Here is a 230,686-nt window from a genome sequence, read left to right on the forward strand (position 1 = left end):
ATTGATCCTGCAAAAGCAGATTTAACCATCTTCGATTCTTCCGGTATTGAAGCTTTTGTCACCGAAAATAATCCGAAGTACGCTAACAGAATCATTCGGCAGGTTAAGGCCTATGCGAATGCTCATGTGTCATAAAGTAACACACAAGAATTGATAGACAGCAGCCCATTATTCCCGTGTAACAAAGAGAAAACAATGTACTATTCACTTTTGAATGGTATAATAAAAATTGATTAGTGGCTGTCCTCTCTTTTTCGGGCAGATAATGAGAGGACAATACCATGCTACTCTGCTAAACTTAAAGTATCAGGAAAGGGATTGAAAATGGAATGGATTGAAAGATTTAACAATGTAATCAACTATATCGAAGAAAATATTACGCAGCAGATTGATTATGAAGAAATTGCAAAAATTGCTTGCTGTTCTTCCTATCATTTTCAGAGAATGTTTACTTATATGGCGGGTATTCCACTGTCTGAATATATCCGCAAGAGAAAAATGTCATTAGCTGCTGTTGATTTACAAAGTGGTGATGAGAGAGTTATTGATGTAGCAGGAAAATATGGTTATAATTCCCCAACTGCCTTTAACAGAGCATTTCAGTCCATTCATGGGATTTCTCCTTCTGCTGTTAAGAACGGAAATGTATATGTAAAATCATTTCCGCGTCTTTCGTTCAAACTTGTAGTGAAAGGAGTAGAAGAATTGAATTATCGAATCGAAACAAAAGAAGCGTTCCGCATTATAGGAGTGTCTGCGCCTCTAAGCAAAGAGTTAGAAAAAAATTTTTCTGTTGTTCCGCAAATGTGGCAGGACTGTATTGAAAATGGAACGCTTGAAAAGCTATCGCAAATGGTTTCCGCTTCGCCAGCAGGTCTTTTGGGCATTAGCGTTTGTAACGACGAGGAACAATGGAAATACTTTATTGCTATTGCAACATCACAGGAGAATCCCGAATTTGAAGAATACACGGTTCCTGCGACAACATGGGCGATTTTTCCCGGAACTGGCACGAATCAATCTGTCCAAGAATTAGAACGCCGTATTTATACCGAATGGCTTCCTGCTTCTGGTTATGAATACGGAAATGCACCTGATATTGAGGTATATATAAATCCAGACCCTAAAAATACGGTATTTGAAGTGTGGGTACCCGTAAAGAAAAAATCATAGATTGAGAAAACTTTTTACAAAACATAGCAAAGTCAGTCGAGCCAGTCAACGGTCAAGATGAACGGCGCATACGCGCCGCCGTTGACAGCCCCGCCCGCCTTTGCTGGTAGGCAATCAAGGGGCGACAGCAAGGAGTGCTGCCGCCCCGCACTATTATTCAGAGAGGGGGAATTTCCATGACCGAAGATGAAGCCTACAAAGTGCATATCCAGTACACCTTTAACGCCTTTTGCAAGGTTGTCATTCGTCACGCCGCCATAGATATAATTTTGAAGCTGCGCCGGAGGTGGAAACGGGAAGTTTCTCTTGACTATCTGATGAATGAGAAGTTTGTCCAGTTTGCCGAGCCGGAGCAGATTGAAGAATATCTTCTTAACGCCTGCGGCCAGACCGCCGTTCTGTATCATGCGGAGCTTGCCGCCGCCCTTGCACTCTTGCCGGAGCAGGCACAGGAAGAAATTTTCCGTTACTATTTCCTGCGCCAGCCGCAGCGAGTGATCGGCGTACATATCGGACGGACACGCAGCACAGCGGGACGGCATATCCAGCTTGCCTTGCAGCGGTTACGGCGGCTCATGGAGGGAAAAGACCATGAGTAAACTTCTCCCCTATGAAACAATCGTCAAAGCCCATGAGGGCGATCCGGACGCAATCGACACCGTTCTTTCCCACTACGCCGGATATATCCGCTACTGTTGCAAAGTACACGGGCAGGTCAACGCCGAGGTTGAGGACTACGTGAAGCAGAAGCTAATTGCCGCACTGTTCAAGTTTCGATTTGAGCGATAAGCAAAGAACAAACATCGGCTTTCATTAGCGATTTTCCCAAACAAGTTTACAATCCATCTATTCCTATAAGTAAGCGGCCATAGTATAATAGAGTCAGCGACAAACCGGAAGTTGTAGATTGGAGTTAGTTATGAAAAATGTAATATATATATTAATTCAATGCACTTGGGGATTGCCACAAACATTGTTAGGATTTATAGTACTTTTAATTAATATAAAAAATAAACATTATTTTTATCACGGTGCAATTATTACTGAAAGAAATGTTCCTTCAAGTGTATCTTTGGGAATGTTCGTCTTTACAACAACTAATCCGATGAAAGATAAAAGAACAAAAAATAAAATACCAGATGAAGAATTAAGTAAAAGGCTTTTAGTTCACGAATATGGTCATACAATTCAATCCCTTATTTTTGGACCATTATATTTAATAGTAATAGGGATTCCATCAACACTATGGGGATTTTTGCCATATTTTCAAAATAAAAGAAACAACGGAGTATCTTACTTTAGCTTTTTTACAGAAAAGCTTGCTAATTATTTAGGTGAAAAAGTTACAAAAGAAAAATCAATGGAAAATGCTATTATATAAATAGTAATTTGTAGAGATGATAGGAGTATTTATGAATAAAAAGTTAGTGAAAGAATTTTTAATAATAACATTTGTTATAATGCTAATATTTTGGGGTGGTTGTGCTTTAATTAGTCAAATATTTAACTTGACAATAAATAATATATTTTTAAGGATTATGCACATTATCGGGGGATTCTCTCCAACTATTGCCTCTTATATATCACTAAAGAGAAATAACAAAGTTAAGAATTTAAAAGAATGGTTAAAAAAGATATTTGATATAAAACATAATATTTGGACTTATATTTTAGTAACTCAAACTTCGCACTTGAATAAGTGCCTATGCACCTTGAAAATTCAATAAGTTCTGGCAATAAAATAGCATGAAACCATCTGGTTTGATATAATTGAATTGACCAAAAAACAATTAAAACCGGAGGCTCATGCTATGAATATCAGTATAACACAAGCGAACCAAAATGATAAGCAGATTTCAAAATCTATTAAGAGATTTTTTGCGCGGTTTCACATCTCTTCGGCATTAAAGGCAGCCAATGCCTATAAGAAAAAGGGAATTCCGGTTGTTGAGGTTTTCCAATACCTTTTCCTGCTGATTTTCTCTAACAGGAGCATGTATATGAGCCTGATTACCGGACGCAACACCCCCGGTTTCGCGAAAGATACCGTTTACCGTTTTATGAAGATGCTACAAATCAACTGGATCCGTTTTACAACCTTGTTGGCCTCCCGGATTATCAGGGACGCCATTGTACCTTTGGATTCCGAGGAACGTAAAAATGTTCTGATCATCGATGATTCCCTGTTTGAGCGGAACCGTTCCAAAAAGGTGGAACTGCTGGCAAAAACTTATGACCATGCAAATCACAGATACCGTTTTGGCTTCCGTATGCTCACGCTGGGATGGTCAGATGGCAGTACCTTCCTGCCGGTCAACAGCGTCCTGCTCTCATCGGAGAATAAAAAGAACCGGGTCAATGAGGCTGCCGCTGTCGATAAACGGACCGCAGGGTACCGGCGCAGGATACTTTCCGTGCAAAAAGGAACCCACGCAATGCTGGAACTGCTGAAAGCCGCTAAAAAAGCGGAGATCCCTGCCAACTATGTCCTTTTTGACAGCTGGTTTGCTTCCCCGAGTACGCTCCATGCGGTAAAATCAATCGGTTATGATGTGATCGGCATGGTGAAAAAGACGCCAAAAATGTTCTTCCGTTATAATGGGGAAGATATGTCCTTGCTCACAATCTATGATAAGAACAAAAAGAGACGTGGACGTTCCCGCTACCTGCTGTCGGTGCTGGTGGATGTGGTGAAGGACGGGGAAAGCATCCCGGCAAAAGTTGTTTATGTCCGCAACCGGAATAAGAGGAAGGAATACTTATGTCTCATCTCAACGGATACAACCCTGGATGAAAACGAGATCATCCGTATTTATGGGAAGCGCTGGGATATCGAAGTCTTTTTCAAGGTATGCAAAAGCTACCTGAACCTCAGCAGGGAGTGCAACTCCTTATCCTATGACGCGATGACAGCCCACACAGCGGTTGTTTTCACGCGGTATATGATGCTGTCCCTGGAGAGCCGGGAATCGAACGACAACCGCTCGCTGGGTGAACTCTTCCTGTATTTTTCAGACGAAATGGCCGATATCACATGGATACAGGCATTTCAAATGCTGCTCCAAATGTTCCGGTCTATCCTCAAGGACAACACCGAACTGACCGAAGAAAAGATCAACGAATTGGTGGATGCATTTATGAACACATTGCCTGTTTTGTTGAAGACACAGCTTCAGGCGGCATAGGGCAAAGGGTGAACTTTGATAATCGAATACCTGCCAGATATTGAATTTTCAAGGTGCATAGGCAAAATCTATGTGCGAAGTTTGAGTTAGTAATTTTATTTGTATTGATTTATTATGTTTTGGGGTGTGCAATAAATGGATTTAAATTTGGTGCTCCTATATTTATGCTTATAGTAATTTTACCAATGATGTTATTTGGTGGTGGAAATGAAGAAGTTGGATGGAGAATGATTTTACAACCTGAATTGGAAAAGAAATTTGGATTTCATATAGCAACAATCTTTACTTCTATTATTTGGTGGTTATGGCATTTACCAATATTTTTTATAATAGGAACAGCAAATGCAAATATGAACTATTTTCTTTTTGGAATAATGTGTTTAACCTTATGCTATGCTTTGGCAACAATAAGAAAGGTATCGAAAGGTGTATTTCCTTGTATATTAACTCATTGTTTAATAAATGGGTTATCTGCAATATTTGTATTTAATTATAGTTTGTTAAGTTGTTGTATAACTTTAATTGTAACAATAATAGTATCAATACTAATTTTAAATATAAATAAAAGATATATAAGATAATAGCAAATCCTAAGTTATCGAGCCAACCTGAACCGAACTTTCAAAACTGAATACCAGCCGCCCACCGGCGCGGCCAGTGAAAGCAGTAAGTCTGAAAAAGATTTGCTGCTTTTTTTGTTGTCTATTTGGCAAAATCGAAAATCACCCGTAGTAGGTAGATGAAGCCGAAAAAAGCTGCCTGCCCCGTTTGGCAAATTTCAAAACGCGGTGGTGTGGGGAGTGAAAGGGAAAATTCTCTGCCCCGCCGGTTGCCAAAACCGCCGTTCCCGGATTACTAAGGCAAAAGAAATTTTGAAAAATCTTCTTTCAGCGGGTAGCTGGCGGCCTTTGAAATGTATCTTTAGCGAAAAGGGAAAAAGACCGTCCACAGCGGGCCGGAAGCCCCGCCCTGTCCGTTCTATGTACGCAAAAACCAGACAGGGGCAGTCTGCGGCAGTCTTAGAGCAAGTTTCTACCACGGTGCCAAAATCCGCAATTCTGCGGTTTTGCCCCTCGCGGGAAACTTGTTGGGGAGTGCCTTCCCCAAACCCTGCTATGGCGGCTTGCGCCGCAAAAATATTTCCGTCCGGCAGGCCATTTTTTGCGAGAACTGCCCCGGAAATACCTAACAGACCAGCCTATTTTTTGTGATAAGTGAAAGGAGGTTTACAGCCCATGCCGAAGCGATACAACACACCCCACCGCAGCCGCGTTGTGAAAACCCGGCTGTCCGAAGAAGAATACGCCGACTTCACAGCGCGGCTTGCGCCCTATGGTATCAGCCAGTCCGAATTTCTCCGGCAGGCGATACGGCGGGCGACTATACGCCCCGTAATCCATGTGTCGGCGGTCAATGATGAACTGCTCTCCGCTGTTGGAAAGCTGGCCGCCGAGTATGGCAAGATTGGCGGCAACCTCAACCAGATTGCCCGGTATCTGAACGAGTACGGCGTACCCTATAACGCGCTGTCCGGCGAGGTACGCGCCGCCATAGCCGACCTTGCCGCCCTCAAGTATGAAGTCCTCAAGAAAGTAGGTGACGCAGTTGGCAACACTCAAGCATATCAACTCTAAAAACGCCGACTACGGAGCCGCCGAACAATACCTGCTGTTTGAGCATGACGAGTTTACCATGAAGCCTGTCCTTGATGAAACCGGCAGGCTTATCCCCCGCGAGGACTACCGGCTGTCCACGCTGAACTGCGGCGGGAAGATGTGAAAAGCCACCACTATATCATCAGCTTTGACCCACGGGACGGCCCGGACAACGGCTTGACCGTAGACCGGGCGCAGGAGTTGGGCGAGAAGTTTTGCGCCGAGCATTTCCCCGGCCACCAAGCCCTTGTATGCACCCACCCGGACGGGCATAACCACAGCGGAAATATCCATGTGCATATCGTCATTAACAGCCTGCGGATTGAGGAAGTGCCGTTCCTGCCCTACATGGACAGGCCAGCCGACACGAAAGCCGGTTGCAAGCACCGCTGTACCGACGCGGCCTTGCGCTACTTCAAGTCCGAAGTCATGGAGATGTGCCACCGGGAGGGGCTTTACCAAATCGACCTCTTGAACGGCAGCAAGAACCGCGTCACAGACCGGGAGTATTGGGCGCAGAAAAAGGGACAGGCCGCACTGGACAGGCAGAACGCCCCCATGATTGCAGGCGGTATCACGCCCCGGAAGACCAAGTTTGAAACGAACAAGGAGAAGCTGCGGCAGACCATACGCGCCGCGCTGTCTACAACGGCCTCATTCGAGGACTTTTCCTCTCTGCTGCTGCGGGAGGGCGTGGCCGTCAAGGAGAGCCGGGGGCGGCTTTCCTACCTTACGCCGGACAGGACAAAGCCCATTACCGCCCGGAAGCTGGGTGACGACTTTGACCGCGCCGCTGTCCTTGCCGTTTTGGAGCAGAACGCCGCCAGAGCCACAGAAAAGGCCGCGGCCATACTCGAATACCCCCGGCGTGGGAAAACCGGCATACAGCCCACAAAAGCCCCTCAAACCGCCCCGAAACAGGACGGTGTGCAGCGGCTTGTGGACATTGAGCAGAAGAAAGCCGAGGGCAAAGGCCGGGGCTATGAACGCTGGGCGACCATGCACAACCTCAAACAAATGGCCGCGACGCTGAATGTGTATCAGGAATACGGCTTCACTTCCCCGGAGCAGTTGGAAGCCGCCGTTGATACCGCCTATCAGGAAATGCGCCAGACCAGCGGCAAGCTGAAAGCACTGGAAACGAAGCTGCAAGGGAAAAAGGAGTTGCAGCGGCAGGTACTTGCCTACGCCAAGACCAAGCCCGCCCGCGACGGGCTGAAAGCGCAGAAATCCGAGAAAGCCCGCGCCGCATACCGGCAGGCGCATGAGAGCGATTTTATCATAGCCGACGCAGCCGCCCGGTATTTCAAGGCACATGGCATTACCAGGCTGCCCGCCCGGAAAGCGTTGCAGGACGAGATCGAGCAGCTTGTTTCCAAGAAATCCGGCCTGTATAACACCTATCACGAACAGAAACAGCGGTTTAAGGAGTTGCAGACCGTCAAGCGGAACATCGACCGGATTTTGCGCCGGGAGGAACCCCGCCGCAGAAAGGAGCAGAGCCATGAGCGATAAGCTGCCGAGAATGGACTACCGCCAACACCGGCGGGCGCGGCGGCTGGTGCATGAGTGCTGTAACTACAACGAGGGGAACTGCCTGCTGTTAGACGATGGGGAGCCTTGCGTGTGCGTCCAGAGCATTTCCCTTTCCCTCCCTGTGGACAAGCTGATCCGCTTCCAGTTCCTTCAGTGTGGAGCTGAGTGTCTTATAGGAGATTCCTCCAATATATTTTTTCATTTCATTAAACCGAACCACACCAAACTCCATCAAAGTATAAAGAATTGTCATCTTATATTTTCCGTTAATCAAAGATAACGTATAGCTGAAACCGGTCGTGCTGAGACATTCGTTTGATATGCATCGCTTTCCCATTTTACGCTCTCCTTTTGGTAAGTATTATACTGTAATGTAAGTATCGCACTTTCATGTGCGTACTTGTTTTCTATGGCAAACCGGAACTTGGGCAGGCTTACGAGCTTGGGAAATCTATTCGCTAGAGGCTTATATAAATTCGTGGTGATATTCCCATTTTGCATATCATGATATAAGTATTGGATATTTTACAGACTCCTCCGCTTTCTGTATAATAAATGCAGAAAACAATTCAGAAAGCGGGGGATCGATTTTGAATGATATGACCTTAAATAATAACGTTCGGATGCCCATGATCGGCTTTGGCACCTGGGATATCCGCGGGGAAGCGGGAAAACAGAGCATCCTGACTGCGCTGGATCTTGGTTACCGGCTGATCGATACAGCCCAGATGTATGAAAATGAGTATATTGTCGGATGTGCAGTCAAAGAAAGTGGAATTCCCAGAGAAGAACTCTTTCTCACAACCAAAATTTACCGTCCCAGAACGACCTATCAAAAAGCAAAATCGGGGATTGAACAGTCTCTGAACGAGCTGCAGACCGATTATATCGATCTTCTCTTGATCCACGAGCCCTATAAAAGCGCTCCGGAAATGTATGAAGCCTTCAAAGAAGCTTTGCGGGACGGAAAAGTCCGTGCCATCGGGATTTCTAACTTTGATGCTGAAAAATACAAAGAGTTTGTCCGGTCCTGTGAAATCATTCCCGCGGTAAATCAGGTGGAATCTCATGTGTACTTTCCACAGCTGGAATTAAAAAATCTTCTGAACAGCTATGGGACACAAATGCAGTCATGGGCCTCGTTTACAGAAGGCCGGAAAAACATTTTTGCGGAACCTGTTCTGAAGGAAATCGGCGCAAGGCACGGCAAGACATCCGGACAGATTGCCCTTCGTTATCTGATCCAGAATGGCATTGCCGTGATTCCGAAGTCCGTTCACCGGGAGCGAATGGCAGAAAATCTGGCTGTACTGGATTTTGCACTGACTCCGTCCGAGCTCTCTGCTATCAGCAGGCTGAACGGGAACTCTTCACTATTTGGATGGTACTGATTGACCGTCTGAAGGCCGGACACATCCTGCCCGGCCTTTTCATTTGATGCCCACAGCTCCGGCAGCAGTTTATGAAAGCCGGATACTGATCTCCCCAGAGGACAGCCGTTCTGTCTGTCCATTTTCATACTGCACAATCAAATGGCAGTCCTGGTCCACATCCAGCGCCGTTGCGTTTCTGTCGCCGGACGGGGACAGTATCGTGATCTCTTTCCCCACTACGAGACTTTTTGCACGGTACTTTTCCACATAATCAGTACGATCTATCCTCTCATATTCTTTAAAAAAATAATTCAGAACTCCGGCGGCCAGCCGGTTCTTTCCATCATTTTGCTTCCCGTCAAAAACGGATCCTGCAGTTTCTCTGATATCTTCCGGGAATCCACTCTCCGGCTGGTAAACATTGATTCCGATTCCCAGAATCACCGATTCTACACTTCCATTTTCCATACTGACTGAAGCCTCTGTAAGAATTCCGCTGATCTTCCGTCCTTCCTGATAAATATCATTGACCCACTTGATCCAGGTCTCTTTTCCGGAAATCTCCTCTACCGCTTCGCATACAGCGACAGCAGCCATTGTCGTGATCTTCACCGCCTGATCCGGTGTCATTCCATCCGGCCTTAACAGGATACTCAGATAGAGACCGGTGTCTGCCGGAGAATAGAAACTCCGGCCCCTCCTCCCCCGTCCTTTTGTCTGGGTGTTGGCAAGGATTACAGTCCCTTCCGGCGCTCCTGCATTTGCCTTTTCCCTGAGAAGCGTATTGGTAGATTCTGCCTCCGGCAGAACGCATAAGTTCAATGTCCGGCAGACAGGCTCCTGATATTTTTCAATTCCCTGTGTAGATAAAATATCCGTATCGGCCGCAAGACGGTAGCCCTTGTTTGAGACTGCGTCAATTTCGTAACCTTCTTTTCGAAGGCCGTTCACCGCCTTCCATACTGCCGCCCGTGAAACCGCAAGCCTGGCTGCAATCTCTTCGCCTGAAAAATAAACTCCCCTCTGCTCTTCAAACAGAGCAAGAATACTTTCTTTTGTCGTCAATTTTATCCACCTCCGCCAAAGAAACCGGGCCTCCTGGACCCGGTTTCCCTCCGTTTACTTTGCACTGATTTCATTATGCTTTTCGCAGCGAAAAAAGTCAAGCTGTTTTACTCCTGCCAGATCCGGAAATCCACCTGGAAATATACATCCTTCCCATACACCGGCACAAGTACATCACTGCTTCCATACTGTGCCTGCCGAAGTTCATACCCGCTATAATCGAACGATGCCTTCACTGTGACCCCTGCCTCGGAAATCGTAAAATCACTGCATTGATCCCCATATTCTTTCACCTGCCTGTAAAGACGTGAAGGCGGGGAAGGCAGCAGGTTGTACTCTTCCTGCGCACAAATATAGGAAAGCGATGCTAGCGCCATCAGATCTCCATACACCGGAATTTCCACGTTCTCATCTTTATATTCGGAAGAAAATGAAATTTCTGTCAAAGCACCGTCCTTTTCCGTAAATTGAAGTTCGGGAAGCTCCGGATAATCCACTCCTGTGCCAACGATATACGGTTTTCCGGACATCTTTTCCCAATCACCGTCCTGATTCAGCAGCTTCCTGGAATCGCCAAGCGGGGGTAAAAACTCCGGAAGATTCAGCTGATGGTCAATCTGATAAAATTTCTGCATATCGTTAAAATTCTCGGCATACTGTGCTGCCGTGATATTTCCTCTGTTCTGCGGCAGTGCACCTGCCTGCCACACAAAATAATTCAGGACATCAAGTACACTCAGTACCAGAACTGCCGCTATCACTTTCCACCTCATATGCCGTTCATCCAACGTGAGAATATTGTCTTCTTCCCACTCAAGAATCTCTCCTTTTTTACAATCCTTGTAAGAAAGGTACTCTCGAATGAGCCCATAAACCGGAATATAGAATCCCAGTCCTCTTTTTAATACGATCCCGGTTCTGTCATAAGCCTCTCTCCATGTAAGCCGTGCACCGCTTTCTGCCGACACTCGAAAACCAAACAGAAATTTCCCGGGTGTCGTACCAAATCTTGAAAGCATGACAGGCTCTGCCATAAGAAGCAAAACAGACTGCATTATGATCCCTATGACTGCAAATGCCCATCCTGTTTGTCTGATATTCATATGAAAACCAAGCGCCAGAATCAGATTCCAGAAAATCAGATAGATTGCTTCATCAATCAGTCTGGCAAAATACCGTTTCCAGGGCGCTGTTACCTTTGGAAGTGAGTCTGCTTCTAACTCCGCCGGAATTTCTGAAGGCGCCTTGTTCAGAAAATTAAAATAATGCTCCGCATCAAAACTTTCATAAGCTGCCCGATCTTTGCACATCTGCTCGCAGATCGCTTTTGACTGTTCCAGATCCTTCTGTTCTTTTTTCAATGTCCTTAAATGTATAAGAAGAACATCTGTCAGTTCACTTTCTTTCTCACTTAAGGACCGGATCTCTTCCAGGCCGAGATGAACCGTCCGAAGCAGCCGGATCCGTTTCAATATATCCACATCCTGTTCCGTATAATTACGGTAACCATTTGAATCCCTCTGCGGCGTGATGAGTCCTTCTTTTTCATAAAACCGGATATTCGCCCGCGTCATATTGGACAGTTCTTCCACTTCTTTGATCGTCATCGGCATAATCCTCCCCTGATATGATATTTAATTATAAGGGGTAAAGGGACTTTACAGTCAAGCGATAGTTATGATTTATAGAAAAAATACAGATTTCTCTGATTATTCCTTTCCATATACTACCATGTAAAGCGACCGGTCACAATGCGCACTTTTCATTGGACCGGCGGAAAACATTTGCCCGCTTTGATTGTACAAGGTATAATAGATGTAAAACGGATACTGATGACGAAAGCCATTGCTGAGTTTCCGGAAAACGATACTTATCTATGAGTAAAGGACTACAATATGCCAATCATACTTGACCATCAATTACAAGAACAGATACCACATGGCAGTTCAACTTTCCCCATTACATTTTATTGCGATGAACTTGCCGATTTGCCAAACCGTGCGGGACCTGTGCACTGGCATCCCTACTTTGAGATTGCCACATCACAAAGCAGTGTTCTCGACTTTCAGGTGGGGCAAACCCATACGATTCTGGAACCGGGGGACAGTATTTTCATCAACCAGAATATGCTCCACGGAATTCGACAATTGTCAGGTGTGAAGCCGGATCGCTTTCCAAACATCGTTTTTTCCGGCACAGTGGTTGCCCCTGAGACCAGCACCATTTACCGGAAATACATCCGGCCGATTCTGGCTTGTAACTCTCTTCCCTTTGTTGTGTTCCGGCACGACAACGACCTGTGGGATGAGGTCCGCCAGTGGATTCGCACCACGTATTTCGCCATGCAGGAACAGCCCGATTGTTACGAAATGACGGTCCAGCGCAGCATCTGTTGTATATTGGAAACCATCTTTCGCAATTTTGATTCCCTGCCAAAATCCAACGCATCACGGGTACAACTGAACACCCAGATACGCCTCCAGAAAATGCTGTCTTATATTTATGAAAATTACGCCCAAAGGATTACCCTGGCAGATATCGCCGGTGCCGCCCATATCAGCCGAAGCGAAGCCGGCCGGTGTTTCCAGTCCTACCTGGGGTGTTCTCCGGTGGAAGCGCTTATTAAGTACCGCCTGCAAACAGCTAAGCGTTTACTGCACGAAACCACACTGACGTTGCAGGAGATCAGTTTTGCCTGCGGGTTTCATTCTGTAAATTACTTCAGCCGTCAATTTCGCAAAAGGTACGGATATTCACCGACAAACGCACGGAGCGGGTAAATAATGCTTTTCCCTGACACTATAGTGCCTTTATCTTTGAATAATTTGATTATATAATACGTTTATTCGAGTCTAGAAAGGAGAGCTATCATGAAATTTCAATGTTTAAACAAAAACCTGATCAAACAGACGGAGGCAGATAAGTGATATGTCCGGGAATCGTAAATATCAAAAGACACTGGTGGCCTGCTATATGGGATTTGTCACTCAGGCTATCGCCGCCAACTTTGCACCGCTTCTGTTTTTGACCTTTCAACATACCTACGGGATCTCATTGGAAAAAATCGCTCTGATCCCGGTTGTGTTTTATCTGACCCAGTTGTTGGTTGACCTTGGAGCAACCAAGTTCGCCGACATAATCGGTTACCGTATCTGTGTGGTGATCTCTCAGGTCGTTTCCGCCGTAGGGCTTGTGTTGATGGCGTTTCTCCCGGAAGTTCTCCCTGTACCATTTCTGGGAATCCTCCTCGCGGTAGTATTTTATGCCATCGGCAGCGGCCTTGTAGAAGTGCTGGTGAGCCCGATTGTGGAAGCCTGCCCTTTTGAAAATAAGGATGGCGTGATGAGTTTGCTTCACTCTTTTTACTGCTGGGGTGCGGTGGGCGTAATCTTAGGTTCCACGCTCTTTTTTGCGGTATTTGGCATTGAAAATTGGAAAATACTTACCTTACTCTGGGCACTGGTACCGTTGGTAAATGTCTTTCAGTTTCTCACTTGTCCGATAGAGCGTCTGGTGGAAGATGGCGAAAGTCTGCCTATTCGCAGACTGCTCCGTCTGCCATTGATATGGATGATGATTCTGCTGATGATTTGTTCCGGCGCATCCGAAGCATCGATGGCACAATGGGCGTCTGCATTTACAGAATCTGCTCTTGGTGTATCCAAAACCATTGGTGATTTGGCCGGCCCTTGCCTGTTCGCCGTTTTCATGGGAATTTCCCGTATGCTGTACGGCAAAATGAGCGAGAAACTGAACCTGACAAAAACCATGCTGCTGAGCGGATTATTGTGCGTGGCATGCTATTTGCTGGCCTCTCTTTCACCTGTCCCGATTCTTGGGCTGGCCGGATGTGCCATTTGTGGATTCAGTGTTGGTATTATGTGGCCTGGTACAATCAGCCTTTCTTCCCAAAAGTGTCCGCAAGGCGGCACCGCTATGTTCGCATTTTTAGCATTAGCAGGGGATTTTGGCGGTACAGTAAGCCCGGCGATAGTAGGGAAGTTCTCGGAACTGGCCGGCGGCAATCTTAAAGCAGGACTGCTGACCGCCACATTCTTTCCGATCCTTCTGGTAGCCTGTTTACTTGTTTTGAGCCGAAGGATGAAAAGTGCCATCCGGAAATAACCGGATGGCAAAATTTCAAAAAGAGATTTATTTTATATGCTCAATTTGGGGCTGCCAAATGCCTGCCGTCAATTTTTTCTTGAACATGAAAACACAATGTGCTATATTGTAAGTAGAAAAAGGAACAACCGCCCACAAAGTGGTTGACCTAATAACAAGGATTAACATAGAATTGCCACCTCATCACTTAGCCAAAGTTCCGGGGTGGTTTTTTCTATGCTTAAAACATTATCTGATAAACGTAAAAACGAATGTCAGCAATGCCAGAATGAACATTCCAAAAGCCATAAGGTCTTTGAAATCAAAATGATTTTTATTGTCCATCAGCACCACCCCCATTCTATGTAGAATAGAGGTCAGCCACCCTGCAACACGTTTGTTCCTTTCCATATACTACCATAAGGAAATGACTGAACACACTCTGCATTTTTAATCAGGAAACTATTTTCCGGACACCTTGATTTTCCGGCATAATTTCACGACAGTTTCTACGTGCACCGTCATCGGAAACATATCCGCCGGCCGTACTTTTTTCAATTCATACCCGTTCTCACACAGATACTTCAGATCCCTCGCCAGTGTTGCGGAGTCACAGCTCACATAGACAATCCGGTCCGGCTCCATGTTTACCATCGTCTCAAGCAATGTTTCATCGCATCCTTTTCTCGGCGGATCCACCACAATCACATCCGCGTGAGCTCGACGGCCCGGATGAGACTCTTCGTATTTTCTATAATAGTCCGGCAGCACTTCTTCTGCTTTTCCAACATAAAATTCGGCATTTGTGATGCCATTGATCTCTGCATTTTTTCTGGCATCTTCAATCGCCTGTGGAATAATCTCAACTCCGTAAACCTGTTTTGCTTTTTGGGCAAGGAAAAGCGAAATCGTTCCAATTCCACAGTAAAGATCCCATACGGTCTCCTGCCCGGTCAGTCCTGCGTATTCACAGGCCAGCCCGTAAAGAACTTCTGTCTGCACCGGATTCACCTGGTAGAAAGAAAGTGGTGAAATCTGATATTTGATTTCTCCGATATAATCTGTAATATACTCCTGTCCCCAGAGAAGCCGGATCTCTTTTCCCATAATGACATTGGTATTTTCACAATTAATGTTCATCGTAATGCTGGTCATTCCCGGAAGCTTTGTCAGTCGTTCTGTCAGTATCTCCACATGAGGGATCCGGATTCCGTTTACAATCAGACAGACCATGATTTCGCCTGTCTTAAATCCACTCCGGATCAGAACATGGCGGAACAGACCTGTCCCCGTTCCTTCATCATAGGCGGTAATATGAAATTCTTTCATAAATTCAAGGACAATGTTAAGAACTTCGGTGTTGATCTCCTTGCCAAGTGCACAAACCGTGTTTGGAATAATCTGATGGGTCCGTCCTGCATAAAAGCCGGCTACCGGATTCCCGTCCCTGTCAGTTCCGATCGGATACTGTGCTTTATTCCTATAATGAAATGGTTCCTCCATTCCACAGATCGGCTCCATAACAGCATCAAGCAGTGTGCTTTCAAATCCACCGATCCGTTCCAGATTATTCCGGACTTTCCGCTCCTTGAATTTCAGCTGTTCCTCGTAAGCCATCTCCTGAACCTGGCATCCCCCGCACTGTCTTGCCACCGGGCATTTTGCCTCTTTCCTTTTTTCAGACGGCTTGAGGATTTTCATCAGCCTGGCATAACCGTAATTCTTTTTCAGCTTTGTGATTCTTGCCTCGATCACATCGCCGACAACCGCATCCTTCACAAAGAAAGTCATCCCTTCGGCTTTCCCGATTCCTTCTCCTCCTACGCCAATATCCTCTATTGTCAGTGTCACAAAATCATTTTTCTTCATCGTTTCTTCCCCTTTTGTGCCATAATACACAGTTCTGTTACCGCAGATCATTCATTGATCTGCTTTCTACCGCCCATTATACCTGACTTTCCATATGCATACAAGAAAAAGCAGAACCGGTGTCCTTCTAATCCGGGGCTCCGGTTCTGCTTTATACTTTCAATCTTCTGATATATGCTTCCTGTTTTGCCGTTTTATTTTTAATCCTGTTCCTCTGTTCCGAGATATGCACTCAGCAGACGAAATGTATTCATCATTCCATTTATATGACTTCTTTCATATCCATGCGATGCATAGACACCCGGTCCGATCAGTGCGTGCCGGATATCATAACCACTTTTAAGAGTTGCTTCTACGTCGGATGTATAAAACGGATACACATCTACAGCGTAGGAAATCTCATGTTCTCTTGCTGTTTTAATCAATTCCGTTGTAAGATCATAGTGATATGGTCCTCCGCTGTCTTTGGCGCATATTGATACCTCTTTCTCTGTGCACGAAATCCCTTCGCCCACACAGCCCATATCAACAGAAATCACATCCGTTACATCTTCCGGGACAGATGCGCTTGCACCATGTCCGATTTCCTCAAATACTGTAAAATATTGATATACTTTTCGTTTCGGTGTCCGTTTTGTATCTTTCAGAAATTTCGCATATCCCATCAAAACCGCCGCACTTAACTTGTCATCCAAAAATCTGCTCTTGATATACCCGCTTTTTGTGATTTTCGTGACGGGATCGAAGCAGACATAGTCTCCATTATCGATTCCGAGTTTCCGGACATCTTCACCTGAGCGGACATTCTCATCCAGTACAATTTCTATATTCTGATAAGTGCGTACAGTCTGGCTGAATTCTCCATTTACATGAGAAGATGCATTGACAAGCTGACAGGTGCCTTCATAAACCTCTCCAAATCTGGTATAGATCCGGCAGTTTTCTGTCTCCAGTGTACTGGCACAAAGTGCTCCCACCGGCGAGAGTTTCAGTCGGCCGTTCTCTTTAATTTCTGCTGTCACTGCTCCTAATGTATCTACATGAGAGGCTGTCAGAACTGCTTCTTTCTCAGTTCCGCCAAGATCTATCAATATGCCTCCTTTGTAAGTTCTGACTGGTTCATATCCCATTTTCTGATATTCTTCCACCAGATAGTCTGTCACACGCCCTGTAAAACCGGTCGGGCTGTCGATCGCTGTCAATTCCTGTAGTTTTTCCAAAATCCATGTCTGATACTGCTCCATCTCATGATCCTCCTGTTATTTTCCTGATACTGTCAGTTTTCCCGTCCAAAGATCCGGTGCCAGTACACTCATAGCTCCCGGTTCTGTTGTATAGAGTTCATCGCCTGTCTTTTTGATGCTGCCCAGGCACTCAAAGAAATCGCCCGAAATCGTTACTTCACGAAATGTTTCTGCTTCTCTTCCATTTCGGACCACCCTTCCACCTGCAATCAGAGAAAACTTTCCCGTTGTACTGTCTGCTCCCGCAAATACTCCATCTACCCTTGTTACAAGAATGCCCTCTTTCATTTCCATTTCCAGACCGCTGCGTGAAGAAGTCTGCTCCTCTTTCATTCCCAGAACAACATTGGTAATTCCCGTCTCCACATCACTCTGAACAGACGGGCGGAATCCATTTCCTGTACTTGGCACTCCGTCTTTTTGTGCTGTCTTCCGATTGTACAGTTTCTGTACGAAAATTCCATTTTGGATCAGTGTTTTTTCTGTTACCGGTATGCCTTCATCATCTACGGTTCTGTGAATTCTTCCCTTATCAAATTCAGGGATTTCTTTCATCCAGATACCAGATGAAGCAATCTGTTTTTTCCATTTTCCTTTCAGAGGGCTGTCATCTCTTTGCAGATTTTCCGCATAAAATGCAGGCAGAAACGCTTCCAGAAGTTCTGCAGCCACATTTCCTCCAAGAATGACAGAATATCTTCCTGAAACAAGTTTCTCGCCTCCAAGCGAATTCTGTGCTTCACATATCACACGGTCTACACAGTGTTCTATCTCCATCATCTGCAGATTTTTTCCGTAAATACAGTCTGATGCACTGGATCTTGTCCCGTCTTTTCCGGCTGCAATGCGGATGTTAAAACAGTGATATCCATCTGTATCACATACACGGTGCATCTGTTCATCGATCATCCAGATTTCTCGAAAATTCTGTTCATAACAACATTTTTGAACAAGCAAAATCAGTGATGCGTCTTTTGTTTTTTCCCACGCCTTCCTGACAGTACGGATAATCTCTTCCGGTTCATTCCAGAAAAAAGAAATGTCTTCCGTTGTACACTCATCATAAATCAGGCCGGCGTTTTCTGCCTGTCCATATACCTCTGCCGATTCTTTCAGGACTTGTATAACCCGTTTCGTCTCCTCCGGATGATTGGTGTACATTCTGCTTTTCTTCCCCTTATAGGACGCTTCAATACTGTACATAGTATCATTCATCTCTTCCTGTCTGATTGAAGCCCCGGGAAATACAGAGATCTGAAGCCTTTGCGTCCGGATCATATAATAGCAGATATCCTGAAACCCTTCTCTTTTCAATGTTTCCGTCAAGCTTCTGATCTGCTCCAGCCTTTTTTCTGCCTCTGTCATACTTCATCTCCTCCGACTGTCATTTCCGCAATTTTAACGGTTGGCTGGCCTGCACCGATATAGACTGCCCCGCTCCCCGCATAGCAAAATCCCTGACCCATAGCAGGATCTGTCCCGACCATCTCCACTTTTCTTAAAATTTCTCTCCCGGTTCCAATCAACGTGGCATTGTGAACCGGGCAGACAATCCGGCCGTTTTCAATCAGGAACGTTTCATTCGTGTAAAAATTAAATTCCCCGGTTACCGGATTTACTGATCCTGCGTGAATGTTTTTTACATAAAGCCCCCGCGTTACAGAATGGATCATTTCATCCGCAGCATCCTCTCCCGGAAGCAGAAAAGTATTCGTCATTCTTGCCACAGGTGCATACCGGTAATTTTCTCTCCGTGCTGATCCGGTCGGCGGCATTCCCAGTCTCCTTCCATCCAGACGGTCCACAAGACATCCTTTTAAAATTCCCTTCTCAATCAGTACATTACGCCTTGTCGGAATCCCTTCATCATCGATGTGAAGGGATCCCCATCCACCCGGGACTGTGCCGTCATCTACCAATGTTACTTTTTCTGAAGCAATCTGTGTCCCGATTTTCCCTGAAAACTCAGATCCCTTGTCTGCCATACTGGAAGCCTCTAACGAATGTCCACAAGCTTCATGAAAGAGAAGTCCGCCAAATCCATTTGCAATAATCACGGGCATCCGGCCTGTCGGACACGGTTTCGCATGAAGTAGTGCCTGTGCAGATCTTGCTGTCTTTTCTGCCGTTTTCCGAAAATCAATCTGCCCGAAAAGTTCCATGCCTCCCATAATGCCGGGGCCTGTATAACTCTCTGCACTTTCTTTTCCATCCCGGGCAGTTGCTTTGATATAGAGGCGCATCTTCCGCCGCTCATCCTGCGTATTACATCCTTCCGTGTTGATCAGCCTGACTGTCTGACAGTCCTCTACACAGGAAGTCTGCATTCTGACAATATGTGATGCTGCATGTTTTCCGGATTGAACACACTCTCTTAAAAGCCGGATTTTTTCTGCTGTTACAGTGTTTTTCGCCCCTTGAGTCTGAAAGATCTCCGGCTGTTTTAAAACACTTCTTTCCATATGTTCTTTTCCATCCGCCCAGTCTTTCAGAGCCGTTTTCATCATCTTAAAAATCTCTGCTTCGTCTGTATGAGATACCGCAATATACCTGCTTTGAGTTCCTCTGAGAATCCGTATTCCTGTTCCTTCTTCCTGTCCCGTCAAAATCGTGGGGGATTCCTGATTTGTCAGAGTAATTTTTGAGTATGTTTTTTCTTCTTCAAAAATTTCTGCATAATCTCCACCGTGTGTCACTGCATAGTCCAGTATTTTTTCTGCCAGTTCATATGATATCATAATCCTGCCTGCTCCTTGTTATTCGCATAGATGGCACGCCACAAAATGATCCGGTTCCACTTCCCGAAGTACCGGTGCCTCTGCAGCGCACCGCTCTGTCGCATACCGGCATCTTGTTCTGAATTTACATCCGGACGGCGGATTCAGAGGACTTGGCACCTCCCCTTCCAGCTTGATCCGGTCTTTCTCGGTATCGGCCTCCGGATCCGCAACCGGAATCGCTGAAATCAGCGCCTGTGTGTACGGATGTTTCGATGCAGAATAAATTGTTTTTTCAGGTGCCAGTTCCACGATTGATCCCAGATACATCACTCCTACACGATCGGAAATATGCTGAATCATTGACAGATCGTGAGAGATAAACAAATATGTAAGCCCCATCTCCCGCTGAAGTTTCATCAGAAGATTAACTACCTGTGCCTGAATCGAAACGTCCAGGGCCGAAATCGGTTCATCGCAGACTATAAATTTTGGTTCCACTGCAAGCGCACGTGCAATTCCAATTCTCTGTCTCTGCCCGCCGGACAGTTCATGTGCAAATCGGTTTGCGTATTCAGTATTCAGTCCGACTTTCCGCAACAGATCATTGACACGTTTTTCTTTCTCTTCTTCCGAAAGCTTCATATGAACATCCATTCCCTCGGAAATAATCTCGCCAATCGTCATACGTGGATCCAGCGAAGCATAGGGATCCTGAAAAATAATCTGTACATTTTTCTTAAAATGCAGGAGTTCTTTCCCCTTCAGTTTTGAAATATCCTGACCTTCAAAAAGAATCTTTCCCGAAGTCGGTTCATATAGACGGATCATTGTTCTTCCTGTTGTTGTTTTTCCGCATCCGGATTCTCCTACAAGCCCCAGCGTCTCTCCGTGTCTCATGCGGATGTTCACATGGTCAACCGCCTTAACATACTGCTTTCTTCCGGCCTTAAAATATTTACACAGGTCAACTGCTTCAAGAATATATTCTGAGTTTGGTGCTTTTCCCATCTTTTCCTCCATTATCGTCCCTCCCTGTCGTAAAAGGATTTTACCTTCGGTGCCTTTGGATGCATCAGCCAGCACGAAACCTTATGAGTATCAGTGATTGACGTTTCCATTGGATTTTGCTCCTTACAGATTCCCATGCAGTATTCACATCTCGAAGCAAAAGGACATTCATTCAATGGCAGAATCAGATCCGGCGGTGTCCCCTTCAGAGCATACAGTTCCTCTTTGGATTCATTTCCTTTTTTAGGTACAGAACTTAACAGCGCCCATGTATACGGATGTCTGCTCTCGTAAAAAATTTCTTTTGCGGTTCCCCGCTCCAGAATCTGTCCTGCATACATAACCTGAATCCGGTCGGCAAAATTCGCAACTACTCCAAGATCATGCGTTACGAGTATAATTGCCGTATTCATTTTTTCCTTCAGTTCACGCATCAGATCCATAATCTGCGCTTGAATCGTAACATCCAGTGCTGTTGTTGGCTCATCTGCAATCAGAATCTTAGGATTACATGCAAGAGCCATGGCAATCATAACTCTCTGTCTCATTCCTCCTGACATTTCATGCGGATAATTATCCACTCTTTTTTCCGCGCCTGGAATGTTTACCATCTTAAGCATCCGAACAGCCTCTTCCCGTGCTTCTTTCTTATTCATATTTCTGTGAAGCATCAGGCTTTCCATAATCTGTTTTCCGACTTTCATTGTCGGATTCAAGGATGTCATTGGATCCTGAAAAATCATGCTGATTTCATCTCCCCGGAAAGCATACAGTTCCTTTCCGGTCATTTTCATTACATCCCTGCCGTTACAGATAATTCTGGATTCCGGCTTAATCTCCGCAACCGGAGGTTTTAAAAGTCTCATAATGGATTTTGCCGTAACCGATTTCCCGCATCCGGATTCTCCTACAAATGCAAGTGTTTCTCCACGTTTCAGTTCAAAATCAACTCCGCGCACCGCTTTGACTTCTCCGGCATAGGTATGAAATGATACATGAAGGTTCTCCACCTCCAGGATTTTTTCATTAGTTTCCATTGTCTTTCCTCCCCGTTTATTTTCTCTGTTTTGGGTCCAGTGCATCACGTAGTCCATCTCCCAGAAGCGTGAAGGACAACATGGTAAGTGCAATCATGATACCCGGAAACAAAAGCTGATATGGATAGAACATGAAGTTCTGCTGTGCTGCCGCGCAAAGCGCACCCCAGCTTGTCTGCGGAGCCTGAATTCCCAGCCCTACATAACTCAGGAAGGCCTCCGAAAAAATATACCCCGGAATATCAAAGGTGATTGCGACAATAATCAGACTCATTGTATTCGGAATCATATGTTTTAAAATAATCCGGATCGGCGATACTCCAAGGGCATTGGCCGCCAGCACAAATTCCTGGGATTTCAGCTGCAGCATCTGCCCTCGCACAATCCTTGCAATCCCGCACCACCCGGTCAGTGTCAGCGCCACAAGCATCGTTCCAAGGCTCTTACTGTCCGTAATAACGGAAATCAGAATAACAATCAGCAGATACGGTACACTCAGGAGAATTTCTACAATACGCATCATAATATCATCAACTACACCGCCAAAATATGCGGCAATTCCCCCGTAGATCGATCCTACAATACTTGCCACAAATGCACCGACCAGACCTATGATAAGAGAAACCCGCCCTGCCTGCCATACACGGGCAAACAGATCTCTTCCAAGATTATCCGTTCCAAACCAGTGCTTCGCACTCGGTCCCTGATTGATCGCAGTATTGTCAATTTCTTCAAATTCATATCCGCTGATCATCGGTCCAAAAATAATAAAAAATATCATCACAATCAGAATCACTGCCGCCACAAGGGCAATTTTATTTTCCCGGAATCTGCGCCATGCATCCTGCCAGTAACTGATTCGTTTTCTGGCCAGCACTTCTCCGGCATTTTCATCGATCCCGATAATCGTAAACTTTTCATCCGGTATATCCGGCATCATTGCTTCATTTCTTTTGTTTTCTGCTGTCATGGCTCTACCTCCTACTGTACACGGATTCTCGGATCGAGAAGACTGTATGCAATATCAATAATAAGCTGTGCCAGAATAAACAGGCCGGCCGCAAAAATTGTCGTTCCGATAATCATGGTATAGTCACGGTCATTAATAGAGCTGATATAATAAAATCCAAGTCCCGGAATTCCGAAAATCTTTTCCACAACGAAGGAGCCCGTGAAAATACCGGAAATCTGCCCTCCAAGAAGCGTGATACACGGAAGGAATGCATTTCTCAGAACATGCTTTTTAATTACATTAAACCGGCTTACTCCTTTTGCCTCTGCCGTCAGGATATAATCCTGCCCCATCACATCAAGCATGTTGGACTTTACATATCTGGCATAGGTGGCAATCGTTCCGAAACTCATGACAACGGCCGGAAGGATGATATTTTCCGGCTGTCCCCATCCCTGGGTAGGAAGAATCTGAAGTCTTACTGCAAATACATACTGGAACAATGACGCCAGAATGAAAACCGGAACCGTAATGCCAACAATCGCAATAAACATGACAACATAATCCGGCCATTTGTTCTTCTTCAGAGCAGCAATAATTCCAAGAATGATACCGATAATCAGACCAAATATCAGTGCCAGTCCTCCCGGTACTACAGAAACCTGGGAATTCTGAAGAATTGTATCTGTGATGGAACGGCCCGGATATCGAAGTGATTCTCCCAGACTGCCTTCTGTCAACAGATTTTTCATAAAAATGATAAACTGTTCAAATACCGGCTTATCAAGTCCATAAGTTGCATAGTAGTTTTCCCTCGTTTGTTCAGGAAGATTCCTTGCCATATAGGACAGCGGATCTCCCGGAATGCTGTGCATCAGGAAAAAGGTTGCCGCTGTAATAATCAGCATAGTGATAAGCATATAAATAATTCGTTTGATAATATATTTTTTCATGTGGTATCTCCTTACTATGTTAAAAGGCCCTTATACACGGCCCGCAGAACCTTTCAGGTAAAAAAGTGCCGCCGCCAGTTGGCGGCGGCTGGCTTTTCATTTGCTATCTTCCGCTTGTATAGACCTTCTTCATGCCCATTGTATTGAACGGTGTTGTAGCAACGTTTTTAACATAAGAATATACGAATCCATGATATACTTCGTTCGTAACCGGGCAGACCGGACATTCCTCAAGAAGGATCTGCTCTGCCTGCTTATAGAGTTCTGTACGCGCCGACTCATCCATTTCCCGGGATGCCTGCTCAATCAGGCTGTCGTATTCATCGTTCTGCCAGAATGTCGGAATCGAACCTGCATCAGATTTCATAATCTCCAGCATGGAAATCGGGTCGTTGTAGTCGATTGTCCAGGACATATAGCCCATCTGATAGTCACCGGAGTTTGTCTTGGACTGGAATGTTCCCCACTCGTTCTGTTCCAACTCGATATTGACACCCAGAACATCTTTAAATTTCTGCTGGAAATATTCACCGTATGTCCGGAGCCACTGTGTGGTTCCGCCAACACTTAATGTCACCGTGATCGTTGACGGGTCATCTCCAAGTCCCAGTTCCTCCATGCCCTTTAAGAGCAGTTCTTTTGGATCCTGTTCTCCCATAATATCCTGAAGCGGATTTTCACCTACCTGTTCACGATAGAATCCATTCTCGCCTGTTGTAACCGGTCCCATTACCCAACTGTAGGACGGCTTGTGAATATCAAAATAAATCGTGCTGTTTACATCGTCCCGGTCGATTGCATAGGTAAATGCCTTCCGGATATTTTCGTTCTGGAAAAGTTCATCCTGTGTATTATAGAAATGGTAGCGGACAGTTGTGTTTTCATACTCATAACTTTCCACTCCGTCCTTTTCGCTGAAACGATCGATCCACTCCGGTGTTCCCGAAGAACAGGTGTCGAGTGATCCGCTGTCAAAAGAGTTAAATACGGTTGTCTCCTCCTGAATAATCTGCCAGGTTACTTTATCCAGATATACATTGTCCGCATCCCAGTACTCATCATTCTTTGTGACTACAATTTCTGAGTTATGTGTCCACGATTCAATTTTAAACGGCCCGTTGCACACTATATTGGAAGCTTCTGCACCGTATGTATCACCGTACTGTTCTACAATATCCTGCCTTTGCGGAAGCATCGCTCTTGTATCTGTCAAAGACAAAAAGTACGGCGTCGGCTGTTCCAGTGTAATCTCCAATGTCTTGTCATCTACTGCTCTTACTCCCAGCTGATCTACGGACATCTCTCCATTATTAACAGCTTCTCCATTCTTGATACAGGTAATCAGATAGGAATTGACTGACCCGGAATCCGGATTTAGTGTCCGCTGAATACCGTATACATAATCGCCTGCAGTAACAGGCTCGCCATCAGACCATTTGTTGTCATTAAGATGGAATGTCCAGACCGTTCCGTCATCGTTGGACTCCCAGCTTTCTGCACCTGCCGCCACTCTGACATTTTCCCCGTCCTGCTCGTCCAGTCTGGTTAACGGCTCCATAATGTTCAGAAGGATACTCCAGCTGTAAGTATCATTTCCCTTGACGCTGTCCAGCGTCGTCGGATCAGACGACAAGTACGTATTGTAGTACTGCTCCGCATCCAGCTGATTTCCATCTACTGTTACATCACTGGTACCGCTCTCTTCATTGTTTCCTCCACATGCCGCAAGTGAAAGCGTCATAATACCTACAAGCATGACTGATAAAATTTTCTTTTTCATGTGTACCTCCTTACTATAATGTAAATACTTAATTTTTGTTTGTCTATAAGTATAGCACTCGCTATATAGTTTGTCTATATATAGTCAATAATAGAAGGTAAATACTATATTTCTTACAGTTTATTTCTGATTATTTTATGCATATTTGACAAATTCCTATTACTTTTATTTAACACATCACCTCGCAGAAGTATAGGGTTTACTGTACAAAAAAAGAATCCTGTCATCAGGATTCTTTTCCATCTAAAGCAGTTCCGAAAATTCCTTCTCTTTTTCGGAATCCTTTTTATCATTTTTCAAAATTTTGACTGCAGAGGTCAACAGATTTACAAGAAACATCGGTGCAGAAAGTGTATTGAGAAATGCCCGTGTCATAGACGGTACCGTCAGTGTAAAGTCTGCGAACTCTGTCACCTCCGCATTTGGGGCATCCGTAATCGCAAGGATCGTCACACGATTTTTCTTTGCGAACTCCGCAAGTTTCAGCGTCATAAAATAATAGTCCGGGAAAGATACCGCCACCATAATGGCATCTTCATTCAATTCAGAAAGCACTCCATATACTTCCTCGTTCAGTTCTGTATTGACCGCACTGGCAAAACAATTACACCCATAAAGATAATCAACCATACATTTTGCAAGTAAAAAAGAAATTCCTCTCCCGCAAATATATATTTTCTTCTTTCCAAGAATCATCCCCGCCGCTTTAAAAATCGCCTCAATATCTGTTTCTTCCCAGAACCGTACAATCATCTGGGCCTCATTATCTCCGACAGATTTTAAAAACTTTCTTTCATCTTCTGATTCGTATGCCGGAATCGTTTCCGTATAGGAGTTTTTTTCATCCAAAACATCCGTTTTTCTTTTTTCAATCGCTGTTTTTCTGAACTCGTATTTGATATCATTGAAGCCGCCATACCCTAACGACTGACATGTTTTAAGAACTGTAATCTCTGTCACCTGAAGATCGTTACTCAGTTCTTTCAGGGTAATGTATGACATCAACTGTGGATTCTGTTCCATATATTCTGCGACAATCCGCTGCTTTCTTGGCAGCGCCGCTTTTTTTTCCGCAATTACATCCAGTACATTTTTCATCTACTTCTCTTACTTCCCTCTATGACAAACTTGATTTTCTTAAGTTTGACTCAAACAGTCTGTTATATCCGATCCACTCTGTCGTATTTTTATCCTTAAACAGCTCTTTCATCGTCTGCATCTTGGCATCTGTCATATCAGCAAGATTGAGTGCCATGGCCTCTGCAAGTGCAGGCTTTTTCGGAGAACCATATTCCAGTTCTCCGTGATGCGCAAGAATGCAGTGTTTCAACTCACTTGCAAGCTTTGGCGGAAATCCCGGTATTGTACGGATTGCGTCATCCAGCATTTCCACACCAATAATAATATGTCCAAGAAGCTGCCCGTCATCTGTGTAATCATTTTCCGGAAATGCAGACAGTTCCTTTGTCTTTCCGATGTCATGATACATAGCCGCTGCATACAGGAGATCTCCGCTCAGGAAATCATAGGCCGCAAGGTAATAACGGCAAAGATTTAAAATGCTTAATGTATGTTCCAGCAGGCCCCCGCAGAATCCGTGATGAACACTCTTGGCCGCGGAATGATTTTTAAACTTCCGGATAAACTCCTCATCTTTTACGAAATAGTATTCAACCGCCTGCTTCAGATATGGATTTTTGATCATCCCCGCAAACTCCAGGAGCTCTTTGTACATCTCTTCCGCATCCCGGTCACTGGTCGGCATATAGTCCGACAGCACATATTCGTCTTCCTGCGCTTTTCTGAGCTGTTTGATATTGAGCTGCAGATTGTTGTTATAAGTCGTAACCTCTCCGACAATCTCCACGAAGTCCTTTTCATCATAGTCAGCGATCCCGTTGGAATTCGGATCCCAGATTTTTCCGTCCAGTGTGCCGGTTTTATCCTGCAGAATCAGGTTGTCATATGGTTTCCCGTTTCTTGTCTCTGCGCTTCTTTTTGATTTGCATAAATAAATGGCACGAATGGTTTCTCCTTCATGCAGTTCCTTGATATATCTCATTTTTTTCCTCTTTCTAAATTCATTATTCTGCCCCGGCCAGCGTAACATCAAACTGTACGTCCACATATTCCTCCGATCCTCTACGCTGTCCTTTGATCGTAATCTGACGTCCCGGCCGGTAATCCATAAGCTCCTCTTTGAGCCCTTTTAAAGTATAGATCTTGGTATCCCCGATCGCTGTAATAATGTCTCCACTCTGAATTCCTGCCTGCATGGCCGGTGAATCCGGCATGACAGAACTTACATAGACCCCTTTGGGCATATCCTGACTGTCCGCAACTGCATCTGACACTTCGGTTCCATTGATTCCAAGGTATGCTGCAGAAATACCGTTTGAAAGGAGTTCGATCTCTTCTTTTAATTCGGAAATCGCGAAAGCGGTAATGACTCCTGACGTACCGTCTTCGTCCTCATCGATCAGCCCGATAATCTCTCCGCTTAAATCTACCAGAACTCCGCTTGCGCCGTCCACACGCACCATATCCGTCTCAATCATCTGATACTGGCCGTCACAGAGATACTGCTGTCTTTCTGTTCCGCTGACAGTCCCGAAACTTACCCCGCCCTCTGAACCAAACGGAGCCCCCAATGCGATCACCGGATCGCCGGCGGACACAAGATTGGAATTTCCAAGCGCCGCTACTGCTGCCTGCAACACGGTGTTCTGAGAAAGGCGCGACTTCTCAACCGCATAGACTGCAATTCCCAGATTCCTGTCCTGCTGTTTTAAAGAAGCCGGCACCTCGTTGCCATCGTAGAATGTAGCTGTCACTGTCTTGCCGCTCTCAAAGATACTGTCTCCTGTCAGGATCAAAAGCTCCACTCCATTGTCTGCCACAATGATTCCGGAACGGCTCTGGCTTACGCCGGCTGTCTGGCCGTCCCCGGAAGCCGGTACAGTCCCTTTGATCACAACAACACTTTTCTCCACAGTATCTGCAATCCGATTCATCTCATCTATCATCTGCTGATAATTTTCAATCGTCAGTGATGGAACAGCGGCCTGCCCGTCTCCTGATTCAGTCTCATCTTCCTCCTCCGTCTGCTCATCCTGCGGAATCGTCACATTTGTCCTCGTATTTCCGATATGCTCATCTACCCATGGTTTGGCCACAACAAACCCAACACACGCCATAAGTCCGAAAATCAGTCCCAGGCCCGCGACCCTCAGAATCTTTAATGCCACCACCCGCTTATCCACCGGGGGTTTTTTGATCGTTTCCTTCAAAAAAGAATAGGAGTCTTTTTCTTCCTTCTTCTCATCATCATCTTGAAATTGGGCAGACATCGTATTTCTCCTTTTTAATCCCTTTTTATAGTATACCGTAACACCTCCCAATGTTCAATATTTAACCTTTTTTTCTCCTTTATTTTAGAAGGCAAATAGGGTAAAATGATATTTGACAAAGTATGTATAGACAGGGGATTTTCATGAATACGAAAACATTACGTAAATTAGAATATGATAAAATTATACAGCTCCTCGCAGATCATGCCGCATCGGAAAGCGGAAAAGAGCGCTGCCTCAGTCTTCTTCCCCAGACGGACTTGTCTGTGATTGAGCAAATGCAGGAAGAGACCGCCGCAGCGTTTACCCGGATCGTCAAGAAGGGAATGCCCTCCTTCGGAGGATGTGTCCCGGTGGAAGCGTCGTTAAAGCGTCTGGATCTGGGGGCTTCACTCAGTGCCGCCGAGCTTCTTGCCATCGGGCGTCTGCTGGAATGTGCAGGCCAGGCGAAAGCATACGGCCGGCATGATACGGTCGATGAGGTGCCGGACTGTCTGGATTCTTATTTCCAGCGTCTGGAGCCGGTATCCAGAGCCGCTTCCGAGATACGGCGCTGTATTCTGGAAGAAGATGTAATTGCTGATGACGCCAGCAGTAATCTTTTAAAGATCCGCCGCAACATTCAGGCATCAGGCGGCAGGATTCACTCCACCTTGAACAGTATGGTAAACGGTTCCATGCGTAATTATCTGCAGGACGCCATTGTAACCATGCGTGGAGACCGGTACTGTCTCCCGGTCAAGGCCGAATACCGCAGTCAGGTCAAAGGGATGATCCACGACCAGTCCTCCACCGGCTCTACTTTATTCATCGAGCCGATGGCTATTGTTAAACTGAATAATGATCTGATGGAGCTTCATGCAAAAGAGCAGGAGGAAATTCAGGTAATTCTGGCAAACTTAAGCACTATGGCTGCGGAACACAGTGATGAGATCCGCGTTGATTACGAAATGCTGACAAATCTGGATTTCATTTTTGCAAGAGGAAGCTTTGCCGTTGATTTAAACGGTTCCCGCCCGGTATTCAATCAGGAAGGGCGGATTCATATCCGCGAAGGACGGCATCCGCTCCTTGACAAGGCCAGAGTGGTACCGACCACGATCCGCCTCGGTGACGAGTTTGATCTTCTGATTGTCACGGGGCCGAATACCGGCGGAAAGACCGTCTCTTTGAAGACAACCGGACTGTTTACTCTTATGGGTCAGGCGGGACTTCACATTCCGGCGCTTGACCGGTCGGAGCTTTCAGTCTTCACAGAGGTGTATGCAGATATCGGAGATGAACAGAGTATTGAGCAGAGTCTTAGTACCTTCTCTTCCCATATGACGAATATCGTTTCTTTTCTGGAACAGGTCGATGAGCGTTCTCTCGTCCTGTTCGATGAGCTTGGCGCCGGGACAGACCCGACAGAGGGAGCAGCCCTTGCCATTGCTATTCTCTCAAGCCTCCACAGACGTGGAATCCGCACGATGGCTACCACACACTACAGTGAGCTGAAAGTTTTTGCGCTCACCACCGAAGGTGTAGAAAATGCCTGCTGTGAGTTTGATGTGGAGACCCTCCGCCCGACATATCATCTGCTCATTGGAATTCCGGGGAAAAGTAATGCATTTGCCATCTCAAAGAAGCTCGGTCTTTCAGATGAGATTATTGAAGAGGCCCGGACGCACCTGAGTGATCAGGAAGAGTCCTTTGAAGAGCTGTTAAGCGATCTGGAACACAGCCGCCGTACAATTGAAAAGGAGCAGGCGGAGATTCAGGCTTACAAAGAGGAACTGGAAATGCTCCGCAAACGTACAAAAGAAAAACAGGAAAAGCTGGATGCCCAGAGAGACCGGATCATTCGGGAAGCCAATGAAAAGGCCGGTCGTATCCTTCAGAGTGCAAAAGATTATGCGGATGAAACTATGCGTAATTTCCGTAAATTCGGAAAGGAAAATATTTCTGCATCCGAGATGGAAAAAGAGCGTGAAAAACTGCGCCAGAAGATGGCAAAGACCTCTTCTTCCGTTTCTCTGGAAAAGGCAAAACCAAAGAAGGCTTATAAGCCGTCCGACTTTAAACTTGGCACCGCCGTCAAGGTGCTCAGCATGAATCTGACCGGAACCGTTCATACTCTTCCGGATTCAAGAGGAAATGTAGAAGTACAGATGGGAATTCTCCGGTCCAAGGTTCCGATCACTGATCTGGATATCATTGACGAACCGGTTTCCTATGTTTCCAAACAGACACGCCGCACTTCATCCGGAAAGATGAAGATGGGCAAATCACTGAGCGTGAGCCCGGAGATCAATCTGATCGGCCGGACGACAGACGAAGCGGTAGCTCTTCTGGACAAATATCTGGATGATGCTTATCTGGCACATATCAGTCCGGTCCGTGTCGTACACGGAAAAGGAACGGGCGCGCTCCGCAATGCTGTCCACCAGTATTTAAAGAGACAGAAACATGTCAAGTCCTACCGTCTCGGCGCTTTTGGCGAAGGAGACGCAGGAGTTACTATCGTTGAATTCAAATAGGGAGGAAGTTATGACTACAAAACAGAAAATTTTAATTGTAGACGATGATGAAAATATTGCCGAATTGATCAGTCTTTATCTGACCAAGGAATGTTTTGATACCCGTATGGTCTATGACGGAGAGGCGGCACTGAAGGCTTTCGATTCTTATCAGCCGAATCTGATCCTTCTTGACCTGATGCTGCCGGGCATTGACGGTTATCAGGTCTGCCGGGAAATCCGTTCCAGATCCAACGTACCGATCATCATGCTTTCAGCCAAAGGAGAAGTCTTTGATAAGGTGCTCGGACTGGAACTTGGTGCGGATGATTATATCATCAAGCCGTTTGATTCCAAGGAGCTTGTGGCCCGTGTCAAGGCTGTGCTCCGCCGTTACCAGCCGGCAAAGCCGGAAAGTCCGGACCCGTCAAAGGGAAAATGTGTCGAATATCCGGGAATTTCCATCAATCTTACCAACTACTCCGTAGTTGTCGATGGACAGCGCGTGGATATGCCGCCAAAGGAGCTTGAACTTTTATATTTTCTTGCCGCTTCCCCGAATCAGGTCTTTACAAGAGAGCAGCTTCTTGATCAGATCTGGGGATATGAATACATCGGGGATACCCGTACCGTGGACGTCCATATCAAGCGTCTCCGTGAGAAAATCAAAGATCACAGCGGGTGGGGCCTCAGCACTGTCTGGGGAATCGGATACAAATTTGAGGTAAAATAAACAATGCACAGCAATCTCTACCTGAAATTTATCATATTGTATATTATTTTCGGTTTTTTAAGCCTTTTCACAGCTGCCACACTTGGAGCACAGCTTATTCTCGATACCATCCGTGACGAGGATGCATCCAGGCTGTACCGGGAAGCAACCATTCTGGCAACCGACTACCTTACTGATTATTATTCGAAAGAGACTACCGCTTCTTCGACGAGGGCAATGCTGAACGGAGTAAATGTCTATCTGGAAGCGGATCTCTGGCTTACGGATACAGAGGGAAATGTATTATTGTCCGTTTCCTCCTCCGGCTCCGCCATAGTTCCGGAGCAGATCCGTGACTTTGATCCGGCGGAATCCGGAGGTGAACAGTATCTGACCGGCGATTATCATGGATATTATTCAGAAGAAGTTCTTACCATGATTGTCCCGGTAACAGAAGGATTTTCCACAAAAGGATATCTTATCGTACATAAGCCGGTCTCCTATTTCGAGGATCAGCAGCACAGCATCATGCATTCCGTTTATATCACTCTGGCTGTCATTTATCTGCTTTCGTTTACAATCTTCCTCGGTATTCATCTGATTATTTATCTGCCTCTGCGCAAGATTACGGAAGCTGCCAAACAGTACGCCTCAGGGAATCTGGACTATGAGATCCCGGTAAATTCACAGGACGAAATCGGATATCTTTCCGCTTCGCTGAACTATATGTCCGCTCATCTCAAAGATATGGAGGATTATCAGAAAAAATTTGTTGCCAATGTGTCGCATGATTTTCGATCCCCTCTGACTTCCATCAAGGGATATGTGGAGGCAATTGCCGATGGTACAATCCCGGTGGAGCTTCAGAGTAAATATCTGGGTATTATTCTCTTTGAAACGGAACGTCTGACAGACCTGACACGGGATCTTCTGACGCTTAATGAATTTGATACAAAGGAGCTTCTTCTGAACAAGGAATCCTTTGATCTCCATGAAATGATCAAGCAGGTAGCCGCCTCCTTTGAAGGAGCCTGCACATCCAGGAAAATATCCATCGAACTCCTGCTTGCTTCCAGGGTCCTCTACGTCCATGCTGATCACAGCAAGATCCAGCAGGTACTTTACAATCTGCTGGATAACGCCATCAAATTCAGCAATCCACAGTCTACAGTCACAGTGGAGACAACGGAGCGGGGAGAGAAAGTTTTTGTTTCTGTTAAAGATTATGGAATCGGTATTCCGAAAGAAGATCTCAGTAAGATCTGGGAACGTTTCTACAAAAGCGATCTTTCCCGCGGAAAAGACAAAAAAGGAACCGGCCTTGGTCTTTCCATAGTCCGCGAGATTATTCAGGCACATAATGAAAATATCAATGTTATCAGTACGGAAGGAGTCGGAACGGAATTTATCTTTTCCCTCCCGAAGTCAGATAGCGGAAAATAAGTTTTCGTCACAAATTTATACCAAAAAAACGGGCGGATCCCTTCTCCTTCAAAGGAATCTGCCCGTTTTATTGTTCGGTTTCCGCTTTATATTTTAAGAATTAGTACAGCATGTTTTTGATTGCTGTCTCTTCCATATTGTCCTGTGTTACCCATGCATAGCCGGTATCGACGTTTGCCTCATTTGCCATATCAAGCGCCGATCTTGCTGCAGCTACTACTGTAGCATAGCCCATACCGTATGGATTCTGTACGATCAATCCATCGACCTTGCCGTCCTCGAGCGCCTCTGTCAGTGTCTCTCCTCCATCGAATCCAATCAGCCGGATGTCATCACTCTCTGATGCTTCACATGCGTCAATCAGCATCTTGGTCGTCTCTTCATTGGCTCCAATGCATCCTTTTGCATTAGGGTGCTCCGCCAGAATCTGCTGAATCACCTCTTCGTCTGTCACATCCTCTGCTGCTTTGCCAAGTTTCTCAGCGGTTCCCTCTTTCATGCTGTCCAGCTCGTCCATGTAATAGATACCGGACACCGTAATGTTCGGGTACTGTGACTGGAACTGGCTGATCATTCCTGCCTCTCTTTGCTTGGCAGAACCGGAAATATTATCCTGAATGAAAAGAAGTACTTCTCCCTGCTCATTTAACAGCCCCGCCATCTTATCTGCCGCTGTAGCACCTGCCTCCTGATTGTTCGTGGAAACAAGCATAAGCCCCGGATAATCACTTGGAGAATCCATCCCGACAACCGGAATATTATTTTCCGTAGCCAGGTCAAACTGTACCTCACATGCAGTCTTATCTATCACTGCAATGCCGACAGCAACCGGATAACGGTCCAGCTCCTCATCCAGAATATTAATCTGCTCGTCCACATCTCCTTCATGTCCCGGAGCATTATATGTTACCTTGATTTCATCTCTTCCACTGTATCCCAGGGCTTCGTTCAGTTGGTCCACAGCATCTTCAGCCCCGCGTTTTACTTCATCCCAATATTCGGAATCTTCAGATTTCCCGATGATGGAGATATAACTTCCTTTCTCCAGATTCAGACCTTCTACCGTGCTGTAAGCCTGCGGCTGAATCATGTTAAGTTTTGTCTGATCTGCTGACTCTTCTTCTTCCTGACCGAGTACCACGCTATCTTTATCGGACGTACCCTTCCCTGCACAGGCTGCCGTTGAAACTGCCGCGCAGAGCATGACTGCCATGACTGCGATCTTTTTTTTCATCGTTCTTTCTCCTGTTAATTGAAATTTACTACCCTACACTATACACCAATTTCAGGGAAAAAGCATAAAGTTTTTCTTAATTTTTCTCGCTGCTCCCGCTGAATATTTCTTTTGTACTAAATTAAAACCACGAATTTGCTTGTATAATGAATTTTTTTGTATTAAAATAAAATCACCATATAACATGGAATGTTTAGAATAAAGGAGGATACATACTATGGCACATGTAATTAGTGATGAATGTGTAAGCTGTGGAGCTTGCGAAGCAGAATGCCCGGTTGGCGCTATTTCTCAGGGAGCAGATCATTATGAAATCGATCCGTCTGCTTGCGTAGATTGTGGTGCTTGTGCAGCACAGTGCCCGACAGGTGCTATCTCCGCTGAATAATTTCAGTTTGTTTAATACTTTTGAATGCATGAATGAAAATGCCGTCATCCATTTGGTTTTGGGTGGCGGTATTTTTTCCCTGTTTCTTTTTCCACCGCCTCCTTTCGCCGGAATCCGCCATGCCTTCCGGGTTTCCTGTCCGAATCCGTCGAGAAGTTTTTCGGAATTCTTCCCCACAATATGTTATGATAGAAGTGCAGCAAAAGTGTATAAACAAATTAACAGGGGGTTGTTGTATGGGCGAGGTTCAGTATATGATTTCAGAAGCTGCCAAGCGCACGGGCGTGGACGAGCACCTGCTCCTCTACTGGGAAAAGAATTTATCTCTTCCGTGCGGCCGGACTGAAAACGGGCATCGTTACTATACAGACGAAGACATACGGCTGTTTGGCTGTATCAAAGAACTACTAGAACAAGGTATCCGGATCGGAGATTTAAAGGAAGTCATCCCGGATATTTTACATACGAAAGAGGCTTTGCAGAAAAGAGTAAAGGAAGAGACACCGGAATCCCTTCTGGCGTCCGTCCTGCGCTCTGTACTGGCGGAAAACAATCCGATCCTCGAAAAACAGATCAGTGAGACGATCACAAAACAGGTATCCCAGAATATGAGTTTCCTGCTCCAGGCGAAAGAACGCCAGGAAGAAGAACGCTACAGAAACCTGGATCAGCTGATCCGCCAGCAGCAGCTCTACCGGAAAGAGAGTGTCAGGACCGCTCCGTCCCGCTTCTTCCACAGACTGCTCGGTGAAGCCTGAATCTATAAATGCTGCCACACGGTAAGAACTCTGTTTGCTCTTACATGTGGCAGCATTTTTATCGTTCATCCTTCCGAAGGAAGTTTGCAAATTTGGTATAATTCGGAAGCCATGTCAGCTCCACGGTTCCAATCGGGCCGTTTCTCTGTTTTGCGATGATGATTTCCGCAATGTTCGGCCGGTCTGTATCTTTATGATAGTAGTCGTCACGGTAGATAAACATAACCACGTCGGCATCCTGCTCGATCGCTCCGGATTCCCGGAGATCGGAGAGCATCGGCCTGTGGTCCGGTCTCTGTTCCACCGCACGGCTCAGCTGTGACAGTGCAATCACCGGAACATTCAGCTCACGGGCGAGTGCTTTCAGTGAACGTGAGATATCGGAAATCTCCTGCTGTCTTGACTCGCTTCGGCCTCCCACACTTCCGCTCATCAACTGAAGATAGTCGATGATAATCAGTTCCAGATTGTGTTCCAGCTTATACTTTCTGCATTTGGAACGCATCTCGGAAATGGAGATACCAGGCGTATCGTCGATGATCAGATTGGAGCGCCCGATGATGCCGGCTCCTTCAATCAGCTTTTCCCAGTCCGTATCTTTGAGATTTCCGGTACGTAGCGACTGGGAATCAACCTGGGATTCCAGAGCGAACAGACGGTTTACCAGCTGTTCCTTTGACATCTCCAGACTGAAGATCGCCACTGTCTTCTCCACTTTAAACGCAACATGCTGCGCAATATTCAGTACGAATGCCGTCTTTCCCATGGACGGTCTCGCCGCCACAAGAATCAGATCCGACGGCTGCAGTCCCGACATCTTATAGTCAAGATCAATAAATCCTGTCGGAATACCGGTTACGGTTCCTTTACTCTTGGATGCTTTTTCGATCTTGTCGAGGGCATTTAAAACTACCTGGCGGATCGGAACATAATCTCCGGTATTTCTCTTCTGAATCAGCTCAAAGACATCTTTCTCCGTCTTCTCCAGAATTCCTTCCAACGGTTCTTTTGCCAGATAGCATGTATTGGCAATGCCTTCTGTCAGCCGGATCAGCTTTCTGAGCATTGACTTTTCCGCCACGATATCCGCATAGTATTTGACATTGGCGGAGGTGGAAACCGATGTCAGAAGCTCACGCACGAATTCCAGGCTCTGGATTTCTTCGGGCACGTCTTTCTCCCGAAGTCTGTCCTGAAGCGTAATCAGATCTACCGGCTTCCCTTCATTGTAAAGCTCTACAATGGAATTGAATACCACACCGTAGGTGGTCTGGTAAAAATCTTCTCCGCTGATGATCTCGGACGCCGTCATGATCGCTTCTTTGTCCATCAGCATCGCTCCCACAACAGACTGCTCCGCCTCGATGCTGTGCGGCAGGACTCTCTTAATCAAAGCCTCTTCCATCTTGAATTCCTCCCGTCATCTTGCTCTCCAGGCGATCGGCCTATTCTTCCTGAACAGATACTTTCAGTTCAGCGGTCACTTTTGTATGAAGTCTGACCGGAATCCGGTGCATGCCAAGTGACTTCACCGGCTCTTTCATCTGAATCTTTTTCTTATCAATGTCATATCCCAGCTGCTCCTTGACTGCTGCCGCGATTTCCTTGGAAGATACGGAGCCAAATGTCTTTCCGCCTTCTCCCGTTTTCATCTTCAGTACTACTTTTTTATCTTCTGCCTCGATTTCCTTTTTCAGGGCTTCCGCTGCTTCCAGCTGCTCCTGTGCAATCTTGGCATCATTCGCTTTTTTCAATTTCAGGTCGTTTAAGTTCTTGCTTGTTGCTTCCACTCCCTGTTTTTTCTTCAGGATGACATTCCGTGCGTAGCCGTCGCTGACTTCCACGATCTCACCCTTTTTCCCAAGTGACTTGATATCTTCCAGTAAAATTACTTTCATACTGTGATGTCTCCTCCTTCAATCATATCATCGATGACCTGTTTGAGCGTTTCGATGTCGCCCTCCAGATCCGTATTTTCAAACTGAGCGCCGGCAGTATTAATATGTCCTCCACCGCCGATCCGCTCCATGATGATCTGTACATTGATCTCATCAATCGAACGCGCGCTCACATAAACTTTTCCGTGATATTCTGTCAGAACAAAGGCTGCCTTTACCTGACTGATATTCAGAAGCTCGTTGGCCGCCTGCGCTCCTACAATCGTCGGACTCTCAATATCTTCTCCTGCTCCTTTTGCGATAATAAAGCATTCTCTGTAGATCTCAGCCTGACCGATAATCGCTGCCTTTGCCCGGTATGCTGCCAGATCATCCCTGAAAATCTTATGTACATGTGTAATATCCGCGCCGCTTCTTCTCAGGAATGCCGCCGCCTCAAAGGTACGGACGCCGGTCCGGTTCGTAAAGTTGTTCGTATCAATCATGATCCCTGCGTAAATGCAGTTTGCCTCGATCGGGTCGAGCTTGATATCGTCCGAAATATACTGCAGAACTTCCGCTACCATCTCGCATGTGGATGACGCATACGGCTCAATATAGGAAAGCACCGCGTTCTCAATTACCTTGCTGCCCTGCCTGTGATGATCAAGCACCGCAACCGTCTTCACCATTCCAAGAAGCTCTTCACACTCCGTAATCGGAGGCTTATTTACGTCCACGACAACAACCATTGTATTATCATCCACAAGCCTCAGCGCTTCCTGGGAACTGACAAACATATCCTCCGGATAGTGGTCATTTTCCATGAACTCATTATAAAGCGGTCTCAAAGATACCGTAATCTCATTGATTACAATATGCGCCTTCTTTTCCAGACTTTCCGCAACCTTGTAAATTCCGATTGCCGCGCCAAAAGAGTCTGAATCTCCAAGCTTATGTCCCATGATCAGCACCTGATCCTTGGCAATCATGAACTCTCTGAGCGCCTCTGCCTTTACTCTTGCCTTTACTCTTGTGTTTTTCGACATCTGCTCACGCTTGCCGCCGTAGTACTTGATGCCGTCCTGGTCTTTAATGACCGCCTGATCCCCGCCTCTTGCAAGCGCAAGATCGATCGCCACACGGGCATAGTTATAGCTCTGTCCATAGGTGTCTTCGCTGAAGCCAAGACCGATACTGAGTGTCGCCGGAATCTTGTTCCCGACACTGATTTCTTTTACATCATCGAGAATGGAAAAATGGTCTTCCTCCATTTTGTGGAAATAAAAGTTTTTTACAATAATGAAATAGCGGTCTTTTTCAAGCTTCTTGACAATTCCATCCATCCTTGCCACATATTGGTTGATCTTACGGTCAATCAGCGCAATCAGCAGGGACTGCCTTACTTCCTCGACACTTTCGATAACCTCGTCATAGTTATCAATATAGATCAGTCCTGCCACCAGCTTCTGGTCTTCAATCTCAGCGACAGCCTGATTCAGGTCTGTAATATCATTCATATAGAGGGTAACAAAATACTCTTTCCCCTCCGGCAGTTCAAGAATCGGTTCTTTCTGGCTGAATCCGGATACCGGAACCTTCCGCAGATCCACTGAGTAATCCCGTCCCATATAGGTGACTTCAAGCCGTACCGTCTCCTTTTCCTCTTTTGGGAATACGCTCCTGTTAAGTTCCGGAATATACTTGCTCAAGTAGGTATCCGGTCTTAGTCCAGGTCCGATCACTTCGGCAAACTGGCTGTTCCCCCACAGTATCTTTCCATCATCCATCAGGATGGCATATGGAATCGACAACTCTCTGAGCAGAATGTCCTGTACCCCGCCGTACTGAGTGGCAAACTCCACAAGCTCTGCCATAAGCAGGGACCTGTTATAAAAATACAGGATAAACGCAATAATCGCATAGACGATGACGAATGCACTCATCAGAAAACCTGCACTTTGATCAACCATGTAAATCCAGATATTCATGGCAATCAGGAGAATCGTCATAATCGCCGGCCATTGCATATACAACTTCAACTGGCCTTTAAAATGAATAGTTCCTTTTTTGTTCATCTCTACGTCCTCAAATCCAAAAGTTGCAAGGTTTATTATACCACTTTTCAGCGCTTTTTTAAAGCGGTTTATCCGTTTTGGATCTCCTGAACGGATCAGGAGACATTTTCAAGAAGCATTTCAACGAATGCTGCCGCATTCTCTTTATGTTTTGCATTTTCCATGACACAGACATAAGCCGGTTCGTAGGAAACCCCCATTTTTTCTGTCATGTAGTCATTCTTCTCAAGGACTAACGCATCCCCCTGTACTTTTCCGCCCGCAAGTGCTTCCTCCGAAAGCAGTTCTTCCAGATTCACGAAGCCATTCTGATCATTATACTGTTCATAAACTTCCTCCGTGCAGATCAGAACATCGACCGATTCCGCACCAATGAGTGTGGACAGGGCAACATTGCTGTTGTAATCATCTGCCGATCCGCTTAAGTTGGAATTGATCTCCACCGTCTCTTTGCTGCTCCCTGTACCAAGGAGATCTTTGACATCCTCTTCAAGATCTGTCAATTCCGTGCCTGTTCCGCCCGTGATTGTCAGATTCAGCAGCACTTCACGGGTAATTCCCTGATACATGGTGACTCCCAGATAAATAACAACTCCGATAATCACCGGTATCAGAAAAATAATTTTATAGTACATCCACAAATATTCAATTTTCTCTTTCAGCGTCATCTGCTGCATTTTTTCCGCTTCAAATTTCCGTTTTTCTTTTCCGCTCATCTGACGCTCGTACTTTCTGTCCAGCATGATGTTTCCTCCTGTTGTTGTATTCTATTATTATGATGAATATTCGTCAATATGGCAAGTGAATTTTTTGTGTATCTGGTCTATTTTGTTGATTTTTACCTGTTTTTTCGCTATACTGTGTTTTAACGGTCCGCCCATGGCGGGATCAATAAGGAGGTTATTATGAGTCGTTTGTTTAGTCTGGAAAATCCTTTTATGCAGTTTCTTTCCAAAGTCTGCGACATGTTGATTCTGAACGTTGTCTTTATCTTCAGCTGTGTTCCTCTGTTTACAATCGGAGCATCCTTAAGTGCCTTGAATACAATCGCGCTGAAACTGGTCCGCCGGGAAGAGCCTTACATTGTCAAAGGATTTTTCAAAGCTTTTGCAGCAAATTTTAAACAGAGCACCATTGTGTGGCTCCTCAGCGTTGCTGTATTTCTGTTTTTCCGTTATGATTATATAATTGCAGCCTCAGTAGGTGGCACCATGTTCCGGGTGATTCAGCTGCTGCTTTTGATGATTATCCTTGTATTTGCAGCAGCGTTTTTGTATGTATTCCCGATTATCTCGCATTACATCTGTACGACAAAGCAGGCTGTCCGAAATGCGTTTTTGATGAGTATCGGCCATCTTCCATATACTCTCATCATGTTCGCTTACTTTGCACTGATCGGATTTTTACTTACTGCTTCTACGACCACTTTTGGCCTTGTTATCGCCATCAGCATGATCTGCGGTTTTTCCGTGACTGCCTACATGTGCTGCATTTTATTCAACCGCATCTTTAAAAAATACGATCCGGAAGAGGAAAAAGAGGCAGCAGAATAAACTTGTCCATTGTAAAAAGCCAGAGCAGGATTTCCCTCTCTGGCTTTCGCTTTCTTCTTCACATTTTTAAAGAATCGTACCTCCGCCCGATGACTGTATCTGCACGCCAAATCCCAGAATTCTCTGCACAATCTCCCACATTCCTCCCAGAATCGTACTGTTCGCATTCATAAGCGGACGGCTTAAAACGCCGCTCACAAGGAGAAGCAAGAGAATCAGGGAACGGTAGGGCCTGATTCTCTGATAAAAATACCCGACTCTTGGCAAGATCTGTTCCAGCACATTGGATCCGTCAAGCGGTGGGAACGGAATCAGATTGAAGACTCCAAGTCCGGTATTCATCACCGCAGAATAATAGCAGAGAAGATATAACACCTGCATCAGTTCCGAATTTGCGTCTCCGAAACGAATAATCAGGCCGCTTAACAGAACCGACAAAAACGCCAGAATAAAATTCATCACCGGTCCGGCAAGGGATACCAAAATAATCCCCTGTCGCCTGTTTTTGTAATATCTTGTGTTAATCCTTACAGGCTTTGCCCAGCCCATATGGAAGAAGATCAGACACAGTGTTCCGACCGGATCCAGATGCCTGAGCGGATTCAGGCTCATACGCCCGTCGGCTCTCGGTGTCGGATCTCCCAGGCGTTCCGACATCCAGCCATGTGCAAACTCATGGGCAGTAATCGCAATCAGCAGTACCGGTGCCATATATAAAATATATCTTATTTGCTGCAGGTAATAATTGAGATACATTGATCACATTCCTTTCCATTCTTACATATATTCTTTGATTCTAGCATATATGACACAATTATCAACCGGCACAATGTAAAATTTTTCTAAATTGTGCTAAAATAATTACTGTTCACACAGTGCCGGGATGCTGGAAAATGCAGCGTCATGTTTGCATGTAAGATGCAGCTTCCGGCGGCTCGGGGTGAGCAGTAACTCATAACGGAATAAGAGGAGAAATCTTATGCAGTACACCAGCCATTACCAGTCTCCGCTCGGCAGGATTCTTCTTGCAGCAGACAATACCGGCCTGACCGGTCTATGGTTTGAAGGGCAGAAATATTTTGCTCTTTCTCTGAATACCACGTGTTTAGACCGTGAAACTCCGCTTTTATCTAATGCAAAGCGCTGGCTCGATCTTTATTTCACAGGAAAAAATCCGGATTTTCCTGTCTCTCTGCACCTTATGGGAACAGAATTCCAAAAAGAGGTCTGGAAAATTCTCTGCACAATCCCTTACGGGAAAACGACTACTTATGGAGACATCGCACGTCAGATTGCCCGAAAAAGAGGTCTGGAGCATATGTCCGCCCAGGCTGTTGGCGGTGCCGTGGGACACAATCCGGTTTCTATCATTGTACCATGCCACCGTGTCCTCGGAACGAACGGCAGCCTGACCGGTTATGCCGGAGGCATTGATAAAAAAATCAGTCTGCTCACGCTGGAGGGTGCCGAACTTCCGGCCAGCCGGCATCGTGCGAAGGAGAAATAACCGATGGCAGTCAGAAAAGCCGTCGCAAGCCGGAGACGGCTTCTTCCGAATCCAATTAAACAGCGCGTGCCGCACAGGGAGAATCTCACTCCCCGGCGGCACGCATGTTTACCACATCGTAAACAGTTTTTGTATCATCGGCCATGTCTTTGGAAATTCCTGCATAATCATGCTGCGTACCGCTTCCGGATCCATATCTGTAAAGTTCGCGTCCTTCAGCAGAATTTCTTTCATTCCACTGACTGTATTACCTATGGCAATATGCCCATGGGCATAATTACCAAGAGCGATCTTATTCGCAACAGCACAGTTTCCGATGGCGTACATCCCCACCGCAAGGTTGCCGAACGCAACGATTCCCACACTGAGATTGCCTCCCGCAATGATTCCTGCGGCAAATGCTCCAAGAGCCAGAATACCAAGACTCGCCGCTCCTATGGAAATCATCCCCATCGCCGCTGCTCCGATCGCGACCAGGCCTCTTGCGAATACTCCGATGCTGACAACTCCTGTAGCCCGCACCCCGACTGCCAGAATTCCTTTTGCCGGAGCCATCTTCATCCGAAAGCGCCCTCCGCTCTCTCTCATTCCCTGAAAACAGATATGATAGATAGGAAGTCCAAACAGTGTGTGTCTGCTCTTCTTTTCGAAATGCCACGGCCTGACCTCTCTGTAATACACCACTTTCTCCGTCTGTTCTTCTTGCTTGTCCTTCAGAAGATAATCTGTAGTCACCTGAAACAGACTGCTCATCATAACGATCTTATCCACGTCCGGCTTGGATACTCCCGTTTCCCTTAGTTAAAGATATTGTTGGGTATCTCAAGATGTGTCATTCGATTTTGCCGATAAAGCGGTAGAAGATTTCTACCTCCTGTTCCCGGCTTCCGTCCTCACCTTTGACCGCTTCATGGACAAGGATTTTTTCAATCAGCGTATTCAGAAGTTCAGCCGTCAATTCTGTGGGATTGACATACTGTTTCATCAGACCTATCCACTTTTCAGCGTCAACCGCTGTCTGGGCGGCGGCCTCCATCGCTTCGTGAAGCCGTTCAATTTTTGCGTCCAATTCTCGCTGTTCGCCCTGATACTTTTCGGACAGCATATTGAAATTGTATTCTGTAATGCGTCCGGCAGACCAGTCCTCATACATTTTTGCAAACAGAGTGTCTACTTCTGCTTTGCGCTTTTCCGCCTTTTTCAATTCGGCTGTCTGCCGCTTCCTTGCGGTATTGCGTTCCTTGTCGCTGGCGTTAAGTAGCCGTTTCAGAAGTTTGTCCCCATCCTGCTGTGCCAGCACAGACCAGTATTGCAGACGGGAAAGGACATAGGCGTAAAGCACATCATAGCGGATATAGTGCATGGAACACTGGTGCAATCCTTGCCCGTACTTGCTACAATGGTAGTGTGCATAGGGATTTTTGTTCTGGCTGTTCACACCGTAGGCCAGCGACCAGCCGCAGTCCGCACATTTTACCAGCCCGGAAAATATCTGCGTTGTGCCATTCTTCTGCCGTCTGCGCCTGTTGCAAATCTGCTCCTGTACTTGACGGAACACATCTTCGGAAATAATCGCTTCGTGGGTGTTCTCCACACGATACCATTCCTCTTTTGGCTTGCGTACTTTCTTCTTGTTTTTGAATGAAATGTTGGTCTGCTTATTGTGGACGCTGTGTCCGATATAGGTTTCCTCTTTCAGAATACTTTTTACCTGCGCTATCGTCCACGCATAGGCTTTTTCCTCCGGTGCTCCGGCATAGATATTTGCGAAAGTGCCGTATCTCTGGAAATTCAGCCAGCCGGGAGTAGGTACTTTTTCTTCGACCAAAATCCGTGTAATGCTGGCGGCTCCCCGGCCATGAACGGCAAGGTCAAAAATCTTTTCGATAATCCACCTTGTTTCCGGGTCAATCAAAAGATGGCCTTTCTTATCCGGGTCTTTGACATAGCCCAGCGGGGCATAGGCTCCATAGTGTGCGCCATTTGCAAACCGTGTCCGCATGGCCGCTTTTACCTTTTTGCTGGTCTGGCGGGCGTGCATTTCATTCAGAATGTTGAGGAATGGGGCAAGCTCATTCTCTCCGTTGATGGTGTCCACATTGTCATTGACAGCGATATAGCGGACGCCTTTGCTGGGAAAGTAGATTTCCGTGTATTGGCCGGTCAGAATGTAGTTTCTGCCTAAGCGGGATAAATCCTTCGTAACAACGCAGTTGATTTTCCCGTCCTCAATGTCATCAATCATTCTCTGAAAATCCGGCCTGTCAAATAATGAGGTGTGATAGCGATAGCGGCAAAAAGCTAATAAAATCAATGGTTTTGCGGACAGCGGATAGACAGGGAATGTGTTAAAAACTGAATACGCACACAAACGGCGTTACCTTAACCCCTTTGGGGGAGAAAGTAACGCCGTTTTTTATGCCCGCAGGAAAGGAGGTGCAGCCGGAATGTATTTCACAAAGGGCAAGCAGCGGGCGTTTGAATTGCTCATGCAGCAGAAGCCGGGATTTGACCGCTATCAATCCGGTTGTGCCGGAGATGATGAAGATTGCGGCACTTGCCGTTTCTACCGCCCCGGGTGGAAATATGAGTTTTGCGTTTTCAAAGAGTGTCCCTATTGCCCCGGCAAAAGGACGCGGAAAACGCACGCCAGCATGGACAAATAGACGGGCAAAAGCCCTTGTGCCATGCGGCTTTGCAGACGCGAAAACGGCAAAGGGCATATTGCAATACCAAAACAGCCGAAAACGGCTTTCTAATTGTCCACGCATACCAAGAGAGGAAGTGAGGAAATATGGCAGTTTTCAGAGTGGAGCGAAATACGGGATATACCGTTATGAGCAACCACCACTTGCGAAACAAGGAATTGTCCTTAAAGGCAAAGGGCTTGTTGTCGCAAATGCTTTCGCTGCCCGAAGATTGGGATTATACCCTTGCGGGCTTATCCCATATCAACCGGGAGAAGATCGACGCAATCCGCGAAGCGGTAAAGGAACTCGAAAAAGCCGGATATATCGTGCGCAGCCGGGAGCGCGACGAAAAGGGACGCTTGCGGGGCGCAGATTACGTCATATACGAGCAGCCGCAGCCGCGAGAGCCGGAAGCAGCTACCAGCGGCGGACAGCCGCCTATATTGGATTTACCTACATTGGAAAATCCAACATTGGATAATCCAACGTTGGAAAAACCTACGCAGGAAAAACCTACGTTGGAAAATCCAACGCAATTAAATAAAGATATATTAAGTAAAGAACAATCAATTACTGATTTATCAAGTACCGATTCCATTCCTTTCCATTCCCTAAACCCCTTGCCCTTTGCGCATGGCGAAGCGGCTACGCCGCCGGAAAGGAAAAGAACGGAAGCGAAAAGCAATAGCGCAGTAGAGATTTACAGGGAGATTATCAAGGACAATATCGAATACGACCATCTCATTCAAAACTGCAAAATTGACAAAGACCGTTTGGACGAGATTGTTGACCTTATGCTGGAAACCGTCTGCACAGCCCGAAAGACAATCCGTATTGCCGGGGACGACTACCCCGCCGAATTGGTGAAATCCAAGTTTTTGAAGCTGAACAGCAGCCATATTGAGTTTGTTTTGGATTGCATGAGGGAGAACACAACCAAAGTGCGCAACATCAAGCAGTATCTAAAAGCGGTACTGTTCAACGCGCCGAGTACCATTGACAGCTACTATACCGCCCTTGTCAATCACGACTTATACGGCGGCGAATGAGCATAGCCGCACTTTACCGGGAAAGGAGTTGATACCTTGCAGGAGGAAGTAACCCAAAAAACGATTGCCCTATACGTCAAAGTGGGAAAAGGCGCGGCGCGGCTTACCGAACAGGCGTTACAGAAAGCAATCCAAAAGTTTTTGGAGCAGAAAAGCAAACCCGCGCATGGGAAACAGACCATGCGGCAGCTTATGAAGCAGAACGCGGGTGTTTCCAACATCGAGATCACCGACAGCAATATTAAAGCCTTTGAGAGTACGGCGAAGAAATACAACATAGATTTTTCGCTAAAAAAGGTTAAGGGCGAGCAGACCCGTTACCTTGTGTTTTTCAAAGGCCGGGACGCGGACGTTATGACCGCAGCGTTTCAAGAGTTTTCCGCAAAGAAGCTGAACCGGGAGAAAAAGCCCTCTATCCGCAAAGCCCTTGCCGCTGCAAAGGACAAGGCGAAGCAGCTTAACGCCGCCCGCGACAAGGTAAAGAAAATGGACAGGGGGCGCGAGATATGAAGCAGATCAACTACAAAAAGCTGATACTTCCGAATATCCCCTATGTGTTCTTTGTCTATCTCTTTGATAAAGTCGGACAGGCGGTGCGGCTTGCCCCCGGCGCGGATATTTCTGCAAAGATACTGAATATCACACAAGGATTTTCCGCAGCCTTTGAAAACGCCTTGCCGAGCGTTTACCCGTTGGATTTGCTTGTCGGCATTGTCGGTGCGGTGATTATCCGCTTGATAGTCTATGTCAAAGGGAAAAACGCGAAGAAATACCGCAAGGGCGCGGAGTACGGCTCTGCCCGATGGAGTGCATAATCTTAAGTGTAAAGGAACTCTACATGGACGCACAGGAGGATATGCACATGAATGATTACAACAAAATCACAGCCCTTTACTCCCGTCTTTCCGTAGGGGACGAGGACAGGGACGGCGGCGAGAGCAACAGCATACAGAACCAGAAAATCTTTTTGGAGAACTACGCCAGAGGGCAGCGGCTGACGAATATCCGGCACTACATCGACGACGATGAAAGCGGCAGATTTTTTGACCGTTCTGCCTACTCCCGCATGATGGAGGACGTTGAAAACGGGAAAATCGGCGTTTGCATTATGAAAGACCTTACCCGCTGGGGGCGCGACTATCTCCAAGTCGGCAACGCTATGGAGATATTCAGACGGAACAACGTGCGTTTTATCGCGGTCAACAACGGCATTGACAGCGAGAAGCCCGACACATTGGAGTTTGCGCCCTTTATCAACATCATGTCGGAGTGGTACGCAAAGGACATCAGCAAGAAAGTGAAAACGGGCATTAAGACCAAAGGCATGAGCGGAAAGCCGATTGCCACCGAAGCCCCCTACGGCTATGTCAAAGACCCGGACAACAAGGATTTTTGGATAATCGACGAGGAAGCCGCCGAGGTTGTGCGCCTTATTTTCCGTTTGTTTATCGGCGGGAAGAACCGCAACCAAATCGCCGTATATCTGAAAAACGAGCAAATCCCTACCCCCACTTTCTACATGAAAGACCGGGGACGGGGAACGTGTAAAAACAAGGCGCTCAATGAGGATAACCGCTACAAGTGGAACAAAGCCACCTTGACCCATATCCTTACGCGGCAGGAGTATTGCGGCGATGTAGTCAACTTCAAGACTACAAAGCATTTCCGGGACAAGCGGAACCACTATGTAGACCGGAGCCAATGGCAGATAACCGAAAATGTGCATGAGCCGATTATTGACCGCGCCGACTTTGAAACCGCACAGCGGATTTTGGAAAACGCGCCCGTCAGACGCCCCAACGGGGACGGGGAAATCCACCCTTTGTCGGGCTTGCTTTTCTGTAAGGATTGCGGCGCAAAAATGCACATCCGCATAGATTACAGAAACGGCGGCAAGCGGCACGTTGCCTATTGCAGCGAGTACCACAAGGGGAAAGCCAAAAACCCCAAGTGCCATTCCCCACACATCATTGACGCGGATTTGCTCATGCAGACCGTCGCGGAAGTGCTGAAGAAAATCGAGGACTACTCTATCAGCAACCGGGCGGAGTTTGAAGCCTTAGTGAAAAAGAACCTTGCCATGCAGCAGACCGACAAGACCAAGAAACAGCAGAAGCGTATCCCGCAAATCACGACGCGCCTTGAACAGATTGACAAGGTGCTGAACAAGCTCTATGAGGACAACGCCCTCGGCACGATCCCGCAAGACCGCTATGAGCAAATGTCGCAGAAGTATTCAGAAGAATACTATGCGCTGAAAGCGGAGCTTGCCGAGCTGCAAGAGCAGCTATCCGCTTTTGAGAACGCGGGCGGACGGGCGCAGAAGTTTTTGAAGCTGACGGAACGCTACGCTGCCTTTACCGACCTGACCCCCGCCATTCTCAACGAGTTTATCAGCCGGATTGAAGTGCATGAGCGCGACAAGAAAAGGGCAAAACAAGCCATTCAGCACATCGGGATATATTTCAACTATATCGGCAAATTTGAGAACGAAGTGACACAGCTTACAGAGCCAACGGAGCAGGAAATCCGGCAAATGCGGGAGAAAATCGAGGAAGCCCAAAAGGAAAAGAGCCGCGCCTACCACCGGCAGTATTCAAGGGAGTACCGGGCGCGTAACCTTGAAAAGCGACGGGAGTATGACCGCATGAAATGATATTGTCAAGATTAGTTGACACATTTATTTCAAGGATATCACTGACTATGCTACCAGTTCCAAATCCTCATAATACTGTCTGCGTTTTATCAGGGGAGGAAGCCCGCCATTGGCAGAGCAGATCCTCCGGTTATTCCAGTAGCTGAGGAAGTATCTCCAAATGAGCGCCTTTAATTCCTCTACCGTCATCTGCCTTGTGTCATAGCGGTCATAAAGGAGCTCTGTCTTCATTCTGGCCCACATACTCTCACAGCGTGCATTATCATGGCAGCGTCCTCCTGCACTGTTCATGCTTTGGTGGATGTGGTGCTCCCGGATGGTCTGGCGGTAGGACTCACTGGTATACTGTGTCCCACGGTCACTGTGGATGATCGCTCCTTCCAATGCGGGATATGCAGTCAGAGCATTTTCCAGTGTTTGGATACACAGATCTGCTTTCATGTTTGTTCCCATTGACAGACCGAGGACACTAAGATCAAAGCAGTCGAATATCGCAGATACATACAGTTTCCCATTGCGCGCCGGGATCTCCGTGATATCTGTAATACATTTTTCTAATGGGGCATCTGAATGGAAATCCCGCTTCAACAGATCATCCGATTTCATGGCTTCCCGGTCTGCCTTTGTAAGCCCATTCGGCTTTCTCTTTGGCCGATGGCTCAGGCCAATCTGATCCATAACCCGGTATACGGTCCGTTCACTGGGTATATGTACGCCCTCCGGCTGCTTCAGCAACAGCGCCTGATACATCCGGATCCGTCCATAAGTATCGTTACATTCATCCTCGCTGATGATTTCTTTCATGGCATCCGCCAGATCCTGGTACTTCCATGGACGGTCTTTGTTCGCGAGATACTTATAGAAGCCCTGCCGGCTGATACCAAGCATCCGGCAATAAAATGAAATTTTCCCGGTAATCCTGCCGTCCTCTGTTTTCAAAGCCAGAAATATCATTCTCTGGTTTTTACTGACTTCCGACGGCTGGCGGCGAAAAAAGCGCTGGCTTCCTCTAGAAATTCGTTTTCTTCCTTCAGGCGACGGATTTCTTTATCCTGTTCCTTAACCCGCTTACGCAGCATGGTAATCTCTTCTGACAGGCTCATTGCGCTGGCAGGGGTATGGGAACCTTCCCCGATATCTAACTTACCGGCTCTTACGGCTTTCAGCCATGTGTGGATGGTTCCTTCAGGGATTCCTAATTCTTTAGCAGCCTTAGCGCCGCCGATTTCTTTGGCAAGTTTTACTGCCTGTACTTTGTATTCATGGTCATATTTACGTGCCACTTTGAATACCTCCTTATTCTCTTGGTTTTATTATGAAATCCTTGAGAATAAGCTGTCAACTTTTTTTATACCACACCACAGGACGAAATCGCAGTTATGGACGGAGGAAAATGTATTTTGCAGTTGCGCGGCGTGCGCCCCTTTTTCAGCGATAAGTACGATATAACGCAGCACCCGAACTACAAATACCTTTCCGACTTCGACAAGAAAAACGCTTTTGACGTTGAACGGTATATGTCCACCCGTCCGGCAATCGTAAAGCCCGACGAACCCTTTGACATATACGAAATAGATTTGTCCGACGAGGACGCAGCCGCCGAATAAAAACGGCGGCATTTTTATTTCCAACAACATTTTTTGAGCCGTTTTAGCGGCAGAAAGCGAGGTTTATATGGATTTTTTCAACAGCGCAGTTGACGTATTGCAGACTTTGGTAATCGCGCTTGGCGCAGGACTTGGCATTTGGGGCGGCATTAACCTCATGGAGGGGTACGGCAACGATAACCCCGGCGCGAATGCTCATGTACGGTAAGGAAGCAAGCAACCGAAAACAATAGATAGACCGCCAGCACTACACTATTCCGAACCAAAGACCAAAAGATAAGCATTTTGAGAAAATCTAAACTTTTGGATTTTCCTACAATGCCGACTACGGCGGAATCCCTCCCACTCCTTATATATTTCTTTCTGTATACATTGAATTTGTATTTAGTAAAATGCAGACAACACCACGGATCGGCTTTTGGCTGGACAATTCCAACCAAACACCGCAGCAGACAGTAGAAACCATTCTGAACGTTAGGAAGCCGGTATGATTGTTACATATAAGGGGAAGAAAAATTTCTTTTAGATACTTGTTTTCCTAAAACTGATGTGATATAATAGCTTCATTCCAGAAAAGGAGTAAAAAATATGCGGCAAGGTATTCTTAAATAAAACTATAATCAAATAGTGGGAACAAAGGATTATGATAGTTCCTTTTATGGGGGCTTGGTTTTTTGTACCCAATTTAAGAATACTTTTGCCTTATCAATTTTGACATATCCAAAAAACAGCACTCACAAACAGGTGTATGCTGTATATGTGTATGTCCGCAAATTATCATCCCCAGTGGTAAAAGTATTTTACTGCTGGGGATTTTTATGCCCTTCGGGGCAGTAAAGGGAGGACAATCACATGAAAATAATCAATATTGGAATTCTTGCCCATGTAGACGCTGGAAAGACGACCTTGACGGAGAGCCTGCTATATGCCAGCGGAGCCATTTCAGAACCGGGGAGCGTCGAAAAAGGGACAACGAGGACGGACACCATGTTTTTGGAGCGGCAGCGTGGGATTACCATTCAAGCGGCAGTCACTTCCTTCCAGTGGCACAGATGTAAAGTCAACATTGTGGATACGCCCGGCCACATGGATTTTTTGGCGGAGGTGTACCGCTCTTTGGCTGTTTTAGATGGGGCCATCTTGGTGATCTCCGCTAAAGATGGCGTGCAGGCCCAGACCCGTATTCTGTTCCATGCCCTGCGGAAAATGAACATTCCCACCGTTATCTTTATCAACAAGATCGACCAGGCTGGCGTTGATTTGCAGAGCGTGGTTCAGTCTGTTCGGGATAAGCTCTCCGCCGATATTATCATCAAGCAGACGGTGTCGCTGTCCCCGGAAATAGTCCTGGAGGAAAATACCGACATAGAAGCATGGGATGCGGTCATCGAAAATAACGATAAATTATTGGAAAAGTATATCGCAGGAGAACCAATCAGCCGGGAAAAACTTGTGCGGGAGGAACAGCGGCGGGTTCAAGACGCCTCCCTGTTCCCGGTCTATTATGGCAGCGCCAAAAAGGGCCTTGGCATTCAACCGTTGATGGATGCGGTGACAGGGCTGTTCCAACCGATTGGGGAACAGGGGAGCGCCGCCCTATGCGGCAGCGTTTTCAAGGTGGAGTATACAGATTGCGGCCAGCGGCGTGTCTATCTACGGCTATACAGCGGAACGCTGCGCCTGCGGGATACGGTGGCCCTGGCCGGGAGAGAAAAGCTGAAAATCACAGAGATGCGTATTCCATCCAAAGGGGAAATTGTTCGGACAGACACCGCTTATCCGGGTGAAATTGTTATCCTTCCCAGCGACAGCGTGAGGTTAAACGATGTATTAGGGGACCCAACCCGGCTCCCTCGTAAAAGGTGGCGTGAGGACCCCCTCCCCATGCTGCGGACGTCGATTGCGCCGAAAACGGCAGCGCAAAGAGAACGGCTGCTGGACGCTCTTACGCAACTTGCGGATACTGACCCGCTTTTGCGCTGCGAGGTGGATTCCATCACCCATGAGATCATTCTTTCTTTTTTGGGCCGGGTGCAGTTGGAGGTTGTTTCCGCTTTGCTGTCGGAAAAATACAAGCTTGAAACAGTGGTAAAGGAACCCACCGTCATTTATATGGAGCGGCCGCTCAAAGCAGCCAGCCACACCATCCATATCGAGGTGCCGCCCAACCCGTTTTGGGCATCCATCGGACTGTCTGTTACACCACTCCCGCTTGGCTCCGGTGTACAATACGAGAGCCGGGTTTCGCTGGGATACTTGAACCAGAGTTTTCAAAACGCTGTCAGGGATGGTATCCGTTACGGGCTGGAGCAGGGCTTGTTCGGCTGGAACGTAACGGACTGTAAGATTTGCTTTGAATACGGGCTTTATTACAGTCCGGTCAGCACGCCGGCGGACTTCCGCTCATTGGCCCCGATTGTATTGGAACAGGCATTGAAGGAATCGGGGACGCAGCTGCTGGAACCTTATCTCTCCTTCATCCTCTATGCGCCCCAGGAATACCTTTCCAGGGCTTATCATGATGCACCGAAATACTGTGCCACCATCGAAACGGCCCAGGTAAAAAAGGATGAAGTTGTCTTTACTGGCGAGATTCCCGCCCGCTGTATACAGGCATACCGTACTGATCTGGCCTTTTACACCAACGGGCGGAGCGTATGCCTTACAGAGCTGAAAGGATATCAGGCCGCTGTCGGTCAGCCGGTCATCCAGCCCCGCCGTCCAAACAGCCGCCTGGACAAGGTGCGCCATATGTTTCAGAAGGTAATGTAAAGATACATAATCGTCAAGACGGCAACAATCAGAAGTTATGGAGGGTAACAATGGAATATAGTAAGGAAGATTTAATGGAAGCAAAAAAGCAAATTTGGGGAGTGGGAGAGAACATGGGAACAGAGGAAAGTAAAAAAATCTGGGAGGAGAACGCACAATTTTGGGATAATGCAATGGGTGACGAATCTAATGAATTTCACAGAGAGGTAGTGCGTCCCAAAGTAACGGAACTTCTATCTCCTAATCCTGCGGATTACATTTTGGATATTGCGTGTGGCAATGGAAATTATTCTTCGTATCTTGCACAAAGAGGCGCTTCGGTTGTCGCTTTTGATTACAGCAAAAAAATGATAGAATTGGCTAAAAGACGGCAATCACAATATGCAAAACAAATTGAATTTTGTGTGGCGGATGCGACCGATAGAAAAAGTATATTAGAATTAAAAAGAAATCGAGCCTTTACGAAAGCAGTTTCTAATATGGCAATTATGGATATTACGGATATTGAACCACTTCTTATGGCTGTTTATGAACTGTTGCAGGAAAGCGGAATTTTTGTCTTTGCAACGCAACACCCTTGTTTTGTCACGTTGACTGAAAAATATATGACACCGCACAGTTACTATGATATAGCGATTGAAGGGCAACCGAAAGAGCAGATTTATTATCATCGTTCCATACAAGATATTTTTAACCTTTGTTTTAGAGCTGGATTTGTCATTGATGGATTTTATGAAGAATGTTTTAAAACCAACAAAGAAATTCCTATGGTAATGATAGTAAGGCTTAAGAAGGTAAAACGTGATAGCTTAAAATAAATTCAAGTTTGTCGGGTAAATAGCAAACCCAGCCGAGCCAGTCAACGGTCAAGATGAACGGCGCATATGCGCAGCCGTTGACAGCCCCGCCCGCCTTTGCTGGTAGGCAATCAAGGGGCGACAGCAAGAAGTGCCACCGCCCCGCACTATTATTCAGAAAGGGGAATTTCCATGACCGACCAGATAGCCTATCAAGAATATATCCAGCGCAGGTACAACGCCTTTTGCAAGACTGTTATCCGCTGTGCCGCCTTGGACAAGATTTTGAAGCTTAAACGGCAATGGGAACGGCAAGTTTCCCTTGACTATCTGATGAACGAGAAGTTTGTCCAGTTTGCCGCGTCGGAGCCGGACGAGGAATACCCATTTACCGTCTGCGGTCAGACCGTCCTGCTCTGCAACGCCGCCCTTGCCGACGCGATCTCTGTTTTGCCGGAGCAGACGCAGGAAGAAATTTTTCGTTACTATTTCCTGCGCCAGCCGCAGCGAGTGATCGGCGTACATATTGGCCGGACACGCAGCACAGCGGGGCGGCATATCCGGCTTGCCTTGCAGCGGTTAAGGCGGCTCATGGAGGGAAATGACTATGAGTAAACTTCTCCCCTATGAAACAATCGTCAAAGCCCATGAGGGCGACCCGGACGCAATCGACACCATTCTTTCCCACTATGCCGGATATATCCGCTACTGTTCCAAAGTACACGGGAAAGTCAACGCCGAAGTTGAGGAACATATAAAGCAACAGCTCATTGCCGCCCTGTTCAAATTTCGCTTTGACCGATAAACAAAGAACAAACACTGGCTGTCATTAGCGGTTTCACTCCAGCCAGTTTACAATTCATCTATTCCTAAAGGAAGCAGGTCATAGTATAATAGAACCAACGACAAATATACTTTTAGGGGAGATATAGCAATATGAAAAGTAATAAATACTTAACTATTGGCTTATTAACAGGATTTATTGTCGGTGGTTGCATAGGTGTGTTGGCATGGGCGTTTTTGCAAAATCTTTTTGCTATTTCTATTTGTGCAGGTATCGGAATGTTGATTGGAATTGTTATAGGTACATTGATTGATTATGAAAAAAATAATCATCAAGAGAAATAGAAAAAATGCACAATGCCTTAAAGGGAAAACAGGAATTTATTGTGCTATCCATCATCGGGCCAACCTGACCTGAACTTTCAAAACTGAATATCCACCGCCCATCGGCGGCCAGCGAAAGCAGTAAGTCTGAAAAAGATTTGCTGCTTTTTTCTTTATCCGTTTGGCAAAATCGCAAAGTCATCCGTAGTAGGTAGGTGAAGCCGGAAACAAAAAATTTTCTGCGGCGGTAGCCAAATCTGCATTTTCTGTATTTCTAAGGCAAAGGAAAATTTGAGAAAATTCCCGGCAAGCGGGTAGCTGGCGGCCTTTGAAATGTATCTTTAGCGGAAAGAAAGAACTGCGGGTAAAAATCGCCCCACGCCGTAAGATTTTTGCAGAAATCCGGCCAAAACAGGCGGCAGCTATACGAGTAGTAAGTGCAAGGGGAAATCTACGGCTTACTTAGAGCAAGTTTCTACCACGGTGCCAAAATCCGCAATTCTGCGGTTTTGCCCCTCGCGGGAAACTTGTTGGGGAGTGCCTTCCCCAAACCCTGCTATGCGGCTTACGCCGCAAAAATATTTCTGTCCGGCAGACAGGAAATGCCCCGAAAATAGCTAACAGACCAGCCCATTTTTTGTGATAAGTGAAAGGAGGTTTACAGCCCATGCCGAAGCGATACAACACCCCCCACCGCAGCCATGTTGTGAAAACCCGGCTGACCGATGAAGAATACGCCGACTTCACAGAACGGCTTGCGCCCTATGGTATCAGTCAGTCCGAATTTCTCCGGCAGGCCATCCGGCGCACTACCATACGCCCCGTACTCCATGTGTCGTCAGTCAATGACGAGCTGCTCTCCGCTGTCGGGAAGCTCACAGCCGAGTACGGCAGGATTGGCGGCAATCTCAACCAGATTGCCCGCACCCTCAACGAGTGGCATAGCCCCTACCCGGCTATGGCAAGGCAATATGTTTCTCCGGGTCGTCGGAATAGCCGCGAATGGAAAAATCCTGCGGGTTGTCGGCGGTAATGCCGACGTTCCGCATAGCTTCGTGCAACTGCTCCTTTGTGGCGGGCATATCCAACCAATAGCCGCCGGGGTCGCCCGCGTCAAAGCGGCTGCGGTTGCCTATCATAATAGAAAACTGTTCGCTCATGTGTTCACGCTCCTTTTCCTGCCCGGTATTTTCGGGGATAGCTGCCGCCTGTTGCTGCTGCGGGGGTTCTTCGCCCTCTATGGTGTAGTCCGGCATGAGCATACCGTTTACTTTGAAATAGTCGGCGTACTCCTGCGGGATAGGCGGGGAGATTTCCGTAAACAAGCGGTCATACGCTTTGATACGCCCATTCAGATACTTTTCCATAGCTGCCTTGTCGGTGAAAACCTTTCTATCTTGTCCGGCAATCTTCGCTTGGGTTCTGCTTGGGCTGTTGGTGCGCACGCTCCATGTAAGCGTCCATGAATACGGGATAGATTTCTGCGCTTCTTTGTCGTAGCGGGTATTCTCGTAAATGTAGTAATTCATCTGATATACCCGGTTGCTGCGAATATGGCGGTTATGCTCGGTGGTCTGCCACTCGTTAGCGGTGTGCTGGACGTGCGGCGTTCTCACATATTCAAGTGTTTTATCCAGCAAAAGCGTTCTTCCCGCCTGTTCTTCCCATGCGGCGGCGCGTTCTTTAAGGTCGTCAAAAATCGCCTGTTCTGCCGCCGCGCTTTCGCTGCGCATGGAAAGTAGCTGCGCAATCGGCAAGGAAGCATAAGGGGCAATCTCCCTGTCCTTTGCTTCAAAATATATCCGGCGTTCTATCCGCATGGTTTCGGCGGCTTCTAATTTGTCATGGTCGTATGAGGAATACGGCATATTCTTTCATCACGTCCTTTCTCGGTCATATAAGGGTTTGGGACTATCCCAACAAGCAAAATGCCCGCGCTCTCTATGGGAAGCGCGGGCATTTCTCGCAAACGGGTACTCGTTTGCTGTGCTTGCTATGTAGTTGTTTTTATCCGTAAACGCCTGTTTCTCTCGCTTTGGGCTTTCTGTCTGCGGCGTATCTTTGCCGCGCAATCGGGGCAGTATTTCGCCCGGTTGCTGCCCGCCGCAAACGTGCTGCCGCATACCGCGCAACGCTTCAAATCGGTTTCCCCGCTGCGGGTGATCTGTTCGCAAAGCTGCCTGTCGGCGGGTAATACCGCTTCGCGGAAATAGCGGCATAGCAGCGAATAGCTGATACTCTGCACACAAACGCAAGTTTCCCCGTCGTCCAGCAGCAGACAATTCCCGCAATCGTTGTTTGCACAAGCGGCGCGGGTCATTTTCTTTACGGCGCGGTATTGCTTTTCATCAAGCCTTATCATTTTCGGTTCTGCTCGACGCGGAAGTTTACATACTTGCCGCCTGTGTCGGCAAGCAGCACAACTCCGTCAAAGGTCTTTCCCGTCTTGGTCGAGTACATACCTTTGATTTTTACCTTTCCGTCTTTCAAAAGGGCGGCGGCAATCGCCTTTGTGAAAGCCTTTTTGCGCTGCTCAAAAAAGCGGTCATTCTTCCACATCACAAAGCTGCAAGCCCTGTCGGAGCAGTAAAAGTTTTTCTTGCCCTCGTAAACCGCCGCGCCGCAACGGGGGCAAGTGCCGATTGCTTCCCGCTGCGGGGTAAACAGCTTCGCTTTATCCTCGGAAATCGCGGAATAGGTCTTGACAAGCCCCGCTGTCATTTCCTCAATCCCGCGCATGAAGTCGGCGGGGCTGTCGCTGCCCTTTGCAATCCCGGTAAGGCGCGTTTCCCATTCTGCCGTAAGCTGCGGGGACGTAAGGCTGTCGGGCAGAATAGCGACAAGGTTATACCCGTCCTTTGTGGGGATTAGCTTTTTGCCCTTGCGCTCGGCAAAGCCCGCGCTAATGAGTTTTTCAATGATACCCGCCCGCGTCGCGGTGGTGCCTAACCCTTTGCGCTCCGCGTCCTCCGGCGTGTCCTCCTTTCCCGCACTCTCCATAGCCGAAAGTAACGTATCTTCGGTAAATGCCTTTGGGGGCTGCGTGTAACGTTCGGAGATCTCCGCTGCCGGATTGTCAAAGGTCTGCCCCTCGGCAAGCGGGGGTAAAACCGCTTCCGGCTCTGCGTCCTCGTCCTGTTCCCCGGACGCGGCGCGGGATAGTCTTTCAATCTCGCGCCAACCCTCGCAAAGCGTCGTCCTGCCCTTTGCGGTAAAGGTATAGCCGCCGCAAGTGAAAACCGCCGTAACCGCTTCATACTCATAGGGCGCGGCAACGGCGCAAAGCAGTTTTGCGCACACAAGGGTCATTAGCTTTTTCTCACTTTCGGCAAGGGAAGAAAAGCCCGTTTTCACAAACTCCGCTGTCGGCAAAATGGCGTGATGGTCGGTTACTTTGCTGTTGTCGCAAATCCTCGCAAGGTCGGCTTGCAGCTTCACGCCCTGCATAAAGGGGAGAGCAGCGCAAAGGCCGGTGATAAGTTCCTTTGTGCTGCCCTCCATATCGGAAGTGATATATTTGCTGTCGGTGCGGGGATAGGTCAAAAGCCGTTTTTCATAAAGGGCTTGCGCATAGTCAAGGGTCTGTTTCGCCGTAAACCCATACAAACGGTTTGCTTCCCGCTGCAAGGCGGTGAGGTCAAACAGTTTCGGCGGGGCTGCGGTCTTTTTCTCTTTTTTAAGGGAAGTACAAACGGCCTGCGATTTCTCGCAAGCCGCTTTCATCTGCCGCGCCGCCGCTTCGTCGTCCTGCCTTTCGGAAAGGGCGGCAACGCCGCCAACGTCCAGCCGGACGACATGATATTTAAAGCGCGGGGACGAAACAAGGGACTTGCGCTTTGAGCCTTATGACCGTCTGCAAGCGGCTGGACTTACCATTGACCGGGTAAATTATGAACTCGTCTATACTGCACCGCTTACAAAGGATATGACGCTGGGCGACATTTGGGAAAGGTTTAATATCGACCACCCCGCCGACTTTAAGGGGCATAGCCTTTCCGTTTCCGACATTGTTGTGCTTCATCAGAACGACGAGGACACCGCCCACTATGTAGACAGTATCGGTTTTCAGCAAGTGCCGGAGTTTTTGCAGGAGCAGCAGACCCCCGTATTTGACAAGCTGCCGCCCGAACAGCAGCAAGCCTTGTCCGACACCGTACAAGACACTTTGCAAATGCTGGTTGACGCAGACAAGCGGATTTATGGCGACGTTACGGGCAAGACCCTTGAAGCAATCGCGGCGCAAGGATATTCCTACAAGGACGGGCAGCTTGAAAAGCAGCAGCCGGAAGCGACCCCCGACAGCCTTTTGACGGGTGAAACCGTTAGAACGCCGAGGGGCAATTTTCATATTACCGATATGAGCCGTGAACAGATCGAAGCGGCGGGATTTGGTTTTCACCATGCGTCGGAGGACGGGAAGTATCTCATTATGGGGAATGGCACACAGGCTTATGCCATAGCCGCCGAGCAGCCGCAGCGGGATAATCCCTTAAAGCACGTCGAGGACACCATAGAGCAGAACGACAACAATTTTGACGGGCTTATCAACAATACGCCGCAAACGCCCACCGTTGCAGATTTTGAGCAGCGGGCAAAGGCGGGGGAAGCGATTTCCGTTACCGACCTTGCAAAAGCGGTAAAAGCCGAGAAACGGGAACAGCCGCAGAAAAAACCGTCCATTTTGAAGAAGCTGGACGAATACAAGAAACAGGCGGCGCAGCAGCCGAAAGATAAACAGAAAGAGCATAAAAAGGATTTGGAGGTTTGATAGCATGAATACCCGCTTTACCATTGAGGAAGAAAACATTGTTGCGATCTACGCCGAGGACAGCCGGGAAACAACGCTTGAAAATATCCTTGCCGCCATGCCCTACATGGACGAGGATATGCGCCAGCTTGCCGCCGCAGCGGTGAACAAGCTGCAAGCCATGACGGACAGCGAGTTTTCCGAAAGGGAGTTTATCTTGACCGACGAGGAATAGCCCATAGAGAACAGGGGCGCGGTTGCCGATTTCCGGCACCGCGCCCCTGTTCTTTTTTTGTCCTTGCGTGGACAATTAGAAAGCCGTTTTTGCGGGTTTGAATATACTTTATCGTCTATGTCGTTTTCATGCGCTGGAAGCCGCAGAAACACAGGCGTTTTCAGCCCTTAACATTCCACTTGCCACCCCATGTTTTGCGCCTTATCGCTCCTGCTCCCGCGCCCTGCTTTGGGACGGGTAAAGAATACTATCGACGTTCTTTTTGACAACGCCGTATTCCTGCATTTGCTTCTTGGCTTGCCGATAATCTTCATACAATTTGGTTTTCCTGTCGTTTAAGCTTCTATACTCCTTGCGCAGCGCGGCGAGATCGGGCAGCTTCTTTATCTGCATTTCCTTTAATGCCCTTGCCGCAGCTTCAAACAGGATAATTTCGCTTTCATGCCCCCGCAGATACTTTTCCTTGTCCGGCGATTTTCGGTATTCATCGTAAATCGGTTTTAACTGTCGGTATGTGGTGGTGTGCTTGATAAGCAGCGACAAATCAGACATACGCTGTTCCACTTCCTTAACCGCCTTTGCCGCCGCGTCATGAGCGGTCATAATATCGGCTATCTTGCTTTCAAGTTCGCTATAATACTCAATCTTGTTTTCGGTTAGGAAGTTCATGCTTTTAGCAGCCTGTTTCAGATTATGGATTTTTGCCCACCGTTCATAGCCCGCCGACTGTTGGGCTTTGATACTGTTTTCAAGATCGACGACAAGCCGGATTTTCTTATCTTCCCGCAGCGTTTTTGTTTTGGCAACATACACGCCCTTGATACGCTCCTTTATCGCTTCTTCCGTATAGGCCGCGCCGAGCGTCTTTGTGCGGGTAAACCGTTCCTGTCCGGCAGCGCGAAAGGAAATGTATTTGCCCTGTTTGATTTCATACCCCATTTCCTGCAAGCGGCGCAGCAGTTCGTCAAAATCTTTCACTTGGGGAATGAGAGTATCTATCGCCGTTTTCAGCTTTGCTTTGTAGCTTGTCCCTTGCTTTTCGGCGGTGTATTCTGCATAGCTTTTTCCCTTGTCCTGTCCCGGTACGACGACGGATAGCCCATGCTCTTTACATATCCTGTCGCTGGTGCGCCGGATAAAGTGATAGCTTTGCTTGTTGGAATGGTACTTTTTGTAGTCAACGAAGCTAACCGCGTTGAAAATCAAGTGATTATGCAGATGGTCTTTATCGACGTGAGTTGTCAAAACAAACTCATACTTGCCGCCTAATACCGCCCCGGCAAGTTCCATGCCGATTTTGTGCGCTTCTTCCGGTGTGGTTTCTCCCACCGCAAAGGATTGTATCAAGTGCCGCCCTAAATGTGTGCCGCGATCTCCGGCAGCTTCCCGCGTCCATGCAAACTCAATATCGGCGGTTTCCAGCCCGCAGCCGAAAGAGGACGCAAGCAGCTTCCCGTCTGTCTTTTCGGGATTTAAGATATAGTCTATCGCAGCCTTTAAGGTTGATTTAATAGGGTGCGTCTTTGTAACCGCCATATCTCGTCCACCGCCTTTTTAATGTCCTCTATATCCTGCCTGTAAACCGTCCCCGTCGCATTGGCGCGTTTTGCAATCTGGTTGATGTTCCGGCTCACCGCTTGCAGTTCCCGGATATATGCTTTTGTGTCGCTTCGGTCAACGACAAGAATATACCCGTCTATCGCCATTTTACGGAAGTATGCCCCATACTGCTTTATGGGAAGCTGCTTCATCTTCTCGTCGATCAGCCGCTTTTCTTCTTCCGTAACGTAAAACTTCATCTGTATATTTCTCTTTCGGTTTTCCATTTCCGCACCGCCTTTCGGTATAAGGGTTTGGGATTATCCCAACAAGCACTTTTCGCAAACGGGTACTCGTTTGCTGTGCTTGCTATCTACTCCTTATCCCGTTTCAAAGGCAGCGTTTGTTGCACTCTCTTTCTAATTTGGCGCAAAAAAAGATTGCAGCCCCTATGCGCTGCAATCTCCTGCTTCCCATATTGTGAGGTTAGTCCTCTGCTTGTTCGACTTCTGTTATCTCCCTTGCCGTTGCGGTTACAATCCGTATGCCTTTATCGCTCATACCGTCCAGCAGCGCGTCAAGCTGCCGCCGCCCGGTGGATTTCTCCGCATTGCTGTTCGGGAAGAAAAATTGATCTACCGAAATATGATACCGGGTTACAAGGTCATAGAATACCTGTAAACTCGGCTGTTGTCCCTTGTTCTCGATATTCGCAAGGTAGCGCGGGGAAATATATAACTCGTCGCTTACCTTTTTGCGGCTCTCGCCGTATTCATTTCTCGCGGCTTTTATAGCTGCCCCGAAAGCCTTAAAGTCGTACAATGGTACGGGTCTTTTTGCCATTTTCATTCACCCTGTTACATTTTACAGTTCACCTTTCTTTTTGGATATGTCCACACAATTCATATCATTAGGTTAAATACTTCCTGTTGTGTATTGACAGTAGACTGATTTTCTGATAAAATAAAATTTATGTAAAAGGAGGCGGCGTTTATGTTGCATAGCATGCGTATTAGATAAGCATTGAAAAAAAGGATTTTCCCATTTTCAACATGGGCTTTTTTGTCATGCTTATTTTGCGGATGCTATACAAAAAACTAACGACGTATAGATATAGTATAGACATAGTGCAAGCTATGCCTTAGTTTTGTTGTACTGCTCTGTGCATTATAAATGCAGGTCAATGCTCATGTTGAGGATTGACCTGCATTTTTTTGTGTAAAAAGGACGAGTGAAATATAATGCTTAAAAAATATTGGATAAAATGTCCGATTTGTAACGGAAAGACGAGAGTTCAAGTATTTCATAATACTGTATTAAAAGATTTTCCTCTTTTCTGCCCTAAATGCAAATTGACGCATATCATTGATGTAGAAAAATTAGAGATTGTAATCAAAAATACAGAAAAACAAACTTTTATTATTTAGAAGAAAGGATATAAAAATGAAACGTTTACCTAAATATACGCCTGCGGAAGTACGGAATGATCCATACGGATTTACTTACAAAGAAATGTCGGAAGTTATTGGCGAGAATGAAGCAAAAGCCTTATATGAAGAATTATATAAGCAATTACCACGCAAAAAAAATCTATCAATGTTGGTAAAAAATATTTGCAAAAGCAGTGATACTGAAAAGTATGTTTACGAACTGAAAGACAACAAATACATTGAAACGGTTTTTATCAAGCGGCGAGATGGTGGAACTGTTTGCGTGAGCACACAAGTCGGTTGTCCTGTTGGTTGTATTTTTTGTGAGTCCGGGCGAAATGGCTTTGTTCGTAATCTAACATCGTCAGAAATCGTACAACAGATTATATTGTTGCGTCGAAAAGTAAACCGTATCGTTTTTATGGGTATGGGAGAGCCTTTATTCAATTATGACAACTTGATAAAAGCAATCCATATTCTCCGAGATAGATATGGGCTCAACTTTCCAACCGACGGCATTACCATATCAACAGTTGGTCCGGTTGATCAATTAAAAAAATTGCGCGAGGAACATCTTAAAATTCAGTTGACAATATCTTTACACGCAGCAACACAATCTGCAAGAAATCGTATTATTCCTCACATGCGCATATATGCTATTGAAGATGTTGTTAAGCAAGCCTTATCCTATTCTGAAAGGCATAATCGCAAAATTGTCTTTGCGTATTTGCTTTTACCGGGTATAAATGACCGGCCCTCAGATGTAAGACAACTTGCAAAATGGTTTCGGGGCAAAAAAGTTATGATTAACGTGTTACAATACAACCCAACAAGCAATTCAAGAATTAAAGCACCACAGAAACGGGAAATAGTTGCATTCAAACATCAATTAGAGCAAGCAGGACTTGAAGTTACTATGAGAGTTTCTCATGGCAGAGAGATTAACGCGGCTTGTGGACAGTTAGCTAACACATATAATAAATTCAAAAAAAAATGATTAAAAGTGCCAGACGCATAGACGCAGAGCCGATAACGCATTAGGTCAAAAAACCTATGTGTTATCGGCTTTTTTATTTAATATTGCGCAAAAGCCGCTGTTCCCTATTATAGAATGGATTGCGGGTAGTGTATTAAAGTCGCCCTTTTTTAAGGATACGGCGGTATCGGGGAGGTATCGCCGTGTCCATTTTTATTTACTGTAACCCGCCTAATGCTTTGCGGTCAAAAAAAGCTATGCTCCGCAAGCGGGATATTCCGGCTATGAATGTGAACTGTCAATACATTTAGCTACTGCTTACATTTCCTTTGCGCCCGTCCGCGTCTTGCGGACGGGCGCATTTTGCTTTTTTCAACTTTTTTCTGAAAAGCGCACTCAAGAGCCATCTCCCGAACGGGTACGGAGCGAAAGGGGCAGAGAGGACAAGCCCTTAACTCCCGTCCTCTACTCCACGCGGGAAGGAGGTGAACTCTATGGAGCTATCTTCTTCCGACAAGGAAAGAATACAACATCAGTACGACGCATTAGCAAAGAAAACTTTGGTCGGCGAAGCGAAAAGCCACCGCCGCACTCTTGCGAAACGCGCAGCACGCGAAGTTACTTTTTCGGATTTGAGCGAAAGCGAACTCGCGCAGCTTTTCACAACGGACGAATACGAAAGCGATTATTTCCGTTTTCAAGTGTCCGGCTTTGATGTACTCGTCAAAAATGAACTGCTTGCCGAAGCCCTTAACGCTTTGCCCGAAAGGAAACGCGACATTATCCTTTTGTCCTACTTCTTGGATATGAGCGACGCGGAAATTGGCGAACTGCTGAATGTTGTACGCACGACGGTTTTCCGGCACAGGAAATCCGCGCTTGCGAAAATCAAACAGTATTTGGAGGGAAAAGCAGATGATGAATACCGTTAGGAAGTCTGAAAATCTGTTGCCGTTCCCTGTCATTTCCGCAGCGGCAAACGGCGACACAACCGCCATGTGCGCGATCTTGAAGCACTACGAGGGTTACATAGCGAAACTTTGTACCCGCACGCTGAAAGACGACGCGGGCAATACCTATTCCTATGTGGACGAGGAAATGCGTAACAGGCTGCAAGTGCGCCTTATTACCCGCACCCTTGCTTTTCATGTAGGATAATCTTTTAGCCCATGCGGGGAGCGTGTCCCCTTTCCACGCTTCCCGTTATGGGCTATTTGTCGTTCCGCAAAAGCATATCCGCTGTTGATGTGCTTTTGCAGGCCGACAAAGCCTATTGTTCTTTGACAAAGAAAGCGGCCTTTGGTGCGCAGCATAACAGGCAAACGGGTACATTCCGTCTGTACCGAGCCAGTCGGCGGGTACGCCATGACAGCTTTTCCCCATAGGGGAAAAGCCGAGCGAGAACTACCGCGCCGTAAAACAGGTTTAGCAGCTTGTGGGCGACGACATACAAGGCGGCACAATGATACTCCCGCGTTGAACACCCTCAAAGTATTGCGCGGCGCACCCATAAGCATGGGCCGGGGTGAAACTCCCGTGAGGTTGCAGCTAACAACCGCCCGTTTTTGCCTTTTGACGAATATAGTTTATCCATACAGGAAAAGGAGGTTTTTCTAATGGATAAAAAACAGACAATTACAACCGAACGCAAAATAGGGAAAATCACCTATCTTGTTCAAGCGTTGCCGAGTGAAAAGGCAACCGATACAATCCATAAAAAGATTGAGAAACTCATTGTAAAGGATTTGCAGAAAAAGCCCGGAAATCCGGGATTTTTAGCGTCCGAGTAGTGCATTAGGCGGCGGGATATGGTATAATGATAGCAACACATTATACCTGTTTATTCGGCTGTCGGAAAGGAGGACTAATGTTACAGTCGAATAAAATCACCGCCCTTTACTGCCGTTTAAGTCAAGAGGATATGCAAGCCGGAGAAAGCGGAAGCATACAGCACCAAAAAATGATACTTCAACGCTATGCGGACGAACACCATTTTTTGAACACAAAGTTTTTTGTGGACGACGGATTTTCCGGCGTGAGTTTTGAGCGCGAGGGGCTGCAAGCGATGTTGCAGGAAGTGGAAGCCGGACGAGTGGCGACGGTCATTACCAAAGACCTTTCCCGTCTTGGCAGAAACTATCTGAAAACGGGCGAACTCATAGAGATTGTATTTCCCGAAAACGGAGTACGCTATATCGCGATCAACGACGGAGTTGACACAGCGCGGGAGGATAACGAGTTTACCCCCTTGCGGAACTGGTTTAACGAGTTTTACGCCCGCGACACAAGCAAGAAAATCCGCGCAGTTAAACAGGCACAGGCGCAAAAAGGCGAGCGCGTCAACGGGGAATATCCATACGGCTATATCCCAGACCCGAACAACCGCCACCACCTTATACCCGACCCGGAAACCGCGCCGATTGTCAAACAGGTTTTCGCTATGTTTGTTAGCGGCGTGCGTATGTGCGAAATCCAAAAATGGCTTGCGGAAAACAAAGTCTTGACGATTGGAGCGTTGCGCTATCAGCGTACAGGACAGGCGCGGTATCAGCGGGCAATGATCGCCCCCTATACTTGGCCGGACAAAACGCTCTATGACATATTAGCAAGGCAGGAATATTTAGGGCATACCATAACCGCGAAAACTCACAAGGTATCCTACAAGTCGAAAAAGACCCGGAAGAACGAAGAAGAACAACGCTATTTCTTCCCAAACACCCATGAGCCGCTTGTTGACGAGGAAACCTTTGAACTTGCGCAAAAGCGGATTGCTACCCGCCACCGCCCGACAAAAGCAGCGGAGATTGATATTTTTTCCGGCTTGCTGTTTTGCGCTGGTTGCAGACATAAGATGTATTACCAACAGGGCGTAAATATCGAGCCGCGCAGGTTTTCCTATTCTTGCGGCGCATGGCGCAACAGGGCAAGGACAGGCAGCGAGTGTACCTCTCATTATATCCGCAAAAACGTACTTCTTGATTTAGTGCTGGAAGATATGCGGCGGGTTTTGCGGTATGTTAAGGAACACGAACAGGACTTTATCTGTAAAGCTACCGAGTACGGCGACATGGAAGCGAGAAAGGCATTAGCGCAGCAGCAAAAGGAACTTTTCAAAGCACAGGCGCGTATGACCGAACTTGACACGCTTTTCCGCAAGCTGTATGAGGACAACGCATTAGGCAGACTGACAGATGAACGGTTTGTGTTTCTAACTTCCGGCTATGAGGACGAAAAGAAATCCCTTGCCGCAAGGATAGACGAGTTACAACAGCAGATCGCAACCGTTACCGAGCGAAAAAGGGATATATCAAGGTTTATTCAGATTGTCGGGAAATACAGCGACATACAGGAATTGACCTATGAAAACGTCCATGAGTTTATCGACCGTATTTTGATACATGAATTAGACCGGGAAACCAACACCCGGAAAATCGAAATCCATTATAGCTTTGTCGGACAGGTTGATACCGAGCAGGAGCCGACGCAAGTTGTCAACCATGACCGCCGCAACATGGTAGATGTAAAAAGTATCGCTATCTAACCCCAGCAAAGTTCGTTCCAGACCATCCATCGTCGATATATTCATCTATGACATTCAGGCCATGCTCGGCGGCATATTGCCGAAGCATCATGCGTTGTGTCTGAATACTCCCGCTTTCTCCTTGCAGTTCATCGTCCCGGCTCAATCTCATATAAAGCGCCGTGTTGTAAATCGTAGTATTGTAAGGTTGTTTCACCGTTAAAAATCCTCCTTCTAAAGAAACAACCCACGCTTACAATACTTTTGCTCTATGGCAATTATATCATAAGCGTGGACGTGTTATCAATGATGGGCTATCAGGTTGAAGCGGCTTTTTCTGCGGTGTGCCGCACCACATCTACAATCAGATCACCGAGGGGCTTCCCGCCTGCGGCGAAGTGTTCGGAGATTTTTATACGGTTGTTCCCACATACAAAATACTGCGTGCCGTTCTCTGTTTGTATGACCTGCCCTGTCCGGGGTGTAAAAATATCGCTTTCGCTTTTTGCCATCCAGTGTCCTCCATATTCAGTTTTCAAGGTACAATGCCGCACAGAAGCGGCGAAAATTTTTGCTTATATCTATCACCTTTCCTTTACCGTGTGCCGCTGCTGACGTTTCAGTTCCGCCAGTATATCCGGCGGGATACGGTCAACCAGCCGCTGTAAATTGTCCAGTTCGCTTTTCAGCTTTGCCCGTTCCATCGTATCTTTCATCTTTCCTTTTTCGCTGGCCTTTGCCCTTGCTTCCAACTTCTCATTCTCCGCCAACAGGTCATTGATTGTGACCTTGTACTTTTTCAACTGCCCGGAGAAGTTCTCTATCTGCGGGAACCACTTTTTTAGCATGGAGAGGGCTTCCTCTTTTTTCTTTCCGGCGTTCAGCGGGTTAATGCCGTCAAGGGCGGCTTCAATGGCTCTGGCCTGTTTGGAGAGGGAAACCGCCTGTTTGAAAAGCCGGGTGGGGATATGCTTCCGGCCTGTCTTGCTGGCACTCTCCCCACGCTCCAAGTCGGGATATTTCTCCACCATATAGGCGTGAAAATCATCCTGCCACTTCGTCAGGTTTGCCCGGTTGCCGATAATCTCCTTTGCACACAGGCGGTTGTCCTTTGTCAGCGGAACAAAGGTCAAATGCAGGTGGGGCGTTTTCTCGTCCATGTGTACCACCGCCGACACGATATTTTCCCGTCCTGCCCGGCCAATGAGGAAGTCTGCCGCCCTTTGGAAGAACGCCTGTATCTCCTTTGGGGATTTCCCCTTGAAAAACTCCGGGCTGGCGGTTATCAGCGTATCGACAAACCGTGTGCTGTCTTTCCTTGTCCGGCATCCGGCCTGCTCGATACGGCTCTGAATGAAGTGGTAATAGCGTCCCTCCGGCTTGACGATATGGAAATTGTATTTACTCCGGCTTGTGTCAATGTCGGGATTGCTGGCGTATTGTTCTTTCTGTCTTTCGTGATGGGCTTCCAGCGGCCTTGCCGGGTTGCCCTTGTGCTTCTCAAACCGCAAAATTGCGTGTTGTGCCATTCTGCTCCTTTCCCCATTCCTTTCCTATCCGGGGGTTTCCACAGGGAAAATCCCGCCAGAATTATCTCTGATACGATAGGAATGGAATGGATATAAATAAATCATTTTAATCTTTGTATTTCTATATACCGTCCGGTTTTCGTACTTCAAGGGGGCGGTTTCCGTACTTCATGGGTACGGTTTTCAGTCCTCCGGCGTACCAGAACGGGATTTCTTGAAGTCGGTGTTTGGAACCGCTTCATAGGATTTTGGAAAAATGCGGTTGGGTTTTCCACAGCCCTGCTTCTGGATTTCCACCAGTCCGGCGTATTGCAGTTCCCGCAGGGTGTTCACCGCTTTCTGCCGCCCACAGTGGAGCAGGTCAACCACCTCACAGATAGGGTAATACAGGAAAATCCGTCCGCAGTCATCCGCCCACCCATTCTTGCGGGATAACTCTGTCCGGCGCAGGATAAAGGCGTACAGAACCTTTGCCTCGTTAGACAGGGGCTTGAATGTGGGGGCTTCAAAGAGAAAATTCGGGAGCCGGGTGAAGCTGAACGCCTTTTCCAGCTGATGGATATAGATGGTATTTGTCATAGTGCGTTTTGTGGACGGTTAGAAGCCCGTTTTCCGGGGCGGGCGATACTTTATACCACCCGCCCCGGTTTGGGGCTTGTAAAGCCTGATAAATCAAGGCTTTTTTCGCTCCTAACTGTCCACAGCAGACCTCCTTTTCCGTTCACTTTCTGTTTTCTGCCGCCTGTGAACTCTGGCGGCACAGCCGGGGCAGTATTTTGCCCGGTTGGATTTGGGGACGAACACACCGCCGCAGACCTCGCAGCGTTTCAAGTCCTTATCCCGAAAAATCTCCGCTTCCAGCGTCCCGTCCAGCGGCAAGACCGCCCAGCGGAACCACTTACAGCAGACCGAGAAAGAAACCGTCTGCGGGCAGGTGCAGGTGTCCCCATCGTCAAGGACAATGCAGTTGCCGTCCTCACAGCAACAGCACTCCCGGCGTATCAGGCTGGCCGCCTGTTTCCTCTGCGCCGGTGTCATGCGGTAAAGGGAACCGTCCGGCCTGCGTTCCAGCGGCGGCAAGTCTTTATAGGGGTTATCTCTCATGCGTTCCCTCCATTTTGCTTTCCGTTGCCGTTCTCCCCGAAAAGGTTTCCTGCCCCATTCCTGCGGCGTGTTCCCAACAGGGGCCCCCGCAAAGTCGTCAGACTTTGTGGGGAGAGGAGCCGCAGCGGAGCGAGTGAGCTTTCGCCCTCTGGCGGAAGCGAATGATACGCAGCTTGCGGCGACGAGGCACGCTCCCCGCAGCTTCGGGACATTTTGTCCCGAAGTCCGGCTCCTTGCGGTGCTTCCCCAACCGGGGTATCCCTTTTCGGACGGTCATTCTGTTTTCAAGGTGCTGTCCATCGATGAACTACCCTAAGTCTACACGAAAAAAATGCAATCCCCGGAATTTTGCGAGAATTGCATTTTGATGAAGTTTACACTTTGGAAATTGCATTTTTGCAATCATTCTGTATAATGGAAGTATGCGGAGGAGGTGCGTGTTTATGGCTTTACCCGGAACACCCGGACAGCGGATTTCCGATTTATGCAATGGGAACCACATCACACAAAAGGAACTTGCGGAGAAGATAGGCGTTTCCGCTTCCCAGTTGAGCCGCATTGTCAGCGGCGAAACAAGAACGGTAAGCAGTGATATTCTCATAGGTGTGGCAAAGGAATTTAAGGTATCGACAGACTACATACTGGGCTTGTCTACCGTGAGCGTCCGTAAAAGCTACGATATTTCTGAATTAGGCTTGTCCGAGGGAGCCGTGAGGGGGCTTGTGACGGGTGCTGTTGATGTGCAAATCCTCAACCGCCTGTTGGAACACAGGAATTTTCCCAAGCTGATAGATTTGATACGGATTTATTTTCAGGACACGGCGGCAAAGGGGATAACAGCAAGAAACCAGCTTATCGAGATAGCAACGGCTTCCCTGTCCGACCTGATGAAAGAACACCCGGAACACCGGGCGGAAGCAAAGCAGGATTTACAGCTTTTGAACGCCCAGAAGATGGGGGAACATGAGGCGGAGATTGAGAAAATCAAAAATGTGTTCCTTGCTATCCTGCGGGATATTAAGAAAGACATTGACAACGGGGAACAGCCGGGAGAAGCTGTGACCGCCGCGATGTTCCAAGCCATGCGGGACGCATTGGCGGAACAGAAGCAAAACCCGCTTTCCATTGACGATGTAGCGGCGATGGTTGCCGGACAGATCGGACAGCTTACGCCGATGGATGAAGAAACTGCCGACCTGTTCAAGCAGTTGGCAAAAAAGATGATGAAAGGAATAGAATAATAGCCTGTTATTCGAGATAATAATATGCCATTAGTAAAGCATGACTACCCTGTTTTAGAGTACGATACCGCATCAAAAGCTGTTTTTCAGCCGGGAAATGGGAAAAAATGTTTTCCTGCAAAAGCAGTGTTTGCTTTTTTAGGAGACGAGGTTGAAAATTATGCACATACCCATGATGGAATACAGATAGATGAATTTGAAAGTGCAACAAGACGATATCCTATTTATGAATGTCTTTATAATCAGGAGAAAATATGTCTATGTCCGGCTCCTGTGGGAAGTGCTGCTGCCGTCCAAGTTTTAGAATATTTAATTGCAGGGGGTGTAACAAAGATTATTTCCGTCGGCTCCTGCGGCGTATTGGAAGACATCCCGGAAAATAGATTTTTGATACCTGTTTCTGCATTGAGAGATGAGGGAACATCTTACCATTATCTTCCTCCCTCCCGAGAAGTAGAGATTTCAAAGGCTGGTATAAATGCGATTGAATCTGCTTTAAGCCAAAAGAATATACCATATTGGGAAGTTAAAACATGGACAACAGACGGTTTTTATCGAGAAACAGTAGAAATAGTTCAGTATCGGAAAGAAGAGGGATGTCAAGTAGTAGAAATGGAATGTTCCGCATTGGCGGCGTGTGCAAAATTTAGAAAAGTTACATGGGCTATGCTGCTTTTTTCAGCCGATACTCTTGCAGACCCTCATAAATACCAAGAAAGAGAATGGGGAAAAACAAGTATATCCATAGCCTTAGAATTAGCCTTAGACGCTGTTTTATCAGTTGTTGAGGAGTAAAAATAAATACATATAGGAGTTACAATGAATATAAATGAATTTCCACAACAAGTAAATCAAGTTATTTCAATAGCAGAAACCATATTACAAGGTCAAATATTGGGGATATATTTATATGGTTCAGCAACAATGAATGGGCTGCGTCCAGATAGTGATATAGATATACTGATAATTACTAAACAAGAATTGAGTAATTCAATCAGAGCAGATCTAACAAAGCAATTATTGAAAATTTCTGGCTCCGTAGGCTGTATTGAAAAAAGACCTTTAGAGGTAACTATTATCAATCAATCTGATATTGTTCCGTTGCAATTTCCGCCAAAATGTCAGTATATGTATGGTGAATGGCTAAGGGGAGAGATGGAAGCAGGAGAATATCCGCAAGCCTGCAATGACCCAGATATAATGATTTTATTATGGCAAGCAAGAAAAAATAGCATAACTTTGAAGGGGGCGGAAAGCAAAGAGCTTATTCCCGCTATCCCATTTCACGAAATTAAAAAAGCAATTCGGTTTTCTTTACCTGGTTTGATTTCCAGCTTTAAGGGTGATGAAAGAAATGTGTTATTAACCTTATCACGAATGTGGTTTACTTTAGTAACAGAAGAAATCACGACAAAAGATGTTGCCGCAAAATGGGTAATTTTAAAATTGCCGGAGAGATTTCCCCCCCTGCTAACAACGGCAAAGGAAGCTTATTTGGGAAATTTGTCTGATGAATGGGAGACAGTAGAAAAGGAAGCGATGGCACTTGTAGAATATATGAAAAAACAAATTGAGGAATTACTTAGAACAGAGTAGCAAAGTTAGCGGGGCCAATCAACGGTCAAGATGAACGGCGCATAAATGCGCCGCCGTTGACAGTCCCGCCCGTCTTTGCTGATGGGCAATCAAGGCGGGAAAGCCCTAAAATGGCTTCCCGCCCATTTCAATCTTGAGAGAAGAAACGCTCCAAAATCAGAAAGAGAGCGGTAAATCTGAATTGCGAGGGAGAATGTAGATGAATCAAGGAAGAATTATTGTGATTACAGGTTCGCCGGGAACAGGAAAGACAACAACTGCGTCGATTGTCGCAAAAGAATCGAACATGGATAAATCTGTGCATATGCACACAGACGACTTTTTTCATTATTTAAGCAAAGGAGCAATACCGCCGCATTTACCAGAGTCCAACGAACAAAATTTAGTTGTCATTGAAGCCTTTTTAGAAGCTGCAAAGCGCTATGCCCGCGGCGGATATGATGTAATTGTAGATGGAATTGTCGGGCCGTGGTTTTTAGAACCATGGAGAGTCCTTGTTCGAGAAGATTATGAAGTACACTATATTGTTTTAAGAGCCAGTAAAGAAGAAACTATGAAACGAGCTGTGGAACGCTCAAAATTAGACAGAAAAACAAATGTTGAATTAGTAGAAACAATGTGGGAGCAATTTTGTAATTTGGGGATATATGAATCGAATGTTATAGAAACGACAACCTATTCTATCCAAGAGGCTGTTTTGGCAGTAAAAGAAAAAATTTCAAGTGGAGCCGCATTGTTATCTTAAACGCTTTCTAAAAATCGAAATTTCATTTATCAGAGAAATAGCAAAGCCAGCCGAGCCAGTCAACGGTCAAGATGAACGGCGCATAAATGCGCCGCCGTTGACAGTCCCGCCCGTCTTTGCTGATGGGTAATCAAGGCGGGAAAGCCCTAAAATGGCTTCACACCTATTTCAATAATTGGAGGAGATAAAAATGAGATCAGAAAAGGAAGTTTATGATATTGTTTTGAATTTTGCAAAAACAGACAAACGCATTCGCATGGTTACTTTGGAAGGATCTAGAACAAATACAAATATTCCGCCTGATGATTTTCAGGATTTTGATATTACTTTTTTTGTTACGGATATGGACAGCTTCACAAGTGATGATAAATGGCTAGATATATTTGGTGAAAGGTTGATTCTGCAAAAGCCGGAAGATATGGAATTATTTCCAGCTGTAGAAAAGGGATTTTCATATTTAATGCTGTTTACTGATGATGTTAAGATAGATTTAACTTTGCTGCCGCTGGAACTGATAGACGAGTATTTTACATGGGATAAACTGGTAAAGTTACTGTTGGATAAAGACAACCGTATCGTAAAGCCGCCAATACCAACGGATATAGACTACCACTTGCAGAAGCCTACTCAAAGAATGTTTGACGATTGCTGTAATGAATTTTGGAATACTACAACATATGTAGTAAAGGGCTTATGCCGCAAAGAAATTCTTTTTGCTATTGACCATATGAATGATATAGTACGAAAAGAATTGCTTCGCATGATTTCCTGGCTGATTGGTATCAAACAGGGATTTCATTTCAGTTTGGGAAAAAACTATAAATTTATGAAGCAATATGTCCCAGAGGAATTGTGGGAACGACTTATGTCCACTTATAATATGGATTCCTATCCCCATATGTGGGAATCCTTTGAACAATGTATGGCATTGTTCCGGGAGGTTTCGTCAGAAGTGGCATGCCAGTTGGATTACCAGTATCCACTATATGATGAAAAAATCAGTAATTATGTGATTCGGCAAAAGAAAAAATATGGCATTGAAGATGATAACAAATAAAATTTTTTCAATCGAAAAAATTTATTTTGATTATTCAATTTTGAAAAACTGAATACCTCAAAATCAGAAAGAGAGCGGCCAAGCACTTTGAGGGATTGGCCGCCTTGTCCACCCATTCAGTGGGACGGCGGGTGACGGGCCGGGTGTAACCCCGTTCATTTCAGCCTTGACGGTTGCCCGCTGTCCTGCTACTTTTCCGGGAGTGTGGCCACAACTTCGGGACACTTTGTCCACAAGTCGGAGCGTAGGACGAGGGACGGGGGCTTTCATATACGCCCAGTCTGCTGTTGAAACCAGACCTGTGCTTACGGCTCTACGCCACACAAGCACAGCCCTGTTTTCCTGCCGCTTCAAATGCCCTTGCCCTCCCCGGCGGCAACCTCATTTTCACGGCAACGCCGACAGAGCGTATAACACACTACACTTTGCTTCGCAAAGTCGTGTGCCAAATGGGGGCGTTGCCCCCTTTGGAAACCCCCACAAGAAAAGGCGGTATGCGCCCCGTGGAGGGGTAGCGTACCGCCTTTTCTTGTTATCCAGCCCTCCGGCTGTATCGGTTGAGCAAAAGTCAGCGTGGGATTGATGTGGTATCTTTATTTAAGTGAACCCCCAAGCTCCCATTTTGAGACTGCCTGGCGGCTGACCCCCATCTTCTCCGCAAATGCTTCCTGCGAAAGCCCCTCCTTCTTCCGTAGCATCTGAATTTTTTCTGATAATTCCATACCTGTATATCCTGCCTTTCTGATTTTGTCTGCCTACAGGTTAACCGAAACCCGGCATTTTTTCCAGCAACCGAAGACGGAACATTGTCAACCTGAGGTTGCAGTACAGGATTTCACATGGTTATCCTGCCTTGAAATTTTTTTCAAACTGTCTTTTCTATATTCAGTAGGGGTTACCTTGTAGTGCTGCTTAAACTTTCTGCAAAAATAATCCTCGTGATTAAATCCTGTCTCTTTCGAGATTGTTTTAATATTTTTCTCCGTGGACGTAAGCAGCCTTGCCGCTTCTTTCAGTCTGCAGCTGTTCAGGTAGTCCACCGGTGTTGTATGCAGATACCGGCGAAAAAGATTGAGCGCGGTGCTTTTACTAACCAGTGCCTGATCGGCAATATCTCTCAGGGAAATACCTGACGCCAGATTCTGGTGAATATACTGCATCATCAACTGTACCCTTGCCTGAGAAGAAACAGATGTATCCATTCTCCTTCCCGCAAGATCCGTCTCCAGATTTTCATACATCAGATACCAGATCTTCTGAAGCAGCGACGACGTCAGCAGTTCTTTTCCGGAATCCGACTCCTGAATCCGGACAGTTTCCCTCATAAGTGTCAGCACTTCGGACTGCCAGGATATGTTTTCCTCAAAAGTCTGACAATCCAGAGCAGAAGAGAGGACAGGCAGCACATACCTGTCAAAGATCAAACTGTCCTGTGGCGCTATAAATACCGGATGGCATACAAAATTCGGCACTACCGCTTCTCCTTCCGAATAAAAGCGGTGCAACACTCTGGAATTGACAAACAGTCCGTCTCCTTCCCGCAAAGAGAACTGCTTTTCCCCGATCTCGCACCTCACTGTGCCTTTTTCAACCAGAACAAATTCCACTTCGACATGCCAGTGCCACTCGATACAGTTAAAGTCAAACTCAGCCAGATTTTCATAGTAATAATGGAACGGATAACTGCTGCTTCCATGCCGGACTGTCTCCATCAGAGTGTCATCGGTCATGATTTTGTTACTTTGTCTGCCGTACTTCATAGCTTCTCACTCCTTAAAGGCACTGTCGTTTACGATATTATACAACAAATATGTGATATATTTCAATGACAGGCGTAATGTGGTACGATATAATTCAGTTGGTTTTCGTTTTGGGAAACAACAGTCCCGGAGCGGAAACCCCTAGATAAATCATAATAATCACAGGGGGAAGAAATCATGAAAAATCCATATAAAAAAACTCTCACCGCGTGTTACCTTGGATTTGTAACACAGGCAATCTGTGCAAACTTTGCTCCTCTGCTGTTTCTGACTTTCCACAACACCTACAACATACCTCTTGGAAAGATTGCATTCATTTCCACAGCATTTTTCTTTACACAGCTGCTTGTGGATCTGTTCTGTGCCAGATTCGTAGACGGCATCGGTTACCGGAAGAGCGTGGTGGCTTCCGAGATTCTTTCGGCTTCCGGCCTTATCGGGCTGACTGTGCTGCCGGAGCTTCTTGGTGATCCGTACATCGGAATTCTTCTCAGTGCCATCATCTATGCAATCGGAAGTGGATTGATCGAAGTACTTGTCAGTCCGATTGTGGAAGCCTGTCCTTTCGACAGGAAAGACAGCGTGATGAGCCTGCTTCATTCCTTTTACTGCTGGGGAGCAGTCGGCGTTATTCTGTTCTCAACCGCATTTTTTGCCATTTTCGGCATAGAAAACTGGCGGATTCTTGCATGTATCTGGGCTCTGATCCCATTATACAATGTGTACAACTTTTCTACTTGTCCAATCCGGCATCCTGCAGAAGAAGGGGAAGCCAGAGGAATCCGGAAGCTTTTCATGATTCCGGTCTTCTGGGTTTCCATTGTCCTGATGGTTTGTGCTGGAGCAAGTGGAATCTCCATGGCTCAGTGGGCATCCGCCTATGTGGAATCAGCTCTTGGAATTTCCAAAAGCATCGGAGACATTGCCGGCCCTTCTCTGTTTGCCGTTACTATGGGACTCAGCCGTCTCCTCTACGGAAAATACGGCGAAAAAATAGATCTGCTCAAATTCATGATCGGTTCCGGCGCACTTTGTCTTGTCTGCTATCTGATGTCGGCACTGGGGCAGCATCCCGCTTTGGGGCTTGCCGGCTGCATTCTGTGCGGCTTCTCTGTCGGAATCATGTGGCCGGGTACATTCAGTATATCGTCCTCCCGTATTCCTCTTGGCGGAACAGCAATGTTCGCACTGCTTGCAATGGCTGGTGATCTTGGAGGATCTATCGGCCCCGGCATCGTCGGATTCGTAACGGAAAGTTCCGGCGACAGCCTGAGAGCAGGCCTTTTGGCCGCCTGTATATTTCCGGTGGTCCTGATTCTTTCTACCTGCCTGCTGAAAATGGCAGGTTCCCAAAAACAGATGTCCTGTGCTGCAGAACAATAACTGTCAAAGGGCGTACCGTGTGCGAAAGCATAAGCTTCGTACGATACGCCCTTTTCTTATTTTCTGTTATCCTGTTTTACGATATCCCGGATGATGGATTCGATATCCTGTCCGTTGATGGACACATCAAGGATTCTTGTTTTCTCCGCTATCAGGTTGATAATACGGATGCTGTCATTTTCTTCACTGTCAAATTCCAGCACAAGTTCGGATTCCTGTGAGTGCAGAATTTCCACTCCCGGAATCTCGAATACGGTTTTCTGATTCCATGGATTGTGTTCCAGTTCCAGACGGATCTGTTTTCTCCGGTCAAAATTTTTCCGGACATTTTCAATTTTATCATCTACAACCAGTTTCCCATGGTTGATGAGGATAATTCTGCGGCACAGCGACTCAATGTCCTGAAAATCATGAGATGTCACGATAAAGGTCGTCTTCCTCTCCTCATTCATCCGCCGGATAAATTTCCGGATTTTATATTTGGACTCACTGTCAAGTCCGATGGTCGGCTCATCCAGATAAACGATCTCCGGATCGTGAAGAAATGCCGCCGCAATATTACATTTCATCTTCTGGCCAAGGGACAGCTGTCGCTCCGGTGTACCAAGAAGTTCTTCCATTTCCATCAGTTCCGTGAACTCCTCCAGATTCTGACGAAATCGGTTTTCCGGAATCTCGTAGAGCTGCTGCAGCACTCGGTAAGATTCGATGACCGGCACGTCCCACCAGAGCACGGAACGGTTTCCAAATACAACGCCGACATGTTTATTAACCTTCATCCGATTTTTTGACGGCTCCAGTCCATTGACAAGCACCTTTCCGGCTGTCGGCGTCAGCACTCCGGAAAGCATTTTAATCGTTGTAGACTTCCCGCTCCCGTTTGGTCCGACATAACCCACTGCCTCACCTTTCCGGATCTGAAAATTGATATCATCTACCGCCCGGAACACATCGTACTGCGGATGAAACATGGATGCCAGAGCCTTCCCCACGGAGCCCGGATCTTTTTTCCTTTTATATTCTTTTACTAAATGATTCACTTCGATCTGCATAGAAACTTCTTCCCCCTTACGTTCCTGTACTGTTATATCCCTTCAGGCCCAGCCGCCAGATCACAGCCGCAATTCCGGCTACCAGTGCCGCCACACACGGCAGAAGGATCATGACCGGCATATCGGTTCTTCCAAGAAGACCAAGCACCGGATAGTAGGCCACAAACCCCAGCGGCAGAACGTAGGTGAAAAATCCCTGTATCGCCGCAGGGAATACCTGAAGCGGATATTTGACAAATTCCCGGCAGGTCTGCACGAGAACCGCAATGTCATCGCCCTGAACAATCCAGAAATTCAGACAGTTAAAAATCGTGTAGATTCCTGAATTAATGACCGTCCCGAAAATCACATATTCGACAAGCAGCACAATCTCCCGGACTCCCATAGAAAGGCCGATTCCATGAATAGACCACGCCAGAATTCCTACATAGACTACCATACTTAACACTGCCTGAAAATGCATGATTTGTCCAAGCATCTGCACAAACGGTGACGCCGGACGGATCAGGAATACATCCATCTCACCTCTTCGTATCATCTTATCGATAGACCAGACATTGTCAAAAAATGCCTGTCCGATTGCTTCAATTACCGCACACATGGAGAACAACAGGCAGATCTCGTAAAATCCCCATGTGCCAAGGCCTCCCGTCACACTGGCTACTGCCAGAATTCCGATGAACCCGCAGGCCTCCCGAACGATCATGGAAATCAGCCAGATCAATGTGTCCGCCGGGTACTGGGTCATGCAGAGAAGCCCGATTCTCATATAGCAAAGCCAGAGCTTTGCATAGTATTTCCATCTCATACCATCAACCTCCCTGTACCACAACTTTTTTGATTGCGAACCGGTAAAATGCCATCACTCCGATTCCAAGCAGCGCAACCCAGACAATCTGAAGACCGATAAAGGAAAAGGCCTCTGCTGCTGTATATTTTCCAAGATAAATGCGAACCGGCACCGAGACCATCCCGGCAAAAGGCATATAGTCCAACACCTTTGCCACACCTTCCGGGAAAAGAAAGAGCGGTACAATCCCGCCGGAAAGAATCGACATCAGCGCCGTCTTCGTATAACCAATCCCGTATGAATTCAGTGTAAAGAACGAAATCAGCCCCACCATCACTTCAATCCAGAACATCAGACCGATGGAAATAAAGACACTGATAAGAAACAATGCAAAGTTTGCTGCGCCATCCGGACCGGTTCCGCCTAAAATAAAGGTTGCGAGTATACTGACTGGAATTCCTTTGAAAAGGATAAAGAAAAGGAATTCTCCCACTCTTTTTCCAAAGAGCGTAAATACAAGCGGTACCGGTCTCAGAAGCTCAACCACAATATTGCCTTTCTGGACCCACTCGGAAAACTCCCGGTTGATTCCGCCGGAAAACTGCGAGGACAGAAGTCTGGAAATAATCACGTAAGTCGTGATCTCCACCGCCGTAAATCCATTCAGCTCATCCCTGGACTGAAATACATATTTCCAGAGAAAATAGTAAATCAGAATCGAGACCGCCGTTCCGAAAATATTGAACCAGAAGGCTTTGATATATGCAAATTTTGTTTGAAACGTCATTCTGCTTAGATAATATAACTTTTTCATAACTTTTTTCTCACTCCATTTCCATTGGTATGATTCTATCATTAATGCCTTTTTGCATCCATAGCTGTTTTGTCTATAAACATTGCCATTTCTCAGATTTTTCTTCTTTTTTGCAATTTTTCTTTCTTTTAGCATTGCGAAATTGTATAATCAAGTCACTATATAGAAAAGGGGGATATCATGTTACAGAATTCGGATTTATTTTTAAATGCTGTAGAAAAAGATTCTCTGGATCTTGCTTTTCAATCCAGCGGCATCGATCAGTGTGTCTGCGGAAATATTTTCGGTCCGCGCATCCGGCGTTATTATCTGATCCATTTTGTTTTAGACGGTTTCGGTGTTCTGCAGATCGAAGAAAAAAAATATCCGGTCAAGCCAGGGCAGGCATTTCTGATTCCCGCAGGCGTAAATGCCGCCTACCAGGCAGATTTCCGCCACCCATGGAAATACTGCTGGATCGGTTATCAGGGAACTCAGGCCGGCTATTATACGAGCCTTCTTTTTGGAGATGGATTCGTTACCGACATACAGGATGTCACTCTTTACGAAAAAATGATCATGAAGTTCCTCGCTTTCACCGACCGGCGTATTCCTGATGGAGCCAGATTTACACCCGAAGACTTTCCTCTCACCTTTTTTTCGGAAGCAAAAACCGCATCCGGACATCTCAAACTGAATGGTCTACTGAAGGAAATGTTTTCGAGCCTTGTTGCGGAACATCACAAAGATCAGGAGGACATTTCCTCAGCTCCGTATCCGAAGCAGATCAAAGCCTATATTGACCGGCATTATAATGAACATATGCAAATTCAGGACATTGCTGACTATTTGCATCTGAATCCTCATTATGTAACCGCGGTCTTTAAGCAGAAATACTTCAAAACACCGAAACAATATCTGACAGAACTGCGGATTGAGAAAGCAAAAATCTATCTTGTAGATACAGATTATTCCCTGCAGGTCATTGCAAATGCGGTAGGACTAGAAAATCCATTTTCCTTCTCCCGACTTTTCAAGTCGGTAACGGGATATTCGCCGTCTGAATATAAGAAACGGTTTCCAAACTGGTTTTCTTAATTAATAATTTTATATATCGGTAGAAAAAATTATGAGAATTTTATTGATTGACAGCCCGGCTGTTGATTTCTATCTCCTCTATTGCTATACTAGGGGCATATTCTTTCCCGCCTTTTCCTACAAGGCGGGAGCCATTTCTTATTATCTATTGATTCCATTCTATTTTCAAATCAAAGGAGGCTTCTGCCTATGAAGAAAAAACAAAGAAAAATCACATCTAAAACAAAAAAACGGAACCGGTCCTTGGGAAAACCTGTCAACCGAAAGTACAAAGACACTCTTTTCCGTATGATTTTCCGGGACAGACACAATCTTTTATCCCTCTATAACGCATTAAACCACTCTTCCTATACGAACGAAGAAGATCTTGAAATCACCACTCTGGAAGACGTCATCTATGTAGGAATGAAAAATGACGTATCTTTTCTCTTTTCCAGTACCCTGAATCTGTACGAACATCAAAGCACCCTGAATCCAAATATGCCGATCCGCGGCCTGTTTTATATGGCACGCATTTACCAGAACTATATCAAGAAACACGGGCTGAATCTTTACAGCACACGACGGATTCCTTTACCCGTACCGGTATATGTGGTATTCTATAATGGACAAAGCGAAGAATCGGAATACCGGGAATTGAACCTTTCAGATTCCTTTATGAAATCTGCTTTTACGGAACAGGCGGCACTGGAATGCCGGGCACTGATGCTCAACATCAATCTTGGGCATAATCAGGCACTTCTCGAAAGCTGTAAAGTCCTATGGGAATACTCCTACTTTATAAACGAAGTAAGGGAAAACCAGCGTCAGGGGCTTGCCATAGAAACAGCAGTCCAGGAAGCGCAGAAAAGCTGTATTGAAAAGGATATTCTGAAAGAATTCCTGGAACAAAACAGTGCGGAGGTGAGCGATGTGATCCTGGAAGAATTTGATCAGGAAAAATATGAGGAAGATCTTCGGCGGGAAAGCTGGGAGGATGGCAAAATCGCTGGTATGGAAGAGGGTAAAAGCATCGGAAGGGAAGAGGGCAAAGCGTTGGAAAAGAAAGAACTGCTTGTCAATCTCTACCGTAAACATTTGCTGACTTTGGAGCAGGCCGCAGAGGAGTATGGTACAACGACAGAGGAATTCCGAAAATTTTTATTGTAATGCAGAAACAATTTGGCATATGTTGATTTATATCACTTCTATTACTATACTGTGAACATATTCTTTCCCGCCTTTTCCTACAAGGCGGGAGACATTTCTTGTTGTCTATTCATTCAATTCTATTTTCAAATCAAAGGAGGCTTCTGCCTATGAAGAAAAAACAAAGAAAATACCGGGAATTAAACCTTTCAGATTCCTTTATGAAATCTGCGTTTACAGGACAGGCAGCACTGGAATGCCGGGCACTGATGCTCAACATCAATCTTGGGCACAATCAGGAACTTCTCGAAAGCTGTAAAGTCCTATGGGAATACTCCTACTTTATAAATGAAGTAAGAGAGAACCAGAAACAGGGGCTTGCCATAGAAACAGCAGTCCAGGAAGCGCAGAAAAGCTGTATTAAAAAGGATATTCTGAAAGAATTCCTGGAACAAAACAGTGCGGAGGTGAGCGATGTGATCCTGGAAGAATTTGATCAGGAAAAATATGAAGAAGATCTTCGGCGGGAAAGCTGGGAAGATGGCAAAATCGCTGGTATGGAATTTGAAAAGAAAGAACTTCTGCTCAATCTGTATCGTAAACATTTGCTGACTTTGGAGCAGGCCGCAGAGGAGTATGGTACAACGCCAGAGGAGTTCCAAAAATTTTTATTGTAATGTAGAGACGATTTGGCATATTTCAAAAACCGGAAGAAATTCACAAGATGAGCGTGCATTTCTCCCGGTTTTTCATTCTCTTCTTTATGCTTTCAGTCTTGCCGAAAAATCTGCCATTGCCTCGGAAATTTTGATCTGCTGCGGGCAGACTGCTTCACAGCTTCTGCATCCGATGCAGGCGCCCGGCCGTTTATCTTCCGGAAGGGTTCCCATAACCATCGGTGCAATGAAGCCGCCGCCCGTAAAGCTGTGTTCATTGTACAGACTTAAGAGTTTCGGGATATCAAGGCCCTGTGGACAGTGGCTGACACAATAATGGCATGCGGTACACGGAAGTGTGCCGTCCAGCATTCCGTTTGCCACAGACAACAGCTTATCCATCTCTTCGTTGGAGAGCGGTTTTTCTGTCTCAAAGGTGCTGATATTATCCTGAAGCTGTTCCATGTTGGACATACCGGACAGGGTTACTGTCACTTCCGGAATAGACTGGAGGAACCTGAATGCCCACGCCGGAATTCCTTCGTCCGGACGCATGGATTTTAATATTTCTTCTTCCCTGTCTTTCAGTTTGGCAAGTTTTCCACCCCTGAGCGGCTCCATAACCCAAACCGGAAGATTGTATTCTTTCAGCAATTCTACTTTGGCCTTTGCGTCCTGGAAAGACCAGTCAAGATAGTTGATCTGGATCTGGCAGAACTCCATTCCCTCTCCATATGCTTCCAGAAATCTCTTCATGACATCATAGCTTCCATGTGCAGAGAATCCCAAATGACGGATCCGTCCGTTTTCTTTCTGTTTCATCAGATATTCGTAGATTCCATTAGAACGATCCAGATAGGCATCGATATTCATCTCGCACACATTGTGGAACAAATAAAAATCAAAATACTCTACCTGACATTTTTCCAGCTGCTTTTCAAAAATCTCTTCTACTTTGTCCATGTTGGAAAGATCGTAACCCGGGAACTTCGTAGCAAGATAAAAGCTTTCCCTTGGATATTTGCTTAACATCTTTCCTGTGACCAGTTCAGAGTTTCCATTATGATATCCCCATGCAGTATCAAAATAGTTGACACCATGCTCCATCGCATAAGCCACCATTTCCTCTGTTGCCTTCTCATCGATTCTGGCATCGTCTCCATCAATTACCGGAAGACGCATTGTACCAAGTCCAAGGGCAGACAGTTTCAGGCCCTGAAAATCTTTGTAAATCATTTTGTTACCTTCTTTCTTCCTATTATAAACAATCCATCGGCTGCCAGGTCCGTGGTTAGTCGGACTCTTTAATTCTATTATAAAATCTTTAAAATAAAACCGCAAATTGATTTCAGTTATAGAATTGTATAACAAAAAGGAATCCTGCTTTTGCAGGATTCCCCTTTATCTACGCAAATCTGATTAAGCTAATTTAGCCGGATTTACTTTTACGCCAGGTCCCATTGTAGATGTGATTGTTACACTCTTCAGGTACTGACCTTTTACAGCTGCCGGTCTTGCTTTGTTGATTGCATCAATAAGCGTCTGGAAGTTGTCCGCTAACTGTTCTTCTGTGAAGGAAGCTTTTCCAACCGGTACATGGATAATGTTTGTCTTGTCCAATCTGTATTCAATCTTACCAGCTTTAATGTCCTGGATGGCTTTTGTAACGTCCATTGTTACTGTACCAGCTTTCGGGTTCGGCATTAATCCTTTTGGTCCGAGTACACGTCCCAGACGTCCGACTACACCCATCATATCCGGTGTAGCTACAACTACGTCGTAGTCAAACCAGTTTTCGTTCTGGATTCTCGGGATCAGATCTTCTGCTCCAACGTAATCTGCTCCGGCAGCTTTTGCTTCTTCAGCTTTAGCGTCCTTTGCAAATACAAGGATACGAACCTTTTTACCTGTTCCGTGCGGAAGTACTACCGCACCACGGATCTGCTGATCTGCGTGACGTCCGTCACAGCCTGTTCTGATATGAACTTCGATTGTCTCGTCAAATTTAGCTGTTGCAGCTTTTTTAACTAATGCGATTGCTTCATCTCTGTCGTAAAGATTTCCTCTTTCAATCAGTTTAGAAGCTTCGATATATTTCTTTCCTCTTTTCATCTTATAACCTCCTAGTGGTAATATCGGGAGCGAGCCCTCCCACATTTCTAACGTTTACAATTAGTCAACTACTGTAACACCCATGCTTCTGCATGTACCAGCGATCATGCTCATAGCAGCTTCTACGCTTGCAGCGTTTAAGTCTGGCATTTTGAGTTCAGCGATTTCCTGAACCTGAGCTTTTGTGATCGTAGCTACTTTTGTTTTGTTCGGAACACCAGATCCTGATTTGATGTTGCAGGCCTTTTTGATCAGGACTGCTGCCGGCGGTGTCTTTGTGATGAAGCTGAAGCTTCTGTCATTGTAAACTGTGATAACTACAGGGATGATCAGATCTCCCTGATCAGCTGTTCTTGCGTTGAACTGCTTTGTAAATTCTACGATGTTAACTCCGTGCTGACCAAGAGCAGGACCAACCGGAGGAGCCGGTGTTGCCTTTCCAGCAGGAATCTGTAATTTGATATAACCTTCTACTTTTTTAGCCATTATATTGTACCTCCTTGTGGTATTTGCGGGGATTTCCCTCCCACTTCATTTACGTTACATTTTCTTGACATCTGAAAAACCGATCTCAACCGGTGTTTCACGGCCAAATAACTCAACATTGATTGTAACACTCTGCTTTGGCGTATTGATCGCCTGAATGACTCCAACAGTGTCAGCCCATGCGCCTGATACGACGCTGACTGTATCGCCTACCTCAAAGTCCACAACAATATCTTCTTTCTTGATTCCAAGCGGCGCCATTTCCTCATCTGTGAGCGGTACCGGCTTGGATCCCGGTCCTACGAACCCGGTTACGCCCCGTGTATTACGTACAACATACCAGGTGTCGTCATTCATAATCATATGAATCAGTACATAGCCCGGAAACAGCTTTCTCTGGGCAGCTTTCTGAACTCCGTTTTTGAGCTCCACTACGTCCTGCATCGGAACCCTGACTTCCAGAATCTGGTCTTCCAGGTGTCTGTTTTCGATTGTCTTATCAATGTTGGCTTTTACCTTATTTTCATACCCTGAATAAGTATGAACTACATACCATTTTGCCGTTGACATATTAATCACCTTTCTTACTGTCAGGTCATCAGTTTCTTAGCGAACTAAGAAATCGATTCCGAATGTTAGAAGCGCATCGACTACCGAGATAATCGCTCCCAAGATTACAGTAACAGAGACAACTGCCACCGTTTGTTTTGCAAGAGTCTTCTTGTCTGGCCAGATAATTTTCTTAAACTCTGCTTTCAAGCCTTTGATTTTGGAAGGCTTCTTTGCTTTCGTTTTAGAATCGCCCATAACATCCGCTCCTTCTCAAACGACTATTTCGTTTCTTTGTGTACTGTGTGAGTTCTGCAGAATCTGCAGTATTTCTTTGTTTCCATGCGCTCCGGATGAGTTTTCTTATCCTTTGTCATGTTGTAATTACGCTGCTTACATTCTGTACATTCTAATGTAATTCTTGTACGCACAACTTCCACCTCGCTTTTTTTTACTTCTTTTTTACTGGTTACGCGGCAGTTTGCGAAGCTGCCTGATTTTAGGCATAAAAAAAAGACCTATACTTCCATTCGCCATATCAGAATATCACATGGCCAAGCATGAAGTCAAGTCTTTTCCTTATTTATTTACAGTTTCCTCACAATTTCTGTCTGTTTTCCTAACTTACATGTTTTTTACTTTTTTCATTTCCATAACCATCAGAAGTCTCTCGCATTCTGCACCGTCTTTATCGTCAATTCCAATCATATCATTCAGCTGGACAATTCTCGGCATCAGCGTATTTCGATGAATTCTGAGTTTTGCTGCCGTCTGGGCGGCATTTCTTTTCATCTTCAGGTACCAGTACAGTGTTTCATACAGATCTTTCCCTTTTTCTTTGTCCTCCTTTTCCACACACTCCAGCTCATCTACGTACAGATTTTCTTTTTCGATTCTTTTTCCAATGTAAGTAACTGCCAGATCGTGATAATAGTCCTCCACGAGACAGACTTTCCTGCGTTCTTTTTTACTTTTTATAATAGAAAATACGTACCTTTGTAGTTCCCTGTTCTTTTCTTTGCTCTCAAAGGTCTGAAATCCGTTTCCTATTAGGATTTTACCATCCCTTTCTTTCATCAGTTCTTTTACTTTCGCAGTCATCCTGTCCCTATCTTCTTTTCCGTCAGTTCCGGAAATAAACAGTTCCTTTTTGCCTTCCCTCTGCACTTTCAAAAAAAGGTCCTGTTCTTCATTCAGCATCCTGAAAATCTGATCCGCATTTTCCTCCATATCCGTGAGAATCCAGATAAAGTCAGGGCGTTCTTCTTCGTTTCTGTCTCTTTCACAGTCCACACGATAGCTTTGTATGATAACATCCAGCAGTTCTTCTACTTTTTCTTTATCCGTTTCCGAAGTCAGATATCCTGTTATTTTTCCTCCTTCCGGCAGCTCTCTTATGCAGCTTTTCAAATCTGCCGGTTTTTCACCTATACAAAATACTTCCTGATTACCAGGATCCGACACACATAGCGCAACCCCGGTATATCTCCATATTTCTTCCAGAATTTCCCTGCGAGACTTTCTTTTTACAATTCCTTCCAGTATGATTTTATAGCAGTAATTAATATCAAAATTTGCTTTCATTTCGGTGGTCTCTCTGCGCTCCGGCTGAATCATTTCAAGGAAAGCCGCCATTCTGGTAGAGATCTGCGCTGTATCCGCCTGAGAGTAATCGGTCTCCACAGCCAGATACGGTAGATGTTTCTCCTCGTTTACAAATTTTCGAATATAAAATGATTCTACTCCTGTCGAATGGCATCCGGTCAGAATCATTTCAACTACTCCGTCTACATGATACTCATCAATAATTTTTCCAATCAAATCGATACGATGATCATTTGGTGTCATGATGGAGCACCCGGTGGAAAGATATTTCCGGGCAATTGCTTCATAAATATCCTCCGCATTCTCATCGACCATGGTCCCCAGTGTCCTGACTCCGCTGCAGTTTTCTATCGCAACTACTACACCGCCATTTTCCTCTATTTCGCGGATAACTTTCATACTGTCTCCCCCGATCGGACAGCCGGTCACAAGAATCCTCGGTCGTTTTTCCAGATGCTTACCCTGTTTATATTCCTCCAAAATCTTATCGTGCACTCCATTTACCACCTCGGGAGTAGAAGAAAAATCAAATCGGTATTTACTGCCCTGTACCATTTTCTGAATATCCTCTCCTGTAACCGGAGCAGGATCCAGTTTCATCACATCACAAAGATTTTTGAGAGCAGTACGGATGCGATTATTCAGATGAACAGCATCCCTGAGCATTTGCTCCGTTATCACGACATGAAAGAACTCTTCAAAATACTCTTTTGTCCGGACGACCTCTTCTCTCCAGAATTTCACTCCCCGCTCAGACTGGCTGTTTGGCAGCTCCATTACATAGACAGGTTTGAATTCAGACATCATTTCAAACATTTTTTTCTTTCCATCACACGTTGTCTCGCCGATTACAAGATCCGCGAAATGAAAAAAGGGACATTTATCTTCCACCGCAAATCCATAACTGGATTTGACGAGAGGACAGATACTTTTAGGCAGATCTCTCTCTGCTGCCGCTACTGTCTCGTTAGCATAGGAGCACAGTCCTACCGGAATCGCTCCTACTGCCATCGCAAGTTCTGTCGGAAAATATGCGCAATACATTCCTACTACTGGGATATTTTTATCTTTATATTCTTTGATTTCCAGAAACGCCTTTCGTCTCTGTTCTCCAAATTCTTCAAATATTTCCGGTAAATTCTGAATTACTTTCATCGTTCTTTTCTTTCTCCTGTTTTACGCCTTACCATATCATGCATCATGATGAACGCTAATAAATCCCATGAATTTTCGGTGTCATTCAAATCCACTTCCAGACATTTTTCAATCTGTTTCAATCTGTATACAAGTGTGTTTCTGTGAATATGAAGTTTTTTGGCTGCCAGTGTAATATTATTTTCACATATCAGATATACTTTTAGCGTATGATAAAGTCCCGTATGTTTTTCTTCATCTTCTTCCAGCAGCCGCTGAATGGAGTAGTCCATCAGTCCGGCCTCCTCAATTAAAGGAGTCGCATAACTGTATATTCCCGGAATAAACCATTCCTTTTCCTGTCTGATTCCCTGTTCTCCCGGTACAGACTTGCCGGACCGTATGATACGTGCCAGAAGATGCTGTTTTGCTCTGCAGAGATGCCAGTCCGAAAAAAGCTCGCTCACACAGCCGGTAAGCTGACATTCATCCATTCTTTTCCGGATTCTCCCTGCACTCCTGTCCGTCAGTTTACAGAACAATACCCGGACTTCCCATTCATTCTCATATACATATGCGGAACTTCCATTGTCTCTTAAAAATCCGGAAAGACCGGCAGCAGTATTCCCGCTTTTTAAAAACAGGACCGCCATATACTTTCCGCCTTGCAATTCTTTTACCTGCCCGGTATCGATATCGTCTTCCATCATTGCCCATGCAATAATATGTCTTCGAAGAGACTGATTATACAGATACCTTTTCTGTTCCTGCGCAAAAAAACGTTCTACGATTTTTGCCAGAAACTGTCCCAGTTTCTCAAAAAACTTCCCGTCTTTCATATCCTCGCATATGAGCAGCACATATCCTGATACTTTCTTTTTATCATAAATCGGTTCTGTATAAAGAGTGCTTTTTCCGACCTTCTTTTTTACAAAAAACAGTTCGTATCCGTTCCATGACAAATGTTCTTTCCGAAAAAAGGAAAATGAGTTCTTATCCCCTCCAAATCCGGCACTTGCCATCAACCGTCCGCTCCCTGAAATAAATACGACTCCTTGTTTCGTATATCTGTAAATCCGTTCTGCTATATTATTCAGGGACAGATTTTCAGCCATTGCTTCAAAAATAATCTTATAACAGTCATTAATGTCATACATGTTTCTCACTCCATTTGCGGAATATTATGTAATGTACTGCCCCGGAATGTCAAATTGAATTTTTCCACGAAATCCATAGAGCGCTTCTATCAGCCTTTAAATCCATGTATTTTTCATGCATCAGATAAGATTTAAAACCAGTGCATCCACACCTTTTTCTACATTTTCCATGGAAGTCGCAAGATTCATCCGGATATATGTTCCGAACCGTTCTCCGCCAAACCAGTCTCCATAATCTACAGCTATGCGACATTTCCCTTGAATCAGCTCTTTCATATTCTCTCTGCTGACATAAGCCCCAAGATCAATCCAGCACAAATAGGTTCCTTCCAGCTGTGTCACAACCGCATCCGGAAGTTTCCGGGCAAGCTCATTTTTTACATACTGATAGTTATCCCATATTTTTTTGAGAACATCTTCGAGCCATGTTTCCCCGCCTTCATACGCTGCCTGTGCCGCAATATAGCCGAAGGCATTCCCGGAAATGACACGGTTTGCCGTCGTGTACTGATCCCACAGATTTCGAAGCTTTTCATCTGGAATAATTACAAGCGAATTCTGTCCGGCTGCCAGATTGAATGTTTTTGATGGGGCAGCCAGCATAATCATATGATCCTGATACCCTTCAACAGACAGAGACGGAATATGTCTGCTGCCATCAAAAATCAAGTCCTGATGAATTTCATCTGAGATAATATAGACCCCGTACTTTTTGCATATCTTAAACAGCCTTGCCAGTTCTTCTTTCTTCCACACACGCCCGGCAGGATTGTGCGGCGAACAAAGGATAAATAGCTTTACCTTGTTATCTACAATTTTATTCTCAAAATCCTCGTAATTAATCGTGTATTTCCCTTGATTAGTGATCAGATCCGAGCAGATCAGTGTCCTGTTGTTATTTTTCACTGCATTTAAAAACGGGTAATATACCGGCGTATGAACAATCACGGCTTCCCCCGGCTGAGTTAGTATCTGGACAAGCCAATGGAAACCGGCAACCACACCCGGAGAAAACCTGATCCATTCTTTGTCTACTCTGAAATGGTGCCGTTTTTCTTCCCAGTCTATGAAAGCCTGATAATAGGAATCCGGAATTTTATAGTATCCGTATACCCCCTGATCTACATACTTCCGCAGCGCATTTATCACACACTGAGGGACCTGAAAATCCATATCCGCCACCCACATGGCGTGAAGTCCTTCCTCTCCGAACATATTGCTTTGTCCATCCCATTTATTACAATTCGTATTTCTTCTGTCTACATATTTTATTTCTTCCACTCTTCTGTACCTGTACCCTTCTCTTGTTTTTGTAGAATGCCCATGCACCCATAGTAGCCAAGTGCCGCAAATACTCCCGCTGCTCCTTTTAAAACGTGATCATCAAACCGATACTCCGCGCTGTGAAGTCCCGGAATCTGTTCTTTTTCTTTGGGCCGAATTCCGATAAAAAGGTAGACAGCCGGAACGCGGCTGCTGAATTCAGAAAAATTTTCTCCTCCCAGATGGTCATGCTCAATAAAATACACTTTATCTTCTCCAAGAATTCCTTTTGCTGTTTTCTCAGTTCCTTCCAACAGATCTACCGCATTGTGCACAGCTCCTCCATGTATCCGGATATCCGCCTTATATTCTGCACCTGCCACATGGCAGACTGCCCTGACTTCTTTTTCCAGTTCTTTCCCCATTCTCTTTAATACATCCATATTCGCCGCACGCATTGTGCCACCAAATTCACATGTCTCCGGAATCACATTGTGGATTTTCACATCTCCAGCCTGCATATAGGTTACAGAAAAGACTTTTGCTTCTGTTCCGGATATTTTTTTTGTCAGAACAGACGGCATATGCTGGTAAATCTCAATGGCAGCGGCAATCGGATCTACTGTCTCTTCCGGCCAGGAAGCATGCCCCTTTTTCCCCATGATTTTTATAGAAAATCCTCCCACACATCCGAATGCGTATCTTCTCGCGATTCCTATTTTCCCGCTTTCCACAGACGGCCATCCATGCGCCGCAAATGCCATGTCTACTTTTGGGTTTTCCAGCACCTGATCTTTTTCAATCAATGCTGTTGCTCCCTTTCCGACCTCTTCCCCGGGCTGAAACACAAACTTAACACATCCGCCCCAGTTGTCCCGGATGTCTGAGAGAATTCTGGCAGCTCCAATGAGCCAGGCCGCATGGCCGTCATGACCGCATGCGTGCATACATCCCGGATGTTCTGAACGATATGGAAGTCCTTCCGGCTCCTCTACCGGCAGTGCATCGATATCAGCTCTCAAAAGTACGGTTTTCCCATCGGGAAGTTTACCACGCATAATTCCAATCAGTCCGTATCCTTCCGCCGCATGTTCGATTACTTCCACCCCTGGAATCTTCTGAAGTTCTCTTCGGATAATTTCATACGTCTTCGGAAGATACACTCCTGTTTCCGGCACCTTATGCAGCTCTCTCCGGATCCGTATGAGTGTCTGTTCCTCCTTCTCCGCCAGATATTTGATCCTTTCTTCCATGTCAGGACTTTTTTCAAATAATTTTTCTTCCACTGTCCGTCCTCCTCTTTTAGAAAAAGACCTGCACCAGATCCGTGCAGGCCATCTCTCTATCTACTTTCGATTTACAAAATTCAGGAACTGCCGAATCCTCGGATTTTCCGGGTGATCAATAATTTCCTCCGGTGTTCCATCCGCAGCAATCTGCCCTCCATCCATAAAGAGGACGCGGGTAGCTACTTCTCTGGCAAACCCTACCTCATGTGTCACCAGAATCATAGTCGTGCCTTCTTCCGCAAGTTTTTTAATCGTATTTAGTACCTCACCTACCAGTTCCGGATCCAGTGCAGAAGTCGGCTCATCAAACAGAAGAACATTCGGATTAACCGCCAGTGCTCTTGCAATTCCTACCCTCTGCTGCTGACCGCCGGAGAGTTTTGAAGGATAGAAATCCTTCCTTTCCAGCATTCCTACTTTTCCTAATAATTCCAGGGCAATTTTTTCCGCTTCGGCCTTTGGTTTCTTCTGAACCTGTGTCAATGCTTCCATTACATTTTCCAGAGCTGTCTTATTTTTGAAAAGATTGTAGCTCTGAAATACCATAGAAGAATGTTTGCGAAGTTCCAAAATCTCCTTCTTCGTGTGATGCGCGGCATCTACTGTAACATCACTGATGGAAATGACTCCTGATGTCGGTTCAGTCAAATAATTCAGGCACCGAAGCAGTGTGGATTTTCCGGTTCCGGACGGTCCAAGGATTGCAATCACTTCATTTTTATTGATTGTCAGGTTGATATCCTTCAGTACTTTTGTATCACTGTCAAATTCTTTATAAAGGTGTTCAATTTTTACAAGTTGTTTTTCTTTCTCCATCATATTACTCTTCCTGAATCAACTGTGTCATGTCTGCATACATCCATTTTTCTGTGATCTCCGCAATGGTTCCGTCATCCAGCATTTCCTGAATCAGACCGTTTAATTCATCACAGAGTTCCTTTCCTTCATCTGTTTTCGGAAGGAAATAGGCAACATTATTCGCCAAAAGCTTTTCATCAAAGAAACGGAAATCAGCCTCTTCGTTATTATGCATAAACTGGTTTACGTTTGTAGTCGTATTCGCATAAGCATCGATTCTGTCAAGCATCAGATCGTTCATTCCTACTGCGCTGTCTTCATAAAGAGTGACTGTAAATCCATACTGCTCTGCGAGGCCCTGGATAATGTTCTGTGCCGCCTGTCCATTAGTACATCCTACAGTCAGACCTTTCAAGTCCTCAACTGTCTGAAGATCTTCGTTCTCATTATTTACGATAATACACTGTGCATCACCATAATATGGGATTGTCGCATTATATTTCTCCATTCTTTCGTCTGTCACAGCTGTACAGTTTGCAACAACGTCTGCACGTTCTGTATCCAGTTCTCCCCACATTGCGTCGAATGCAGCCTGTTTTACTTCTACATTCCACCCTGTCCGTTCCTCAATTTCGGCCCACATATCGGAATCAATCCCTGTCCATGATCCATCATCTGCCAAAAGGGAATACGGTTCTCCAGTTCCGGCCGTTACAACAGTTACTGTTTTTTTATCATTCGTTTTCTGATCAGAGGATTTATTGGAATCTGAATCAGAACCCGATCCGTCCCCACAGCCGCCTGCCGTAAGAACCACCATCATCGCTGCCATTATTGCTGCTAATACACGTTTTTTCATAATCATTACTCCTCTTCTTTCTAAGTATCATGTTTATCTCAACGGCACTCCGTTTAAGATCCCATAAAACAGCTGAATATTAATACATACTTGCGCATTTTTTCTCCAGGAACTTGTGAACAATTCCAAGTATAAAAACAATAATCCAGTAAATCAGCATAACCGCCGCATAAATTTCAAAATAACGGAATGTTTTGGCTCCTTCAATCTTGGCGGCTCCCATAATATCCGGCACGCCGATCATAAATGCCAGTGATGTCATTTTAATAAGATTGATGACATCGTTAAAAAGCGGAGGCAGCGCAATCCGCACAGCCTGTGGAATAATAATACGGACCACCAGCTGAAGATTGGTCATTCCCAGAGAATATGCAGCTTCTTTTTGTCCTTCATCTACAGAAAGAAGTGCACCACGGATGCTTTCTGACATAAAAGCCCCCATATTCAAACTCATAACTACCGCTACCGCCACCAAAGGTGTCATATTTTTTACAAAGTTGCTGTACAGCGCAATTCCATAATAGAAAAAATACAGCTGTGCCACAACCGGTGTTCCTCTCATAACCGAAACATACACTCTGGTAAGCTGGCTTAAAACAGGTACTTTATAATAGCCTATGACCGCAATCACCACACCTACCAGAAGTGCAAAAATCGTTGCCGCAATCGTAAGCTCAAAAGTAACGTTTACCTTGCTCGCTATAACAGGAAGCACTTCCATAAAATAACTTACTTTGAACATCGCACTTACTCCACTCTTTCATAATTAATATTTTACATACCTCTTCATTTTAACTTTTATCGCAAAATTTTCATCATGATTATTCTACAAACTCAATTTTTATTTTTGTATGTTTCGCACATTTTCTATAACTTCCTTTTTTCTTATTTGTTTTTTCTATAATTATGATCCAATTAGAAATATTGCCTGTTTCCATAACAAAGAGTTGCGCTTGTGGAACTCTTGCGCCGAGCGTGGTCGCTTTAGCGGCAAGCTTCTGCTTTGCGCGAGTGCACATCCCGCGAAGCGTTTTTATTTAACAGGGAACAAAGTTTCCTGTCAAACAAAAAAACAGCCTGCTCCCAGTGCCTGAGAACAAACTGTTCTTTTATTTTTACTGTTTTTATCTATGAATGTTAATCACAAAGTTTCTTTTTTCCCTGCCATACCGGATTACTGTAAAACAGCAGGCCTTTCTCCGGATGGAATGCCTCAACTCTCGCCCAGTTCCACTCTCCTTTGCGGAACCGGATTTTCTCTTCTGCTTTCCACCCGCTCTCTGTCTGTATCACATCCATACGGATTCTCTCTCCGTTATGTATGATATAAACTTCCGGCTTCCTGGCTGATTCAATGTAAATGCGAATATCAATCTTCCTGTTCTGTTCCGGAAGTTCATCTCCCGGAAGATACTCTTCTCCTTCTGACCGTATCTTCAGTTCTGAATTCCTGTTTTCCGCCAGAACCATATGACCTTTTTTAATATTTTCCAGAAAGATTTCCGGTGTAAGCGCCTCGCAATGTATCAGAGTTTCCTTTTCTTTTGTCGCCCAGATCCGGTATCCTTCTCCCCATAGCCTGTCCAGAAGTATCGATGTTTTCGCGAATTCTTCCATACTTTTTCCGATTTCCATACAGGTCAGTGACGAAACCGGAATGGCATCCTCTTTCCATTCGCTTCCTTTCTGAAACGGATGTTCCAGATTCAGAATCCATCCTCTCTTTACCGCTTCCCGAACTGTCTCATAAAGATACTGTCCGCTCTCTTTTGTCCCTCTGCTCTCTATCAGTTCTTCCAGACGTTCCGGCATCTTATCAATTCCGATCAATCCTATGTCTCCGAAACAGGATGTAAGTTCCACGCCCGGGACTGTCATGACGGAGCTGTCCTTCCAACCTGTCGCCACCACATTTCTCTCTGTCGTGACATAGACATCGACGCCATCTGCTTTCGCTCTCTTTACAGCCTCCCGGATCGTATTTTCCCCGCCGGACATCCGGGTACGTGTATGAAGAGCTCCGAGATACCACCCTGTCCTGTTGCTGTAAAACTCCTTGCTGTTAAAATATCCAAGCCATAACTGCTCGCGATAATGCCGGTCAACCCAGACTTTTGATCCCATTGTTTCCTGCAATTCTCCCTTTTCTCCGCTGATGCAGATCCGCAGCGGTATCGTCTCACCTTCGGGAATCGTCTCGAAAAATTCCGGAAAAAGATACAGGCAGATTTTCCATCTGCCTGCTCCAACAGGTCCCGGGACGCCGCCCGGAGACGTGTGGGAAGCATGTCGTGCAATCGTAAAGTCTTCCTCTCCGTATCCGCACATACGTAAAAGCCGGATCCTGTTCTTTTCATCTCTGATCACAATATATCCGGCCCAGTCTGTTTTTGAAGTGATTGTCATTCGTTTCATTGCCTTGGATATTGTGATCGTTTCTTCCAGTTTTGCCGGTGTTGACCGGTTTACAAAAAATGTAATTGTTTTTTCCATGATTCGTGCTCTCTTTTCATACAATTTCTTATCAGTATAAGAGAACACGGTTAAATTCACCCCGCCTGTTTCGTTAAATGCGTGTAAAACGCGGGACTATTCTTCACCTAATTTTTCCGAAATAAAATCTTTCACCTTACCGCTCTCGATCTCCAGAGCCGCAGCCAGCTCATCATAAAGCACATGTTCCGCTGTCCGGAAATACCGGCTGTCCGCCGCTGTCAGATGTTTCCCCTGTGCTTCCCGTTCCTGCTTTCTGCGATAGATGGTCTTAATCAGACTGACCAGCTTTTTGCAGTCGCATGTCTTAAGTGCGTTTTTATAAGTCTCTTCACGCTTCCGCTCTTCCGTAATCCCAAGTACCGCAATTTCCTTCATTTCCTCAATCAGCAACAGAGCCTCCTCTTTACTGATAATCTTTCTCATCGGTATCTTCTGGCTGTCTACGGGAGCAAATACTGTACTTCCCGTCTCCCCAAAGGGAATCAGGGTATAATACAGCCTGTCCTTATCTTTTGCCACTGTCTCCAGCGGCCCGATCTTTGTGATCCGACAGACGCCATTATGACCATATACAACATACTCTCCAACTTTAAACATGCGCTCACGCCTTTCTTTGCTCAATCAATCCCTTTCGTTACCTATTTATATATAGTATAACATTTTTTTCCATTATAAATAAGGCATGAATTGCAAATTTCTCTCAGCATTCCAGCAGATGAAGTAAACTACCATTAATCCGGTCGTCCTGTTCCATTTCCTTCCTGCCTGCTTCTTCCAGAATAGAACCGGTACATTCTCCACAGATATCTACACCTATCACCTGCTCATGAAGCAGAATCTGATAAATTACCTTTTTCAAATCCGCAAGTTTCATTTTCCCCTGATTCCAGTTTGTCTTCACCTGCGAAGGATCCAGAATATCCTTGTCGATCGTAAGATACACCGGCACTTCAATATGTTTCTTCCGGAATTCCTCCCAGATGCGGTCATGCACCACAGCCTCTTCATTGTAGGCGGCAATTCTGTCTTTGTATTTTTCCGGAAGACTTTTTACAAGTTCCTCTTCCGCTCCAAGCAGAACGATCTTTCTTACATGCGGATTTTCGTCCAGCACCCGCGCAGCCCAGCATCCGCAGGAAAGCAGATTTTCAAACAGAGATGGCTGGGCATCCGGATGATGATCGATTAAAATAAGGACAAACGGCTCCCTGATCTTATCGGTCCAAAGTTTTGTCATATAGTGATAATTTCCGGAGTCAATAAAGTGAATCCCTTCCGGCGGAAGTTTCCTTATCCGCTCTTCCAGAATCTGCTCCGCCTGTTCATCACAGTAGCAGTTTGTCCCGTGGATATCTCTGCAGTCGATCCAGCAGATTTTTTCGCTCCGGTAAAATGTCTCTTTCTCATAAATGCCAGTAAAATTCATCACCACCGGCCTGCCGTCCTGCCTCATGCGATCACTCCTCCGCCTGTTCCATCTTGTTCAGAATACACCTTGCTGTATAAAGGCCGTTAGCCGATGCCTGCTGAAGGCCTCTTGTAATGGCTGCTCCGTCTCCCATTGCACGGAGGCCTTTTATATTTGTCTCAAATTCTTTGTCCGTTACAACCTTATTGGAGTAAAATTTGACTTCCACTCCATAGAGCAGTGTCTCATCACTTGCAATTCCCGGAGTCACCTTATCAAGGGCTTTGATCATTTCATCAATATCAACCATGATTCTGTGTGGGAATACCAGTGAAAGGTCTCCCGGCACTGCATCTTTCAAAGTCGGAATCAGGTTGTTTCTTACGAGACGCTCTGATGTTGTTCTTCTGCCGCGCCGGAAATCCCCGTATCTCTGAACAAGAATTTTTCCATCACAGAGCATATTCCCAAGCTGCGCAATGTGTTTTCCGTACTCAATCGGAGTTTTAAACGGTTCGGTAAAGTTCTTTGACACCAGAAGAGCGAAATTGGTATTCTTTGTCTTCATATCTTTTGATTTATAGGCGTGCCCGTTCACAACCGCAAGTCCGCCTTCATAGTATTCTGTCGCTACTTCTCCGGATGGATTTGTACAGAATACACGCACTTTATCGTCAAATGTCGGTGTATAGTAGACAAGCTTCGCTTCATAGAGCTTTTCATTTAGCTCTTTCATAATCTCATCCCGGACCTCTACACGGACTCCCACATCAACCGTTCCATTCTGCGTTTCAATCCCATGTTCCTGACAGATATGCGAAAACCATTCAGAGCCTTCCCTGCCGACGCCTGCAACGATCTCCGGCGCATAGAAGGTTTCTCCTTTCTCTGTGACCACTCCGACTGCTTTTCCATCCTCTATAAGAATATCCTGAACCATCGTCATAAACCGGATTTCTACATTAGTTTCCTCCAGATGCTTCTGAAGTCTTGTATAAATCTTGTATCCTTCTTCTGTACCAAGATGCCGGATCGGGCACTCAATCAATTTCAGATTTGCACGGATGGATTTTGCACGGATGTCCTCGATCGCCTGCATATCATCCAGACCGTAAACCTTTTCATCTGCTCCGAATTTCAGATAAATGCTGTCCGCCTCCCGGATCAGCTCTTCCGCTTTTTCATAACCTAAAATGTCCGGAAGAGTCCCTCCGACTTCCGGAGAGAGAGAGAGTTTCCCGTCGGAAAATGCTCCTGCTCCTGCAAATCCTGTCGTGATGGAACAAGGCTTACACCCCATGCAGACTTTCGTCTTTCTCTTTGGGCATGTCCGTTTTTCAATCGAACGTCCTTTTTCCAGCATCAGAACCTTCAAATCCGGCCTTTTCTGCATCAGCTCGTACGCGCAGAAAATACCTGACGGTCCTGCCCCGATAATAATCACGTCATACATATTTCTTGTCTTCGCCATATTCAAGTACCTCCGATTCTTTTGCAGTTTTCCTCCTCTTTTATCATAATACCCTTTTTCGGAAAACTCAATTCGCTTTTAAATTGAAATAGAATTCCTCTGTATCATTAATTGAATCTCTGCCGAATCGACAGTTTTGATATGTAACATAGATCTGAGACTGTCGATATGCAGCTATGAATTCACTGTGATACCGACAGTCAAAAATGAATCTCTTTTGCGGCTCAGAATGACCGCTGATTATCTGCTCTGAATTGCCTCTTCAAATGCCTCAACAGATCCCGCTCGAAGCGCTGTCTGAAACCAGCTTTTCAAAACTTCCAGATCTGTTTCTTTTTCAATTTTTTCCTGAAGTTCGGAAGGAATTTCTCCATAGGCATTTATAGTTTCCAGTAAAGTGTACTTTACTCCTTCTGTTTTTCCGGCGTTCCTTTCGTCTCTCAGCATCTCTTCCAGAATCATAAACCTCGCCTCCATTTCCCGGCTTTTCTTCACATCCACGATAAATTCCTGTAGCTTCTGTACATATGAATCTGCAAAGTTATTCTGGCTTTCTTTTAAATCTGCTTTTACAAACGCAAGAAATTTCACCAGCTTTTCCGGAACTTCCGCCGGATTCTTTCCGCAGGTGCTCAAATAGATGATTTGTCTGCCGTCCGGTAACTGGATGTCTGGCACTTCTTTACATATATTCTGGAAACTGTATCGATATTTTGCCTCTCCAAATGGGTCAAAATCGCATACAAAGATCACATAAGTATTAGGAATCTCTGCATATTCTCCAGAAATTCTTTGCAGTTCTCTTCATTCACCATGACTGCTCCGAAAAGAAAATTGTCCTTGATTATCAATTCCTGTAATGTTTTCTTTTTCGCCATATTCTTCCTCCATATACAGAGGAATTCTATGCCTTTATTATAAGCCCGCAGCGGGAAAAAATCTATCCCTTGTCTTTTTATCATAGAAAAAGGAGCAGCTTTCACTGCTCCCGTCGGGGTTTTGCAGCCCCATCTGTCCGTCCTTAGTCGAACAGATGGCATGCTGCGAAGTGTTCTTTTTCGATCTCTTTTAATACCGGTGTTTTGTTTTTGCACCTTTCTGTAGCATATTTGCATCTGCTTGCGAATAGGCATCCCGGACCGCAGTTGATCGGGCTTCCCACTTCTCCTTCGAGCGGGAGCACAACCTTGTTTTTCTCCTTCTCCGGATTCGGGAGCGGAATCGCGCTCAGAAGTGCTTTTGTGTATGGGTGCTGCGGGTTTGCGTACAACTCTTTACTTGACGCAAGTTCAACGATATGTCCCATATACATAACGCCGACACGGTCGGAAATATGTTTCACCATAGACAGATCGTGTGCAATAAACAGGTAAGTCAGGCCAAGTTCTCTCTGAAGCTTGACAAGAAGGTTGAGACGATTATCACCTCCGGCATGTCCGCTCATGTCGCCTTATGCGACCTCAAAGCTTACCGGTGTCCTTCCAAATTGTGTCAGTATTACTTTATTTTTTCCCAGATTTCCTTTGATGTCTCCTTTTGTTCCGCAGATATGGATGGTCCGCCCACCCTCTCCCGTAAAGGCTGTCATCTGGAAATCTACCGTAATTCCATCTTCAAATTCCATGTTGACGACCTGATGATCGACTACATCGTTATCGCATGCATAAACGCATCTGCCGTAAGGTCCGGTTTTAAGTGCCTTCCGTACTGCCGCCTCTGAAAGGTCATTCGGTGTCAGCACACAACACGGCCAGGCTGCATCTCCGGTCTTTCCTTCCCGGACTACAGTCCGGATTCCTGTGCGTTCATTTGTAATATAAATCTTCTCTGCATCATACGGGCAGTCAGCTTTCGCCGGGCATCCGTCCAGACAGCGTTTTGCAGCCCCTTCCGGTGCCTTTTCCGGGCGGAACAGATAAAGTCCTCCATATGAAGAAACCTTTTTGCACCGTTTCCCAAGGAGCCAGACAAAAATATCCAGATCATGGCAGCTCTTTGCGAGAATCATCGGGCTGGTCTCGTCTGTTCTTCTCCAGTTCCCTCTCACATAGCTGTGAGCCTGATGCCAGTATGTCACCTGCTCCATCGCCTGAATGGAAACAACTTCCCCAATAGCTCCGCCTGCAATCAGTTCCTTAATCTTTGAATAAAATGGCGTATAACGGAGTACATGCCCAACTGCGACAATTCTCTGATATTCATGCGCTGCCTTCTGAAGACGCCTGCATTCCTCCGGATCCGGTGAGATTGGTTTTTCGCAGAGTACGTGATATCCCTTTTTAATCGCATTTACCGCCTGCTCTACATGCTGCCGGTCCTGTGTCGCAATCACCATCACATCGGCAAGTTTTGGCTGCGCCAGCATTTCCTCCGCGGACGAAAAGCATCTGTTCTCCGGCAGACCGTATCGCATTCTGGCTGCTTCGCGTTTTTCTTCCTGTGGTTCGGCAACAGCTGTAACCTTCATTTCTTCCGGGCTTACAAACTGGTAATTTCCATAGATATCATTTCCCCTGTTTCCAAGTCCTGCAATTGCACATGTAATGATCTGTTTCATCTTCCCATATTCCCTTCCTTATGACTGTGCTGTCAGTTCAAAAAGCCGTGACTGATAATCTCCCTGTCTCTCTTTTTTCTCGCGGATACCGCTTGCATAATCCGAGACTGCCATTCCTGCCCGCATCAGCTCATCTCCGCATGCTTCCAGTCCTGTTTCCTTTATCTTGTAACAGAGGTTTTCGTCCAGACCTTTCAAAGTCAGCCGTTTCAACGGTGCATTGGCAGGCTGCCTCATACGGTAATATCCCGCCAGCGCATGTCTTTTATCTTCTGACACGACTATCCATGCCGCCTCGTCTCCTTCAAACGGACTGATTAACCGGTAAAATGTTCCCTCCATAATCAGTTTCCGGATTCGTTTATAATATTGAATCTGCTCTTTGACTTCTTCTTTCTCCTCTTCTGTCAGAGTATCCAGATCCATTTCATAACCAAAGCATCCGAAGTATGCCGTCTCCGCTCTTGTGGAAAGCGGCGTGTTTCGAAATGTCTGCTGATTCGGGGCCTCCGATACATGGCATCCCATGGAACTCAGCGGGTATACAAAAGAAGTTCCGTACTGAATCCGAAGCCGTTCTACCGCATCCGTATTATCCGACGTCCAGCACTGCGGTGCATAGTAAAGCATTCCAGGATCAAATCTGGCCCCGCCGCTCGCGCAGGATTCAAACAACACCTCCGGGAATTCAGATGTAAGACGTTCATACAGGCGGTAGACGCCAAGAATATGCCGGTGGAACAGTTTTCCCTGCTCCTCTGCTTTTCTTCCCTGCGAGAATGCCTCCGAGATACTTCGGTTCATGTCCCATTTGATATACGATACAGGCGCATCCCGCAAAATTCCGGAAATCTGGTCACCGATATAATCCACCACTTCCTCTTTCGAAAAGTCCAGCACAAACTGGTTTCTCCCGTGGCATGCATCCCGATACGGTACGTTGATCACCCAGTCCGGATGTTCCTCATAAAGTCTGCTGTCTTTATTTACCATTTCAGGCTCAATCCAAAGCCCGAATTTCATTCCCATGTTTTCAATCTTTTCTGCCAGTCCGCGGATTCCCTGCGGCAGTTTCTTCGGATCAGGATACCAGTCCCCGAGAGACGAAGTATCGTCATCTCTATGTCCAAACCAGCCGTCATCAAGCACCATCATCTCAACCCCGAGTTTCCGGGCTGTTTCCGCGAATTTCAGAATTTTATCTTCTGTAAAATCCATAAAGGTGGCTTCCCAGTTATTGATTACCACCGGTCGGACACGATCTCTCCAGTATCCTCTTGCAAGACGTTTGCGATAAAGCCGGTGAAATGTCCTGCTCATCTTTCCGAGTCCCTCTCCGGAATAAACGAGTACCGCCTCCGGAGTCTGGAAAGTTTCTCCCTTTTTCAGTGTCCATGAAAAGCCTTCCGGATGAATTCCGATCATGGCTCTTGCCACTCCAAATGTATCCACTGCTGTCTGTCCCAGGAAATTTCCGCTGTAAACCAGGCTGATCCCGATTGCTTCTCCGGCATCCTCTGTCGTCTCCGGCCGCTTCAGTGCAAAAAATGGATTGAACTGGTGGCTGCTGTGCCCGCGCATACTGTAAATAGCCTGAATTCCCTCGTGGAGAGGTGCTGTTTTCACATAACGTTCTCTTGCCCATGCCCCGGTCAGCTCGACCATCTCATATCTGTCGTCCGGCAGATCCAGATTCAGGCTCATGGCACGCTCCAGAACAATGCTGCTCTCTCCCTCATGGACAAATCTTGTATTTCTGATAATTACCGGCAGATTCTCAAAAATCGTGTAGGAGAGAATTATCTTTGTATTCATCACCCGGTCTCTCAGGTAGATCTCCAGTGTTTCTGCCTCCTCATCGGATTCTGTATAAACAGCCGGCAGCCCTTCGAGTTTCCTCTTCCCTTTCAGAATCACATAGTCTTCAAACGTAAATTCTGTAATACGGCTTCCGTCTTCCTGCAGAATCTCATAGGCAGGTTCTCTCATATCCCCGTGGCCGTAGGAAGGATATTCCTGTTTCAGATATTCCATGGAGAATGTCCGGTCTCCCTCATAAGTACAAGGCGCCATATCCCGCATGGAATATTCGATCAGATGCTGAAAACTCTCCCGGTCTTTGATTTTTCTGCCATAATAAATCTGTCCCGGCTGTCCGTTTCTTAAGATGCAGAAAATATAACTGATCTCATCATTATAAAGATGAAACTCTTTTGTGTTTTTATGAAATATGATCGGCATGTCTTCTCCTCTCTATCAGAAAACCTGCTGGAAAGCCTGTTCCAGATCTTCAATCAGATTTTCTGTCCCTTCCAATCCGCAGTGGATACGGATTACGTTTTGTCCGGCTCCCATCTTCTTACAGGTTTCTTCACTTTCCCTCGCGTAAGGCATCATCACCAGACTTTCGAATCCTCCCCAGGATACTCCGATTTTAAAGATCCGAAGCGCCTGACAGAATTCTTTTGCCTCCTGCGTTGTACTGTCCAGTTCAAAGCTCAATAGTCCGGTATGTCCTGACTGCTGTCTTTCGATCAGTTCGTGCTGTGGATGGGATGCAAGTCCGGTATAGTGTACCTTCTTTACTTTGGGATGCTGTTCCAGATACTGTGCTACAGCAAGTGCTGTCTTCCCGTGTTCCTTTACCCTCACTTCCAGAGTACGCAGCCCCCTCATCATCAGCCAGCCTTCCATCGGTCCTATAATACTTCCGATCTGTTCCCGGATTGTCCTTACCCGTTTCCCCAGTTCCGGATCTTTTACCGTCAGGGATCCTCCGATAATATCACTGTGTCCTCCCAGATACTTGGATGCGGTATGCATTACAAAGTCAGCTCCCAGTTCCAGCGGATTCTGGTAAATCGGTGTACAGAATGTATTATCGATATATACAAGGGCTCCTTTTGCATGTGCCGCTTCAGCCGCCTTTTTTATATCCTGAACGCGAAATACAACAGAGGAGGGACTCTCCAGCACCAGCAGCTGTGTATCATCCTCCAGAACCTCTTCAATCTCTTTCGGATCATCCCCGTCAATAAAAGTCGTCCGGACATTCATATGCTCTCTGCAGTAATTCTGAAGAAAATCTTTCAGTGGGCCATAGGCAGTGCGGATGCAGACTACATGTCCGCCGCAGGAACATGCAGTAAGAACCGCCGCTGTCGCTGCCGCCATTCCGGATGAAAACACGTAGCTTTCTACTCCTTTTTCAAGTTCGGTAATCTTTTCTTCGAGAATTCTTACAGTCGGGTTCTGGACACGTCCATAACAGTACGTGTGTTTATCCCGCTTATCCGAATCATAGTACTCGTCCACTGTGGGAAAAATATTTAATGAATTCATAAAAACCGGCGGAACGATCGCATTAAAATACTGATCGTATTCCTCCCCGGCATGTGCGAGTATCATACCTGTTTTCTCTTTCATCGCTTTCCTTCCTCTTTCCTTTTGTTATTTGTAGACTATATTCTGTCAGGTATCATCTATATGCTATAATATAGCTTGATTGTTTAAAATAAATGCACATCAGTTCTGCGGATTCACTGATGTGCTATTGCAATATCATCATATACGCAGTCCAAAAGCTTGTTGTTAATCTTCTGTGCCTTCTTGATATCACGCTCTCTCAACGCCTGATAGAGCATTTCATGATACGGCATGCTTGCCTTGAACGGGTCTTCAATATCCAGCGGAAACTGCCAGAGCTTATCCGTATATTCATCCAGTACTTTCAGTACTGCATAAAACACTTTGTTGTGGCACATCAGGTAGATCTTCTCATGAAATGCCTTGTCCTCTTCGGTATCCCGCTCATCCGCCCGTACCTTCTTCATAAGGACCTCCGTGATCTCCCCCAGTTCGTCCATCTCCTGATCAGTGGCATTCCGCACTACCATGGCCATCAGTTCTGTCTCCATCGCTCTTCTGGCCTCCAGTGCTTCGATCAGAGACTCTCTCTCCATTGTAAAACCGATCAAAGACTCCAGTGCCGTTGCTTTCCTTCCGCGGCATCCTACAAATATGCCTTTGCCGTTCTTCACTTCCACAATGCCTTCCGCCTCCAGAGTCTTCACTGCCTCTCTAAGCGCTGTCCTGCTGACCTGCATCATTTCAATGAACTGTCCCTGAGAAGGAAGTCTGTCACCTTCTTTCAGATCATGTTCCTCTATGTAGCTTTGAATGTACTTAATAATTTCTGATTGTAAAGAAACTCTTTTGATCGGTTTTGCCATCACTGTTCTCCCTATCATGTTCCTTGGGATCATTATATACTTCTTCCAATTCCACGTCAACTGATTTCTTTTTTTTATTAAAATTGTACAAAAGGGCAGAGGTCATGATTCCCGCCATGCCTCTGCCAGTTCGTCGATTGAGGAAAAAATGTAGTCCGGCCCATATCCGCATGCTTCTGCTTCCTGACGCGTGGTCTCTCCGGTCAGTACGAGAGCAGTCTCCACTCCGGTTTTGTGTCCGCAGAGAATGTCCGTATAAAGCCTGTCGCCCACAATCAAAGCCTGTTCTTTTGAAAAATGATTCAGTTTCAGAGAGTACTCGACCATAGCCGTCCCGGGTTTCCCCATATATTCCGGCTGCCTTTTCACCGCATGCTCTATCATCTGACAGATGGCGCCGCAGTCCGGTACATAGCCGAATTCGATCGGGCAGACATAATCCAGATTTGTGGCTATATAGCCCACTTCCGGCCGTGTGCTCAGGATCTGGCAGGTGTCCTGAATCTTTTCGTAAGTCAGCTGATTATCATAAGACACCAGAACACAGGCAATCTCAGGATCCAGACAGTCTACCGTCACCCTGATCCCGTTACGTTTCAGTTCTCTGAGCAGGGATTTTGTTCCCATCACATAGATCAGCTTTCCTTCATAATTCTTTTTCAGATACTGCACAGTGGCAAAAGACGCAGTAATAAAGTTGGAATAATCGGTCATGATTCCCATCTTCTGAAAAGAATGGATATAATCTTCAATGCTTCTGGTAGAATTGTTTGTGATGAACACAAACTGGCCTCCATTGTCCCTGACATCCTCGAGAAACTCTTTTGTCCCGCTGATCAGTCTCTGTCCGATACAGACCGTACCGTCAATATCGAGAAGAAAGAGTTTCTTATTTTTCAGCATGTTCCACCTGCCTGCGTACCGCAATTGCTGTATCCGGATAGTTGGTAATCACGGCTTCCAGCCCTGCCTCGATAAAATGCTTCATATCCTCTTCCCTGTTTACAGTCCAGACACGTACTTTCAGACCGCTCTCCTTCCAGCGTTTCAGGAAATCAGACATATACAGATGGTACAATGCAGGATGCAGTCCCTGTACACCTGTTCCCGCTGCATATTTCTCCACATCCAGTATGACGTCCCCGTACAGATACGCGGTCTCAGCCTCCGGATTCAGCCGGCGAACTTCCTGAATACTGTAGTGGTTGAAAGATGAATAGATGACACGGTCCTCCATCCCCGTCTTTTTTACAATTTCCATTGTCTTCTCTTCGATTTCCGGATACCAGAAAATTCCGGTTTTCAGTTCAATATTCACTTCCATTTTTCCAGGTTTCAGGAGATTCAGCACTTCCTCCAGTGTCGGTATCGTTTCTCCTTCATACGCTTCCATATGATTGTGGAAAGAGAACTTTTTCAGCTCTTCCAATGTATAGTCTCTGACAAATCCGGTTCCGGTGCTGGTCCGGTCAATTTTCTCATCGTGGATGACAACCACTTCCCCGTCTTTTGTAAGCTGTACATCCAGTTCTACCCCATCGGAACCCTGTTCCTCTGCGAGCCGAAATGCTGCAAGTGTATTTTCCGGTGCATATCCGCTTGCCCCTCTGTGCGCAAAAATCTTTACTTCTTTCATGATCTTATACCTCCTGTATCATCATAACATTTTTCGCGATAAAGAAAAGCGTGCCGGAAATCATTTCATTCTCTTTCAGACACGCTTTTCCAATTACTGTGGACAGAATTGATCCGTTTTTACTTTTTAGCCGTTGACAAGATTGTATTCTTCAATCGTATCATTGATCTCCTTTGCCATGTTATCCACTGCCTCTTCCGGCGTTACATCTCCGTTCAGCATATTTTCGATCTGAGTCTCAACAATCTGGCGGGATTCCGGGAATACACTGAGGAGTGCTCCTGCGGATTCCGGTGTGGAATCATGCAGCTGATCGAGAGCTGTCTGGAACTGCGGATATTTGGCAATGTTATCCTTGAACGTCTGCTCTTCCTGTGCTCCTGTAACAATCGGGAAGTATCCTGTCTGTGCGTTCCAGTATGCCTGGGATTCCGGAGAAATCAGGAATTTAACAAATTTCCATGTTGCTGCCGCCTTTGTCTCGTCTTCATTGTTCAGTGCCCACAGAGATGCGCCTCCGATAGAAACTCCGCCTTTGTCATCTGAGCTGACTGCCGGATAGTATGCGGTTCCTACTTCAAATTTTCCGCCGCTGTCTTCCAGAACCTGTTTCAGGGAAGCACTTGATCCAACCATCATAGCTGCTTTTCCGGATGTAAAGTCTGTTGTCGCAGTATCACTTCCGGAACGTCCGACGTTCGGAGCATAACCTTTTTCAAAAAGATCATACCATGCATTTAAGATGTTCAGACCGCCGCCGTTTTCATCAAACTCCACTTTGGTAGCTGCTTTTTCACGTCCGTTTCCGTTATTTACCATATTCAGAGCCTGTTTGCAGAGGAACTGTTCGAAATACCAGCCGTAAATGCTGATTGCAAATACTTCCTGAGCTCCACCCTTCTCTTTCAATGCGTCACCTACTTCTGCGATCTCCGGAAGGCTGGTCGGAATATCTGTGATACCCGCAGCATCAAACATATCTTTGTTGTAGTACAGAAGCGGTGTGGAAGAATTGAACGGCATGGAGTACATCGTTCCGTCCTCTGTTGTATAATATGCGGCTACATTCGGTTCGAGCTCCGACATATCATATCCGTCCGCATCGATCATTTCCTGCATCGGAATGATCCATCCTGAATCGATCATGAAACGGGTTCCCAGATCGTAGATCTGTACAAGATCCGCTCCCATGTTTCCGATCTGAGCACTTTTCAGCTTGTTGATCGTATCATCATATTCGCCCTGGTATACAGCTTCTACCGTGATACCATCTTCATTTTCTTCATTAAATTTGTTTACCAGGTAATCCATGGCTTCTCCGTTAACACCGCCCATGGAATGCCAGAATGTAATCGTTGTTCCATTTGTGTCAACATTTTTAAAATTGTCAGTGATCACTCCGGACCCGGTGCTTTCTTCCCCTTCTGAAGTCTGCCCGTTCATCTCGGAAGCGCTTTTCCCGTTTCCACAGCCAGCAAGGGTAGAAACAACCATCAGAGCAGCGAGCATCGCTGCGATTACTCGTTTTTTCATAGATATTTTCTCCTTTTCTTTTTCCGCCGGCGCCCTTTCCGGGTTCATCCGGCGTCTGCCTTCATGTTGATATATGTAAACAGACCAGTCTAACCTTTGACTGCACCTGAAAACATTCCGCTGATCAGCTGTTTCTGTCCTACGATGAAAATCACCATGGACGGAATGATAATTGCCACAACGCCCGCCATCATCAGCGTAATAGACTGGGCATCTACACTGTTCAGCATACTGATACCGATCTGTACGGTCCGCATTTCTTCAGATCCCGTTACAAGAAGCGGCCACATATACATATTCCATGCATTGATGAATGTATACACTGCCATTGCCCCGATTGCGGATTTTGTAAGCGGAATCAGGATCTTTACAATAAATCTCAGGTTTCCGCATCCGTCCAGTTTCGCCGACTCATAAAGAGAGATCGGGAATGTCATATAGAACTGGCGGAAGAGGAAGATTCCCATTGCGGATGTCAGCGATGGAAGAATCAGAACCAGATAAGTATCCAGAATTCCCATGCTGCTGACCGTCAGATAGTTGGAGATGATAACCGCCTCTCCCGGAACCATCATGGTAGCCATGACAAGCATGAACAGAAAGTTTTTCCCTTTGAACTCCAAAAAGGAGAACGCAAACGCCGCAAGAGAACAGGTAATAATCTGTCCGATTGTAATGCATCCTGCTACAAGGAAAGAATTCAGGATAAACCGTACAAGCGGCACCTGTGTGAATGCCCTGATATAATTTTCAAATGTCGGATGTGATGGAATAATGTTCAGATCCATCGTAAAAAGCTCATCTCCCGGCATAATAGATACGCTGACAGAGTATAAAAGCGGGAACAGCATAAACAGGGCAAAAATGATATTTACAGCAACCAGCACCGTTTTACGGATTCTCTTTTTCCTCAAGGCGCGGGCGTTCATCAGTCTGTGAAGTTTCTCCACTTCCTCTGCATTATAAGAATCAAGCTCTATTGAAATCGTACTATTCATTCCAGCCATCTTAATATTTGACTCCTTTCTTTTCAATCTTGAACATCACAAGTGTCAGTACCATGATGATCAGGAACAGTACAACGGACTGTGCCGCCGCACTTCCAAATTTGTAGTTAAAAAACGCGTCCCTGTAAATTGAATATACAATTACATTCGTGGACTCTCCCGGTCCTCCGGCCGTCAGGATCTTGATCTGTCCGAAGGACTGGAATGCCTGGATGATATTGACTACAAGTGTATAGAACATAATCGGGCTTAATCCCGGAAGCGTCAGACGGAAGAATTTTTGAATTCCGTTCGCCCCGTCTACAGAAGCACGCTCATAAATGGACTCGTCAATGTTTCCAAGTCCTGCCGAAAAATACAGGAAATTGATCCCGCTGTTCAGCCATGCTGTAAGAACCGCCACACAGATCAGCGCATATTTCGGATCTGCGATCCAGTTGATACCCAGTCCGGTCAGTTTGTTCAGAATACCGATTGTCGGGTTCAGAATAATCTTGAAAATCATTGCGGCTCCACTGGACGCAATCGCCATCGGGAGTGCATAGGATGTGCTGAACACCCTGATTCCCGGAAAGGCCTTGCTGCAGAGCACCGCCCCGATCAGACCGATCAGCATGCTGCCGATTACAACGATTACAACAAAAATCACGGTTACTAAAAGACTGTTATAAAATGATTCTGACGTGAGCAGATCCACGTAATTGTCCAGTCCCACAAACACCTTTGCCTGTCCCAGCTTGTCTGTCAAAAACAGACTCAGGTAGATCGTTTTCACAAAAGGATAAAACAGGAAAACCGCAAACACCAGAAAGCAGGGAATCAAATAGAAATAAGCATTTCTGCCCTTCGTTTTCTCCATCAACTGTTTCATTGCTGACCTCCATGATAAAAAATATTTTTCTCTGTATCTGCATCAAAGAAATGCACCCGGTTCATGTCCACATATAAGGTCATTTCATCTCCCGGAGCTCCCTTTGTATCTACCGTAAGCCGTGCCGCATATTCGCCCGCCCTTTGTTCTTTCAGGTAGAAGATGGACTCTGATCCGAGCATTTCTTTTACTACGACTTTTCCGGTCAGCCTGCATCTGGAAGGATTCAGGTTTGCGTGTTCCTTCTTGACTTCTTCTGAAAAATGCTCCGGACGGATTCCAAGAATTACCTTCTTGTCTGCATACTGTCCTGCCAGCAGAGCCGCCTTCGTCTGCGGAACCTCCAGTTTCTGTCCGGATGCCAGCACAAAATCTACACCGCTTCCGTTTTTCCGGATTGTACCCTCCATGAAGTTCATGGACGGGGATCCGATAAATCCGGCAACAAACAGATCCGCCGGATCTTCATAAATTGTTCTCGGCGCATCCGCCTGACGAATAAATCCGTCTTTCATGACAACAATTCTTGTTCCAAGTGTCATGGCCTCGGTCTGGTCATGCGTAACATAAATGATCGTTGTCCCAAGCCGTTTATGTAAATCCGCAAGCTCTACTCTCATCTGGGCTCTCAGCTTTGCATCCAGGTTGGACAATGGTTCATCCATCAGAAATGCCTTTGGTTTTCTCATAATCGCGCTTCCAATGGCAACCCGCTGTTTCTGTCCTCCCGAAAGCTGTCCCGGTCTTCTTTTTAAAAGAGATTCAATGCCAAGAATGGCCGCAGCCTCATGCACTTTCTGATCAATTTCATTTTTCGGAACCTTCCGGATCTGCAGCGCAAAGGCCATATTATCATAGACTGTCATCTGTGGATATAACGCATAGTTCTGGAAAACCATGGACAGGTCTCTGTCCTTCGGTTCCACATAATTACAGAGCTGCTTGTCAATCCAAAGTTCTCCGCTCGTAATTTCCTCCAGTCCCGCAATCATACGAAGTGTAGTCGATTTCCCGCAGCCGGACGGTCCGACAAAGATGACAAATTCGTTATCATGGATTTCCAGATTAAAATCCTTTACCGCGTAATGCTCTTTGTCATAGGATTTGCATACATTTCTCAATGTAATTTCTGACACGGCTTTTTCCTCCCTTTCTGAAGTTTTATTCTCTTTTTCCCTTATTTCTTTCACAACACAAGAGATTATATTGATTCATCATTAATGTTTGATGGAATTTTTGTTAAATGGTCGTTAAAGATTTTTTCCCTCTTGTTTCCTTTTCTTTTCCCTTTATTTCCGCGGTTTTTCAGCGCAAACCGGACTGTTTTTCTTTCTTATTTTCGTAAAATTCCTGTTATTCAATGTAAAATTTACGTATACTTTTTCATAAAAAAAGGACGGGAAGCACATTCCCGTCCGGATTATTTCGTATTATTTTTTTGCAAGTTCCGCCATGGCTGCCGCTGTCAGCTCAATAGATTTCATAAGATTTTCAACCGGCATCTGCTCATTTGGCTGGTGGGCTACATCCGGTTCTCCCGGAAACATCGGTCCGAATGCCACCATGTTTTTAAACATTTTGGCATACGTTCCTCCTCCGATTGCCTTTGGTTCAGGATCTTCGCCGGTTCCCTCCCGGTATACTTCCATCAGTTTCCGGACAAGTTCAGAATCTTTCGGAACATAGAGCATATCAGTTGTTCTGTGTACAAGAATCTCCATTCCATAGGAGGAAAGCGCCGTATGCAGCTGATGATATACCACATCCGCATCACCGTTTTTCGGATAACGGATATCCAGATTCAGATTCATTTCCTCCTCTGTATATTCGATTACACCGAGATTGACAGTTGTCTCACCGGTTTCCTCATCCCGGAAACAGATTCCCAGTGTTTCCCCATTTGTTTCCTTTCCGATTTTCTGGCATACAAAATCAGCCATTTTCTGGAAGTCTCCACCGATTCCCATTCCCCGGACTGCAAGAAGAAGCTTCACAACCGCGTTTTCTCCGAGTTCCGGTCTGCTGCCATGCGCGCTGACTCCTTCTGCCTCAATTACCGTATTTCCATCCCGGATGCTTACTGTAACACTGTCATCTGCAAGCTCATGCTCTCCTTCCAGAACAAGTCTGCAATGAAGCGGCACAATATTTCCGGCAGTTCCGCCCCGGAACTCAAGGACACGGATTTCTCCCTGTTCCGGGTGTTTTTTCCCTCCGATCACGGTTGTCATTCCCTTTTCAAAAAAGATAAGCGGATATTCCGCATCCGGAGTGATTCCCAGCACCGGATGTTCTTCCCCGGCTTCAACATAATGTTTGATGCAGTCACATCCACGCTCTTCATTCGTTCCGAAGATCACACGTACTCTGCGGTCCAGCGGAAGGTTCAGATCCTGAATGGCTTTCATTGCATAGATAGCGCCGATCGTCGGCCCTTTATCATCAGCCACACCTCTTCCGTAAAGGATTCCATCATGGATCTCAGCTCCAAATGGAGGGTATTTCCAGTCATCACCCACCGGTACTACGTCCAGATGTCCGAGAACCGCAATCATCTCATCCCCTTCTCCCATCTCTACGTAACCGGCCTTGTTATCCACATTGCCCGTACGAAATCCTAATTTTTTCCCCAGCTGCAGCGCAAAATCCAGCGCTTCTTTCGGGCCTTTTCCATATGGTGCACCTTCTTCCGGCTCACCGCCTACGCTGTCAATCCGGATACAGTCCTGAATTCCTCCGATAATCTCATCCTGCATTTCCCGGATTTTTTCCCTTAATCTTGTATAATCCATGATTTCATCTCCTCTTTTCTGCTCCATGATTCTGCCTTACTCCTCTGCTTCCGGATATTCATTGCAGAGCAGACGGTATGGTGCTTCATCCTCTTCAATTTCCGGAAATCTTCCTACCTCTTCATAGAAACGGTTATCTACATTGTCATCGTTGCACATGGAAACTTCCCCGATCAGCACATCACCGGTTCCCGGTTCTACATCAAAATCGTGATACTGATGCGGCCAGAGTGTAATACTCTCTCCCGGCTGCAGCCTGACTCCCGTTCCGGCTTTTACCTGATATGACCTTCCGTCCGAATTTACTGTCACATCAGTATCCGCAAGCCCTCCTTCTCCATCATCATTATACAGGTGGATGATCAGAGTTCCGCCGCCCCGGTTAATGATGTCCTCCGATTTTTTCCAGTGGAAATGCATCGGGGAATGCTGTCCTTCTTTCAGCATCAGCAGTTTTTCCGCATAGACTTTTTTATATTTCGGATTATTCTGGTTTCCGTTCCGGATTGTAATCAAAGAAAATCCGACCTTGTCAAAATCTCCCAGCCCGTAGTCCGTAATATCCCATCCAAGCATGTTGTCACGGATCTCATCATACTCATGTCCTTTTTCCCGCCAGTCTTCCGGTGTCCAGTGGCAAAATGGCGGAAGCTCAAATCCATGCTCTTTGATCAATGCTTCCATGTCTTTAATACACTGATTGATTTTTGATCGTTTCATCCTCTCATTCTCCTCCTTACTTGATTTTTTCCTGTGTGATAATCGGAATTTCCTCCTGAAGATAACATTCCATCAGCCGGATACATGCTTCCACATCATCCAGATTGACAATACTGTTCGGTGTATGACCATACCTGGTCGGAATCGAAATCCCAAGTACTTTCACACCGCCTCCTGACTTATTGATTGCCCCTGCATCAGTACCTCCTGCCACAAGTGCGTCCCGCTGATACGGAATCCGGTTTCTTTCGGCGCAGTCGATCAGCCCTTTGGTCATCTCACAGTCGCAGATGACACTGCTGTCATTGATTTTGATCGCTGCCCCTTTTCCGAGTACCGGATTCCCATTTTCATCACCCGGGACATCAAAAGATCCGGTAATATCAACAGCGATTCCAAGATCCGGTTTTACTGTTTCTGCCGAAGTTGTAGAACCGAACAGTCCGACCTCCTCCTGTACAGTGTATACAAAATAGAGATCATGATAACAGTTTTTGATTCTCTTCAACGCTTCAGTCTGAATATAGCATGCAATCCGGTCATCAAAGGCTTTGGACATCACATTGCGTCCCGCAAGTTCTGCATAATCTCCGCAGAATACCGCGCAGTCGCCCGGTTTGACATACTTTCCGGCCTCTTCCTTTGACATCGCTCCGATATCAATATAAAGTTTGTCAATCTCTTTAGGCTTAACGGTATCTATCGGATCCGTTACTCCGACGGTTCCAACAGTTCCGTTTTCAAAACGTACTCTGTTCATGAAGGAGCACAGTGCGGACACCCCTCCGATCTGCTTCACTTTCAGAAGTCCGTTGTCTAGAATCTTCACTACACAGAGGCCGATCTCATCCATATGTGCCGCACACATGATTTTTTTCTTGTCAGCTCCGCTTCCCCGCTTTAAAACAATCAGATTCCCCATTGCGTCTCTTGTAATTTCGTCCGCATAATCCATGACTTCCCTGATAATCAGGTCGGACACATTTTTTTCCAGTCCGCTTACTCCCCACGTCTGTGTATAATCCTTGATCATTTTTTCTCCTTTTCCCCGGTTCCATTTATTCAAAGATCAGCCGGAATGTCTTAATCTCATATGGTTTAAATACGGTCTCAAAACAGTTTTTGCCGGCCGTAAGTTCTTCTTCATTTTCTTCCAGAAGATTACATTCATATACATGTGCAATCGGATATGCTGTCTGAATCTGTGCTCTGACGCGATTATTTTTATTCTCGTACATTCTGACAATCACGCCGTTTCCATCCCCTGCTTTTTTGATGACTTCCACAAAACAGCTCTCCTGACTGCATTTCAGAAAGCTTTCGTATTCTCCGCCGCAGCCTTCCTGCCTTCCGGTTCTCTTTGCCAGCATCGGCACATTCAGGTTGTATGCCATCTCTACGGTTTTCGCTTCCTGCCATCTTCCCGCATGCGGATAGATGGAATAGGTAAATTCATGCTCTCCGATATCAGCATCTTCGTTCGGATAGGTTCCGGATTTGATCAGAGTCAGACTCATATCACCTTTTTTGATTCCATATCCATACTTACAGTCATTGAGCAGACTGATTCCGGAACTGTTTTCTGAAAGATCCGCCCACTTGTGTCCACACGCTTCAAATTTCGCCGTATCCCAGCTGTAGTTGTTTGTCGTCTCACGTTCCACATTTCCAAACTGGATTTCATATGACGCTCTTGTCGTATTGACATCTACCGGAAAATGTGTTTTCAAAATCACATGATGCGTTTTCCAGTCTGCTTTCGTCCGGAAGTCAATCCTCGGGATCTGGTGATACAGACATACCTGCTGCGTCACTGTCGAATCAAGGAATCCACATTCAAATTCCACTACCATGCGGACTTCTCCATTTTCAATAACTCTTGCCGGAGAATACCAGTCTGCCTCATAAGGTTTTCTCTGATAAAACACGTCAATGTCCCAGTTATCCCACTGCATCGGACGGTCTTCATATGTCCGTAGAACGTTACCGCACCTGCCTTCCTGAATCAGCTCTTTTTCTGCTTCTTTTTCATAGAGCGACGTAATTTCCATCTTCTCATTAAAGCAGACCTTGATAAATGGATTCTCAAATGTGTAATCCCATTCTTTTCCGGTACTTTCTTCGAGTAATTCCTCTGTTTCATATAATTTTTTATATCCAAGCGGCGGAATATGGCTTACATAGAGCAGATATCTGCCATCTGCCGTTTTTTGCGCAGGCACATTTCTTCCGTCTTCATCTACAAGTCTCGGGATTTCTGTTCCATCATCCAGCACTACGAGATCATCTCTCTCATATCCCTGGGTATTCATCACTACGACGCCTTCTTTTTCCATTGAAAGCCTGCCGACAGCCGCGGATACAACCCGATTCAATTCCTCTTTTCCCGCCTCTTCAATTTCATGATACTCTTTATCTGTCTGTTCGTACACCGGTTTGATACTGGAACCCGGTACAATATCATGGAACTGGTTGATGAGAAGAATATCCCAGCCCTTGTCCAGCACATTTTGAAGCTGTTCATCTTTTTCTATACCGGCCATACAGGAGGCCGTCTCCATCTGCGTGTACAGAATCTCGTTCTTTCTGTTACTCCGCTTGTTTCTTGCCATGGAAGTCAGAGTTCCCCTGTGGTATTCGAAATACAGTTCTCCATCCCAGGTCGGCATGTCCGGAAGATCGTGTATCTTTTCATATGTCCGGTCAAAATAATCCTGTTCAAATTCCTGACGGATTTTCGGAATTCCCGGTATTCCGTATTTCAGCCTTTCGGCACTCTCCAGCATTTCTTTGGTCGGACCGCCGCCTCCATCGCCGAATCCAAAGAGCATCAAAGTATCTTCTGTCAGATCACGGTTCTGGAACCGTTTAAATGTTCCGAGCGCCATATTTGGGTTTACGATTCCTGTATAGGTCGTTGTATTTCTTGTATCAGAGAAAGAAATATTCAGTCCCTGATCCTTATCATAATCCGTTGTTGTCGGCATAAATGCAAAGACTTCCGATCCATCGATTCCCTTCCATATGAATGTATCATTCGGAAGCTGGTCGTACTGATTCCATGCGATTTTCGTTGTCATGAAATATGGAATTCCGGATTTTTTCAGAATCTGCGGCAGTGCGGCAGAATAACCGAAAACATCAGGGAGCCACAAAGATTTACTTTCTTTTCCAAACTCCTCCAGAAAGAAACGATGACCCTTGATGATCTGTCTGACAAGTGATTCTCCTCCCGTCAGGTTGCAGTCTGCTTCCAGCCACATGGCTCCGTCTACTTCCCATCTGCCTTCCCGGATCCGTTCTTTGATTTTCTCATACATTTCCGGCTCCTGCTCTTTTACAAACTGATAGAGAATCGGCTGACTGGACATGAATTTATAGTCCGGATACTGCTCCATGAGACGAAGTACAGTAGAAAAGCTGCGAAGTACTTTCTCCCTTGTCTGCTCCACCGTCCAGAGCCATGCAATATCAATATGTGTATGCCCGATGGCGCTGACTGTCGGACACTCCCGTTCTTCACTATAGAAAGCTTCTTTTAAAATCTGTTCAGCCTTTTCAATCGAACTGTAAAATTTCTCCGAGTATGCATCCCGCAAATCAAGTGCATCCAGCGCCGGTGCCATACTTTGAAGTACTCTTCTGTAGTTTTCTTCGTCCGCCTTTTTCAATACATAGGCACTCTGAAGAGGAATCAGCAAATCATAATACAGTTTCTGTACCCGGTCATCTACTGCAATAAGGTATGTATGAATCACAAGATCCCCTTCTACCATCCCGCTATAGGCAAGAACCGCAATTTCATAAGAGTCACCGGCCTTGGCCTTTCCTGAGATTGTCACTTCCCGATGATTCACATCAATCCCCTGAATCAACTGTCCGTCCAGATAGAAAATCATCTGCGGATTCGTTGCATCCCATTCACCTTCCCGTCCTGTTGTAATCAGGAACTCCACATGCTTCCCGTCCATAGATTCCGGGATCGTAATTGTTGTACGGAACCACCGGTGGGCATCCACCTGATTCCACGCCGTTCCCATTACATAGTCTTTCCATTGTCCATCAATTGCACATACATGCCCGCCCTTTTTCCTTCCTTCCAGGCTTTTATAGGCTGTAATTTCTCTTTTTTCTACAATAATCATCTTTTCGATATCTTCTCTCAGCCTTTGCGCCCGCCCCAGTTCAAAAATCAGATTCATATTACCTCCCGGTGCCATAAGCTATATTATAGGTTGGATATAGCGTATCATTTTTTGTGCAATATGTCAATTCCTGAAGGGTGTTTTCCCCAATAGTTGTAAATTCTTTGAACAATTTCTTCTATAAACAGGAAAATCCCGAAGTTCATCTCCGGAATTTTCACTGCATACATTGCTGCCTTGTTACTTCTTCTTCCAGTACACCTGAAATGCTTCTTCCTCAATATCAAACAGCGGTTTCCAGGTCAGATCCCGATACTGAAATTCCAGCCCTGTTTTGCGTACTTCATCAGCTGCCTTTTGACCGTCAAGATCCAGTTCCAGAAAATTCTGGTCACCGCTCAAGGCCGCCAGGACATATGGTCCGTACAGCAGGGTATGAAGTTCCGGACGGTCCGGGGTCTTTTCTAGATAATATCCGCATGGGAACAGGCAGCGGATTTCATGCCTGCCTTCCGGCACATCCATCTGGATATATCCATCCGCTTCGGTCCATCCATTCTGTTCCACACTATCCATCCAGATTTTTCTTCCTTCCCGGCTCCATTTTGGAATCCGGATATACATCGGGAATTCTCTCTTGCTTTCCACTTCCAGAATAACCGATTCCGGAGCTTCCATCTCTGTTTTCTGACGGATGGTGATTCCGGCCTCTTTCCATTCCAGCCTGGATTTTACAAACAGATTGACAAACAGTTTCTCTCCCTGATATGCGTAAACCATATCGGCATATTTGAAATGACTCTCCATTCCCGTTCCATGGCAGCAGGAATTCTCATGCTCAAATTCTTTATGGAATCCCGGAGCCAGCGGCATAAAGTATACCGTTTCTCCCGTTGCACCATGTTCTCTGCCTCCAAGAATATGATTGGTCATTGTCCTCTCATAATAATCCATCATTTCCTTTTTATTCTCATACCGGTACAGCTCTTTTGTGAGCTTCAGCATATTATAGGATGCACAGCTTTCCGCTGTATGCTTTGTCAGGAGATTCCCGATGCACCCCGGACCGTGAAACATCTCATTTTCTCCGGTTCCTCCGATCGTATATAAGTGCGACTCTGTTACCGCTTTCCAGAAATAGGAAGCAATGTCATAATACCGCTTTTCTCCGGAGGCACGGAATATTTCCATTGCCCCTATCACCTGAGGAATATGCTGATTCGCATGCAGGTTTTCCAGCGCATCAATCCCTTTTTCCATTGGCAGAAACAGCTTTTCGTTATCAAAATATCCGGCGGTCTCCAGGAATTCTTTCTTTCCGGTAATCCGGTACAGTCTGGCCATGACGTCATTCATTCCACCATATTCACCCGCAATGTACATTCCCCACATCTTCATCCGCTTTTCCCTCGGAAGCCCCGAAAGACGGCGATATACCCACTCACCAAGTTTTACGGCAATTTCAAGTGCCTGGTCAATTCCGGCAAATTCATAACAGTCCAGAAGACCCGCAAAAATCTTGTGAAGTGTATAATAAGGAGCCCATATCTCAGGATACGGGGTGTATTCCTCCAGCTTATCAAACTGATCTTCCGGGTACCCGCTTAAAAATCCTTTCCGGATTCCCGGTATTTTTTCAAAAGCATCCTGACATTTGCCAAGTTCCTCAATCATATAACATGCTTTTTCTTTAATCGTTTTGTTTCCGCCTGCCTTATAGCAAAGCGCAAGCGCTGACAGATAATGACCGCTTGTATGCCCTTTGAGATGACATTCCGGCGCGTCCCATCCTGTCATCGGCTCTGCTCCTTTCACATCCAGCCCGCTGGCCTCCCTGAAATTATAAAGCATTCTGTCATCATCCATCTGAAGCAGAAATTCCTGCATCTCCTCCTGTGCTGTATAAAATCTGCTTCCCTCCTCCAGGACTGCTTCTCCATGGTCAAAATAGCCAACCAGCGGTTCTGTGTTCTTTTCCGCTTTCTGAATCTCTTTTTTGACTGTCACTTTGCAAAAAACCGGAAAGTCCAGGCCGTCCAGCATGCCTTCCTCCCGAAAGTTTCCGACCCGTTCATATACTCTTTGCGCACCCTCTTTCCAGTTTATCCGGTGTACCAGTGTCTTCCCGTCTCTGGTATAAATCACAGCCACATACGGAAGATAAACCTGTATCCCCGCCTGTGCCTCCAGCTCCGGTTCTTCTACACTTTCAACCACTATTTGAGGCTTCTCTTCCAGGATACAGACTTTATACTCTTTCTCCTCTGTAACACCGCCGGCACAAAATGTTGCCCATAGTGAGATCGTCCGGTCTCCCGTCCCGTACGGAGGTCTTTTTACATTTCCTTCAGAATCCAGGAAGCGCTCGTGTCCTGATTTCCAGATAATTTCTGACCCATACTTTCCCTTTTTGGGAAGATTCAGATTAAACTCTACTGTATTCAGATTACCAAGGTACAGGGCTTCCATGTCTTTTTTGATGATTTCTTTCGCTTCCACGTTCTTTCTCCTTTTCATTTGCTCTTTAAAAACAGATTGGTGTAAAAATGGAGCCATTGCTCCATAGATGTTCTTTCATCTAGTCTGCAACGGCTCCTGTGGAGATATAGTTCTCCGTATCCCGTCTGACATCCTCCAAAGTGATGGATGCAAGTTCTCTTTCCATTGCGGCCTGTACACGTTCCAGCTTATCATCCAGTATTCTGTGAATATTTCTCCCGACAGGACAGTCGGCATTTGGATTCTCATGAAAGTGGAACAGTTCTCCATTTTCAATACACTCCACTGCACGGTAAATATCGAGAAATGTGATTTCACTTAATGGTTTGGCAACCGTTGTTCCTCCTGAACCCCGTGCCACATTTACAAGCCCCGCCGCCTTCAGCTGCAGAAGAATCTTCCGGATAATCACCGGATTTACATTGGTACTCTCCGCAATTAAACTGCTTGTAACCTTATGATCTTTTCCAAACACATCGATACAGGCAAAAATGTGTACTGCCAGAGTAAATCTACTTGAAATCTGCATCGTAAATTCCTCCTTCATGCATACTATTTTATCCGCATTTCGATGTAATGTCAACGATTACAATATGGTCTAACGGACAAAATTTGTTCTGATCGGATCTTCCTTTTCCGGCAGTCCATATGTTTCTTTTCCGAGCTTAATACTCTTCATCAGAAATGCCATATTTCTGGCAAGTGTGCGCATACTCTGCAATCCTTCCGCATCCTCTGCGGCCTCTCCCGGCTCTCTTCCGTGAATGCTGTTCCAGTACTGTCCGGATGCTACCGGCATGCCTGAAATAGTAAAAAATTTATTCAACTCATCAAAAGTAGAGGAAAGTCCACCTCTTCTGGCTACTGCCACCGCAGCACCGACTTTCATTGTTTTATCAAAATGTGTACTGTAGAAAAGTCTTGTCAGAAATGCTACCAGTGTTGCATTTGCCGACGCATAATAGACCGGTGATCCTACAACAAGTCCGTCACATTCCTCAAACTTCTCTGCCGCCTGATTTACAATATCATCAAAGACACATCTGCCTTTCTCGAAACACTGCCCGCAGGCTATGCAGCCTCTGACCGGCTTGTTTCCGACATGCAGAATTTCTGTCTCAATTCCCTCTTCTGCAAGAATTCTTTCCATTTCCTGCAAGGCAATCGATGTATTCCCGTTTTTCTTCGGACTTCCATTGATCATCAATACTTTCATGATATGTACCTCCTGACTCAAAATTGATGTTTCCCAACAATACTATTATAACACCAGAAGGCCGGTTTTCAAATCTTCTTTATAACGGCCGGAAAGGATATCCGGCTGCCAGCCGGAGCAATCACAGGAGTTTCTGAAACTCTTCCACTGTCGTTCCATATTCCTCTGCCGCCTGCTCCAGCGTCAGAAGATGTTTTCGGTAAAGATTAATCAATGTTTCCTTTCTGCCCTCCATCTGTCCTTCTTTTCGGAGTCCTTCCTCATACTGCTCCTGATTGAACTCTTCCAGAATCACGTCCTTCACCTCCGCACTGTTTTTCTTCAGGAATTCTTTCAGTATATCCTGTTCAATACAGTTCTTCTGAGCTTTCCGAACCGCTTCTTCTATGGAAAATCCATGCTTCTGGTTCTCCCGGACCTCGTTTACAAAGTATGCGTACTCCCACAAAATTTTGCAGTTTTCCAACAATTCCTCGTTATGTCCCAGGTTAATATTAATCACCATTACATTGCACTCCAAAGCTGCCTGCCCTGTGAATTCCGATTTCATGAACGCATCCGAAAGCTTCAATTCCTGGTATTCGTCTTCCGCCTTTCCTCCATTATAGAATACCACATATACCGGAACCGGTAAAGGAATCTGCCCGGAGCTGTAAATATTAAGGTCCATTTTCTTTATATAGTTTTGATAAATTCTCGCCAGATAGAAAAGTCCACGTACGGGCATATTCGGATTCACTGTGCTTTGGTGTTCGTACAGATTCATAATGCTGGAAAAAAGAAAAGAGACGTCATTTTTCATCCCTACATAAATAACATCTTCCAGTGTCGTGATTTCCATTTCATCGGGGTTTGTGTAAGAAGAATTGTTCAATGCATTGTAAAGAGATAAAAGATTTTTCCTGTCCCGGAAGATCATTCGAAAAAGTGTGTCTTTGTACTTTCGATTGACACTGCTGTTTTGAGATATGGTTTTTCTGTGAGTTTTAGATATGGTTTTTCTTTGCTTTTTACGCATAGGCAGAAGCCTCCTTTGAATTGAAAATAAATCAGATTTGAACATAGATTTGTGATTAGATTATTCTCTCAGCATAGCAGAATCCGCGGTAAAAAGCAAGGGCGCAGATTTTTCTGCGCCCCAAAAATACTTATGTAATTTTTAGCCTTTAATACCAGACTGTGCAACACCTTCAATGAACTGCTTCTGGAAGATGAAGAACAGAATGACAAGTGGAACTACAGCTAATACTGCTCCGGCCATCTGCATTGGATACTGGGTGGTGTACTGACCCTGCAGAGTTGCAAGAGCCGGTCCAAGAATCATTTTATCTGTAGAAGTATTAACGATCATTGGCCACATAAAGTCATTCCATGCAAACTTTGCTGTAAAGATTACCAGAGCTACAATGCCTGGTTTTACAAGCGGAAGCATGATTTTTCCAAAAATCTGATAACGGCTGCATCCATCCAGAACCGCAGCTTCTTCAAGTTCTTTCGGAAGAGACATGAAGAACTGTCTCAGAAGGAATGTACCAAATGCACTGAACAGGTTAGGAAGCATCAATGCCGGCAATGTATCAAGCAATCCCAATTTCTGCACAATCAAATACTGAGGAATCAGGAAGATCTGTCCCGGAACCATAAGTACTGAAAGAAGAAGAACGAAAATAATGTTCTTGAACGGGAATTCAATTCTTGCAAAAGCATATGCTGCCATCGCACAAAATGCAACCTGAACTGCTGTTGTGACTACAGCCGAAATAATGGTGTTCATATATACCGTAGCAAACGGAATAGCTGTCAATATTTCCTGATATGAATCTGTTACCCATTCTGTCGGTAAAATTGTTGGCGGAATCTGCATCGCTTCACCATTTGTTTTGAAGGATGTCAAAATCATCCAGAGAAACGGGAATACAACAATTATTGTTCCGGCCAGAAGGATCAGATGGACAATCAGATGATTTATTTTTGCTTTTCCTCTCATTGATCTTTTCCTCCTTAATCGTAATTAACCCATTTCTTCTGTCCCCACATCTGAACAACCGTAACTAACATAATAATTACGAAAATCAAAATGGAGATTGCCGCTGCATATCCCTTATATCCATAGTCAAATGCGGTACGGTAGAATAACATAACAACTGTCTTTGTACTTTCGTATGCCGGATTCGTTTTACCGATCATCATGAAGATAACATCGAATACCTGGAATCCACTGATAATTCCTGTAATCATGGTAAAGAAAATTGTTGGTGTCAGCATCGGAATCGTAATCTTAAAGAACTGCTGAATCGGTCCGGCCCCGTCAAGTGCTGCCGCTTCATAGTAGCTGTTGGAGATTCCCTGCATACCGGCCAGAAGGATAATCATATCGTATCCAACTTTCATCCAAAGTCCGACCAGCATAATGCAGAATAACGCTGTACTTGGATCTGTCAGCCATCCATGCCCCTTTCCACCAAGCGCGCGGATCGCACTGTTCAGAACACCCATCTGCTCATTGTAGATCCATTTCCATACCATAGCAACAGCTGCTGCCATTGTTACAGACGGAAGGAAATACAATGTACGATAGATGGATTTTCCTTTAATCTTAGAGTTCAAAAGTGCTGCAACCAAAATAGAAAGGAACAGCCCAATCGGCACTGTAAACACTACGTATTTCAACGTTGTTCCAAGTGCTGCCCACACTTCTTTGTCCCCGATCAACTGTTTATAGTTTTCAAGGCCACAGAAAGTCGTCATATTAAATTTGTTTACATCGTTAAAACTGAACCATATATTCTGAATAAACGGCCAGATATAAAATACAAGAAGACCGAGTGTAACCGGTGCGATAAAAATATAGGCCGCAATCCAGTCCTTTTTCTTCCAGGAAAGGCCCTTTTTAGAGCCTTTCGCTACTGCTTTATTTTCAGACATTTACTTATCACCTACACTTATTCTGCGAGTAATGCATCCGCCTCTTCTTTTAACTGTGTACAAGCTTCTTCCAGAGTCATAGTTCCGTCATAAGCCTGTTTGAGGTACTGTGCTTCCAGATCGTACAGCTCAGCTGCTTTGTTGCAAACCGGAAGTGGATATGCTTCGTCTGCATGGTTTGTATAAGCTGCAAGGTTATATTTGTCATTTGCTTCTCCGAAGCAGTGCTGAGCATCTGTTCTCGCGGAGATAACTACACCTGTTTCGCCCTGGATCTGCTGTGCTTCTGCACTTCCAAGCCAGATTGCAAATTCTGTAGCAGCATCTTTGTTCTTGGATCCTTCGTATACGCAGTAAGCAAGACCATTAATAACATTGTCTTCTTTTCCGTTGAATGTAGGAATTTCTACACAATCAATTTTGTCTTTAATTGTATCGTTTGCAGCATATTCCGGAACCATGTAAGAACCTGCAAATGTCATGGCAATCTGTTCACCTTCAAACATTGCATCTGATCCTGTTTCAGAAAGTGCGGAAGAACTCGGAGATAATCCGGCATTGATCATATCAATCCAGCACTGGATACCAGCCATTGTCTTCTCGTCTGTGTATCCTGTCTCTGTAGCGTCATCATTTAAGATCCATCCATCGTTAGCAAATACTGTCTGATAGTACCATGTCTGGAAGTCTACCGGGCAGGCAAACGGATATACACCATCCGGAAGTTTGTCTTTCAGTTCTGTTGCCAGAGCTACAAGATCTTCATATGTCATATCGTCTGTCGGGTATGCAACGCCTGCCTGATCAAACATTTCTTTGTTGTACCATAATGCGTTTGTATCGAAGTCCTTCGGTATACCATAGTTTTTACCGTCACGCACATAGTTGTTAAGCAGAGTCTCAGAATAGCTGTCATTGATATCAGAATCAGCAATTGCATCTGTCAGATCTGCAAGGATACCACCTTCTACATAAGAATCAAGGTGAAGTACGTTTACCCAGAATACGTCTGGAGCTTTTCCACCTGTTGCAGATGTTTCCAGCTTTGTGAAGTAGTCTTTGTACGGTGTCAGCTGAATTTCGATAGTTACATCGTCATGCTCTTTTTCATAAGCTTCAGCCATCTGCTCCATAGCCGGTCTCTGGTTCTCATCCCAGATACCAAATACGATTTCTGTTTTTCCGTCAGCGCTTTTACCATCTCCGCCGCAACCAGCAAGGAGGCCGGCGCCGAGAATAGCTGTCAAACCAACAGCCGTAATTTTTTTGAGGTTCTTTTTCATAATAACACTCTCCTTTTCTTTTTTAGCTTTCGCCAGTTTCTCGCATATATGAAATGGTGTCCCATTTACATATCAAACATTAATTTCTTAATGTATCCAGATCCACTACAGCACCGCCGTGTAATCTGGATTGTTCTGCAGCAAGCGCACAGTAGTGACTTTCTACAGACTGCTCTACTGTTGTAGTTCTTCCGGAAGGGCCCTTCCCTTCGAGCAGCATATCAATAAACTCTTCTACCATTCTGACATCTCCGCCGCCGTGTCCGGAGAAATCCGTAGCAATTTTGTTTACATCGATTGTCTGCGTTTCTTGACCAAACGGTGTAATCTGAATTGTATTAGCTGTCATATCGGCGATAATCTCGCCTTTTGTTCCCATAAACTTTGCATAACGGCTTCCAGTTCCTGTAAAGCCGCACATCGTATGGCTGATCGTTGAACCATCTGTCATCTTTAAGTTCACGACCTGATGGTCAACCACATTATTGTCACAGTAATACACGCACCGACCATAAGGTCCCGTCTTGATCGCCTCTGTTACACTCTCTACTGTAGGATGCAGCGTCAGTACATTCACCGGCCACTCTGTATGACCATTTTCAACGCCAATTTCCGGATGTTTCAGATAAATCTTCTCTGCATCATACGGACAACTGTCCTTTACTTTACATCCATCCATACAGCGGTGAGCAGCACCTTCCGGAGCGCATTCTTCTTTGAATAAGTATGTATCCCCAAAAGAAGATACCGACTCGCATGTCTTTCCTGTCAGCCACAGCAGTAAATCCATATCGTGACAGCACTTCTGCAAATGCTCATGTACGGTAAAGAAGCGGATAATCGAAAACAAGAGTTAGACCGCCAGCACCACACTATTCCGTGTAACATAAACATGAAAGAATCGCTCTGTCGAGAAATAATCGGTGGAGCGTTTTCTATTCGACATGGGCAGAAATGCCGTGAAAAATTCGATTAACCGTCTTAACGGACAGTAGATTTCTTCACATTTGGGTGGTATAATATTAGATGTCAGGTAGGTGACTTCCCGGTAAATCGGTATTTGAGAAAGGAAGATTATCTAATATGAAAAGAATAATAACAATTTTAATAGCTTGTATGTTTATCTTGACTGGCTGTGCTTTTCAAACTACTAATAGTACAGGCGATGAAGTGGAGAAGAAAAGCAGAATAGAAATCTTTTCTATACAAGATGAATTACTGTCAACTATAGATAACGAGGATACAATAAATAACCTGCTGAATAATAATGATTGGTCGGAAGTAAATGAATTGCCCGAAGGTTTAACGCCTGAGTATAAGTTGCTTGTTTATCAAGAGAAAACCCTCTTAGCGGGACAAGACCCTAATGAAGAAAGAGATTACGAACTTATTGAAACCATAATAATATTTGAGGATAGTCCGTATGTTATTGAGGTGATTTCAAGTGAAGTTGTAAAAAATATGATACTCCCAAGTGATGTATTAACATTTTATTATGAATTACCAGATAGCACTATTGAGAATATCTTAAATATTATAAACTCATAAATTTCTATTTGACGGAGGAATACTGTGGAGTACAAAGAGAATCTGTTAAGTTATGAAGATTACCGCACGCTCAGGGAAAGTGTCGGATGGCATCTTTTTTCAAAGAATCAGATGCAGCAGGCCCTTGATAATAGCCTGTACACAATCGTAGCCGTTGAAAATAATCAGTCGGTTGGTATGGGACGTTTGATCGGTGACGGGATGTATTTTCTGATAGTAGATGTCGTAGTGCACCCTGTATTTCAGAAATGTGGAATAGGCACGAATATTATGAATATGCTGCTAAAATATGTTGAGAAAAAAACACCTACAGGCGGACGCTCCAGTGTTCAGTTGGTTGCTGAAAAGGGAAAAGAGCCTTTTTATGAAAAACTCGGATTCAAAACGATTCCAAACGAATTCTGCGGATCAGGGATGAGAAAAGTTATCCATAAATAACTTGGCGTTTGCAAGGAAGCATTATCAATTACGGAAATTTCCGCTTGTAGAGTTGAAATCTCAATCTAAAACTTGATACCCCACCGTCTAACGACGACATTGCAGAGCAGGAAATCACAAAACGGTTTCCTGCTTTTCTTTTTGTCAGAGGAGCCTACAGCTCCCCTACGCTGGCAGAGCCAGCTACCCCTCTGTGTACTTGTCGGAGAGGAACACCTCGCTGCGCGAGCTATTCCTCTCCGACAAGTCTGAATAGTGCATCTCCTATATCATGAAGCAGTAAGTCTTTCAAAAAGATTTGCTGCTTTTTTTATTTCTGCGGTTGCTAAAATCGTCCCGCCGGTGTTCCTTATGCGAAAGGAAAATTCCTCTCCCCGTTTGGCAAAAGCCCGCCACGTCCGTGTTAGAGGTAAAAGAAAAATTGCGGGGAGTTTGGCAATTTTACATTTTTCAGTGGTGTAGGAAGCAAAGGGAAACGAGGACGGAGAAAGCGTCGGTTTCATAGAGCAAGATTCTACCATAGTACCAAAATTCGCTAATCGCTCATTTTGTCCTATGGGAATCTTGTTGGGGTTGCCACCCCAAGCCCGCCTTTTTGCGGCTTGCGCCGCTTGAAAAAATCCACCCACGAAAGGAGGTTCACAGCCATGAAAAAATACAACACGCCCCACCGCCACAGGGTAATCAAGACACGCTTGACCGAGGAAGAATACGCCGAGTTTTCCGAGCGGGTTTCCCTCTGCAAAATGAGCCAGTCTGAATATATCCGGCAAGCCCTAACCAAGTTAAGGATACGCCCGGTTATCACCGTTTCCCCGGTCAATGATGAATTGCTTTCTGCCGTGGGGAAACTCACAGCCGAGTACGGGAAAATCGGCGGGAATCTGAATCAGATTGCCCGCTGTCTGAACAAGTACGGCGCACCTTATAACACCCTCTCCCAAGAAGTGAGAGCCGCCGCAGCGGAGCTTGCCGCCTTGAAGTTTGAAGTCTTGCAGAAAGTAGGTGAAGCCGTTGGCAACATTCAAACATATCAGCTCTAAAAACGCCGACTATGGAGCCGCCGAGCAATACCTAACTTTTGAGCATGACGAGTTTACCATGAAGCCCACCCTTGATGAAAACGGGCGGCTTATCCCCCGTGACGATTACCGCATTTCCTCTCTGAATTGCGGCGGCGAGGATTTTGCCATAGCGTGTATGCGCTCCAATCTCAAATACGGCAAGAACCAGAAACGGGAGGACGTAAAGAGCCACCACTATATCATCAGCTTTGACCCCCGTGACGCACAGGACAATGGGCTATCCGTAGACCGGGCGCAGCAGTTGGGCGAGCAGTTTTGCAAAGAACATTTCCCCGGACACCAAGCCCTTGTATGTACCCACCCGGACGGTCATAACCACAGCGGAAATATCCATGTGCATATCGTAATCAATTCTTTGCGGATTGAGGAAGTACCCTTGCTGCCCTACATGGAAAGACCAGCGGACACAAGGGAGGGCTGCAAGCACCGCTGCACGGACGCAGCTATGGAATATTTCAAAGCGGAAGTCATGGAGATGTGCCACCGGGAAAACCTCTATCAGATTGATTTACTTAATGGGAGCAAGAACCGTGTTACCGAGCGTGAGTATTGGGCGAAGCGGAAAGGACAAGCCGCACTGGATAAAGAGAACGCTTCCCTTGCCGCCGCAGGTGAGCCGCCCAAAGTCACAAAATTTGAAACCGACAAGGAGCGGTTACGCAGCGTGATCCGCACCGCCCTGTCCTCTGCTATCTCTTTTGAGGACTTCTCCGGAAAGCTGTTACAGCAAGGCGTGACCGTCAAGGAGAGCCGGGGGAGGTTGTCGTACCTCACGCCGGATAGGACGAAGCCAATCACCGCCCGGAAGCTGGGTGATGATTTTGACCGTGCCGCCGTACTGGAAACACTCACCCAAAACGCACAGAACGCCACAAGAGTCGCCGAAAAGCCCCTACCCAAACAGGAATACCCCCGCAGCATAAAAGACCGTTTACAGCGCAACAAAGCCGCCATAAACGCACCGAAACAGGACAGCGTACAGCGCATGGTAGACCGGGAAGCCAAGCGAGCCGAGGGCAAGGGCATAGGATATGACCGCTGGGCGGCTGTCCACAACCTAAAGCAAATGGCGGCGACCATGAGCATTTACGAGGAATCCGGCTTTTCTTCCCCGGAAGAACTGGAAGCCGCCCTTGCTGCCGCCAGTGCCGGGTTGCATGAAACCACCGGGAAACTGAAAGCCGTGGAAAGCACCTTGCGGGAGAAAAAGGACTTGCAGAAGCAGCTATTAGACTACATCAAGACCAAGCCAGCCCGTGACGGATTGCGGGCGCAGAAATCGGAAAAAGCAAAGCGAGCCTACCGGGAGCAACACGAAAGCGAGTTTATCATTTCCGAATCCGCCGCCCGGTATTTCAAGGCACGGGGAATCTCCAAGCTGCCAGCGTCCAAAGCATTACAGACAGAGATTGAGCAGCTTACCAAAGAGAAAAACGCCCTTTACAACGAGTACCGGGAGAAGAAAGAGAACGTCCGGGAATTGCAGACCGTCAAAAGCAATATCGAGCAGATTTTAAGGCGTGAGCCGGAACGCAGAAAGGGAAAAGACCATGAAAGATAAAATCCCAAGAATGGACTACCGCCAGTACCGGGCGGCGTGCCGGCTTGTGCATGAGTGCTGCAACTACGATAACGGCAACTGTATCTTGCTGGATAACGGCGAGCCTTGCATATGTGTGCAGAGTATCAGCTATTCGCTTCTCTGCCGCTGGTTCATTGCCGCCGTGCTGCCACTGGACGGGAAACTGGAAGCCGCCCTTTTGCACCGGGCAGACAGGAAACGCTGTACCGAGTGCGGCGGGTATTTTCTCCCCAAGTCAAACCGGGGGAAATACTGCCCGGATTGCGCCGGACGCATGAAAAGAATCAAAGCCGCACAGCGCAAGCGGAAACAACGGCTACTATGTCACGCTTTAGGAACTGGAAAGCCCCCGTAAATCAAGACTTTTTTGACCGCCCTCAAAGGGTAGCCGATATTTATATCCTTTACCCCTCAAAACGGCGTCCTAAAGCGTAACAGAAGCCCACAGACAGGAGGTGAGAACCATAACCGATTACATCACAGCCGACACCGCAATGCCGCAGTTTCTCCCGTATCCCTGTTTTCTGCTGAAAATGGACTTGTCCTATACCGCAAGGCTGCTCTATGCGCTGCTGTTAGACCGTACCACCCTCTCACAGAAGAACGGCTGGCAGGACAGCGAGGGCAGAACGTATATTTTCTATCCCGTTTCGGAGATAGCGGAAACGCTGGATAAAGGCAGAACCGCCATAAAATCCGCACTGAACGAGCTGGACGCTGCCGGGCTTTTAGTGCGGGAACGCCGGGGATTTTCCGCACCGAACCGCCTTTATGTGAAAATACCGCAAGTGCCAGTGGTACAGTTTTCCGACCATATGACCGCCATACAGCCGGAAAACCGACCCTCTGATAGCCGGAAAAGCGACCCTCATAAGGACGGAAAACCGACCTTTGCGTTGGACGGAAAACCGACCCCTAACCAACTTACTATAAACCAACTAAAAGAGAACCAACTAAAAGGAGCGAGTGGGGAGCCGCCCACCCCGTTTGGAAGATATAAAAATATTTTCCTCTCCAAATCCGAGTATACGGAGCTGAAAGAGGAATACCCGGACAGGCTGGAACGGTTCATTGAGGAAATGAGCGAGTACATAGCCGCCAGCGGAAATGATTATGTGTGCCATGCCGCTGCATTGCGCCGCTGGTTAAACCGGGAGAAAAAGGAGAACCCGAAAAAGGGAATCCCCGATTATACCTACAAAGAGGGCGAGAGCCTTTGATTACAGCGATAGAACGTCCTGTAAACAGGACGTAAAAGACCATGAACAAGGAGGACGATTTTATGAGTGATTATGATAACGCCATTTTCCGGCTTGCCACGGCACAGGAAGCAGAGCCGGAGGACTACACGGGCGAGGACGGGCTTTTATATTGCGGGAGCTGCCGCCAGCCCAAAGAAGCCTACTTCCCGGAGGGCAAGACGATTTTCGGACGTGACCGACACCCAAAAGAATGTGACTGCCAGCGCAAACGCCGGGAAACGCTGGAAGCCGCAGACCGGGAGCAGAAGCACCGGGAGGAAGTAGAACGGCTAAAAAGAAAGGGCTTCACCGACCCGGCTATGAAAAGCTGGACTTTCGGGAATGACAACGGCAAATGTCCCCAAATGGAGAAAGCCCGCCGCTATGTGGAACAATGGGAGCAGATAAAGGACGGAAACCACGGAATGATTTTGTGGGGAGAAGTCGGCACGGGCAAGAGCTACCTTGCCGGGTGTATCGCCAATGCCCTCATGGAGAAAGAAATTTCCGTGTGCATGACGAACTTTGCCCTTATCCTCAATGACCTTGCCGCCAGCTATAAGGACAGGAACGAATACATATCCCGCCTTTGCAGCTTCCCTTTGCTTATCCTTGACGATTTCGGCATGGAGCGTGGCACAGAATACGGCTTAGAGCAGGTCTACAACGTGATTGACAGCCGATACCGCAGCCAAAAGCCGCTGATTGTCACCACGAATTTGACGCTGGAAGAATTGCAGAACCCGGAGGACACCGCCCACGCCCGCATTTATGACCGCCTTATTGAAATGTGTACCCCTGTCTGTATTACCGGGGAGAATTTCAGGAAAGCCAAAGCAAGGGAAAAAATGGAACAGCTTAAAATGCTGCTGAATGGAAAGGAGATTTGCCTATGACCGACACCACGAAGAAAGACCGCCCCGCCCGCCGCCCGGATTGCATCACCGAAGTACGCCGGGGGAACACTGTCCTTGTGGTTTCCGGCTATTTCAAACAGGACACTACCGCCACCGCCGCCGACAAGATGATGAAAGTGCTGGAAGCGGAAAGCGTAGCCGGACACAAGCCGCCTTTTACCGCATAAACAGGGCATGAAAAAGCGGTCATGCCGTGGAGTATGACCGCCGGAACAGGGGATTTATAATTGTGGCTCACAATCTTTTAAGAAAAAGCGCAATGACATAACGGTAACTGCTATTTTGAATTTGATTTCCTCAGATACTTTTTTGGGCGGGTTTGATAAAAGTCTTTCAATGTCTTTTGTTTCCACACCAGCCATAGCAGCAATCGTTTTCTTAGACAAGCCATGATGTGAAAGAAGCACTTGTAAAAATGCGGTTAATTTCAAATCCTTGTCCTCTGTTGCGCTTGCATAAAGGAACGAGATTTTGTTAAACAGCCTAAACCGATATGAGCAATCGTCCGGCAGAAAGTCAATGTTTCCATTCGACAAATCCTCTATGCTGTCTAGCGGTAATCCCAAATATTGGGAAAGCGTGTTTTTGTTAAAACCGTATACGGTAATAAGTTCCTTTAACTGCTCTGTTACATTGTTTTTTTCGTCCATGTTGACCCTCTCTGTCTGTAAATTGGTTTTTGATTTTAGTAAAGTATAGCACATGAAGCCCCAATTTTCCACCTCACATTTATTGCGACAAGCCTTAATAAAAAACCGTGATATTTTTCGACATAAAGTAGCAAAAAGGACTGTACAGCCAGCCCCGCCCTATGGTATAATGGACTTACGGAATAGTGGGCTGGCTGTCGGAAACGGAGGAATCTATGTTAAGACAGACCACCCAGCAACTCATTACTGCCCTTTATCCGAGATTATCCCATGAGGACGAGCTTTCCGGGGAATCCAATTCCATAAGCAACCAGAAAAGAATCCTTGAAGCCTACGCCAAACAGAACGGCTTTACGAATCTGAAATGGTACACGGACGACGGATTTTCGGGGGCAAATTTCCAAAGACCCGGCTTCCAGTCCATGCTTGCCGACATTGAAGCGGGGCTTGTGGGAACGGTTATCGTAAAGGATATGTCAAGGTTAGGGCGAAACTATTTACAAGTGGGAATGTACACGGAAATGATTTTCCCACAGAAAAACGTCCGTTTCATTGCAATCAATGACGGCGTTGACAGCGCACAGGGCGAGAATGATTTTGCCCCCTTGCGTAACATTTTCAACGAATGGCTGGTGAGAGATACGAGCAAGAAAATCAGAGCCGTGAAGCGGTCAAAAGGAATGAGTGGGAAGCCCGTCACAAGCAAGCCCGTGTACGGCTACCTCATGGACGAGGACGAAAATTTCATCATTGACGAGGAAGCTGCCCCCGTGGTGAAGCAGATATACAGCCTCTGCCTTGCCGGGAACGGTCCGACCAAGATAGCCCGTATGCTCACGGAGCAGCAAATCCCCACGCCGGGAACGCTGGAATACCGCCGGACGGGAAGCACACGCCGTTACCACCCCGGCTATGAGTGCAAGTGGGCGGCGAATACCGTGGTGCATATCCTTGAAAACCGGGAATACACGGGCTGCCTTGTGAACTTCAAGACCACCACCCAATCCTACAAATGCAGCAAGATTATCTACAATAGCGAGGACAAGCAGGCGGTTTTTGAGAACCACCACGAAATCATCATAGACCGTGACACATGGGAGCGTGTGCAGGAGCTACGCAAGCAGCGTAAACGCCCCAACCGCTATGATGAAGTGGGCTTGTTCTCCGGCATACTCTTTTGTGCCGATTGCGGCAGCGTCATGTACCAGCAGAGGTATCAGACGGACAAGCGGAAACAGGACTGCTACATATGCGGCAGCTACAAGAAGCGCACGGCAGACTGTACGGCGCACTTTATCCGCACCGACCTTTTGACCGAGGGAGTGACGGAGAATTTGCGGAAAGTCACCAGCTATGCCGCCAAGCATGAAACCCGGTTTATGAAGCTGTTGACCGAGCAGACCGAGGACGGGAGCAAACGCCGGAACGCCGCCAAGAAGAAAGAGCTGGAAGCCGCCGAGAAGCGTATAGGCGAGCTTTCCGCAATCTTCAAGCGGCTGTATGAGGACAGTGTAGCCGGACGCATTTCAGACGAGCGTTTCACGGAATTGTCGGCAGACTACGAAGCCGAGCAAAAGGAACTGAAAGAGCGTGCCGCCGTTCTGCAGGGCGAGCTTTCAAGGACACTGGAAGCCACGGCAAACGCTGAAAAGTTTATGAAAGTGGTACGCAAGTACACCAGCTTTGAGGAACTCACCCCTACCCTGTTACGGGAGTTTGTGGAGAAAATCGTAATCCACGAATCGGAAGCACTGGACGGGAAACGCCGGGGGAAGCTCCGCAGACAGGAAATCGAAATCTATTATTCTTTTGTCGGCAAGGTAGAGTTGCCCGACTAAAGCCCGACCCGTCCGGCAGTCAGCCGGACAGGGAACGGCAAAATTTTTTACACTTCTTTTACTTCTTTATCTCACATGAGCAAAATCATAGGGCTGGTCGTATTGGAATTTCTCCAGTTTCCTCTGACAAAACTATGTGCCTGATGCCAGTATCCTACATTTTCAATAGACATAACTGAAACAATATCACCCGCTACTCCCGAATCAATAACTTCCTTTACTTTAGAGTAGATAGGTGTATATCGGAGCACATGACATACAATAACCTGTCTGTCGCATTCTTTCGCGACTTTAACCAATTCTCTGCACTCATCCAGATCCGGTGATATCGGCTTTTCAAGAAGCAGATGATATCCTTTTCTCAACGCCGGTATAGCCTGCCTTACATGCTGCTGATCCTGCGTTGTGATGAACATCACATCAGCAAGCTTGTCCTGTGCAATCAGATCTTCCGCACTTACGAAGCATCTTTCCTGAGGAATATGGAACTCTTCCGCCACTTCCTTTACCTTATCAGGATCGATGTCTGCGATTGCTACAATTTCCATTTTCTCCGGAAACTTTTTTACCGCCTGTGCGTAAGTATCTTTCCCACGGCTTCCCAGACCTGCCAAAGCAATTGTAATCTTACCGCCCAACATTACCCCTCACTTTCTTCCTTTATATTGTAATTTTCAACTATCGATTGACTTAATTATATAGTTTTTTATGCACAAATGCTTTTCCTATCGTCCTGTTATATTGTCAAATCATCCTGCTTTTAGTCTAATTGCATAATACACATTCTTATCATTTGTTTTGTCTGTACACCTTGTCCTATTTTTTCAGTTTGATTTTTGTATATTAGCACAATAAAGTGCCGCTTAAAAACACGGCGGAATCTATATGATTTCAATGCTGTCACATAAATTCCGCCATTTTCATTTATATTTACTTTTTAAGCAATCTCGTATGTCTGTTTCTCAAAGTCAACCGTTACCTGCGTTCCGTCTGAGAACGTAGTCCGCTGAATCATCGGATTGTTGTCTACCATCTCATGACGTACCATCTCGCATTTTGCAACTTTCTCATGAAGATCAGAAACCACTTTGCAGCGTTTGATATCTTCTTCCAGTTTTAATTCCACGCCTGCTTCAAATGCGCCGTCAAAGTTCGGATAAGCGGCGTCACGGATCAGGTAAGGCGCTCCGCCGTTCAGAAGCGCATACAGCATGTAGTCTTCTTCCTCGCTTACTTTATCCATCATCCACGGTTCAATCACGCAGTCATGATAAACAAGGTTATAAAGCGGTACCGGAATTCCCTGCTTTGGTTCTCCCGGCTGGCGCAGCATGAAATCATACGGCGCGTAGTGGCAGAATACCAGACTTGGTACTGCCCAGTCACTTACCTCTTCAGAACTTGGAAGAATTCCTTTTGAAAGAAGGTATTCAAAGCATTTTGCACGGAATTCATAACAGTCTCTTCTTGTCATTCTGTGCATCGGATTATCACACTCGTCTCCCTCATTACATGTAAATACGTCCAGATAAGCACCATCCAGACGGATTCCGTTTTTCTCAATTTCCTGGAAGTTTCTCTTTACATAGTAAGGAGCCTGTGTCGCACACAGATAGGACTGTGGTCCGCCCGCCCATCTCTGATGTTTTGGAATGCTTCCATCTGTGAGACGGCAAGCATAATTTTCATCAAAGCTTGGAGCTGCCAGATAGTAATCTCTGTACTGATCATGGATTCCAAACATGTATCCGCATTCATGCATGGTATCTGCCAGAGATTTCATGCCTTCCCATCCACCGGCCTCTTTACATGCCGGAAGGTAATCCGGATGCTGATTATCGTATCCCGGCTGTGCCCATCCGTCCAGATGCAGATACAGCTTTTCTACGCCGAGATCATGGAGATGACGGATTTCCTTTTCTCTTGTTTCAAATGTAGTCAGATGGTTGTTTTTCTCCGGATTTTCCGGGTCAAAGAAATCAGAATTCGGCTGCACTTCCGTCTTGATTCCCTTATGTACAAATGCACATCCGATCAGGTCATTTACAGAAGGATTTCTTGCTGCTTTTTCTTCCAGTGTTCTGAGTCTTCCCTGTTCATTGACATACTTTCTGTATACTTTACAAAGATCATTATAATCGCAGTCAGATAACAGAGTATATTTCATAATTCTTCTGTAATCCATTTTTCCAAGACTTGGCTCAAATCTCACGCTGACATGAGAATATGGTCCGTTTGCCGGATGCTCTGCCTGATATCCTGCATTCCACGGCGTTACACAGATCGCAATATATCCTGCACGTCCTCGTACCTGGCCAAACCACGGCATATATCCTCCTGCAGTTTCGAAAAATCCGTCAAAAATCACCGGCTTTAACTCCTGCGGCCATGTATTCGGGATCAACATGCCCTGTTCCTGGTTCAGAAGTGTATACCAGTCTTCTTTCGCTTCTTCAAATTCCATTTCACCCGGCCAGAGTACTTTCTGTACCTGAAGCCCCTCTTCTTTTACAGGAATCCACTCAAAAAACACGTCCCCTGTTGCCTCTTCAATCCACACAAATGTTTCAAAGGTGTAAGGAGTTTCTGTACCGTTTACACAAAATCCCTCATAAACACTGAGGATTCCGCTTCCCGTTCCGTTCTCGGCTTTTTCATGTGAAATTCTGCTGGCATCCTGAAACAGAAATTCTCCTTCTTCACAAATCATCTTCGGTACATAATTACCGGCCCATCTCCATGCTTCCTGATCTCTTCGCATCTCAAAGGTCAGCTTATTCTCATCGAATATAAGAGTTGTACCTGCTTTCGTGATCTCAATCATACCAATTTCCTTCCTTTTTGTCCATTTTGTTCAGTTTCACCCTATTGTATTTCCAATTATACATGGTTTTGCATAAACCCGCTTGCCTTATTATCTGATTTTCTTGTCTTATTATCCATATTCTGCTACAATAACGAAAAGGAGGCAGCTTCATGACCTATGTAAAAACACATTTAAAAAGAGAAATTGTCATTAATTCCATTATTACCATACATTATTTTGAATACATACGGGATTTTATTTTTCATGGCGAAGCTCATGATTTCTGGGAATTTGCCTATGTAGACAAGGGAAGTGTCCGGATCCAGGCCGGTGAGGAACAGTATCTTCTTCATGCGGGTGATATCATCTTCCACGAGCCAAACGAATTTCATGCAATCGAATCTGTCGGCAATACATCTCCGAATCTTGTTGCCGTATCATTCGTTACCCACTCTTCTGCTATGCAGATATTCAGGCAGAAACGTTGTACTTTGACAATGGAAGAACGTACCCTCATATCCAAATTGATCAGCATTGCACGCGAAACACTTGCCACTCCGATGAACCTTCCATCCATCGAACAGGTTAAACTGCGCCCCAATACACCGTTCGGCTCTGAACAGCTGATTCTTCTTTATCTGGAGTTTTTCCTGATCACCGTTGCAAGGAATCACGCCAACACCCAAAATGTTTCTCCGCAAAACCCGGTGCCAAAGATTTCTCCAGAACGCGTAATGAATAAGAGTGAACGTATAGAAAAAATCATTGAATATATGGAATTTCACATCTGCGAACAGCTTACAATCTCAGATATCTGTGAGGCACATTCTCTAAGCCGTTCTGCCCTGCAGTCCCTGTTTCACAAAGAAAAGGGCTGCGGCGTTATTGAATATTTTAACAATATGAAAATCGAACGTGCCAAGGATATTATTCGTGATGGTACGATGAATTTTACAGAGATTGCATATTTTCTTTCCTACAGCTCGCTGCAGTATTTTTCCAAACAATTTAAAAAAGCAACCGGAATGTCCCCGTTGGAGTATTCATCCTCCGTCAAAGGCATCAGCCGGTCACTTCGAGGAGACGATACAGGGAGAAACATTTAAGTTTCTCCCTGCTGTTTTTTCCATTTTTATATTATTTATCTCCATATCCATCCGGATTCTGGCTCTGCCATCTCCAGGAGTCTTCGCACATTTCTTCCAGTCCGCGTTCTGCTACCCAGTGCAGTTCATTCTTCGCCTTTGTAGCGTCACAGTAACAGGTTGCAATGTCTCCTGCACGGCGCGGTTTAATCTCGTATGGGATTTCTTTTCCGCATGCCTTGCTGAATGCTTTTACCATGTCAAGTACGGAATATCCATTTCCTGTTCCCAGGTTGTATACGGATACGCCCGCTTTTTCTTTCAGCTTTTCTACAGCGCGTACATGTCCAATAGCAAGGTCTACAACGTGGATGTAATCGCGCACTCCTGTGCCGTCATGAGTATCGTAATCATTTCCGAATACGCCGAGTTTCTCTAATTTGCCGATAGCAACCTGAGTAATGTACGGGATCAGGTTGTTCGGGATTCCTTTCGGATCCTCGCCGATTTTTCCGCTCTTATGCGCACCGATCGGATTGAAGTAGCGGAGCAGTACCACGTTCCATTCCGGATCTGCTGTATGTAAATCCGTCAGGATCTGCTCTAACATCCATTTTGTCCAGCCGTATGGGTTGGTACATGTTCCTTTCGGGCATTCTTCTGTGATCGGGATAAATGCCGGATCTCCGTAAACCGTTGCAGAAGAGCTGAAAATAATATTCTTCACGCCGTGATTTCTCATAACATCACACAGCACAAGTGTACCGGCAATATTATTGTCATAGTATTCGATCGGTTTTACAACAGATTCTCCTACTGCCTTGAGTCCTGCAAAATGAATAACAGATTCGATGTCTTCTTCTTTATCGAAAATTTCATTCATTGCCTCTTTGTCGCGGATGTCTGCTTCATAGAATTTCACGGTTTTGCCTGTGATTTCTTCCACTCTTCTCAGAGCTTCTTTAGAAGAGTTATATAAATTGTCCACAACAACCACTTCATATCCTGCATTTAAAAGTTCCACACAGGTATGGCTTCCAATAAAGCCCGCCCCTCCTGTTACTAAAATAGACATGCCTTTTCCTCCTTGATAAATTGATTCATTTCTTACATTATCAGGTTGATTATATCACACTTTTCACTATTTTTGATACTTTTTCACGATTTCGTTCATTGTATCCCACTTTGCTTCCATATCCTTGACCAGTGTAAACTGTGTTCTGCATCTGTCCAGATTGTGGTTTTCTCTGTGGATCTTGAAATAATGATCGCCTTCGAGATAGTCTGTCAGGAACCGCATACCGCACTCGAATGTCATCACTTTGGCACCCATCGGAAGCAGCTCAACTTCTCTTGGAGTGAGCTTGCCGCCGCATCCTTCCAGATATCCGTTTACATATACGTCGAACAGATTCATATCACAGGATACTTTGCTTAAATCCTGTTCATCCTCTGCCGCTGTACTTGCACCAAAACGAATGGAATCACCAAAGTCATGCATCGCAAGACCCGGCATTACTGTATCAAGGTCGATGACGCAGATGCCCTTTCCGGTCAGGTTGTCAATCATAACGTTATTTAACTTTGTATCATTATGTGTAACACGAAGCGGAATTTCTCCCTTTTCCAGAAGTTCTCCGAATACATTTGCCACGTCCTCATGTTCCAGAACAAAATTGATTTCATCCTGTACATATTTTGCGCGTCCGCAGACATCCGCCTCTACCGCCCTTTTAAATGTTTCAAATCTTGCTTTTGTATCATGGAAGCCTTTGATTGTCTCATGCAGGCTGTCTGCCGGATAATCCGCCAGAAGTCTCTGGAAGTTTCCGAATGCATATGCACTCTGGTAAAAGTCTTCCGGTTTTTCTACCTGATCGTAGCTGGAAGCATCTGTGATAAATTTGTAGGAACGCCAGTATTCTCCTTTATAGTCAACAAAGTACGGCTTACCGTCTACGGCCGGAATAACATTAAGTGTCTCTCTGTCCGGATCTCCGCCGTTTTCAATGATCTTCTTTCTCAGATAGGATGTTACTCCGATAATATTTTCCATCAGAGCTACCGGGTCTGTGAATACTTCTTTATTCATTCTCTGAAGAATCACTTTGATCTTTCCCATCTCTGCAATCTCAAATGTCAGAAGAAATGTATCATTGATATGTCCGTTTCCGTACGGTCTTTCATCAATCAGCATTCCTTCGTATTGAAAATTTGCAATCGCTTCATCGATCTGTACTTTATTTACACGCGCCATCTCTATTTGTCCTCCCATAATTTCTGCGGATATACTCCTGCGTCTTTAAGTGCCTGAATGGCAGCTACAACAACCGGTTTGTCTTCCTTATAAGTTACACCGTACCATTTGTCTTCCGATTCCAGAACAGTTACTGTTGCACGTTCTTCTCCAAGCAGTTTGCTTACAACAGCCGGGAGGAAGTATTCGCACTTCATCGGGTTTTCTTTCAGGCCACTCTCAAGGAATGCCGGGAATCCTGCCTTGATCTCGTCCAGAATACTTCTTGTGAATCCCCACATATTCATGGATACAAGTGTGTCCGGATCTACAGATACCCATGTTTCCCCATCATCTTCAGAGTAGGCGATGCCTCCGTCTCTCTTCTCGATGCGTGTTCTTTCATTAATTGCAACAAGCTGTTTGTTCTCATCCAGCTCGCAGATTCCTCGTGCCACGTGGCCATTGTCTGTAACTGTATTTTTCAGACGGTAACCAACCATCGTGTAACGGTATTTATCGTCATCTTCGTGTGTTGTCAGATAGTTGTAAATCACTTCAAACGCATGGCGTCCGTAGTAGTCGTCCGCATTGATAACCGCGAACGGTCCGTCCACTTCATCGATGGCGCTTAAAACAGCATGTGCAGTACCCCAAGGTTTCACGCGTCCTTCCGGCACCTCGAAGCCCTCCGGAATGTTATTCAGATCCTGGAATACATACGCAACATCCATGATCTCTTCCATTCTCTTTCCTACTGCCTCTTTAAAATCAGCTTCGTTCTCTTTTTTAATAATAAATACGACTTTCTCAAATCCTGCACGCTTCGCATCAAAGATAGAGAAATCCATGATAATGTGTCCTTCTTTATCAACAGGGTCGATCTGCTTTAATCCGCCGTATCTGCTTCCCATTCCTGCTGCCATAATTACTAAAACTGGTTTTTTCATATCCGAAACCTCCTTATTTTTTTCAGAACTTTTCCGTTCCTCTTCACGCTTTTTGTTTCTGACATCATTGTATGATAAAACCGAGGAAAAATCTTTGTCTGATATTTGATTTCATTTGTACAATCTGCATTTTTGCTTTGACATTTTATACCGGAATGGGCTATGATGGAGACAAGAAGAAACCGATAGCGTATGATAATTAGAAAGGCGATGGATGCGATGACATATAAAGGAATTTCTTTTCGAAAAGAACTGCTTATTGACCAGTTATTTTCCCTTCATTATTTTGAATACATGAGTACTTTTTCTTTTCCTGGAGAATCTCATAATTTCTGGGAATTTGTCTGTGTGGATAAAGGGGAAGTCACCATCGGCGCCGGTGATCAGATCTACACACTGAAAAAGGGGGACATTGCTTTTCACGAGCCGAATGAATTTCACTGGGTAAAGGCAAATGGAAGTATTGCGCCAAATCTGATCGTCATCTCCTTTTCCTCAAAAAGCCCGATAATGAACTTTTTCCGGAAAAAGATTTTACGAACCGACGATTTTGCCAGGAGCCTGCTCGCCCGGATCATTACAGAAGCCGGCAATTTTCTGGAGGGCCGGCTTGACGATCCATATCAGACAGTGCTCCGTCCAAAGTCTTCTCAGCCTCCTGCTTCCGGCCAGCTGATTCAGCTTTATCTGGAGGAACTGATGATCTATTTCTACCGGAAATATTCCGATCTTTCCACCCCGGCAGAAGAAAAGCCGGACAAGCCGGACAAGACCATGAAAGAAAATATCGATACAGAGGTCTTTAACCGGGTCGTTGCCTACCTCGGCCAGCACCTCTCCGGAAGGGTTACGATCGAAACAATCTGCAAAGACAATCTGATCGGAAGATCTCAGCTCCAGAAAATATTCAGCAAAAAATCCGGTCTTGGCATCATCGAATACTTTTCCAATATGAAGATCGAAGCTGCAAAGGAACTGATACGCACCGAACAGATGAATTTTACACAGATATCAGAAAAACTCGGTTACACCTCCATCCACTATTTTTCCAGGCAGTTTAAAAAGGTAACCGGAATGACACCTTCCGAGTACGCCTCCTCCATCAAGGCCATGGCAGACCGGAGCCATCGCCCGCAGCCGGATCAGGATTCGGAATGATTTACACAGATCTAACATAATATTTGCACTTTATTTACAGGTTACTTTTATAATCAAACAACAAAACAGGAAATACAGGTGATTTTATGATTTATCAATATGGAGAACAACTCCTTCCCATTCCATTTTCCGAATGGGAAACAGCGCGGGAGCCTGCAATATTTGTAACAGACTCCAAACATGCTCCGGATATTCTGGAGCAGGCAAATATCATATATGAAAATGAAATTTCCTTATCCAAAATCCGGTTCTGCAAACTGGAAACCCAGCAGGAATGTCTCGTAAGCACTTTCTGCATTCCCAAACTGGCAGATGTCCTCGGAAGCAGATACCGCATTTACCTCTTTGTCAATCGTCATAATATCGTAATCGTAGATGATGATGGATTCTCCGACCGGCTGATATATCGAATACAGCAGAAGAAAGCACATCAGGGGGAGACAAAAGAACGGTTCCTCTATAATTATATTTCTGAGTTTATCAGTCTGGATCCGGAAATTCTGAGCAATTATGAAAAACGACTGTTTCAAATGGAAGAGGATGTCATACAGGAAAAAGTAAAAAACTTTCAGCACGAACTGATTCCCCTGCGGCGCGAACTGCTCACATTCCGCAGCTATTATGATGAAATCATGGATCTTGGACGCGCACTTGAAGAGAATGAAAATGGCTTTTTTATCAAGAAGCATCTCAAGTATTTTGGCACGATCGGAGACCGGGCCGACCGGCTGCTGAGTAAAACAAACCATCTGTTGGATTACGCACAGCAGATTAAAGAAGCCTACCAGTCCCAGATCGATGCCCGGCAGAACAACAACATGCAGTTCCTGACCGTAATTTCCACCATCTTCTTCCCGCTCACCCTCATCACCGGATGGTTTGGAATGAACTTCAAAAACATGCCGGGGCTCGACAACGGCTATAGCAGTGTGGTTATACTCTGCATCCTCGTAATCATACTATGTGTCATTATATTCAAAAAGAAGCGGCTAATCTGATGTTTTTTTGGTTAATTTTTTGGGGACGTGTTCCGGCGTTTCGGAACCTGTCCCCAATGAAAAAAATCTGATAATTTGAGTTTACCCTTATTTTATGCGGCTTTCGGGCCTTTTTTACGTTTCGGGGACGTGTTCCGGTGCATCGGAACACGTCCCCAATATTAGCATTATTTAATTATTTCTTTATACTGTCTGTGATGTTCTAATGCTTCGGTCATTTCTGCCATGCGGCTGGTGTCTCCGATGAGGATGACGCCGCAGAGGCGGTTGTTGAGGAAGTAGTATTTCTGGTACTGTTTTTTTCCTTCGTCTTTGTATTCTACGGTTTTGTAGATGAGGTCCGGATTTTGTCCGTTATCGCCTGCTGCGAAGAGGGCGGTGTTCATGCCGTGGAAGCTTAATGCTGCCGGTACGGTGCTGTAGGTGTTGTCGTCTCCTGCCGCCTGTGCTCCGGCTGTTTTTCCTTCTTCTACTGCCTGCGGCCAGATGGCGTAATTGATGCCTTCGTACTGTGCGCAGTCTCCGCATGCGTAGATATCCGGAATGTTTGTTTCCATCTTCTCGTTGACAATCACTGCTCGGTCTGTCTCGATGCCTGCTTCTTTTGCAAGTGCGGTGTTTGCTCTTACGCCGCAGGATACGATAACGAGTTCAGCCGGGATCACGGTGCCGTCAGCGAGGCGTACGCCTTCTGCTTTTTCGCCGCCTTCGATGGCTTCGATCTGTACGCCGGTGTGGATCTGGATTCCCTGTCCTTCGCTGATCTTCTTGAGCATTTCTCCTGCCGTTTTATCAAGCTGGCGTCCCATCAGTACCGGTGCCAGTTCCAGCACTGTCACTTCGCATCTGGATTTTTTGAGTTCCCATGCCGCCTCCAGGCCGAGAACGCCTCCGCCGATGACAACTGCGTGTTTTGTCTCTTTTAATTTCTCTGCTACTTTCTTTGTATCGGAAAGCCTCCGGATTGCAATGACTCCGTCTTTGTCCGCTCCTTTGATCGGCGGAATGAAACATTCGGATCCCAGTGCATAAATCAGTTTTGTATAATGATATTTGCTTCCGTCATCCAGATGTACTTCTTTTGCTTCCGGATCGATTTTGACTACTTCGTGTCCAAGAATCTGGTAAATATGATTTTCTTCGTACCAGGATGCGTCTTCCACTGCGATCTGTTCTTCATTCAGACCTGCCATGATGGATTTGGTCAGCATCGGACGGTTGTATGTCCGGTAAGGTTCATTGGAAATCATTGTAATGGTTCCGGTACGGTCTCTCTTCCGGATCGCTTCTGCTGCATAGTGGCCTGCTGCTCCGTTTCCGAGAATGATATAGAAATTCTTTGTATCATTGGAAAATTCGTTCTCTTCCGCCTCCACTTCCACAAAGTTTTCCGGTCCTACTCCGCAAACCGGGCAGATGTCAATGGAGGAATCAAAAACAGCGCCGCAGACAAGACATTTTACCAGTGTCCTTGCTCCTTTTTTCTTCTTTGGATTCTCTTTTTCCTGAAGAAGGCATCCGAAGTTAAATCCGTAATCAAAGGCATCCTGAAGCTGATTTTCGTCTGGTTTAAACCGTACACGGAATCCTTCTGTTACCTTCATATTCAGCTGTTTCAGTCTTTCGATCAGATGCGGTACGGCCTCTCCGCTCCATCCATAGCTTCCGAATGCGCTGGCGAGTTTTCCGCCGTGTGTTCCCGCAAAGATGGAAGTTGTAAGATCCCAGATCGGTTTCAGGGCTTCTCCGACGATTGTTGGTGACCCGAACAGAATACCGTCCGCAAATCCAAGCTCTTCAAGTACTTTTGCCTGATCAGCCTCTACCATATCATAAGCCCGCACATCGATATCCCCGCTTGCACGGATTCCTTCTGCAATCTTTTCCGCCAGGGATTTGGTATATCCGTAGGCGCTGACATATGGCATGATCACCGTTTTCTTCGGATTTGGATTGACTACTGTGCTCCACTCTTCGTAGGTATTCAGAATAAAGTCAATCTTATCATCGATAACCGGTCCGTGTCCGGTGCAGATCATGGAAATATCCAGCTCGCGCACTCTTTCCAGTGCTTTTAACATGAACGGCTTGAACGGCCCGATAATATTATCATAATAATATTTTGTGGCTCTCATATAGCCTTCCCAGTCTGTCACCTTGCTCAGCAGGACATCGTCAAATCCGTAATGGGATCCGAATGAATCACAGGTAACAAGAATCTGTTCTTCTTCAATATAAGTATACATCGTATCCGGCCAGTGCAGGTTCGGTACAAAGAGGAAACGGAGCGTACGGTCTCCGATCTTCATTGTCATGTTGTCTCTTGCCGGAATTCCGGTAAAGTCTCTGTTTACGATCTCTTTCAGAAATCCAAGGGCGCAGCCTGTAGCGATGATTTTCATGCCCGGGTTCAGATCCAGAAGCCGCTCCACACTGCCTGCATGGTCCGGCTCGGTGTGCTCTACAACAAGATAGTCAATGCTCTCCACATCGGTAATTTCTTTGAGTTTTTCCAGATAATCATCGAAAAATTTCTCTTTTGCAGTTTCGAAGAGGATGGTCTTGTCCCCTGTTTTCAGAACGTAAGAATTGTATGTTGTTCCAAATTCTGTGTACATGATAATGTCAAATACACGCAGATCGGCATCTACAATTCCTGTCCAGTAAAAATTCTCCCTTAGTTTCAGTGCTTTCATTCTCTAACCTCCGGTTATGTCTGACAAAAATAATAATTACTGTTTTTAGTATAATCCATGTCGGTAAAAAAATCCAGCTTTTTTTCGCAATCTGCAATTCCTCTTTTCATCTGCATTCTTCGGCAAATGCGCAGACAAAGCCGCCGGGAATTTCGTTTCCCGACAGCCCCTTTGATTTAAAACAATCGTTTTTTCAAGAACAGTATCTCTATGCCCTGCTCATGCCGTCTACACTCAGAATCACTCCTGTAATATAGGATGCTTCCTCTGATGCCAGAAATACAAATGCGTTGGCAATATCTTCCGGCTGCCCGAGACGGCGGAGCGGAATCTGCGCAATCAACGGATCAATCACTTCTTTCGGTACCGCTTTCATCATATCCGTCTCCGTAATTCCCGGTGCCACCGCATTGACGCGGATTCCTCTCGGGCCAAGTTCCCGTGCCAGCGAGATTGTCATTCCATTTACTGCAAATTTGGAAGTCGGATAAGCCACACCTGCTGCCTGTCCAGAAATACTTACCATTGACGAAGTGGATAAAATGACACCTTCGCCCTGCTCCACCATATAATCCACAACTGCTCTGGATGCATTAAACACGCCCTTCACGTTCAGATTCATAACCTTGTCGAACAAGTCTTCCGTATATTCTGTAAACGGTACGCTGTCCGAAACTCCCGCATTATTGACAAGAATATCGATTCGTCCGTATGTGTCATGTATGCCTTTTACAGCTTCCCGTACAGATTCCAGACTGGAAAGATCCGGACAGATTCCCTCCACGGATGCTCCCGGAACGCTCTCTTTCAGCTGAGCGACTGCTTTATCCGCCGTCTCCTGCCTGCTGGCAGCCACAATCACTTTTGCTCCTTCTTCGAGAAAACGTTTTGCTGTAGCAAATCCGATTCCGCGGCTCCCTCCGGTAATCAATGCAACTTTGTCTTTCAGTTTCATATCATACGCCTCCTTTTGTTCGTCCTCTTTATTTATCATTATCATAACACATTTTTCAGATTTTTCGGTGATAAACTCACAATAGTATGATAAAATCAAATTATCAAATGCGCAGGGAGGAGTATTATGATTTATTATGATGACGGCATCATCCTGATTCGGACGCTGGTCCCGGATGATGCGCAGATTCTTGCAGAGGAAGAACAGTTCCAGGGCGACCATGTGACCCGGGAAAAATATGACATGCGTCTTCAGGATCAGGCAGAGGGAAAAGCCGTGGCACTGGCTGCCGAATACCAGGGGCAGACAGCCGGTTATATCAGCATCTACCCGGATTCTGACCGGGGCGCCTTTGCAGGGAAAGGGCTGCCGGAGCTTGTGGATTTTGGTGTCCTGAAAAAATACCGGAACCATGGGATTGGCTCTCTTCTGATGGATACCGCGGAACAGATTGCCGCCGGATTTGCCGATACGGTCTATCTTGGTGTCGGACTTCACAGCGGCTATGGAAGTGCCCAGAGAATGTACATCAAACGCGGATACATTCCGGACGGAAGCGGCGTCTGGTATGGAGATCATATCTGTGAACCTTATACAGACTGCTGTAACGACGATGATCTCATACTATATCTGTCGAAAAAACTATAACTGCAAAAAGACCGCCCGGCAGAAATATCTTTCTCTCTGCCGGGCAGTCCTTTTTACCTTTATCATTTACTGCACTGCCTTCCAGAACAGTGCCTCCATTTTTTCATATCTGCACAGGAAAGACTCCTTGCTCGCCTCCATCATCTCATCTCTGGAAACCCGCGCAAACCGGATTACATAACCTCTTTTCAGCGCAAGCTCCCGGATAAACTCTCTCTGTGTCCTTCCATTACCTTCCCGAAACGGGTGCAGCGCATTAATTTCGGAAAAATAATAGGCAAGACGTCTGACAATCCGCTCTTTCGGAAGCCCTGCAAGGTAATGCTCCTCTTTCAATTTTCCGAACAGTTCATCGGCCTGCCCCTCAATAAAACGTGCTTTGCAAAAGACGGCCGATTTGGAAATATCAACCGTACGGATCTCCCCTGCCCAGGAATAGAGATCCTGGAACAGGTATCTGTGAATGCTCTTTAGGTGATCCAAATCAAAATCACCTTTCACGGGAACATCCAGCAAATCGCTCATGCGAAACATTGTTAGCCGTCTCTCAGCCTCTTCCAGTTTCGCCTGATCCCGGATGTCCATCTTGTTGATCAGTACGTCCGAATCCGGATAACAGTAAATCGTATCACTCATTTATGCCTCCGCGTATTCTGCCAGGATCTCCTCCCTGAATTTGTCTTTGTCTGCCGCTTTCCGGTACTGGTTTAACAGCTCCAGGTCTTCTTCTGTCAATGTCAGCCTTTCCATCTCCATGGAAACTTTGACTTCTTCTGCCTTTTCCTGTTCTGTGTAAGCCTGCGGCATTTTTACTTCAAACGGAATACTTTTTGTCATGATGATCTGTTTCAACAGCATATTCACTACAGAAGACAGATTCGTTCCGAGCTCCTCAAGAATCACACTGGCCTGCTCTTTGTCTCTCTCATCTGTCCGTACCTGTAAAAATGTCTTCGCCATTGTTCTGCACCTCCCGTATTCTATTTTACATTTTTGTATTTACATTGTCAATACGCTCAACGTCAAGAAGCAGGACCCAAAATCCTGCTCCTCCTCATAATCAAACCGAAAACTCTCACCCGCCGATTGTCTGTCTTCCTTCCCTGTCTGTTCTATTTTCTTCTCTGCCTGCAGACCTCATACATCAGAATTCCCGCTGCCATGGCCGCATTTAAAGACTCTACCTGACCATGCATCGGAATCTTGATTTTGTGCTCCGCCTCAGCACATATCTCTTCCGGAAGACCATTTCCCTCATTTCCAATAAGAAATGCCGTCGGTTTTGTATAATCTTCCTCATCATAGAAACGGCTGTCATCCAGATGTGCCGCATACGTGTGAATTCCATGTTGTTTTAGAAGGCGAACAGTCTCTTTCATATCATCTACACAAACTGCTCTCATCCGGTAAATCGATCCCATCGTGGACCGGATGACTTTGGGCTGATAAAGATCCGCGCAGTTCGAACCAAGGATCACTCCTGTCACCCCGGCACCCTCCGCCGTCCGAAAAATCGTTCCCAGATTTCCCGGGTCCTGCAGATGATCCAGCACCATCAGAAAAGGTGCCCTTCCGTCTTCTCCGTGAAGAAGATCGTCCATCGTCCAGGACATTCTCCGAATCACCCCGAGAATTCCCTGCGGCGTTTTTGTATCCGACATGTGGGCAAACACTGGATCACTTACCATCTCCGCTTTCTTTTTTAAATGTTCCGGCAGATCCGGATATTTTTGCAGAAATGTCTCTGAAATATACAGCTCTTTGATCCGGCTTTCCGGCGCTTCCTTCATCATCCGGATCCCCTCTACGATAAAGATTCCTTCCTCATTTCTTGCTTTTGCCTTTTTCTGCAGCTTCAGTATCCGCTTGATTTTCTGATTTGCTGTACTTGTAATCATGACGCGCTCTCTCCTGATTCTCCCATTTTCACTTCCAGAATCCGTCTTACGGATTCATCGATCCGGTCTTCCGATATTGTGCCGGAATTTACCGCGCTCAAAATTCCCTGATATGCATCCTCAAAATCCTGCGGCATCAAAATCATGTCAACTCCCGCCTGAACAGCCTGTACCGCTGCCTCAGCAGATGTATAATTATTTGTAATTGCTCCCATATTCATAGCGTCTGTAATTACGATCCCGTCAAATCCCAGATCATTACGCAGCATCTCTGTCACTACTTCTTCGGACAGAGAAGCCGGTGTATCATCCTCCAGAATATTCGGAAGAGAAATATGCCCAACCATTACAAACTCTGTGTCCGCATCAATCGCAGCCTGAAATGGAAGGAACTCGCACGATTCCAACTCTTCCTTCGTGCTGTTTAAATACACCGTCCCCTCATGGGAATCCCCGCTCGTTCCTCCGTGTCCCGGAAAATGCTTGGACACTGTATAAATCCTCTGGCTGTGGAATCCCTTTATCGCCTCGGATACCATCTCTGACACTGTCTCAGGATCCGATCCGAATGCCCGGTACTGCGCAATCGTATTTTCCTGGTTTGTCCAGACATCCGCCATCGGAGCAAAATCCATATTAAAGCCAAGCTCTTTCAGATACGTTCCGATCGTCTCGCCCGCATCATACGCCTTCTGACTGTCCCCGGATGCACCAATCTCTGACATATTTCCTACATTCTCAATGCCAAGAGCCGCATTTCCCGCAATCCGTGCTACTGTTCCGCCCTCTTCATCCACGGAAAGGAACGGCTCCACTCCGACCACCTCTTTGGAAAATCCTGTAATCGTATCATTCCACGTCTTGATCTGATCCTGAGAGACCAGATTATTTTCCATCATGATCAGACCGCCCACCGGCCGCTCCTTATAGGCCGTTTCCGTCACCTCTCCCGGATTCCATGTTCCCTGAACACCTGTCAGAGCATCCGGTGTGATCATAAACATCTGCGCAATCTTCTCCTGCAGCGTCAGCTCCTCCAGCTTCTGATCAATCTCACTTTCCTGTGTCTTTGTCTCTTCTTCCCGTGTAGCCGAATCTTCTTTTGTCTGCTGCGAAGCACCCTCCTGCTCCGCCTCATCACGCCCTGCATTGCTAAAATAGATCACTGCAGCAAACGCACCTGCCGACAAAAGCATACATCCGATTCCAAGCGCCAGTCTCCCCGTTCTTCTCCTTCTGCGTTTCCTTTTCTTTCCGCTCATATGATCCCCTTACTATATTAATTATTTAACCTGAAATTTATAAAAATTTTATTATCAGCTTTAAGAGTATTATAATCGAAACACCCTGTCAACCCCCGTTTTCCGCGAATTTCCGGAAGCACACAATTTTGGGGACGTGTTCCGGTGCACCGGAACACGTCCCCAAAAATTTAGAAACAATTCTGTCTTTTATACTTTAAAGCGGTATCCAACTCCCCAGATGGTTTCAATATACTGTGGTTTGGATGTGTCGTACTCGATCTTTTCGCGGATTTTTTTGATATGTACTGTAACAGTCGCGATGTCTCCGATCGATTCCATATCCCAGATTTCGCTGAAGAGTTCATCCTTGGTGTATACATGGTTTGGATGGCTCGCCAGGAATGCGAGGAGATCGAATTCTTTCGTCGTAAATGCTTTTTCTTCTCCGTTAACCCACACACGTCTTGCTGTGGTGTCAATCTTCAGTCCACGGATTTCGATGATTTTATTTTCTTCCGCGTGGCTTCCAATCAGTCGTTCATATCTTGCAAGGTGTGCCTTGACTCTGGCCACCAGTTCGCTCGGGCTGAATGGTTTGGTCATATAGTCATCTGCCCCAAGACCGAGTCCTCTGATTTTGTCAATGTCATCTTTCTTTGCAGATACCATAATAATCGGTACATCTTTTTCATCACGTACTTTCCTGCAGATCTCAAATCCGTCTACTCCCGGAAGCATGAGATCCAGAATCAGAAGATCAAAGTCTTCTTCCAGTGCCTTTTTCAGTCCTGCGTTTCCGTCATTTTCCACCTCTACCTCAAATCCACTGAGTTCCAGATAGTCTTTCTCCAGATCCGCGATCGCTTCTTCATCTTCTATAATAAAAATCTTACTCATAAATTGGTACCTCCTGATATTTTCGGATGACAAAGTACATTACCGTCCCTGTGCCCGGTCTGCTTGTGGCCCAGATTTTTCCGCCATGTTCTTCAATAATTTTTTTTACAATGGAAAGCCCGATTCCGCTCCCGCCTTTGGATGAATTTCTGGAAGCATCCGTCCGGTAAAAGCGGTCAAAAATATATGGCAGATCCTTCGCGTCGATTCCTTTTCCGTTATCCTCCAGCTCCACCTGGATAAAGTCACCCACATCTTTGACCCTCAGGTTGATCCGCGGCTGCTGTTTGTCCATATATTTCAGGGAATTACTGATAATATTATTGACAACACGCATCAGCTGCTCGGCATCCGCAATAATCTTGACATCGTCTTCAACATAATTAAAATATCCAAATTCCACGCCCTGATTTGTGAGTTCGGAAGACAGATTCTCCGCACAGTCATTAAAATAGTCATTGACCCGGACAGGGGCGAAATTGTATGGAATCCGGTTTGTATCAATCTTTGTGTAGAACGTCAGCTCGTTAATCAGTGTGTTCATCTCATTTGCCTTGTTGTAGATCGTTTTGATATAACGGTCCATTTTCTCCGGCGTATCTGCCACTCCATCCATAATCCCTTCCACATATCCTTTGATTGCTGTAATCGGTGTCTTCAGGTCATGGGAAATATTACTGATCAATTCTTTGTTGTCTTTATCATTTTTCAGCTTTTCTTCCGCGTTCTCCTTCAGCCTTTTTCGCATTTCCTCAATGTCCTTGCACAGCTGCCCGATCTCGTCGTCTTTTTCTGGATGAAGCTCAAAATCCAGCTCTCCTTCTGTGATACTCTTTACCGCGATCTCCATCTTCTCAATCGGCCGCAGAAGGCTGCCGTAAATCCAGAGAATCATCAGCATTGCCGTAAGGGCAAGAATCAGGATCACACCAATGATCATGGTGCTGAGAAATTCGTGAACTTCCGGAATTTGACTCAATGTACCGATCGACTGCTTAAAGTCCCGGTACTCCTCACCTGAAATCCCATAGGTACGTTCGATGGCTTTAATATGATAGTTCGCCACACCCCATACAGCAAAGCCGGTCAAAACCGCCGGCAGAATCGTAATGATTACGAATGAAATAATCAATTTTGTCTTCAATTTCAAAACAGTTCTTCCTCTCTGCTTTCTCTGCTCTGATCACAGGTACAGTATATCACGAAAAAGGGCGCCTCCACTATAGGCGCCCCTAAAATTTTCTAAAGTTTTTATAAATACTTTTTCAGTGTTTCCACCTTATCAAGCTTCTCCCAAGGAAGATCCAGATCGTTACGTCCGAAGTGTCCGTATGCTGCTGTCTGTTTGTAGATCGGTCTTCTGAGGTCAAGCATTTTGATGATTCCTGCCGGTCTTAAATCGAAGTTTTCACGGATCATTTTTACCAGCGCTTCATCGGAAAGCTTTCCTGTTCCAAAGGTATCTACCCACACGGAAGTTGGCTGAGCAACTCCGATCGCGTAAGAAAGCTGTACTTCACATTTATCCGCAAGGCCTGCTGCCACTATGTTCTTTGCTACATAACGTGCCGCATATGCTCCGGAACGGTCTACCTTTGTGCAGTCCTTTCCTGAAAATGCACCGCCGCCGTGACGTGCCATTCCGCCGTAGCTGTCTACGATAATCTTACGTCCTGTCAGTCCGCTGTCACCGTGCGGTCCGCCGATAACGAAGCGTCCTGTCGGATTGATGAAGAACTTCGTATTCTCATCGATCATCTTCTGATCAAGAATCGGATCGAATACATACTTTTTAATGTCCTCATGGATCTGTTCCTGTGTGACTGCCGGATCATGCTGTGTGGACAGTACCACTGCCTCCAGACGTCCCGGTTTTCCTTCTTCATTATACTCTACCGTCACCTGAGATTTTCCATCCGGGCGAAGATACGGGAGTGTTCCGTCCTTTCTTACCTTTGCAAGCTGCTTTGTAAGCTTGTGCGCAAGGGAAATCGGATACGGCATATACTCTTCTGTCTCATTGGACGCATATCCGAACATCATACCCTGATCACCGGCACCGATCGCTTCGATCTCCTCATCGGACATCTTGTTTTCTTTTGCTTCCAGCGCTTTATCAACGCCCATTGCAATATCGGATGACTGCTCATCAATAGCTACCAGAACACCGCATGTGTCCGCGTCAAATCCGAATTTTCCTCTTGTATATCCGATCTCTCTTACCGTGTCGCGCACGATCTTCTGGATATCTACATATCCGTTGGTTGTAATCTCACCCATAACCATTACAAGACCTGTCGTTGTACATGTCTCACATGCCACACGGCTCATCGGATCCTGCTCCATCAAAGCATCCAGAATCGCGTCAGAAATCGCGTCACAGACTTTGTCCGGATGACCTTCTGTTACTGATTCAGAAGTAAATAATAATTTTTCCATCTTTTCCTGCCTTTCCTTTTCTCTCATATACTGTCTGTTTTCTCTGGCGGGCTTTTCTGCTGCACTAAAACATATTAATGCGCAATAAAAAAGCAGCCCACCATAAGCGGACTGTTATATATACATCATATATCAATCCTCTTATTGTTCGATTACTCGCTCAGGCTGGCACCTTCCGTGACCGGGGTTGCCGTGGCTTCTCAGATCCTATGTATCTCCACCACTCTGAATAAGAGAAAATATAACTTGATTTACTTGTCACTGTACGGAATCATATCACCATCATATAATCCTGTCAAGAGTTTTTTAACAAAAGCAGGGATACGGTATCTCCGCACCCCACTCCTCACGTACTGTTTTCAGCTGACTTTCAGTTTAAATTTCTGGATCTCTTTTTCGCTTGAAACCTTCTCAATTTCAGCGCCGAGCTCTCTTAATTTCTCTTCAAACCGTTCATATCCTCGCTGAATGTAGACAATATCATCCACAATCGTAATACCGTCCGCAGCCAGTCCTGCAAGCACCAGCGCAGCTCCGGCTCTCAGATCCGGCGCGCTCACTCTGGCTCCGGAGAACCTCTCCACGCCCTCGATTGTCGCTGAATTTCCCTCAATCTTGGAAACCGCTCCCATGCGCGCAAGCTCATCCAGATATTTAAACCGGTTTTCAAAAATGCTTTCTGTAATCGTACTTGTTCCTTCGCACAATGCCAGCGCAACTCCCATCTGCGGCTGCATGTCTGTCGGGAATCCCGGATAAGGAAGGGTCTTCACCTGTGTATGACGCAGTTTCCCTTTTGAAACTACACGCACAGCGTCATCAAACTCTTCCACTTCGCATCCGATCTCTACAAGCTTTGCAATGGTCGCTTCCAGATGCTTCGGAATCACATTGAGTACTGTCACGTCGCCCTTTGTCACGGCTGCTCCAAACATAAAGGTACCTGCCTCAATCTGATCCGGAATAATAGAATACTCCGCCCCGTGAAGTCTGCTTACACCTTTGATCTTGATCACATCCGTACCTGCGCCTCTGATATTAGCTCCCATGCTGTTCAGGAAGTTGGCAACATCTACTACATGCGGCTCTTTTGCCACATTTTCAAGAATCGTCATACCCTCTGCCATCGAAGCTGCCATCATCACATTGATCGTAGCTCCTACGCTGACAACATCAAAATAAATATGGCTTCCCACAAGTCTGTCCGCATCGGCAAGAATCTTTCCGTGCTCAATCTCCACTTCCGCTCCAAGGGCACGGAATCCCTTCAAATGCTGATCGATCGGTCTGCTTCCGATATTGCACCCGCCCGGAAGTGCCACTTCCGCGTGCTTATACTTACCGAGAAGGGCTCCTAAAAGATAATAGGAAGCTCGAATCTTCTTGATATAGTCATAATCAATATTAAAATCATGCACCGCTCCACCGCTGATCTGTACCGTATGACGGTCAATTCTCTTGATCTGCGCACCGATACCTTCCATTGCTTCTAATAAAACATTGATATCATTCACATCCGGAAGATTATCAATGTGTACTGTCTCATCCGTCATAATTGCAGCTGCAAGAATTGCAAGCGCCGCGTTTTTGGCTCCCCCTATGACAACTTCGCCAACAAGAGGAGTCCCTCCCTTAATAATATACTGCTCCATATCACACCTCGACTACTATTTAATCGTATCCGTAATTTCGTCCTGATCTATCTAAATTTTAACTAATGTTCATATAAATTTAACAAAGAACACTCTTACCGGATTAGTATAGCACAAATTTTCTGTTTGTAAAACTTTTATTTCTCGTTCCTTTTTGTGCGGACTGCCGGAGATGCAGACAGACCGGACTATTTATCCTCAGTTTTCTCCCCTGATATCACTGAGAACAGCAAGTACTTTTTCAACCGTCTCTCCCATCGATAAACCGTCTTCATTGATACGGACATCTGCATACTGTTCAAAAAGTCTGCAGCGTTCATCGTACAGTTCCCGCAGCGTCTGTCCTTCCTTCAGCACAACACCGCGGTTTCTTGCATTTTGGATCCGTGCCTCGATCTCTGTATACGGAACGTGCAGATACACAATCGTCCCTATCTCTTTGTAATGCTCCATCGCGTTTTCGCAGTACACGACACTCCCGCCCGGTGCGATCACCGCTTTTTCTGCCTGCACAGACGCATTAACCTGATTTTCGATCTCCAGAAATCCATCCGTTCCTCTTTCTTCAATAATCTCCCTGAGCAGCTTCCCTTCCTGCTCCTGTATCATAAGATCTGTATCGATAAACCGATATCCCAGACGCTTTGCTGTCACAACACCGATCGTACTTTTTCCAGATGCCGGCATACCTATGAAAATGAGATTTTTCTTCATCTGCCTTCCTCTCTTCTCGTGCCGCATTCTTCATTTTTAGAAAAAACGGTATCGATTTGTATTTCCATTCATATTTTATCATGGTTTAAACTTTGCGTAAACCCTGTATCCTGACGAAAAATTTAATAATAATGCCTGCAATTTCTGCGATGCCTACATCTTCTTTGCACAATTTCCTGATACAGAAGAATCTGGACCAGATCCATGAGAGTCTCTTCCCTGTCCTTTTTCTTCCGTTTAAGCTCCTGTGTTTCCACCTGCTCTTTTTCAATCTCCATGGCAATTTCCTTCTTCTCCCCTTCTTTCATTCTGTCATAAATCCGGCCTGCCATCAGATAGAGAAGCAGACGGTCCGGGTATTCGTCATAGATCATACTTCCCTCATATTCCATCCGGTCACACTCTTCTTCCACATACGGCAGGATTTTCTTTGCGGACATCGGATACATGCTCTTCATGTATTCCACATCACGACGGTCTCTTTTTTCCTCACCGTATTCCTTTAAATCCATCGGATAGGCCATATAATAAGGTAGTTTATGTTCCATATTCTTCGCACTTCCTGTCTGATATAATCTACTTTACCATATGCAAAAACTGGAATTTTGCAGCTTGCCTCCTTGTTTTCTTTTATTTTTTCAAATCCGTCCGGTTTCCTTTCAAAAATGGTGACGTTTCGACTCACTTCTGCTATAATCTCAATGGTGCAAAAAACGCACGAAAGGAATGTTGAGAAATGATAAGAAAAATCATCTGTTTATTTAAAAATGATATTGTTCTGCTGGTATCTCTGTGTCTGGCTCTTCTGTCCTGCCTGATCACGCCTCCCGGGCCTGCATATCTTGGCTATATCGATTTTCATACTTTGATTTTACTTTTCTGCCTGATGCTGATTGTGGAAGGTTTAAGGGAAGCAGGCTTTTTCCTCTATATAGGAGGGCTGCTTTTAAACAGGACTTCTTCCAGGAGAGGGCTCGCGCTTACCCTCGTATTTTTATGCTTTCTGAGCAGCATGTTCATTACCAACGATGTATCCTTGATTACGTTCGTCCCGTTCGGTATTCTGATCCTGAAAATGGGCCAGATGGAATCCAGGATCTGTTATCTGACTGTCCTGATGACAATCGCTGCAAATCTGGGAAGCATGTTCACCCCGATCGGAAATCCGCAGAACCTCTACCTGTATTCCCTTTCCGGAATGAGTCTTCCGGAATTTTTATGGCTGATGCTGCCTTTTACCGCACTTGCGGCCGTGCTTCTGGCTCTCTTTTCCTTCTTTGGAACAGAACGCGGATCAATCAGTATTCAGGTCGGAAAGTCCTCGTTTCCCGGCAGAAAAGATCTTCTGTTTTTCGGGATCCTTTTCCTTTTCTGCCTGTGTTCTGTCGCCGGCTTTCTGCCAGACCGGGCACTTCTGATTCTTGTTGCCGCCCCTCTTTTCTTTCGAAAGAGGAACTTGTTTGCAAAAATTGATTATGCGCTGCTTTTGACTTTTGTATTCTTTTTTATTTTTGTGGGAAATATCGATCATTTTGAAAGTCTGCGCATCTTTATCCGTTCTGTGCTCGAGAATCACGAACGGCCGGTCAGCATTCTCGCAAGCCAGGTCATCAGCAATGTTCCGGCTGCCATGCTGCTCTCGAATTACACATCCCGTATTTCCGAGCTGATCATCGGAACGAACCTTGGCGGCCTTGGCACATTGATTGCCTCCATGGCCAGTCTGATTTCCTACCGGCAGATTTCATCCGGATATCCGGAGCAAAAAGGAAAATATATCATGATCTTTACCATCTGTAATCTTTTCTTCCTTCTTGTTCTATATCTGGCCTTTTAGGCAGATCAAATATCTGTCCCAAAACAGTACAGGCAGATGCGGAAATGTTGTCAAGAAACAGTTTCCTTCATCTGCCTGATACATTATCACGCCGTCTATGCCTGGCGCTCTTTATAATGATGCGCATCTTCCAGCATCATGTCTTTTACTTTCATCAGCCGGATCTGAGAACTTCTCTCATTTTCATCCAGCTTCATCGTGATATAACGGATATTGTCCTGTGTCTCCGGAATGATGACATGTTCCAGCGCATTGACACGCCGTCTTGTCTTCTCAATCTCCGATGCCATCAGCTGGCATGCCTTTTCGGTTTCTGCCAGCTTTAACATATCCGGAAGAATATCGGCAAGTGACTTTACAGCTCCGTCCAGATCGCTGGACGTAAAGGCAAAGCCGTATGAGTAGATATCATTTGCATCGGCGGTCCTTGTCTTTGTTTCAAAAACAGGGATGTCCACACTCATGACGTTCCTCTCTCCCACCTGAAGTTCCACCGACTGTTTCGGCATCATCAAAGCAGTTTTCAGAACCTCGCCGGACATACCGGCTCTTGCGATTACAAAGTTTTTGTTTGCCGCCTTGATTCCGGCTTCCACTTTTTCTCTAAGCGCCATATTTTCCCTGACCAGATCAAGGAACTGGCGCATCAGCTCATCACGTTTATCTTTCAAGAGCTTATGGCCTCTTGTCGCAGTTACCAGCTTTTTCTTCAGCCTCGTCAGCTCCATACGGGTTGGTGTTACCTGTGTAGATGCCAAGCCAGTTCACCCCCATTTCTATTTGCCATAATACTGATCCAGATATTTATCATCGATACGTTTCAGCTCGCTTCTCGGTAAAATAGAGAGCAGCTTCCATCCGATTTCCAGTGTCTCCTCGATAGAACGGTCTGTTCCGTATCCCTGGGAAACGTATTCCTTCTCAAATGCATCTGCAAACTTTGCGTAGATCAGGTCAATTTCCGTCAGCGCTGCTTCACCGAGGATGACCATGAGTTCTTTCGCTTCTTTTCCACGTGCATACGCCGCAAAGAGCTGGTTCATCGTGTTGGAATGATCCGCACGGGTTTTTCCTTCACCGATTCCCTTGTCTTTCAGACGGGACAGAGACGGCAGTACATCGATCGGCGGCTGAACGCCCTTACGATAAAGATCACGGCTCAGGATGATCTGGCCCTCTGTAATATATCCGGTAAGGTCCGGGATTGGATGGGTCTTGTCATCTTCCGGCATGGTCAGGATCGGAATCATCGTGATACTTCCGCTCTTTCCTTTCTGACGTCCTGCTCTTTCATACATGGATGCAAGGTCTGTATACATATATCCCGGATAGCCACGGCGGCCCGGAACTTCTTTACGGGCTGCAGATACTTCACGGAGCGCGTCCGCGTAGTTTGTGATATCCGTCAGAATAACAAGTACGTGCATGTTTTTCTCAAACGCAAGGTACTCTGCTGCTGTCAGCGCCATCTTCGGCGTGGAAATACGTTCGATAGCCGGGTCATTTGCAAGGTTGACGAACAGAACCGTACGGTCCAGAGCTCCTGTCTCCCGGAAGCTTTCCACAAAGAAGTTGGATTCTTCGAATGTGATACCCATTGCCGCGAATACAACGGCGAACGGTTCATCGGTGCCCCGCACTTTTGCCTGTCTTGCGATCTGTGCGGCAAGCTGCGCGTGCGGAAGTCCGGATGCCGAGAAAATCGGAAGTTTCTGTCCACGGACAAGAGTGTTCAATCCGTCAATTGCGGAAACTCCTGTCTGGATAAACTCTTCCGGATAACTTCTCGCCGCCGGGTTCATCGGGAGACCGTTAACATCCAGTCTCTCTTCCGGAAGGATTTCCGGCCCGCCGTCGATCGGACGTCCCAGTCCGTCAAAGACACGGCCGAGCATGTCTTCTGATACACCAAGCTCCATGCTTCTTCCAAGGAAACGTACCTTGCTGTTGGAAAGGTTGATTCCTGTCGCACTTTCAAACAGCTGTACCAGTACGGTATCTCCATCTACTTCCAGAACCTTGCACCGGCGGGTTTCACCGTTTACAAGTTCAATCTCGCCCAGCTCGTCGTATGCAACGCCTTCTACCCCGCGGACCATCATAAGCGGTCCGGCAACTTCCTGAATTGTTCTATATTCTTTTGGCATTTAGAAGTCCTCCTTTCCGAATGTGTCCGCTACTTCTGCTGTAAGCTCTTCTGTCACTTTCTGATAAGCATCATCCAGCTCATCTTCGTGAGTATATTTAAAACGTCCGATCTGCTCGCGTACCGGCATGCCGATCAGCTTGTTCATGGATGCTCCTTCGGAAAGAGCCCTGGAAGACTCTTCGTAGAACGCAAGCACAAGTTTCATCATGAGATACTGCTTCTTCAAAGAAGAATAAGTGTCAATCTCATGGAAGGAGTTCTGGTGCAGGAAGTCCTCACGGATGGACCGTGCGGCCTCCATCTTCAGACGGTCGGACGGTGACAGTGCATCCATACCTACCATCTTAACGATTTCGTCAAGTTCTGCTTCATCCTGAAGGAGTCCCATCATCTTCTGGCGGTTATCCATCCAGTCCGCAGCTACTTCTTCGTTGAACCATTTTTCCATATCCTGCAGATACAGCGAATAACTGGTCAGCCAGTTGATCGCCGGGAAATGTCTCTTGTAAGCCAGGTTGGAATCCAGTCCCCAGAATACCTTTACGATACGAAGGGTTGCCTGGGATACCGGTTCGGAAATATCACCACCCGGAGGCGATACGGCTCCGATTACGGAAAGAGCCCCCTCTCGTCCGTCTTTTCCAAGAGAAACCACATGTCCTGCACGCTCATAGAACTGCGCCAGACGGCTTCCGAGGTAAGCCGGATATCCTTCTTCACCAGGCATTTCTTCCAGACGTCCGGACATCTCACGGAGCGCCTCTGCCCACCGGGATGTGGAGTCTGCCATCAAAGCTACGGAATATCCCATATCGCGGAAATATTCTGCGATCGTAATTCCTGTATAAATGGATGCCTCACGCGCTGCAACCGGCATATCCGATGTATTGGCGATCAGAACGGTTCTCTCCATCAGGGACTCGCCTGTCTTCGGGTCCTTCAGTTCCGGGAATTCGTTCAGAACGTCGGTCATCTCGTTTCCACGCTCTCCACATCCGATATATACGACAATATCTGCTTCCGCCCATTTTGCAAGCTGATGCTGAATAACTGTTTTTCCGCTTCCGAAAGGTCCCGGAACCGCAGCCACACCGCCTTTTGCAATCGGGAAGAATGTATCGATAACACGCTGTCCTGTGATCAGCGGCATCTCAGGAGCAAGTTTCTTCTGGTACGGACGTCCACGTCTTACCGGCCATTTTTGCATCATGGTAAGCTCTTTGTCTCCTTCCGGAGTGGAAAGTACCGCAACCACTTCTTCGACAGTGAAAGAACCGGAACGGATCTCTTTTACTGTTCCTTTTACATTCGGAGGTACCATGATCTTCTGCTGTACGACAATGGTCTCCTGAACAGTTCCGAGCACGTCTCCGCCCTCAACTTCGTCTCCTACTTTAGCTACCGGAACGAACTCCCATTTCTTGTCCCGTTTCAGGGATGGAACTTCAACTCCGCGTTTCAGGCTGTTTCCGCCTGTCACTTTCATAATGTCATCAAGCGGACGCTGGATACCGTCGTAGATGCTTGTGATCAGTCCAGGTCCAAGCTCTACGGACATCGGCACATCCATGGACTCTACCGGTTCGCCCGGTTTCAGTCCCGCCGTTTCTTCATAAACCTGTACAGAGGCCTGATCACCGTGGATTTCGATGATCTCTCCGATTAATCGCTGATCACTTACACGAACCACGTCAAACATGTTGGCGTCACGCATTCCTTCAGCGATAACCAGCGGCCCTGCCACTTTCTTTATCGTTCCCTTACTCATTTCGACAATCACCTGCTTTCCTAATTACCACCAAACAGAATATCGGAGCCTACGGCCTGCTCTACAGACTTCTTTACCCCTTCGATTCCGGCGCCCGTGTTTCCGCTGATTCCAGGAATCTGGATCACAGTCGGCACAATTGCGTCCTTATATCTGTCTATTTCGTGTTTCAAGACAGCTGCCAGAGCTTCGGTCACATAGATGATACCTGTCTTTGCCTCCGCCAGCTGTACAAATGTCTTCTTTGCCTCCTCCGGGCTGTTTACGGGACAGATGTCAAGACCCAGGGCCGCAAAACCGTAAATGCTGTCATAATCGCCTAATACTGCTATCTTATACATACATCTCCCTTACCCTTTCCCGGATGGATTCTTCCGGAAGTTCATTTTGCTTTCCGGTCAGTATGATCCTCACCGTTTTTATTTCATTTTCCCGCGCAAGCACATACGCAACAACCGGTCCGATTGTAAATGGGTTGTATAACTGCGGGCGGATCGTTTCGATAATCCGGTTGTCGCACCAGCATTCAAAAGCGGAAGCCGACTCTCTCAGTGCCTGCGCTCCTCCTTTATATGCTGTGCCTTCCAGATATTCTGCAATTGTATCTACTCCGCCAAGCGCTGCCCTGCAGAGCGCATCGACATCCAGACTTCCGCACTCTGCCATCGCATTTTTCATAAATTCCAGACTTTTTGCGGTTTTCTGTGAACGTACCGCGATTTTAATATCCGCCACCGCGACAGTGGACTCGGCATATTCCCGGATAATGTCATCCTCTGCGTTTTTCCCTGCCTGATAGACGGCCTCAAGAGCCGCCCTGTCAATCATGATGTCACAAAGCTGTCCATCCTGCGTATGCAGAAGTGTCTCATATGCTTCTCTGGCAGCCCCCGCCATGTAATCGGGCAGCTTTTCGAATTCTTTGTTTTTTACACTGTCCAGTATCTCTCTGGCAGGAATTCTCGTCCCGCTGATGAAAATACCCGGAATCTCTGTTCCGGAAGCCACCATTTTAATCGCAGCCTTCAGATTGTGAAAAAGATCCGGGTAAGACAGTACGTCAAACACGGACATATCATCGATCATACCGCCGACTTCCGCCCAGGTCTTTTCCCGTTCACATGTCAATATCGCTTCAGCATCAGATGGTGTGTCCGCATTTCCCCACCCTTTCTCCTGAAGAAGCTGCAGACATTGTTTTTCATCCCTGCACGCAAGGAGCTGTTCAATATCCGCCTGGGAAAACAGCGATACTTCCATTGACCTGATCCGCGCAACCGCATAGGTGTATTGATTTTTTGCCATTGGTTAAATCCTCCTTCTCGCGGAATTGCGCTGTCTAAAAAAATAATAATCTATTAACCTTATCCTGCAGCTCATCCTTTCTGGAATCAAAAAGTGCCCTGAAAGAGCAGTTTTCCTCAACTCCTCCATATACAAGGACAAAACCGCCTTCCATCCGTCTTGTCTCACCGGAAACAGTAAGACTGCCGCCCTTTTCTTTTGCTGCCCGGGCGATTTCCGCCCGAAATCCTTCCGGCATCCTTCCAAGGTCTTTTTCGGAAAACAGTATCTCTCCTTCCTTCGGAAGCGCAAATTTTCTAATCATTTTTGCAATCACTTCAAAATAGGCTTCTGTCTCCATCGAGCAGAATTTCTGATATGCCTTTTCGATTGTATCGGAAATAATCTCCTGCTTCGCCAAAAGAAGGGCTGTTCGCCTCTTCTGCTCATCGGCCAGGCGGTGGCGGCTCTCATATCCTGCAAGTTCTTTTTCAGATTTTTCTTCAATCTCCGTCTTCAGGATCTCCGCCTCTTTTTCTGCTTCCGAAAGGATCGCTTCAGCACGTGATGCGGCGTCCGCTTCTTTCTGTGATGCTGCGGCATCCGCTTCTTCCAGAATCTGGCTGATCATTTTATCTAATCCAGTCATTCTTAAGCTCTCCTTTACTTTTAGATTTTGTCCTGATACTATACCTGAATTGCTGTAACAGCAAGGATGGAAATCAAAAGTGAAAGGATCGCGTAAGTCTCAACCATTGCCGGGAACAGCATGGCTTTACCGAACTGCTCCGGTTTCTTTGCCACAATTCCGATTGCAGCCACTGCAGTTCTTCCCTGATGTTTTGCGGAAACAAGTCCGACGAGCGCAACCGGCAGGCAGGCAATCAGAATCAGCAGCCCTGTTCTCACATCAAGATCTGCCGGACTTCCTCCGAGAAGACCGATCTTGGAAAGTGTAATGAACGCAACAAGCAGACCGTAAATTCCCTGTGTACCAGGCAGAAGCTGAATAATCAGAACCTTTGCGAACTTTGACGGATCTTCCGTCACAACTCCGGACGCTGCCTGTCCGGCAATACCTACTCCATACGCAGAACCCATACCTGCTAAAATAACTGCCAGCGCAGCACCTAATAACGCATAAACAAGCCCTAAATTTTCAAAAATACTCATTACAATTCTTCCTCCTTCATAATATCCATATATTTTGTGTCTGAATGAAACGGTGCAAATGCTCTTCCGCCGCCGTCATAAAACTTCCCGAAGAACTCTACGAACTGCAGCCTGTTTGTATGCACATACGCACCCAGAAGATTAATCCCAAGATTTAACGTATGACCTACGATAAAAATTAAAATAAATCCGATAATTCCGATAATGCCGTTTCCAAGCATGCCCGCCATCTGGTTTACAACAGAAGCAATAACTCCCGTGGCAAGTCCCAGTGCCAGCAGACGGGAATAGGATAAAACATCACTGAGCCACCCTGTAATGTTGTACAGATCATAGGCTCCAAGTGCCAGCCGAAGCGCAGGATTCTTTCTTCCGCGCCCGGACATCAGTACGATTCCTGCCGCTCCGGCAATGGCAAGTACTTTTGCAAGCAGATTCACCGGCTCCGGCAGTACAATATGCGCCTGTGCAATGGATGCAAAAATACTGCTTGGAAGCAACATCAGAATCAGTCCGACAAGCAGGCAGTACCACAAAACCACATCACAGAAAAAGTCCATGTAGCGCTTGTCCCTCAGACACATGTATCCTTTGATTCCAAGACCTGTAAACAGATGAATCAACCCAAACAACATGGAGAATACAAGCAGTTTCATCGGATCATTCAGCGGCATGAACCATACCGCCGGTACCGTCACTGTTACTCCAAAAAACTTTTCAGATACAATATCTACAATATTTCCAAAATATCCTCCAAACAGAACGCCCCATACGATTGTAGAAATTCCACAGTACATAAACATTCTGAGTGATTTCGCCATACTTTCGGACATTCTTGGAAACTTCTTTAAAAGAACCGCACAGGCTACGAACACAATCAGCCCATACGCAGCGTCGGAAAGCATCATTCCAAACAGAAACACATAAAACACAAACATAATTCTGGTCGGATCCACTTCTCCCTTTCCCGGAAGTCCAAATGCCTCGAGAACACCTTCCACCGAAGCTGCCGCCTTTCCGTTTTCCAGCTGTACAGGCGCCTCTTCATCCTCTGCAAGCTCCTCAATCTCTACAGAGAGCGTAAATTGACGCTCCAGTCTCTGCGCCAGCTTTTTCGCATTCTTGGCTGCCACATATCCGCTGACAAGAAATGTCTTCTGTGTCTGCGGAATCTTTGCAAGAGCTTCATATCTCTGTGCTCTTGTCCTGCAATAATCCGAAAGCATCTTCAGGTTCTCTCTGAGATCCGCCATCGATCTGATCTCTTCCTGGATCCCCGCAATATTACTCCGGACCTTCTCCATTTTCTTTTCGATTTCTTCCAGCTCCTGTGCCGGAATCTTCTCCCAGGACTGTGCCGGTCTGGAAAAGCCGGAAGCTCTGAGTGCTTCTTCCAGTCTGTCGGCTTCGGTTCTCAGACATACCGCCGTCAGGCAGGTCTGATCTTTGTCTGCAGAAATAATCTCGACATCTACCGCAGACAGATCAGGTGCCGTCTGTGCAATTCTGGTCAGGATCTCCTCCTGCGTCATAACACTTCCGATACTGCCGATAAAAATTCTGGTCTTTTTAGTCCCCTCACAGTTCATCGGAATATCCAGTGCCAGCCACGGTGTGAGCGTTTCCTTCTGTGTCTGCAGTTTCACGATCTCGGCTTTGTTTTCCGCCTCCTTTTTCTTTAAAGAAAGAATTTTCCCGGCAGACTCAAGAATCGCTTCTCTCTCTTTGACAGCAGCCAAAAAGCTGTCTCTTGCCACCAGTTTCTTCCCCTCCAGGGAGGCAAAAATCGAAGTTTTTTCCGGAGCATATTCCTGCAGTACATCCAGCGCCTGATCCAGCATCAGAGCCTGCTTCTCAGATCTCTGTTTCTCTTCAGCTGTATCCGGTCTGTCCAGTCCGTCCGCCGTCACTTTGGAAGTCTCGATCTCCAGTACTCCCAGTTCCTGAAGTTCTTCCAGTATTGCCTTCCGGTCTTTTTTCAACGCGCAGATACTGATTCGCTGCATCTGCAATACTGACATATGGAAACTCCTCCTTTCTTGTTGCAAAGCGTCATGACAGCTCTCTGAGAATCATCTCCACTGCCTGCGCTTCCCTTTGATCTGCTATTGCCCTTAAGGCATCCACTTCTTTCTGAGTATCCGCATCGAAAGCCCCTTCTTCTTCTTTCAATTTTACTTTCAATGTTTCCATCCTCTTCTCTGCTCTTTCCTGTGCCTCATTGACAACAGCCTCTTTCAATTCACCGGCTTTCTGATTTGCTTTGGCGAGCACCTCAGACGCTTTGTCATCGGCCTGCTTCAAGGTATCAGCTGCTTTCGCTTCCGCCTCCTGTACAGCCTGAATTGTTTTCTGTATCACCTTCTCACCACCTTTGTCTATAAATCTCTGCCCCATATAGATTTATCTTAGCATAAAATATTTTAAACTGCAATTTTTTCAATGTGCAATTCCGATAATGAAAAAGTTCCTTCTCTTCTTATTATAATGCAATTTGCACAAATGAAACGATTCGTAACTTTTTCGGCTGATATTTTACTTATTGATGAATCTTTTGAAACATCCTGTATCTAAATATTTTGTCTATAATAGAAAAAAACTATTTCAAAATTGTTATTTTTTTCTCAAAGAGTACCATTTTTTTCGTACTTCAGTCTATAAATATGCATTTTCAGAAATTTTATCCTGTTTTGGAGTTCTTTGTGAAAGAGAATCTTCCCTCTGTAACATGATGTGTCATTAGAATTCCACAAAAGCAGTCTGTATCAGACAGAACCGCCTTTGCGGAAATAAGATATCTTTTGTTTATTCTTTCCAGTCCAGCCTGTGCAGATGTCCTTCCAGGTTCATTCCCGCAAATCCATTCTGGCGGAGCGCTTCGTACAGAACAATCGCCGCCGAATTGCCAAGATTCAGGGAACGGATATCCCCGATCATGGGAATCCGGATGCAGGTATCCTCATAATCGACAAGGATTTCCTCCGGAATTCCCGCGCTTTCTTTTCCGAACATAATGTAACAGTCCGGCTCATAGCGGACATCCGTGTAAATCTGGTGCGCCTTCGTCGTGGCCATATAGATTTTGGCTCCAGGATTCTGCTCCAGAAAATCCTGAAAATCAATATAAGTCCGGACATCCAGCTGATCCCAGTAGTCCATCCCGGCCCGTTTTAAGTTTTTCTCTGTCAGGCGGAAACCAAGAGGCTCAATCAGATGAAGCCTCGCGCCCGCCGCCACACAGGTGCGCCCTATATTTCCGGTGTTTGCCGGAATTTCCGGCTCATGCAGCACAATATTCAGCATGTGATTCCTCCCCCGCACACGCTGTCCTGATATGACAGCATCATGCTTTCTTTTGATTTCTAAGCTTTGTAATAAAGTTTTCCAGACGCCCGATCGCAACTTTCAGGTCATCCAGCGAATACGCATAGGAAATACGCAGGAAGCCTTCCCCGCAGTCTCCAAATGCCGTCCCCGGCACGACAGCCACCTTCTCTTCCTCCAGAAAGCGTGTCGCGAATTCTTCCGAGGTCATTCCGAACTCTTGAATGCCCGGGAACATGTAGAACGCTCCCTCCGGCTCAAAGCATTGCAGCCCCATCCGCTGAAACTCATGCAGAAGGTATCGTCTTCTCTGATTATACGCCTTTCTCATCTCCTGGACTTCATCCTCGCAGTTTCTCAGTCCCTCCACAGCCGCATACTGGCTGTTGGTCGGTGCGCACATGATGGCATACTGATGGATCTTTAACATCTGTTCCAGAATCGGAGCCGGTCCGCACGCATATCCAAGCCGCCATCCGGTCATGGCAAATCCTTTGGAGAAACCATTAATCACAATCGTTCTCTCTCTCATTCCAGGAAATGATGCAATAGAAACATGATCCGTTCCATAAGTCAGCTCCGAATAAATCTCATCGGAGATTACAAAGAGATCGTGCTCCACAACTGCTTCTGCAATCGGCTCAAGATCCTCCTTCGTCATGACGGATCCTGTCGGATTGTTTGGAAATGGAAGCACAAGTATCTTCGTCTTATCCGTAATCTTTTCTTCCAGTTCTTCTCTTGTCAGCTTAAATTTATTCTTCTCCTGCAGCGGAATCACCACCGGCACTCCGTCCGCCAGCACTGCGCACGGCAGATAGGAGACATAGCTTGGCTGCGGGATCAGTACCTCATCCCCCGGATTCAGCATGGCACGCATGGCGATGTCGATTCCTTCACTTCCTCCGACCGTCACAACGATCTCGGATGCCGGATCGTAGGAAACCTGAATCTTCCGCTCCAGATATTTTGAAATTTCGTCTTTTAATTCTTTCAGCCCCGCATTGGATGTATAGAATGTCCGTCCTCTTTCCAGAGAGTAGATTCCCTCTTCACGGATTCTCCACGGAGTATCAAAATCCGGCTCACCCACTCCCAGGGAAATCGCGTCTTTCATCTCATTTACAATATCAAAAAACTTCCGGATACCGGACGGCTGTATATTTACAATCTTATCGGATAATGGATTTCTCATTACGGCATCACCAGCATCCTTTCTGCCTTCTTCTGAGGCGCAAGAATCGTTCCGTGGTCCTTATATTTCTTTAAAATGAAATGGGTTGCCGTGGAAAGCACCGGTTCGATCGGGGAAAGTTTCTCTGAAACAAACCGGGATACCTCCTTGAGTGTCTTCCCTTCCAGAATAATCAGAAAATCATATGCTCCTGAAATAAGATAGACCGCTGTAACTTCCGGGAAATTGTAGATCCGCTCCGCAATCCGGTCAAATCCCAGATCTCTCTGCGGTGTCACCCGGACTTCAATCAGGGCTGTCACAGACTCTTCCCCTGTCTTGTCCCAGTCAATCAATGTATGGTAGCCGCAGATAATCTTTTCTTTCTCCATGTCCGCGATCTCATTTGCGATCGTTGCCTCGTCTGTTCCGAGAAGCACTGCCAGCTCCCCTAAATCCACACGGCTGTTCTTTTCCAGGTAACGCAATATTTCCGTTCTCATATTCATCTTATTTTCCTCCTTTACAGATCCGAAACCACTCATCCTCAGCCGGACGGTCCGTACACCGTCTCTCCTCCCCGTTGAGAATGATTTTATCCTTTCCTGCTTTCATCTTTCCGATGACGGACGCCATTATCTGGTCCCGTTTACAAGCCTCAACAAAACCACGTCCATCTTCAAGGATCATAAGCAGACATCCTCCCGATGCCATCTGATATGGATTCAGTCTGAAAAGCTCGCAGATCTCGATGATATCCTGGCGGACCGGAAATGTTTTCAGATCCACCTCGTATCCCGTTTTCGTCTCTTCCGCCAGTTCCCACAGAGCTCCAAATACTCCGCCGTCTGTCACCGGCTTGATAAAATCCGCATGATATTCTTCTGCTTTTCTGACTGCTTTTTCTGCAAACAGAGTCCCTCTGGAATCCAGAAGTTTCTGCAAAAATACCGGCACAAACCGCTCCCGGATTTCCACCTCTTTTTCGTGCAGAACCCGAAGGCTCCCTTCGAGTGCAACCGGATTGACAAGAACCAGATCCTTTCCGTCGTATGCCTTTTCCGGTTCTTCGTCCGTACTTTCACATGTTCCGAATCCGGTAACCGACACGGTAAATACATCTGCATCAGGACATACTTCGGTAAATATATTCAGAATCTGAAATCCCTGCTCTTTTGCCGTTTCTTTTAGAATCTCCGACATTTCCTTTATGGAGTCTTCCTCTGTCTGCTCCGGCACGAGGACGGACACCCTTACCCCAAACGGATGCCCGCCCTCCGCGGCGACAGCCGTCACCGCCCTGGCCGCGGCATAAACCAAAAGATCCTTCTCCCTTCCGGTCATGAGAATCTCCGAAACCACCAGTTCTTTGGCACCAAGCGGTATTTTCGTACAGCGTTTCCAGCTGTAAGGCGAAAGTGCCGGATGATCATCTTTTAATTTTCTATATACAGACCGCTGATATGCAGCCTGTGTCAAAATCCCTTTTCTCATCTTTCCTGTCCTTTACTGTTCCTTGCCTGTTCGACCGCCTTTTCGATGGTCTCCTGATCCTGTGTGGCAACCGCCTCTTTCAGTGCTTCTTTTGTTTTTTCATCGTCTGTCTTTGTGCCGACGCTCACAATCCTGCTGACCGCATCGTATTCGGATGCACCGACTTCCTCTTCATCGGATTTTTCACCGTCTTCTTTTACAATCTTCAAAAGAGTCACTGTGCTTTCCGGCGATCCGCTCTCCTTTACTTCGGTTTTTCCGGCTGCAAGCGCAGCGTCCTCCTCATAGACAGTCGCCACCTCAGAGTCCTCTTTCTCTTCCGTCTCGGTTTTGAAAGAAATGCTTCTCTCTTTCTCACGGGTTTCTTCCCCGTAAATGGTGCAGACAAGCTCTTCATCTCCATTGATATAGGCTTCAATATAAAGAGGCGACTCTGTTGTATTTTCTATTTTCAGATCCTTCTCTTCCGAGAGAACCGCTTCCATTCCCGCGTCTACATATTCCGGAAGCGTTTCTGATTCATGTCGTTCGGAAATCCCGGTCTCTGCATACAGGGCAGCATCATAGAGGCTGGTAGCCATCAGATCCAGCGCTTCCTGAGACATCTCCTCCCCGGAATGCTCTTCCAGCACTTTCTGAAGGGAAAGTTCCTTTTCCGGCATCACAATCTGTCCGTTCAGATCTCCGGTCAACGTCAGAAGCTCCTGGCGCGTCTCATCATTCCGGATCTCTACAGATGCACTGCCAAGCTCGTCCTGAACCGCTTCCAGGTCGTCCCGGCTGATATTCGGCTCATCCTTTTCGGATTTCACCTCAATTTCCACATCTTTTCCTTTCTCAAGATCGCCCAGCCTGTCAACGATCTCATCCAGAACATCCTGAACTGCCGCTTTCTCTCCGTCTTTTTCATCGGTGATCTGAAATACGCCTCCGACCCTTGTAATCTTTGCGTTCACTGCCTCTTCAAAGAAGTCTGCTGTTTTCTCTTCCAGCACTTTTTCCGCTGTTTCCTCATCGATCTGATAATCGTCTTCGTATTCTACTTTCTCTTTCTTTGCCTGCCGTATTTTCCTGTATCGCTGATACAGATTTCCGTGCTTCCCGTATTCGGACGCCTCTTTTACAAGACTCACCAAATCACCCTGCCGGATTCCAAGCTCGGAGACTGTCACCTGTGCCGTCTTTCCGCCTGCTTTCAGTGTAACCGGCGTATGTTTCATAACCGTCCACCGGTCCTCTAACTTTTCAAGCGCCTCCTTTTCTGTCATACCGGAAACATCTACTCCCTGAACAAATACATTCTGCTCAATCTGCTCCCGATCCATTCTGTGTACATAACGGTAGACAGAAGAATAAAAAATGCCAATGACAAAAAGAGCACATAGAAAAGCCAGCCCGGCAAGGGCCATGAACTTTCTTTTCTGTGCTGCACTCATTCTCCTCTGCGTGTGTTTTGGATTTTCTTTCTTCCGTTCTCCCATAGGCGCTCCCACCATTTCTCCTAAATCAGATAAGGTATAATAGACGTTGCTACCATTGCTATAATCACCAGTATAATCACAATTGCCACAAGTCTTCGTGTCTTTTTATCATGGAAATTCATCCCATCATCCTTTCTCCTGTCAGACTTTTCCTTTTATTTTATACTCTTCACAGTATTTTTGCAAGGAACATTCCCCGCACTTTGGACTTCTTGCCGTGCAGATCGTCCTTCCAAACTGAATAATCTGGATGTTGTAGAGAATCCAGTGGTCTTTTGGCAGTTCTTTCATCAGATCCTGCTCAATCTTCTCCGGATCCTCATTTGTCGTAAATCCAAGTCTCCTTGAAATCCGTTTCACGTGGGTATCTACCACAACACTTGGATCGTGGTAAATATTGCCCCGGATCACATTGGCGGTTTTCCGCCCTACTCCCGCAAGCGACGTCAGCTCCTCCAGCGTGGACGGTACCTCATCGTGATACTTTTCGTGAATGTCCTTCATGCACGCAATCAGGTTTTTCGCCTTGTTATGGTAAAATCCGGTAGGCCGGATATCTTCTTCCAGTTCTTTTAAATCCGCTGCCGCAATGTCTCCCGGCGATGTGTACTTCTGAAACAGATCTTTCGTCACGATATTGACCCGCGCGTCCGTACACTGTGCGCTCAGCATGGTGGCCGCCAGAAGCTGCCACGGCGTCTCATAATTCAGATAACATTTATATTCTGTTCCAAACTGCTGATCCAGAATATCCAGAATCTCCTTTGTCCGTTTCTTCATTTTTCTTACTCCTCTTTTTCTCCGATCCGGAACACCGCCGCTTCATAATTTAATGGATTCCGGTTCTGATAGTCAAACAGCAGCACGGTTTTCCCCGGCTCCATATCCCGGTCCACCTGAAACTCAAATACTTCGATATGGGTCATCTTCCGGAGTTTCCGGCTATCCGCCTTTTCATAGGATTTCAGATATACCGGCTCCTTTTCTTCCCTGTCGTAAAATGCTTTCAAAAACTCCTTGTCCGCCAGAGACTCCCCTGCAAATTCCGGACGGCTCTTGATATTTTCCCGCAGATACAGATCATACACCAGAAGTTCCCGGTAAAATTCTGTCTTTCCTTTTACGTTTTCCCCGATAAAGTCAAGCAGAATCTCGTATCTTGCGGTTCTTGTGTGGCTCCGGCCAAACAGTCCTTTCTCCTCATAGTAGCCGCTCAGTTTCTCGTACATCCGAAACGGCGATGCAAATTCCTTTACCAGAAAGCGCAGTGTATTCGCAAACTGTCCGCTGTTATAATAGACCTCCACCATCTCTTCGATCTTTTTAAGCTGTGCAATCTCTCCGTAGGAAAGCCAGCTTGTCCCAAGCACTTCGTACGGCGGTTTTCCTTTATATACCAGTCCGTATTCCTCCGCATGCTCCTGCATATAAGAACCCTTCAGCACTTTCAGAAATCCAAGCTGTAACTGATCCGGCATCAGGCCGTAGACATCGTCAAATGACTGTCCAAAACTCTCATATCCTTCATATGGAAGCCCCGCAATCAAATCCAGATGCTGGTGTGTATTTCCCATTGTCTTGATCCTTTTTACCACTTCCGAAAGCCGTTCAAAATTCATCGTCCTTTTAATTTCCCGGATCGTATCCGGATTGGTCGACTGCACTCCGATCTCCAGCTGAATCAGTCCCGGACGCATCCTGGAAATCAGTTCCAGTTCCTCCTCATCCAGAAGATCCGCCGAAACCTCGAAATGAAAATTGGTGATTCCATTATCATGTTCCAGAAGATACTTCCAGATTTCCTTCGCATGGCCGTGGCGGCAGTTAAACGTCCGGTCCACAAATTTCACCTGCGGAACTTTCTGATCCAGGAAATACTGAAGCTCCCGTTTTACCAGATCCAGATCCCGGAATCTCAGACATTTATCAACCGAGGACAGACAGTAGCTGCACCGGAACGGACATCCCCTGCTTGTCTCATAATAAATAATTTTATGCTCAAACAGGCTCAGATCCTCATATACAAACGGTACAAGACTTAAATCCATGACTTCCCGCCATGTATTCTCCCGGATCTCACCGTCCTCTTTCCGGAACGTGATTCCGGCAGTCTCATCCAGCCTTTCTGTTTTCCCGTGATAAAAGTCCAGAAGCGCGGCAAACGTCTCCTCGCCCTCTCCTTTCATCACTCCGGTAACCTCCGGCAGTCTGAGAAGCACCTCTTTCGCATCGTAGGAGACTTCCGGACCGCCAAGCCAGATGATCGTCTCCGGCAGGATCTTTTTGATCTCCCGCACCAGCTCCTCCACATAATCCAGATTCCAGATATAGCAGGAAAAGCACAGAAGTTCCGGCTGCTCCCGGTACAGATCCATCAGGATCTCATCAATCTGCTGGTTGATCGTATATTCCGCAATCTTCGTCTCACTCAGATAGTCTTTTGCATAAGCCCTTAGAGAATAGACAGCCAGATTGGAATGGATATATTTGGCATTCACTGCCGCGAGAATGGTTTTCATACGTAATTTTCTCCTTTTTATTTTGCCGATTTTATTGACATTTCCCCAAAAACACTGTAAACTTATGAAACGTGCAGCCGGGGTGTTAGCGGTACCCTGTACCTACAATCCGCTATAGTAGGGGTGATGCTGTGCCGAGGGCGTATTCTTGTGAGGCTGCCTCTGGAAAGTGGCGTTGATACTTCGGGTCTCGCGCAACTGGACTCCGTGAACCGTGTCAGGTCGGGAACGAAGCAGCACTAAGCGGAACCTCCCGTGTGCCGCGAGGGTGCCTGGGTTGAGTTAACTGCCAGAGTAACGCTTGGGAGATGCGTTCGACGCACAGCGCACAAAAAAGAGCAGATGACTGCTCTATTTTTTTTGCCTTAATTCTTTAAAAAATGTCTTCATCATCCGGCTGCACTCTTCGCCCATGATCCCCGTCGTAAGTTCCACCTGATGATTAAACTGCGGCACCTGCAGAAGATTCATGATCGATCCTGCACAGCCCGCCTTTGGATTCATGCATCCGACGACTACCCGCCTGATCCGCGCCTGCACAATCGCCCCGGAACACATCTGGCACGGTTCCAGGGTGACATACAGCGTACAGTCCTCAAGTCTCCAGTCATTCATCTTCCGGCTCGCCTTGCGGATCGCCTGAAGCTCCGCGTGGGCCAGTGTATTTTTATCAATCGTCCGGCGGTTGTATCCCCGTCCGATAATCTTATCTTCATATACGATGACACATCCGATCGGGACCTCACCCAGGGCATAAGCCTTCTTCGCCTGCTTCACCGCTTCTTTCATGTATTTGATATCCTGCTTTTCCTGAAGCTCTTTTTGAAGTTTCTCTTCCTGTTCTTTCTCTTCTTTTGAACGTCTGCGTCCCATCTTCGATACTCCTGTGTCTTTTACTGAAATTCTTCTGTGCCGTTTTTATCGAAAGTCCTCTGAAACACGGCAATTTCTTATTCATTATACTCTAATTTGATGAACCTGTCGACACCAATACCCGAAATCTGCCCGGTCCTCTTTTTCTCCCTCCGGCAGATCCAGCATCTCCTCCTCATAATTTACAAATCCAGGAAATCCGAAGGCCTGTGCAGCTCTTCGTTCTTTTTCGCTGTAGACTCCCGGTACTCCGAGGTAGAGGTTCTCTCCCTCCTGCAAAAAAGCAAGATGATGATAATTATAATAACCGTGCAGGAGAAAGCTGTTGTTTGCCAGCTGCCACTCTCTTCGGATGAGTCTTGAGAGATCCTGTCTCTGGATTTTGGTGCAGCGAAACCGGCACGTTGTCTGACACTCCTGTTCCGCAATCTCAGGCTTCGAATCCTCCTCTTCCTCGTCAAAATAGAACGGTTCCGGCTCCTTTTCTTCCAGTTCCCGGCTCTCCTCAGGCAAAATCTCCCTCACATCATAGGAAACACCTGCCGGTTCTTCCTGCTCATCCGGCATCTCATTTTCCTCCGGCACCGGCTCTTCCTCGTTCGGCTCTTCCGGTTCTTCCGGCTGTTCTTCCTTTTCTTCTGTCATCTCTTCTTTTCCGGCCGGCTCCATCCGGCTGATATCCACCGCCTCATCGGTCCAGACCGCAGCATACCGCGGCCCGTTCTCTCCGCATAAAATGATTCCCTCCAAGCGGTCATACCGTGCTTTGCTTCCTACATCTTCTTCCGTATAGGAAAGCCTGTAATTCAGTGCCGGACTGACATTCCCAAGTTCTCCCTGATACACCCCAAGGCACTTTCCATTCTCTCTCCAGAACAGATACAGTGACAGCTTTTTCGGACTGTTCATCCCCCAGCCTTTCCCGTGAATACTGACCGTGCATCCATCCTCCGATGATTCCACTTTACAAAATCCGATATTTCTGATCCGTCTTCCTTCCTGATACTCATAAAGATAACAGATAAAACGCTTCATAAATCTGCTTCCCGCCTGTTTCCTTTTCCTTTCCATACTATGCCCGTCCTTTCAGAAAAAGAACCGGAAACCAGAAACGAACTCAAAAAAGGAGAGACCGTATGCAATCCCTCCCTGTCAGTTTATGTCGTGTTTTCTTTTTATATCTTCGCTGTCAACTCCTGATACAGCCTTTTTGCGTAGCTGTCCGTCATTCCGCAGATGTAGTCCGTTACAAGCAGAATCCGAAGATACAGCTTCTCAATATCTCCTTTTCCCTGAGACTGATGCTGATATGCTTTCTTATAATTATCCGAAATGAAAGCAAGCATCCGCCTGTCAATCGAATCCATCTTCTGCTTTGGATCACTGTACCGGACAGCTGCCATCACAAATTTTTCCATCAGGAAGGAAAGAATTCTCGATTCAGCCACTTCCATTTTATAGATTTCATCGGTCATAAACACATATTTTTCTGCAACATGCCCGAGTACATCCATCAGCTCTTCCGCCTTTGTCCCTGCAAACAGATCCTTCTGATACTCTCCGCACATGATCGCCTCGTAATTCTCTGTGAATCCTTCTGTCGCGCAGGCGATCAGGAACGACTGCACCCGCACAATCCAGTTTTTGACCGCATAGGCTTCCGGCTCTTCTTCCTGCCTTTCGACAGCACCGCGGTAAAGATCCATCAGGTGTCCATAAGCCTGAAATGTCTCGCCGGTATCTATCTTTTCCAGTTCTCTGGAAAGAGCTGAAAACGGCAGAAAACCTTTCACATAAGCGTCTTCGATATCCGCTGTTTTGTACGCAATATCATCGGCTGCCTCCAGAATAAAAGTCAGAGGGTGCCGGTTGTTTCCGGTTCCTGTCTCACTGCTGATCTTAAAAAACAGTTCTTCATCCGCCAGATAATATCCCAGCTTTTTCTGCTGGATTTTCTCACTGTACGGATCCACATGCAGAGAATCAACCGGATACTTGACAATCGTGTTTAACAGCGCAAAGGTCAGATTCATTCCGGTTTCATCCACAAGATAATGAAGCTTCGTCACAAGACGGAACGCCTGGGCATTTCCTTCGAAGTAGTAAAAATCAGCCAGCATTCTTGGAGTCAGAACTTGCGTCAGAGGCTTCCCTCCGTATGTAATCCCTGAGAGATGCTCCTCAAACCATTCCCGGATTGTCGTTTCCCCAAAATGGCCGAACGGCGGATTCCCGATATCGTGGATCAGTCCGGCACATAAAAGTATATTACAGATGTCCTCTTTCATCTGAGGAGTAAATTCCGGATCTTTCCCGTAAGCGAGGATATACTCCCCGATATTCTGTCCAAGTGATTTCCCAAAAGATGAGACTTCCAGAGAATGGGTCAGTCTTGTTCTCACAAAGTCACTCCGGTCAAGCGGGAATACCTGTGTTTTATCCTGGAGCCGCCGAAATGAGGCGCTCCCGATAATTCTGTGATAATCCTTCTCAAAACTGCTTCTTAAATCTGTTCTGTTTTTCTCCTTATGTTTTCTCCCTGTCCGCTGCCGCTTCGGGGACAACAGTCTGCTCCATTCCATCCGGCATTCCTCCTGTCCAAGAGAACTGTCATCTTTTAATATTCTTCATTCAGATATTCTTCCAGCGTCACGCCCTGATCCCGGATCGCCAGTGCCGCCTCCACTCCGACATAGCGGTAATGCCACGGCTCATAAATGATCCCGGTGTCTTCCGACTTGTCTTTCGGATATCTCAGGATAAACCCGTATTCGTAGCAGTGCTCCATCAGCCACTTCTGGTCATCGGTCTCTCCCTGCTTTTCGTCCAGTCCTGCATAATCCGAAGATACAATATCCATTGCAAGACCTGTCGCATGTTCACTCTCTCCCGGCCACGCAATCGACTTCGCCGTCTCAATAGCTGCCTCGTAGTAGGTCATTCCCTGATTCACATAATCAATCATTGATTCGTTAAACAGCTCTTTCTGCCTGTCTACAGAGCGGTACGCCGAGCAGACATAAAGGCTGTACCCTTCATCACTGGCGGCCTTCAACATGTTCTGCAAAGGCTCCAGTACTCTTGCGTCAACCTGGTGGGAATCATCAATATTGGCAAGTTCAGGAACGTATCCGTCTTCCATCGGATGAGACTGATTTACAAGCATCAGGTACCACGGCCTTGTCTCTTCATTCTGAGCCTCGGCCTGCTCCTTTACAGAATTATATTCCTTCTCAAGGGATTCATACTGGTTATCTTTTTTCTGTACTGTCTCCGCAGCCTGCCGGCTTTCTACATAGCGTCCGAGCGCCACCCCGCCCAAAAATCCGGCCACAAGAACCGTTGCGCAGGAAACAAAAAATACTTTTCCCGGATGGTGCATCTTCCTGATCCGGTAACGTATCAGAAGTTCCAGTTTTCTTATCTTCTCTTTTGTCTGATCTTTCATTCTGCAGTCCTTTCTGTCTTTCTGTCACAGTGTCATCCACCTCAGATTTTCTGCCATGTCCGGATCTTCCGAACACACAGCAGCAAAAAATCCTCTCTCCGGTTCCGGATATTCCCGGAAATAAAACCGTCCTTCTATCGTATCCGGCTTTTTTGTCAACACCGGATCTTCCCCTTCACTCAGGCGGATTGCAAATGCATCCAGAGGAAGCTTCATTCCAAGTCTCGTCGCCTTCATAAAGCTTTCTTTCAAAACCCAGTAACGATAAAACGCTTCCTTCCTCTCATCTTCAGACGCCTTTTTCTGAATATAATCCCATTCAGAGCGGCAGAAAAACCTCCTGGCCACTTTCAGTCTTGGAATCCCTGTCTTTTCCAGATCGCATCCGGTCCTCGCCGTTTCCGTATCCGCAATCGAACACAACACGTAGTGTCCGGAATGAGACAGATTAAAGACCATTTTTTCTGAAAGCCCGCTTTCCCGAAGTGCTTTCTGATACAATGCCCAGACACCGACACTTAGCGCCCGGTCTTCCCTCATCCGGATCCGGTCCGCCTTTTCCTGTCTCCATTTCGGAATCTGCCGGTAATAAGCCTCATACTGTTTTTCATCCATCAGCAAAGCGGTGTCAGCCGCCCATGTGTAAACCATATCCATTCCCTTTCATCAAAAATCCTGCATTTATCAGGCACCTTGATTATAGCACACTTCCCGGATTCTTTAAATGTCCGGAAATTTCCATCGCTTCTGCTTCTGATCCATCATCAGAATTTCAGCTGCATATCATTCCATTTGGCTCCGCCGTGGCTGGAATCTGCCACTCCGTGATCTTCAAATCCAAATCCCGCATAATAATGTACCAGATGATCTTTACATGTCAGCACGACACCTTTTCTGCCGCACTCTCGCGCATGTTCAATCATCCTATCAAGAAGACGGCCTGCAATTCCCTGTCTCCGGTACTCCGGCAGCACATCAAGGCCAAACACCGTCTGATAGCCTCCATCCGGATCATGAAGACCGGTGTCATGGTACATTTCATCCGGCAGATGCGGCTCTTTTGCCACAGCTCCATTAATAAATCCAACTACCTTTCCGTCTGCCTCTGCCACGAAAAAGCAGTCCAGGAACGCGCCCATCCGTTCCGCAATATCTTTCTCCGTCGCCGCTTCCGCCTCCGGGAAACATTCCCTTTCTATCTGAGCGAGAATTTCCGCTTCCTCTCTTTTTGCATTTCTGATAATTATTTCCATCGCTACCTCCATATTTACAGACAACAAAAAACGAATCTTGTTGCCAGATTCGTTTTCATCATACCACATTTCTGCGGTATACACTATTATTAATCACTAACTCCCTCTCTCCCTTTAGACAAATTTATTGTAGCATGTTTATTCTGTTCTTTCTATAGATTTTCCAAGTGGACAAAAAATTGGACAATCTTTTTTCCATTTACATCTGGTTTTTTTATCCTCTTTTCTTTATAATAATTCTAACACACGTTCCATAACAGAACATTATTTTAAAATCAGGAGAAAAATCTATGTCGATATTTTCGGATTTATTAGGGAAGCATATCGCTGCAAAAGCCATAAAATCAAATGAAATGGCGCAGTTCTGCGGAATTGAGCGCTCCTTTATGTATAAAATTATCAAGGGGACACGGCATGTGGCAAACATGGACACCGTTCTTCTGATGGCCGAGTATCTGCGGCTCACCCCTTCCGAACGGAATGATTTTATCGAATCCTACAAAATTTCCGTTGACGGGCTGGAAAACTACTACCGCAGGAAAAGCATTCTTGAATTATTTGAAAATTTTAAAAAATACTCTGAAATTTATTCCACCCCGACCCCTGCGCCTTTATCCTGTTTCCCGGATACTCCGGGTGTATCTACCATAACCGGGCAGAATGAAATTAACCATCAGCTGTTTTATATTCTTTTTCTGGAATCCCGGACAAACGATCCCCAGATCCGTCTTCTGATCCAGCCGGACTCGGATTTTCTGATGAATCTTCTTCCGACTCTGGGATATGAAAACAAAAACCTGTCAATCAGCCATATTATCTGTTTTAATTCCAGCGATCAGCTGACAATTAACAAGAAAAACTATAATCTGACCTGCCTGAAGAAGATTCTCCCGGTCTACTGCTGTGCATGTAAATACAATGTTTATTATTACTACGGGGAACTGGTTCATTCATCAAATGAGCTTCTTCTCTTCCCTTATCTTGTGCTTACATCCAGACACGCATTCCTTCTTTCCAGAGATATGCGTTCCGGAATCCTGTTCCAGACAGAGAAGAGCCTGCAGTTCTTTCATCAGATTTATGATCAGTATCTGGAGCAGACCTCTTCCTTTGGTGTTACCATGAGTGATCTGTCGACTCAGCTTGATTATTTTCATAACCTCAAGGCAGACGTCGATCAGAACTACTGTTTTCAGATGCTCCCGTGTCTGACCTACTGTATTCCGGATTATTTTTATGACAAATATATTTATCCAGAACTTCCAAACCGCAGCTATTTGATTTCCATGCTGAGAGATTATGTACATGATCTCAGGAAACGCTTTACCGGCCACCGCATGCTTTTCATCTTCTCCGAAGAAGGGCTTCGGCGCTTTCTGGATACCGGACGGATCCCGGAATATCCGCCGGAAGTATACCGGCCGTTTGAGCCTGCGGACCGTATTACTCTGATCAGACAGTTCCTCCAGATCTGTCCGGCCGGAGGGATCCGGATGCTTAAATGCAGCATCGGCGACCTTGATAACGAACTGTTCATGTATGTCAACCACCGGAACGGTTACCTGATGTTCCCGTCTTCCAATCCGGAACGGCTGATCTGCCTGGACATCACAGAACCGGGACTGCTCCACGGATTCTGCGATTTCTGTGAACATCTGGATAAAGACCTTTTCTACACAGAAGAGGAAGCGGTAGAGATCATTTCTTCGCTGATAGCAGAGACAGAACAGAACGAGGAGCTTATATAGGAGGATATATGAAGATTTTCATTTTATTGGCTGTAATTTTGCTGGGATGCAATGGGTGTGCGTCGAATAAAGCCCACATCGATAATGGCGAAACGAATCCGGCAGTATTATTAGAACTTTGTTCGGACGAAAACGTAATTCCTTCTTCAAGTTCACAAATAGAAGTGAATATGATAAATAATAGTGAACAGGACATCGCAACCGGAGAAGCCTATGAGATCGAAACCTTTCTTAATGATAAATGGACGGAAATTCCGGTTTCGATCGTATATGAGGATATTGCCTACACTATCGCGGCAGGTGAAGAAAAAAGATTTATCTGTACGCTAGATGATGTCTCAGAAAGCGGATCCTACAGAATTAAAAAACCATATTCTATCGATACGGAAAATGCTTCTTCTTCAACCGAATATGTCTATGCAGAATTTCAAATAGTTCCTAATTAAAAAATGCCAGTTCCGGTCTTGCCGGAGCTGGCGTTTTCTGATATAAAGGGCTTATTTTGCAGTCCTTTTCTTTCTGTCTTCCATTATGATTTTCAGCAGGAATTCTCTCGCTTCATGGGCTTTTGTCTTATCCATGGCTTCCACGCCTTCCAGCGGATATTTCATTCCGAGCTGTTCGTACTTTTTCGTCCCCATCGTATGATATGGAAGCACTTCCAGCCCTTTCAGATTTCGGAAACCGGAGATCAGATGTCCCAGTGTCTCCAGCTCTTCTTTCCCGTCGGTAATACCAGGAACTACAACGTGGCGTATAATCATCGGTACCCCCGCCGTCTCCAGTGCTCTGGCAAACTCCAGCACCGGAGCCTGATCCTGTCCTGTCAGTTCCCTGTGGCCTTCCGGAAGGCTGTGTTTAATATCCAGCAGAACCAGATCCGTAACCGCAAACAGCTTCTCAAACTCTTCTTTTCTTGATTCTCTGTATACAATACCGGATGTATCCAGGCATGTATGGATCCCGGTCTCTTTCGCCTGCCTGAAAAGCTCTGTCAGAAACTCAAGCTGTAAAAGCGGCTCACCGCCCGTCGCGGTAATCCCGCCCTTTCTGTAGAACTTCTCATTATGACGATATGTTTCCAGAAGTTCCTCCACTGTCATGAGATTTCCCTGGTTCGGCTGCCAGGTGTCCGGATTATGACAGTACTTGCATCGCATCGGACACCCCTGGAAAAAGATGACAAAACGAATTCCGGGACCGTCCACGGTCCCGAAACTCTCTGTCGAATGAATATAGCCCTGATTACATTTCGTCATGGAATGTTCTGGAGATAACCTCATCCTGCTGCTCTTTTGTCAGCTTATTGAAGTTTACTGCGTATCCGGACACACGTACAGTAAGCTGCGGATACTTTTCCGGATGAGCCTGTGCATCCAGAAGTGTATCTTTTGTGAATACATTTACATTCAGATGATGTCCGCCTTTTTCAGCGTATCCATCTAATAAACCTACAAGATTGTCAATCTGAGCTTCACTGATTTTCATATGATTGTCCTCCTTATTTTATATATTATTCTTCGTCGTCTAATGTTGCATTTGGCTCGCAGCATGCGCAGTCCGGCTCCAGCTCGAAAGCAATGTCGTCAAAAAGAATGGCGTCATCTTTTCCGAGTGCTCCCGGGATGATGGAGAAGGTATTGGAAATACCATCCTGAGCATCTTTAAACGGCAGTTTTGCTACAGAGCTTAAGGAAGCTACCGCACCATGGCTGTCTCTGTGGTGCATCGGGTTTGCTCCCGGAGCGAACGGCTCGCCGCCCTTTCTTCCATCCGGTGTAGATCCTGTATTCTTTCCGTATACAACGTTGGATGTGATCGTAAGGATGGATGTTGTCGGGATACCTCCACGGTATGTGTGATTTCCTTTTACATAGGACATAAACTCATGCACGATATCGTATGCGATCTCATCTGCACGGTCATCATCATTTCCGTATTTCGGGAAATCTCCTTCAATTTCGTAATCTACTACAATACCATTCTCGTCACGGACTGTTTTTACTTTCGCGTATTTAATCGCTGACAGGGAGTCAGCTACAACAGAAAGTCCTGCAATACCTGTCGCGAACCAGCGTGTTACCTTCTTGTCATGAAGAGCCATCTGAATTCTTTCGTAGCAGTATTTGTCATGCATGTAGTGGATGATGTTCAGTGCATTGACATATACCTGTGCAAGCCATTTCATCATGTCACTGAATTTGCTCTTTACTTCATCGTAATCCAGATATTCGGATGTGATCGGACGGTACTTCGGTCCCACCTGTTTCTTGGAAATTTCGTCCACACCACCGTTGATTGCGTAAAGCAGACATTTTGCAAGGTTTGCGCGGGCTCCGAAGAACTGCATTTCCTTACCTACGCGCATAGAGGATACGCAGCATGCGATTGCGTAGTCATCACCATGTGTCACTCTCATCAGGTCATCGTTCTCATACTGGATGGAAGAAGACTCGATGGATGTCTTCGCACAGAAACGCTTGAAGTTTTCCGGAAGTCTTGTGGACCACAGCACGGTCAGGTTCGGTTCCGGTGCTGTTCCAAGGTTCTGCAGTGTATGAAGGTAACGGTAGGACATCTTTGTAACCATCGGACGTCCGTCGATTCCCATACCTCCGATCGACTCTGTTACCCATGTCGGGTCTCCGGAGAACAGTGCATTGTATTCCGGTGTTCTCGCAAATTTTACAAGACGCAGCTTCATAATGAAGTGGTCGATGAATTCCTGAATCTGCTCCTCTGTGAATGTGCCGTTTGCAAGGTCACGCTCAGCATAGATATCGAGGAATGTGGAAGTACGTCCAAGGGACATTGCCGCACCGTTCTGCTCCTTGATTGCAGCAAGGTATCCGAAATACAGCCACTGGATCGCTTCCTGTACATTTTCAGCCGGTCTGGAAATGTCAAATCCGTAGATCTGTCCCAGTTCTTTTAATTCTTTTAATGCTTTAATCTGTTCGGAGAGTTCTTCTCTTTCTCTTGTAACATCAGAGTACATGATTGTTCTTGTCGTATCTTTCTGATGCTGCTTGTCCTCGATCAGTCTGTCCACACCGTAAAGAGCAACTCTTCTGTAGTCGCCGATGATACGTCCGCGTCCGTATGCATCCGGAAGTCCTGTGATGATGTGGCTGGAACGGCACGCTCTCATCTCCGGTGTATAAGCATCAAATACTCCGTCATTGTGTGTCTTTCTATGTTTAGTGAAGAATTCAACGATTGCCGGGTCCACATGGTATCCATTTTCTTCGCATGCCTTGATTGCCATGCGGATACCGCCATATGGCTGCAGGGAACGCTTGAACGGCTTGTCTGTCTGGAAGCCTACGATCTTTTCCTTGCTTTTGTCAAGATATCCCGGTCCATGGGACGTAATGGTAGAAATAATTTTCGTGTCCATATCAAGGACTCCGCCTTTTTCGCGCTCCTGCGCGGACAGATCCATAACCTGCTCCCACAGTGCCTTTGTATCCTCTGTCGGTCCTGCAAGAAAGCTGTCATCACCTAAATACGGTGTGTAGTTTTTCTGGATGAAATCTCTTACATTGATTTCTTTTTCCCAGATGCCTCCGCGAAAAGATTCCCATTCTTTTCTCATGTTGATAATCCTCCTTCAAATATAAACCCTATACTGTTTCGAAACAACTGTTTCTGTTTCATGGGGCTATTATAGCTGATTCGTGAAATCTGTGTCAATGCGTTTCATGTACTATTTCAGGAACAATTCCTGCTTTTCGGCAAATCCTAGCGATTGTATAGGAAAAAATACAAAACCTGTACCTTATTCATCGTTTTTCAGGAAAAAGAACTCGTCCAGCCGGCTCTCTTCTCCAAAAATCTTGTTGTAATTAATACAGTCATCAAGCGGCAGATACTCCTCCTCCCGGCCTCCGGATCCGTACTCGTGAAATCTGCCGTCATGTCCATAGTAGGCTGTTCCGCTGAAAGCCGGCACCTTTTCTCTTAAGTCAAGAAGATACTGCTGATATTTTGTAAGCTCTACCCCAGCCGTCTCCAGTGTCATAGCTCCGAGATAATTACTGCTTGTGACAACATCCTGCTGCTCCTCAATATCATAATTTGCCCAGATCAAAAACGGGGTCAGATAATAATTCTGGTTTTCTTCAAACGTCATTTCCTCATCTGTCTTTCCAAATACATACTCGTAAAAATCTTCGGACAATGTCGGAAGATGATCTCCAAAAAACACAACTACCGTCGGCTCATCGGACTTTTCCAGATCTTCGATCAGTTTCTGCAGTGCCCGGTCGGATTCATGAATCAGTGACATATACTGTTCCACCTGTGAATCGGTATACTCCAGCAGTTCAATTGAATTTTCATATTCTTTTGTATACGGAGAATGGTTCTGCACGGTGACACAGAATGTAAATACCGGATCTTCTTCCTCCTTTATGATTTCCTCAATCCGGTCAAAACATGCCTCGTCCGAGATAAAATCACGTACCATTCTCTCCCCCTGAAAATCATCCAAACTCAGAAACCGGTCAAATCCCATCGCTTCATACGCAACTTCCCGATTATAATTTGTCGGAATGAACGGATGTATCGCAGTTGTTTTATAACCCTGGCTTTCGAGCGGCTCTACCATGGCGGCATCCAGTTTTTCCCCAAGTACTACATACGGCGTCGAGTTAAACATCCTCATCGATGTTCCTGTCAGAAATTCAAACTCCGTTTTTCCTGTTCCTCCTCCCAGAACAGGAACCAGCAGTTTTCCTTTAATCGTATTTTCTGTCAGACTGTTATAGAACGGCATAATTTCATCTGACACCGGGAAGTCTCTGATCCAGGTCAGATCAGCAAAAGTTTCATCCATAATTGCAATGATATTGGGTTTCTCCGCACTTCCCGTATTTCCGGATTCAATCCCGTCCGATACCTGCTGCAGTTCTTCAACCGAATACCCCTCCGGCTCCTTTACAATCGAATCTCTGGCTCCACGGATTACGCACATCTGCATTCCATAATTATAAAAGCTGTCTCCCGGCCGGTTTCCATTCAGAACCACATTCCAACTGTCCGGCTGATCTGACCATCCAATATACCGGATTCCTCCGACAAGCAGGATAATGCCCGCTGCCCGGATCAGAATCTTTGCTTTTTTTCCCTTTACAAGTTTATATTTATTTCCTGTATATAAGGAAGTTACGATACTGATTATAATCACGCCCACAATCAGCATGTGCAGTGTCATGGAATATTCATAGTCGCCTGCTACTGTCGTCGCCGTCCCGATATCCAGAAGATCCACAATCTGCAGAGGAAGTCCCCGGAATTCATAAACAAAATAGCTGGCAATTGTCCATATGAAATACATGGCGCTGCACAGAAGCACTGCAAGGCGCAGCGAATTGCACAGCAGAAAATATATCAGAAAAACAACAGCCGAGACACAGATACTAAGAGCCACAAACTGATAAGGAATCGTAAACATCTGCGGATTATAAATCCACTCCATGATCCAGAACATACCTGTCCCCATTGCAATTGCCAATGTTACGATGCTTCCAACACCAAGCCTTTTGATTTTCCTCTTTTTTCTGAGAAAGAGGCAGTAAAACTGCCATAGAATTGCTCCGGCAACACCAAACAGCCAGAGAAGTACCCACTGCACGATTCCTTTTGTCGAGTCTCCATTTGCCGTCCTGCCAAACATTCTCCAGTTTGTCAAAAGCACAACCATGACAGCCAGCCAGATGATCGCAAGCAAAATGCTGATTACTTTTGTTTTTCTCTTTTTCCACCTTCTTCTGATCTGAAGAATTATCTTTTGTACATCCTGCCTCATACGTGCTCCCTTTCCATCACTAATCTATCTATTCCAAATCAAACTTTCGCCCTTTGGGCACAAAAAAAATCACCGCCCCCAGAGATCTCCCTCTCCAAAAACAGTGATTTAAAGTGCGCCATCAGGGGCTCGAACCCTGGACACCCTGATTAAGAGTCAGGTGCTCTACCAACTGAGCTAATGGCACATTTTGCATTTTCCATTTGTTTAACGCAAGAAAAATTATATTACATTATTCAGGAAAATGCAAGCAAAATTTAAAAATTTTTTTATTTTTTGTGAAACGCCTGAAATTCAGGGCGCCCGGGTGATACGGTTATCTCTTTCTCTTCCGGCTGTTCAGCATATTTTCAGCAGCGTTCAATCTTCCGGCCATCTCCTCCGGCTCCATCATCCCTGTCATCCGCAGAACTTCTTCCCCGTCCGAAAACAAAAGAAATGCCGGAATTGCCCGGATACGGTATCTTGCGGCAAGAAGCGGATTGCTCTCCGTTTCCACTCTCCCCGCCTTGATTTTCCCGTCAAATTCTTCCGCAACCATTCCGAATATGTCTTCCATCATCGAACACTTCCCGCACCAGACTGCATAAAACTCTACCAGTACAGGCTTTTTCTCCTCCAGTACTTCCTTCCGGAAATTCTGCTCTGTCAACTCCTGCATTTGTCACACCGCCCTGACCTGCAGCCAGGATTAAATACCCTGTATAGTTCTGCACAGGATTTTTGAAGAATCCGGATCTTTTTATTCAGCCAGATATTATCGTAGCAGAATCTTCCGCACGTATGGCAGACCTTTCTTCCGCATCTTTTTCCCATTTTCCACCTACCTGCTTTTTCTATCATCATATGCCGGATGAAGGATTCTGTTACGCGTTCCCCCCTATCTTTTTCTTTCTGCAATCAGCTTGCAGATCGGATTTCCTTTGGCGGAAAACTTTGCCTCATATTCCGTCATAATATTCCCCCGGTTCAGGTCTTCGTTATGGTGCAGGTCGAAAGTATGTGCCTTCAGTTCCCAGCCGGCCTCCTGAACCTGCTCAAGAGAAAATTCAAACAGTTCTTTATTGTCCGTTTTAAACTCCACAACCCCGTCCTGCTTCAGAATATGATCATATCTCTCCCAGTACGCGGCTGACGTCAGTCTTCTCCTTGCATGACGTGCCTTTGGCCACGGATCCGAAAAATTCAGATAGATCCGGTCCACTTCCCCCGGTTCAAATACTTCTTCTATTTCAGCCGCATCCATACATACAAACCGGATGTTAGAAGGCGGTTCCTCCATGGCATCCATCCGCTCCAGCGCCCGCAGAAGCACACTGGAGTATCGCTCGATTCCAATATAATTTATTTCCGGATGTTCCAGCGCCATCGTCATCAGGAACCTGCCCTTCCCCATACCGATCTCCACACGTACCGGATGGTCATTTCCAAAGACCTCTTCCCAGTGTCCTTTCTGTTCCTTCTCATTCTTTATCACCGCTTCATGTCCGGCAATCACGTCTCTTGCCCCCGGTATATTCCGAAGTCTCATCCTATTCTCTCCTCTCTCCTGATCTCATCTGGACTTTCATTATCCCAGCGCAACGTCCAGGATCATCATCAGCACAAAGCCGGCTGCAAATCCGATCGTTCCGATATTACTGTGTTCCCCTTCGCTTGCCTCCGGGATCAATTCTTCCACCACAACATAAAGCATTGCTCCGGCCGCAAAAGACAGCAGATACGGAAGCACTGGTGTAATAAATCCCGCAAGCAGAATGGTAATTCCGGCCGCCACCGGTTCCACTGCCCCGGAAAGCATCCCGTACAAAAATGCCTTTCCCTTTCCCGTTCCTTCACTTTTTAACGGCATGGAAATAATTGCTCCCTCCGGGAAGTTCTGGATCGCAATGCCGATCGACAGCGCAAACGCACCTGCCATTGTAATTTCTGTGTTCCGCGAGAGCATCCCCGCGAAAACCACGCCGACCGCCATTCCTTCCGGAATATTATGAAGTGTGACGGCAAGGACAAGCATGGTTGTTTTTTTTAAAGAACATTTCGGTCCCTCTGACTTCTCCGCTCCCATGTGAAGGTGCGGTACCGCCTGATCCATCATAAGCAGAAAGAAAATTCCAAGCAGAAATCCGGCTGCCGCCGGAATAAACGCGTATTTTCCCATGTTTTCCGACATTTCCATCGATGGAATCAACAGTGACCATACCGATGCCGCCACCATCACTCCGGACGCAAATCCAAGAAGTATCTTCTGAATAAGCGGTTTCATATGGCCTTTCATAAAAAAAACACACGCCGAACCAAGCGTGGTCCCTATAAACGGTAACAACAGTCCTGCTGCAAGCTGCATATCTTCATCCCTCCTGTCAGTTAGTATATGATATCATCCACATTCTGCTACATCAAAGCCGGATAATCAGTCCCGGAACCGGTGGATGATTCGGACGATTGTAATATGAGCTCATTATAACCAGATATTTTTTTCTGTCAAGACCTTTCAGATATTCCATCAAAGCTTCCTTCTCCTCAAATCCACTGTCTTTCCCGCTGTAGATACAAAGACTGATAATTCCTCCCTTTTTCAGAAGCTCCAGACTCTGTTCAACTGCCTCCAGACTTGTCTGCGCTTTTGTGGCAAGATCATGTGCCCCTCCCGGAAGATAGCCAAAGTTAAACACAACACAGGAGACACTTCCATAACCGTCCTGCGTCTTCTCCAGCATTTTTCGGCAGTCCGGGTCCTCTGCCAGCTGTTCTCTCATCTTTTCATGTCCGCAGCAGAAAATTCTGACCTTTTCTTCCACGCCGGCCTCCCTCAGCCGTTCTTTTGTCTTCTCTACCGCCTGTTCCTGGATGTCAAATCCCGCTGTCAGTCCATCACTGCCTGCCAGCCTGCATAAAAGCAACGTATCATGTCCATTTCCACAGGTGGCATCAATACAGTAGTCCCCATCCTTAACCTGTTCTTCGATAAACCGGTGGCACCACTGTGTAATCTGGTAATTTTCCATATCGACCCTCCATTTTTAAACCACACAAAATCAGGCTCGCCTGCAAAGCCTTCATGCACCTTCCAGACGGGCCTGATCATTTTTCCTGTCAACTGCAGTAATCAGAACTCAAATACTGCCACACCGTATGGTGGAAGTTTATATGCAAAGGAATACGGTCTTCCATCGCACTCCTGCTTCACAGCCTTATAAACAAGCGGCCGTTCCTCGCCCTTTCCTCCATACTGTTTTTCATCACTGTTTAATATCAGCTTGTACTGCTTTCTGCGCGGCACACCTACGCGGTAGTCCGCCCATTCCATCGGCGTGAAGTTGCAGACAAAAAGCAGATTCTTTTTATTATTTCTGGAATGACGGATAAAGCTGAAAATACTTCTGTATCCGTCGTTCGCATTTACCCACTCAAAACCATATCCGACAGTGTCCTGCTCATACATGGCTTTATTCTTTTTGTAAAGCTTCAGAAGATCTCTTGTAAACGCCTGCAGATACTGATGCTCCGGCTCTTCCAGCAGATACCAGTCAAGCTCTCTTTCCTCACTCCACTCTCTAAGCTGCGCGAAATCCTGTCCCATAAACAGAAGCTTCTTCCCCGGATGCCCCATCATAAATGCGTATCCGACTTTCAGATTCGCATATTTATCAAATCCGAGTCCCGGCATCTTATTGAGCATCGAACACTTCAAATGGACGACCTCATCATGTGAAAGTACAAGAACATATTTCTCACTGTAAGCATAGGTCATCGCAAATGTCATCTGATTGTGGTGCTCTTTCCGGAAATAAGGATCCAGCTTCATATATTCCAGAAAATCGTGCATCCAGCCCATGTTCCATTTCAGGCTGAATCCCAGTCCATCGTCTTCCGGTTTTCCTGTCACTTTAGGCCATGCGGTAGACTCTTCCGCAATCATAACCGCTCCCGGATTTCGTCCAAGAACAACCGAATTTAAATGCTTGAAAAACTCGATCGCCTCCAGATTCTGATTACCTCCATATTTGTTGGCAACCCACTGACCGTCCTGCTTTCCATAATCCAGGTACAGCATCGATGCAACTGCGTCGACACGAAGCCCGTCCACATGGAAATGCTCCATCCAGAACAACGCATTGCTGATCAGGAAATTTTTTACCTCAGACTTGCCGTAGTCAAAAATCTTCGTACCCCAGTCAGGGTGCTCACCTTTTCTCGGATCCGCATATTCATAAACCGCTGTACCGTCAAAATCCGCAAGTCCGTGCGCATCTCTTGGAAAATGAGCCGGTACCCAGTCCAGAATAACCCCGATTTTATTTTTGTGGAAGTAGTTGATCATATACGCAAAATCTTCCGGGGTTCCATATCTGGAAGTCGGCGCAAAATATCCTGTTACCTGGTATCCCCAGGAGCCGTCATACGGGTGCTCTGCGATTCCCATCAATTCAATGTGGGTATATCCCATCTCTTTCATATATTTCGCAGCTTCTACTGCAAACTCACGGTAGTTGTAAAAGCGCTCCTCTTCTTCTCCCGGATGCTGTTTCCAGGAACCTATGTGCGCTTCATAGATAGACATCGGACTCTCATCCATGTTCCAGGTAGTCCTCTTTTCCATCCACGCACTGTCGCTCCATTTCAGATTCGATATGTCATGCACTTTCGAAGCGGTTCCAGGCCTTACTTCCGCATAATTCGCGAACGGATCAGCCTTGTAGAGGAAGTCTCCGGTCTTCGTCTCAATACAGTACTTATAGATCATATCCTCTTCGATCCCCTGAATAAAGCAGGTATAGATCCCAAGCGGCTCTTCTCTTACCATCGGATTTTTATCCTTGTCCCAGTTGTTAAAGTCACCTACAACCGAAACTGCCTTCGCATTCGGCGCCCAGACTGCAAAATACGCACCTTTTCTGCGTCCATCCGTAACAAGATGGGATCCCATTTTTTTATATAAATCATAATGAGTTCCTTGTCCAAATAAGTACTGATCCAGTTCTCCTATCTCATATGGTTTTTTCTTTTTTGTTCTCGCCATACTATCCACCTTCTCACAAAAAATCTAAGCTTATTATACTTTAGGGATGGATAAAAAGAAAGAGTTTTAACAAAGTTTTTCACTTTATCAAAACTCTTTTCGTCATTTTATACAATTATTGTCGATTATCTTTAATGTTTGAAATCATCCTCTTTCAGAATAATTCTGTCAGTTTCATCTGTGCTCTTTCCGAATACCCTCTTCATCAGATGTTTTACATTCGCTTTCTGGGAATGGGCAATCGCGTCATCCATGATCTCCTTCACTTCAGCTACTGTCACAAAGTGGTCTTCTTTCTGAAGTACATCGATACGGCTGTAAAGAGCAAGAATTCCCATTTCATCAATCCGGTATCCGTTTTCTTTTGCATATGTCTGGCCGAACGTAACAAGCTCATCATTGATAAAGATCGGAAGTTCCACACGGGAAGTAAATTTTCTGCGGAAGTCCGGATACTCAGAAAGCATTTTCTCCATCGGACGTCTCTCATCTTCCAGAATAAACAGCATCTCTCCGGTCTGCTCTTCCATTAATCCTGTCAATTCATCAATGGTTTTATCATTCATTTTACTTGCTTTTTCAATAATCAGCGCACCACCGCTGAGCTTCTGGATAATACTGATCAGGTTCTTCTTATTCAGTGCGTCTCCGGTGATAATCGCAACCTTGCCCTGCTTCATCCTGCGCTGCTTCTGAATCGCTTTTACAATATCAACCGCAAGTACAGTCTTACCGGATCCTTTGTGTCCGATTACAAGAATATTTCCTGTTCTGGAAGTTCCATACCGCTTTCTGCAGTTTCTGTCCTGCTCGAGAACATCGACAAGCTGCTCACTCATTCCACGGATCGGCACAAAATAGGAGAACAGTTTTTTCTGCTCCTCTGTCAAACCAAGCTTCAGACCGATTTCACTTGTTGCGCTCAAGTCATATCTTCCCTGAACAATAAATCCTGTATCAAAGGAAGATCCACCGGAAGATCTGGAGTCTTCGTCTTCATCCGGTTCCTCGATTTCCAGAACCTCTTCTTTTTCCGGCTCCTGTTCCGCCGCTTCCTCTTCTTCCTGATCTGACTCTTCTACCTCTTCTTCATAGTCAGAATCATCCTCTTCAAAATCGGATTCTTCGTCCTCATACTCCTCTTCCATGGACTCCTCTTCAGCGTACTCGTCCTCGTCGTACTCCTCTTCAGCGTACTCGTCCTCGTCATACTCTTCTTCGGCGTATTCGTCCTCGTCGTACTCTTCTTCGGCGTACTCGTCCTCGTCATACTCCTCTTCGGCGTACTCGTCCTCGTCGTACTCCTCTTCAGCATACTCGTCCTCGTCATACTCCTCTTCGGCGTACTCGTCCTCGTCATACTCCTCTTCGGCGTACTCGTCCTCATCGTACTCCTCTTCAGCATACTCGTCCTCGTCATACTCCTCTTCGGTGTACTCTTCTTCGGCGTACTCGTCCTCAGGACTTTCTTCTTCGACAGATTCATCCGGTTCTGTTTCAGTTTCTGTCTCTTCTTCTGTCTGATCTTTCATCGACTCGGAAAGTCTTGCAAGAGACTCTGTCGTGCCGCCGACAGCCTCTTCTCTTTCTTTTTCTTCCGCTTCCATCTCGCTGAGAAGTCTTTGAATATCTTCTGAAAGTATCGTCGCTGTGTCCTTGGAAACTGTTTCCTGCTTTGCTTTTTCTTCCTCTGCTTTTGCCTCTGCTTCGCGCCGTTTTTCTTCAATCACGGCTGCATTTTTCCTTTGTCTTTCTTCCCATTGACGAAGGATCTCTTCTATTTTCATCTGGCCTGTTTCGTACACGTCTCCCTCTCCTTTTTCGAACATCTGCTTCACTTCTGTTATCGTCTTATTTCCTCCGACAGCCATTCCAAGCAGAAAGGCTCCTGTCAGCGCTTTTGAAGAATCTGCTTTCAGAATCAGTGTTTCTCTTTTCCCCTGGTCCTGAAGCATCGAAATCACCTGCTCAAAATCTACTGTCTTTTCCGGTTCTCCCTGAACCTCTTTCTGATTTTCCGCCGGAATCTCCTCAACCTTTACCTTCTCTTCTTTTTCCGGCTTCCTTGTCTGTGCTTCTTCCACAGCGGCAGTCAGGTTTCCGGATTCTTCCTCATTCCCCGCTTTTCGATATTTCTTTTGTTGCTGCGGCGTCAGAGGTTTATATTTCATTTTCAGCTCCATCGCCTTTTGTACAAAAGCTCCGTCACTGAACCACAGAATCAGATCGTCACACTCTTCGAGGCACTCGGTTGTCATTCCCGCCTGATCGTAAAGCTCTGCAAGCTCATATGCCCATTTTTCAATATATTCCGCTTTTTTAAATTCTTCCAGCACATGAATCTGTTCCTTAATCGGGGCGTTCTGCGCCTTTAAAATCTTATACTTTAATATGTACTGGTTCGGATCCTTCGGAGCCATACTCACAAATTCGTCATAGCAGTCCAGCGCTTCCTCCGTCTCCCCCAGCCGAAGCGCCAGAGTCCCCAGGCGGTATACAATCTTCCTGCTCCCCGGACTTCTGTCATATGCAATAAAAAGGATCTCTCTGCTCTTTTGATACTCCCCGGTATATTCGTAAATTTCACTTACAGTACAAAGCATTGACGCATTTTTTACTCGCTTCCAGTCGATCGTATCTGCGATCTCCTTTGCCTTGTCGTAGGATCTTGTCTGGACGTACTTCATCATTTGTTCCGTTTTTTCACGATACTCGTATTTATCCAATGTCATTCACCTCATTAATTACTTGCTTTTGCAGCGATTCCTTACCAGCCTTCTATACGCAAGAATGATATATCTTTTCATTTTCTTAGTGTATCATACCAACCTGTCAATGTCAAAAAAATGGGAGTGTTTTTTTCTTAATTATTACAAAACTATTACGCAAAAAAAGTAGCCATTATAACGTTTTTTCTTATAATGGCTACTCTAACTATTCAATTTTTTCATATTCTATATTCTCTTACCGGAGGAATCTTTCTTTTGATCTACCGGTTCCCAAAAGCCTTTTTTATTTTATATTCGATATATAACTCAAAGTCTCTGATTAATTTTCCGCTAATGTAATCTTTGATCTCAGATCTTTTACTTCCTTTTATAATGTATTTAATTTTGTTGACTTTTCGGATCTTCTGCCAATATATCAGATTCATATAACTTAGAGAAACTCTCTTTCTTATTTCAATCTTCTTATGGGTTCTGCTCCTTGGCTTCCTCCCCTGTTACTATCCGCATACTACGTCTTCATTCATCAACTCATATTAAATATAAAATAAATGGTTAATAAAATTTCTGATGGTTATGCGATGTTTCTTTACACATCTTCTAACTCTTTGAACTATTGACTGATGTGGTATCATCCTCAATATGTCTTACAGATCTTTCAATCACAAATTCCAGTTTCTAACAACTCCGATATACTTTGTATACTCAACTATTTACTGGATTGATTTATTGATAAAGGCTTTCATCATGGGAACCTTCATCTGTAACACCACTAACATATTGAGTTTTGAATTCCGTATTGTCCAATGGTAAAAGCCCTCCTTTTCTAAATTTCCAATTCTGAAAGTGAAACAACTTCCAGTTTTCAAGAATCCCTTTCTCGTCAGGTTTCTTTTCTTTTGGATTGATTACACTATAGCATCCCGCCTCCATTTTGTCAACACTTTTCTTTTATATTTTTTATTTTATTTCATTCTTTAATTCTAATTGTTCTTATTGTCTGATTTATTTATATTTTTCATTCATTTATCTATTTTTAATTTCCTCTTCATTTACCGGTCCATCCGTGCTAAACTAAATTAGTATTGTCAATGTAAGATTGTTTTAGAATGGGAAAGGAGAAATACACACTATGGGCGGATTTTTTGGCGTAGCTTCAAAAAATGAATGTGTACTTGATTTATTTTACGGGGTAGATTATCATTCTCACCTCGGAACACGAAGAGGCGGTATGGCAACTCACGGAGAGAATGGATTCAGCCGCGCAATCCATAATATTGAAAATTCCCCGTTTCGTACCAAATTTGACAAAGATCTGGAGGAGCTGAAGGGAAATCTGGGTATTGGCTGTATTTCCGACTTCGAACCGCAGCCTCTGCTGATCCAGTCACATCTTGGCAGCTTTGCTATCACTACAGTCGGCAAGATCAATAATCTTGATTCACTTTTGAACATGATTTATAATGATGGACATTCTCATTTTCAGGAGATGAGCACCGGGCAGATTAATGCCACAGAACTGGTTGCTTCCCTGATCTGCAAAAAGGATTCGATTGTAGAAGGAATCCGTTATGTACAGTCGATCGTGGACGGTTCCATGACTCTGCTTGTCATGACTCCGGAAGGTATCTATGCGGCACGTGACCGTTACGGACGCACTCCGGTTGTCGTTGGAAAGAAAGATGATGCATACTGTGTTTCTTTTGAGAGTTTCGCATATATCAATCTCGGATATACCGATTATAAGGAACTGGGACCTGGTGAGATCGTCTATGTAACACCTGAAAGCGTGGAAACAGTCGGACAGCCTTTTGAAAAAATGAAGATCTGTTCCTTCCTCTGGGTTTATTATGGATACCCTACTTCTTCCTATGAGGGAGTCAATGTAGAGGAGATGCGCTACAAATGCGGAAGCCTTCTTGCAAAAAGAGATGCCGGAACCGTTACTCCTGACATCGTTGCAGGCGTCCCGGATTCCGGAGTGGCACATGCCATCGGTTACGCAAATGAATCCGGTATCCCATATGCCCGCCCGTTCATTAAATATACACCTACCTGGCCGCGTTCTTTCATGCCGACCACTCAGAGTCAGAGAAATCTGATCGCCCGCATGAAATTGATTCCGGTGCAGGCTTTAATCGAAGACAGAAAGCTGCTTCTGATCGATGATTCCATTGTCCGTGGAACACAGCTGCGTGAGACTACCGAATTCCTTTATCAGAGCGGTGCCAAGGAAGTGCATGTACGCCCTGCATGTCCTCCGTTGTTATATGGATGTAAGTATCTGAACTTCTCAAGATCCAAATCCGAACTGGATCTGATTACACGCCGGATTATCCGCGACTGGGAAGGAGATGCTTCCCCGGAAATCCTGGCTGAATACGCAGACCCGAACAGTGACCGGTACCAGAAGATGCTGGATGAAATCTGCCGTCAGCAGAATTTCACCTCTCTTCGTTACCACCGTCTGGATGACCTGATCGAATCCATCGGAATCGACTCCTGTAAGCTCTGTACGTACTGCTTCAACGGAGAAGAATAAAGTAAAAATGAACCCCGTCCGGCTCCCGGACGGGGTTTTCTGCTGCTTACCAGCCTCTATAATAATTGATGAGACATCCTTTCATAATGATTTCACGTTCTGTATCTGTCAGCGCGCCAAGATGAAGCGTGATTTCTTTCAGGCCGCCGTCCACAACATAGGCTTTCACTTCTTCTGCTTTGCCTTCAATCACTTTGCGGATTTCCGGAACAAAGATATAGTCGCCGTTTTTAAACGGAAGGGCTTTGTGGTCTTCCTTTGTAATAAATGGAAGCATTCCCCAGTTGATCAGGTTGGAGCGGTAACGCTTCGTCGCATATTCGCTTGCGATGTTCGCCCATCCTCCAAGCACCTTCTGGCATGATGCCGCCTGTTCTCTTGCAGATCCGTCTCCCGGCTTCACTGCAAAGATCGTGCTTCCGATACCAAGGTTTCCTTCTCCCACATTCTGGAACTGTTCTCTCACTTTCGCCATCACAGGTTTGAGTTCTTCCAGTACTTCCAGCGGACAAGTGTGTGCCTCGATTGCTTTCTGGGCCTTCTGCACCTCTTTTGCACGCCCGACATATGCCGGATCCTTTCTGGAAAGCGCAAACTCCGCAAGTCCAAGCGGATTGGACCGGTAAGAGGAAGTCTCTCCTGACGGAATCAGCTCATCTGTCGTCGTTACCGGATCATGGATCTCTGAAACAACCTTTAACAATAAGTTTTCCGGAAGCGCCGGCATCTGCGGCCAGTCCTTGATGTTTGGACCAAACTGGATCGCTGCGTCCGGATCTGCTTTTCCGTGGCTGTCAAAGACACGATTCGCATAAATGGAGGCATCAAAATGATAGGTCGGATTTTTATATTCCACATCGAGATCGGTCGCCGGTGTCAGATATCCTTTATTGGCGGCTGTTGCTGCAATGGATCTTGCATCCATCAGCGCCACAGAGGAAATCTGACCGTTCTGAAGCTTGGATCCTTCTCTGTTCGGGAAGTTTCTTGTCGTATGACGGATACTGAACGCATTATTTGCCGGAGTATCCCCCGCGCCAAAGCAAGGTCCGCAGAATGCTGTCTTAACAACCGTTCCTGCCGCAAGGAGATCTGCGACAGCACCGTTTTTCACCAGTTCCATATAAATCGGAGTACTTGCCGGATACACACTGAATGTAAAGGCATCGGAGCCGATGTTCTTCCCGCGGATAATGTCCGCCGCGGCACAGATATTCTCAAATCCGCCTCCGGCACATCCTGCAATGATTCCCTGCTCCACGTAGAGTTTTCCGTTTCGTATTTTATCCTGCAGTGAATATTCCACCGCATTGTCAAGGCTTACCTTTGCTTTTTCTTCCACATCATGAAGAATATCCTTTAAGTTTGCATTAACTTCTTCGATCGTGTAGGCGTTGCTCGGATGAAACGGCATTGCGATCATCGGGCGGATGCTTCCAAGGTCTACATAGACCATTCCGTCATAGTAAGCGGCTTCTCCAGGATTCAGCTCTTTATAGTCTCCACTTCTTCCGTGGATCTCATAGAACTCCCGGATGGTGTCATCCGTCTTCCAGATCGAAGAGAGGCAGGTCGTCTCTGTCGTCATAACATCAATGCCGATACGGAAATCCGCACTCAGCTTTTCAACGCCAGGTCCCACAAACTCCATCACTTTATTATTCACATAACCGTTCTGGAACACCGCTTTGATAATCGCCAGAGCAACATCCTGCGGGCCGACTCCTTTAACCGGCTCTCCGTCCAGATAAACTGCAATCACTTCCGGCATCCGGATATCATATGTCTTGCTGAGAAGCTGCTTTACAAGCTCCGGTCCGCCTTCCCCTACTGCCATTGTTCCAAGAGCGCCGTATCGGGTATGACTGTCAGATCCCAGGATCATCTGACCGCCTCCGGCAAGCATTTCTCTCGCATACTGGTGGATGACAGCCTGATGAGGCGGTACATAGACGCCGCCGTATTTTTTTGCACAGGTCAGTCCAAACATATGGTCATCCTCATTGATCGTGCCGCCTACAGCACAGAGGCTGTTGTGGCAGTTGGTAAGCACGTACGGAATCGGGAACCGCTCAAGTCCGGACGCTCTTGCTGTCTGGATGATTCCGACAAACGTAATGTCATGTGACGTCAGTTTGTCAAACTTGATATTCAGATTTTTCATATTTCCTGAAACATTGTGGGCTTTCAGAATTTCATAGGCGATCGTCTGCGCCGCCGCCTCTTCTTTTGTAACCACACGTCCCGTCTTTGCTTTCAGCGCCTCGGCAGCTTCCGGTCCGTCTTCTATGATATCTTTACCATTCAGTAAGTAGACTCCATTTTTAAATAACTTTATCATACAGGCAAGTACCTCCTTCATTTTGTACTTTTCTCATTTTAGCACATTAAAATAACAGAGACAAGCTGTAATACCTGTCTCTGTGTTTTCCCTGTTTATAAACTTTATTGATTCATAAATTTCATATGCTCTGATACCATCATCGCGATTTTAAATGTCAGAGCGTCCTCAAACACTCGCACATCCAGACCTGTCAGCTTCTGAATCTTTTCCAGCCGGTACACAAGCGTATTTCTGTGGATATAGAGCTGTCTGGCCGTCTCGGAGATATTCAGATTGTTTTCGAAGAATTTGTAAACCGTGGAAAGTGTTTCTTCCTCAAACTCGGATACATCCCTGTCCCCGAAAACCTCTTTCAAAAACATCTCGCACAGAGAGAGCGGAAGCTGATGGATCAGCCGTCCTATTCCCAGTTCGTTATAAGCAAGAATATTCCTGTCCGGATAGAAAATCCGCCCCACATCCAGTGCCATGCCGGCCTCTTTGTAGGATTTTGATACATCCTTCAACTCGTGGATCATCGTACCGTAAGACACCCGGATATTAACCATTGCCTCAGCAGATACCGTATCCGCGATGCTCTTGGCGCTTTCAAACACTTCCCGGTATCCATCTGTCTCTTCCAGCGCCTTGACAAGAATCACACTTCCCTCATCCACCGCAGTTACAAAATCTTTCATGCCGGACGCGTACATTCCTTTCATCGTTTCAAGAAGCATCTGATTATCTTTGGCCCTGGCCTCTACAAGATAGACCACTCTCTTCTGATCGTTTTCGATATGAAGCTTCTTTGCCTGGTTGTAAACATCCACAAGAAGCATATTATCAAGAAGAAGATTCTGAAGAAAACGGTTCTTGTCAATCTTTTCTTTATAGGCACGTATCAGCCCCTCCATCTGTTTAACGCCGAGGCGCCCTACAATTTCCGCCTTTTCTCCGCTCATGTTTTCTATATTTAATATGTAAGCAGGTTTCTCCTCATCACACACAAGGAAGAGGGCGTATCCTGTGCGGATCTCTTCGAGTCCCTGAAAGATCTCTTCTTTTTTTATCTCTTCGAGAAATGCCTGAATCCTCTCGCCCGCATTCATACTCTCTGTCCCTGCCTGTACAATGCGATGTCCGTCCATTGCCCACACAGAACAGGAACCCCCTGCTATATTTTCTATTTCTGATATTGTTCTTTGCAGTACCTGATTTGACAACATGATGTTTTCCTCCATTCATTGGAATAATTATATCAAAAAAAGTGGAAAAGTAAATGAGGATTATTAAGATTTGTTGAATGTTTTCTTACTGTTCGCGAAATCATATTGACTTTTCAGGGCGGTTCTTTATGATACTGGTAAAGCACTACAGGAGGGAAAAGTTATGAACATTTTATACGAAATCAATCAGACAGCCGTCCGTTTTCCGGACCGCGCTGCAATGATATCCGGTGAAGAACGTTTACGCTACGGAGATCTCTGGAAATATTCTGATCTTCTTGCCGCGGCTCTTCAAAGGCTCTGTAAAAATGACAGGACTCCGATTCCTGTCTACGGACATAAAAGCCCGCTGATGCTCATCTGCTTTCTTGCATGTGTAAAATCAGGAAGAGGATACTGTCCGGTCGATGTTTCTGTACCATGGTCCCGTACCATGCAGATCATCGAAAGCATTCAGCCGCCTTTTGTACTGGCCTGCGAAGATCCGGAGGACAGTTCCAGTACCGTTTCCTTTATCAGGAAAGAAGAAATTCAACATCTGATGCAGGAAGAATATCCGGAGGAGCAATTACAATTGTCCCCGGTTTCCGGCGAAGATCTTTTTTATATGATTTTCACTTCCGGAAGTACCGGAAGCCCGAAAGGCGTTCAGATCACTTCTGACTGTCTGAATCATTATCTGGAGTGGTCTGTCGGCCTTGGTACCTCAAAAAAAGATAAAGAAGGACACATCTTTTTAAACCAGGCACCGTTTTCTTTTGATCTTTCAGTCATGGATCTGTACACGTGCCTGGCCTGCGGCGGAACATTGTATCCTCTTACAAAATCGCAGCAGTCCGATTTTCGTCTCCTTCTTCCGGCACTGGCCGCATCCCGGGCCTCCGTGTGGGTTTCTACGCCGTCTTTCGCAGATATGTGCCTTCGGGATCCGAATTTTGACAGTTCACTGCTTCCGCAGATCAGCCTGTTTTTATTCTGCGGAGAAACGCTGACAAACCGGACCGCACAAAAGCTGGCCGGACGGTTTCCGGATGCTGTCATCATGAATACATATGGGCCGACAGAATCCACGGTAGCAGTGACGGAAGTTCAGGTCACACCGGAACTTACAGAAACGGAAATTCCGCTTCCTGTCGGGCGTCCAAAACCGGGAACATGGATTGAAATCCATTCCCCGGAAGGGGCACGTCTGACCGATGGAGAAAGGGGCGAGATTGTTATTCTCGGAAACACGGTCAGTCCGGGATATTTCCGGCGGCCGGACCTCTCAGAACCTGTCTTTTTCACCGTCTCCAAAAGCGGAAATACAGTCCGCGGATACCGGACAGGAGATGAGGGTTATATAAAGGATGGCATGCTTTACTACTGCGGACGCATTGATCTTCAGATCAAACTGCATGGATACCGGATTGAACTCGGAGATATCGAAAGCAATCTTTTGAAGCTTCCCGGTATTAAAAACGCTGCCGCTGTCGCGAATATGCGGGATGGAAAAGCAAAAAGTATTACCGCTTTCCTTGTCAAGGAAGATGTCCCGGAAGATGAGTTTGCAGAATCACTGCGCATCAGGCAGGATTTGAAAGAATATCTTCCGGATTACATGATTCCCAAAAAAGTGGTCTTCCTTGACCAGCTCCCGATGACGGCCAACGGAAAAGCTGACCGGAAAGCTCTGGGAGGGATGCTTTCATGAGTTTTTTTGACAATTATCAGTTTTTCTGTGTCCTTATTCTCATTCTTCTTCCGGCATTACTGCTCGGTATTCTGGAGCAGCCGCTGAAATGGTACTCTACTGCCGCAACCATTTTATTTACCGCTCTGGCCTTTTTTTCAAAACCGGAGCAGGCAGCTTACCTGATTCTGTTTTTTATAATCGAACTGACTGTTGTAAAAGGGTACATGGCCTTGCGTGTTTCCAGAGACCGGAATGTCCGGGTGTACAGGCTGGCACTGTTTTTGAGTATTCTGCCGTTGATTCTCAGTAAACTGGCCGGACTGTGGGGAGAATCCATCTTTGCGTTCCTTGGAATTTCCTATCTGACATTCCGGTGTGCCCAGATCATTATCGAGACCTATGACGGATTGATTACCGAAATGTCTGTCTTTGATTTTACAGCCTTCGTGCTGTTCTTTCCGTCTCTTAGTTCAGGTCCTATCGACCGGAGCCGGCGGTTTCTGGAGGACCTGAACAGTATCCGGCCCCGCAGAGAGTACCTGGCGCTTGCCGGAGAAGGCATATTTAAAATTCTGCTTGGACTGATTTACAAGCTGATTCTTGCCTCTGTGTTCTTTAAAGGCATGGGAATGGTTGACGGTGCCCGCACATGGTACTATGTGATTTTCTATGCGTACTGCTATGGATTTTACCTGTTTTTCGACTTTGCCGGGTACAGTCTGATGGCAGTCGGCACCAGCTATCTTCTTGGCATCCGGACTCCGGACAATTTCCGGCGGCCGTTTCAAAGTATTGACATTCAGGAGTTCTGGGACCGCTGGCATATTACACTGTCCCACTGGTTCCGGGATTTTCTCTTTTCCCGGTTTATGATTCAGTCGATCCGGAAAAAGCGTTTTAAAAACAGGCTCAATGCAGCCTGTGCAGGTTTTCTTGTCAACATGCTTGTCATGGGTCTGTGGCACGGCGTGACGCCATCCTATATCCTGTACGGATTTTATCATGGCGTTCTACTGGCCGCTACAGAATGGTACAAGAAAAAATCAACCTTTTACAAAAATCACCGTCAGAAACGGTGGTACCGTTTCCTGTCGTGGCTGATCACACTTCAGCTCGTAATTTTTGGTTTTTATATCTTTTCGGGCAAGTTTGTATGGCTGCTCGGATTATCATAATTTTGGAGGGAATATACTATGAAAGAAACACTGTTTGAAATTTTGGAAAGAATCTGTGAAGATGATATTGTAAAAAGCAACCCGGACATTGATCTGTTTGAAACTGATCTGATGGATTCGCTTGGATTTGCAGAACTGCTTGCAGATATTGAGGACGAACTCGGTATCCTGATCGCCCCGTCCGAGGTAGACCGCAGTACCTTTAACACACCAAACCGGATCCTTACCTATCTGGAAACAAGGAGTGCATCATGAAACGGTTACTGGCATTTTTCCTTGCCGCTGCCCTTACACTGACTTCGGCAGCCGGGCTGCATATTCTGGCAGAGCGCAGGGTATATGCCGACGGAAATGCATTCGCCTCCTGGTCCGGAGACGGAAAATTTCCGGCCAGGGAAGCTATTTTAAAAAACCTGGATGAAAATACAGTCCTGACATTCGGCTCTTCCGAGTTTCAGTACGGCGTGAAAACACCTTATCATCCGGGAAAGATTTTCAAAGACACAAAATTTCATATGATGCTGATCGGTGCCGGCTACTACCAGTCTCTCAGCCATGCCATCACACTGGCATCGCTGGGAGAACATGCAAAGACAAAGGAAGCGGTTCTTTTCCTTTCCCCGCAGTGGTTCCGGAAGGCAGGTGTACAGCCGGAGGCTTTCACCTCCCGTTTTTCAGAGTCCCATTACATCGCAATGCTCAAAAACAACCATCTGCGCAAAAATGTCAAGGACTACATGATCAAACGCTCCCATGAACTGCTTCGGGTCGATCCTGCTGCCCGGGAACGTGCAGACCTTTATAACCGTGTACTCTACACTCAGGACGCTTCCATGTCCGACCGTGTCAACTACCGGATCTACACGAGGTTCCTGAAAGAAAAAGAACTGCAGACCGCTGTCATGCAGATGGTAAAGGACAATGTTCCAAAAGCATCGTCCAAAGAAAAAACGGATCAGGATCCGGATTTTGCTTCCCTGTTAAAACAGTCCATTAAAGATGGAGAGGCACAGAATCAGGGAAATCCGTTTTATATGGACGACAGTTCCTACAAATGGAAAGTCCGTCCATTCATGAAAAAGAAGAAAAACCAGAGTCTGAATGGAAGTTACAGCACCTCGCCGGAATATGACGATCTCAGATGTTTTCTTGATGTCTGTCAGGATCTTGGAATCCGTCCTCTGCTCGTCATGATGCCGGTTAACGGATACTGGTACGATTATACCGGCTTCCCAAAAGAAGCAAGGGAAGACTACTACCAGAAAATCCGCTCCGTGGCCGCCGAGTACAATGCCTCCATAGCAGATTTCTCCGATCAGGAATACACAAAATACTTCTTCGAAGACGGAGTCCATATAGGTAAGAAAGGATGGGTGATGATCAATGAAAGCATTTACAGATTTTATCAGAAAACTGAAGAAAAATAAATTTGCCGCATTCGCAGGGTGGACGGCTGTATTTTATGCAATGCTCATGATACTCTACCTGTATCTCATGTACGCCAATCTGTCCACCGCACCAAAATTTGTCTACAATATGTTCTAATATTAATTTTTTACCAATTTATAAGGGACGGGTTCCTGCGCACCGGAACACGTCCCCAATGAAATCTTTTTTTATTTAGTGTGTTTCGCCCATTGCTTTCTGCACATCTTCTTTGTTTGTCACTGCGGCTTCGATGCCGTATTCCAGAGCTTTTGCTATCATTTCCAGGGACATAAACGGTGTGCCGTTTGCCTTGTCCACAACCTGTCCGCTTTCAAATGGTACATGTACAAATCCGGCGCGGATTCCAGGATATTTTTTCGCCGCAAGATAAAGCACATTGTACATAATGCAATTGCATACATAGGTTCCTGCTGTATAGGAAATGTGTGCCGGAATTCCATGGGCTCTCATATTTTCCACCATTGCTTTTACCGGAAGTGTGGAAAAGTATGCGGTCTCGCCGTCTTCGCGGATTGGTTCGTCAAATGGCTGTTCTCCGTCGTTATCCGGGATCCTTGCTTCTTTCAGGTTGATCGCAACCCTTTCTACTGTCATACAGGAGCGTCCGCCTGCCTGTCCGACATCCAGTACCATGTCCGGCTCGTATTTTTTAATTGCCTCTTCTACAACCTCTGCACTTCTTGTGAATACGGTCGGAATTTCAATTTTGATAATTTCAGCTCCTGCGATTGTATCCGGAAGCAGTTTCACTGCCTCATATGCCGGATTTACTTTTTCTCCCCCAAATGGATCGAATCCTGTCACTAATACTTTCATTGTACTGACCTCCTTATACCTTAATATACATTTGGTTCCGGCAAGATAATCTTGCCTTCCTGCATCAGCTGCCTGTTGTCCGCATAGATATCCGGTTCCAGGCATACAAGGTCAAAATGCCCTTTGGCATTCTGTACACCTCCAAGGGCAAGATTCCGGCCAAGTCCGATATGGAATGTTCCATAGGCTGACTCGTCCTCGATATAGCAGTCTCCCACACACCGGGAGTACGAATTCAGGCCGATGCCGAATTCACCGCCAATATAGATCCTGCTGTCCTTGTAAGCTTCCATATAGTTTTTCAGACGGATTCCGGTCGGTGTCTCTTCGATTTTTACAATGCGCCCTTCCCGGAATTCAATTCTTGTAACTTCCTCTGCCTTTCCGATGTACCCGAGCGAACCGTCCAGCATCATGATGCCTTCCGTCTTTGTCTCCTCAATGGGCACATAAACTTCGATGCTGGCCGAGGAATATCCTTTGCCGTCTTTGACCACACCGTTGAAAAACCCCGGATTTCTGCCCTTTTTCCCCATCTGCAGGTCGGTACCCGCAGGAGTGGTTACGTGAATCCGTGACGAATGACGGAGGTATTTCATAATAACCTCCGCCATCAGCCGGCTTTTCTTTGTATCCATCATGAGGAAATCAAATTCCAGCATGGATTTTCCATTGTTTGTCGAAAGGGGCAGGGACAAAAATTTCTTATGACGGCTGATTGCGCGCTTCGCAGCTTTGGTTGTCACAAGCGAATATTCCGTTGCCGCGATGATCGCAGTGTAAGGATCAAAAATTTCTTCATTTTCGTCAAAAAACACCCCTACATACCGTCCTTTATTCTCTACCAGAAGTGTATTCACCGATCTGGCCCTTTTGACTGCCTGCTTTCTGAGTTCCTGCGCTTCTGCCCTGTACTCTTTGCTTGTCACAATCAAAAGTTTGTCCCAGGGTCTTATTCTTACCCAGTTTTCAATAATAATACGGGCTCCCCGCTCAATGTCACGCATCCCCCTGTGCCGTCCTTATATTACCTATTTAAACATAATCATGTAGCAGATCTGTACTACAAGCATGATTGCTGCTACAACAACCTGATTCTTAATAACACCCCAGCGGTCTTTCATATTCAGAATAGCCACCGGAACGATGTTGAAGTTCGCAGCCATTGGTGTACAGAGTGTACCACAGTAACCGCATGTCAGAGCAAGCATTCCGATGATAACCGGATCCGCACCGTACGCAAGTACGAATGGTCCGCCGATACCAACGGTAATAACCGTGATAGCCGCGAAAGCATTTCCCATGATCATGGTGAAGAGCACCATTCCGATTGCGAAAATGATGATACCAAGGTTGACATTTCCTTTTGGTACTACATTTTCTACGATACCGGCGATTACTTCGCCGACTCCGGCCTCCGTGAAGATACCGCCCAGAGCTCCAAGGAGCTGAGGAAGCATACACAGAGGTCCCATCATGGACAGAAAACGTTCAGATCCTTCCAGGAATACTTTCGGTTTATTATCCGAAGAGTAGGCTCTCAGAATAATCATGGAGATGATAACACCTACCGTAACACCTACCATGGAGCTTATGTTTGTAAATAACGCGAATAAGAGAGAACATACCGCTACAGTAAGGGCAGGGATGAAGATCTTCATACCGATCTTCTGGTACTGTCCTTTTGTGTATTCTTTTGTCGGGGCATTTGTCTTTCCGACTTTTACACGTTTGAAAATCGGCGGCATACACATTACGATAACAAGCGCTCCGGATACCTTCGCCGGAAGCCATGTTCCGAATGCACAAACAATACCAAATGAACACCAGAATACCGCAGTACCGATTCTGGACGGATTTTCTTTGTCGAGCAGATTTTTGATACCTGCAAAAATTGTAATCAGACCAATGATGATCCACACCGCTTCGCCAAGAACATTGGCAGGGCCGGCACCTATCTGTATAAACTTAAGATCCATGTATCTGTACCCCCTTTATTTCTTCTTCTCCGGTTTCGCCGCACTGGAACCATAGTATTTTTTCATCAGTTTCTTGTCTTTTGTGATGTAGTAGATACTTGCCACAACAAGTGCGATGATCGCAATCGGAAGTTCCGCGATTGCCAGTTCCACAAGTTCTACCTCGTATCCAAGAGACGCCAGTGTCGTCTGTACAAGGATACCGCCGGCACCTCCAACGAAGAGTACCTGGAAGAAGAACCATGTAATATTTTCCATACCGGATGCCATTCCTTTGATATCTTCCATATGTTCCTCATTCGGCTCATGTCCGTGGCTCTCGATGGCACCTTCTGTCATCGGAAGAAGTACCGGACGGATAAATCCGGCAACACCGCCGAATCCTACGTTAAACGCACCAAAGAATCCTCTGAGGATACCATACGCGCATACGAGCCTTCCGGCCGTAGCGCTTTTTACTTTTCTCATCAGATCCGCAGCCGCTTCACGCAGACCGTTCGCCTCCAGTACACCTGTTACAAGCAGGATCATAATAAAAATTGCCATGCTTCGGTTCGCTACAAAGTTTGTTCCAAGTGTTTCAAGAAGTCCGTCAATTCCAAGACCTCCTGCAAGAGCGGTCGTCACTGCCGCTAAAAAGATAATAAGGATGGAATCCAGTTTCAGCGCAAATCCGAGCACTACAATCAGGACACCAATCAGTTTAATATACTCCATAGATTTTCCTCCTTCTTTCTTTTGAGTCTTTTACTTGTATACGATCATCGGCCGACGTCTCCGATATCGTGCAGATATACTGCCGTCTTCACATCTCATGTTGCATTCATGAAGAAGTTCTGCTTCCATCAGCATCTGAATCGTCACCTCATCATGTGCCACATGAGCTCTTGCGCACAGATTCAGATATTCACCCTGCGCAGTCTCATCAGCTACTTCACTTGTATATGATACGGTTGTAATCCACGGGAAGCGGATCGACGGATATTTGTGTGCCGGATCTGCCGCATATGGAATCCAGTAGTTAATCATATTTTTATAGTAGTTGGCCGGGAAAAGCTTCGGCATCCATGCATGTGCATATTTCTCAAACTGAGCGCTCCACTCTTTGTTGAGTGCCGTCATCTCCTCGTCCTCTGCGATCTTGTCCGCAATCACATCTTCCATTTTCTTGTTGACCGGATAGTTATCTTTGTACGCCTCATCCGTCACATACCAGAAATATCCGTAAAGAAGTGATCTTGGAAGCCAGAATCCTTTGTAGGAAGGGGATGTATATCCCGAGAACTGCTGCTCCCATTCATGGCTTGGCACTCCGTGATTGTCCACAATCATATCCGGCGCGTACCGTTCATACAGCCTGCTCAGTCCCATCGCTTCGGAATGTATCGTATCCTGATGGAAGTGTTCGTGGAAGAATTCCTTACCAAGGGCGTTGAATCTTGCCACATGGAACTTCCAGTACGGATGCTCTTTCTGAAGCTCATAATGAATTGCCGCTCCGTCTACATTTTCCATCGGGACAAGGATCAGATTCAGCTTCTCCGGAAGATCCCTGTATGTCTCATCGGTCAGCAGCTTCTTTAACAGAATGAACGATGCGTTCGTGCTGGATACCTCATTTGCATGATGCCTTGCGTTGATAATTTCAGACGGACACTTTGTCAGACGTTTCGTCATGGAAAGATATCCTTCCCGCTCCGGTTTCAGCCAGATCGCATAGAGCTCTCTTCCTGTGTAGGACCTTGCGGTTCTGAATACCTCGATTCCAGGAACATGTTTCAGTTCTTCTATGATCGCCATACACTGTTCATATCCGATCAGCTCTTTCTCATGGAGATCGATGTCCATAATACATTTATCCTTGACCGGCGGCTCCTGTGCCGGAACTGCCGCCTCAATCACGCTGCCGCTTTCTGTAAGGAAACGGACAGCTGAAATATTATACCAGCCTTCGGTAATTTCCAGCACACCCTTCTCCATAAGATCTGCGTAGGCTTTCAGGAATTCATCCGAAACACCTGCCGTCCGGATGTCCACACAAAGTTTTCCGTCTTTTGCGGAAAGTCCGGTTACTTTGAAGGAAACTTCCTCACGCATCCTCTGGCTTACAACTGCCTTGCCGTCTTTTTCAATACACGGCTTTTCTTTCGCTTTTTCAAATACGGTTACCTTGAATACCGGTCTTCCTTCTTTCTGATGAATAGATGGAAGAATCAGTCCCGGCGCGTCCAGCATGACGCCGATATTCTGAACTCCGTAGTTCTTAAAATAGTCGCTTCCGGTAAAATACATATCCTCATGCAGAGCATCCAGCGACGAAATCAGGTCTTCTCTGCATCCTACACGGTAATCCGGTTCGCTGACTGTCACATCCAGAAGAAGCTCCTGGAAAAACGGCTGCTGCTCCGCTGTGACTGTTCCGCCGGTCTTTTCCTCAATATACTGCTTACACTCCGGAAGGACTTTTGCCTGGAACGTATCCCATACTTCCTCCAGATCAGTCCGGATCTTCCTGAAAAGCATCTCCTGCTCATTGATCCACACGCGGATATATCCGGTTGCCGGATGTACCTTGCCCATCTGCGGATATTCATCCAGATACGGGCGTTCCGAACACTGTGCTTTATATGTATTTTCATAGCAGAGCGTCTCATCCTGGTATACTTTGCAAAGGTAGGTAATATCTTCCGCGCCTTCATATGGAAGAAATACAACCGCATCTCTTTCCACTCCCAGTTCTCTTACAAGTACATCTTCAATCGGATACAGCTCCTGCAGATACCGGATCGGCAGATCATACCATTTGTCCGGGTTGTCCGCCTGAAGATTGTGGTAGGATGGTGTCGCCCCGTTTTCATCCAGCCATTCTGTTTCCCCTTCCGGCAGAAACGGCTTGAAATAAATCTCGATTTTGTCCGGTTTCTTTTCCTTTACTGCAGGAATTACGATCTCATCGATCCAAGAAAATCCCTGCTTGTATGCACAGATCAGCTCTGTCCGGACTTCCGCTGCTCCAAAGCTTTTTGCTTTTTCTTCCATCCGTGTTCTCATCCGGCTGCGGACAGTCTGATCTTCACTGACCGCACCCTCTATCCGGATACTGTCTCCGTTTTTAATCAACGGATAAACCTCTTTTTCCAGTATTTCCTCAAACGTCTCTACTTCCCACGGAAGCTCATAGACCTTTTCATATGCTTTCTTTCCTGCTTTATAATTTTCAAAAGTAACATCTGTAAACAGTGCCTTCTGATCTTCACGAAGTTCCGGCGAACCGTATACCGTGCAGCTGCCGCTCTCTTTCTGCTTCAGCATCTGAAGCGCCGCGATCTGTCCATCCCCATTCCGCAGAACCGCGTCATCGCACATATCCATCAGAACATCACGGAATGTTTTCCATCCGCCTGTTCCCGGAAAATTCTCACAAATCAACGAAGAAAGCTCCTCCAGCTCTTTCCCTCTTCCCCTGAGGTAAACCTTCATAACCCCATCGGACTCTTCCATCGTCATTTCCGCCTGGTCTGCTTCTTCCAGAATGATGGCATTTCCGCCGTAACCTTCTTCTGCCTTGATGCCGCCTTCATACCCCGTTGTCTCCATACCGAGACGGAAAGCAATGTTGCAGGCTGCAATCATCATGGATGCATCCGCGTCTTCAGGCAGCTTAATTTTCACATCGAGTCTGTCCGGAAGAAAATCATAATCTTCATCCTTCAGAAACGGTCCTTTTCCAAATATTGTTTCCAGTCCTTTTTCCTTTCGGAAATCCAGGTCAAACATTGGTTCCGGATGCCCTTCTGCCGTTTTATAGCCATCCGGGACTTCCGGCTCTGACAGCTGATACAATGCCTGCAGTTCCTCTTCCGTTTTCGGAGCAGGAATTTCTCCTTTCACTCCCGCAACCGGAAAAGCTGCCGCTTCTGTCTGAAATCCTAACAGAAGGGCCGCTTCCAAAGCAAGCTTTCTCTCTTCAGTTGTCATTTGATTTCGTATCTCTAGTTTCTCCATAGATGTCACCTCCCAAATCCTTTGGAATTCAAATTATAAAAATTATATTAAGAATTTATCACAGTAAAATGCGAAAGTCAACATTCACACAAATATTTTCAAAATTTCCAGCATTTTCTATGTAATTTTTCATAAAATTTGTTTATTTTTTTACAGAAAAAAAGTGAGTATTACCAAAAATACTCACTTTCACTCTACTTTATATTACTGTTGTAATTCCATCAGATCACCCTGTGTTCCAGCCATTTTCCGCTTCTCAGACGTACGGTAAAGACAATGGCCCGCACCGTCCAGTCCGTAAACATTCCAATCCATACCGCAATCGGTCCCATTCCAAAGACTCTTGCCAGAACCATGACAAGGGATACCCTGAAAACCCACATGGAAAGAATGGAGACCACCATGGAAAAACGGACGTCTCCCGCCGCCCGGAACCCGTATGCCGGGATAAACGCCAGCGTCCATACCACCGGTTTGACAATCGTAATGCAGGTCACCATAAAAATACACATCGATGCACTGGCAGGCTCCATCCCGCCGAAATAAGTAATCGGATGCACAAGCGCAAATAAAAGCAGGCAGGAGATTACGACAACAACTTCTCCTATCACGGAAAGTTTTTTCACATAATAAACCGCCTCATCCTTGCGTCCAGCTCCCATGCACTCTCCTACCACAGTCATCAGTCCGATCCCGACTCCGATTGCCATAATCCCGTTCAGATTTTCAATCGTGTTGGTCATTCCCTGCGCCGCAATCGCGGCTGTTCCCATCATGGAGACGGTGGACTGGATGGCAAGCTTTCCGAACTGGAACATGCTGTTTTCAATCCCGGAGGGTATGCCGATCTTCAGAATTCTTTTAATCTGTCCCCAGTCCGGCCGGATCGAAAAGTACTGTTTCAGGTGAATCTCCCAGACCGGCTTCCGCAGCTCATAAAGAACGGCAATCATGGCAAACGCTCTTGCAAGCATCGTTGCGCAGGCGGAACCCCCTACTCCCAGGTGAAAGCCCCAGACGAACAGCAGATTTAAAACAACATTTAAAACATTGGCAAGGACAGATATCTGCATCGGAAGCCGGCTGTTTTCCTGCGCCCTCAGAATGGACGCACCGTCATCATAAAGAGCAATAAACGGGAACGCCACCGCCGAAAACAGGAAATAGATTTTGGCGTTATCCATAACCTCTTTTTCGACTTCCCCGAAAATCAGCTGAAGAACCGGTTCATGAAAAATAATACAGACTACAGCCATAATCAGCGAAAGGAAGAAGGTGACGAACACAAGCTGGCCTGCCGCCTCATTTGCCTTTTCCACGTCTTTGCTCCCAAGATACTGCGAACAGATCACGGTACCCCCGGCCGCAAGGGCAAAAAAGGCTTCCACAATCAGTATGTTGATCGCGTCCACAAGGGATACCGCTGATATGGCCGCGGATCCAATGTTGCTGACAATAAGCGTATCAACAGTTCCCATAAACGAATTCAGCAGCTGATCCAGCGCAAGCGGAATCAAAAGCGCCGCCAGCTGTCTGTTTGTAAATAAATGCTTTTTTCTCTGTTCCTTCATAATAATAAGTAGTCCCCCGCTCTTTTCTTTTACCAGTTTATCACAAGAAAGTATTCCGGGCAAGAAACCCTTTTTCTCCGGCAGACAAAAAAGCATGCCGCAGAATCTCTCCCGGCATGCTTTTTGGTTTTTCTTATATTTTCTTTCTGGATGTAACCCGAAGTCTGGACATGGCCCTTGCAAGCGCCATCTGGTTGGCGTTATATTCTTCCAGGCTTTTCTTCTGGCGGAGCTGCTCTTCTGCCCGTTCTTTCGCCTCTTCGGCACGGCGGATATCGATCTCCTCCGGGCGCTCTACGGTCAGGGCGAATACCTTGACACGGTTGTTGAACACTTCAATAAATCCGGCGCTCACTGCAACAGTTGTCTTATTGCCCTCCGGGTCTACAAATACCATCTCTCCCGGCACAATTGCCGCGATCATGTCCTCATGGTGCGGCAATACCTGCATTTCTCCGTCTTCCACCGGAAAGGTAATGCTCTGACCTCTTCCGACATAAAACTGACGGTTGCTTGCATAGATTTCCAGTCCGAATGTATTATGCTGGCCCATATGCCCACTCCTTTACTCTTCTGAGGATGCTTCCTTTTTTGCCTTCTCGATCACATCATCGATCGTACCTACATTGAAAAACGCGTTTTCCGGATAATCATCCATCTCGCCGTTGACAATCATCTTAAATCCGCGGATTGTCTCTTTTAACGGAACGTATTTACCCGGAATACCGGTAAAGTTTTCCGCTACATGGAATGGCTGAGAAAGGAATCTCTGGATCTTTCTTGCGCGGAAAACGGTCTTTTTATCTTCTTCTGAGAGTTCTTCCATACCGAGGATGGCAATAATGTCCTGAAGTTCTTTGTATTTCTGAAGGATCTCCTGAACTTTTCTTGCCACTTCGTAATGTTCCTCTCCCACTACATCTGCCTCCAGAATACGGGAGCTGGATTCCAGCGGATCTACCGCCGGATAAATTCCCTGCTCTACAATCTTTCTGGAAAGAACAGTCTGGGCATCCAGATGGGCGAATGTCGTCGCCGGAGCCGGGTCTGTCAGGTCGTCCGCCGGCACGTAAACCGCCTGTACGGATGTAACAGAACCGTTCTTTGTGGAAGCGATCCGTTCCTGAAGCGCACCCATCTCGTTTGCAAGTGTCGGCTGATATCCTACGGCTGACGGCATACGGCCAAGCAGCGCGGATACTTCAGAACCGGCCTGCACAAAACGGAAAATATTATCAATAAACAGAAGCACGTTCTGATGCTCTCTGTCACGGAAATACTCAGCCATCGTAAGACCTGTCTCCGCCACACGCATACGGGATCCAGGCGGCTCGTTCATCTGTCCGAACACAAGGGCTGTCTTATTTAAAACACCGGATTCTCTCATTTCTGTCCAGAGATCATTTCCCTCACGGGAACGTTCTCCGACACCGGTAAATATGGAATATCCGCCGTGCTCTGTAGCGATATTCTGAATCAGTTCCTGAATCAGCACGGTTTTTCCGACACCGGCTCCTCCGAACAGACCGATCTTTCCTCCCTTTGCATAAGGTGCAAGAAGATCAATGACTTTGATTCCGGTCTCAAGAATCTCGACAACCGGACTCTGTTCTTCAAATGTCGGAGGATTTCTGTGGATTTCCCAGTGTTCCTCGTCTTCCAGGGATTCACCTCCGTCAATCGTATCGCCAAGAACGTTGAAGAGACGTCCAAGTGTCTTGTCGCCGACCGGAACCTTGATCCCTGCACCGGTCGCGGTCACTTCCATGTCACGGCAGAGGCCTTCACTTGCGGAAAGCATGATACAGCGGACTGTATCATTTCCGATATGCTGTGATACCTCCATCACACTTTTCTTTCCATTGTTCTCTACGGCAAGTGCATCTTTGATAGCTGGAAGCTCACCATTTTCAAAAATAACATCTACAACAGGTCCCATGACCTGTACAATCTTTCCTTTATTCATCGTTATCACTTCCTTTTTTGTGCCCTCGCACCGCCGATTACCTCTGTGATTTCCTGAGTAATTGCGGCCTGCCTTGCACGGTTATACTGAATGGACAACTCCCGGAGCATCTCCTTTGCATTGTCCGTGGAAGACTGCATCGCAGTCATTCTGGCATTATTCTCACTGGCATAAGATTCAACCAGACAGCCGTATATATTTCCTGTAATGTAGTTCGGTACGACCTGATCCAGAACATCTTTGGTGGACGGCACCATGTGGATAATCTCCTGCTGTACATCGACCGGAAGTTTCGGCATGAATGCCGCCTTTTTCAGCGGGAGAAGCTGTACCCGCTTTGTCTCCATGCTGACTGCATTTTCCATCTCCGTATAAATAATATCGACTTCATCGAGCTCTCTCTCCAGAAACTTTTCCACGACTTCTCTGGCGATCACCCTTGCCCTGTGCATGGTCGGCTTCTGAACCGTGTAATGGAACTGCTCATCCATATCCACATTTTTCTTGCGGAAATACTGCTGTCCCACAATACCGAGCACATACAGCTTGTGATGACCTTCTTCCTGAACCATCTCTTCTGTCATCTTGATGACATTGTGGTTATAAGCGCCGGCAAGACCCTTATCTGCCGTCACGACAATGCAGCCGATCTTTCTCTCGTCAGCCGGTATCTCCGGTCTCGTATCAAAAAACACATGCTCCACATCCGGCATGTGGCGGAGAATTCTGGAAACCGCGTTCTGCAGATTATAAAAGTACGGCTCCGTATCCGCAAGCACCTGCTTTGCACGCTTCATCTTGGAAGAAGAAATCATATACATCGCATTCGTGATCTTCATCGTATCCTGGATACTTTTCATACGTGCCTGTATTTCTTTTGCATTTGCCATACTAACACCTGCTCTTGTCTCTGAATTCTTCTGCTGCTTTTACAATCTTTTCTTCAAGTTCCTCTGTCAGTACCTTCTTTTCGGCAAGCTCGCGGCCGATTTCCGGATAGACATTGTCAATATACTCAAGAAGCTCTTTCTGATAATTCTTCAAATCCTTCAGCGGAATTCCGATCAGCTTCTTATGCGTAGCCGCGCACAGTGTGATTACCTGATCCTGCATGGACAGCGGACTGCAAAGCGGCTGTTTTAAAAGTTCCATCAGACATGCCCCGTATTCAAGCTGTGCCTTTGTAGATTCATCCAGATCAGAAGAGAACTGGGTGAATACCTGCATCTCTCTGTACTGTGCCAGATCAATACGGACACTTCCGGCAGCCTTCTTCATCGCCTTCGTCTGTGCCGCACCACCAACACGGGATACAGAAAGACCGACATTGACAGCCGGACGCATACCGGAGAAGAACAGGTCGCTCTCCAGGAAAATCTGTCCATCCGTGATGGAAATGATATTGGTCGGAATATATGCCGATACATCTCCGGCCTGTGTCTCTACGATTGGAAGCGCTGTGATAGATCCGCCTCCAGCCTCATCGCTCAGACGGCTGGAACGTTCCAGAAGTCTGGAATGTAAATAGAAGACATCACCCGGATATGCCTCACGTCCAGGCGGTCTCTCCAGAAGGAGTGACAGTGCACGGTAAGCTACCGCGTGCTTGGACAGATCATCGTATACGATCAGCACATCCTTCCCTTTATACATAAAATATTCTGCAAGAGCTGTGCCCGCATATGGCGCAATATACTGGAGCGGCGCACAGTCACTGGCTGTCGCTGCAACCACCATTGTATAGTCCATGGCTCCATATTTCTCAAAAGTGGAAACCAGCTTTGCGATCGTAGACGCTTTCTGTCCGATCGCGACATAGATACAGATCACATCTTTTCCCTTCTGGTTCAGAATCGTGTCTGTCGCAATCGATGTTTTTCCGGTCTGACGGTCTCCGATGATCAGCTCACGCTGTCCCCGGCCGATCGGGAACATGGAATCGATTGAAAGGATTCCTGTCTCAAGCGGTACGGTAACCGATTTCCTGTCAACAATTGACGGTGCCGGATATTCGATCGGTCTGTATTCACCGGCCTCAATGTCCCCTTTGCCGTCGATCGGCGCGCCCAGCGCATTGACAACACGTCCGATATAGCCTTCTCCGGCCGGAACACCTGCATTTTTCCCGGTACGGAATACTTTCGTTCCTTCACCGATCTCACGGTCATCTCCGAAAAGAATACAGCCGATGCTGTTCTGGCGGATATCCTGTACCATCCCTTTCAGTCCGTTTTCAAATGTAACGATCTCACCGTAAGCCGCATGGTCAATCCCGTAAATCGTGGCAATCCCGTCTCCGACACTGACTACCTGTCCGACTTCCTTATCTTTGCTGATTTCATCATAATTCTGAATTTCTTCTTTCAATATGGAGATTATTTCGTCTGAATTGATTGTGCTCAATTACTTCACCTCCGCTTTTAATGTTGTAAAGCACGGGAAAGCGCCCGGAATCTTCCTCTGAAACTCCAGTCGAACTCCCGTCCGCCTGCCTGAAGGATGAATCCTCCGATCAGGCTTTTCTCTTCTTTTAAAGAAAGCGCAACTTCCTTTACATGAAATTTCCGGCGCAGGAATGTTTTCATCTTTTCCTGCTGCTCCACTGTCGGAGCCGTCACATAAAACAAGACGGCCTCAAGGCCCTCGTTTGCTTTTCTTTCAATTTCCCGGTACGCCTCGAACATTTCCAGAAGCAGTCCCGATTTCTGATTTCTGCATACGACCTTGATAAAATTTCTGATCCCTTCCGGGAAAATACGGTCAATGATTTTCTCTTTTACATAAAAAGCAATCGTCGGATTTGTAAGGCTTTCTCCCACCTCAGGGACTTCCTTTAAAATCGTCTCTGCCGTTTTTACAGATTCTGCATCCACATGAAGTTCGTATAATGCCTGTGCATAATTTTTAGCTGTCTGTGTCATCAGAATCACCTGCTTCTTCTAAAAACTGGTCATAAAGTGCCAAATCTCTTTCACTGCTGTTTTTCTCGCCCATAATTTTAGAAGCGGCTGTCAAAGCAATATCGGCTATCTGGGACTTCATCTCCCGCATAGCCTGCTCTCTTTCCACTTCCATTGTCTTTCTCGCCTTATCCACAATCTGGCCCGCTTCTTCATTTGCATTCTTCACGATTGCGTCAGCCTGAAGCGCCGCCTCTGTTTTGGCCCTTTCTACGATCTGCCCGGATTCCTCTTTCGCTGAAGCAAGCGCTTCTTCATACTGCGCTTTCAGCTTTCCGGCAGACTCCTTCTGATCCTGCGCATCCTTTAACTGTCCGCGGATCAGCTCGTCTCTTTGATCCATGATCTTCTGAATCGGCTTAAATAAGAAATGCTGCAGCAGGAAATACAGAACAAGCAGATTTATGATTGTACCGATGATTGTAACCGGACTTAATGTCAGCATCTGCCTCTACCTGCCTTTCTCTTATCCTAATAAGATGATGATTAACAGACCGATTACGAAACCGTAGATCGCTGTTGCCTCGGCAAGCGCACATCCTAAAAGAAGTGTACTTCTGATTTTGCTCTCTGCCTCCGGCTGTCTTGCGATAGACTCAGCTGCCTTTCCTGTTGCAAGGCCGATACCGATACCTGCACCAATACCTGTAAACACTGCTACTGCTGCTCCAATTGCAATTAAAGATGACATCGTTTTGTTTCCTCCTTGTTCTCTCTTCTCAGTTCCCTGTCTGCCTATTCAACTGCTTCGCTGATAAACAGGGATGTTAAAAATACAAATACATATGCCTGAATGAATCCGTCAAAAAAATCAAAATACAGATTAAATGGTACCGGAAGCAAAATCGGACAGATAATCTCGACCAGCTTCATGACCACATAAGATCCTAATACATTTCCGAAAAGCCGCATACAAAGCGAAAGCGGCCGGATACCAATCTCCAGTATATTGATTGGAAGCATAATGGGAATCGGCTCAGCAAAACTTTTCAGCCACCCCTTTGTCCCTTTCTGGTGAATCCCGGAATATTCGATCAGGATGATACTCATAAGTGCCAGCGCAATCGTCACGCCCATATCCTTTGTCGGCGGGACGAACCCGAATACCCCCATGATATTGGCAAGTCCGATATAAAGGACAATCGTAATCATGTAAGGAATATAGCGTGCTCCGTGCTCTCCCAGCAGATTATAAAAGAAATTGCGGAAAAATAAATATCCGGCCTCAAGAGCAAGCTGCTTTTTCCCCGGATTTTCCACTTTTAAGTTCCGCACTAAAATAATAGAAAGTAATACAAGAACCGCCATAACAATCCATGTCACAACGACGGATTCATAGATCGGAAGCCCATCTCCGACCGGTATCGTGAACATAATTTTACAGTTCAGTTCTTCCATTAATTTCTCTGATAAACTACCCGTTTTGCTCCCTCCTTTTCTTTTTCATATCGTGCTTACTTTACTCCTCCATATTTGAAAAGTCAATATCCGATCCAACAATAATCCATAATAAAAAGTTAGTTTTTTGTATATTTTTACTATGGTTTTTGTTAATTTTTACTGCTATTTAGCAGATATCTTTTCTCATATATCTCCAATATGCCGCAAAAAGTCCGATCAAAGCGTAGACCATGCCAGAAAAACCGGTTCCGGTTCCAATTCCCCAGCCGGAATGACGTTGGCACCATCTGCATAAGCATAAGGAGTGATATATTTTACAAATCGCCGGAGTCCCTGACATGAATATTCCAATGGTACAGCTGTTACGAAAAATCCAATAAGAAAAGCCAGAACGGAAGGCTTTTACTCCATCTCCGTTCTGGCTGTCTTTAATTCTTATAATCTCTTCATCAGTTCTTCTCGTTCTTTTTCGTATCCCGGTTTTCCGAGAAGGGCAAACATATTTTTCTTGTATGCCTCTACGCCCGGCTGATTAAATGGATTTACGCCAAGAATATATCCGCTGACGCCGCAGGCAAATTCAAAGAAGTAGAACAGCTCTCCAAGGTAGAATTCATTCTGCTCCGGAATATTTACCATCAGGTTCGGTACATTACCGTCTGTGTGAGCAAGTACTGTTCCGTTCATTGCGCTCTTGTTTACAAAGTCAACGGTCTTTCCTGCAAGGTAGTTCAGGCCGTCAAGATCAACCGGTTCTTCTCCGATGATCACTTCTTCTCTGGATTTCTCTACATTCAGTACAGTCTCGTACATGATGCGGCTTCCGTCCTGGATGAACTGTCCCATGGAGTGAAGATCTGTTGTCAGATCCACAGACGCCGGGAAGATACCTTTCTGGTCTTTTCCTTCGCTTTCTCCATAGAGCTGTTTCCACCACTCGGATACATAGTGGAGACTTGGCTCATAGTTTGCAAGTACTTCCACTGCTTTTCCTTTTGCGTGAAGAATATTTCTAACTGCCGCATACTGAAGTGCATCGTTTTCCTCAAACGGAAGCTCCAGCGCTGCCTTTCTTCCGGATGCAGCTCCTTCCATAAGCTTTGTAATGTCAGCTCCGCTTGCTGCGATCGGCAGAAGTCCTACCGCTGTCAGAACAGAGAAACGTCCTCCCACATCATCCGGAACTACAAAGGACTCATATCCTTCTTCTGTAGCAAGATTTTTCAGTGCTCCTCTTGCCTTGTCTGTCGTAGCGTAGATACGCTTTGCTGCTTCCTCTTTTCCGTATTTCTTTTCCAGCATCTCTTTGAAAATGCGGAACGCGATAGCCGGTTCAGTAGTCGTACCGGATTTAGAAATAATATTTACAGAAAAATCTCTGTCTCCGATCACTTCAATCAGATCATGAAGATAGGTGCTGCTGATGCTGTTTCCTACAAAGTAAATCTCAGGCGTCTTACGTGCCTCTTTGGAAATATTATTATAGAAACTATGTCTTAAAAATTCGATCGCAGCTCTTGCTCCCAGATAGGAACCGCCGATTCCGATTACAAGAAGCACATCGGAATCTCCTTTGATCTTCTCAGCCGCTTTCAAAATTCTGTCAAACTCTTCTTTATCATAATCTACCGGAAGGTCGATCCATCCAAGGAAGTCATTTCCTGCTCCTGTGCGCGCAAGCAGCTTGTCCTTCGCCGCCAGTGCAATGTCTTTCATAGACTCCATTTCATGTTCCTTGATAAACAGATCTGCTTTTGAATAGTCAAATGTTACCTTTGCCATCACTTTACCCATCCTTTCTATCATTATATATAGGTATAAATTACTAGGTATATTTTAGCAAAAGGCATTCTATTAATCAAGTTAAAAACTCGGCAAGGATCTGGCGTATCATTTCCTCATCCTGCCGCCGCTTTTCTTTCCGTTCCTCCTCCTCTTTCGCTTTCTCCTGCTCTTCCTTCATCAAAGTAACAAGCTCCGACTCTATTTCCTCGCCTTTGCCTTCCTCCCCGACTTCCGTTTCCTCCGGAGCAAATTCCATCAGATTTTCCTCTAACGGTACTTTCTCTTCCTCTTCTTTTTCAGAAAACACAACAGCATTTTCTTCTGACTTTTCTTCCTCCATCACGCTTTCTTCCTCTTCCGTCCGGAAATTTTCCTCTGTTTCCTCCATCCGGGTTATCTTTTCATATTTACGTGCATATGTATTTTCCAGGAACTCTATCATATAGTTTTTTGCCGCTTCCAGCTGGTAGCTTTCATCTGTGACCATCCTGAGCGCAAACAAAAGCAGCGCTCCCGCAATACCGGCTGCCGCATACTGCCCCACATTTTCCAAAGGTGCATCCTGGGTGTATGCTGCCGCTGCCCCTGCCGCTCCAAATACCAGGCAGCCCCATACCGCCGCTTTTTCCATCTGCCGCCAGCTGTGCAGTTTTATCCACAGTACTTTGTATTCATACATATATTTATCCACAAACGCCCGGATATTCTGCACCTTATCACTCACCATACATGCATGTTCAAATTTGGCCCGGACAAGCTTCATCAGCGGGTGCAGGCTTTTTCCCATCCTTCCCGCCTCCCGCACCAGTCGCCTGAGTGTCAGACTGACAATGATCTTGCTGAAGATTCCCAGTATACACATCACTCCGACTGCGTAAAATAACACCCCATGTTTCCATACTGCTTCCAACATAAAAAGAGCCTCCTCCGTTTTTTTGTTTATCCCAAGTATAACTGAAAACTACGGAAAAAGGCTCTGTAACCGTTCTACATATTTTTTATGCCGCCCTGCAAAACCGGGCGGTTTTTGACGTTTTTTCGCTCTATTATTTCTTGATTTCCGGCACCAGCGCCTCAATCAGCCTTACACTATGGCGGATTGCCGCCGCTTCAAAGGCCGGATAGTCTACCGATGCACTGTTGTCAGCTTTATCCGAAATTGCCCGAATGATGACGCACGAAATTTTGTTAAGGTAAGCCGTATGCGCGATCGCAGCCCCCTCCATCTCCGTGCATTTTGCGTCAAAAAGACTGATCAGCTGCTCTTTCTTCTCACTTGAAGAAACAAACTGGTCTCCGCTTACAATCCTTCCTGTCCATGTATGGATATCCGGATTTGCCTTTTCATTGACCTCTTTTGCCAGTTTCACCAGCTTTTCATCTGCCGGAAACGAGAAAGTATCCATCTGCGGGATCTGACCCACTGGATCTCCAAATGTGCTTGCATCCATGTCATGCTCTACTGCGTCTGTTGAAATCACAATATCTCCGATATCAATCGCCGCATCCAGAGATCCCGCGATTCCTGTATTGATAATCACATCCACTCCAAACCGGTCCACAAGAATCTGCGCACACACTGCGGCATTGACCTTGCCAATCCCGCTCCTTACTACGACAACTTCTTTCCCCGAAAGTTTTCCTCTGCAAAAAGAAAGAGACGCCGCCGAAACAACCTCTTCTATTTCCATGCTTTTCTTTAATTCTGCAACTTCATCTTCCATTGCTCCGATAATTCCAATCATGCTTTCGACCTCCTTTTCCTCACAGTATAACAAATTTTTGTATGTATACCTAGCATATTTTTTCTTTCTTTGTTATAATTCTTTTTCGGAAGGGAAACAGAAACGGAGGAATCAATATGAAGTACAGGCCAACTGGCGTATGTTCAAAAGAAATTGAATTTGATCTTGACGATCAGCATCGTATTCACAACGTTGTTTTCACCGGCGGCTGCAACGGCAATCTGCAGGGAATCGCAAGCCTTGTTGAAGGCATGGAAGCGGACGAAGCGATCCGCCGCCTCTCGGGCATTAAATGCGGCTTTAAAAGCACCTCCTGCCCGGATCAGCTTGCTCACGCACTTCAGGCCGGACTAGCTAATAAATAAAATAAGGGCAAAAAAAGATTCCGCTGTTCGGGATACACTCCCGTCATGCGGAATCTTTTCTTTTGCCTACATAGAAACATTACTGTTCATTTTCGAAAAGATCTATGATATAGGAAACGCATGGTTCCCTATATCATAAGCACTAACCGAAGAAAGCCGGTTAAGAAATGACACGGAAGAGCTATTGGGGCTACTGCTCCATTGGTGTTTCCTGCCCTTTCGGGCAGTAGTTTGGGTTTTCTCAATGTAAGGACTAAAAGATAGTAAAGCCGTAGGGCTTCCTTTTTTCATTTTTTGTATGGAGCAGTAACCTCAATAACTCTCCCGATGACCATTTAATCTTTTCTGCCTGTAAACAAATCATTCCATATTCAATTTTCTTCTTCCTGTTAGATGTAATATCCGCCTGTAGCAGAACTGCTTACATCTGAGTTTGCGTAATGTACGCTTCTGACACGGTAATAATAACCCTTCGGCACTGTCAGCGTCTTGTAAGAGGTAACTGCAATAGCGTTGTTTTTTGTGGCTGTCCAGGATGTATAATGCTTCCATGATCCATTCACTTTACGCTCTACAAACACATCAATACTGACTTCTGAGACTACCTTCTGTGCCGTAGTGTTTCCGCCTGCTGTAATTTTTCCATCACCAGGTTTACTGATTTTGGAAAATCCGCTCTGAAGGTAAACTCCTCTCGGCTGTACTGTGATGTACCCAATCTGCTCAGCGCTCTCCTCAGCTGCGCTGACCATCTGGCCGGATACTCCAAATACCAACAGTACCGCTGTCATCATTGCCGCTGCCTTTGACAACAACTTTCTTCTTTTCATATTTTTGCTCCTCTACTATATAGACGCACGAACTTCCAAAATCTTTCGCTTTTTTTCAAAAAAAGTGGAGATTTTCCAAAATTTTTTCAAATTCGTCTTTTTCAATGATCCCGGTTAAGATATAAGTAACGTCCTTGTATTCAAATTCTGCTGAAAATTCCTGTTGATTCGATTCTTCAATCAAATATTCTGTCACCCGAATTTTTGTATTTTCTACTGTTTTAACATATTCATCAACAATCGGGTCTTCAATATCATAGCCAAACGAGAATCCTTGATATACAGGTGTTATATTGTAAGTAAATACATTCTCTCCATACTGATAGTATATTATAGCTGATAAAAAATCTGGTTCTAAAATATAATCCACTATTTCCATATTAGTCGGTCTATAAACTAATCGCACCGCATCAAACCCGAATTGGTCTTTAATCTTTTGGTATATTTCTTCCTCAGTAATTTCCTCCTGCTGAGTAATGTCAGAATTATCATCTTCAGCAGTTATATTTGTTGTTTTTCTTCCTCCCAGTATTCTGTCCACCGTTTCAGCCACAAATCCCCCATCTCCAAAACTCGTCATCCCCACCCCAAGTACTGCGACAAGTGCCACGGCCAGGGCAACGATCGTCTTTTTCCTTCGTTTTCTCACGCGCACTTTTTTGGTCTGATTTCCTTGAGTATTTTGCATTTCGGACTGACTTTCAGGCTGCCTTTCTTCTGCGCCTGCCGCCAGTTCCAGTGACTCCGGGGCGAGTTCTTCGGAGAATTCTTCCCGCGCCTTCTCTTCCCGGCGGAGCTGCAGTTCTTTTCCGAGGCGCAGGGCCTCCTTATCTGCTTCTGACAGATTTTCATATGCTTCTCTCTGCCGCCGGATTTCTTCTGCCTGTTTCCATATTTTATTTTTTAGTTCCGGATCCGGCCCTGATTCTGTCAGAGGTGGATCCTGCTCTACTTCTTCTTTTATCCGTGCTGACTCTTTCTCCAGCTCTTCCTGCAGGAACTCTTTCATGAGTTCATCTTCTTTTTTCATTTCGTCCCCCTTTTTTTTGCGTTTTCTTTCCTCCGACTTGACCTTTATTTCAATTCTGTTTAATATAAATAATCATAAAAGCATTTTCGGAGGCATGCCATGAAACGTATCATTTTAACCGGCGGCGGTACTGCCGGGCATGTTACACCAAACATCGCCCTTCTTCCCCGCCTGAAAGAACTTCAATATGACATTCACTATATCGGGTCTTATAATGGAATTGAAAAAGATCTGATCGAACCTTTTCATATTCCATACCACGGGATTTCTTCCGGCAAGCTGCGCCGTTATTTCAGCATGAAAAATTTTACGGATCCGTTCCGTGTATTAAAAGGATTTTATGAGGCAAATAAGTTAATCAAGACATTGAAGCCGGATGTGATCTTTTCCAAGGGCGGTTTTGTCAGCGTACCGGTTGTCATGGCCGGCAAGCGGAATCATGTCCCGACTATCATTCATGAGTCAGACATCACGCCTGGTCTCGCCAACAAGCTTTCCATGCCGTCGGCGACAAAGATCTGCTGCAATTTCCCGGAGACATTAAAGAATCTTCCGGCAGACAAAGCGGTGCTCACAGGCTCACCGATCCGGCAGGAACTGCTTACAGGCGATAAGGAGGCAGCAAGGAAATTCTGCCATTTCACTTCCCAAAAGCCTGTTATTCTCGTGATCGGCGGAAGCCTCGGCGCTGCTGCAGTTAATCAGGCTGTGCGGAACATTCTTCCAAAACTTCTGGAAAGCTTTCAGGTGATCCATCTCTGTGGAAAAGGAAAGCTGGATGAGTCTTTGACCCGGGTGGAAGGTTATGCACAGTTTGAATACATTCAAAAAGAACTGAAAGATCTTTTTGCGCTGGCCGACATTGTCATTTCCCGTGCCGGTGCCAATGCAATCTGTGAGCTTCTGGCTCTGCGTAAACCAAATATCCTG

216 protein-coding genes, 1 tRNA gene, 1 other RNA gene, 14 pseudogenes and 1 riboswitch (1 of these 233 cut by a window edge) are annotated in these 230,686 nt (G+C 46.0%); of the genes and pseudogenes, 74 read left to right on the forward strand and 158 right to left on the reverse strand.

Features of this window, described 5'->3' with window-relative positions:
* Window positions 1-324 precede the first annotated feature (324 nt).
* From B5G11_RS00005 to B5G11_RS00050, 10 genes and pseudogenes are all read left to right on the forward strand, one after another.
* Window positions 325-1,173: an AraC family transcriptional regulator gene (locus B5G11_RS00005; RefSeq protein ID WP_087251762.1), complete on the forward strand. Its 849-nt coding sequence runs from the start codon at window positions 325-327 to the stop codon at window positions 1,171-1,173.
* A 176-nt stretch (window positions 1,174-1,349) separates the two neighbouring features.
* Complete coding sequence (locus B5G11_RS00010; RefSeq protein ID WP_087251763.1) at window positions 1,350-1,772, forward strand: RNA polymerase subunit sigma-70; 423 nt, start codon at window positions 1,350-1,352, stop codon at window positions 1,770-1,772.
* On the forward strand, window positions 1,765-1,962 hold the full coding sequence (locus B5G11_RS00015; protein ID WP_087251764.1) for a helix-turn-helix domain-containing protein: 198 nt from the start codon (window positions 1,765-1,767) through the stop codon (window positions 1,960-1,962). The genes B5G11_RS00010 and B5G11_RS00015 overlap by 8 nt, the downstream gene beginning before the upstream one ends.
* Before the next feature lie 130 nt (window positions 1,963-2,092).
* On the forward strand, window positions 2,093-2,554 hold the full coding sequence (locus B5G11_RS00020) for a hypothetical protein (RefSeq protein ID WP_087251765.1): 462 nt from the start codon (window positions 2,093-2,095) through the stop codon (window positions 2,552-2,554).
* Window positions 2,555-2,585: 31 nt separating this feature from the next.
* Window positions 2,586-2,900, forward strand: a complete 315-nt coding sequence (locus B5G11_RS00025) for a hypothetical protein (RefSeq protein ID WP_087251766.1) — start codon at window positions 2,586-2,588, stop codon at window positions 2,898-2,900.
* Window positions 2,901-2,984: 84 nt separating this feature from the next.
* A complete protein-coding gene (locus tag B5G11_RS00030) occupies window positions 2,985-4,358 on the forward strand; it encodes a transposase (protein WP_087251767.1) in 1,374 nt (457 codons plus the stop codon).
* A gap of 104 nt (window positions 4,359-4,462) precedes the next feature.
* Window positions 4,463-4,939 carry a CPBP family intramembrane glutamic endopeptidase gene (locus B5G11_RS00035; protein WP_158099168.1) on the forward strand — a complete coding sequence of 159 codons (477 nt, stop codon included), beginning with the start codon at window positions 4,463-4,465 and terminating at the stop codon, window positions 4,937-4,939.
* 654 nt (window positions 4,940-5,593) lie between these two features.
* On the forward strand, window positions 5,594-5,992 hold the full coding sequence (mobC, locus tag B5G11_RS00040) for a plasmid mobilization relaxosome protein MobC (RefSeq protein WP_033121634.1): 399 nt from the start codon (window positions 5,594-5,596) through the stop codon (window positions 5,990-5,992).
* A pseudogene (locus tag B5G11_RS00045) lies at window positions 5,964-7,528 on the forward strand (relaxase/mobilization nuclease domain-containing protein). The gene mobC (B5G11_RS00040) and the pseudogene B5G11_RS00045 overlap by 29 nt, the downstream one beginning before the upstream one ends.
* A pseudogene (locus B5G11_RS00050) lies at window positions 7,518-7,664 on the forward strand (cysteine-rich VLP protein); the annotation flags it as partial. The pseudogenes B5G11_RS00045 and B5G11_RS00050, both read left to right, overlap by 11 nt.
* On the opposite strand, the pseudogene B5G11_RS00055 reads toward B5G11_RS00050, so the two are convergent.
* Window positions 7,665-7,886, reverse strand: a pseudogene (locus tag B5G11_RS00055) (helix-turn-helix domain-containing protein); the annotation flags it as partial.
* A gap of 262 nt (window positions 7,887-8,148) precedes the next feature.
* Here B5G11_RS00055 and B5G11_RS00060 point away from each other — a divergent pair.
* A complete protein-coding gene (locus tag B5G11_RS00060) occupies window positions 8,149-8,940 on the forward strand; it encodes an aldo/keto reductase (protein ID WP_204229554.1) in 792 nt (263 codons plus the stop codon).
* Window positions 8,941-9,009: 69 nt separating this feature from the next.
* Here the strand turns inward: B5G11_RS00060 and B5G11_RS00065 are convergent, their stop codons facing one another.
* Together B5G11_RS00065 and B5G11_RS00070 are read right to left on the reverse strand one after the other, a co-directional pair.
* A complete protein-coding gene (locus B5G11_RS00065; protein WP_087251770.1) occupies window positions 9,010-9,987 on the reverse strand; it encodes a biotin--[acetyl-CoA-carboxylase] ligase in 978 nt (325 codons plus the stop codon).
* Between the two features lie 107 nt (window positions 9,988-10,094).
* The gene (locus tag B5G11_RS00070) at window positions 10,095-11,594 is read right to left on the reverse strand and encodes a MerR family transcriptional regulator (protein WP_158099169.1); all 1,500 of its coding nucleotides are present in this window, start codon (window positions 11,592-11,594) and stop codon (window positions 10,095-10,097) included.
* A 288-nt stretch (window positions 11,595-11,882) separates the two neighbouring features.
* On the opposite strand from B5G11_RS00070, the gene B5G11_RS00075 reads away from it, so the two are divergent.
* Window positions 11,883-12,767 (forward strand): AraC family transcriptional regulator, encoded by an 885-nt coding sequence (locus B5G11_RS00075; RefSeq protein ID WP_087251772.1) that lies wholly within the window; start codon window positions 11,883-11,885, stop codon window positions 12,765-12,767.
* A 148-nt stretch (window positions 12,768-12,915) separates the two neighbouring features.
* Window positions 12,916-14,112: an MFS transporter gene (locus B5G11_RS00080; protein ID WP_087166765.1), complete on the forward strand. Its 1,197-nt coding sequence runs from the start codon at window positions 12,916-12,918 to the stop codon at window positions 14,110-14,112.
* Window positions 14,113-14,340: 228 nt separating this feature from the next.
* Here B5G11_RS00080 and B5G11_RS16230 read toward each other — a convergent pair whose 3' ends face one another.
* From B5G11_RS16230 to B5G11_RS00140, 13 genes are all read right to left on the reverse strand, one after another.
* Complete coding sequence (locus B5G11_RS16230) at window positions 14,341-14,502, reverse strand: hypothetical protein (RefSeq protein ID WP_158099170.1); 162 nt, start codon at window positions 14,500-14,502, stop codon at window positions 14,341-14,343.
* A gap of 51 nt (window positions 14,503-14,553) precedes the next feature.
* Window positions 14,554-15,960 carry a 23S rRNA (uracil(1939)-C(5))-methyltransferase RlmD gene (gene rlmD / locus B5G11_RS00085; RefSeq protein ID WP_087251911.1) on the reverse strand — a complete coding sequence of 469 codons (1,407 nt, stop codon included), beginning with the start codon at window positions 15,958-15,960 and terminating at the stop codon, window positions 14,554-14,556.
* A 200-nt stretch (window positions 15,961-16,160) separates the two neighbouring features.
* Window positions 16,161-17,204 carry a M42 family metallopeptidase gene (locus tag B5G11_RS00090; protein WP_087251773.1) on the reverse strand — a complete coding sequence of 348 codons (1,044 nt, stop codon included), beginning with the start codon at window positions 17,202-17,204 and terminating at the stop codon, window positions 16,161-16,163.
* A 15-nt stretch (window positions 17,205-17,219) separates the two neighbouring features.
* A complete protein-coding gene (locus B5G11_RS00095; RefSeq protein ID WP_087251774.1) occupies window positions 17,220-18,569 on the reverse strand; it encodes a metallopeptidase TldD-related protein in 1,350 nt (449 codons plus the stop codon).
* Window positions 18,566-19,942, reverse strand: coding sequence for a TldD/PmbA family protein (locus tag B5G11_RS00100; protein WP_087251775.1), 1,377 nt, complete (start codon window positions 19,940-19,942; stop codon window positions 18,566-18,568). The genes B5G11_RS00095 and B5G11_RS00100 overlap by 4 nt, the downstream gene beginning before the upstream one ends.
* A gap of 18 nt (window positions 19,943-19,960) precedes the next feature.
* A complete protein-coding gene (locus tag B5G11_RS00105) occupies window positions 19,961-20,944 on the reverse strand; it encodes an oligopeptide/dipeptide ABC transporter ATP-binding protein (protein WP_242958815.1) in 984 nt (327 codons plus the stop codon).
* Window positions 20,944-21,969, reverse strand: a complete 1,026-nt coding sequence (locus tag B5G11_RS00110; protein WP_087251913.1) for an ABC transporter ATP-binding protein — start codon at window positions 21,967-21,969, stop codon at window positions 20,944-20,946. Before B5G11_RS00110 ends, B5G11_RS00105 begins: the two co-directional genes overlap by 1 nt.
* Window positions 21,970-21,985: 16 nt before the next feature.
* Window positions 21,986-22,906 carry an ABC transporter permease gene (locus B5G11_RS00115; RefSeq protein ID WP_087251914.1) on the reverse strand — a complete coding sequence of 307 codons (921 nt, stop codon included), beginning with the start codon at window positions 22,904-22,906 and terminating at the stop codon, window positions 21,986-21,988.
* Window positions 22,907-22,950: 44 nt separating this feature from the next.
* Window positions 22,951-23,874, reverse strand: coding sequence for an ABC transporter permease (locus B5G11_RS00120; RefSeq protein WP_087251776.1), 924 nt, complete (start codon window positions 23,872-23,874; stop codon window positions 22,951-22,953).
* Window positions 23,875-23,977: 103 nt separating this feature from the next.
* Complete coding sequence (locus B5G11_RS00125) at window positions 23,978-25,654, reverse strand: peptide ABC transporter substrate-binding protein (protein WP_087251777.1); 1,677 nt, start codon at window positions 25,652-25,654, stop codon at window positions 23,978-23,980.
* Between the two features lie 243 nt (window positions 25,655-25,897).
* Window positions 25,898-26,752 carry a MurR/RpiR family transcriptional regulator gene (locus tag B5G11_RS00130; RefSeq protein ID WP_087251778.1) on the reverse strand — a complete coding sequence of 285 codons (855 nt, stop codon included), beginning with the start codon at window positions 26,750-26,752 and terminating at the stop codon, window positions 25,898-25,900.
* Window positions 26,753-26,771: 19 nt separating this feature from the next.
* Window positions 26,772-27,716, reverse strand: coding sequence for an HD domain-containing protein (locus tag B5G11_RS00135; protein ID WP_087251779.1), 945 nt, complete (start codon window positions 27,714-27,716; stop codon window positions 26,772-26,774).
* A 22-nt stretch (window positions 27,717-27,738) separates the two neighbouring features.
* Complete coding sequence (locus tag B5G11_RS00140) at window positions 27,739-29,004, reverse strand: S1C family serine protease (protein WP_087251780.1); 1,266 nt, start codon at window positions 29,002-29,004, stop codon at window positions 27,739-27,741.
* Window positions 29,005-29,147: 143 nt separating this feature from the next.
* Here B5G11_RS00140 and B5G11_RS00145 point away from each other — a divergent pair, with 143 nt between their 5' ends.
* From B5G11_RS00145 to B5G11_RS00155, 3 genes are read left to right on the forward strand one after another with little or no spacing between them, the layout of a single operon-like run.
* The gene (locus B5G11_RS00145) at window positions 29,148-31,523 is read left to right on the forward strand and encodes an endonuclease MutS2 (RefSeq protein WP_087251781.1); all 2,376 of its coding nucleotides are present in this window, start codon (window positions 29,148-29,150) and stop codon (window positions 31,521-31,523) included.
* A 10-nt stretch (window positions 31,524-31,533) separates the two neighbouring features.
* The gene (locus B5G11_RS00150; protein ID WP_087166700.1) at window positions 31,534-32,235 is read left to right on the forward strand and encodes a response regulator transcription factor; all 702 of its coding nucleotides are present in this window, start codon (window positions 31,534-31,536) and stop codon (window positions 32,233-32,235) included.
* Between the two features lie 3 nt (window positions 32,236-32,238).
* Window positions 32,239-33,657 carry a HAMP domain-containing sensor histidine kinase gene (locus tag B5G11_RS00155; protein ID WP_087166699.1) on the forward strand — a complete coding sequence of 473 codons (1,419 nt, stop codon included), beginning with the start codon at window positions 32,239-32,241 and terminating at the stop codon, window positions 33,655-33,657.
* A 100-nt stretch (window positions 33,658-33,757) separates the two neighbouring features.
* Here the strand turns inward: B5G11_RS00155 and B5G11_RS00160 are convergent, their stop codons facing one another.
* Entirely contained in the window at window positions 33,758-34,891 is a 1,134-nt protein-coding gene (locus B5G11_RS00160; RefSeq protein ID WP_087166698.1) for a substrate-binding domain-containing protein, read from the reverse strand.
* Window positions 34,892-35,108: 217 nt separating this feature from the next.
* Between B5G11_RS00160 and B5G11_RS00165 the strand changes: the two genes are divergently transcribed.
* Both B5G11_RS00165 and B5G11_RS00170 read left to right on the forward strand, forming a co-directional pair.
* Entirely contained in the window at window positions 35,109-35,279 is a 171-nt protein-coding gene (locus B5G11_RS00165) for a 4Fe-4S binding protein (RefSeq protein ID WP_087166697.1), read from the forward strand.
* A gap of 236 nt (window positions 35,280-35,515) precedes the next feature.
* Window positions 35,516-36,037 (forward strand): helix-turn-helix domain-containing protein, encoded by a 522-nt coding sequence (locus tag B5G11_RS00170; RefSeq protein WP_087251782.1) that lies wholly within the window; start codon window positions 35,516-35,518, stop codon window positions 36,035-36,037.
* 58 nt (window positions 36,038-36,095) lie between these two features.
* On the opposite strand, the gene dnaB is transcribed toward B5G11_RS00170, so the two are convergent.
* From dnaB to B5G11_RS00190, 4 genes are all read right to left on the reverse strand, one after another.
* Complete coding sequence (gene dnaB / locus B5G11_RS00175) at window positions 36,096-37,442, reverse strand: replicative DNA helicase (RefSeq protein ID WP_087251783.1); 1,347 nt, start codon at window positions 37,440-37,442, stop codon at window positions 36,096-36,098.
* 40 nt (window positions 37,443-37,482) lie between these two features.
* Window positions 37,483-37,935, reverse strand: coding sequence for a 50S ribosomal protein L9 (rplI, locus tag B5G11_RS00180; RefSeq protein ID WP_087166694.1), 453 nt, complete (start codon window positions 37,933-37,935; stop codon window positions 37,483-37,485).
* A complete protein-coding gene (locus B5G11_RS00185) occupies window positions 37,932-39,992 on the reverse strand; it encodes a DHH family phosphoesterase (RefSeq protein ID WP_087166693.1) in 2,061 nt (686 codons plus the stop codon). The genes rplI and B5G11_RS00185 overlap by 4 nt, the downstream gene beginning before the upstream one ends.
* Before the next feature lie 95 nt (window positions 39,993-40,087).
* A complete protein-coding gene (locus B5G11_RS00190; RefSeq protein ID WP_087251784.1) occupies window positions 40,088-40,735 on the reverse strand; it encodes a hypothetical protein in 648 nt (215 codons plus the stop codon).
* Window positions 40,736-40,897: 162 nt separating this feature from the next.
* Between B5G11_RS00190 and B5G11_RS00195 the strand changes: the two genes are divergently transcribed.
* Complete coding sequence (locus B5G11_RS00195) at window positions 40,898-41,545, forward strand: DUF624 domain-containing protein (protein ID WP_087166691.1); 648 nt, start codon at window positions 40,898-40,900, stop codon at window positions 41,543-41,545.
* 66 nt (window positions 41,546-41,611) lie between these two features.
* Here B5G11_RS00195 and B5G11_RS00200 read toward each other — a convergent pair whose 3' ends face one another.
* A complete protein-coding gene (locus B5G11_RS00200) occupies window positions 41,612-42,256 on the reverse strand; it encodes a site-2 protease family protein (RefSeq protein WP_242958818.1) in 645 nt (214 codons plus the stop codon).
* Between the two features lie 268 nt (window positions 42,257-42,524).
* Between B5G11_RS00200 and B5G11_RS00205 the strand changes: the two genes are divergently transcribed.
* A complete protein-coding gene (locus B5G11_RS00205; RefSeq protein WP_087251785.1) occupies window positions 42,525-43,052 on the forward strand; it encodes a methylated-DNA--[protein]-cysteine S-methyltransferase in 528 nt (175 codons plus the stop codon).
* A gap of 108 nt (window positions 43,053-43,160) precedes the next feature.
* On the opposite strand, the gene B5G11_RS00210 is transcribed toward B5G11_RS00205, so the two are convergent.
* Complete coding sequence (locus B5G11_RS00210; RefSeq protein ID WP_144289649.1) at window positions 43,161-43,823, reverse strand: transcriptional regulator; 663 nt, start codon at window positions 43,821-43,823, stop codon at window positions 43,161-43,163.
* A 61-nt stretch (window positions 43,824-43,884) separates the two neighbouring features.
* Window positions 43,885-45,321, reverse strand: a pseudogene (locus B5G11_RS00215) (recombinase family protein); the annotation flags it as partial.
* A gap of 178 nt (window positions 45,322-45,499) precedes the next feature.
* Between B5G11_RS00215 and B5G11_RS16925 the strand changes: the two are divergent.
* The 5 genes and pseudogenes from B5G11_RS16925 to B5G11_RS00240 form a co-directional block, all read left to right on the forward strand.
* A pseudogene (locus tag B5G11_RS16925) lies at window positions 45,500-45,688 on the forward strand (hypothetical protein); the annotation flags it as partial.
* A gap of 158 nt (window positions 45,689-45,846) precedes the next feature.
* Complete coding sequence (locus B5G11_RS00225; RefSeq protein ID WP_002604485.1) at window positions 45,847-46,791, forward strand: DUF6017 domain-containing protein; 945 nt, start codon at window positions 45,847-45,849, stop codon at window positions 46,789-46,791.
* 36 nt (window positions 46,792-46,827) lie between these two features.
* The gene (locus B5G11_RS00230; protein ID WP_002604484.1) at window positions 46,828-47,301 is read left to right on the forward strand and encodes a PcfB family protein; all 474 of its coding nucleotides are present in this window, start codon (window positions 46,828-46,830) and stop codon (window positions 47,299-47,301) included.
* Window positions 47,298-47,597 (forward strand): annotated as a pseudogene (locus B5G11_RS00235) (type IV secretory system conjugative DNA transfer family protein); the annotation flags it as partial. The gene B5G11_RS00230 and the pseudogene B5G11_RS00235, both read left to right, overlap by 4 nt.
* Window positions 47,598-47,629: 32 nt before the next feature.
* Complete coding sequence (locus B5G11_RS00240; protein WP_087251916.1) at window positions 47,630-49,447, forward strand: recombinase family protein; 1,818 nt, start codon at window positions 47,630-47,632, stop codon at window positions 49,445-49,447.
* Between the two features lie 45 nt (window positions 49,448-49,492).
* Here B5G11_RS00240 and B5G11_RS00245 read toward each other — a convergent pair whose 3' ends face one another.
* Both B5G11_RS00245 and B5G11_RS00250 read right to left on the reverse strand, forming a co-directional pair.
* Window positions 49,493-50,386: an IS3 family transposase gene (locus tag B5G11_RS00245; RefSeq protein ID WP_343215449.1), complete on the reverse strand. Its 894-nt coding sequence runs from the start codon at window positions 50,384-50,386 to the stop codon at window positions 49,493-49,495.
* An 11-nt stretch (window positions 50,387-50,397) separates the two neighbouring features.
* Window positions 50,398-50,730, reverse strand: coding sequence for a transposase (locus tag B5G11_RS00250; RefSeq protein ID WP_055159092.1), 333 nt, complete (start codon window positions 50,728-50,730; stop codon window positions 50,398-50,400).
* Between the two features lie 78 nt (window positions 50,731-50,808).
* On the opposite strand from B5G11_RS00250, the pseudogene B5G11_RS00255 reads away from it, so the two are divergent.
* From B5G11_RS00255 to B5G11_RS00295, 8 genes and pseudogenes are all read left to right on the forward strand, one after another.
* A pseudogene (locus tag B5G11_RS00255) lies at window positions 50,809-51,054 on the forward strand (hypothetical protein); the annotation flags it as partial.
* 67 nt (window positions 51,055-51,121) lie between these two features.
* Window positions 51,122-51,250 (forward strand): annotated as a pseudogene (locus B5G11_RS00260) (Maff2 family protein); the annotation flags it as partial.
* A gap of 656 nt (window positions 51,251-51,906) precedes the next feature.
* Window positions 51,907-53,826 (forward strand): tetracycline resistance ribosomal protection protein Tet(W), encoded by a 1,920-nt coding sequence (gene tet(W), locus B5G11_RS00265; protein WP_033126273.1) that lies wholly within the window; start codon window positions 51,907-51,909, stop codon window positions 53,824-53,826.
* 50 nt (window positions 53,827-53,876) lie between these two features.
* Window positions 53,877-54,644, forward strand: coding sequence for a class I SAM-dependent methyltransferase (locus tag B5G11_RS00270; protein WP_002586626.1), 768 nt, complete (start codon window positions 53,877-53,879; stop codon window positions 54,642-54,644).
* A gap of 171 nt (window positions 54,645-54,815) precedes the next feature.
* Window positions 54,816-55,238, forward strand: coding sequence for an RNA polymerase subunit sigma-70 (locus B5G11_RS00280; protein WP_087251788.1), 423 nt, complete (start codon window positions 54,816-54,818; stop codon window positions 55,236-55,238).
* Window positions 55,231-55,428, forward strand: a complete 198-nt coding sequence (locus B5G11_RS00285; RefSeq protein WP_001909500.1) for a helix-turn-helix domain-containing protein — start codon at window positions 55,231-55,233, stop codon at window positions 55,426-55,428. The genes B5G11_RS00280 and B5G11_RS00285 overlap by 8 nt, the downstream gene beginning before the upstream one ends.
* 131 nt (window positions 55,429-55,559) lie before the next feature.
* Entirely contained in the window at window positions 55,560-55,751 is a 192-nt protein-coding gene (locus tag B5G11_RS16575; RefSeq protein ID WP_000841357.1) for a hypothetical protein, read from the forward strand.
* A 646-nt stretch (window positions 55,752-56,397) separates the two neighbouring features.
* Complete coding sequence (locus B5G11_RS00295; protein WP_242958820.1) at window positions 56,398-56,763, forward strand: mobilization protein; 366 nt, start codon at window positions 56,398-56,400, stop codon at window positions 56,761-56,763.
* Here the strand turns inward: B5G11_RS00295 and B5G11_RS00300 are convergent.
* The 3 genes and pseudogenes from B5G11_RS00300 to B5G11_RS00310 all read right to left on the reverse strand — a co-directional run.
* Window positions 56,690-57,598 (reverse strand): annotated as a pseudogene (locus B5G11_RS00300) (antirestriction protein ArdA); the annotation flags it as partial. The gene B5G11_RS00295 and the pseudogene B5G11_RS00300 overlap by 74 nt on opposite strands.
* Before the next feature lie 125 nt (window positions 57,599-57,723).
* Window positions 57,724-58,092: a cysteine-rich VLP domain-containing protein gene (locus B5G11_RS00305; RefSeq protein WP_002584962.1), complete on the reverse strand. Its 369-nt coding sequence runs from the start codon at window positions 58,090-58,092 to the stop codon at window positions 57,724-57,726.
* Window positions 58,089-59,534: pseudogene (locus B5G11_RS00310) on the reverse strand (DNA topoisomerase); the annotation flags it as partial. The gene B5G11_RS00305 and the pseudogene B5G11_RS00310, both read right to left, overlap by 4 nt.
* On the opposite strand from B5G11_RS00310, the pseudogene B5G11_RS00315 reads away from it, so the two are divergent.
* A pseudogene (locus B5G11_RS00315) lies at window positions 59,533-60,498 on the forward strand (YodL domain-containing protein); the annotation flags it as partial. The pseudogenes B5G11_RS00310 and B5G11_RS00315 sit on opposite strands and share 2 nt — an antisense overlap.
* A 4-nt stretch (window positions 60,499-60,502) precedes the next feature.
* Window positions 60,503-60,712 (forward strand): transposon-transfer assisting family protein, encoded by a 210-nt coding sequence (locus tag B5G11_RS00320; protein ID WP_002584960.1) that lies wholly within the window; start codon window positions 60,503-60,505, stop codon window positions 60,710-60,712.
* A 201-nt stretch (window positions 60,713-60,913) separates the two neighbouring features.
* Here the strand turns inward: B5G11_RS00320 and B5G11_RS00325 are convergent, their stop codons facing one another.
* The 3 genes from B5G11_RS00325 to B5G11_RS00335 all read right to left on the reverse strand — a co-directional run bounded on the left by B5G11_RS00325 (window position 60,914) and on the right by B5G11_RS00335 (window position 63,094).
* The gene (locus B5G11_RS00325; protein ID WP_002584959.1) at window positions 60,914-62,248 is read right to left on the reverse strand and encodes a relaxase/mobilization nuclease domain-containing protein; all 1,335 of its coding nucleotides are present in this window, start codon (window positions 62,246-62,248) and stop codon (window positions 60,914-60,916) included.
* Entirely contained in the window at window positions 62,209-62,538 is a 330-nt protein-coding gene (gene mobC, locus B5G11_RS00330) for a plasmid mobilization relaxosome protein MobC (RefSeq protein ID WP_002584958.1), read from the reverse strand. The genes B5G11_RS00325 and mobC (B5G11_RS00330) overlap by 40 nt, the downstream gene beginning before the upstream one ends.
* 199 nt (window positions 62,539-62,737) lie before the next feature.
* A complete protein-coding gene (locus B5G11_RS00335) occupies window positions 62,738-63,094 on the reverse strand; it encodes a helix-turn-helix transcriptional regulator (protein ID WP_044942672.1) in 357 nt (118 codons plus the stop codon).
* Window positions 63,095-63,492: 398 nt separating this feature from the next.
* On the opposite strand from B5G11_RS00335, the gene B5G11_RS00340 reads away from it, so the two are divergent.
* The 6 genes from B5G11_RS00340 (at window position 63,493) to B5G11_RS00370 (ending at window position 68,198) form a co-directional block, all read left to right on the forward strand.
* Window positions 63,493-63,678: a cysteine-rich KTR domain-containing protein gene (locus B5G11_RS00340; protein ID WP_003431289.1), complete on the forward strand. Its 186-nt coding sequence runs from the start codon at window positions 63,493-63,495 to the stop codon at window positions 63,676-63,678.
* Window positions 63,679-63,694: 16 nt separating this feature from the next.
* Window positions 63,695-64,678: a 23S rRNA (adenine(2503)-C(2))-methyltransferase RlmN gene (gene rlmN, locus B5G11_RS00345; RefSeq protein WP_002584956.1), complete on the forward strand. Its 984-nt coding sequence runs from the start codon at window positions 63,695-63,697 to the stop codon at window positions 64,676-64,678.
* A 473-nt stretch (window positions 64,679-65,151) separates the two neighbouring features.
* Complete coding sequence (locus B5G11_RS00350) at window positions 65,152-65,589, forward strand: sigma-70 family RNA polymerase sigma factor (protein ID WP_002604474.1); 438 nt, start codon at window positions 65,152-65,154, stop codon at window positions 65,587-65,589.
* On the forward strand, window positions 65,573-65,815 hold the full coding sequence (locus B5G11_RS00355) for a helix-turn-helix domain-containing protein (protein ID WP_002604473.1): 243 nt from the start codon (window positions 65,573-65,575) through the stop codon (window positions 65,813-65,815). Before B5G11_RS00350 ends, B5G11_RS00355 begins: the two co-directional genes overlap by 17 nt.
* A gap of 458 nt (window positions 65,816-66,273) precedes the next feature.
* Complete coding sequence (locus B5G11_RS00365) at window positions 66,274-66,447, forward strand: transposon-encoded TnpW family protein (protein ID WP_002604472.1); 174 nt, start codon at window positions 66,274-66,276, stop codon at window positions 66,445-66,447.
* A gap of 77 nt (window positions 66,448-66,524) precedes the next feature.
* Window positions 66,525-68,198, forward strand: a complete 1,674-nt coding sequence (locus B5G11_RS00370; RefSeq protein ID WP_087251789.1) for a recombinase family protein — start codon at window positions 66,525-66,527, stop codon at window positions 68,196-68,198.
* Window positions 68,199-68,205: 7 nt separating this feature from the next.
* Here the strand turns inward: B5G11_RS00370 and B5G11_RS00375 are convergent.
* The 5 genes and pseudogenes from B5G11_RS00375 to B5G11_RS00400 all read right to left on the reverse strand — a co-directional run.
* Window positions 68,206-68,423 (reverse strand): annotated as a pseudogene (locus B5G11_RS00375) (recombinase family protein); the annotation flags it as partial.
* Between the two features lie 71 nt (window positions 68,424-68,494).
* On the reverse strand, window positions 68,495-68,689 hold the full coding sequence (locus tag B5G11_RS00380) for a hypothetical protein (protein WP_015536347.1): 195 nt from the start codon (window positions 68,687-68,689) through the stop codon (window positions 68,495-68,497).
* 72 nt (window positions 68,690-68,761) lie between these two features.
* Complete coding sequence (mobV, locus tag B5G11_RS00385; protein WP_087251791.1) at window positions 68,762-69,706, reverse strand: MobV family relaxase; 945 nt, start codon at window positions 69,704-69,706, stop codon at window positions 68,762-68,764.
* Window positions 69,707-69,889: 183 nt separating this feature from the next.
* On the reverse strand, window positions 69,890-70,285 hold the full coding sequence (locus tag B5G11_RS00395) for a replication initiator protein A (RefSeq protein ID WP_087153309.1): 396 nt from the start codon (window positions 70,283-70,285) through the stop codon (window positions 69,890-69,892).
* 111 nt (window positions 70,286-70,396) lie between these two features.
* Window positions 70,397-70,810, reverse strand: coding sequence for a cysteine-rich VLP domain-containing protein (locus tag B5G11_RS00400; protein WP_087251792.1), 414 nt, complete (start codon window positions 70,808-70,810; stop codon window positions 70,397-70,399).
* Between the two features lie 443 nt (window positions 70,811-71,253).
* Here B5G11_RS00400 and B5G11_RS00410 point away from each other — a divergent pair, with 443 nt between their 5' ends.
* The 5 genes from B5G11_RS00410 to B5G11_RS00430 all read left to right on the forward strand — a co-directional run bounded on the left by B5G11_RS00410 (window position 71,254) and on the right by B5G11_RS00430 (window position 75,449).
* Window positions 71,254-72,051 (forward strand): helix-turn-helix transcriptional regulator, encoded by a 798-nt coding sequence (locus B5G11_RS00410; RefSeq protein WP_002578724.1) that lies wholly within the window; start codon window positions 71,254-71,256, stop codon window positions 72,049-72,051.
* Window positions 72,052-72,075: 24 nt separating this feature from the next.
* On the forward strand, window positions 72,076-72,846 hold the full coding sequence (locus B5G11_RS00415; protein ID WP_087251794.1) for a nucleoside phosphorylase: 771 nt from the start codon (window positions 72,076-72,078) through the stop codon (window positions 72,844-72,846).
* Between the two features lie 24 nt (window positions 72,847-72,870).
* Window positions 72,871-73,647, forward strand: coding sequence for an aminoglycoside nucleotidyltransferase ANT(9) (ant(9), locus tag B5G11_RS00420; protein WP_002578722.1), 777 nt, complete (start codon window positions 72,871-72,873; stop codon window positions 73,645-73,647).
* Between the two features lie 199 nt (window positions 73,648-73,846).
* Entirely contained in the window at window positions 73,847-74,392 is a 546-nt protein-coding gene (locus B5G11_RS00425; RefSeq protein WP_087251795.1) for an AAA family ATPase, read from the forward strand.
* A gap of 190 nt (window positions 74,393-74,582) precedes the next feature.
* Window positions 74,583-75,449, forward strand: a complete 867-nt coding sequence (locus B5G11_RS00430) for an aminoglycoside 6-adenylyltransferase AadE (protein ID WP_001255868.1) — start codon at window positions 74,583-74,585, stop codon at window positions 75,447-75,449.
* A 602-nt stretch (window positions 75,450-76,051) separates the two neighbouring features.
* On the opposite strand, the pseudogene B5G11_RS00445 reads toward B5G11_RS00430, so the two are convergent.
* Together B5G11_RS00445 and B5G11_RS00450 are read right to left on the reverse strand one after the other, a co-directional pair.
* Window positions 76,052-76,171, reverse strand: a pseudogene (locus tag B5G11_RS00445) (helix-turn-helix transcriptional regulator); the annotation flags it as partial.
* A gap of 87 nt (window positions 76,172-76,258) precedes the next feature.
* Window positions 76,259-77,209, reverse strand: coding sequence for an AraC family transcriptional regulator (locus B5G11_RS00450; protein WP_087251797.1), 951 nt, complete (start codon window positions 77,207-77,209; stop codon window positions 76,259-76,261).
* 177 nt (window positions 77,210-77,386) lie between these two features.
* On the opposite strand from B5G11_RS00450, the gene B5G11_RS00455 reads away from it, so the two are divergent.
* Window positions 77,387-78,592: an MFS transporter gene (locus B5G11_RS00455; protein ID WP_087251798.1), complete on the forward strand. Its 1,206-nt coding sequence runs from the start codon at window positions 77,387-77,389 to the stop codon at window positions 78,590-78,592.
* Between the two features lie 56 nt (window positions 78,593-78,648).
* Here the strand turns inward: B5G11_RS00455 and B5G11_RS00460 are convergent, their stop codons facing one another.
* Genes B5G11_RS00460 through B5G11_RS00470 form a run of 3 tightly spaced genes read right to left on the reverse strand, consistent with a single transcriptional unit; the run spans window position 78,649 to window position 81,248 of the window.
* Window positions 78,649-79,644 carry an ATP-binding cassette domain-containing protein gene (locus B5G11_RS00460; protein ID WP_087251799.1) on the reverse strand — a complete coding sequence of 332 codons (996 nt, stop codon included), beginning with the start codon at window positions 79,642-79,644 and terminating at the stop codon, window positions 78,649-78,651.
* 16 nt (window positions 79,645-79,660) lie between these two features.
* Window positions 79,661-80,452, reverse strand: a complete 792-nt coding sequence (locus B5G11_RS00465; protein ID WP_087251800.1) for an ABC-2 family transporter protein — start codon at window positions 80,450-80,452, stop codon at window positions 79,661-79,663.
* A gap of 4 nt (window positions 80,453-80,456) precedes the next feature.
* Window positions 80,457-81,248 (reverse strand): ABC-2 family transporter protein, encoded by a 792-nt coding sequence (locus tag B5G11_RS00470; protein ID WP_087251917.1) that lies wholly within the window; start codon window positions 81,246-81,248, stop codon window positions 80,457-80,459.
* A gap of 180 nt (window positions 81,249-81,428) precedes the next feature.
* On the opposite strand from B5G11_RS00470, the gene B5G11_RS00475 reads away from it, so the two are divergent.
* From B5G11_RS00475 to B5G11_RS00485, 3 genes are all read left to right on the forward strand, one after another.
* A complete protein-coding gene (locus B5G11_RS00475; RefSeq protein ID WP_087251801.1) occupies window positions 81,429-82,325 on the forward strand; it encodes an AraC family transcriptional regulator in 897 nt (298 codons plus the stop codon).
* A gap of 189 nt (window positions 82,326-82,514) precedes the next feature.
* A complete protein-coding gene (locus tag B5G11_RS00480; RefSeq protein WP_087251802.1) occupies window positions 82,515-83,474 on the forward strand; it encodes an Rpn family recombination-promoting nuclease/putative transposase in 960 nt (319 codons plus the stop codon).
* A 149-nt stretch (window positions 83,475-83,623) separates the two neighbouring features.
* Window positions 83,624-84,130, forward strand: a complete 507-nt coding sequence (locus tag B5G11_RS00485; protein ID WP_087251803.1) for a hypothetical protein — start codon at window positions 83,624-83,626, stop codon at window positions 84,128-84,130.
* 84 nt (window positions 84,131-84,214) lie between these two features.
* On the opposite strand, the gene B5G11_RS00490 is transcribed toward B5G11_RS00485, so the two are convergent.
* The 42 genes and pseudogenes from B5G11_RS00490 to B5G11_RS00695 form a co-directional block, all read right to left on the reverse strand.
* Window positions 84,215-85,345 carry an aldo/keto reductase gene (locus B5G11_RS00490; RefSeq protein WP_087251804.1) on the reverse strand — a complete coding sequence of 377 codons (1,131 nt, stop codon included), beginning with the start codon at window positions 85,343-85,345 and terminating at the stop codon, window positions 84,215-84,217.
* A gap of 183 nt (window positions 85,346-85,528) precedes the next feature.
* Complete coding sequence (gene rplA, locus B5G11_RS00495) at window positions 85,529-86,221, reverse strand: 50S ribosomal protein L1 (RefSeq protein ID WP_087166679.1); 693 nt, start codon at window positions 86,219-86,221, stop codon at window positions 85,529-85,531.
* Window positions 86,222-86,281: 60 nt separating this feature from the next.
* A complete protein-coding gene (gene rplK / locus B5G11_RS00500) occupies window positions 86,282-86,707 on the reverse strand; it encodes a 50S ribosomal protein L11 (RefSeq protein WP_024731653.1) in 426 nt (141 codons plus the stop codon).
* A gap of 54 nt (window positions 86,708-86,761) precedes the next feature.
* Window positions 86,762-87,277 (reverse strand): transcription termination/antitermination protein NusG, encoded by a 516-nt coding sequence (nusG, locus tag B5G11_RS00505; RefSeq protein ID WP_087166678.1) that lies wholly within the window; start codon window positions 87,275-87,277, stop codon window positions 86,762-86,764.
* A gap of 36 nt (window positions 87,278-87,313) precedes the next feature.
* On the reverse strand, window positions 87,314-87,514 hold the full coding sequence (secE, locus tag B5G11_RS00510) for a preprotein translocase subunit SecE (protein WP_087166677.1): 201 nt from the start codon (window positions 87,512-87,514) through the stop codon (window positions 87,314-87,316).
* A gap of 23 nt (window positions 87,515-87,537) precedes the next feature.
* Window positions 87,538-87,687, reverse strand: a complete 150-nt coding sequence (gene rpmG, locus B5G11_RS00515; RefSeq protein ID WP_087166676.1) for a 50S ribosomal protein L33 — start codon at window positions 87,685-87,687, stop codon at window positions 87,538-87,540.
* A gap of 193 nt (window positions 87,688-87,880) precedes the next feature.
* Entirely contained in the window at window positions 87,881-90,016 is a 2,136-nt protein-coding gene (locus tag B5G11_RS16930; protein WP_087166675.1) for a double-cubane-cluster-containing anaerobic reductase, read from the reverse strand.
* Window positions 90,013-91,152 (reverse strand): helix-turn-helix domain-containing protein, encoded by a 1,140-nt coding sequence (locus tag B5G11_RS00525; RefSeq protein ID WP_087251805.1) that lies wholly within the window; start codon window positions 91,150-91,152, stop codon window positions 90,013-90,015. Before B5G11_RS00525 ends, B5G11_RS16930 begins: the two co-directional genes overlap by 4 nt.
* 120 nt (window positions 91,153-91,272) lie before the next feature.
* Window positions 91,273-92,433 carry a MalY/PatB family protein gene (locus tag B5G11_RS00530; RefSeq protein WP_087251806.1) on the reverse strand — a complete coding sequence of 387 codons (1,161 nt, stop codon included), beginning with the start codon at window positions 92,431-92,433 and terminating at the stop codon, window positions 91,273-91,275.
* Complete coding sequence (locus tag B5G11_RS00535; protein ID WP_087251807.1) at window positions 92,421-93,701, reverse strand: M20 family metallopeptidase; 1,281 nt, start codon at window positions 93,699-93,701, stop codon at window positions 92,421-92,423. The genes B5G11_RS00530 and B5G11_RS00535 overlap by 13 nt, the downstream gene beginning before the upstream one ends.
* A gap of 60 nt (window positions 93,702-93,761) precedes the next feature.
* Window positions 93,762-94,523, reverse strand: coding sequence for an amino acid ABC transporter ATP-binding protein (locus B5G11_RS00540; RefSeq protein WP_330680088.1), 762 nt, complete (start codon window positions 94,521-94,523; stop codon window positions 93,762-93,764).
* Window position 94,524: 1 nt separating this feature from the next.
* Window positions 94,525-95,361, reverse strand: a complete 837-nt coding sequence (locus tag B5G11_RS00545; RefSeq protein ID WP_087251808.1) for a transporter substrate-binding domain-containing protein — start codon at window positions 95,359-95,361, stop codon at window positions 94,525-94,527.
* 79 nt (window positions 95,362-95,440) lie between these two features.
* On the reverse strand, window positions 95,441-96,103 hold the full coding sequence (locus B5G11_RS00550) for an amino acid ABC transporter permease (protein WP_087166670.1): 663 nt from the start codon (window positions 96,101-96,103) through the stop codon (window positions 95,441-95,443).
* A 395-nt stretch (window positions 96,104-96,498) separates the two neighbouring features.
* The gene (locus tag B5G11_RS00560; RefSeq protein WP_087251810.1) at window positions 96,499-97,854 is read right to left on the reverse strand and encodes a hypothetical protein; all 1,356 of its coding nucleotides are present in this window, start codon (window positions 97,852-97,854) and stop codon (window positions 96,499-96,501) included.
* 96 nt (window positions 97,855-97,950) lie between these two features.
* Window positions 97,951-98,454: a CarD family transcriptional regulator gene (locus tag B5G11_RS00565; protein WP_087166667.1), complete on the reverse strand. Its 504-nt coding sequence runs from the start codon at window positions 98,452-98,454 to the stop codon at window positions 97,951-97,953.
* 103 nt (window positions 98,455-98,557) lie between these two features.
* Window positions 98,558-99,310, reverse strand: a complete 753-nt coding sequence (locus B5G11_RS00570; RefSeq protein WP_087166666.1) for an arginase family protein — start codon at window positions 99,308-99,310, stop codon at window positions 98,558-98,560.
* A gap of 4 nt (window positions 99,311-99,314) precedes the next feature.
* On the reverse strand, window positions 99,315-100,742 hold the full coding sequence (locus tag B5G11_RS00575; RefSeq protein WP_255396370.1) for an NAD(P)/FAD-dependent oxidoreductase: 1,428 nt from the start codon (window positions 100,740-100,742) through the stop codon (window positions 99,315-99,317).
* 234 nt (window positions 100,743-100,976) lie between these two features.
* The gene (locus B5G11_RS00580) at window positions 100,977-101,489 is read right to left on the reverse strand and encodes a hypothetical protein (protein WP_343215450.1); all 513 of its coding nucleotides are present in this window, start codon (window positions 101,487-101,489) and stop codon (window positions 100,977-100,979) included.
* Window positions 101,486-101,614 carry a hypothetical protein gene (locus B5G11_RS16935; protein WP_343215451.1) on the reverse strand — a complete coding sequence of 43 codons (129 nt, stop codon included), beginning with the start codon at window positions 101,612-101,614 and terminating at the stop codon, window positions 101,486-101,488. The genes B5G11_RS00580 and B5G11_RS16935 overlap by 4 nt, the downstream gene beginning before the upstream one ends.
* Window positions 101,615-101,757: 143 nt before the next feature.
* Window positions 101,758-102,150 (reverse strand): annotated as a pseudogene (locus B5G11_RS00585) (oligopeptide/dipeptide ABC transporter ATP-binding protein); the annotation flags it as partial.
* A gap of 36 nt (window positions 102,151-102,186) precedes the next feature.
* Window positions 102,187-103,293, reverse strand: a complete 1,107-nt coding sequence (locus B5G11_RS00590; RefSeq protein WP_087251812.1) for a Gfo/Idh/MocA family oxidoreductase — start codon at window positions 103,291-103,293, stop codon at window positions 102,187-102,189.
* 18 nt (window positions 103,294-103,311) lie between these two features.
* Complete coding sequence (locus tag B5G11_RS00595) at window positions 103,312-105,534, reverse strand: alpha-galactosidase (protein WP_087251813.1); 2,223 nt, start codon at window positions 105,532-105,534, stop codon at window positions 103,312-103,314.
* A 15-nt stretch (window positions 105,535-105,549) separates the two neighbouring features.
* Complete coding sequence (locus B5G11_RS00600) at window positions 105,550-106,719, reverse strand: PLP-dependent aspartate aminotransferase family protein (protein ID WP_087251814.1); 1,170 nt, start codon at window positions 106,717-106,719, stop codon at window positions 105,550-105,552.
* Between the two features lie 113 nt (window positions 106,720-106,832).
* Window positions 106,833-107,543: an FCD domain-containing protein gene (locus B5G11_RS00605; protein WP_343215452.1), complete on the reverse strand. Its 711-nt coding sequence runs from the start codon at window positions 107,541-107,543 to the stop codon at window positions 106,833-106,835.
* 84 nt (window positions 107,544-107,627) lie between these two features.
* The gene (locus B5G11_RS00610) at window positions 107,628-108,428 is read right to left on the reverse strand and encodes an HAD-IIA family hydrolase (RefSeq protein WP_087166661.1); all 801 of its coding nucleotides are present in this window, start codon (window positions 108,426-108,428) and stop codon (window positions 107,628-107,630) included.
* On the reverse strand, window positions 108,415-109,161 hold the full coding sequence (locus B5G11_RS00615; RefSeq protein ID WP_087166660.1) for a glycerophosphodiester phosphodiesterase: 747 nt from the start codon (window positions 109,159-109,161) through the stop codon (window positions 108,415-108,417). Before B5G11_RS00615 ends, B5G11_RS00610 begins: the two co-directional genes overlap by 14 nt.
* Window positions 109,162-109,287: 126 nt before the next feature.
* On the reverse strand, window positions 109,288-110,694 hold the full coding sequence (locus tag B5G11_RS00620; RefSeq protein ID WP_087166921.1) for an ABC transporter substrate-binding protein: 1,407 nt from the start codon (window positions 110,692-110,694) through the stop codon (window positions 109,288-109,290).
* A gap of 89 nt (window positions 110,695-110,783) precedes the next feature.
* Window positions 110,784-111,692 carry a carbohydrate ABC transporter permease gene (locus tag B5G11_RS00625; protein ID WP_087166920.1) on the reverse strand — a complete coding sequence of 303 codons (909 nt, stop codon included), beginning with the start codon at window positions 111,690-111,692 and terminating at the stop codon, window positions 110,784-110,786.
* Window positions 111,693-111,702: 10 nt separating this feature from the next.
* Window positions 111,703-112,572 (reverse strand): sugar ABC transporter permease, encoded by an 870-nt coding sequence (locus tag B5G11_RS00630; protein ID WP_087251815.1) that lies wholly within the window; start codon window positions 112,570-112,572, stop codon window positions 111,703-111,705.
* Window positions 112,569-113,708: a sn-glycerol-3-phosphate ABC transporter ATP-binding protein UgpC gene (ugpC, locus tag B5G11_RS00635; protein WP_087166658.1), complete on the reverse strand. Its 1,140-nt coding sequence runs from the start codon at window positions 113,706-113,708 to the stop codon at window positions 112,569-112,571. The genes B5G11_RS00630 and ugpC overlap by 4 nt, the downstream gene beginning before the upstream one ends.
* 294 nt (window positions 113,709-114,002) lie before the next feature.
* A complete protein-coding gene (gene pepV / locus B5G11_RS00640; protein WP_242958823.1) occupies window positions 114,003-115,391 on the reverse strand; it encodes a dipeptidase PepV in 1,389 nt (462 codons plus the stop codon).
* Between the two features lie 9 nt (window positions 115,392-115,400).
* Window positions 115,401-116,084, reverse strand: a complete 684-nt coding sequence (locus tag B5G11_RS00645; protein ID WP_087166657.1) for a D-lyxose/D-mannose family sugar isomerase — start codon at window positions 116,082-116,084, stop codon at window positions 115,401-115,403.
* A gap of 16 nt (window positions 116,085-116,100) precedes the next feature.
* Window positions 116,101-117,117, reverse strand: coding sequence for a M20/M25/M40 family metallo-hydrolase (locus B5G11_RS00650; protein ID WP_087251816.1), 1,017 nt, complete (start codon window positions 117,115-117,117; stop codon window positions 116,101-116,103).
* 25 nt (window positions 117,118-117,142) lie between these two features.
* Complete coding sequence (locus tag B5G11_RS00655) at window positions 117,143-120,286, reverse strand: glycoside hydrolase family 38 C-terminal domain-containing protein (RefSeq protein ID WP_087251817.1); 3,144 nt, start codon at window positions 120,284-120,286, stop codon at window positions 117,143-117,145.
* A 183-nt stretch (window positions 120,287-120,469) separates the two neighbouring features.
* Window positions 120,470-122,728: a beta-L-arabinofuranosidase domain-containing protein gene (locus B5G11_RS00660; RefSeq protein WP_158099171.1), complete on the reverse strand. Its 2,259-nt coding sequence runs from the start codon at window positions 122,726-122,728 to the stop codon at window positions 120,470-120,472.
* Window positions 122,729-122,807: 79 nt separating this feature from the next.
* Window positions 122,808-123,257: an Rrf2 family transcriptional regulator gene (locus B5G11_RS00665; RefSeq protein ID WP_087251819.1), complete on the reverse strand. Its 450-nt coding sequence runs from the start codon at window positions 123,255-123,257 to the stop codon at window positions 122,808-122,810.
* Window positions 123,258-123,326: 69 nt separating this feature from the next.
* On the reverse strand, window positions 123,327-123,944 hold the full coding sequence (locus B5G11_RS00670) for a flavodoxin family protein (protein ID WP_087251820.1): 618 nt from the start codon (window positions 123,942-123,944) through the stop codon (window positions 123,327-123,329).
* A 121-nt stretch (window positions 123,945-124,065) separates the two neighbouring features.
* The gene (locus B5G11_RS00675) at window positions 124,066-124,785 is read right to left on the reverse strand and encodes an Rpn family recombination-promoting nuclease/putative transposase (RefSeq protein WP_242958826.1); all 720 of its coding nucleotides are present in this window, start codon (window positions 124,783-124,785) and stop codon (window positions 124,066-124,068) included.
* A 318-nt stretch (window positions 124,786-125,103) separates the two neighbouring features.
* Window positions 125,104-125,931, reverse strand: coding sequence for a carbohydrate ABC transporter permease (locus B5G11_RS00680; RefSeq protein WP_087166652.1), 828 nt, complete (start codon window positions 125,929-125,931; stop codon window positions 125,104-125,106).
* 14 nt (window positions 125,932-125,945) lie between these two features.
* On the reverse strand, window positions 125,946-126,869 hold the full coding sequence (locus B5G11_RS00685) for a sugar ABC transporter permease (RefSeq protein ID WP_087251821.1): 924 nt from the start codon (window positions 126,867-126,869) through the stop codon (window positions 125,946-125,948).
* A gap of 17 nt (window positions 126,870-126,886) precedes the next feature.
* Window positions 126,887-128,152, reverse strand: coding sequence for a sugar ABC transporter substrate-binding protein (locus tag B5G11_RS00690; RefSeq protein WP_087251822.1), 1,266 nt, complete (start codon window positions 128,150-128,152; stop codon window positions 126,887-126,889).
* A gap of 79 nt (window positions 128,153-128,231) precedes the next feature.
* A complete protein-coding gene (locus B5G11_RS00695) occupies window positions 128,232-128,942 on the reverse strand; it encodes a hypothetical protein (RefSeq protein WP_242958828.1) in 711 nt (236 codons plus the stop codon).
* 293 nt (window positions 128,943-129,235) lie between these two features.
* Between B5G11_RS00695 and B5G11_RS00700 the strand changes: the two genes are divergently transcribed.
* Entirely contained in the window at window positions 129,236-129,700 is a 465-nt protein-coding gene (locus B5G11_RS00700) for a hypothetical protein (RefSeq protein ID WP_087251823.1), read from the forward strand.
* A gap of 24 nt (window positions 129,701-129,724) precedes the next feature.
* Window positions 129,725-130,138: a GNAT family N-acetyltransferase gene (locus B5G11_RS00705; RefSeq protein WP_087251824.1), complete on the forward strand. Its 414-nt coding sequence runs from the start codon at window positions 129,725-129,727 to the stop codon at window positions 130,136-130,138.
* Window positions 130,139-130,407: 269 nt separating this feature from the next.
* Here the strand turns inward: B5G11_RS00705 and B5G11_RS16460 are convergent, their stop codons facing one another.
* Window positions 130,408-130,641 (reverse strand): hypothetical protein, encoded by a 234-nt coding sequence (locus tag B5G11_RS16460; protein ID WP_204229556.1) that lies wholly within the window; start codon window positions 130,639-130,641, stop codon window positions 130,408-130,410.
* Window positions 130,642-130,785: 144 nt separating this feature from the next.
* On the opposite strand from B5G11_RS16460, the gene B5G11_RS00710 reads away from it, so the two are divergent.
* From B5G11_RS00710 to B5G11_RS00735, 6 genes are all read left to right on the forward strand, one after another.
* On the forward strand, window positions 130,786-131,181 hold the full coding sequence (locus tag B5G11_RS00710) for a plasmid mobilization relaxosome protein MobC (RefSeq protein ID WP_087251825.1): 396 nt from the start codon (window positions 130,786-130,788) through the stop codon (window positions 131,179-131,181).
* Window positions 131,153-132,784, forward strand: coding sequence for a relaxase/mobilization nuclease domain-containing protein (locus B5G11_RS00715; RefSeq protein ID WP_087251826.1), 1,632 nt, complete (start codon window positions 131,153-131,155; stop codon window positions 132,782-132,784). Before B5G11_RS00710 ends, B5G11_RS00715 begins: the two co-directional genes overlap by 29 nt.
* Window positions 132,774-133,160: a cysteine-rich VLP domain-containing protein gene (locus B5G11_RS00720; protein WP_087251827.1), complete on the forward strand. Its 387-nt coding sequence runs from the start codon at window positions 132,774-132,776 to the stop codon at window positions 133,158-133,160. Before B5G11_RS00715 ends, B5G11_RS00720 begins: the two co-directional genes overlap by 11 nt.
* Before the next feature lie 139 nt (window positions 133,161-133,299).
* Entirely contained in the window at window positions 133,300-134,025 is a 726-nt protein-coding gene (locus B5G11_RS00725; RefSeq protein ID WP_087251828.1) for a replication initiator protein A, read from the forward strand.
* Between the two features lie 62 nt (window positions 134,026-134,087).
* Window positions 134,088-134,942, forward strand: a complete 855-nt coding sequence (locus tag B5G11_RS00730) for an ATP-binding protein (RefSeq protein WP_087251829.1) — start codon at window positions 134,088-134,090, stop codon at window positions 134,940-134,942.
* Window positions 134,939-135,130: a transposon-encoded TnpW family protein gene (locus B5G11_RS00735; RefSeq protein ID WP_087251830.1), complete on the forward strand. Its 192-nt coding sequence runs from the start codon at window positions 134,939-134,941 to the stop codon at window positions 135,128-135,130. The genes B5G11_RS00730 and B5G11_RS00735 overlap by 4 nt, the downstream gene beginning before the upstream one ends.
* Window positions 135,131-135,184: 54 nt before the next feature.
* On the opposite strand, the gene B5G11_RS00740 is transcribed toward B5G11_RS00735, so the two are convergent.
* Entirely contained in the window at window positions 135,185-135,613 is a 429-nt protein-coding gene (locus B5G11_RS00740; RefSeq protein WP_087251831.1) for an HTH domain-containing protein, read from the reverse strand.
* Window positions 135,614-135,828: 215 nt separating this feature from the next.
* Between B5G11_RS00740 and B5G11_RS00745 the strand changes: the two genes are divergently transcribed.
* A complete protein-coding gene (locus B5G11_RS00745; RefSeq protein WP_087251832.1) occupies window positions 135,829-137,451 on the forward strand; it encodes a recombinase family protein in 1,623 nt (540 codons plus the stop codon).
* Between the two features lie 71 nt (window positions 137,452-137,522).
* Here the strand turns inward: B5G11_RS00745 and B5G11_RS00750 are convergent, their stop codons facing one another.
* Together B5G11_RS00750 and B5G11_RS00755 are read right to left on the reverse strand one after the other, a co-directional pair.
* Window positions 137,523-138,089 (reverse strand): Gfo/Idh/MocA family oxidoreductase, encoded by a 567-nt coding sequence (locus B5G11_RS00750; RefSeq protein WP_242958830.1) that lies wholly within the window; start codon window positions 138,087-138,089, stop codon window positions 137,523-137,525.
* A 299-nt stretch (window positions 138,090-138,388) separates the two neighbouring features.
* Window positions 138,389-140,275, reverse strand: a complete 1,887-nt coding sequence (locus tag B5G11_RS00755) for a DUF5696 domain-containing protein (RefSeq protein ID WP_087251833.1) — start codon at window positions 140,273-140,275, stop codon at window positions 138,389-138,391.
* A gap of 152 nt (window positions 140,276-140,427) precedes the next feature.
* On the opposite strand from B5G11_RS00755, the gene B5G11_RS00760 reads away from it, so the two are divergent.
* Window positions 140,428-141,363 (forward strand): AraC family transcriptional regulator, encoded by a 936-nt coding sequence (locus B5G11_RS00760; protein ID WP_087251834.1) that lies wholly within the window; start codon window positions 140,428-140,430, stop codon window positions 141,361-141,363.
* 31 nt (window positions 141,364-141,394) lie between these two features.
* Here B5G11_RS00760 and galE read toward each other — a convergent pair whose 3' ends face one another.
* The 3 genes from galE to B5G11_RS00775 form a co-directional block, all read right to left on the reverse strand.
* Entirely contained in the window at window positions 141,395-142,417 is a 1,023-nt protein-coding gene (gene galE, locus B5G11_RS00765) for a UDP-glucose 4-epimerase GalE (RefSeq protein ID WP_087251835.1), read from the reverse strand.
* 66 nt (window positions 142,418-142,483) lie between these two features.
* Window positions 142,484-143,599: an aminoglycoside phosphotransferase family protein gene (locus B5G11_RS00770; RefSeq protein ID WP_087166646.1), complete on the reverse strand. Its 1,116-nt coding sequence runs from the start codon at window positions 143,597-143,599 to the stop codon at window positions 142,484-142,486.
* Between the two features lie 2 nt (window positions 143,600-143,601).
* Entirely contained in the window at window positions 143,602-144,528 is a 927-nt protein-coding gene (locus B5G11_RS00775; protein ID WP_087166645.1) for a sugar phosphate nucleotidyltransferase, read from the reverse strand.
* A gap of 192 nt (window positions 144,529-144,720) precedes the next feature.
* Between B5G11_RS00775 and B5G11_RS00780 the strand changes: the two genes are divergently transcribed.
* On the forward strand, window positions 144,721-145,686 hold the full coding sequence (locus tag B5G11_RS00780) for an AraC family transcriptional regulator (RefSeq protein ID WP_242958832.1): 966 nt from the start codon (window positions 144,721-144,723) through the stop codon (window positions 145,684-145,686).
* An 86-nt stretch (window positions 145,687-145,772) separates the two neighbouring features.
* Window positions 145,773-146,684: a CorA family divalent cation transporter gene (locus B5G11_RS00785; RefSeq protein ID WP_087251837.1), complete on the forward strand. Its 912-nt coding sequence runs from the start codon at window positions 145,773-145,775 to the stop codon at window positions 146,682-146,684.
* 167 nt (window positions 146,685-146,851) lie between these two features.
* Here the strand turns inward: B5G11_RS00785 and B5G11_RS00790 are convergent, their stop codons facing one another.
* Together B5G11_RS00790 and B5G11_RS00795 are read right to left on the reverse strand one after the other, a co-directional pair.
* A complete protein-coding gene (locus B5G11_RS00790; protein WP_087251838.1) occupies window positions 146,852-149,380 on the reverse strand; it encodes an FAD-dependent oxidoreductase in 2,529 nt (842 codons plus the stop codon).
* A 208-nt stretch (window positions 149,381-149,588) separates the two neighbouring features.
* The gene (locus B5G11_RS00795; RefSeq protein ID WP_087166642.1) at window positions 149,589-150,335 is read right to left on the reverse strand and encodes a 3-oxoacyl-ACP reductase family protein; all 747 of its coding nucleotides are present in this window, start codon (window positions 150,333-150,335) and stop codon (window positions 149,589-149,591) included.
* 126 nt (window positions 150,336-150,461) lie between these two features.
* Here B5G11_RS00795 and B5G11_RS00800 point away from each other — a divergent pair, with 126 nt between their 5' ends.
* Window positions 150,462-150,983 carry a GNAT family N-acetyltransferase gene (locus B5G11_RS00800; RefSeq protein WP_087166641.1) on the forward strand — a complete coding sequence of 174 codons (522 nt, stop codon included), beginning with the start codon at window positions 150,462-150,464 and terminating at the stop codon, window positions 150,981-150,983.
* Window positions 150,984-151,049: 66 nt separating this feature from the next.
* On the opposite strand, the gene B5G11_RS00805 is transcribed toward B5G11_RS00800, so the two are convergent.
* The 10 genes from B5G11_RS00805 to B5G11_RS00850 all read right to left on the reverse strand — a co-directional run bounded on the left by B5G11_RS00805 (window position 151,050) and on the right by B5G11_RS00850 (window position 160,375).
* Entirely contained in the window at window positions 151,050-151,619 is a 570-nt protein-coding gene (locus B5G11_RS00805; protein ID WP_087166640.1) for a Fic family protein, read from the reverse strand.
* Entirely contained in the window at window positions 151,620-151,943 is a 324-nt protein-coding gene (locus tag B5G11_RS00810) for a type II toxin-antitoxin system RelB/DinJ family antitoxin (RefSeq protein ID WP_087251839.1), read from the reverse strand.
* 152 nt (window positions 151,944-152,095) lie between these two features.
* A complete protein-coding gene (locus B5G11_RS00815) occupies window positions 152,096-152,881 on the reverse strand; it encodes an RNA methyltransferase (protein WP_087251840.1) in 786 nt (261 codons plus the stop codon).
* Window positions 152,878-154,143, reverse strand: a complete 1,266-nt coding sequence (locus B5G11_RS00820; protein ID WP_087251841.1) for a glycoside hydrolase family 3 N-terminal domain-containing protein — start codon at window positions 154,141-154,143, stop codon at window positions 152,878-152,880. Before B5G11_RS00820 ends, B5G11_RS00815 begins: the two co-directional genes overlap by 4 nt.
* 189 nt (window positions 154,144-154,332) lie before the next feature.
* The gene (locus B5G11_RS00825) at window positions 154,333-155,022 is read right to left on the reverse strand and encodes a response regulator transcription factor (RefSeq protein WP_087166636.1); all 690 of its coding nucleotides are present in this window, start codon (window positions 155,020-155,022) and stop codon (window positions 154,333-154,335) included.
* Complete coding sequence (locus B5G11_RS00830) at window positions 155,015-156,172, reverse strand: HAMP domain-containing sensor histidine kinase (RefSeq protein WP_087251842.1); 1,158 nt, start codon at window positions 156,170-156,172, stop codon at window positions 155,015-155,017. Before B5G11_RS00830 ends, B5G11_RS00825 begins: the two co-directional genes overlap by 8 nt.
* Before the next feature lie 101 nt (window positions 156,173-156,273).
* Window positions 156,274-157,461: a methionine adenosyltransferase gene (metK, locus tag B5G11_RS00835; protein WP_087166915.1), complete on the reverse strand. Its 1,188-nt coding sequence runs from the start codon at window positions 157,459-157,461 to the stop codon at window positions 156,274-156,276.
* 138 nt (window positions 157,462-157,599) lie between these two features.
* A riboswitch (SAM riboswitch) is annotated at window positions 157,600-157,697 on the reverse strand.
* A gap of 123 nt (window positions 157,698-157,820) precedes the next feature.
* Window positions 157,821-159,113, reverse strand: coding sequence for a UDP-N-acetylglucosamine 1-carboxyvinyltransferase (locus tag B5G11_RS00840; RefSeq protein WP_087166634.1), 1,293 nt, complete (start codon window positions 159,111-159,113; stop codon window positions 157,821-157,823).
* Between the two features lie 198 nt (window positions 159,114-159,311).
* Window positions 159,312-159,827, reverse strand: coding sequence for a shikimate kinase (locus B5G11_RS00845; RefSeq protein WP_087166633.1), 516 nt, complete (start codon window positions 159,825-159,827; stop codon window positions 159,312-159,314).
* A 122-nt stretch (window positions 159,828-159,949) separates the two neighbouring features.
* Entirely contained in the window at window positions 159,950-160,375 is a 426-nt protein-coding gene (locus tag B5G11_RS00850) for a hypothetical protein (RefSeq protein WP_087166632.1), read from the reverse strand.
* Between the two features lie 188 nt (window positions 160,376-160,563).
* On the opposite strand from B5G11_RS00850, the gene B5G11_RS00855 reads away from it, so the two are divergent.
* Window positions 160,564-161,664 (forward strand): SLC13 family permease, encoded by a 1,101-nt coding sequence (locus B5G11_RS00855; protein ID WP_087166631.1) that lies wholly within the window; start codon window positions 160,564-160,566, stop codon window positions 161,662-161,664.
* Between the two features lie 95 nt (window positions 161,665-161,759).
* Here the strand turns inward: B5G11_RS00855 and B5G11_RS00860 are convergent, their stop codons facing one another.
* The 16 genes from B5G11_RS00860 to B5G11_RS00935 form a co-directional block, all read right to left on the reverse strand.
* Window positions 161,760-162,422 carry a V-type ATP synthase subunit D gene (locus B5G11_RS00860; protein WP_087166630.1) on the reverse strand — a complete coding sequence of 221 codons (663 nt, stop codon included), beginning with the start codon at window positions 162,420-162,422 and terminating at the stop codon, window positions 161,760-161,762.
* 18 nt (window positions 162,423-162,440) lie between these two features.
* On the reverse strand, window positions 162,441-163,811 hold the full coding sequence (locus B5G11_RS00865) for a V-type ATP synthase subunit B (RefSeq protein ID WP_087166629.1): 1,371 nt from the start codon (window positions 163,809-163,811) through the stop codon (window positions 162,441-162,443).
* The gene (locus tag B5G11_RS00870) at window positions 163,812-165,581 is read right to left on the reverse strand and encodes a V-type ATP synthase subunit A (RefSeq protein WP_087166628.1); all 1,770 of its coding nucleotides are present in this window, start codon (window positions 165,579-165,581) and stop codon (window positions 163,812-163,814) included.
* A 20-nt stretch (window positions 165,582-165,601) separates the two neighbouring features.
* Window positions 165,602-165,922, reverse strand: coding sequence for a V-type ATP synthase subunit F (locus B5G11_RS00875; RefSeq protein WP_087166627.1), 321 nt, complete (start codon window positions 165,920-165,922; stop codon window positions 165,602-165,604).
* Window positions 165,915-166,886, reverse strand: a complete 972-nt coding sequence (locus tag B5G11_RS00880; protein ID WP_087166626.1) for a V-type ATPase subunit — start codon at window positions 166,884-166,886, stop codon at window positions 165,915-165,917. Before B5G11_RS00880 ends, B5G11_RS00875 begins: the two co-directional genes overlap by 8 nt.
* 34 nt (window positions 166,887-166,920) lie before the next feature.
* A complete protein-coding gene (locus B5G11_RS00885) occupies window positions 166,921-167,514 on the reverse strand; it encodes a V-type ATP synthase subunit E (protein ID WP_087166625.1) in 594 nt (197 codons plus the stop codon).
* A 38-nt stretch (window positions 167,515-167,552) separates the two neighbouring features.
* Window positions 167,553-168,038 (reverse strand): V-type ATP synthase subunit K, encoded by a 486-nt coding sequence (locus B5G11_RS00890; protein ID WP_087166624.1) that lies wholly within the window; start codon window positions 168,036-168,038, stop codon window positions 167,553-167,555.
* A complete protein-coding gene (locus B5G11_RS00895) occupies window positions 168,038-170,059 on the reverse strand; it encodes a V-type ATP synthase subunit I (RefSeq protein ID WP_087251843.1) in 2,022 nt (673 codons plus the stop codon). The genes B5G11_RS00890 and B5G11_RS00895 overlap by 1 nt, the downstream gene beginning before the upstream one ends.
* Before the next feature lie 31 nt (window positions 170,060-170,090).
* Window positions 170,091-170,399: a hypothetical protein gene (locus B5G11_RS00900; RefSeq protein ID WP_087166622.1), complete on the reverse strand. Its 309-nt coding sequence runs from the start codon at window positions 170,397-170,399 to the stop codon at window positions 170,091-170,093.
* 444 nt (window positions 170,400-170,843) lie between these two features.
* On the reverse strand, window positions 170,844-171,341 hold the full coding sequence (locus B5G11_RS00905; RefSeq protein WP_087166621.1) for a tRNA (cytidine(34)-2'-O)-methyltransferase: 498 nt from the start codon (window positions 171,339-171,341) through the stop codon (window positions 170,844-170,846).
* Window positions 171,342-171,381: 40 nt separating this feature from the next.
* Window positions 171,382-172,557 carry an aminotransferase class I/II-fold pyridoxal phosphate-dependent enzyme gene (locus tag B5G11_RS00910; RefSeq protein WP_087251845.1) on the reverse strand — a complete coding sequence of 392 codons (1,176 nt, stop codon included), beginning with the start codon at window positions 172,555-172,557 and terminating at the stop codon, window positions 171,382-171,384.
* Window positions 172,557-173,039: an Lrp/AsnC family transcriptional regulator gene (locus B5G11_RS00915; RefSeq protein ID WP_087166914.1), complete on the reverse strand. Its 483-nt coding sequence runs from the start codon at window positions 173,037-173,039 to the stop codon at window positions 172,557-172,559. The genes B5G11_RS00910 and B5G11_RS00915 overlap by 1 nt, the downstream gene beginning before the upstream one ends.
* Before the next feature lie 7 nt (window positions 173,040-173,046).
* Window positions 173,047-174,030: an AIR synthase-related protein gene (locus B5G11_RS00920; protein WP_087166619.1), complete on the reverse strand. Its 984-nt coding sequence runs from the start codon at window positions 174,028-174,030 to the stop codon at window positions 173,047-173,049.
* A complete protein-coding gene (locus B5G11_RS00925) occupies window positions 174,027-175,511 on the reverse strand; it encodes a peptidoglycan binding domain-containing protein (protein ID WP_158099172.1) in 1,485 nt (494 codons plus the stop codon). Before B5G11_RS00925 ends, B5G11_RS00920 begins: the two co-directional genes overlap by 4 nt.
* A 141-nt stretch (window positions 175,512-175,652) precedes the next feature.
* Window positions 175,653-176,291: an endonuclease III gene (gene nth / locus B5G11_RS00930; RefSeq protein WP_087251847.1), complete on the reverse strand. Its 639-nt coding sequence runs from the start codon at window positions 176,289-176,291 to the stop codon at window positions 175,653-175,655.
* A 5-nt stretch (window positions 176,292-176,296) separates the two neighbouring features.
* Window positions 176,297-178,030: a B12-binding domain-containing radical SAM protein gene (locus B5G11_RS00935; RefSeq protein WP_087251848.1), complete on the reverse strand. Its 1,734-nt coding sequence runs from the start codon at window positions 178,028-178,030 to the stop codon at window positions 176,297-176,299.
* Between the two features lie 69 nt (window positions 178,031-178,099).
* Here B5G11_RS00935 and ffs point away from each other — a divergent pair.
* Window positions 178,100-178,362, forward strand: an RNA gene (gene ffs / locus B5G11_RS00940) — signal recognition particle sRNA large type.
* A gap of 19 nt (window positions 178,363-178,381) precedes the next feature.
* On the opposite strand, the gene tadA is transcribed toward ffs, so the two are convergent.
* The 6 genes from tadA to B5G11_RS00970 form a co-directional block, all read right to left on the reverse strand.
* A complete protein-coding gene (gene tadA / locus B5G11_RS00945; protein WP_087251849.1) occupies window positions 178,382-178,903 on the reverse strand; it encodes a tRNA adenosine(34) deaminase TadA in 522 nt (173 codons plus the stop codon).
* A gap of 84 nt (window positions 178,904-178,987) precedes the next feature.
* Window positions 178,988-179,974, reverse strand: coding sequence for a DUF6128 domain-containing protein (locus tag B5G11_RS00950; RefSeq protein WP_087251850.1), 987 nt, complete (start codon window positions 179,972-179,974; stop codon window positions 178,988-178,990).
* 104 nt (window positions 179,975-180,078) lie between these two features.
* Window positions 180,079-181,485 (reverse strand): deoxyguanosinetriphosphate triphosphohydrolase, encoded by a 1,407-nt coding sequence (locus tag B5G11_RS00955; RefSeq protein ID WP_087251851.1) that lies wholly within the window; start codon window positions 181,483-181,485, stop codon window positions 180,079-180,081.
* A gap of 35 nt (window positions 181,486-181,520) precedes the next feature.
* Window positions 181,521-182,351 (reverse strand): M15 family metallopeptidase, encoded by an 831-nt coding sequence (locus B5G11_RS00960; RefSeq protein WP_087166612.1) that lies wholly within the window; start codon window positions 182,349-182,351, stop codon window positions 181,521-181,523.
* Between the two features lie 24 nt (window positions 182,352-182,375).
* A complete protein-coding gene (locus tag B5G11_RS00965) occupies window positions 182,376-183,002 on the reverse strand; it encodes a 4'-phosphopantetheinyl transferase superfamily protein (RefSeq protein ID WP_158099173.1) in 627 nt (208 codons plus the stop codon).
* Between the two features lie 113 nt (window positions 183,003-183,115).
* Window positions 183,116-183,604, reverse strand: a complete 489-nt coding sequence (locus B5G11_RS00970; RefSeq protein WP_087251852.1) for a GNAT family N-acetyltransferase — start codon at window positions 183,602-183,604, stop codon at window positions 183,116-183,118.
* Window positions 183,605-183,894: 290 nt separating this feature from the next.
* Here B5G11_RS00970 and B5G11_RS00975 point away from each other — a divergent pair, with 290 nt between their 5' ends.
* Both B5G11_RS00975 and B5G11_RS00980 read left to right on the forward strand, forming a co-directional pair.
* Window positions 183,895-185,352: a helix-turn-helix transcriptional regulator gene (locus B5G11_RS00975; RefSeq protein ID WP_087251853.1), complete on the forward strand. Its 1,458-nt coding sequence runs from the start codon at window positions 183,895-183,897 to the stop codon at window positions 185,350-185,352.
* An 8-nt stretch (window positions 185,353-185,360) separates the two neighbouring features.
* Window positions 185,361-185,798: an immunoglobulin-like domain-containing protein gene (locus B5G11_RS00980; RefSeq protein ID WP_087251854.1), complete on the forward strand. Its 438-nt coding sequence runs from the start codon at window positions 185,361-185,363 to the stop codon at window positions 185,796-185,798.
* A 51-nt stretch (window positions 185,799-185,849) separates the two neighbouring features.
* Here the strand turns inward: B5G11_RS00980 and pflA are convergent, their stop codons facing one another.
* From pflA to B5G11_RS16235, 12 genes are all read right to left on the reverse strand, one after another.
* Window positions 185,850-186,611 (reverse strand): pyruvate formate-lyase-activating protein, encoded by a 762-nt coding sequence (gene pflA / locus B5G11_RS00985; protein WP_087166608.1) that lies wholly within the window; start codon window positions 186,609-186,611, stop codon window positions 185,850-185,852.
* Window positions 186,598-186,840: an autonomous glycyl radical cofactor GrcA3 gene (gene grcA3, locus B5G11_RS00990; protein ID WP_024734038.1), complete on the reverse strand. Its 243-nt coding sequence runs from the start codon at window positions 186,838-186,840 to the stop codon at window positions 186,598-186,600. Before grcA3 ends, pflA begins: the two co-directional genes overlap by 14 nt.
* A 25-nt stretch (window positions 186,841-186,865) precedes the next feature.
* The gene (gene pflB, locus B5G11_RS00995) at window positions 186,866-188,950 is read right to left on the reverse strand and encodes a formate C-acetyltransferase (RefSeq protein ID WP_087166607.1); all 2,085 of its coding nucleotides are present in this window, start codon (window positions 188,948-188,950) and stop codon (window positions 186,866-186,868) included.
* Window positions 188,951-189,133: 183 nt separating this feature from the next.
* The gene (locus B5G11_RS01000; RefSeq protein WP_087251855.1) at window positions 189,134-191,164 is read right to left on the reverse strand and encodes a sulfatase-like hydrolase/transferase; all 2,031 of its coding nucleotides are present in this window, start codon (window positions 191,162-191,164) and stop codon (window positions 189,134-189,136) included.
* Between the two features lie 114 nt (window positions 191,165-191,278).
* Window positions 191,279-191,351, reverse strand: a tRNA-Lys gene (locus tag B5G11_RS01005).
* A 129-nt stretch (window positions 191,352-191,480) separates the two neighbouring features.
* Window positions 191,481-191,825, reverse strand: coding sequence for a thioredoxin domain-containing protein (locus B5G11_RS01010; RefSeq protein ID WP_087166605.1), 345 nt, complete (start codon window positions 191,823-191,825; stop codon window positions 191,481-191,483).
* A 219-nt stretch (window positions 191,826-192,044) separates the two neighbouring features.
* A complete protein-coding gene (gene trmB / locus B5G11_RS01020) occupies window positions 192,045-192,695 on the reverse strand; it encodes a tRNA (guanosine(46)-N7)-methyltransferase TrmB (RefSeq protein ID WP_087251857.1) in 651 nt (216 codons plus the stop codon).
* Between the two features lie 39 nt (window positions 192,696-192,734).
* Window positions 192,735-193,511 (reverse strand): ZIP family metal transporter, encoded by a 777-nt coding sequence (locus B5G11_RS01025; RefSeq protein WP_087251858.1) that lies wholly within the window; start codon window positions 193,509-193,511, stop codon window positions 192,735-192,737.
* Window positions 193,512-193,563: 52 nt separating this feature from the next.
* Window positions 193,564-194,172: a class I SAM-dependent methyltransferase gene (locus B5G11_RS01030; protein WP_087251859.1), complete on the reverse strand. Its 609-nt coding sequence runs from the start codon at window positions 194,170-194,172 to the stop codon at window positions 193,564-193,566.
* A 101-nt stretch (window positions 194,173-194,273) separates the two neighbouring features.
* Window positions 194,274-196,187 (reverse strand): 1,4-alpha-glucan branching protein GlgB, encoded by a 1,914-nt coding sequence (gene glgB / locus B5G11_RS01035; RefSeq protein WP_087251860.1) that lies wholly within the window; start codon window positions 196,185-196,187, stop codon window positions 194,274-194,276.
* A gap of 131 nt (window positions 196,188-196,318) precedes the next feature.
* Window positions 196,319-198,919 (reverse strand): hypothetical protein, encoded by a 2,601-nt coding sequence (locus tag B5G11_RS01040; RefSeq protein ID WP_242958833.1) that lies wholly within the window; start codon window positions 198,917-198,919, stop codon window positions 196,319-196,321.
* 720 nt (window positions 198,920-199,639) lie between these two features.
* Window positions 199,640-199,846: a hypothetical protein gene (locus tag B5G11_RS16235; RefSeq protein WP_087251861.1), complete on the reverse strand. Its 207-nt coding sequence runs from the start codon at window positions 199,844-199,846 to the stop codon at window positions 199,640-199,642.
* A 199-nt stretch (window positions 199,847-200,045) separates the two neighbouring features.
* Between B5G11_RS16235 and B5G11_RS01050 the strand changes: the two genes are divergently transcribed.
* Window positions 200,046-201,455 (forward strand): amidophosphoribosyltransferase, encoded by a 1,410-nt coding sequence (locus tag B5G11_RS01050; RefSeq protein ID WP_087166597.1) that lies wholly within the window; start codon window positions 200,046-200,048, stop codon window positions 201,453-201,455.
* A gap of 46 nt (window positions 201,456-201,501) precedes the next feature.
* Here B5G11_RS01050 and B5G11_RS01055 read toward each other — a convergent pair whose 3' ends face one another.
* Together B5G11_RS01055 and B5G11_RS01060 are read right to left on the reverse strand one after the other, a co-directional pair.
* Window positions 201,502-203,796: a hydratase gene (locus B5G11_RS01055; RefSeq protein ID WP_087251862.1), complete on the reverse strand. Its 2,295-nt coding sequence runs from the start codon at window positions 203,794-203,796 to the stop codon at window positions 201,502-201,504.
* A gap of 104 nt (window positions 203,797-203,900) precedes the next feature.
* Complete coding sequence (locus tag B5G11_RS01060; RefSeq protein WP_087166595.1) at window positions 203,901-205,004, reverse strand: helix-turn-helix domain-containing protein; 1,104 nt, start codon at window positions 205,002-205,004, stop codon at window positions 203,901-203,903.
* Window positions 205,005-205,167: 163 nt separating this feature from the next.
* Between B5G11_RS01060 and dltA the strand changes: the two genes are divergently transcribed.
* Genes dltA through dltD form a run of 4 tightly spaced genes read left to right on the forward strand, consistent with a single transcriptional unit; the run spans window position 205,168 to window position 209,281 of the window.
* Window positions 205,168-206,697, forward strand: a complete 1,530-nt coding sequence (dltA, locus tag B5G11_RS01065; protein WP_087251863.1) for a D-alanine--poly(phosphoribitol) ligase subunit DltA — start codon at window positions 205,168-205,170, stop codon at window positions 206,695-206,697.
* A complete protein-coding gene (gene dltB, locus B5G11_RS01070) occupies window positions 206,694-207,854 on the forward strand; it encodes a D-alanyl-lipoteichoic acid biosynthesis protein DltB (RefSeq protein WP_087251864.1) in 1,161 nt (386 codons plus the stop codon). Before dltA ends, dltB begins: the two co-directional genes overlap by 4 nt.
* Before the next feature lie 18 nt (window positions 207,855-207,872).
* Window positions 207,873-208,109 (forward strand): D-alanine--poly(phosphoribitol) ligase subunit DltC, encoded by a 237-nt coding sequence (gene dltC, locus B5G11_RS01075; RefSeq protein ID WP_087166592.1) that lies wholly within the window; start codon window positions 207,873-207,875, stop codon window positions 208,107-208,109.
* Window positions 208,106-209,281 (forward strand): D-alanyl-lipoteichoic acid biosynthesis protein DltD, encoded by a 1,176-nt coding sequence (gene dltD / locus B5G11_RS01080; protein WP_087251865.1) that lies wholly within the window; start codon window positions 208,106-208,108, stop codon window positions 209,279-209,281. Before dltC ends, dltD begins: the two co-directional genes overlap by 4 nt.
* A 193-nt stretch (window positions 209,282-209,474) precedes the next feature.
* Here dltD and pcp read toward each other — a convergent pair whose 3' ends face one another.
* From pcp to B5G11_RS01165, 17 genes are all read right to left on the reverse strand, one after another.
* Window positions 209,475-210,119, reverse strand: a complete 645-nt coding sequence (gene pcp, locus B5G11_RS01085; RefSeq protein ID WP_087166590.1) for a pyroglutamyl-peptidase I — start codon at window positions 210,117-210,119, stop codon at window positions 209,475-209,477.
* Between the two features lie 20 nt (window positions 210,120-210,139).
* Window positions 210,140-211,126 (reverse strand): peptidase, encoded by a 987-nt coding sequence (locus B5G11_RS01090; RefSeq protein ID WP_087251866.1) that lies wholly within the window; start codon window positions 211,124-211,126, stop codon window positions 210,140-210,142.
* Window positions 211,127-211,150: 24 nt separating this feature from the next.
* Complete coding sequence (locus tag B5G11_RS01095; protein ID WP_087166588.1) at window positions 211,151-212,098, reverse strand: DUF979 domain-containing protein; 948 nt, start codon at window positions 212,096-212,098, stop codon at window positions 211,151-211,153.
* 15 nt (window positions 212,099-212,113) lie between these two features.
* Complete coding sequence (locus B5G11_RS01100) at window positions 212,114-212,815, reverse strand: DUF969 domain-containing protein (protein ID WP_087166587.1); 702 nt, start codon at window positions 212,813-212,815, stop codon at window positions 212,114-212,116.
* A gap of 30 nt (window positions 212,816-212,845) precedes the next feature.
* A complete protein-coding gene (locus B5G11_RS01105) occupies window positions 212,846-216,103 on the reverse strand; it encodes a M14 family metallopeptidase (RefSeq protein ID WP_242958836.1) in 3,258 nt (1,085 codons plus the stop codon).
* A gap of 221 nt (window positions 216,104-216,324) precedes the next feature.
* Window positions 216,325-217,674, reverse strand: coding sequence for an MATE family efflux transporter (locus B5G11_RS01110; protein ID WP_087251921.1), 1,350 nt, complete (start codon window positions 217,672-217,674; stop codon window positions 216,325-216,327).
* Window positions 217,675-217,807: 133 nt separating this feature from the next.
* Window positions 217,808-218,227 (reverse strand): ATP synthase F1 subunit epsilon, encoded by a 420-nt coding sequence (gene atpC / locus B5G11_RS01115; protein ID WP_087166585.1) that lies wholly within the window; start codon window positions 218,225-218,227, stop codon window positions 217,808-217,810.
* A gap of 12 nt (window positions 218,228-218,239) precedes the next feature.
* Complete coding sequence (gene atpD / locus B5G11_RS01120) at window positions 218,240-219,640, reverse strand: F0F1 ATP synthase subunit beta (protein ID WP_087166584.1); 1,401 nt, start codon at window positions 219,638-219,640, stop codon at window positions 218,240-218,242.
* A 5-nt stretch (window positions 219,641-219,645) separates the two neighbouring features.
* Window positions 219,646-220,530, reverse strand: a complete 885-nt coding sequence (atpG, locus tag B5G11_RS01125) for an ATP synthase F1 subunit gamma (RefSeq protein ID WP_087166583.1) — start codon at window positions 220,528-220,530, stop codon at window positions 219,646-219,648.
* 1 nt (window position 220,531) lies between these two features.
* Complete coding sequence (gene atpA / locus B5G11_RS01130; RefSeq protein ID WP_087166582.1) at window positions 220,532-222,043, reverse strand: F0F1 ATP synthase subunit alpha; 1,512 nt, start codon at window positions 222,041-222,043, stop codon at window positions 220,532-220,534.
* Between the two features lie 17 nt (window positions 222,044-222,060).
* Entirely contained in the window at window positions 222,061-222,561 is a 501-nt protein-coding gene (atpH, locus tag B5G11_RS01135) for an ATP synthase F1 subunit delta (RefSeq protein ID WP_087251867.1), read from the reverse strand.
* Window positions 222,545-223,045: a F0F1 ATP synthase subunit B gene (atpF, locus tag B5G11_RS01140; protein ID WP_087166580.1), complete on the reverse strand. Its 501-nt coding sequence runs from the start codon at window positions 223,043-223,045 to the stop codon at window positions 222,545-222,547. Before atpF ends, atpH begins: the two co-directional genes overlap by 17 nt.
* 21 nt (window positions 223,046-223,066) lie before the next feature.
* Window positions 223,067-223,291, reverse strand: coding sequence for an ATP synthase F0 subunit C (gene atpE / locus B5G11_RS01145; RefSeq protein WP_087166579.1), 225 nt, complete (start codon window positions 223,289-223,291; stop codon window positions 223,067-223,069).
* Between the two features lie 44 nt (window positions 223,292-223,335).
* Window positions 223,336-223,998 (reverse strand): F0F1 ATP synthase subunit A, encoded by a 663-nt coding sequence (locus tag B5G11_RS01150; protein ID WP_087166578.1) that lies wholly within the window; start codon window positions 223,996-223,998, stop codon window positions 223,336-223,338.
* A 438-nt stretch (window positions 223,999-224,436) separates the two neighbouring features.
* A complete protein-coding gene (locus tag B5G11_RS01155) occupies window positions 224,437-225,795 on the reverse strand; it encodes a glucose-6-phosphate isomerase (protein WP_087166577.1) in 1,359 nt (452 codons plus the stop codon).
* A 64-nt stretch (window positions 225,796-225,859) separates the two neighbouring features.
* Window positions 225,860-226,699 (reverse strand): hypothetical protein, encoded by an 840-nt coding sequence (locus B5G11_RS01160; RefSeq protein WP_087251868.1) that lies wholly within the window; start codon window positions 226,697-226,699, stop codon window positions 225,860-225,862.
* A 133-nt stretch (window positions 226,700-226,832) separates the two neighbouring features.
* Complete coding sequence (locus B5G11_RS01165; protein ID WP_087251869.1) at window positions 226,833-227,531, reverse strand: 5'-methylthioadenosine/adenosylhomocysteine nucleosidase; 699 nt, start codon at window positions 227,529-227,531, stop codon at window positions 226,833-226,835.
* 116 nt (window positions 227,532-227,647) lie between these two features.
* Between B5G11_RS01165 and B5G11_RS01170 the strand changes: the two genes are divergently transcribed.
* Window positions 227,648-227,896 (forward strand): TIGR03905 family TSCPD domain-containing protein, encoded by a 249-nt coding sequence (locus B5G11_RS01170; RefSeq protein WP_087166574.1) that lies wholly within the window; start codon window positions 227,648-227,650, stop codon window positions 227,894-227,896.
* Between the two features lie 389 nt (window positions 227,897-228,285).
* Here the strand turns inward: B5G11_RS01170 and B5G11_RS01175 are convergent, their stop codons facing one another.
* Together B5G11_RS01175 and B5G11_RS16145 are read right to left on the reverse strand one after the other, a co-directional pair.
* Window positions 228,286-228,726, reverse strand: coding sequence for a DUF6147 family protein (locus tag B5G11_RS01175; RefSeq protein WP_087251870.1), 441 nt, complete (start codon window positions 228,724-228,726; stop codon window positions 228,286-228,288).
* Between the two features lie 55 nt (window positions 228,727-228,781).
* Window positions 228,782-229,756 carry a DUF4367 domain-containing protein gene (locus B5G11_RS16145; RefSeq protein WP_144289654.1) on the reverse strand — a complete coding sequence of 325 codons (975 nt, stop codon included), beginning with the start codon at window positions 229,754-229,756 and terminating at the stop codon, window positions 228,782-228,784.
* 99 nt (window positions 229,757-229,855) lie between these two features.
* Here B5G11_RS16145 and B5G11_RS01185 point away from each other — a divergent pair, with 99 nt between their 5' ends.
* Window positions 229,856-230,686: the 5' portion of an undecaprenyldiphospho-muramoylpentapeptide beta-N-acetylglucosaminyltransferase gene (locus B5G11_RS01185; protein WP_087166572.1), read on the forward strand. The gene runs 237 nt beyond the window's last position; the window shows 831 of its 1,068 coding nt (coding positions 1-831); its start codon is at window positions 229,856-229,858; its stop codon lies beyond the right edge, outside the window.

This window comes from Drancourtella sp. An57 (assembly GCF_002161525.1).
GTDB lineage: Bacteria > Bacillota > Clostridia > Lachnospirales > Lachnospiraceae > Sellimonas > Sellimonas catena.

Bases quoted from the DNA above. Each gene is read 5' to 3' on its own strand.
- B5G11_RS01105 (WP_242958836.1), bottom strand. From the start codon at position 216,103: ATGGAGAAACTAGAGATACGAAATCAAATGACAACTGAAGAGAGAAAG.
- B5G11_RS00905 (WP_087166621.1), bottom strand. From the start codon at position 171,341: ATGCTGAATATTGTGCTGCATGAGCCGGAAATTCCGGCAAACACCGGA.
- B5G11_RS00915 (WP_087166914.1), bottom strand. From the start codon at position 173,039: ATGAGAACGGAAATATTGCGTTACCTGGAAAAGAACAGCCGTGTGGAT.
- B5G11_RS00475 (WP_087251801.1), top strand. From the start codon at position 81,429: ATGTTACAGAATTCGGATTTATTTTTAAATGCTGTAGAAAAAGATTCT.
- B5G11_RS00185 (WP_087166693.1), bottom strand. From the start codon at position 39,992: ATGAACAAAAAAGGAACTATTCATTTTAAAGGCCAGTTGAAGTTGTAT.
- rplA (WP_087166679.1), bottom strand. From the start codon at position 86,221: ATGAAAAGAGGAAAGAAATATATCGAAGCTTCTAAACTGATTGAAAGA.
- B5G11_RS00785 (WP_087251837.1), top strand. From the start codon at position 145,773: ATGATTTATCAATATGGAGAACAACTCCTTCCCATTCCATTTTCCGAA.
- B5G11_RS01110 (WP_087251921.1), bottom strand. From the start codon at position 217,674: ATGAAGGAACAGAGAAAAAAGCATTTATTTACAAACAGACAGCTGGCG.
- B5G11_RS00100 (WP_087251775.1), bottom strand. From the start codon at position 19,942: ATGATATCATATGAACTGGCAGAAAAAATACTGGACTATGCAGTGACA.
- B5G11_RS00740 (WP_087251831.1), bottom strand. From the start codon at position 135,613: ATGGACGAAAAAAACAATGTAACAGAGCAGTTAAAGGAACTTATTACC.
- B5G11_RS00110 (WP_087251913.1), bottom strand. From the start codon at position 21,969: ATGGAAACTAATGAAAAAATCCTGGAGGTGGAGAACCTTCATGTATCA.
- B5G11_RS16460 (WP_204229556.1), bottom strand. From the start codon at position 130,641: ATGAAACCGACGCTTTCTCCGTCCTCGTTTCCCTTTGCTTCCTACACC.
- B5G11_RS01155 (WP_087166577.1), bottom strand. From the start codon at position 225,795: ATGGGTAAAGTGATGGCAAAGGTAACATTTGACTATTCAAAAGCAGAT.
- B5G11_RS00090 (WP_087251773.1), bottom strand. From the start codon at position 17,204: ATGGAGCAGTATCAGACATGGATTTTGGAAAAACTACAGGAATTGACA.
- B5G11_RS00285 (WP_001909500.1), top strand. From the start codon at position 55,231: ATGAGTAAACTTCTCCCCTATGAAACAATCGTCAAAGCCCATGAGGGC.
- B5G11_RS00340 (WP_003431289.1), top strand. From the start codon at position 63,493: ATGCTTAAAAAATATTGGATAAAATGTCCGATTTGTAACGGAAAGACG.
- B5G11_RS00925 (WP_158099172.1), bottom strand. From the start codon at position 175,511: ATGGGAGAACGGAAGAAAGAAAATCCAAAACACACGCAGAGGAGAATG.
- pflB (WP_087166607.1), bottom strand. From the start codon at position 188,950: ATGAGAAAAGAATGGGAATCTTTTCGCGGAGGCATCTGGGAAAAAGAA.
- B5G11_RS00415 (WP_087251794.1), top strand. From the start codon at position 72,076: ATGCCATTAGTAAAGCATGACTACCCTGTTTTAGAGTACGATACCGCA.
- B5G11_RS01030 (WP_087251859.1), bottom strand. From the start codon at position 194,172: ATGGAAAATTACCAGATTACACAGTGGTGCCACCGGTTTATCGAAGAA.
- B5G11_RS00650 (WP_087251816.1), bottom strand. From the start codon at position 117,117: ATGATCAAGGATTATACACAGACGTGGGGAGTAAGCGGACTGGAAAAA.
- B5G11_RS00155 (WP_087166699.1), top strand. From the start codon at position 32,239: ATGCACAGCAATCTCTACCTGAAATTTATCATATTGTATATTATTTTC.
- B5G11_RS00450 (WP_087251797.1), bottom strand. From the start codon at position 77,209: ATGAAGTACGGCAGACAAAGTAACAAAATCATGACCGATGACACTCTG.
- B5G11_RS00850 (WP_087166632.1), bottom strand. From the start codon at position 160,375: ATGGAACATAAACTACCTTATTATATGGCCTATCCGATGGATTTAAAG.
- B5G11_RS00335 (WP_044942672.1), bottom strand. From the start codon at position 63,094: ATGGCAAAAAGACCCGTACCATTGTACGACTTTAAGGCTTTCGGGGCA.
- B5G11_RS00460 (WP_087251799.1), bottom strand. From the start codon at position 79,644: ATGCAGATCGAAGTGAATCATTTAGTAAAAGAATATAAAAGGAAAAAA.
- B5G11_RS00760 (WP_087251834.1), top strand. From the start codon at position 140,428: ATGACCTATGTAAAAACACATTTAAAAAGAGAAATTGTCATTAATTCC.
- secE (WP_087166677.1), bottom strand. From the start codon at position 87,514: ATGGGCGATTCTAAAACGAAAGCAAAGAAGCCTTCCAAAATCAAAGGC.
- B5G11_RS00970 (WP_087251852.1), bottom strand. From the start codon at position 183,604: ATGGAAATAATTATCAGAAATGCAAAAAGAGAGGAAGCGGAAATTCTC.
- B5G11_RS00625 (WP_087166920.1), bottom strand. From the start codon at position 111,692: ATGAATAGTACGATTTCAATAGAGCTTGATTCTTATAATGCAGAGGAA.
- B5G11_RS00095 (WP_087251774.1), bottom strand. From the start codon at position 18,569: ATGACAGAGGCAGAAAAAAGGCTGGAGCAGATCAGAAGCTTGACGGAA.
- dltD (WP_087251865.1), top strand. From the start codon at position 208,106: ATGAAACGGTTACTGGCATTTTTCCTTGCCGCTGCCCTTACACTGACT.
- B5G11_RS00700 (WP_087251823.1), top strand. From the start codon at position 129,236: ATGAAAAGAATAATAACAATTTTAATAGCTTGTATGTTTATCTTGACT.
- atpH (WP_087251867.1), bottom strand. From the start codon at position 222,561: ATGACACAGACAGCTAAAAATTATGCACAGGCATTATACGAACTTCAT.
- B5G11_RS00960 (WP_087166612.1), bottom strand. From the start codon at position 182,351: ATGAAAGATCAGACAAAAGAGAAGATAAGAAAACTGGAACTTCTGATA.
- B5G11_RS00525 (WP_087251805.1), bottom strand. From the start codon at position 91,152: ATGTATGACATTAATGACTGTTATAAGATTATTTTTGAAGCAATGGCT.
- B5G11_RS00670 (WP_087251820.1), bottom strand. From the start codon at position 123,944: ATGAAAGTATTGATGATCAATGGAAGTCCGAAGAAAAACGGGAATACA.
- B5G11_RS00130 (WP_087251778.1), bottom strand. From the start codon at position 26,752: ATGAAAAATGTACTGGATGTAATTGCGGAAAAAAAAGCGGCGCTGCCA.
- mobC (WP_033121634.1), top strand. From the start codon at position 5,594: ATGCCGAAGCGATACAACACACCCCACCGCAGCCGCGTTGTGAAAACC.
- B5G11_RS00430 (WP_001255868.1), top strand. From the start codon at position 74,583: ATGAGATCAGAAAAGGAAGTTTATGATATTGTTTTGAATTTTGCAAAA.
- B5G11_RS00370 (WP_087251789.1), top strand. From the start codon at position 66,525: ATGTTACAGTCGAATAAAATCACCGCCCTTTACTGCCGTTTAAGTCAA.
- mobC (WP_002584958.1), bottom strand. From the start codon at position 62,538: ATGGAAAACCGAAAGAGAAATATACAGATGAAGTTTTACGTTACGGAA.
- B5G11_RS00410 (WP_002578724.1), top strand. From the start codon at position 71,254: ATGGCTTTACCCGGAACACCCGGACAGCGGATTTCCGATTTATGCAAT.
- B5G11_RS00325 (WP_002584959.1), bottom strand. From the start codon at position 62,248: ATGGCGGTTACAAAGACGCACCCTATTAAATCAACCTTAAAGGCTGCG.
- B5G11_RS00845 (WP_087166633.1), bottom strand. From the start codon at position 159,827: ATGAAGAAAAATCTCATTTTCATAGGTATGCCGGCATCTGGAAAAAGT.
- B5G11_RS00735 (WP_087251830.1), top strand. From the start codon at position 134,939: ATGACCGACACCACGAAGAAAGACCGCCCCGCCCGCCGCCCGGATTGC.
- atpE (WP_087166579.1), bottom strand. From the start codon at position 223,291: ATGTCATCTTTAATTGCAATTGGAGCAGCAGTAGCAGTGTTTACAGGT.
- B5G11_RS00080 (WP_087166765.1), top strand. From the start codon at position 12,916: ATGTCCGGGAATCGTAAATATCAAAAGACACTGGTGGCCTGCTATATG.
- B5G11_RS01025 (WP_087251858.1), bottom strand. From the start codon at position 193,511: ATGCAGCTTGCAGCAGGACTGTTGTTACCGTTTATAGGGACCACGCTT.
- B5G11_RS00350 (WP_002604474.1), top strand. From the start codon at position 65,152: ATGGAGCTATCTTCTTCCGACAAGGAAAGAATACAACATCAGTACGAC.
- B5G11_RS01150 (WP_087166578.1), bottom strand. From the start codon at position 223,998: ATGGAAGAACTGAACTGTAAAATTATGTTCACGATACCGGTCGGAGAT.
- B5G11_RS00570 (WP_087166666.1), bottom strand. From the start codon at position 99,310: ATGAGGCAGGACGGCAGGCCGGTGGTGATGAATTTTACTGGCATTTAT.
- B5G11_RS00380 (WP_015536347.1), bottom strand. From the start codon at position 68,689: ATGGCAAAAAGCGAAAGCGATATTTTTACACCCCGGACAGGGCAGGTC.
- B5G11_RS00075 (WP_087251772.1), top strand. From the start codon at position 11,883: ATGCCAATCATACTTGACCATCAATTACAAGAACAGATACCACATGGC.
- B5G11_RS01040 (WP_242958833.1), bottom strand. From the start codon at position 198,919: ATGACATTGGATAAATACGAGTATCGTGAAAAAACGGAACAAATGATG.
- atpD (WP_087166584.1), bottom strand. From the start codon at position 219,640: ATGAATAAAGGAAAGATTGTACAGGTCATGGGACCTGTTGTAGATGTT.
- B5G11_RS01000 (WP_087251855.1), bottom strand. From the start codon at position 191,164: ATGAGGCAGGATGTACAAAAGATAATTCTTCAGATCAGAAGAAGGTGG.
- B5G11_RS00620 (WP_087166921.1), bottom strand. From the start codon at position 110,694: ATGAAAAAACGAGTAATCGCAGCGATGCTCGCTGCTCTGATGGTTGTT.
- B5G11_RS00655 (WP_087251817.1), bottom strand. From the start codon at position 120,286: ATGAATCTGATTTTTGAACTGGGGCGGGCGCAAAGGCTGAGAGAAGAT.
- B5G11_RS00875 (WP_087166627.1), bottom strand. From the start codon at position 165,922: ATGTATAAGATAGCAGTATTAGGCGATTATGACAGCATTTACGGTTTT.
- B5G11_RS00780 (WP_242958832.1), top strand. From the start codon at position 144,721: ATGATAATTAGAAAGGCGATGGATGCGATGACATATAAAGGAATTTCT.
- B5G11_RS01100 (WP_087166587.1), bottom strand. From the start codon at position 212,815: ATGGAGTATATTAAACTGATTGGTGTCCTGATTGTAGTGCTCGGATTT.
- B5G11_RS00975 (WP_087251853.1), top strand. From the start codon at position 183,895: ATGTCGATATTTTCGGATTTATTAGGGAAGCATATCGCTGCAAAAGCC.
- B5G11_RS16230 (WP_158099170.1), bottom strand. From the start codon at position 14,502: ATGGAAAGGAACAAACGTGTTGCAGGGTGGCTGACCTCTATTCTACAT.
- B5G11_RS00855 (WP_087166631.1), top strand. From the start codon at position 160,564: ATGATAAGAAAAATCATCTGTTTATTTAAAAATGATATTGTTCTGCTG.
- B5G11_RS00965 (WP_158099173.1), bottom strand. From the start codon at position 183,002: ATGGTTTACACATGGGCGGCTGACACCGCTTTGCTGATGGATGAAAAA.
- B5G11_RS00805 (WP_087166640.1), bottom strand. From the start codon at position 151,619: ATGAGTGATACGATTTACTGTTATCCGGATTCGGACGTACTGATCAAC.
- B5G11_RS00120 (WP_087251776.1), bottom strand. From the start codon at position 23,874: ATGAAAAAATATATTATCAAACGAATTATTTATATGCTTATCACTATG.
- pepV (WP_242958823.1), bottom strand. From the start codon at position 115,391: ATGGAGCAGAAAAGAGGAGATGAAATCATGGATTATACAAGATTAAGG.
- B5G11_RS00225 (WP_002604485.1), top strand. From the start codon at position 45,847: ATGGCAGTTTTCAGAGTGGAGCGAAATACGGGATATACCGTTATGAGC.
- B5G11_RS00820 (WP_087251841.1), bottom strand. From the start codon at position 154,143: ATGAGCGGAAAGAAAAGGAAACGCAGAAGGAGAAGAACGGGGAGACTG.
- B5G11_RS00590 (WP_087251812.1), bottom strand. From the start codon at position 103,293: ATGAAACAGATCATTACATGTGCAATTGCAGGACTTGGAAACAGGGGA.
- B5G11_RS00615 (WP_087166660.1), bottom strand. From the start codon at position 109,161: ATGAAAGAAGTAAAGATTTTTGCGCACAGAGGGGCAAGCGGATATGCA.
- pcp (WP_087166590.1), bottom strand. From the start codon at position 210,119: ATGAAAGTATTAGTGACAGGATTCGATCCATTTGGGGGAGAAAAAGTA.
- B5G11_RS00675 (WP_242958826.1), bottom strand. From the start codon at position 124,785: ATGGAAATCACGACACTGGAAGATGTTATTTATGTAGGGATGAAAAAT.
- B5G11_RS00425 (WP_087251795.1), top strand. From the start codon at position 73,847: ATGAATCAAGGAAGAATTATTGTGATTACAGGTTCGCCGGGAACAGGA.
- B5G11_RS00690 (WP_087251822.1), bottom strand. From the start codon at position 128,152: ATGAAAAAGAACCTCAAAAAAATTACGGCTGTTGGTTTGACAGCTATT.
- B5G11_RS00010 (WP_087251763.1), top strand. From the start codon at position 1,350: ATGACCGAAGATGAAGCCTACAAAGTGCATATCCAGTACACCTTTAAC.
- B5G11_RS00885 (WP_087166625.1), bottom strand. From the start codon at position 167,514: ATGACTGGATTAGATAAAATGATCAGCCAGATTCTGGAAGAAGCGGAT.
- B5G11_RS00125 (WP_087251777.1), bottom strand. From the start codon at position 25,654: ATGAAAAAGAAAATTTTATCAGTCATGCTTGTAGGTATTATGACGCTT.
- nusG (WP_087166678.1), bottom strand. From the start codon at position 87,277: ATGTCAACGGCAAAATGGTATGTAGTTCATACTTATTCAGGGTATGAA.
- atpC (WP_087166585.1), bottom strand. From the start codon at position 218,227: ATGGGCCAGCATAATACATTCGGACTGGAAATCTATGCAAGCAACCGT.
- B5G11_RS00145 (WP_087251781.1), top strand. From the start codon at position 29,148: ATGAATACGAAAACATTACGTAAATTAGAATATGATAAAATTATACAG.
- B5G11_RS00610 (WP_087166661.1), bottom strand. From the start codon at position 108,428: ATGCTGAAAAATAAGAAACTCTTTCTTCTCGATATTGACGGTACGGTC.
- B5G11_RS00980 (WP_087251854.1), top strand. From the start codon at position 185,361: ATGAAGATTTTCATTTTATTGGCTGTAATTTTGCTGGGATGCAATGGG.
- B5G11_RS00550 (WP_087166670.1), bottom strand. From the start codon at position 96,103: ATGTTCAAAGTAAGTTATTTTATGGAAGTGCTTCCTGTTATAGCGAGC.
- B5G11_RS00880 (WP_087166626.1), bottom strand. From the start codon at position 166,886: ATGGCAAAAAATCAATACACCTATGCGGTTGCGCGGATCAGGTCAATG.
- B5G11_RS00645 (WP_087166657.1), bottom strand. From the start codon at position 116,084: ATGAAACGATCAAAAATCAATCAGTGTATTAAAGACATGGAAGCATTG.
- B5G11_RS00920 (WP_087166619.1), bottom strand. From the start codon at position 174,030: ATGAGAAAAGGGATTTTGACACAGGCTGCATATCAGCGGTCTGTATAT.
- B5G11_RS00455 (WP_087251798.1), top strand. From the start codon at position 77,387: ATGAAAAATCCATATAAAAAAACTCTCACCGCGTGTTACCTTGGATTT.
- B5G11_RS00565 (WP_087166667.1), bottom strand. From the start codon at position 98,454: ATGTTTAAAGTTGGAGAGTATGTTGTATATGGTCATAATGGCGTCTGT.
- B5G11_RS00725 (WP_087251828.1), top strand. From the start codon at position 133,300: ATGCCGCAGTTTCTCCCGTATCCCTGTTTTCTGCTGAAAATGGACTTG.
- B5G11_RS00070 (WP_158099169.1), bottom strand. From the start codon at position 11,594: ATGACGATCAAAGAAGTGGAAGAACTGTCCAATATGACGCGGGCGAAT.
- B5G11_RS00935 (WP_087251848.1), bottom strand. From the start codon at position 178,030: ATGAAAACCATTCTCGCGGCAGTGAATGCCAAATATATCCATTCCAAT.
- B5G11_RS00205 (WP_087251785.1), top strand. From the start codon at position 42,525: ATGCAGTACACCAGCCATTACCAGTCTCCGCTCGGCAGGATTCTTCTT.
- B5G11_RS00030 (WP_087251767.1), top strand. From the start codon at position 2,985: ATGAATATCAGTATAACACAAGCGAACCAAAATGATAAGCAGATTTCA.
- B5G11_RS00800 (WP_087166641.1), top strand. From the start codon at position 150,462: ATGATTTATTATGATGACGGCATCATCCTGATTCGGACGCTGGTCCCG.
- B5G11_RS00195 (WP_087166691.1), top strand. From the start codon at position 40,898: ATGAGTCGTTTGTTTAGTCTGGAAAATCCTTTTATGCAGTTTCTTTCC.
- B5G11_RS00020 (WP_087251765.1), top strand. From the start codon at position 2,093: ATGAAAAATGTAATATATATATTAATTCAATGCACTTGGGGATTGCCA.
- B5G11_RS00695 (WP_242958828.1), bottom strand. From the start codon at position 128,942: ATGGATTTACTGCTGTGGCTGACAGGAAAGACATGCGAGTCGGTATCT.
- B5G11_RS00160 (WP_087166698.1), bottom strand. From the start codon at position 34,891: ATGAAAAAAAAGATCGCAGTCATGGCAGTCATGCTCTGCGCGGCAGTT.
- B5G11_RS00190 (WP_087251784.1), bottom strand. From the start codon at position 40,735: ATGCTGGACAGAAAGTACGAGCGTCAGATGAGCGGAAAAGAAAAACGG.
- B5G11_RS00770 (WP_087166646.1), bottom strand. From the start codon at position 143,599: ATGGCGCGTGTAAATAAAGTACAGATCGATGAAGCGATTGCAAATTTT.
- B5G11_RS00200 (WP_242958818.1), bottom strand. From the start codon at position 42,256: ATGGCACCGGTACTGCTGATTGCGATTACTGCCCATGAGTTTGCACAT.
- B5G11_RS00470 (WP_087251917.1), bottom strand. From the start codon at position 81,248: ATGAAAAAGTTATATTATCTAAGCAGAATGACGTTTCAAACAAAATTT.
- B5G11_RS00140 (WP_087251780.1), bottom strand. From the start codon at position 29,004: ATGTCTGCCCAATTTCAAGATGATGATGAGAAGAAGGAAGAAAAAGAC.
- B5G11_RS00605 (WP_343215452.1), bottom strand. From the start codon at position 107,543: ATGATAGGGAGAACAGTGATGGCAAAACCGATCAAAAGAGTTTCTTTA.
- B5G11_RS00560 (WP_087251810.1), bottom strand. From the start codon at position 97,854: ATGGAAAAAACAATTACATTTTTTGTAAACCGGTCAACACCGGCAAAA.
- B5G11_RS00465 (WP_087251800.1), bottom strand. From the start codon at position 80,452: ATGAGATGGAAATACTATGCAAAGCTCTGGCTTTGCTATATGAGAATC.
- B5G11_RS00545 (WP_087251808.1), bottom strand. From the start codon at position 95,361: ATGAAAAAACGTGTATTAGCAGCAATAATGGCAGCGATGATGGTGGTT.
- B5G11_RS16930 (WP_087166675.1), bottom strand. From the start codon at position 90,016: ATGAAAGTAATTCAGAATTTACCGGAAATATTTGAAGAATTTGGAGAA.
- B5G11_RS00115 (WP_087251914.1), bottom strand. From the start codon at position 22,906: ATGCCGGATATACCGGATGAAAAGTTTACGATTATCGGGATCGATGAA.
- tadA (WP_087251849.1), bottom strand. From the start codon at position 178,903: ATGGGACGCAGACGTTCAAAAGAAGAGAAAGAACAGGAAGAGAAACTT.
- B5G11_RS00865 (WP_087166629.1), bottom strand. From the start codon at position 163,811: ATGCCAAAAGAATATAGAACAATTCAGGAAGTTGCCGGACCGCTTATG.
- B5G11_RS00295 (WP_242958820.1), top strand. From the start codon at position 56,398: ATGCCGAAGCGATACAACACCCCCCACCGCAGCCATGTTGTGAAAACC.
- B5G11_RS00910 (WP_087251845.1), bottom strand. From the start codon at position 172,557: ATGAGAAATCCATTATCCGATAAGATTGTAAATATACAGCCGTCCGGT.
- B5G11_RS00395 (WP_087153309.1), bottom strand. From the start codon at position 70,285: ATGACAAATACCATCTATATCCATCAGCTGGAAAAGGCGTTCAGCTTC.
- B5G11_RS00135 (WP_087251779.1), bottom strand. From the start codon at position 27,716: ATGAGATATATCAAGGAACTGCATGAAGGAGAAACCATTCGTGCCATT.
- mobV (WP_087251791.1), bottom strand. From the start codon at position 69,706: ATGGCACAACACGCAATTTTGCGGTTTGAGAAGCACAAGGGCAACCCG.
- B5G11_RS00365 (WP_002604472.1), top strand. From the start codon at position 66,274: ATGGATAAAAAACAGACAATTACAACCGAACGCAAAATAGGGAAAATC.
- B5G11_RS01165 (WP_087251869.1), bottom strand. From the start codon at position 227,531: ATGATTGGAATTATCGGAGCAATGGAAGATGAAGTTGCAGAATTAAAG.
- B5G11_RS00015 (WP_087251764.1), top strand. From the start codon at position 1,765: ATGAGTAAACTTCTCCCCTATGAAACAATCGTCAAAGCCCATGAGGGC.
- B5G11_RS00240 (WP_087251916.1), top strand. From the start codon at position 47,630: ATGGACGCACAGGAGGATATGCACATGAATGATTACAACAAAATCACA.
- B5G11_RS00890 (WP_087166624.1), bottom strand. From the start codon at position 168,038: ATGAGTATTTTTGAAAATTTAGGGCTTGTTTATGCGTTATTAGGTGCT.
- B5G11_RS00280 (WP_087251788.1), top strand. From the start codon at position 54,816: ATGACCGACCAGATAGCCTATCAAGAATATATCCAGCGCAGGTACAAC.
- B5G11_RS00540 (WP_330680088.1), bottom strand. From the start codon at position 94,523: ATGATGGAGAAAGAAAAACAACTTGTAAAAATTGAACACCTTTATAAA.
- nth (WP_087251847.1), bottom strand. From the start codon at position 176,291: ATGAAGAAACGGACAAAGGAGATTCTGGATATTCTGGATCAGCAGTTT.
- B5G11_RS00630 (WP_087251815.1), bottom strand. From the start codon at position 112,572: ATGAAACAGTTGATGGAGAAAACGAAGGGCAGAAATGCTTATTTCTAT.
- trmB (WP_087251857.1), bottom strand. From the start codon at position 192,695: ATGAGACTTCGGAATATACCGGGGGCAAGAGACGTGATTGCCGGACAT.
- B5G11_RS00955 (WP_087251851.1), bottom strand. From the start codon at position 181,485: ATGGAATGGAGCAGACTGTTGTCCCCGAAGCGGCAGCGGACAGGGAGA.
- B5G11_RS01095 (WP_087166588.1), bottom strand. From the start codon at position 212,098: ATGGATCTTAAGTTTATACAGATAGGTGCCGGCCCTGCCAATGTTCTT.
- B5G11_RS00745 (WP_087251832.1), top strand. From the start codon at position 135,829: ATGTTAAGACAGACCACCCAGCAACTCATTACTGCCCTTTATCCGAGA.
- B5G11_RS00595 (WP_087251813.1), bottom strand. From the start codon at position 105,534: ATGCCGATCATATTTCATAAAAACACAAAAGAGTTTCATCTTTATAAT.
- B5G11_RS00790 (WP_087251838.1), bottom strand. From the start codon at position 149,380: ATGAAAGCACTGAAACTAAGGGAGAATTTTTACTGGACAGGAATTGTA.
- B5G11_RS00840 (WP_087166634.1), bottom strand. From the start codon at position 159,113: ATGGAGCAGTATATTATTAAGGGAGGGACTCCTCTTGTTGGCGAAGTT.
- rlmD (WP_087251911.1), bottom strand. From the start codon at position 15,960: ATGAAGAAAAATGATTTTGTGACACTGACAATAGAGGATATTGGCGTA.
- rlmN (WP_002584956.1), top strand. From the start codon at position 63,695: ATGAAACGTTTACCTAAATATACGCCTGCGGAAGTACGGAATGATCCA.
- B5G11_RS16575 (WP_000841357.1), top strand. From the start codon at position 55,560: ATGAAAAGTAATAAATACTTAACTATTGGCTTATTAACAGGATTTATT.
- B5G11_RS00105 (WP_242958815.1), bottom strand. From the start codon at position 20,944: ATGGAGGAAAAGATGGGAAAAGCACCAAACTCAGAATATATTCTTGAA.
- B5G11_RS00025 (WP_087251766.1), top strand. From the start codon at position 2,586: ATGAATAAAAAGTTAGTGAAAGAATTTTTAATAATAACATTTGTTATA.
- glgB (WP_087251860.1), bottom strand. From the start codon at position 196,187: ATGGCGAGAACAAAAAAGAAAAAACCATATGAGATAGGAGAACTGGAT.
- B5G11_RS00485 (WP_087251803.1), top strand. From the start codon at position 83,624: ATGAAGAAAAAACAAAGAAAATACCGGGAATTAAACCTTTCAGATTCC.
- B5G11_RS00005 (WP_087251762.1), top strand. From the start codon at position 325: ATGGAATGGATTGAAAGATTTAACAATGTAATCAACTATATCGAAGAA.
- B5G11_RS00685 (WP_087251821.1), bottom strand. From the start codon at position 126,869: ATGTCTGAAAATAAAGCAGTAGCGAAAGGCTCTAAAAAGGGCCTTTCC.
- B5G11_RS01060 (WP_087166595.1), bottom strand. From the start codon at position 205,004: ATGTTGTCAAATCAGGTACTGCAAAGAACAATATCAGAAATAGAAAAT.
- B5G11_RS01160 (WP_087251868.1), bottom strand. From the start codon at position 226,699: ATGTTGGAAGCAGTATGGAAACATGGGGTGTTATTTTACGCAGTCGGA.
- B5G11_RS16935 (WP_343215451.1), bottom strand. From the start codon at position 101,614: ATGGCGAAAAAGAAAACATTACAGGAATTGATAATCAAGGACAATTTT.
- B5G11_RS00060 (WP_204229554.1), top strand. From the start codon at position 8,149: ATGACCTTAAATAATAACGTTCGGATGCCCATGATCGGCTTTGGCACC.
- B5G11_RS00810 (WP_087251839.1), bottom strand. From the start codon at position 151,943: ATGGCGAAGACATTTTTACAGGTACGGACAGATGAGAGAGACAAAGAG.
- B5G11_RS00305 (WP_002584962.1), bottom strand. From the start codon at position 58,092: ATGATAAGGCTTGATGAAAAGCAATACCGCGCCGTAAAGAAAATGACC.
- B5G11_RS00895 (WP_087251843.1), bottom strand. From the start codon at position 170,059: ATGTCAGTATTGCAGATGCAGCGAATCAGTATCTGCGCGTTGAAAAAA.
- B5G11_RS00320 (WP_002584960.1), top strand. From the start codon at position 60,503: ATGAATACCCGCTTTACCATTGAGGAAGAAAACATTGTTGCGATCTAC.
- rplI (WP_087166694.1), bottom strand. From the start codon at position 37,935: ATGAAAGTAATTTTACTGGAAGATATCAAGTCACTTGGGAAAAAGGGT.
- dnaB (WP_087251783.1), bottom strand. From the start codon at position 37,442: ATGGAAGAGGCTTTGATTAAGAGAGTCCTGCCGCACAGCATCGAGGCG.
- B5G11_RS00355 (WP_002604473.1), top strand. From the start codon at position 65,573: ATGATGAATACCGTTAGGAAGTCTGAAAATCTGTTGCCGTTCCCTGTC.
- B5G11_RS00150 (WP_087166700.1), top strand. From the start codon at position 31,534: ATGACTACAAAACAGAAAATTTTAATTGTAGACGATGATGAAAATATT.
- B5G11_RS00490 (WP_087251804.1), bottom strand. From the start codon at position 85,345: ATGATTTACAAAGATTTTCAGGGCCTGAAACTGTCTGCCCTTGGACTT.
- B5G11_RS00270 (WP_002586626.1), top strand. From the start codon at position 53,877: ATGGAATATAGTAAGGAAGATTTAATGGAAGCAAAAAAGCAAATTTGG.
- B5G11_RS00600 (WP_087251814.1), bottom strand. From the start codon at position 106,719: ATGAAAGAGAAAACAGGTATGATACTCGCACATGCCGGGGAGGAATAC.
- B5G11_RS00170 (WP_087251782.1), top strand. From the start codon at position 35,516: ATGGGCGAGGTTCAGTATATGATTTCAGAAGCTGCCAAGCGCACGGGC.
- B5G11_RS00755 (WP_087251833.1), bottom strand. From the start codon at position 140,275: ATGATTGAGATCACGAAAGCAGGTACAACTCTTATATTCGATGAGAAT.
- B5G11_RS16235 (WP_087251861.1), bottom strand. From the start codon at position 199,846: ATGGAGGCGGGATGCTATAGTGTAATCAATCCAAAAGAAAAGAAACCT.
- B5G11_RS01090 (WP_087251866.1), bottom strand. From the start codon at position 211,126: ATGCGTGACATTGAGCGGGGAGCCCGTATTATTATTGAAAACTGGGTA.
- B5G11_RS16145 (WP_144289654.1), bottom strand. From the start codon at position 229,756: ATGAAAAAAGAAGATGAACTCATGAAAGAGTTCCTGCAGGAAGAGCTG.
- rplK (WP_024731653.1), bottom strand. From the start codon at position 86,707: ATGGCTAAAAAAGTAGAAGGTTATATCAAATTACAGATTCCTGCTGGA.
- dltA (WP_087251863.1), top strand. From the start codon at position 205,168: ATGAACATTTTATACGAAATCAATCAGACAGCCGTCCGTTTTCCGGAC.
- B5G11_RS00665 (WP_087251819.1), bottom strand. From the start codon at position 123,257: ATGCAGATTTCAAGTAGATTTACTCTGGCAGTACACATTTTTGCCTGT.
- B5G11_RS00775 (WP_087166645.1), bottom strand. From the start codon at position 144,528: ATGAAAAAACCAGTTTTAGTAATTATGGCAGCAGGAATGGGAAGCAGA.
- pflA (WP_087166608.1), bottom strand. From the start codon at position 186,611: ATGACGAAATGTAATCAGGGCTATATTCATTCGACAGAGAGTTTCGGG.
- grcA3 (WP_024734038.1), bottom strand. From the start codon at position 186,840: ATGAAAATCAGTGAAGCTCAGATTGACAATCTTGTAGGTTTATTAGAT.
- B5G11_RS00710 (WP_087251825.1), top strand. From the start codon at position 130,786: ATGAAAAAATACAACACGCCCCACCGCCACAGGGTAATCAAGACACGC.
- B5G11_RS01050 (WP_087166597.1), top strand. From the start codon at position 200,046: ATGGGCGGATTTTTTGGCGTAGCTTCAAAAAATGAATGTGTACTTGAT.
- atpF (WP_087166580.1), bottom strand. From the start codon at position 223,045: ATGCTGACATTAAGTCCGGTTACAATCATCGGTACAATCATAAATCTG.
- B5G11_RS00720 (WP_087251827.1), top strand. From the start codon at position 132,774: ATGAAAGATAAAATCCCAAGAATGGACTACCGCCAGTACCGGGCGGCG.
- B5G11_RS00165 (WP_087166697.1), top strand. From the start codon at position 35,109: ATGGCACATGTAATTAGTGATGAATGTGTAAGCTGTGGAGCTTGCGAA.
- B5G11_RS00795 (WP_087166642.1), bottom strand. From the start codon at position 150,335: ATGAAACTGAAAGACAAAGTTGCATTGATTACCGGAGGGAGCCGCGGA.
- dltB (WP_087251864.1), top strand. From the start codon at position 206,694: ATGAGTTTTTTTGACAATTATCAGTTTTTCTGTGTCCTTATTCTCATT.
- B5G11_RS01175 (WP_087251870.1), bottom strand. From the start codon at position 228,726: ATGAAAAGAAGAAAGTTGTTGTCAAAGGCAGCGGCAATGATGACAGCG.
- B5G11_RS00680 (WP_087166652.1), bottom strand. From the start codon at position 125,931: ATGAGAGGAAAAGCAAAAATAAATCATCTGATTGTCCATCTGATCCTT.
- B5G11_RS00730 (WP_087251829.1), top strand. From the start codon at position 134,088: ATGAGTGATTATGATAACGCCATTTTCCGGCTTGCCACGGCACAGGAA.
- metK (WP_087166915.1), bottom strand. From the start codon at position 157,461: ATGGAAAAATTATTATTTACTTCTGAATCAGTAACAGAAGGTCATCCG.
- dltC (WP_087166592.1), top strand. From the start codon at position 207,873: ATGAAAGAAACACTGTTTGAAATTTTGGAAAGAATCTGTGAAGATGAT.
- atpG (WP_087166583.1), bottom strand. From the start codon at position 220,530: ATGGCAAATGCAAAAGAAATACAGGCACGTATGAAAAGTATCCAGGAT.
- B5G11_RS00400 (WP_087251792.1), bottom strand. From the start codon at position 70,810: ATGAGAGATAACCCCTATAAAGACTTGCCGCCGCTGGAACGCAGGCCG.
- galE (WP_087251835.1), bottom strand. From the start codon at position 142,417: ATGTCTATTTTAGTAACAGGAGGGGCGGGCTTTATTGGAAGCCATACC.
- B5G11_RS00950 (WP_087251850.1), bottom strand. From the start codon at position 179,974: ATGGAAAGGAAAAGGAAACAGGCGGGAAGCAGATTTATGAAGCGTTTT.
- B5G11_RS00825 (WP_087166636.1), bottom strand. From the start codon at position 155,022: ATGAGTAAGATTTTTATTATAGAAGATGAAGAAGCGATCGCGGATCTG.
- B5G11_RS01010 (WP_087166605.1), bottom strand. From the start codon at position 191,825: ATGCAGGAGTTGACAGAGCAGAATTTCCGGAAGGAAGTACTGGAGGAG.
- B5G11_RS01170 (WP_087166574.1), top strand. From the start codon at position 227,648: ATGAAGTACAGGCCAACTGGCGTATGTTCAAAAGAAATTGAATTTGAT.
- B5G11_RS00815 (WP_087251840.1), bottom strand. From the start codon at position 152,881: ATGATTACAAGTACAGCAAATCAGAAAATCAAGCGGATACTGAAGCTG.
- B5G11_RS00480 (WP_087251802.1), top strand. From the start codon at position 82,515: ATGAAGAAAAAACAAAGAAAAATCACATCTAAAACAAAAAAACGGAAC.
- B5G11_RS01055 (WP_087251862.1), bottom strand. From the start codon at position 203,796: ATGATAAAGTTATTTAAAAATGGAGTCTACTTACTGAATGGTAAAGAT.
- B5G11_RS00870 (WP_087166628.1), bottom strand. From the start codon at position 165,581: ATGAGTAAGGGAACGATAAAGAAAGTGGCAGGGCCGCTGGTTATCGCT.